Raw genomic sequence first — 230,686 nt, forward strand, 5'->3', positions numbered from 1 at the left:
GCTCAAAGTTGACCTTCTGAGGCTCAAAGTTGACCTTCTGAGGCTCAAAGTTGACCTTCTGAGGCTCAAAGTTGACCTTCTGAGGCTCAAAGTTGACCTTCTGAGGCTCAAAGTTGGACTTCAAAACCTGGGTTATATCAAAATCTAGATTAGACCTCTTGCACAAATATTAATAGACCCCCCTTAATCCCCCCTTATAAAGGGGGGAAATTGAGCAAGTTTACTCCCTTCCCTTGGTAAGGGGAGGGTTGGAGTGGGTGCCATTGTCACTTACCGATACATCTTGATCAGTCAGCGAGTGAAGAAAGTACTTCCAAAGAAGGATCAACCTTATTTAATATTGTGGCGGGATAATTTTGACGGTGATGTCTCGATTAAGTTGTACGATGGAAACAAACTTATCCAAAACATTTCTTCTCCTACTGCTAGCGATGGAGTTTATGAGTGGACATCATGTATTTCTGTAAAAGAAGGCTATTTTGTTCGCATTTATAGCTGGAAAGACCGGAATATTTTCGGGAAGTTGCAATTGTAATCAAGATCAGCGCTGTTTTTAGCGGTACAGAATGGGAAAATGAAATGGATAACTAGCTAAACACAAACCTCTCAACAAGGTTGGCGGTGTGGCAGTGATCGGAATTGTCATCGTTTCTCACAGTAAACAACTAGCTTTGGGTGTGCGGGAACTCGCCGCGCAAATGGTTCACGGCCAAGTCCCTATAGCTGTTGCAGCAGGTATTGAAGATCCGGAAAACCCACTGGGTACAGATCCTATCCAGGTTTATGAAGCGATCGCTTCTGTTTTCTCTGATGATGGTGTCTTGGTGTTAATGGATTTGGGTAGTGCTTTGCTGAGTGCAGAAATGGCAATAGAGTTTCTCTCAGAAGCACAGCAGCAAAAAGTATATCTGTGTGAAGCACCTCTAGTAGAAGGGGCGATCGCTGCTGTCGTGGCTGCGGCATCTGGTAAGGATATTCACCAAGTCATGGCAGAAGCCCGCGGCGCACTGCTAGCAAAAGCAACTCAATTGGGTGTAGTTAGTAGGCCGTTGTCAGTTGTCACCTCAACAACAACTAATATAGAATCACCAACGCCAGAAATCCGGCTGATTGTGAGCAATCGCTTAGGATTACACGCCCGTCCCGCAGCCCAGTTTGTAGCAACCGCAGCCCGGTTTCAATCCCAAATTCTGGTGCAGAATTTAACCAGAAATACTGAGCTAGTCAGGGGTGACAGTATTAATCAAGTTACAACTTTAGGGGTACGTCAAGGACACGAACTAGTAATTACTGCTACTGGTTCTGATGCAGATGAGGCGCTGGCGGCATTACAGGCATTATTCGCAAATAATTTTGGTGAGGCAGCCCGGTCTTGTTGTTCCAACAAAGAGAAGCCAGCGCTGAAGACGGGTTTCCCGTCGCAGGCGACTGGCGTTGGACTGCCGAACCCGGAGGGTGAAGATAATGTTGCCTTGAATTCTCCACCAGCATTTCACCATGAAGTTACTCCAGCAACTCACGGCGAACTTTTGGGAATTGCAGCTTCTAGTGGAATAGCGATCGCACCCATTGTTCATTATCAACCCACGCATATTTCGATTAGGGAATACCACGTAGATGATCCTGAGGCAGAGTGGCAACGAGTACAAGCAGCAATTCACACTGCCCGACAGGAAATCCAAGCAGTTTTTTCACAAGCATCTATTCAAATTGGTGATGCTGAAGCCGCCATCTTTGACGCCCAACTACTATTTTTAGAAGATCCAGTATTGTTGGAAGCAGCTAAAGAGCGCATCTTAGAACATCATCTAAATGCTGAAGCCGCTTGGCAAGCCGTAGTAGATGAAGTAGCGACTTCCTATCACACACTTGAAGATTCTTATCTGCAAGAGCGAGTTGATGATGTTGTGGATGTCGGGCAAAGAGTGCTGCGATTACTCGCTGGGAATGCCCCTGCAAAAGTGCATCTTGATGAACCGGCGATTTTGGTGGCGACTGATTTAACTCCCTCAGATACCGCTGGACTAGATCCGACAAAGGTGTTGGGTATTTGTACTACTTCAGGTAGCGCCACTTCCCACAGCGCCATTATCGCCCGGACATTGGGTATTCCCGCAGTCTTGGGAGTAGATGCTCAGGTGTTGCACTTGGCAGATGGTACACTTATGGCACTTGATGGTGAAAGCGGCAAAGCTTGGGTAGAACCAGAATCACATATCCTAGATTTACTGGCGGCAAAGCAGTCAGCTTGGCAAACTGCCCAACAGCAAGCACGAGCTACGGCACACCAGCCAGCAATTACTCGTGATCGTCGGCAAGTTAGCGTCTTCGCAAATATTGGTAGTATAAGTGATGTCCAAGTTGCTGTGGCTAGTGGTGCAGAAGGCGTGGGACTACTCCGCACTGAGTTTCTCTATCTCGAACGGACAAGCGCCCCCACTGAAGAAGAACAACTAGAAGTGTATCAGGCGATCGCCCAAGTTTTAAATAATCGTCCGTTGATTATTCGTACCTTAGATGTAGGTGGTGATAAGCCACTCCCCTATTTGAGAGTAGGGTTAAGAGAAGCTAACCCTTTCTTAGGCTGGCGAGGGATTCGTTTTTGTTTGGATCATTTAGATTTGTTCAAAACTCAGTTACGGGCAATTTTGAGAGCCAGTGTGGGACATCAAATTAAGATCATGTTGCCGATGATTGCGACTGTAACTGAAGTACGTGCAGCTAAAACAATCTTGGGTGAAGTGCAGGCGGAACTAAATCAAGCTGGTATCCCCTTTGATGCAGCGATAAAAGTGGGGATTATGGTGGAGGTTCCGTCAGCTGTGGCGATCGCCGATCAGTTAGCTGCTGAAGTAGACTTCTTTAGTATAGGTACTAATGATCTGAGTCAGTACGTCATGGCTAGCGATCGCACTAATCCCCGCGTGGCAAATTTGGTTGATGCGCTACACCCAGCAGTGTTACGAATGGTGCAGCAAACTATCCAAGCTGCCCATGCGGCAGAGATTTCGGTAGGATTATGTGGAGAATTGGCAGCAGATACTTTAGCAACACCAATTTTATTAGGTTTAGGGCTGGATGAGTTGAGCGTGAATCCTCAAAGTATAGCTGGAGTCAAGCAAGCGATCGCTCAGTTAAGTATAGTTGAATGTGAAGCGATCGTGGCATCAGCATTACAACAAGATTCCGCAGTTCATGTCAGAGAACTAATCTCAACTTCAGTCACTCCGCCTGCATAATACTAATTCACAATGTATTTGAACCACATCATTAAAGGTTTATAGTAAGCAAGAAAGCTTTGAGAGATTACCTCGTTCCCAGTCTCCGACTGGGAATGCCTACTTTGAGGCTCTGCCTCCCTTACTCCCAGCATCCCTACTCAAAAGTGGACACATCTCGCAGCACATTAGGAATTTCCCCTTGAGAAAAAGGAAACTCCAGCAAGGTTTCTCTAAGACCCAAATACCCAGATTCAGCAAACGACAAAAGCATTCGGGAAAGCGCTAACCAAACCTCCGGTTCGTATTCCCAATCACGATAACGGGAAGCTTGACCAGCAATTGAACGTAGCGCCCAGAAATAAGAGTTCCGCACCACCGAACCACCCTTCTTAAACTCTGGCAAATCTTCGTGGTGGATAAAAAGTATTTTATTTTCAATTCTGGCTCTCATAGCAATTTTGGATTTTAGATTAAAAGTAAATCTTAATACCGATTACCTCTGAGGTTGATAGAACCAGTTACTCAAGCCCCTTGTTTCACCAAGCCTGATTTTGTACAGTTTCACAAAAAATTGGTATGAGTAGCCTGCATTGCGGCTTTAGCCTAACGCACCATATTGGATGGCGGTGTGTCGTCTTTACCAAAAAAATCTTTAAAAAATTTCAAATAATCCTATTTATCCCAATAATTTAGAGATTTTGCAATGACAAAATCTCTAGATTTAATACCTAAAAATTGGCGCTTAAACCCACACGAAAAGTGAATCCAGGGCTATAGATACGATTAACTCGCTCATATTGCTCACCTAGTAGATTTTCTAAGTAAACTGTCAGTCCTAAATTCCTACTTAAAGGTATACGACCGCTCAAATCTAAATTTACAAAAGATGGTGCAAAGTCTGTAGTCTTGTCACCAGGGTTAGTAAAGAAGGCTCTACGAGCGCCACTATTGTAAGTAACATACAAGTTAGCCTGCCATCCCGCATTTTCATAACCTACACCGCTTTGGAGTACAGAGTAGGGAATCAAACCCAATTGCAAACCTCTCTCTGATCCTGTTTTTATTTGGGAATCTGTATAAGTATAGTTAAGAAAAGTTGACCAGCCAGCCGCAATTCTTAATTGCAAAGCTGCCTCTAAACCATTGGTATCTACCAGCCCAATGTTTGCCCATTTTCCATCTATTACTCCCAAGCGATCGCCTATACTACTACCAAAGTAAGTAAACTGTCCAATCAGATTTTCCGAAAAATTGACATCTACTCCTGCACTCCAAGTAGAGCCAGTTTCCGGTCTTAAATCAGGATTAGGTTCCCAACCATGAACTGTATCATAAACATACAACTGATCTAACCCAGGATTGCGTTGTCCCCCTGCCCAACTTCCACGCACTGCTACTATTGGTGTGATGGCATAACGTAACCCAACACTAGGGTTGAGATAATTTCCAAACTGACTGTCAAAGGTTTGCCTTAGCCCTAAATCTATCAAAAAGTTATCACTAATATTCCAAGTATTGACAGCAAATAAAGCTGTATTCAACAAATTCCTATCTTCAGTTTCGTTCTTGCCAATACTACTAGGATTTGTACTCAAAACATCACCAGTTAAGTCGGTGTTTTTCAAATCTAATCCCCAGCGTAATTTATTACTGGAAGTAACTTTCCACTCATGATCTACCCTGGCTGTGAGTTGTTGTGTATCTAAAGCTCCTATACGGTAAAATGCTCCTGTAGGGCCATAGGTGCTGAAATAATCTTGGTTATAACCAATTGAGGTTGTCAGGTTAGAGCTTTCTCCATTACCTAGCCGAGTTTTCCAGGATAAGCCAACGTTTAAACCATCGTGGTCTAATCTATCTCTTTGAAGAGGAAAACCAAAATAAATTAAACCGCGACGACTGCTGAGTTTAGTAACATCTAAATTCAAAGAATTTTTTTTATCTAAATCTAGTCCAATGCTACCAAAATAAGTACTTGTAGCTGTGTCTGCATTTGATAAAAAACCCTGACTATCACGATTGGCTGCACCTACAGGGACGCGGTAACGGTTATCTGTAAAGAATCTTTCAAAGCTGAAGTTGTACTTTACATTATCAGATGAACCACCATAGCTCACTTGTTGATTATTTAAACTCAATGAGCCAAATTCTGCACTAGCACTCAATTTAGGTTTGCCATAACCTTCCTTGGTGATAATATTCACAACTCCCCCAAAGGCTGATGAACTATACAAAGCAGAGGCTGTCCCACTGTATAATTCCACTCGTTCAATAGCCTCTACAGGAATGCTATTTAAGTCAGTTCCACCATGATAAATATTGACATTATTGTTAATTGGTCTGCCATTAATCAGAAATACAGACTGATTAATTGAGGCTCCGCGGTAGTACGTACCTGTGTGAGTATCTGCACCATGACCTACATCATTGATCGCAAAACCAGGCATTCTTTTCAAAATATCGGCTAAACTTGTAGCGCCCTGCTTTTGAATTTCTTCTTTATCAATTACGTAAGTTGGAGTAGATTGAGGTAGGTTATCTTTTTCTCCGATCGCTTCTATAGTAATGTCTGGATCATCGCTCGGAGTTTGCTCTGTTTCTGGCTGATTTTCTGGATTAACTTCACTCGGAGCAGATTGTTGAGTTAATAATTCAGCATTAATAGCGGGTAGCTCGATTTCACTTAAACTCGGAATATCTGAAATAACTTCGGTTGATTTATCAGTATTTCTCTGCTTAATTTCACTCTCAGCAGCAAAGCCAGGAAACGCTATCAGTAAACCCGGTAAAGCAACTGTTAGTAACAAATAATCCTTTTTCACGTTCTTTTTCACACCAACTAAAAACAGTTACCACGTAATATTGTTGCTGTAATAGTAAAATCATGTCAAAAGACACGCTGTCATATTTCCATGACTGAGATTCCCAATTTCTATGAGAAATCGGGAATCTTGCTGTTCACAAATGATTAAGTAGGGCTATAGCGGTTCCCGCATGGTTAAGATATAGAAAAAAATAATTAACCACAGGTAAACACAGATACAAGGTAGGACACGGTATTGCCCATACGTGTCAACTTAAGGTGAAAGCCTTTCTAGAACAAGCTTTTAGAGATTGTTTCGTGTCTGGTGTGTCTCGTTCCCAGTCAGAGACTGGGAATGCCTAATGTGAGGCTCCGCCTCAAGACTAGCGGCAGAGCAGCAATTGAAGAGTATTTCCAGCCTCTGCCTGGAAACGAGGTTTTAAACTGGTTTGCGCTTAAGTTGACACCAATGGGCATTGCCGTGTCCCTGATTCAAATGAGAATTGCTATATAGCAGTTTTTAATTACGTGAAGTATGTACAATTTTTATGGCTAACAACATCATAGTTTCAAAAACTATTTTTACTTGTAACTCTAATTAAAAAACGCAGACCTTCATTTACTGCTTCCGAATTGGGAAATCTTTCTGCAACATCAGGTTCTAAAAAAACTATTAATTTTTCAATTCTCTTATGATTAACTTCACCTTTGATCACATGATTGTCTGTCAAAGCATGATTGAATTGAGGTTTATTGTGTATTATGGTTCTTTGGAAAGATGCAGCATTTAATTTATTAACTAGCGATTCCCAACTACTAACTTTCAGATTAAAGTGAACCTTTGCATCCCGTAATGTTTTAAACTGTTGTTTTATAATATCAATAGTATAAATATGTTTCTGAGAGACCTGTTTCTTTACATTAAGGTCTGACTCAACCATATCAACTACTTCACTAATAAGTCGATCCTGATTTTCGGCAATTTGAGCAGCAGCCCCTAAAATCCGAGAAGTTGTTTTTATTTGTACATCAGTCTCTTGTTTAAGGCGATCAGCAATACTGCGAATTTGATCTCCCAGCCTTGCTTTACCTTGTTTTCGCATGATTGGGAGCGATTTTTTGCTCATAAGTATGCTTATTTATTCAGAAAGTATATCTTTAATAGCCAGCCAGATGCGTTTAAACCTTTGTACCAAACCTATAGGATTGTTAGTTGTTTCTTCTTCTACCGAATCAACTAGAGATTGAATCCGATCCATACGTTCTGCTACAACGTAAAGACTGTTTACTGCTTCATTTTTACTTTCTAAGGATTCACGTAGTAGCACAATCATCTGGGCAATTTCCCGTTTTAGTCGTTCATTCTCAGCTTTACGGCGAGTTTCCCATCCCTTAATACCAGCTTTAGAACGTCGCTCATGCTTGAGTTCTGCTTTTGCCTCATTGTATAAAGTCAAATACATTTCTCGTTCAGAGTTTACTGCATCATATTTGGTAAGCAATTCAGTCGCTCTCACTTTTTCTGCGTTGTAGAGGCAGAGGGTTTGTTTGTGACTTTGCTGTTCATTAATATATAACTGGTAATTTTGAGTAACTCGCTCTTTTAGGTCATTACCTTCGAGTTGGCAAGTTTGGATCTCTCGCTGGTAAACATGAAATAACTGGAATATTTTAGTTTTTTCTTCGTTATAAAGGTAGAGCATCTTTTGATGATTTTCTGGCTCATTAATATAAAAGCGATAATTTTGAGAAACACGCTCTTTTAATTCATTAGCCTCAATTTGGTAAGTTTGAATCTCTCGTTGAACATGAATTAGTTGGGATGCAGCTTCCTGGTATTCTTTTGCACGTTCTTGGCACTCATCAGGTTGAGATACAGTTTCCTCAAGATTGGCACGGACGGTCATCAATGAAAGTCTTAACTCATAAGGAGGAGTTGGTTCTTTCTGCCGTGAGTGAGGATTATTAACAGCGTTGTCATGATTAGAATCTTTGCGCTCCGCTCTTTTCATTGCCATAATTTCAGTTACTAGGTGAGCATTTGTTATAGTAAAATGTTTAGTTTAGCCAAGATGAACTTATTGAAGTGTGATCTCGGTTCTACTGGTAATATGATCTGACTCTGAGTTGAGATATCCTTTACTCTTTCTCAGGCGCTCAAATTCCCAGAGTGCGATCTCCAAGGGTTAGATAAATTGCTGTTCATAAGCAAGCTAGGCTCCAAAAGGCTAAGGGCAATAAGCCTCAAAGTCTCTCCCCTTGTAGCAATTACGAATTACATTAGCCTTGATAAAACTGGAAGCTTCGCAAACAAAATAGAATGATTCAAACCTTACGCAAACCAGTTACATTCGATAAATTCATTGCTAAATATCCTGACAAACCCCAAACAACCAACTGTCTCCCTCTACACCTCAATTGATGGAGAATACCAAGTCAGCCAGTTTCGAGGTAGCGATGCCTGCGGCAACCCCTCCGGGGAACGCATCATCTCACCTACTTTCCCCAAATTAAATTTAACAGCAGAACAGATTTTTCAAGCTAGTGGATACCTTGTATAACCCTGACAGTGCTAGAAAAGAGCGATTTCCGTTGCAAACGAAATTTTTTGTTGTAGACTCTTGAGTAAATCTAGAGTTTTTTGTAGGTAACTCGCTTTCCTTGGTTTTCAAAGTACTCAGATATTTTTTATAAATTAGCGATCGCTATCAGCTATAGCAAAATATTTCTGAAGTTCAATTGCCTAATTGAAATTCTCTATTGCTACCTGGTAATCATCGCACCCCATCTTATCTCCACCCAATTCTAAGAAATCACCCGCTGTAATTTACGTGATAAATATAGCTGATAAATGTGCGGATGGATTCAAAAAAGTTAAAGGTAAAGCAATAATTATACTGATAAATAATCACCAAAAATCAGTCATAAACATCCGATTTGACAATTTTGGCAAGTATAACATTAGCGGGACAAAAAGCCCCACTAATTGTTAATCATTGAAGTTAGATTTTAGTCTACTTCCAGTCCTTATCTGCTTGTAAAAGCACATAAGCAGTTACATCTTCAATCTGGTTAGGTTTCAAACGTTTGCCGAAAGCAGGCATGGCATTTTTACCTTTTGTAACTTGGGCAATAATTGCCTCTGCTGAGTACATACCAAACTTTTCCAAAGCATCTTTCTTCAGGTTTTTTTGCGCTTGAACCAGATTCTTACCTCCGGCGTGACAAGAGGCACAATTGGCACTAAATACTTTAGCTCCACTAACAGCATCTGCTGCCAATACTGGACTACTGAAGGCAAACGTGAAGATTGCTATGCTTAAAAGCATTACTGTAATAACTTTTTTCATTTGGTGTTCTCTCTCTGGAATAACGGCTTATTTGGTGCAATATCCTCCATAATTGTCAGTTGAACTGCTGCCATAGTCAAACGACAATCTGTCAAACTTCCTTTGAAAGTTTTTGGATTTTGAATATTCCTGGTTTTAGATTCAGAGGTGTTAGTACAGAGCGATGTCTGATGATGAAAATGCAAGTTTATATAAATTTAAATACTTGATAACCAACAAATGATATGTGTTTAAGGATAAAATGTTCAAGATGAAAATTGTCTTACTTCATCCTTTGTTCTTTAGTTCATAGATCCTAACTGATACCAACTACCTGTCAATCAATTTTGGATTTTGGATAATAGAATTTAAATTCATCCCAGCAATCAAGTCAGGTGATGCACTGAGGTAGCCGAGGTGGGCAAGGCATAAAATGTTTGGATTTTGGATAAAAAAATTCTTTTCGCGTTGAAATTCGCTTGCTCTCAAACATTTATAAATAATGGAACGCAAGAATATTCAATTCACAATCCAAAATCCAAAATTTAAAATTAGGTGAGGTTGATCCAGAACTTAGAGATTTTGCCCCAAGTCTGACCAAGCTTTATTTTGTGCAGTTTCACAAAGAATTAATATGAGGAAGCATATCTTCTGTGACACGGCAAATTTGCCAATCATCTAATATAGATGCTCCCATACTACGGTAGAATGCTTTAGCTGATTCGTTCCAATCCAACACACTCCACTCTAACCGTCCACAATCACGTTCTACAGCTATCTGAGCTACTTTAGTAATTAGAGCTTTACCAATACCTTGCCTGCGATATTCTGGTAAAACAAACAAGTCTTCCAGATAAATTCCTGGCTTGGTCAAAAATGTGGAATAATTATGAAAAAATAGGGCAAAACCAACAGCTTGACCCCCAGATTCTGCTAAAATCGCTTCTATATACTTGTGCGAACCAAATAAATGCTCCTTAAGTGCTAGAGCATTGCCAGTGACAGCGTGAGATAATTTTTCATACTCAGCAAGCCCTTGAATTAATTTAAACAGTACGCTGCAATCAGCTGGTTCAGCAAAACGCACAATCAAATTGCTACACGGAGTCATTAGTCTATAGTCTATAGTCCATAGTCCATAGTCTATAGGCAAGTGTGCAAATTTTTTGAGTTATTACTAAACAAAAGCCTAAAAAACCTATAAAACGCCTGGTTTTTGCGAATTGGAGTAGGCGAAGCTGAAGAATATAATATACAGATACAAACTCTCTAAATTTCTTAGAAAGGTGGATTTAATCAAGAGCAAGTTTTGTCCGATGTGTTATTGCCGAGAGGACGGCAGCATTATGAATTTAGGTGCGTTAGGACAAATGTCCATAACATAACGCCAGTTGCTACAAGGGAGAGAACCTTCGCAACGCACCGGTTCCCCGACTAAATTTCAAGTTTTGCACTTTATTTTATCCATGTTCGTTGGTAGAGTTAATAAGGTCAGGTATTGCATCTCTATCTTCATCAATGTAATTAAATCAACCAACCTTTTAAGCGTTTGGCTATGTGGGGACGCCGCAATTTTCGCATGGCTTTGCTTTGAATTTGTCGGACTCGCTCACGAGAAAGATTAAACATATTGCCAACTTCTTCTAAGGTACAGGGTTCGCTGGTCGTTAAACCATAGCGTAGAGAAATTACATCTTTCTCTCGTGGAGTTAACACGTCACCCAAGACTTCCCAAATCTCCTGACGCATCATGTTTTCATTCATTTTTGCTTCTGGAGACAGATTATCTTCATCTTCTAGCAAATCCATCAATTCCGTGTCTTCTTCTTTACCGACGCGGTGGTTAAGAGAAAGTGCTTGACGGCGTAGTTGTTGCAGTTGACGTAGTTGTTGCACACTAATTTCCAAAGCTTCTGCCATTTCGCCTTCAGTAGGATTGCGACAGAGTTTTTGTTTGAGTTCCCGTTGGGCTTTTTTCAGCTTGTTAAGCTTTTCAACAATATGAATAGGTAGCCGGATTGTCCGCGCATCGTTAGCTATAGCCCTGGTAATTGCTTGTCTAATCCACCAGTAGGCGTAAGTAGAAAATTTATATCCCTTATCAGGATCGAACTTTTCTGTAGCGCGATTTAAACCCATTGCTCCTTCCTGAATTAAATCCAGAAAAGGCACTCCCCGATTCAGATATCGCTTGGCAATAGAAACTACCAATCTCAAGTTCGAGCGAATCATTTTACGTTTCGCTACTCTACCTTGATACAAGCGATTTTCTAATTGCTTTTCCGTCATTTCTAGCTCGGAAGCTACTTCTAGCTTGGTAGGTTCCTGTCCCAGTTTTAAGTGTAAGGCAGCTTGTAATTCCCTAACTTCTTCTAGAAACCTAACTCGCCGCGCTAACTCTACCTCTTCATCAGCTTTTAGGAGCGGATAACGCGCCATCTCTTTAAAAAACGCGCCTACGGCATCATCATGCTCGGTTTTATTGTATCCCGAAGGACGAGCCGCCGCCATCTCATCCCCGTCGCGTTCGTCTGATTCCAGATTTTCTATTAGAATTGGAGGTTCTTCATCTGCTACTGCATCTAAGCTATCGAGTGATGGTTCTTCAATATCAGCAGTGTTCTCCAGTATTTCCATTTTTCCCAATTCAACAATATTCATAGTTTTCTTTAGGGATTGTTGCTTTATTTGGTACATAATTTAGTTACAGCTACTCGTTTGAGGCTTGGTAGTTTTCCCTAAGGGACGAATGCACCCGTTTATATAGCGAAATACAGGCTTATGCTAATTTATCTTCAAGAATAAAAATCGGCATCTACCTACCACTTATGGGTTACGGTTAGATACAACCTATAACGAAACTGGCCTTCGCACCCAACAAAACTTTCTTCTCAGGTTCTTAACAGATTATATTCTTCATTTTTTTCTTAATTACCAAATATGTCAAACCCCCTCAAACTTTCTCAACCTTAACAAACATAAAAATCTCAGCTACCCATCCAAATTTCTTAAACTCTCATATATTTTTCTAAATATTTATTTTTAATTTTGAGGTGTTAGAAGTCACTGGATAAATCAAAAACCTGGTGCTAGGGTTATGTATTCCCGATTCAAGTTACCCAGATGATACAAATTACAATAATGGGAGCTTAAATGGGAGCCTATTTTCTGGATGTTCTTACTTGTATAAAAGCATCTCATATGCAGAAAGGCTTGAATATCTATCGATAGGCGGAAAAACGCTACTCCCTATTTAGTAGTTGAAGTAACTTTTGTAGACTTAGCCGAGATGCTTTTATTTGTAGAGCAGGCACCAAATATTTATTGCACGTATAGAAGAGACAAAATTGTCTAGTAGATTACATAAGAGGAAACTTATCAAGTATTATGAAGGATAACAGTATTGAGAAATACAATTTATGTCTAATAAAGTAAAAAAATAAAGTTTAATGAGCCAGGTTAATTGTGAATAGCTATGTGAGTAAAAAGTTTAACTATAAAGTCAGAAACTATGTATATTAATGACGTAAATTTATCTCATGTGGTGGTGGCTGAACCTGGGGAATCGTATCAGTTAAGTGCAGCTGTTAATCGGTGGGTTGAGGTATTGGTAGACTGTCCAGGAGCCTCAATGAAATTAGAGAAAGGGGAGAAACTGTATCCGTATCGATTACCTGCCAAGTTAGAAGTAAAACCAGGGGATATTTTGAGTGTGCCATTTGGTTCTCAACAGGTGGGAGGGGTAGCTATTCGTATATTGGCAAAACCCCCAGCAGATTTAGCACCAGAAAAAATCCGGGAAGTAGAAGATGTGATTCAGAGGGATTTCATCGGAGATAGTTACTTTACTCTGCTGGAACGGGTATCAAAGTATTATTACACACAACTAATTCAGGTGATACGTATAGCGTTGCCGCCGGGATTATTGGGGCGATCGCAGCATCGCATTCGGCTCAAGCGAGAAAATATTCCCAATGGTGCAATAGAATTCCTTGGTTCAGCCGCAGCTCGTCAAATTCTCAAAATTTTGCAATCTCAAGTTGATGGGGACTACAGTTTCAAATTCCTCAAACGCCAGATTCAAGGATTTGACTATGGAAAGAAGCAATTACTAGAACGCAATTGGGCAGAAAGTTATGTGGAATTACTTAGATATTCTCAACCCCAGACAAAACCAGTAGTCACGTTAGTTGCCGATGGATCTTACATTGATCTAAACAAGCGTCAACGGGAAATTTTAAAAGTGCTACGGGATTGTGGTGGCGAGTTGTGGCTAAATGAGTTCCTACAGATTTGTAAGACAACTACCCCTACCCTAAAAGGGTTAGAAGAAAAGGGCTGTATCGTCATCGAAGAACGGGAAGTATTGCGAAGGGAACAAGGCCCAGCATTAGATAAAGATCAACCAAAGTCATTAAATGCAGCCCAAGCTAGCGCCCTGGCGACAATCCAGACTCTAGATGGATTTGCTCAAGTTTTGTTGCATGGAGTGACAGGTTCGGGAAAAACGGAAGTATATTTGCAAGCGATCGCCCCTTTACTCAATCAAGGCAAATCCGCCCTTGTCTTAGTCCCAGAAATTGGACTTACACCCCAGCTAACTGACCGTTTTCGCGCCCGCTTTGGCAATAAAGTCAACGTTTATCACAGCGCCCTTTCCGACGGCGAACGTTACGACACTTGGCGACAAATGCTCACTGGAGAACCTCAAGTTGTGATTGGTACTCGTAGCGCCGTTTTTGCCCCTTTGCCCAACTTGGGTTTAATTATTTTAGATGAAGAACACGACAGCAGCTTTAAGCAAGACTCTCCCATACCCACCTACCACGCTCGCACCGTCGCCCAGTGGCGAGCAGAGTTAGAAAATTGTCCCTTGCTATTAGGTTCCGCTACCCCTTCGTTAGAAAGTTGGGTAAGCGTCAGGAGCCAGGAGGAAGGAGCTAGGAGTTATTACTTAAGTTTGCCCGAACGCATAAACTCCCGCCCTCTACCGCCAGTGGAAATAGTCGATATGCGGCAAGAGTTGCAGCAGGGAAATCGTTCTATATTTAGTAGATCATTGCAAGAAGCTTTGCAACAGTTACAAGAAAGAAAACAACAGGGGATTTTATTTATCCATCGCCGGGGACACAGTACTTTTGTATCGTGCCGCAGTTGTGGATATGTGTTGGAATGTCCTTACTGTGATGTGTCCCTGGCGTATCACCACACCGAAGAAAAAGCGCCGGAATTATTGCGTTGTCATTATTGTAACTATGGGCGATCGCATCCAAAATTTTGCCCTGATTGTAGTTCCCCTTATCTAAAATTCTTCGGTAGCGGTACTCAACGAGTAACGCAGGAATTAGCGCGACAGTTCCCAGAGTTGCGCTTGATTCGTTTTGATAGCGATACCACTCGCAACAAAGGTTCACACCGAACCCTACTTACCCAATTTGCCAACGGGGAAGCAGATTTATTAGTAGGAACGCAAATGCTCACCAAAGGTTTGGATTTACCGCAGGTGACACTTGTGGGTGTTGTCGCCGCCGATGGATTGCTAAATTTATCAGACTATCGCGCCAGTGAACGGGCATTTCAAACCTTGACTCAGGTAGCTGGACGTGCTGGTAGAGGTGATGATCGAGGTAGGGTAATTGTACAAACTTATACTACAGAGCATCAGGTAATTGCAGCAGTGCGATCGCACGATTATCACTCTTTCTCCCAAGCTGAATTAGAACAACGGCAAGCCCTCAATTATCCGCCATACGGGCGGTTAATTTTGTTGCGCTTAAGTAGTCTTGATCCGATTCAAGTGCAAAATACCGCGCAAATTATCGCCACAACCTTGAGTACAGAAGAAGAATTCGAGATATTGGGGCCAGCACCAGCAAGTATTTTACGGGTAGCTAATCGTTATCGCTGGCAGATATTGATTAAATTTGCTCCCGATGCATTACCACAATTGCCAGATTGGGAAGAAGTGCGAGATATATGTCCCCAATCTGTTAGCTTAACGATAGATGTAGACCCATTAAATATTATGTAATTTTATTGGGGTTAAAAATTAATAAATCCAGTTTATCTAGATCAGCACTGACGCAAAAAGGTAGTGAAAGCAAAGTTTGAATGTTTAATTTAATTAATCAAAAATTCTGCTGCTACCAATCCTTTCTGGATAGCTAAAACTGCGGCTTGAGTGCGATCGCGTACTTCTAGTTTCTGCAAAATAGCATGGACATGCACCCGTACTGTACCAGGGGCAATGTAGAGAATGTCGGCAATTTCTTGATTGCTTTTACCAGCTGCCACCAGTGCCAAAATTTCTTGCTCTCGCTTCGTTAAGGGATTTTCTAAGGATTCCTCAGTTTTTGCAGGCAGTATCGCCGTAAAGTTTCCCTCAAAAGCTGCTCTAATTTCTGTTGTTGCCGTTTGATCCCACCAAGAAGCCCCTGCTGCAACCGATCGCACCGCCAATATCAGAGATTCAGCAGGAATACCTTTGAGACAGTAACCTTGCGCCCCGGCAGCAATTAACCGCGAAATCAGGGGTTTTTCAGAACGAGATGTTAAAACAAGAATTGGTAAATTTGGGTGCTTCTGCTTGATTTGACGACAAGCTTCAATCCCGCCAATGCCTGGTAAACCTACATCCAGTAAGACCAAATCCAGGGGATAGCTATTTGCTAATTCTACAGCTTGTTCCCCATCTTCTGCTTCTGCGACAATCTCCAAACTAGTTTCTTGTTGCAACCTCATCCGCAGACCAAGCCGAAACAATTCATCATCTTCAACGAGTAGGATTTTTGTCATTTGTTATTTGTGATTGGTTATTTCTCTCCTACTTCCCTCGCCCCACTCCTCATCTCCCTGGTGGTGGACAAGCTGGGAGTCGGAAACCAAACAGTGCGCCTCGTGGTGAGCGATTCTCTGCCCAAATTGTACCGCCATGAGCAGCTATAATTTGCCTGGTCAAATAAAGCCCTAGTCCAGATCCAAAGACGTGGCGATCGCTATGTCCTTGATAAAATCTCTCAAATAAGTGGGGTAACTCTTCTTCGGTAATGCCGGAACCAGTATCGAGTATTTTTACCACTTGATCGCTAGAATAACCTTCAAATACTACTTCCACTTTACCGCCACGAGGGGTATGATTAATGCCATTACTCAGGAGATTTGTAAAGACTCGCCCTAGTTGCAAAGGATCACCATTTACCCAAAGAAAGCTCCGAAAATCTGATTCCCCATAGTGCAGAGAAATATAAACCTGACGTGTTCTCGCTAGTTCAGTCAAGGTAGCGATGATCTCCTCCGCCACTGTCACCAAGTTAACAGGTGATATTTGTAGTTTCAGCCCTTCGGCATCATTGCGATACACATCTAAAAGAGTTTGGACTAATTGCAGTGTACTTTGATGACTACGAGCCATTGTTTGTAGGACTTTTGCTTGCATTGGTGTAACTTCACCAAATTGCTCATTTTGAAAATATTTCAGCGTTTCAATTGCTCCTAATAGGGGTGTTTTCAAATCATGCGTTAGGGTAGAAATAAAATCTTCACGCATGGTAGCTAATTGTTCTTGAGAGCGTAATTGTGCTTGCGTATAAGCGATCGCTTCTTCATTGCGGTGGTTGCGATCGCTTAACCAACCCGTTACCAGCAATGCCAATACTGCAATCAATCTATTTGCCAACGTTGGGGGATTAATTATTTCTCCTCCTGGGACAAACAAATTCAACAATGTTAATCCTGTCGCTGCAAGAGTGATCCCCAATACTGCTGCCCGATTCAATCGAGAATCTGCTAACAAAATTGTCCCTGTGTAGAGGTAGCCAAATACGTACTCAGGTGGTGTCAAATATTCCAAACCTATTACTATAGCAAAGGCGATCGCTATTAGCCCATATGTCTCCCTCCGCTTATTTATAGCTTCTTTCATAGTCAATAATCGCCTTAATATTGTCATTTATGATTTACTAAAAAATTGTGATTATACAATCTGTATAACTATTTAATTTACCAATTATGATTTATCTGCAATCTATATCTGCAAATGCCAAGCTGAGAATTAATCCTAAAATTAGGATTATCCTGATGCAATAAAGGAGATTGATACCGCAAGGCGGAAGTCACTCATTCAAAAGTCATAAGTCAAAATGAATACAGCGTAAGCGTTTCGTTGATTTGGAATTGGTGGCTTATTTATGCCGGACTCTACTAGGTAGTTACTCACAAGGAGCAGAGTATGTACCCCAATCTTGCCAATCCCTAATCCCATTAATAAAAGCCAAGATAATTTTATATTATTTGAAAGTAGCAAACTTTGAAAATGTATTGTATAAACAAATAGTCCTAATTAGTGAGAGCGATGAATTAACCGGAAAATTTAAATAATCTTAACAAAAAGTTTAACAAGTATCTGGAAAAGACTAAGAACCGAAAATAGTAAATCCCTCAAAATGAAATACCCCAACAGTTAATCTTTTATTTCTAATAATTGGCTTGCTAGCACTTAAATTTAATTTAGCGCGAAATATATGGGACAAGGTTTTTTGCAAATTGGCTTAACGCTATGTATCGTCATCGCAATCACTCCGCTATTCGGTAGATACATAGCGCGTGTCTTTTTGGGAGAAAGAACACTGCTTGATTTTTTAATGAACCCAATAGAGCGAAGTATGTTCGTACTAGCGGGTGTCCGCAGGAAAGATGACATGACAGGTTGGGAGTATATCCGGGCTGTACTGTGCAGCAACCTGATTATGGGTATTTCAGTGTATTTGCTGATATATTTTCAGAGACTCTTGCCGTGGAATCCTAACGGCTTCGGTGCGCCCAATTGGGATGTATTACTGCACACAACCATTTCCTTTGTGACGAATACCGACCAGCAACACTATGCAGGTGAGACAACGTTAAGTTATTTTAGCCAGGTAGCGGCTTTAGGCTTTTTGATGTTCACCTCAGCAGCCACCGGTTTATCTGTGGGAATTGCCTTTATTCGCGGGTTGACGGGTAGAAGACTGGGAAACTTTTACGTCGATCTCGTCCGTGGAATTACGCGAATATTGCTGCCGATTTCGATTATTGGAGCGATCGCCTTGCTTGTAGTAGGTGTACCACAAACATTAGCTGGGACTCTGGATGTGAGAACCTTAGAAGGCGGGACGCAATATCTTGCCAGAGGCCCGGTAGCATCCTTTGAAATGATCAAACTTTTGGGCGACAACGGCGGTGGCTTTTTTGGCGTAAACTCAGCCCATCCCTTTGAAAATCCCAATGGCGCTTCTAACTTAATAGAAATGCTTGCCATGATTTCTATACCAGCAGCCTTGATTTATACTTACGGTATATTTGCCAACAACATCAAACAAGCTTGGCTACTTTTTTGGATGGTGTTTGTGATTTTTGTAGTTCTGGTGGGAGTGACAGCCGTTGGAGAACTACAAGGTAATCCCCTTGTTAATAATGCCTTTGGATTAGAACAGCCCAATTTAGAGGGGAAAGAAGTTCGGTTTGGCTGGGCACAAACGGCATTCTGGGCAGTTATGACTACAGCTACTATGTCTGGTGCTGTGAACGGGATGCACGATTCTTTAATGCCGCAAGGAATATTTTCGATTCTCTTCAACTTGTTTATTCAAGTTATCTGGGGTGGTCAAGGAACTGGAACGGCTTACCTATTCATTTACTTAATTCTCACAGTGTTCCTAACTGGACTAATGGCAGGACGCACCCCAGAGTTTTTAGGACGCAAAATTGAAAAGCCAGAAATCGTCCTCGCTGGTGTGGTGCTGTTGATTCACCCAATTGTAATTTTGATTCCCAGTGCGATCGCCTTGGCTTATCCCATCTCCCTGTCTGGAATTAGCAATACTGGTTATCACGGCATTTCTCAAGTAGTTTATGAATACGCCTCAGCAGCAGCAAATAATGGCTCCGGCTTAGAGGGGTTGAAAGATAACACCCTGTGGTGGAATTTGAGTACTTTAGTTAGCTTAATAGGAGGACGCTATATTCCGATGATTGCCATCTTACTGTTAGCTGACGGGATGTCTCGCAAACAACAAGTACAAGAAACCCCTGCTACTTTGAGAACTGATTCTCTGGTATTTACTGGTATCACTGCTGGAGTGACATTGGTTTTGGGAGTGTTGACTTTCTTTCCCGTTCTGGCGTTAGGCCCCATAGCTGAGGGTTTGAAACTAGCATCTGGCAATTAGAAAATTTATGAGTTATAAGTTTGGAATTAAGAGAATACCAAAAAATAAATAAATTATCCGATTTCGTAGGGGAGCCAGTGCGTTGCGGTGAGTCCAGCGCTGTAGGCGAGTGGCTTTCCCGTTGGGAGGTTCCCGACGCAAGAGTAGCACAGCGTAAAGCCTACGGCATGGCTTCGCTTAAAGCGACTGTGCGTAGCGTCTGACTCGCTAACGCTGCGCTATCTGTTGTAGCAACTGGTGTTGTGTTAGCGATTGCGTAACGCACCTTACAGGTTGGATCTATTTTTTATTGAAAATTCCTAATAACTGCTAACTCCTAACTCTTGTACAGACCCGATTAATCGCGTTCCTAACTCTTGTACAGACCCGATTAATCGCGTTCTTAACTCTTAACTTTATTTATAAATCAAGTGGCAACTAACTTCAAAGCTAGACGCCCAAATTCGCGTGCTGGCGATCGCCGCCAAGCACGTAAAAAGGCGAAGATAAGTACTAAGTGGCTGTACTTAAGCGCAATTAAAGATGCTTTTGTCAAGCTCAACCCTAAGTATGCAATCAAAAACCCAGTGATGTTTGTGGTTTGGGTGGGGACAATCATCACCCTATTGCTAACAATTGATCCCAACCTATTTGGCCCAGCCCTCCAAAAGAACCCGCAACTTTTTAACGGCTTGTTGTCGGGGATTTTATTCTTTACAGTTTGGTTTGCCAATTTTGCCGAAGCCTTGGCCCAAGGGCGGGGTAAAGCTCAAGCCGATGCTTTGCGATCAACGAAATCAGAGACGATAACTAAAAAACTTGCTCCCGATGGCACACTTAGTGAAGTTCCATCCACCAGCCTGAAACAGAGCGATACCATTTACGTCGTTGCTGGCGATATCATTCCCGCCGATGGCGAAGTAATTATGGGTGTTGCCTCTGTGGATGAATCGGCAATTACTGGGGAATCGGCACCAGTATTGAAAGAATCAGGCTCCGACGTAACTAGTTCCGTTACTGGTGGGACGCGGATTATCTCAGATGAACTAATTATCCGCATCACATCTGACCCAGGCAAAGGCTTTATTGACCGGATGATTGCCTTGGTGGAAGGGGCAGAACGCAGCAAAACACCCAATGAAATTGCCCTGACAGTATTGCTGGCAGTTCTGAGCTTAGTATTTTTGTTAGTCGTGGTAACCTTGCCCGCACTTGCTTACTATGTCAACAGTCCAGTCAGCGTGCCAATTTTGATTGCTTTGTTAGTAGCATTAATTCCGACAACGATTGGCGGCTTACTAAGTACCATCGGCATTGCTGGTATGGATCGAGTTGCCCAATTTAACGTCATTGCCATTTCTGGACGAGCAGTCGAAGCCTGTGGAGATGTCACCACTTTAGTGCTGGATAAGACAGGTACAATTACCCTCGGCAACCGTTTGGCGGAAGATTTTATCCCAATTAACGGTCATTCAGTGTCGGAAATTGCTAATGTTGCGTGGGCGGCTAGTGTCTTTGACAATACACCAGAAGGTAAATCGATTGTTCGATTGGCAGAAAAGCTAGGGGCACAGTTTGATTTTGACTCCAGTCAAGCAGAAGGAGTTGATTTTTCCGCCGAAACCCGCATGAGTGGCACCAACTTGCCTGGAGGGCATGAGGCCAGGAAGGGAGCAGTAGAAGCCATTAAAGGATTTGTCCGTTTCTACAACGAACGCGATAGCGCAGAACTGGATGCTACCTACGAACGAGTTTCTCGCCTGGGAGGTACACCCCTAGCAGTCAGCCTAGATAACGAAATCTATGGGGTTATTTATCTCAAAGATATAGTTAAACCTGGTATCCGCGATCGCTTTGAGCAATTGCGACGGATGGGAGTGCGTACCATCATGCTAACTGGAGACAACCGAATTACAGCTTCTGTGATTGCCAAAGAAGCTGGAGTAGATGACTTCATCGCCGAAGCCACACCAGAAGACAAAATCAGCGTCATTAAAAAGGAACAAGCAGCACGTAAACTGGTTGCCATGACGGGAGATGGAACCAACGATGCTCCAGCATTAGCCCAAGCTAACGTTGGTGTTGCGATGAATACAGGAACACAAGCTGCAAAAGAAGCCGCCAACATGGTCGATTTGGACTCCGATCCCACAAAGCTGCTCGATATCATTAGCATTGGTAAACAATTGCTAATTACTCGCGGGGCATTGACTACATTTTCTATCGCTAATGATATTGCTAAATACTTTGCGATTATCCCAATGATATTTGTCGCTGCTAACCTGCAAAGCCTGAATATTATGAATTTGACTAGCCCTAAGTCTGCTGTACTATCAGCGCTGATTTACAACGCTTTGATTATTCCAGCTTTGATTCCCTTGGCATTGCAGGGTGTGCGGTTTAGACCTCTAACAGCTAATCAGCTAATGCAACGTAATATCTTAATTTATGGCTTAGGTGGGTTGATTGCGCCATTTATCGCCATAAAATTGATAGATATACTGATTACAATTGTGGGCTTGGCTTAAGGACAAGAAAAGTAGAGATGCTCCCAAACAAGCGCATCTTACTAAGGTAAGATAATAAACATTTGACCTTTTTTATTTTTACTTTTACCTATTCAGGTGGGGAACAAAAAGAATATGAATAAACAGGTCGATGTTTGGGAGAAGTTTCTGCCAATGAATCTGATACAGGCGATGTCCTTTGTTTGGTCGCAATGGCATAAACAATACTTACCAAAGAAGACGCAAAGAGTGGAGGACGCACTGATGCGGCGCTATAGACTGATTCACCATGTCTGTTTGTCTGCGTGTCTTCTCAACACTCGCTATTTTTATCCTGCTGTGCTTGAATGTGGTAATTGCCCCAGTTGTTTACGTTGTTGCTGACAGCACCTTGAAACGTCCTTCTGCTTGGGTAAAAGAATTAAAAATTAAAAATAAAATATTAGCAGCAATTGGAAAACTTTATTATGGCTATTATTCGAGAAACCATCAGAGCAATTTTCATCACTCTAATGCTTTGGTTGTTGACTGCAATCATCTATCCTCTGATAATCCTTGTAGTCGGTCAAGTTTTTTTGCCATATCAAGCGAATGGCAGCATCATGCGGAATCTAAATAATCAACCAATTGGTTCAGCTTTGATTGGTCAAGTCTTCACATCTGAGCGATATTTCCATCCTCGTCCCAGTACTGTTAGATATAGCCAAGGCAAAAAAGCCAAGCCAACTGGCATATCTGGAGCCAGCAATCTCGCTGCAAGCAATCCAGAGCTACTGAAGCGGATTCTAGAACAGGCAAATCAATTGCGAGATGAAAATCTTCAACCAATTGCTGATATAATTTATACGTCTGCTTCTGGATTAGATCCGCATATTTCATTAAAAGCAGCTCGGCAGCAATTGACGCGGGTTGCTGGTGCGCGGGGAGTAAAAGAAGATGACATTTTCCGTTTAATTAATAAGTATAGTGATGGCAGATTTTTATGGATTTTTGGCGAACCGGGAGTCAATGTTCTCCGATTGAATTATGCTCTTGACTTGCAAGATTTTAATCGTCAGCAAAATCAATAAACGGGTCATTGGGCATTGGGAAAGCGCCGTTTTCTGATCAAATAGGATTGCCATACAGATACTAAGAATGAAATGTCAGATAATAGTAATACTGCTTCGGCTGGCACAGCACCTTTAAATTCTGCAAGTAACTCTCTTTATCCGGCACGACGGCGGGGTAAGCATAAAATTTTTATTGGCATGGCTCCTGGGGTAGGCAAAACCTACCGGATGTTGGAAGAGGGACACGCACTCAAACAGGAAGGAATTGATGTCGTCGTTGGGCTTTTGGAAACCCACGGACGCAAGGAGACAGCTGAGAAGGCAGAGGGACTGGAAATTATAGCCCGTAAGGAATATCCTCGCGGTGAGTTGACACTAACGGACATGGATACAGATGCTATTTTAAAGCGATGTCTGGCGACAAGCCGCTTTGCGTCTACGCCCCAATTAGTCTTAATCGATGAACTTGCCCATACCAATGTCCCTGATTCTCCACGCGAAAAACGCTACGAAGATGTAGAAGTAATTTTGGCAGCAGGTATTGATGTCTACTCCACAATGAATGTGCAACATTTGGAAAGTCTCAATGACTTAGTAGCCAGAATTACTGGCGTGGTAGTCCGTGAGCGTGTTCCTGACAAGATTCTGGATGACGCAGATGAAATAGTAGTAGTAGATGTCACACCGGAAACACTGCAAGAACGGTTATTAGAAGGGAAGATTTACGCACCCCAAAAAATCCAACAATCCCTCGATAACTTTTTCCAACGCCGTAACCTGATTGCTTTGCGGGAGTTGGCTTTGCGGGAAGTAGCAGACAACGTGGAAGGAAATGCGATTGCGCTTCGCGCACGCTTTGCGAACGCCTCTACTCCCAACGGGCAATTTTGTAATATTCATGAGCGGGTTTTGGTATGTGTATCCACTTATCCCAACTCAGTGCAATTGTTACGTCGGGGTGCAAGGATAGCTAACTACATGAACGCACCGCTTTATACCTTGTTTGTAGCCGATCCAGAACGCTTCCTCACCAAGGAGGAAAGCTTACACATCCACACTTGTGAAAAATTGTGTAAAGAATTTGAAGGTAGTTTTATTCGTGTTACCAACAGTAACGTAGCGAATGCGATCGCCCAAGTCGCCGAAAAATATCGGATTACCCAAATTGTAATCGGAGAGAGTCAGCGATCGCGCTGGCAAATGCTCCTCAAAGGATCTTTGACGCAAAAATTGGTGCGCTTGCTCAAAAATATCGATTTGCATATCATTGCCAGCGAAAAAATGGTTTCACCCAAATAGGGGATCAAATTTCCCCAAAAACCTCAGAAGTAAAGCTTCCATGCAAACCATAGGGGATATGATGCTTGAGATGTAGCCGAGCAATTACTCCTTTATGGAAATCACTGGCATCTAAAATCACTACATCTGAGCGGTGATGAGTAGCATCATAAACTAAAGCTAATATCCAACCATCATCTTCCTTTTCAGAATCTGGGCGTGGGACAAAAATCGGTTCACCTACAAAACCACGGGGTGCAGCACTCCAAAATTGTCTTTCTCCAGACTCTAAATCAATTTTCAGCAATGCTTGTAAGGGAGCATTACCAGTCTCTGCATGAGCCGCACCTATATATAGATATCGATAAGAGCGTCCTACATTCGCTGGATGTATGTTGGCAAATTCACAACAACGGCCATCAATCAATTCCCGCCGGACTGTCCCATCCTTTAGATTCAGACAAAATCGCCAAAGTTGCCCAGGTGAAAGTGCCTCAAAATCAACTTGTCGAAAATCGCTTTTGGGTTCCACTTCTGGTAAATTTTGGTAACAAATGGAGTCAATCAAAACTTCCTCTCCTACCTCAAAAGCATTAACATGATGGAAGACGAAACCCGACTGAGTTTCCAGAATTTTTATCTTTTCTTGCCCTTCTTTAGGGAAGCGGGGAATAATTAGAATTTGAGTTGGCTGATTCGGCTGAAATTTGATACATTCTCCCGCCGCACGTATTCCCAAGGCGAAAGGTATGGGATTAAAGACGACAGGATTCTGAAAGAAGATGCAGTAATTGGCAGTAATAACAAAATCGTGTATGAAACAGAAACCTGGAACCTTATGAGCGTGCTGTCTGATAATTTCACCCGATGGGTTTAGCTCGAAAATAGTAATTGTAGTAGATAATCCCGGCTTAATCGAGAAATTTACCAGGCAAGGTGCGCCCCCATCTTCGTCGCAATCGTTTTCCACGCGGGGATGTGCAGCGAAAGCTTCACTTGCTGACAAAGCACTATTAAAATATTCATTTCCCAGTGTTTCAAGAGTATAAGGATCGAGGCGATATGCTTGAGCCGCTTCCCAGAGTGCTAGCAGTTTACCACCCCAATAGATAATATTTGTATTGGCGATATTTTTGAGTTTTAAGTCGAAGATATTAGCTAGCCAACCGCCAGGTTTTTGAGTACCAAAAGTACCGCGATAGAGAATTTTTCCCGCCTTTTGCTCTGCCAAATAGCCAGTTGTGCGGACAAAGCGGTTGCGAAAATGAGCGCGACCGTTGGTAAAGGTAATTTTGCTAATCATTCCATCCCCATCAAACGGGTGATGAAGAGGTTGCCCATTCACATCTAGCAAACCGGGGCCATTTCTAAATAGCGTCCCTTGTAATTGTCTGGGAATTTGCCCTTCTATATCATCAATCCAATAATCAAACTCTTGGGTGAGAGATTGATATCCTCCTTGCCAGTCTGCACGAGTGTAGGATTTTTCTGTAACTGGGCTTTCTTGACTTTTAAAACTTTGCATGTACTTTATTTTTTATTGTTACTTTGCACTAAAATATATAGCCGCTAATAATTTATTTGCGACTTTGCTACGCCAGTGCGTGAGATTTATTACACTATTCCACTATTTTCGACTCTGGCTCTCTCAGTACCAACTCAGACATCAAATCTGGCAAAAACGGTTTTTCCCCATCTTTGGGTGTCTCAGTTTGATCTTCAGCAGGTAGCCAGTTGATAAATGGTAGGGGCAATAGCGTGCTGAGGTTAGTAATTAACACCAATAGCCAAAGTGACTCAAAGTTCGTTGCAGTGATCCCCAGCCAATACGTGATTAATGCCCCAAATGCCCGAGAAACCGTTCCGGCAGAATTAAACACCGACATTAACAAGGCAAATAATGTCGCTTCCACACCAGAGGGACAAAGCCTTGCTGCTAGAACCATCACTTGCATAAAGGCAATTTGACCCATCACGGAAAGAACAACACTATCACCCAAACTAAACCAGTGGTCATCTATACCCAACCGCCTGTTTGTATGAGTCACCAACAACAGCATCGTCATCCCCAAAATTGACGAAAGGACGGTACTCCAAGCAAAAATCACGCGAAAAGGGATGCTTTTGAGGAAACGTTGAAAAATCCAAACACCTGCGAGAGAAGCGAAACTTGTTACCAAGTGTACCCGCCCCAAAAATTCTGGTTCAAAGTGTAATTCGTTGGTAGAGAAGTAGAAAAAGGCTGAGTCAGCACTTGGCGTAGCTTGCCAGACGAAGATAAACGCCGTTGGTAGCCAAATTGTTTTTTGGGTAATGGCTTGGCGTAGCTGCTTCAGTTGATGTTTGATTGGTAAAGAGTTGGTGTGATCATTATCTTGAGAATCTTTCCTAACGGGGGACTCAGCAATCAACCAAGCTACCCCTGAAACGATGAGAGGAAACAAGGCGGTAATTGCAAAGACAGTACGGGTAGTAAAGTATTGAAGTAGCAGACCGCTAAAGTATGCTGTTATCAAACCTCCGATCGCAGAAGCACCCCAGCACACAGATTGTAGTGAACCGGCTTTCGCTTGCGATTCGCCTCTGGCTCGTTCAACAACCAGTGAGTCAACTATGACATCACTCATGGCGACACTAAGAGAACTAAGAGCGATCGCTAACGTAGCTGCCCAGGTAGTATGAACTATTGTGGCCAGACTTACCCAGGAAGCAGTTCCCAGTATCCCGGATAAAATCAAGTAAGGACGCCTACGATAGCCAAATATAGGCAAGCCATCAGAGATAAAACCAAACACTGGCTTGATCATCCAAGGTAGCAAGACAATTCCGAATAGCGCCGAAACCTGGACTGGACTCAGCAGCAGTTCATCTTTGAGGAAAAAGCTAACGGCTAAACGCGATAGCCCTAAAATTCCTTGGACAAAGTAAACAGTGAGAATTGCAATTAACTCCGCATTGGGTTCATTACCCAAGAAGATTTTTTGTGTTAATGAGTCTTTGACTTTGGACAAGCCAGATGATTGAAGCACCATTCGATAAATATTTTTTAATTTTTATCTACTTTTCTATCATATCGATATCTTAAGACCTGGGCTTTAGGATCAGTTTTTAAGCCTCTGGACTGGGTAATGCCGATATCTCCAAGCTAAAGCAGCAACTTTCTCCAAGTGTTGTAGAGCGGCTGATGAGAAAATAAATGGGAAAGGAATTAGGGCAAACTTACCTAAGTAAGCTTGCCCTAACTTGTATTTAATGTTGACTTTTCATTGGAACTTTTGAAATCCTGCCTACGGCACACTACGCGAAGGTGAAGTCTGGAAGTAGACTATAGAGAAAATCAGGCAAATCTTACTGAGCTAGAATTAGTATCTTTTAAAAAATTGCTTTCCACTTAGCAACTTCTCGTTCTTACGTTTGCAGAGAAACTTGATGATCCAACGCTGGAAGGGTCAAGACTTAGACCAGCACCGCATAAGTCCAGCATCTCTATAATACTTTTCCCAAAAACGACTGCGGTTAGTATACTAATTGCAAAGACAAACGGCATAAAGACTGAAACAAAAAAAACAGTGCTATTAACGTTTCGAGTGACATTCCCTTAATTATGATCAGAAGTGCAGAAGACCCTTAATGTGAGCCAGAAATTGTTTTATTTGCAAGCCGCTACACTTATGACAATTGCAAAACTGACTTTTTATTGACTCGACGAGTCAGGACTGAAGTAGCACCTACCAAACCAATCACAAAAACTCCTAATACAGAAGAAGACTCAGGAACTGCTGCTGTAACGACATTACCGGTGATACTCTTGTAGCTAGTGGCGACTGTATGATTATCTGATTCAAAACCAGTTCCGCCAACATTGCTGAATTGAACCTGATCAAAAGTTCCGCCAACTTCGTAGAAGTTGATGAACGCAAAGGGTTCTCCAGAATCCTGATTTTGGAATGTCGAATTAGGATTACCGTAGTAGCTGGCTTTATTTGGTAGGTTTGCGATATAACTAACCACATCAGCAGTAGTTATACTTTGTACAACCTTACCTTGTGAAAGAAATGTAAGTACGTTATTACTATCTCCCGCAGACCACCAAAGTCCAAAGTAACTTTGTGGGGTTGTCAAATTTAGGGTAGAAACCGTTTGACCATTACCTGATCTACTGCTATCTACATCAAAATATTTGCCTGTTCCACCAGCACCACCATATTGATCTGCATTTACGATCAGAGTCTTCTGATAGCTACCAATATTTGTTGTTCCTTCATTCCATTGAAAGCCTGTTGCACTGTAACCTTGTGTTTGTGCATCAAAATTTTGTATATGAGCATTAACAAGATTTGATAATTGTGCATTTTGCACGCCTGGGTTTTCTATTGATACCGCAAAAGACGCAGCCATTACAGGACGGGTAACAGTAGCTAAGGACAAAACAACACCAGAAGCGATCGCGGACTTAATTAAAAGACTTTTCATTGTTCAATCCTTTTCGTTTTTATCTTTCGTGTTCATAGCCTCATTGTGCGATGTGCTTCCAAATTCCAACATCAGAAGGATTACTACTTTTTCTATTTGATTATACTTAGATTAAAATGTAAGCTCTTGGACTTTATTTAAAGGGGAATCACTGATATTATGTTCTATGATGTCTATCACTTCATGTAAAAAGCGCAAAGTTATCAGTGCTAAATTGTAAAGAAGCTTTATTTATAAAACGTACTATTTTATGATTTGCAGGTAGTTTATATTTTTCTGGTTCTAGATAAAGAAGGTATGAGGGATTGGACTATACCAATCCTTTGAAAACCTATGTTTATACTTTAGCTGAATAGTTTTTCAATTTCATGATCAAGATTACCTTGGTTATTCTTTAAGGTAATTAGATAATCTGCATAATGCTAGAGTGATTAACTTCCTAATTTCTTTCTGACAACTGATTACATAAATTTTTATAATATATATATCTAGATAGTTCTAATACCTTTAATAACTCTGGAATTTTTGTAATTGGAAACGTAATTATTTTTTCTGCTTTAAGGGAATCCCACGTTCTTTGACAGGTAGCCGTTGGCTGCCTCTAACTCCTTCTCTCACAATTCGTCTTTCTCCGTCAACTATGCCACCTTAGTTTTTTTTTGACATGGGTAGTAACATGAATTAAACTACCTCTTGCAATTAACAAAAGAATCTTTATCAATGCATCCAACTGAAGAAGCTGCTGTCCCTACTCGCGTTATAGGTTTAATTAGTGGCACATCTGTAGATGGCATAGACACTGCGTTGGTAGAGATTTCCGGTACAGAATTAGATATCAAAATTGAGTTGCTAGCTGGGGCAACATATCCTTATCCAGCCGAACTCAGAGAAAGAATATTGGCAGTTGGTGCAGGCGTTGCCATCTCAATGGCAGAATTGGCAGAAATAGATGATGCGATCGCTCAAGTCTTTGCCCAAGCTGCCCAAAATATTCAAATTGGTCATCAGCCAGCCACTCTCATTGGCTCCCACGGTCAGACGGTTTTTCATCGACCACCTGGGGGAGCAGGGGAGCAGGGGAGGAGAAAAATCTTAATTTCTGACTTAGCAGGGGCTAAACAACAGCTATCCGCTAACAGCACTCCCTTGGGTTACAGCCTCCAACTAGGGCGCGGTGCATTAATTGCCAATCTTACAGGCATTACAACTGTGAGTAACTTCCGCGTTGCTGATATCGCTATTGGTGGTCATGGTGCGCCTCTTGTGCCCAGAGTAGATGCCTATTTGCTCAGTCATCCTGAAGAAGGGCGTTGTATTCAAAACATTGGTGGTATTGGTAATGTTGCTTATATTCCGCCTCAGCATGGCGACTGGCTCTCAAAAATTCGCGCTTGGGATACTGGCCCAGGAAATAGTCTGTTGGATCTGGGAGTAGAGCATTTAAGCGCTGGTGCTAAAACTTACGATGAAGATGGCAATTGGGCAGCGAGTGGTACTCCTTGTCAGCCGTTGGTAGAACAATGGCTCAACCAAGACTATTTTCATCTGCCGCCACCCAAATCTACTGGTCGAGAGTTATTTGGTGTGACTTACCTACATCAGTGTTTAAAAGATGCCCAAGCATACCAACTTAATGCTGCCGACGTACTGGCAACTCTCACGGAACTTACAGCTGCTTCAATTGTTCAGAGTTACCGCACTTTTTTACCAGAAATGCCACAACGGGTACTATTATGTGGCGGTGGTAGTCGCAACCTCTATTTGAAACAAAGATTACAGTTATTATTGACATCAATACCAGTCTGGACTACAGATGAAGTCGGTTTGAGTGCAGATTTTAAAGAAGCGATCGCGTTTGCGATTTTAGCCTACTGGCGAAATTTGGGTATTCCTGGCAACCTACCTACTGCCACTGGGGCACCTCAAGAAGTGCTTTTGGGAGAAATTCACAAAGGTCAGTCCTGAGTCCTGAGACAGGAACAATAAATAAGATAAAAAATTTCTTCATTCAGCACTCGCAACTCAACACTGCTATAACTGTAGTCTTGGCGACACTCGATCAAGGCAGGGAATATAGAATGTGGCTCATACTTTTTTATTGGAACCAGGACGCTGGGCAATGCAAGGAAATTGGCTGGAACGTAATGGTATGCCAATCAGCGTCAAGGGTATGACCTTGGTAGCTTGGAATCGAGATAACTGGTTCACTATGGCTACAAAGCTGATATTCCCAGGTAGCGATCGCTCCGAAATCTCTCTGCAATACAAGGGGCGGCTGCATGATGGAGAGCGTCAGTATACTTTTTTACTACAACATAATATTTTGGGGCAGGTTGAAGGTGAAGGCTGGATTGGTTTAGATACTATTGTGCAGCGTTACTGGGTACTAGGCGATCGTCAGCGTCGTAGTGGCTTTGAAACCCTCCACCGGATTTCGGAAGATACATATTACCTCAGTAGTGGCATCTTGGCTGGTCATTTTTTGACTAACACAATGGAAGCTAGCCTAGAGCGTCAGTCAACTTAAACGCTTTATGCTTAGGCTGGAAGCCCACTGCTCAAACAACTCTGGCAACGTTCAATGTCTCATATCTGACCTTAAGGAGTGATCGTTTATTTTCACCAACCTACTGAGTTGTATACTAAAAAAGTAGTTATCAAATTATTGTCAGGATTTTAGCATTTTTACCGAACCGTGTAGTCTGGAGTTGAGTTTCGTGAATCCTAAAGTATCTGTCATTATCCCTTCTTATAATACTGAAGCTTATATTGCCAAGGCAATAGAGTCAGCCTTAGAGCAAACGCTCACTGATATTGAAGTTATCGTGGTCGATGATGGTTCAAGTGATAAAACTGTAGAAGTCCTTAAAAGTTTTACTGACCAACGTCTCAAAGTAATAGTTAATCAACAAAACCTTGGGGTTTCTGCTGCGCGTAATCGTGCCCTCAGAGCAGCCCAAGGAGAATGGATTGCTGTTCTTGATTCAGATGACTGGTATGCTCCCGAAAGATTAGAAAAGCTTGTGTTGCTGGCAGAGGAAACAAATGCAGACATGATTGCTGACGATCCTTATTTAATCAAAGATGGTGCTACATCTCCTTGGAGTACATTGATTCAAGAAAGTGGAGAACATATAGATAAAATTCTCCAAATTGATCTCATTTATTTTGTGGAAACTGATATCTATGGAAAAGCCGGGTTGCGTCTTGGTTTAAGCAAGCCTATATTCAAACGAGAATTTATGGTTAAGCACGGCATTGAGTACGATGAAACCCTTAGCATAGCTGAAGACTTTTGGCTTGATCTGAAATGCTTAATCAATGGCGCTCGCTTTTTTATTGTGCCAGAACCCTATTATTTCTACCGCTCACGCCCTATTTCTCTTGTACGTCAAAGCATATTGTTACGTCTAAATCAATACATAAGTGCTACTAATTCTTTCATGCAACAAGAAGTTGTGAAAAAAAATCCAGCTTTAATGCGTGCTCTGTCTTCTAATCTTGCAGTTTATCAGAAAAATCTAGCTTACTTTCAAGTTGTAGTGCCTATAAAGCAAGGAAAATGGTTAACAGCATTAAGAAGAATGGGAGAAAACCCCTACTTTTTTCCTGATTTTCTTTCCCGATTTAACACTATTATCGAACGTCGAATTCAATACTATGTGAGGGGTAATAAATCAGTTTATGACATGTCTTATAACCTAAATAAAAAACGAAAAGCTACCAATTAGTATTAGTACAGTTTTATCAAGAAATAATACATCCTTAGAGGATGGTTTAAAAGGGTCTTTTCCTCTCCTAGTTAGGACAGCAAAGTATCTCAGCATATGGCTAAAACCTTGATTTATCGTCGAAGTTAACTTAAGTCATAATAGCCAAATTATACTTATCGGGACTTTTAAAACATTCTTTTACATAGTTTAGAATCAGCCTTAAGGTTAAAAACCTGATCAGGCAATAAGTATTTGTGATTATCCCTACTTAGAAAGCAAAGGCAGATGACAGTCTTATTGAAGGTAAAAGGAAACTACTAATCAAGCAAAACTTTAGTTGTGGATCATTGCTCACTAAAATAAAAGTTATAAATCCTAATAGACTAGAGCATTGTTTGCAAGACATCAGGGCTTGGATCTGATAAAATCTGCCCAGCAGGGCTTCATGTCATCTCATCAGGCTTTATTTATATTTAAAACTCCGCACTCATTACTCAGTTATCAGAACTCTGTGGTGAGTATGGTGCTCCCTAATTAAGGTTTTTGGCAGCTACTATAGTTATCTATTGAGTCAAAATTGGGCAAACTAAAATTACACCACAATGAAAGTGCAAAATGGTACAAAGCGTCATTATAAGTAGGTAGGCACGAATCAACCTAACTATGTAACAAAATGTAAAACCGTCAAAGTCCTTGTGATTGCAACTCTTGGAGACGCTACGCGTAGCTTGCTTCTCCGTAGGAGTACGTTGCACTCCGTTTCACTAGCAATGACATACTTATAAATTTTCCCCCCACCTACTTAAATTTACCCTTTCTGCTTGTTTGATCTGGCATGTTGCACTAGTTGTAATAACCGTCTCGATTGCAAACTCCCAGTTCATGGTTTCAATGCTTTAAAAAAGGACTGGAAAAAGCTAGTACAGCACCGCGTAAATAGACCAACGATTGAAAATAGCCGAAAAGTCTAGCCTATAAGCTTTTTGACTTTTGACTTCCATTTCTGCTTTGCAGTACGAGCTTAGAAAGTCATTTCTGGGCGCAATAATTCAAATCTCAGTTTAAATGCACTTTTCCTCCCAAATACTTACAACCTGCTTTTGGATTCAAATTCTCTATGTCAGACCCCAACATTGGTCGCTTACTCAGCAAACGCTACCAACTCCAGGAGTTAATTGGTACTGGAGCAATGGGTCGAGTTTATTGTGCTAAAGATAATTTGTTGGGGGGTGTACCTGTTGCAGTTAAGTTTCTGGCGCTATCAATCCAAAATGAAAAGATGCGATTGCAAGACCGCTTTGAGCGAGAAGCAAAAACCTGTGCTTTACTAGGGCAAAAAAGCATCCACATTGTCAGAGTCATGGACTATGGCGTAGACGACAATAATACCCCGTTCTACGTCATGGAATACTTACAAGGACAAAGCCTAAACAGTATTATTCGCAAGCAACGACTGCCTTTACCAAGATTCTTGAGTATGGCGCGTCAACTCAGTCTGGGGTTGCAGTGCGCTCATGATGGCATCTCAGTTGAGGGTACTATTTGCCCAATTATCCATCGGGATGTCAAGCCAAGCAATATACTGGTGATTCAAGATGCCAGTTTCGGAGAATTGGTCAAAGTTCTAGATTTTGGGATTGCAAAGTTATTACAGTCAGATGGCGACCATACAAAATTCTACTTGGGGACATTGGCTTATTCTTCTCCCGAACAGATGGAGGGTAAAGAATTAGACAACCGTGCTGATATTTATAGTTTGGGAATTATGATGTTTGAGATGCTCACAGGCAAAATGCCACTGGTAGTCCCATCTCATTCTTTTGGAGCATGGTATAAAACACATCACTATCAAAAACCACGTTCTTTTGCTGAGGTTGCGCCTGGATTAGAACTACCAAAAGAAATCGAAAATTTGGTTATGAGCTGTCTGGCTAAAGTAGCACGCGATCGCCCCCAAAGTATCACTGAAATCCTAAAAGTTTTAGCGTCTCTAGAAAAGCCTGAGCATACACGCGAAATTAAGCAAGATCAGGCGCTAGTTCCTGCTACTACAGTCAGCACTGAGCTTGAACAAAATACAAAAGCCGATTTACAGGTATCCTCGTCAAACGATGAAATCGCTCGTGCCATTTCCTGGCCTCAAAATAAACCAATTGCCGATATTGTCTTTCCCCAGCCCATTCATACCAATGGAGAGATTTTACCAGCCCTGTGGGTGATGCTACCGCAAGAAGAAATTCAAAAGCGCTTAGTGTGTACCCGCTATAACCAATTTCTGTTCATCTCTATTCCCCATCCGATGCTGCTATGGATTACTGTCATTTACAACCACAAACACAGTGCTAAATGGTTCCCTTATTACCTTGATCTCAAAACCAGCCTTGGTCAAGAAATTACTCGATTACTACAGCACACAGGTTATTACCGCCTGTTATTCTTTGCACGAGAAACACCAAATAGCTGTACCAATATCTTACTTTCTAGCGTCGCTTCTGCCCAGCGCCAACGACTGCAAGAGTGGGTCGCAATGAGCAATACAATGATGTCCTCTGCCGACCCGCAAATTAGTAAAAGCTTACTCAAAAGCGAGTACGAAAAGATTAAACCTCAAATTCTGGCAAAACTGGAAAGTATTGATACAGATTCTGCATACGACTTTTCCCGTTAGGAATAATTTCTTAATGTTACATATTTTAGATGCAACTAAGGGGTGCTCACTCAGCGAATGTAAACTTTTATAAACAAAAGATATATAAAGATGTAAGTTCTAGTTATATGTATAAAGAGTGAAAACACTAGCTGCTAAATCACGACTTTCTAAATTCTCATGTCAATCTTCCTATATACATCATTTCGGGGGATTGTAAATTTACGCAGGTTAACCAGCAGACTAGACGAACCAAAAGAAAGTGTGGCTCAAGCAAACAGTAAGTTTGTCCTACAAAAGAAAAGTAAGTCTAGACTTTAGCAGATGTGTCGTTGAAAGATTTACTCATTGTTAGTTTTTTGAACTTGGATTTTTGTCGAACCTTTGCAGAATCAGTTATCGAAGTTGACGCCCCGACATCCCCAGCTGTTTTCCTCCTTGGAACCAAGCAAGAGAAGGAGGTCGCCCACTGCGACAGTAGAACGACTCTATGCCATAGTGGAACCGGAATCTAAGCCCCACTGGTGCTTAAGAAGTTCTTGATAAGTTGCCTCGCGTACGACCATTTGCTCATATAGCTTGACTAAAAAATCTTTAGCTTGATCGTGGCTCATATTTTGCACCTGAGTAGAAAATGAGCAGATGCTGAATTGCTGTTCTAAGGATAGTTTCATTGGTTGACTCATAATTTAACTCCGAAAAAACAACGCGTAAAGATGATATCGCTCACAAAAGTCCAAATGGGATAATATTTGGACTTATAACTGTCCAACATTTGTTCCTCCGTATTAAGAAAGATAACAATTGTTTGACACATTGCCCACATCCTAAATGTGGACTTTTTATGATTCGATATCTTGCACCTAATCCTACTGATATACCACCCAAGTCAGCCGAGACATATTCCGGAAAATAGGCTGCGTTTGAACTCAGATAAGTATAACTACCTCCCCGACTCCTAACTGCTTTGCATAACTCTCGTTTGCAAAGAAGTTCAGATGTTATCCTTAACCCTCGATAGTTTTTTTAAACAAAAAAACTAAGATGCTGTCTCTCCCACTATGGAGGAAGCTTTGAAGGGTAGGGATTTTAAGAAGGTTAGGGAATGAATGGTAATAAGCGTGAATTATAGTCGCTCTACCTTATTACGTGCAAGATGTCAATTTCCCAATTTATATAAATTCAGCCTTCCTAAATCACTTTGGAGGCTAAAAATATTTGTATCAAATTGTAAAAAGGAAAAATGCTCACATTGAACAAATTGCTGAGTATATCTACCAAATAGGAGTCAGAACTCATAACTTTACTAATTCGGAATTTTAGATTTTAGATTTTTCCTTCAATCCCTGACGCTAGGGTAGCGCAGTGTAAAGCCTGCGGCATGGCGTCTCCCATTAGCACATTGCCAGAGGCTAACGCCAGTTGTAGGATGCCCGAACGCAAGAGTGTCTCTTGTCTTGAGAAGGGCTGTAAGCAGAATACTCGCTAACGGCAGTCGTTTTTCCTGAGGGAGACGCTCTTGGTTCCCCGTAGGAGTACAAGTCGGGAAACCCTCTGTTAGCACCTGACTCATCACCCTGCTTCACCAAAATTCAAAATCTAAAATTGAATTACTCATAACTTTTTAATCAAGTGAGACGATGACAACTGTGATGTTATCGTGCCCTCCATGCTCCTTAGCAGCCTCAACTAGAGAAATGGCGACCTTATCAAGCCAAGGACTGTCTTGGAGGCAGCTAGCAATCTTCTGTTCGACAAGTTCTTCGGTGAGACCATCACTACATAACAGGAAGCGATCGCCAACTTTTACATCCAGTGGTTGCACATCAATCTGATGCAAGTCTTCACGCCCCAAACAGCGCGATAATACATGACGAAAAGGATGTAATCGTGCTTCATCTAAAGTGATGTCACCTATTTTGATTGCCCGTGCTACCCAAGTGTGGTCTTCTGTTATCTGTTCTAATTGCGACTCTCGGAAGCGATACAGCCGCGAATCGCCAACATGAGCGCACCAAGGCGACTCTGGGGAGCGAAAAATTACCGCTACAACCGTTGTACCCATGTCGCCGCGTTCAGGATGATTTTGCTGATCCTGCAAAATCGCTTCATTGGCTCCCCACAAAGCTTGCTCTAGCAATTCTTGAGAAGATTTAGAAGATTGCCAATTTGCCAGCAAATACGCCTGAATTTCTCTAGTGGCAATCCGACTTGCTTCCTCACCTCCGGCATGACCACCCATACCATCGGCAACAACGAAAAACCGTCCCTCTGGGTCGATATGGTAATTATCCTGATTATTAGAACGAATAAGTCCCGGATCGGTAAAACCCGTGAAATTAAGTTTCATAAATTTTTTGCAACAATTAATACATCCGATCGTAACGGTCTAGGCGTAAAAGTAGTCGGATCAGGATCACTGAAAGCCCTGCTGCAATTAAACCAGGCACTAGTGCCCACCATAGATAATTGTTAACCACTAAGATCGTAGCTGAAAGTGTGAAACCACTGATTAACAGAGCATAGCTTATTGAGAGCTGAATACTGCTCTGCCGCCGCAACAGCCGTTCAGTTTCTATAGACCGAACGCGCAGGCGCATGTCTCCCCGTTCTAGCTTTTCTAGCGTATCCTCTAACCTACGTGGTAAACCCAACGCAGTACTACTTACCTGAGCTGCTTGGCGACTTAATTCGTTAAGAAAGCTATTCCCCTCAGAACCATTCATATCGGTTATAAGCTGCATTGCATATGGTTGGGCAACTTCCATAAAGTTAAACTCTGGATCTAAACCTTTGCCTACCCCTTCTAAGGTAGAAAAGGCTCGCATCACAAAAGTGAAGGTTGCTGGAAATCTAAATGGCTGATTATAAGCTATTTCGTAAAGGTCGTCACTAATTGCCGCGACCGATTGGTTTTCAAAAGGCTTATCCATGAAATGATCCAGCATGTATTGGACGGAACGCCGCACTGGGCCCATGTCATCCGTTGGTGCGATCGCGCCTAAATCGATCAGAGACTGGACAACGCGATCGCCGTCTTTTTGGGCAATACCAAAAAGTGTTTGCATCAGTCCTTCGCGGACGTTGGATTTAATTCGCCCCATCATGCCGAAATCGTAGAATATCAAAGCACCACTTGCACTAATGGCAATATTGCCTGGGTGGGGGTCGGCGTGGAAAAAGCCACTATTGAGTAACTGTAGTAAGTAGGCTTGAGCACCTTGACGAGCGATCGCCTTTCGATCCAAACCTGCTGCTTCTAAAGCTTCATACTGGCTAATTTTAATTCCAGGAAGATATTCCAAGGTCAGTATTTTAGAAGTGGCGTAACGCCAGTATATTCTTGGGACATTCACCCAATCGTAGCCGCGAAAGTTGCGGCGAAAAGTATCGGCGTTACGACCTTCGTTAAGATAATCAATTTCTTCCCAAAGAATGCGGCAACACTCTTCATAAATACCTAACCAATCTCGCCCCCGTCCCCATTTAGGATGGTTTTGAAAGTAGCGGGTAATTCCCTTGAGAATTTGTAAATCTATTTCAAATAACTTCTTTAGTCCAGGACGTTGCACCTTGACAACAACCGATTCCCCAGTATGCAGCACAGCTTTGTGTACTTGCCCTAAGCTAGCAGCAGCTAAGGGAATAGGTTCAAAATTATGGAATAGTTCAGGAATTTTCTTGCCTAGTTCTTTCTCAATCGTCGCTTCTACTTGTTCATAGCTAAATGCCGGTACTTTGTCTTGTAACTTGGCTAGTTCTTCTACATATTCACCAGGGAATATATCAGCACGGGTAGAAAACAGTTGCCCAACTTTGATAAAGGTTGGCCCTAAATCCAGCAGGGTATTGCGAATCCAGACTGCTTGGGTTTTGCGTCTTGCAGCTTGCTTTGCCTCAGTCACACCACCTGGATAACTCCAAGATTTGTTGTATAGCCAAAGTTTAAACAATAAGGTCAAGACAAAAGACCAAATGTCCACAAAACGCCGTCTGCTAGAGTATTTTTCCCGATTCCAACGGTATGCCTTATCTGAATAACCTTGTTCCATATGCTGTGTGTACCGTTGGTTTGCAACCGAATCACTTAGAAGAAAAGACACTCTGATTCCTAAACTGTTTTTGATCAAGTGCCATTTGTGTTTTGTCCTTTGTCATTTGTGCATAATTTTTGGCTCAATGACTAATGACTAATGACCAACGACTAAATTTATGCAGAAGTTCGGCGATAATGTTGCAATTCTGTTCGTAGCAGGGCAATTTCTGCTCGTAATTCATCAATATCTGCTTGCAAGTCACCTGAATCAGAACTGGGTTGCCTACTACCTGTGGTAGGTTGACCAGCATTAGCAACTTCTGCTGACCGATTTGCCCGCTCTAGGACTTCTTCTGTAAACTGGCGCAACTGCTCTCTAGCTTCGGCATCAAATTTGCCCAGATCACTCAAAGCATCGGTCAAGACGACCTCTAAACGCTCATTAACTACTTCAGCTACCGCTCTGCCTACGAAAAAGGCTTGTACAAGGGGGTTACTCATAAATTTTTGTTACGTTGATCCGCAAGAGAATTATAACTTGCCTGTATGCTTTACGGCTTCTGCTAGGGAGTTATAGATTTACGTGACGCGATATGCGCCTGCCGCAGGATGCTCGTTCACGTAGTGTCTCCTTTAGGAGAAGGGCTGTAATGAGCACCTGGCGTGCGACTTCCAGTCGCCAAGGCAAGTAATAAATTAGACTTTCCAAACATCCTCTAAGGCTTGCTCTCTCAACTTGAAACTTTGAGTAATATTAATTCAGTTTAGATCATGGGAAATTAGCAAAGTGCTACTTGATGATCATTGATACCTACTATTATTTGTTCGACAGTTTCAATATCCATTTTTTGTAGTGCTGGTAACTGAACGTAAAACCTGTAAAAGTTGGTCGTTTGGGAAGAATATGGCAAATATCCAAATGTAATTCTAGAAATTCTTTCTCAATCAACAGCTAATACTGACAAGGATTTAAAGTAAAAAATTTATCAAGATACTTTCTGCACACCTGATTATTTTTGGTTCGACCCCTACACACTAGAATTTGCGGGATTTCATTTAGTAGAGGAAGAGTATCAACCTATACTAGCAAATGAGCCTGCTAAAATAAATTTATAACTACTTGATCCCGTATCCAATCTATGACTATTGCTCAAGAATTAGATGATCAAAAAGGCATCTGCCAAGATGTTATATTTCCCCCTGGTGATTTATATAGTGATGAGCCTCCCTTGGAAACCGAACTGCATCTACGGCAAATAATCCTACTTTTAAAATGTCTGGAATGGCTATGGCGAGACAGAAATGATTTTTATGCGGCGGGAAACCTGACTATCTACTACAGTCCGCGCCAACTGAAATCGGAACACTTCCGAGGACCAGACTTTTTTGTAGTGCTGGGAACTGAACGTAAAACCCGCAAAAGTTGGGTAGTCTGGGAAGAATATGGCAAATATCCGAATCTAATTCTAGAAATTCTTTCTGAATCAACAGCTAAGATTGACAAAGATTTAAAGAAAAAAATTTATCAAGAGAGTTTCCGTACACCAGATTATTTTTGGTTTGATCCTTACACACAAGAGTTTGCAGGATTTCATTTAGTAGATGGAGAATATCAACCTCTACAAGCAAGTGAACAAGGATATTTGTGGAGTCATCAGTTAGGGTTATATTTGGGAATTTATCAGGGACTATTGCGGTTTTTTACACGAGATGGGCTACTAGTACCAACACCTGAAGAAACAGCAGAACAAGCACAACTAAGAGTAGAACAGGTAGAACAAAAAGCAGAACGTTTGGCAGCAAAACTGCGGGAGTTAAATATCGACCCAGATATAATTTAGACTACTGCAATAGTATAGTATAGCAACAGCCAAGTGGTTAGGACATTAACAAATGATAAAACTTAGACACAAAAAGGCTTTTCACCCATTCCCCAGTCCCTTGCTATATATCATAGGCATTCGCTTATTTTTGCAAAGCATGAATGTAGTGCGATTTATCTTTCAATAAAAATGTTAATCGCATCCTCTATTTGTAAATATTCCTCTGGAGTGGAGTATTTTTTTGTGTTTGTATTTGCATAAAAACTAGATATGGTAAATATAAATTACTGAGGATAATGCTTGGCTAAAAACTCTTCAGCCTCAGTCTTATCTTTAATCACACCATCCAGAGTAGCAGCAACTACATTATCTAATATTTGCCGATACTGGGGCCCTGGTTTGTAACCAAGTTTCTTTAAATCATTGCCATTCAACAGTGGCTGCATATTCGCCCAAACAGTTAAATATTTCCAAATCTGATGTCTAATATCTCGCGGACTTTGCACGGCGATTAAAATCAGCATTGGTAAATCGTACTGTCGCAGCAACTGCACTACTTGACTGGGGCGTTGCAAACTGGGTAATAATGTCATCACCTCAGTTTGAACTTGAGCTAAGTTCTTCAGCCTAGCAATGCTATCTTCTGGTAATTGTAGATTTTTTGCTACTTTCGCCCGATATTGTGATGTGAGGTGGGCAATTAACGTTTCTAAGCGCATTTCCCAATGGATAAGGGTTGGTTCCGGGTCAAATCGCCGCAAGCAGCGTTCTAGCAAGCGTAATTGTCGCAGAAGTTCTGCCTCTAACTTCAGAGTAGGATGGATACATTGCAATGCCCCTAAGTTATCGAGTAACTGCAAAGCCGATTTCCAGTAGGGGGCTTCGAGAATGTATTTTAATTCTGTTTTCAGTCTAGTTTGCAGGGCTGGAGTTCTGCTATTCTCTTGAGCAGTGCGATCGTAAACGCCACTGTTGATCGCATAGCGGATAAACTCTTCAGTTTGCGGTTCTATCTGAAATCCAAAGCGCAACGCAAAGCGCACACCACGATAAATGCGGGTGGGATCTTCGATAAAACTGTTGGCATGTAAAACCCGAATTTGCTTGGCTTCTAAATCCAGTAAACCGCCAAAGAAGTCAAGTAATTCACCTGAACGAGGGGTAGTAAGCCGCAAGGCGATCGCATTGATGGTAAAATCTCGACGATACAAGTCTTGACGAATAGAACTCGCCTCAACTTCTGGATTCGCCGCTGGGTAAGGATAAAATTCTGTCCTAGCCGTAGCAATATCTACCCATAGAGAATCTAATTCTGGGTCTTTGTGCCACAACAAAGCAGCAGTTTGAAAAGCCCCGTGGATTTCTAAGCGAGCCGCAGGATAAAGTTGTTGGAGTGATGAAGCTAGTTCCACACCAGCACCGACATCTGCTGATTTGTGAAAGCCATCAACTACGAGGTCAATATCTTTAATCATCAAGCTGCCTGCTGCGTCAGCTAACAGCAAATCCCGCACTGCACCCCCGACAAGATAAAGATGCCAACCCCGTTTTTCTGCTTCTTGCGATGCTGTGGTGAGTAATTGCCATAACTGAGGAGCAAGTTTATTTTGCAATTGAGGGAGATTAATATTACTTTTCCCCCTCTTTGCCTTTCCTCCTCCTCGGTTTTCATCCCTTTGCTGATGTAATTCCCGCAAAACATCAGTACGAGTGACGATACCAACTAACTGCCCATTTTCCAATACTGGTAAGCGTCCGATATCGTATGTCACCATCACTGACTCAATTCGTGGCAATGTCGTATCTGGTGTAATCGTTTTGAGATTCGTAGTCATGTAACCTTTGACTGGTGCATGACTAAATCCGTGATGCAAGGCAATATCGATATCCCGCCGCGAAATAATACCTACTAGTTGCCCTTGAGCATCAACTACAGATAAACCAGACTGTCCATAGCGTAATAAAATACGTTGTGCTTCGGCAATTGTGGTTTCAGGCAGAATAGTGCGGACAGGAGAGGACATCAAATCCCTAGCGGTGGGAGGATGGGGAATTTGCGCTTTTACCCCGTCCAGGAGTTGTTTTAATATTGCCTGCGAATCAACCCCCCTTAAATTTAGCGATGCGGCTTGTGAATGACCGCCGCCACCTAGAGGTTGGAATAATAAGTTAAGATTTGTTTTGGGAATTTGCGATCGCCCAATTACTGTTAAGCGGGAATCACTTTCACTCAAAGGATATTCATTGGCTAATAGTATGGCATCAATTTCGGTTAATTCCACGAGTTCTGAAGCCAGACTCGATAGCCCCGGCACAAAAGCATCTGTTTTCAGAGTTACCCAAGCAACCGTATATCCATGTAGACAGAGATATTCTAAATTTTCCAGCGATTCAGTTAATAGCTGCTGCAATTGCAAAGACAAGCCAGGGTCACGATAGGTAGAAATTACTGATAAACTGGCATCTTGTTGCATCAACCAAGCCAAAGCCAAGGCATCCCGTGGTGTGGATTGGTCAAAGGTCAAGGAGCCAGTGTCAACATGGATACCCAAAGCCATCACAGTTGCTTCGGTAGGAGTTAGAGAAATATGCTGTTGTTGTAATAACTCCACAATTAAAGTTGTGGTGGCTCCTACTGAGGAAATATGCGATCGCCTGGCGGGAATATCTGATTCTTGTCCTAAGTGATGGTCATAAACTATAATCTCTGTTACATGCGGTAAATCTAACCACTCAGCAGCTTTACCCAAGCGATCGCGCTGTTGTGTATCCACCACAATCAGAGAGCGAATTTTTTCTGGATTCACCGAACGGCGTTCAATCAGCGGATATTCATCCCGATGCAATGCTAAAAAATCCCGTACAGTAGGGTGAGAACCGCCACTCAGGACAATCTTACTTCCCGGTATTAGCCGCGTTAACCCTACTGCTGCTCCTAGTGCGTCAAAATCTGCTGTTGTGTGGCAAAGAATTAAATCCATAGTTGAGAGTCATTAGTCATTGGTCATCGGTACTTAGACAATTGGACTTTGGACAAAGGACAAACGACTAAAATGTTGCAATTTTTGGTAACTTAACAATAAGAAAAAAGTGTCAGTGTCGCCCTCTAGCTAAAATGAGCAGAAGCCTCACCCTTTACCGCTCAGAGTCAGCACCCTAATTGTCAAATATTCTGAAATAGATGATCAGGGCGTTGTATGATTTAATTGGTTACTCGCCGTCACGGTCGTTGATACACCTCGCTTACTGCCCTCTGGGAAACCTACTTCAAAGGTTGGACAACGGGAAACGAGTAGACTTCCTTTCAAAGAATGCAAATTTACCATTGGTTGACACATCAGTGCAAAAGTCATAAGCAATTCATCCTGTGTCGTCAAATTTGTGGGCTACGAAAGGAAGAAAAAATCAAAGTGTTGGCCGTGGGGCATCAGGAGGACATAAAACCAGAGCTTCTGGAAATGTCCTATGCAATAGCAGGAGTCATACTCGTTGCCTACACTGTACAGCTTACTGTTAGTGTAGGACATATCACTATTTCGCTGTATTGGGAGAAGCAAAAATGACCATAATATTCCAGTTTGCCTTGATAGGTCTAGTCGTGTTGTCTTTTGTCCTGGTTGTGGGCGTCCCCGTTGCTTACGCCACTCCCCAAAATTGGGTTGAATCTAAAAAACTGCTCTGGCTTGGTTCTGGCGTCTGGATTGGTTTGGTATTTTTAGTTGGTTTGTTAAACTTTTTTGTCGTGTAGGCGACGGCTTCACTCTGGCGCAGGCACATAATATAAGAACTAGAGGGGCAGAAAAGCCAAGGTCAAAGATCAAAGGAAAAAAGGAGATATTTTTCGATTTTTCCTATTTTCTTTCTTTTGACCATGCTTTCCTGCTCCTCTACATTTAAATAAGAAATGTATATTGACCGGAAGAAGTATAGTTGATTAAGAGGCAGTCATGGCAGTTTTCGAGGGAACTTTTACTCAAACGGAGCCTTTGCGGTTTGCAGTGGTGATTGGTCGATTCAATGACCTTGTTACCGGAAAGCTGCTAGAGGGATGTCAAGATTGCTTGAAACGCCACGGTGTAGACCCTAACCCCCACGGTAGTCAGGTGGACTATGTTTGGGTACCAGGAAGTTTTGAAGTACCTTTAGTAGCTCGCCAACTAGCACTTTCCCATCGTTATGATGCTGTAATTTGTTTAGGTGCAGTCATCCGTGGGCAAACACCCCATTTTGATTACGTATCCTCAGAAGTTTCTAAAGGTATTGCTGCCGCTAGCTTTCAAACTGGGGTGCCAGTAATTTTTGGCATTTTGACAGTAGACACTATGCAGCAAGCCTTAGAACGGGCAGGGATAAAAGGTAATCATGGCTGGGATTATGCCCTGAATGCCTTAGAAATGGCAAGCCTGATGCGGCAATTGCGTTCTAATCTGGCAGAGCCATATTCTCGTAATAGCCAGTCTTTGCCGGCCTCTTTCCAAAGTGCCAGTGTCGGCAATTTAACTGTGGAGTCAGAAGAACTGGGCTAATTGACACTTTCACGTATAAGGACAGGCTCGGTTTTCCAAGCCAAGCAGGAAAGGGATAGTCAAATATCCCTCTAGACGCTTAAAACAACTATTAGGACGAGAAATATGTAATATACTTGCTTTTTTTGTGTTATGCCTCAATGTGCTTACTAAGTAGCCGAGATTTCTCCGAACTAGGATGCTTCCAAACGTAGATAATTATTCTTAAGCTAACTGCGACTAGAAGAGCAGGTGACGTTCGCACGAGTCGTTTGCCTCTCAGCACTAAAAGTGAGTTTCTCAATTACTGCCCAATCGGATGAGTGCTGAGTTATGAGTTAAAAAACTCGGCGCTCAAAACTAAATTAAGGGGTTGACAATTAGGGATAAATCTGAGAGACTAATATTTGGTTATAAATTGCGGGTATAGCTCAGTGGTAGAGCGTCACCTTGCCAAGGTGAATGTCGCGCGTTCGAATCGCGTTACCCGCTTCCAAGTAAAACCTCTTGGAGTTGAAAATTTCAAGAGGTTTCGTATTTTTAGGGTGCGTTGAAGTGTTCGTCAATTCGCGCTGCATCTGTATGAAATGACCCGAATGTGGACAGATTGAACAAAGAAATCGTCTACTGTCCGAATTTGAATATCGTCCACTAAAATCATTCCTAAGAAATATAAAACCCAGCTTTAGACTAATTTACATATGGATTAGCTTGGATACAATCTTTATAGGTGTAATCAATTCAGTTTCTGTAAGTAAGTCAGTGAGAATAACTCAAACTATATTAACTACTGTAAAAAATAGTTAAATTAGTTTGTAGTCAGGGCTAAAGCCCTACTTTGAGGGCTTTAGCCCTGACTGCAAATCTTTGATTACTTACGCCGACTTACTTAGGGTGTATTACACTGGACTAAAGGTGGCTGGTTGAATAATAGTGTTGTCAAGTGCAAAGGGTCTTTTAGCAGTGAAATTAGCCACAATGTATTTGGGCAAAGAGTGATACGCTCTGGATGTTTTGGCAATTCCCGCTCTTGAAATGCTTGTGAACTAATCCCGATGTAATCTTGATAACTGGATAGTAATATATAGTGACCCAAAGGAAAATCTAGGGTTTATTAGTGTCTTTTGTTTATGAACGTAGCCTTCCCAAACGATTTCTTTTAGGAGTGCTCACCACGTAGGCTTAAAATTGTACCAGGTGTGTAAGCACAATCAATCCAAAAACGCAACCATATTACCTTGAAAGCGATAAATGAAGAGAAGGAAATTTTTAAATAAGATTGCCAGTTCGGGAAAAGACTACAAACAGAAAACCCCGTATTCATATGGCAATTAGAATATTTAGAGTCTGCTGCATCTACTGTTTGCATCGCCTGTCTATCTTCATAAAGAGAGAAGCCTCTAAGGCATTTATTAAGGGATCATATTCTCGCAGTTTGTATAAAACACGCTCAAGTTATTAGAACGCTTGTGCAATCTAAAAAACCCGAAAAAATAGACTTCAATACCGAATACCCCTGTCCCTGTCGTCGCCGGGGTCAGTTAATTCCGATTACGCTGACAGAAGCATTTGGTTGCGATCGCTGTCAGCAAATCTTTGTAGTAGAAGATAATGGTCATGTGCTAGAACAGCTTTCTACCACCTATCCCTACAAGCGGGCTTGGCGTTGGATGGGAAATAGTTGGCATGTTGTTCATCCCCGCTTGGGAGAAAGCTATCTGCCTATAGCACTTGGCATTATTTTCGTGCTAGTGATTATATGGCTGCCATTAGCACTGCGATTGGCAAATGGTTCCAGCATTATTGCTTGGGCAATGGTGGCGGTGCTATTAGCTATTCTGCCAGCATTAATGGTCTGGCTTACCTACAGACGTTAACTCAATGACTGTTGAAGTTTTGGATGATCACCCCGAACCGATTACTAGTGCCCAACGAGCCTATCAAGCCTCCCTAAAGTTGGGGATCACAAAGGGAGCAGACCGGAGTCGTGCAGTACTGGCGATGGCACAAGCCCTTGAGCGCTCATTTGATGACATTCTAGAAGCCAACACCTTGGATTTAGAAGCCAGTCGGGAAATGGCAGTGTCAGAGTTGATATTGGACTGGCTGAAGCTGACTCCCACAAGGCTAGAGATGACAGTAGACATTTTACAACGGTTGGGGGAATTATCAGATCCGCTGCGACGCGTCAGAACGGCTGATTATCAACTGGAAGATTCCCAGAGTTACACCCAGTTAATGCCCTTGGGAGTGATTGGATTTATTTATGAGGCGTTCCCGGACTTAGGGGCGATCGCAGCGGGTTTTTGTATCAAAACTGGCAATTGTCTAATTCTCAAAGGCAGTACTGAAGCTAGCCATTCTAACGCGGTGATCGCTGAGGTACTGCAAAATGCGATCGCCCAAGTTGGTCTACCTCCAGGGTGTCTAGAACTGATCACAGCAGAACATGGTGCTTCAATTCGGGATTTAGTTACCCAAGATCAGTACCTGAATTTAGCGATTCCCTACGGACGTTCCGGCTTGATACAGCAGGTAGTAAGACAGTCAACTTGCCCAGTCTTAAAATCAGCGATGGGTAATTGTTACCTTTACTGGTCACTCAATAGCAACTTAGAAATGGTGCGCTGGATGATTCTTGATAGCCATCAGAGCGAACCAGACCAAGTTAATGCCATTGAAAAGGTACTAATTCATCGCCAAGCTTTGCGGTCTTCAATAGCCGTTCTGTGGAACAGTTTGAAAGAAAAAGGTTTTGAAATTAAAGGAGATGCAGAATTAGTAGAAGCCTTTCCCCAATTGCAGTTGGCCAAAGAAAGCGAATGGGGAAACCCTTATTTAACTAGGACAGTAGCTTTTAAACTGGTGGATAGCTTAGAGCCTGCGATCGCCTGGATTAACGAATACAGCAGTGGTCATGCCGACTCTATCGTTACTGAATCCTACCAGGAAAGTCGGCAGTTTGCTTTAGGAGTTAACAGTGCCTCTACCTACATCAACACTTCGCCACGTTTTTCCCGCAACCCCTCGCGAGGAGATTCAGTATTTCTCGGCATGTCTAACCAAAAAGGTCATCGTCGGGGATTTATCAGCCTGGAAACCTTGACTACTGTCAAGCATATTGTTCAGGGAAATGGCAGGTTTTAAATAATTCGTAATTTATACACTAAGTATAATTCCGAATTCAGAAGTAAAACAGGCTTGATGGCTGGCTTTGAGGCTTAGGTAGTGTACTTCACTAACTTGAAATCCGCTATAATTCGTGATTCGTAAATTAGAAAAGAGTTTTACAAGAGTGCCTGTAGCGGCAGTTTTATTTTATAGGACTTATGCAAGCGTGAAGAAAAACCAAGCCTTTGCGATTACTTCGCTTGGCTCGTAATGACGTAAAATCGTAGCCCGTGCGTAAGTCCTATTTTAGTTGAGGTCTTAATCCCCACAAAATTCTCCCAATGACGCCACTTGCTCTACTTGGGGAGACCCCATCGCCCTTAGCCTCTTCACGAATGGAAGAAGACCGCAGTGGCTCCCCCATGCCCCAATTCAATTTTAAACTTAACAAAATCTTAATTTGTGCTTGATCCTGGGTTGCTAGGTTCCTTGTGTTTGGTTGAGCAGCAATTGGGACAGTCAAATCAAGTCATTATTTGTGCTTTTCACAACTGACCCTCCTGAATGCCAACTGTATTTACATCTGGGTAGAGATGAATATGGAACTTATGGATGGCACGCGCCTGCTAGCAAATCGGTGCAGACGGCGGAGTTTTTTGTTGGGTACAGGATTCTTAACTGGGTTAACAATCGCTAGCCAATGGCATCCGGTATTGGCTAATTCAAGGTTTTCTGGCTATCCGTTCAGTCTTGGTGTTGCCTCTGGTGATCCTTTGCCGGATGGTGTTGTTATCTGGACACGACTGGCTCCAAATCCACTCTCTGGAGGTAGAATGCCATTCGTAAATGTCCCAGTGCGCTGGCAAGTCGCCCTTGATAAAAACATGAGACAGGTGGTGCGGCGAGGAACAGTGCTGGCAACACCAGAGTTAGCACACTCAGTTCACGTTGATGTCCGTGGACTAGACCCTGAGCGTTGGTACTGGTATCAATTTGAAGCGGGTAGGGAAGTTAGCCCCGTTGGACGGACTCGCACAGCACCAGCATTTTATAGCTATACCCAAAAACTGAATTTTGCTTTTGTCTCCTGTCAAGACTGGCAAAATGGCTACTATACGGCTTATCGGCATTTGGCTGATGAAAACCTCGACCTTATGGTTCATCTGGGTGACTACATCTATGAATATGGGCCACAATCCGGTGGGCCTCGTCAGCATAATAGTCCAGAAATCATTACTCTTGCCGACTACCGCGATCGCTACGCCCTGTACAGAACAGATCAGAGTCTCCAAGCTGCTCATGCTGCTTTTCCCTGGATTGTCACTTGGGATGATCATGAAGTTGACAATAACTACGCCAACTTAATCCCCGAAGATAACCAAACCCAAGAGGCTTTTAGGAAACGGCGAGCTAATGCTTACCAGGCTTACTATGAACATATGCCTCTACGTCGGTCTTCGCTGCCCAATGGGCCAGACGCACTGCTTTATCGGCGGTTGACTTTCGGTAATTTAGCTGAGTTCAATGTCCTAGACACGAGGCAGTACCGCACTAACCAACCTTGTGATGATGGACTCAAGCCTCGCTGCCCCCAAGCTTTTGATCCCAATGCTACCATGACTGGCTCAGAACAAGAGCAGTGGCTACGAAAAGGGTTAGAGCAGTCGCGATCGCGCTGGAATGTGATTGCTCAACAGGTGATGTTTGCCGAGTACAATTTCAATAGTAGTCCAGGTCCAGGTGTCTTCAATATGGATCAGTGGGACGGTTACGTAGCTGCACGTAATCGGCTCTTGAGTTTTCTAAACCAGCGTCAACCTTCTAATCCAGTGGTGATTAGCGGAGACATCCATTCTAGTTGGGTACACGACCTAAAGCTTGACTTTAATAACCCAAACTCACCGACGGTAGGCACTGAGTTTGTAGGAACTTCAATTACCTCTGACTTTCCTACCCAATTCATCGCTCCATCTCAAGCTGCTCTACGTAATAATCCTCATACTAAGTTTTTTGACGGTGCTTACCGGGGATACGTCCGCTGCAAACTTACCCCAGAACGCTGGCAAAGTGACTACCGCGTTGTATCAAGCATTGTTGACTTGAATGCCTCTGTCAAAACCCTAGCTTCCTTTGTAGTCCAAAATGGACAACCAGGAGCACATCTAAGTTAAACAAATCTCACAAGTAATTAACCAAACCCCCCAAATATAATCTGGGGGGTTTCAATATAGGATGAAATATGACTTCAACTATTAAAACATCCGAATTTGGACACTATTATCTCACATTCTTCTGGTGTTCGGATATAGCAATCCTATCTGAGTTACCAAAACTGCAATAAAGTTAAAAAAAGGCGGAGAATAGGGAAAATTCAGAGGTAGTATAGCCTATTCAAGGCGGAAGCGTAGGCATAGCCCGTCGTAGACATCGCCTGTTAAAGGTTACACTGAATCAATTTTCCTGAAGAGTTATTTTCGCATTTCTTTGCAATACTTAACTAACTTCTAATTAAAAAAAGTGAACATAGATTAAAAATGATAACTAACATCATAATTTATTAAGTTCTTCAGGCTAAGTTGAGAGTATGCTTAATGATTGAAGTCTAGTTGAGAATTTTAAGTAACTAGGTGCAAAGAAACTTAAACATTTGTTGAGTTTTTTCTCCTTTGTCATTTATTTGAATGTTAAATACTAAAAAACAAAGTTTGTTTGTGCCAACTTACTAACTAGGTTGTCGAGCAAGGTGGGAAAAATCTGACCATAGCCAAGTACTAACAGCGAAAATAAAAGTAAACTTCACAAAAAATATGTAAGATGATCAGAAGAATTTTGCTGGCTGTATCGGGATTGGGACACGCAGAAGAAATGCTCAAAACCCTGAAAGAAATCCCTTCAATTCAATCTGCAAAAGTTACAATTTTGCATGTTGTTCCTGCACAAAGTACTGCTACTACCATGACAGCTAAATGGGAAAATGGTGGTAAAATTCTGGCGAATGCAATTCAAACTTTGAACTTAGATCCTAGTCAGGTTTCTTCAATTTTGCGTGAAGGCGAACCCAAAGATGTAGTTTGCCAAGTAGCTGATGAAATCGACGCTGACTTGATTATTATGGGTTCACGCGGACTTAAACGCCTGCAATCGATTTTATCGAACTCAGTCAGTCAATATGTTTTCCAACTATCTTCTCGCCCCATGTTGCTGGTAAAAGATGACATTTATGTCAAAAGAATTAAGCGGATTATGGTGGCAATAGATAACTCTGATTCCGCAAAAAACTGCTTAAAATTAGCACTGTTTTTACTGCGAGATATTCAGGGCGGCCAGTTAATCTTGGCAAATGTTGCTACAGATTTAGGCGGTAAAAAATCGGAAATAACCGAGGTAAACCCAGATAAAAATCCACTTTTAGCAGCCGCAGTTGCAGAAGCTCAAAAACAGGGCATTCAATCTCGTTCTTATAATAGCAGTGGCAAACCTGGTGAAGAAATTTGTCGGTTGGCAGAGGAGTTGAATATAGACTTATTATTACTCGGTTCCCCAGATCGTCGTCCATCGATCGCTAAAAGTTTTGTTGATATAGATAGACTCATCGGTTCTTCGTTGTCTGACTATGTTCGAGTTAATGCCACTTGTCCAGTATTGTTGGCGCGAACAATTGCTTAAGCTCAAGGGTTCTCAGTACTTTTTATTTGATTCAGCACTCAGTTAGCATGATAAATAAAAACCCCTACACCAGTAATGTAGGGGTTATTTATTTTATACACAAACTCTTAACTATCTTTTCCACCTTGTCGGCTAGCAGTTTGGATGTACAGAATTAATAAAAACACAGCGGGAACGAGTACGAACAAAATGCTCGCTATGAACCCCAGGTCATTAACTTGCATGGCAAGAAAGCCTCTCTTAATTTTCCAGTCAACAAGATTAGGATAGCATCATAGATGACAGAGTTATACCAATTCAAAATTCAAAATCAGGAAACTCAATTTTGGTAAGTATTTTGACTACTGACTGGATAAAAATTGAAAATGGCAGATTTGAGAACTTAAGGCTTAGTAACCACACTAACTGAGCCATTCACTAAAGTTTGACAGGCAAGACGGTAATTTTCTGGCTTTTTTTTGAATTTTCGGTTCTCTACATCTGTGCGGGGGGAAAGATTTTCTAGTCCCTCGACTATCTCGACAACGCAAGTGCCACACTGGCCATTACCACCGCAATTCGTCATCTTGCCAATCAATTTATATATATCAATGCCATTTTGCATCGCTTTCAGCCGGAGATTAGCACCATCCGCCACCACTACTTCTTTATTTTCTTTAACGAATTTGATATTACCCATAACTGAATTTCTCCTTGACTCTAAGCTTGGCTTTCAAGGCTTCATATTGACATGGCTTGATTCAAATCTTATTTCTTATATTAATTCATTACAAAATATTAATAAATATTAACTTTAGAAAACATGATGCTACAAAAAAATAGGACAGGCATAACATCTGTCCTATAAATTGAAAATAGATTAACTTACCTAAATCCGACGGCTGCTTGCCAAACGAAAGCAAGCAACAAAAAGAATACGGGAATAACTGGGAGAACGTCTACCAAGGGATCGAAGATTTGGTAAGCTTCAGGCAGTTTTGCTAATAAAAGTGCTGCTTCCATGTTTGTTTAAATCCACCTATCCAACACAGCTTTCATAATTGAGAAGTATCTTAACATAGTTTGGGTCTTGGTCATTGGTCAATAGTTATTTGTCATTTCTTCCTCATCTGGTACTGATTCAGATGAGTTGAGCCAGTGACCAAATTCTGTGGTGAAGCGATCGCTCAATATTGCTTCTCTAATATGCTGTGTAAAGCGAATTAGTTCAGTAATGTTGTGAATGCTCAACAAGGTGTAAGCTAAAATCTCCTGCGATCGCACTAAATGAGATACGTAAGCACGGCTAAAATTTTGACAAGTGTAGCAGGGGCAAGTTTCATCCAATGGCGTAAAATCTTCACGAAACTTAGCATTTTTTAAATTCCAGCGTCCGCCCTGGACTATTGCTGTACCATGTCTGGCCCAACGGGTGGGAATTACGCAATCAAATAAATCTACACCAGATGCGATCGCGATCGCCATTTCCCGATAAGTACCCACACCCATCAAGTAACGCGGCTTTTCCGGGGGTAGAAGCGGTGCTGTGACTTTTACAATCTCAGCCATCAATTCTGGCGGTTCTCCCACACTGACGCCACCAATGGCATATCCGGGCAAATCCAACTTAGCCAAAGCTTCAGCCGCACGGCAACGCAAATCCAAATATACGCCGCCTTGCACAATCCCAAATAAAGCCTGCTCACTGTTTTGATGAGCCGTTATGCAGCGTTCTAACCAGCGGTAAGTGCGCTCAGTTGCAGTTTCTACCTCTTGGCGAGTAGCTGGGTAGGGTGGACACTCATCAAAGGCCATAATCACATCTGCCCCCAATGTATTTTGAATTTCAATGGAGCGCTCTGGTGTTAAGTTAATAATTTGTCCATCATGGGGCGAGCGAAAAGTGACGCCTTCTTCAGTAATTTTTCGCATCTCGCTTAAGCTGAACACCTGAAACCCACCCGAATCTGTGAGCATTGGACCGTTCCAACCCATAAATTTGTGCAACCCACCACCTCCAGCCACGATCGCTTCCCCTGGTTGGAGGTGAAGATGATAAGTATTGGATAAAATCATTTGCGCCCCAGTATCTCGTAGCTGAGATGGGGTGAGAGTTTTGACATTCGCCAGCGTTCCCACTGGCATAAATCTGGGGGTTTCTACAACACCGTGAGGAGTGAAAAACACTCCTGCTCTAGCTTTTGTCTGACTACAGCAAGCAAGACATTCAAAGGAAAAATTCGCACTCATACCATTTTAGATTTTTGAAAATGCGCCTATAGGACTTAGGCAAAACATCCGAATGTAGGGGCAATTCATAAATTGCCCCTACATAAATAAAGCGCAGCCCCAGATAAAATTGGTATAGTAGTCGCTATTTTAGAAAGAATCAGAAGAGTCATCGTCAATTTCTGCATCCCATCTGGCTGAGAGGACTTGCTCCATCATCGCTTCTATGGCGCTGACATTGAAGTTTCGCTCTCGTCGCTCTTGTAAAGGGGTTGAGCGGGGAGTCAACCGCAGACACACTCCTTCTTGGATCAAATCGAAGTGGGTTTCTTGTTGGGGTGACTGTTTTAGTTCCAAGTAATCAAAACTACAAACATTTAAATATAGGGCATGGTTAGCCACTAAGGTAGACCTTTGTGGATTAGCAAAAACTTCCATCACATCCCCTTCACCCTCGCTCAGTACCTTATCTTCTTGGGTGTAGATGTAGTGGACTCGACCTAAATCTGCCAGCAATCGCCGGATGTCGAGTTTATTTACAATGATGCCCGTGTTAATAATGCACGGAGCTGGTATCCTGGTGTCGGGTAGATGGTGACTCATAGGAAAATAGCGATTGAGCTAAGGAGAGCGACAACATAGCTAAACTGTCATAATTGAATAGCTTGTTTACTCCCTACATTTAAAAAAATATCAATTTTGTGGGGCAATCGTCTAAATAATTTGGAGTAAGTTTTTAATTAACGAATACAAAATACAAATTTTGATTGCTGATGGAATTTTAATTTCCAGAATCTTTTGTTTTTTGTATAAAAAATACTCGATATTATTTAATTACTACTTAGACCAGCATAACAAAATTTTCAGTAATAATCTCTAATAGAAGTAAATCTTATTTAAAGCTTTAAAGTCTACTGATGTTGAATTGGACTAAAATTATCACTCTTATCCAGCAATTAACTAAATATTAATGTAACTAAGATGACGAAACAGCAACAGTGGTGGAAAAAGCTGCTGTTAAAGCTGGCAGCTAGTATAATCTTCTACACTAGTATTCCCCTACCGGATTTGAACGGATTAGACTTTCGGGGAGTGGCACGGCTTGCTTCGCTTGTAGGGTTGATAATTGGGGGAATTTTAGGGTTACTAGATACGGGGATGGATTATATTGGTATGCCCGTGCTAACTCGTAGTACTTTAGTAGTAAGTGTTTGGATTGCCATTACTGGAGGACTACACTTAGATGGGGCAATGGATACTGCTGATGGTTTGGCAGTGGGCGACCCAGATCGGCGACTGGAGGTAATGGCAGATAGTGCCACAGGTGCCTTTGGAGCAATGGCAGCGATCGCCTTGGTGATCCTGAAAATAACAGCCTTAACAGATATGCCAGAAAACCGTTGGTTATTGTTGATGGCTGCTTGTGGGTGGGGACGTTGGGGACAACAGGTGGCGATCGCACGATATCCTTACCTGAAACCAACTGGCAAAGGTGCCTTTCACAAACAAGCTATTCGTTCTTACAAAGATTTGTTACCGGGATTGTTTTTATTGTTTTGTTTAAGTGGTTTACTTGTGCTGATAGATAAACAGCAGCTATTTCTCGCACTGACAATGATAATTGCTGGAAGTGCGATCGCCATTTTAACTGGTGCGTGGTTCAACCACAAATTAGGCGGACACACTGGAGATACCTACGGCGCAGTCGTCGAGTGGACTGAAGCCTTATTTCTTTGCGTACTGACCACTGTAGGAAGTTAGGAGTTATAGCAAGGGACTGGGGACTGGGTGAAAAGCCTTTTTGTGTCTAAGTTTTATCATCTGTTAATATCCTAACCACCTTGGCTGTTGCTATAAAAATTCAAACTCCAAACTCCAAACTTTATTTAATCGGTTGCAGCTTTGTCACCTTGAGTTTAAAAACCCCAACCCCAGTTTCCCCAAAAGACCGGACACGAATAACATAATTCCCTGTCTCTACGATGCGGGTAAATAGTAGGGAATTGCTACTACCATCAGGGCCATCATCATTTTCTGCCAGAGTCGATCCATCAGGTGCCAGCAGTGTGATGATGCTGTCAAAGTTTTCAGATGACAGGTCAACTGCTAAATTATCGCCCTTCTGTAACTTGACTGTGTAATCACGAGCAAACCCACCTTGACCTGTGGGAATGTCTTTATCTGAGAGGCTATCAGTAATTTCAGTACTGTTAGATAAAGGAATTGGACTATACAACTTATTTTGAGCAAAAGCTGCACTTGTACTTATGTCTATTGCCAGCAATGTGGCAGGAATGATGATGAGTTGTTTTAAACCTGCCGCAAAAACTTTATTCATACATTTCAAGCAATTTTTTCCACAATAATAGGGTAATTCGGTCAATTTATACATTTATATGTCAAAGCTTGCCCATTAATTCTGGATTTATCCGTCTTTAACGGTAGTGGCTACTGCTACTAATCCTAAGACCACAATTCCATACTGACGAAGTGTTTGCACAGCAGACCTGGCAGTAGCACCAGTAGTATAAATGTCATCCACTAACAGCACTGGGACATTTGGGGGACGGTGGCGAAAAACTTGGCCAACAGCAAAAGCTTCAGCCAAGTTTTTTTCTCGTTTAGATACTGATAACCCAAATTGCGCTTCAGTTTCTCGCACTCTTGCTAAACCGTTTAGTTTCAATTTTAATCCAGTTATTTCGCAGAAGCTTTGTGCGATCAGTGCGGCTTGATTGTATTTACGCTGCTTTTGCTTGCTAGGGTGCAGTGGAATGGGAACTACCACAGGTTGGCTATCTCGCCTCGGTGAATTTAACAACCATGCTTCTCCTAACCATTGACCAAAGGGACGAGCTATTTGGGGTTGATTTTCGTATTTCATCGCCGCGATCGCTCGTTTCAGCGGCCCACCATATTCCCCCCAGGCAAATACTGGTATTGGTTCTTGCCACAGAGAAATCGGGTCTTTTAGTTGACATTTTTGCAGTTGTCTGGTGCAGTTCTGACAGAATTCTTCCGAGGTTGCACGTTGGCACAGAGGGCAATGGGATTGGAGAAAAAGATTGAGTAAGCCTGTGAGATTCTTAGTCCAAGTGTGCATTTTAAGAATTAGGAATTAGGAGTTAAGAGTTAACTCCTTTAACTGTTGTGCAGTAACTTAACATATACGCGATCGCAGCGTGTTGTTTCCACACCTGTTGCTGGAGTGTAGCCGTTGCTTTCATACAGCTTGACTGCTTCTACCAAAACGCTGGCGGTTTCAATCCAAATTTGCCCAAAACCGCGATCTGCGATCGCTGCTTCTAGCTGTTGTAACAAATATTTCCCCAATCCCAAACCCCTGATGCTGGGCAAAAGATACATTTTGCGGATTTCTACAGCTTTTTCGCCACGATGTATAGGGTAGTATGCTCCAGTACCCACTAACTGGCTTTGGTGTTCAATTACCCAAAACTCTCCCCCAGTGGCTAAATAATATTCCTCTACTCGCAGCACATCTCGGTCAGCACCGTTTGGTTCCCAACCCAGACCGTATTCTGATAATACATAACTGATGACTTCGGCGGCTCTATTGCGATCGCTTTCCACCCAATTACGAATTAAAAAATCTTGATAATAGTTTTTCATTACCATTTGCTGGTCAAGTTTACACAGAAAATTTTCCGCATCTATATCCCAATTTACCTAGCAAATAGCAATTCTTGCAGAGTCGATTTCAGGCGCTACTATCAAGGCGTGAATTCGCTTTACTTAATCTATTGTTATTGAGCGTTTTGACATTCACACTTGCTTCAGCTTGTGCAATAATATTGACCACAGTGTTACTTATCAAAAAGTTTTAATAAAAAACATATGTCTTCAACTCCTCTAACCTTGAACCTAATTGAAGGTTCTGTCTCATTCAGTTTTTCACCCCAAGCAGCACAAGAATTAAAGACAGCGACGGATCAACTGATGCAGCGCTTGAAAGCTGTCGCCGCTAAACCTACTCCTGGCGGCGGTAAAGTCACTCCCCAGTCTCCCCTGGAATATCGTTATACGGGTGAAGTATTTTTAGAAATTTTCTGTAATCCTAATATCTGGCCGACGCCCTTCGCAGCCAAAGTTTTGCTGACTGTCCGCAACGTCAACATCCGCTTGACTACTGAAGCTGAACTTACTCGCATCATTGAAGATATTAATCAGTATTTAGAGCAAGTGGGATAATAGTTCACATGATTTTTTTATGCTTTTCAAGATTTTTTAAGAAAGAATATTATACAAACTTTGGATTTTGCGAGAGTTGAGCCAGTTGCTATGCCAAAGGTTTTACGCTGCGCCATCTGTTGTATCAACTGGTGTCAGTTAGCCCAACTTAACAAACTTTTCAGCACGATTTTAGCTTTGAACAGCAAGCAAACTATCGCTCACTTGAGGGAAGCGATGTAAGAAATTGCGAGTCAAAAGTGAAGTTCCTCCACTTTTATCAGATCAATGTAGGAACTTCACAGAATTTACACACTAGATTGAAGCTGTAGCACCAGATATACAGAAAAAATGGTTCTGATACCTACTTCAACTTAAAAATCGTATAAATTCAGACTCAAATGCTTCTGTATTAATGAAAAACGCAAGATTCTGTATGGGGCAATGCTCATTAAAAACCAGAGATTATTCCCCAGATTGGGCGTCGAATCGTTGATGGTGACATCTACACATCAAAAATCAAGTCCCAATCCCAAATCCGAAATACAAACATTGATTAGTCGTTGTCCCACTGTTCACGACCAATTAGGTCGCCAATGCGATCGCGTAACAAAAAGTCACATTTCTCTAATTCACATTCAACACAAACCCACTCTCTCGCTGGAATGTATTGGCAGAGGGTATATATTGGCTGTTGTCTGCTAACCATTCCCTTTTGCACCAGTCGGCGTGCTTCGTCTTGAATCACATCTAGAGAGTAGTAATTGATAAAAGGCACCGTATTCACACTCATGGTTTTTACTCACAAATTAACACTTACGATAGTGTTCCCGTTAATAATTAGGAACAAACATTACAGAAATTAGACTTGTGGCTAGGATTTTGTAGTTTGCTATACGGAACTATTTTTATTTTGACGCTACATATGCGGAAAATATTTCAAGAAATGTTAAGAAAGTCAACAAATCCTGACATTTATCGAAAATCAGCTTTACAAAAAAAATTCCTTGTAGTTAACTTAACCTGCTATGTTGGCTGGATGATTTTTATTCAACAAGTTTAAAAGTCTTGCCATCACTGTATTTATGCAAGATTTGGCGGGTGGGAAAAATTCATATCGCGACGCCGATAGCGAAGCGTTAGCGAGTCTTCTCCCAAGGGGAGACGCCAAGGGCGAACGAGCGTCATAGCCCGCCGCAGGCATCGCTTACATATCAAATAATCACCTTAGAGCCGGATTTAGAACTGCTGATATTTATCTAAGGGTAAACAACACAAGAATATTTGTCAGATACTAGGGTATAAACTGTTGCAAAACATAACGCTTAAAGTACACTACGAAGGCTTTTATCCTAGCATTTGTTAACAATTTATTAAGTAAAACCGTAATGTCTTGGTTATTTTCAGCACTAATATCACACAGTTTTCTTTTGATAAACGTCTCTAAAAGAATGGAGTAATACTAATTCGTAATTAGGACACACTTAATAATTCAAAATTCAAAATTGTTCGTCCAACCTCTGGTAAAGAAGAGAGTTTCAGATTCTTATTTAAACCCTGACTGAAACTGAACGCAGTCAGAGCGTAACCGTTGAGGACGAGCTACGTGTAGACGTTGGCGTTAGCCTCTCTCAAAAGGAGAAGGGGTTTTAAACCCTTTGATTTACCATAAACAGAAAGCATATACATGCAACCACTGCTCGTTGAAGTAGATTATGGTTAGATTAAAACAGACGCGACCTAGTCACGTCTGTAAACTGTTTGGCGGATTTGCTGAGATTAATTGTTCTGAAGTTACATTGTTATTTAAGTTACTTATTCACTAGATGATTCATCATCTTGATCTGTGCTGTCTTCTACTGATACGAGATTTTCTGGCGGACGCTCATGGTTAAGTTGGTTTAGTAGTGCCAGTACTTTATTACCGCGTTCTATGGAGCGATCTTCGAGAAAGATGACCTCTGGTGTCCGACGTAGCCGTACCCGCGCCCCAAGTTCGCTACGGACGTAACCCGTGGCCGACTTTAAGCCTGCCATTGTTTCTACCTTAGCTTCATCTGTACCATAGATACTGACGTAGATTTTGGCGTGTTGGAGATCGCCGGAAACATCAACATCAGTAACACTTACCATTCCTGTACCCACACGGTCATCCTTAATGCCATTGAGCAGCATTTGGCTAACTTCCCGTTTGATCAGTTCAGAAACGCGGGAAACCCGGCGATTTGTAGCCATAAAAATTTCGCCTCCTGACAGAGGTTGTACAACAAAAATAGATGTAAGTTGGGTAGACAGTACTTAGCGTGAGCAACGCCAAGAGCAACCGTCTGTGGGGCACAACCCCGATATAGCGCTAGTCTAGATTGTACTCAAGCCCAGCATTGCCCGTAGGGTGAAAGTAAGGAAGACTAGGCTGCCCACAAATAAACCCAAGATAGCGATTAAGGTGACTGGGCGCTTCAACAGTGGCACTAATGGCGCAAAGGTGTTCAAAAACAGTCCTAAAACGATAGTAATTAAGTACCGGGGGTAGCGAAAGACGTTATCCCAAAATCCGTCAAACATCTGAATCTAAACTGCCTTGTTATATACTTACGTTTGTTTTGATATGCTTTATCTACTCAATTGTAAACTATGCGGCTGAAAAATTAGCCAGTTAATCTAAAATCTGGCTCGTCGGTTATATTGGCTTTATTTAGTCACGATTATTTTCAGTTAAATCGTAAGTAAATGGTAATTCAAGCCCCCAAAGAAACTAGCCCACGTCCATTTTTGAAGTGGGCAGGGGGTAAAAGTAGGTTGATACAGCAATATATTCATTATTTTCCTAAAAGTTATAAAAATTACTATGAGCCATTCTTAGGTGGTGGTGCTGTTTTTTTCTATCTTCGACCAAGTACAGCGATTTTAACTGATATCAACGACGAATTAATTAACACTTATTGTTGTGTTAGAGATAATGTTGATGAGTTAATTTCTATATTGAAAGAGCATAAAATCAGACATGATAAAGATTATTACTATAATGTCAGAAAAAACTCTGGTGGTACTGATATAGAGAAAGCTGCTCGAATAATTTATCTTAATAAGACTTGTTTTAATGGTCTTTATCGAGTCAACTCACAAGGCAAATTTAATGTGCCTTTAGGCAGATATGAAAATCCGAATATTTGCCATGAAGATTTACTGCGAGTAGCTTCTATAGCACTTTCTCATGCAAAAATTCAACAAGCAGATTTTACAGAAGTCCTAAATCATGCGACTAGCAGTGATGACTTTGTATTTTTTGACCCGCCTTATCATCCTATCAGTGAGACTAGCTATTTTACTGCTTATAATCAAAATTGTTTTAGTAAAAAAGACCAAGAACTTTTAAGAGATACTTGTGCAGAGTTAGCAAGTCGTGGTGTCAAAGTTATGGTATGTAATTCTGATAGCGAATTTATTAGTAAAATTTATACTGATATCAATTTTGAAACCTACAGAATCAAAGCAGCCCGATCAATTAACTCAAACATAAAAAATAGAGGCATGATTTTTGAACTATTAATTACATCTTTTAAAGATTTTTATTTGCCCAAGCAATGAATCTGTCTAAGCTATAAACTGCTAATAAATTATGATTATCATTAACTCGTGCTTTTAGCCATTTGCTTGCGCCTTCTCGCATACCTTCACCGCCTAAAATCACGATAGTTGGTGCAGGGTAATAATTCTGGATATTCATGTTCAAGTAAGGAAATTTTTCATCAACAGAACCGGGGCTTTCTTGCCATTTGCACTCGAAGATTAAACCAGACGGCATTGCAGGTGAGCCAACAACATAAAAATCAACCTTCAGAACGGTATGATAAATTCCAGTTCCAATATAAACTTCTTTTCCATAACGTTTTGGTAATAAAGCAGCATTCAATATAAATTCTTTTGGGACATAGTTCCCTACTTGAAAATAATTATGCCCATTTAAGATTGCTTCTACATTTCCTTCTAAAATATTCCCAGACTTATTTGCCCGTCCGCCTTGAGTCAGAGCCATCATCAATCCCTCTGCCAAAAGTCCTGCTTATTATAGGATTTCACAGAAGTAGTAAAAAAGGGTCAGTTGCTTAATATGAATTTTTGATTTTGACTAAACAAGGTTGGATTAATAGGCAAAAAATCCGAAGAAATTGGTATTTTTGTACTAAGTAAATACAAATGTATTAATAATTTGGATCAGGAACGAGTTAGTAATTTAGATAATAGTTATTTGCGTAGGAGCGTGGGGAATTGAGGGGGGAAATTTAAACGCAAAGGGGCGCGGAGGGAAGCGCAGAGGTACGCAGAGAATTCGCTACGAATTAATGAAATGTTGTACTTGGTGTGTAAACTAATTCGCGCTCCTCGTGCCAGTGATAAGGTTTGATAATGTCTTTTAGTTATTTCACCTTAGCTTTAGCCTGTCTGGGCTTCAGTATGACCGTTGCGGATAGTCCATGCTAGTTCTAAGAGTTGAGTCCAGCGCTTTTGTAGCTGTTTGGGGGTGCATTTGATGGCTTTGGCGATCGCTTGGTCGTTATGTCGTGCAGTTTTTAACTCTAATATTTGCTGTTGCTGTTGAGTGAGTTGATTCACAAAAATTTCCCACTGCTGGGAAGATAAACCCAACTTTTGCTCTAAACCTGCACCTAACCATTGATGTACCAATTGCCAATGATGTTGCTTGGCAAACTTTTCCACATGGTATTTAAACCGTTGTTGGAGATAATCGCGCTGACGGCTAGTTAAACCGAGAATTTGGTCAATTTCTGGGGCTGAGAGGTCTTGAAGTTTTAAGCTGAGGTAGTTCATACAGTCAGATTGTCCTTGAGAATCCAAGTATTTCATCAATTCAGTGATGACGCGATCGCGTTCTGACTCTTCTGATGGATCAAAATTAGTTTGGGCAATCATCTGCGATCGCAACTGTTGCACCGCCGAGTTACGCTGGTAAGATTCTGCTTCTTCACCCTTAGCAGACTCTACCGCCATTTCAATATCCACAGTAGTTTCTTGCGGCTGACGACGAGCAAAACCTTGGGCCCGCAAGATAATCAATTGCTGATTTGCACCACCAGGTAAATTGATCCGGCGTTTGGCATACTGTTCTGTAAACGCCATATATTCAGCTAATTGCAGCTGAGTACGCGGCGTATGATCATTAGGTAGTTCGTTTTCTCTGCGGAAAGCTTTGATAGCTTCGATATAAAATGCTTGTAAAAAATCTTCAATTATGCTGTAACGAGCCTCAAAGCCTAACTCAGAGCCGGATATAGTTACATGGCGGTAAACCATAGCACCCAAATTGCTATGTAATTCCACCCGCCCTTGTTTGGAACCTAGTTGGTAGTAACGTAAGCACTTTTGCATCCGATGCCTTCCCAACGTAATCTGCCAGGATTTGATTTGCCCAGATGTTTGGATACGGGAGCTTTTATCACAAATGCGTTCTACTTCTATAGCTATGCGGTTTGCTAAAGCTTCTACGCATCTGGGTGCTGCTTTCACTTGTGCTTGCATTTCCTGACACAGCAATTCAATCAAGTTACCACTGCTGCTGTCTGAAAATTCTTCGGTCGAAAGGTGATTATCAAAAATAGGTGTAGAGTTTGGTAGATTAACGACGTTAGCTTTCATGACTTTTCCAGGGAGTAGTATTGCACCGTAATTACAACGCAGACACAGCAATCAAGGCCAGCCTTGGCTTGTGAATCTTTGGGCATTCATCCATTAAGACTTGCCGCATGTAATGCTTACATCTAAAGCTCATATATAAAACTATAGGAAATACGAGAGAGTTACAGTTATGGCAATGTGTCGGTTTTTTCACAAGCCGCCACATTCACGCGGGGACATGAGTACCCGTTATTTTATCAAAGTTGTCAAATCCCTTGCTGTACCGACTGTTACCACCATCCTGTTATTGCATTTGTGCCCATTGGAGACATCGCCTTTAAATATGACAATTTCAAAACTGGAGTCGCTTTTATCACAATTTCCGAAACGGAGAGGTGTACCTGTGAAGTTTTATTCTTATACCCATGCTGCCGCTGCTTCCCAACCTAAACCCCTCCGTATAATTGCTGCTTCGTCTCCGGTCATATCCAAGATGGTAGATACTTCATAAGTAGGTTCTTCGCCAGTGTCTACAATTATGTCTACCAACTTGTCTAAACGGTCAAATAGCTCTACCCGCGACTGAACAGTTTCTGGATCTATCCGAATCATCCCATTATCTGCTTCATCTGCTGGCAGATGTGCTGAAGTTGAAATAATCGGATTGCCCAACGCTGCCAGCAACTCCAAACACACAGTATGGTTTGGTACTCTAATTCCAGTACTTTTTCGCTTGGGGCTTTGCACCAATCGCGGTACTAATTTAGTTGCTGGGAGCAAAAACGTGTATGGCCCTGGAATCAGGCGTTTCATAATCCGATAGGCTGTGTCACTTACGAAGGCATAAGTTGCCACATTTGAAAGCGAGGGAGATAAAAATGTCAGTGGTTTATCATTTGCTAGCTGTTTAATTTGCCGCACTCGTTCTACCGCCGACTTGGCATTCAAATCACAACCGATCGCATAGACTGTATCAGTAGGGTAAAGCATGACTGCGCCACTAGAAAGCGCCGACTTTATTTCCTCTATTCGGCGAATTTGAGGATTATCCGGATGAACTGGGAAAATTTTTGCCATAGAGGGATTGGGGATTGGGGATAGGGGAGAATAACTAATGACTAATGACTAATTTATTATGAATAAAATTGCTTATCTTCAATGTCCGACAGGGATTTCTGGTGATATGTGCCTGGGTGCTTTGGTAAGTTTGGGTGTTCCTGTGGAGTATTTAATTGAAAAACTCAATGGGTTGGGTATTGAACAGGAATATCAGTTAAGAGCGGAATTTGTCCAACGGAATGGTCAGCAGGCAACTAAAGTTTATGTGGATTTAGTAGACGATCATCACCACGACTACGAACACAGTCACGATCACACACGCCACTTGCCAGAAATAGAGGAGATGATTATCAAAGCGGGGTTGCCACCACGGGCAGAAGCTTGGAGTTTGGCGGTATTCCAACAGCTAGCAGTAGCTGAAGGCGCGGTGCATGGCATTTCGCCTGAAAAAGTTCATTTCCATGAGGTGGGTGCTGTAGATGCGATCGTCGATATTGTAGGTACTTGCCTGGGGTTGGATTGGTTGGGGATTGAGAGCAATAAGGAAGGATGGCCCCTACTTTACTGCTCGGCGTTCCCAACTGGTGGCGGTACTGTTCGGGCTGCACATGGTCAGATGGCAGTACCAGTACCAGCGGTATTAAAGCTGTGGGAAATGCGGAGTTGTCCAGTTTATAGCAATGGCATTGACAGAGAACTGGTGACACCTACAGGGGCCGCGATCGCTACTACTTTGGCAAGAGATTTTGGTTCACCACCTGCGATCGCTATCAAGCAGATAGGACTGGGAGCAGGAACCATAAATCTACCCATTCCCAATATTTTACGCCTCTGGCTGGGTGAAAGCGTAAGTTTACAGTCTAATTTTAGTGATTCTGAAGATACTAGCTCAAATTTAGAAAATTTCAGCGATTCTGAAGATACTAGCTCAAATTTAGAAACGATATCAGTACTAGAAACCCAAATTGATGATTTAAATCCGCAAGCGATCAGCTATGTGTTTGAGGCGTTGTTTGCGGCTGGTGCGGTGGATGTTTTTACCCAAGCGATCGGCATGAAAAAGTCCCGTCCAGGGATTTTGCTGACTGTAATTTGTCATCCAGAAAATTTACTCAGTTGTGAAGCGGTTATATTCCGCGAAACCACTACTTTGGGCATTCGGCGAACAACTCAGCAACGCGCCATTTTACAACGGGAAATTCAACAAGTGGAAATTGAATATGGCAAAGTGCGTGTCAAAATAGCATGGAAGGGAGAATTACCAGAAAAAGTTATTGTTAATGTGCAGCCAGAATATGAAGATTGTGCAGACTTAGCTCGAAAACATAATATTCCCTGGCGTGAAATTCAACGGCTGGCGCTACAGCATTGGTATTTAGTCAATGACTGAATCTCCTCGTTCCCAGTCTCCGACTGGGAATGCCATCCTAAAGGCTCCGCCTCTGCTCACACATCAATCAACTCTACTGTGTTTTGGCTTTACAAGTCTGTCATTGGAGTTCAGGCGGGATACGCGCAAAACAGGACACGTTGTAAATAAATGTTGCAGAGCGTGTTTTATTGATTTACCAACTTGCTCATAAATGATAATCGGGCAATCAAAATTTTGCCCGGTAAAATCAACTCTTCACCGCTTTCAATACCTCAAGCTTGCCCATAAAAGAGCTTTTTTGGGAATGTTTTAACTGGAGGAGTCAAGTAAAGTTTGGTATTGAAACAACCCTATATCAAGGATTTTACTTTCTTTGCATTACAAAACTTTACAACGTGCCCCACTTTGTAGCTATCCCGGCTGAACCCCTGATTGGAGCAGAGCGATCGCTTCCAGCGGGCGGGTAGGCCATCGCGCTTTTTGGTGCTGCTTCCTCCCCGGACTCAATGTCGTTCTAACTACCAAATACCGACATTTTTAGAGGTAAAACCCTGTTATATGGTAAATGGCGAGATATGAATTTTTCTAGTTTAAGTAATGATGTTTTTCAAATAATTCGTACTAACTAGTCCAATTAGAGAATTGTCATACTCAAAATGAAGAGAGTCGATACTTACGTATTAGAGAATAAGTTTATGTACAACAACGCTTCGGATTACTTTTAAATAAAACTGATAAGTTATGCACTACCCACTATTTAATAGTTAGATTCAGGTACTGACACAATGTCTTTATCCATATCTTACTAAATTTTATATATTGTTAATTGTAAGCAACGTTATAGCGTTGAAATTTATAAGCATAAGTCAATAATGCCCCCTATTCAACTGATCTACACCAACGTGTCTAAGTTTCAGTTTAGTTTTTTAGTAGGCTTAATCAGCGCCCTTAGCGCTTGTGTTAATCTACCAGCAGTAGCTTTACCAGGGCAAGACGTTGAGACAGTAATCCGATGGTCAGATGATCATCAGTTGATTGCTTTCCTCATGCCTAGCATCAAGTTACAAGCGGGAGAACCCGATTTGTTCTCTACATCTAAGTGCCTTGGCAAGGAGTTAAGTTTTGACGTTTGGGCACCGAATGGCCTGGTGATCCAAGAAATGATCGATTATCGGTCTAATGATACATCTTTCAATTTCGATCCAAACAATTCCGCCGGAATTAATCTGATTCGACAAGTGTACGATTCTGCGATCGCTCAAGATTTTGCATCTTCTACCCTGATATATCAGAGAAACGATGACACTCCCAGATCCAGTTTTTACCGAGGTAAGCGTTACGGATATATCACGGAACACTTTCTTGATCGCCGCCGCCAAAATATAACTCAGCAACGTGCTGTGTCACAGCTAACATTAATGCCTCTGGGCCAATTAGAAAACGAAATTCAACTTGATAAAAAAATCTAGGGTTATTTCCTCAACTTCGATAGTGTGGACTATTTCGAGGTCACATGGCGGCTGATTGCTGTAGAATTCGTCTATTCTTGCTTCTGAGTTGCGGCTGAGTCTAATGCATAAGCTAACTTCACTCATTCCTAACTCAACAATGATGGCACGCATATACCCCGCTATCCTTAAACGGGGTTTCCTTACAAATACTGTTCATAGCAATAAACAAGCAAAATCATGAAACTTCTTAAATTAGTAAGCATGTTCCTGTTAACAGGAGCATTTGTAAGCGCTCAGACTATTATCAGCATAACTTTTTCACAGCCTGCTGCCTCACAGTCCATTAATCGCAGTAAAGCGATTGAAGTACCATTTAAAATTTGCAACTCAACCGAAACATGGGTGCGTCCTACTAAAGCAGAACAAATGAAGTTTCTGCGGGAGAATATGAGCGCAAGATATGATGATCTGACTAAGAACCCTGAGCCTTATGAAAGATGGTTGAGCTATAATATTTATTCGTTTACAATTTATGGTGGTAGTTCGTTTTTTGATTATCATTATCTTGCGGGTCTATGGACACCCAGCGATAATCTTGTATGGCAATGTGATGAATCATCAAGGCATAAAATTAACACTGGAGAGATAGCTGAAGTCTGGGTTTTGTTGTACAGAGTAATAAGTATTAAGTGGGTAGGCAATCACTATCTTATGGTAGTTAAGCCAACAAAGAAAGGTCGTCAATATATTCAATTATCTAGACGAGAGCATCAGGATTCACTTCCATTAAAAGTCGTTACTGAAGACGGTAGTGAGATAAAAGTGTTACCCTTATCACCCAACAGGATGTTTTATTAGGACTTAGGCATCGTACATAAGTACTATACGCAATTTAAGAAACCTCTTGCATAAATGCTTAAATTGTCATATTGAGCGGAGTGATACATCTAGCGAGATTCTTCTCTCCACTGCGTTCTGCTCAGAATGACATACCTGATTTTGGGACTTTTGCAAGAGGTCTAAGTGTTTCAGCTATGTTTAGCATCTAGCGATGTCTACGACGGGCTACGCTTACCCAAATAAGCGAATCAATAAGGGTTATGCGAAGCGCCCGAAACCAACAAATACCGTTAAACATATTATGGCTAATTTGTACAGTGTGTAAGTCCTAGTTATATGATTACGGAGTCAAAAAATGCCATTTCAAAGCATAGATAGACAAAGAAAAAGGGAACGCTTAGATCCGACTATATGACCAAGCATTGTTACCTTAGCAGACTACTAATGGTTGCCTGTAATTTTTATTTTTGGGTCTGGAGTTTTAGAGTCATAGTTAGAAGCCATTTAATTATTTAGAACTTTTATCAAATATTGTGTCAATGTAAACGCATCTACACCCAATTCAGTACGCTCTTGGGCGGCTATTATACCCGCTTGTGAATGCCACCAAGCGGCAGTTGCTACAATATCTTCTACAGGAATCTGTTTAGTTGTCGCTTGCGCCAACAATCCACCCAGTAGCCCTGTTAACACGTCACCGCTACCGCCACGCGCCAAGGCGGGTGTGCTTTCAGGAACAATCCAAACGTCACCTTGAGGGTTGGCGATCGCAGTTCTCGCCCCTTTCAACAACACTACCGCCTCACTTTGCGCGGCTGCTTCCCGTACTGCTTTCACTCTGTCATGTTTGGCATCGGGGACATCAGGAAACAATCGCTCAAATTCGCCAGTGTGGGGTGTGAGTACGGTTATGGCTTGGCGTTTTTTTAGTGTGGCGATCGCTCCCATTTGTGCCAGGATATTTAAACCATCGGCATCGAGAAGCAAAGGGCGATCGCTTTCTATGACCTCTTCCACAATTGGAGTCGCATCTCGTGTTAAACCGGGGCCACAAGCGATCGCATTAAAGGAACTTAGATCAGTTTTTTCTGGTAGTTGTAGGTGGGCGATCGCTCCGGTTTCCGTTTCTGGACAACCGATAATTAACGCTTCTGGCAAGTGTGACACCAAAAGAGATTTTAGCGATTCCGGTACGGCAATCGAAAGCATCCCCACACCGCTAGCCCTAGCACCCAAACCACTTAAAATTGCTCCACCTGCATAGCGCCGCGAACCGCAAATTAACAGTAAATGTCCTTCCTTATATTTGTGAGTGACTGCTGGACGGGGTAGGGGTAAAGTAGCAAGTGCCGTTGCTGATGTAATACGTTTAATCCTGGGTGCATCTTTGAGAACAGCTTCCACATCAGCTAAAGGAATATCAAAATCGATTAACTCAGCTTTGCCGAGATATTCCAGCGCTTGATCTTGGAAAAAAGATAGTTTCCATAAACCCAAGCAAAAAGTGTGAGTGGCGCGAATCGCAGTTCCCAATACAACGCCAGTGTCGGTATGTAAACCTGAAGGTAAATCGATGCTATAAATCGGCACAGACAATTCATTTAGCTGATTAATTGCAGAGGCAATGGGATCAGTGAGGTTTTTTTCTAAACCATACCCAAACAACCCATCAATCAACAAATCAGAATCTGGCGGTTGGTCAATTGTTTGATAAATTGGAATGCCCAAGCTCTGAGCATACTGCAAGTGCTGCGAAGTTAATTCCTTAAGCTTAGAGAAAGGAGCATAAATCCAAATCTTATACCCGCGAAAGTGTAATTCACGCGCTACTACTAAAGCATCCCCGCCATTATGACCGGGGCCGACAAGAATTCCAACACGAGAAGGAACATCTCCTTTTTTAAGGGGATTTGGGAAGATATCTTGGATGCGACGGGCAATTAATCCCGCCACCTTTTCCATCAAAGCGACTACAGGCATTCCTGCTGCAAAGATCCGCTCTTCAATATCGCGCATCTGATTAGCAGTCACTACCACTTGCGAAATTTTTTCTTGCTTGTTCTGCATCAGTCCTGAGTGCTGAGTTATGAGTTTCACTAAACAACAGGTTCACTACTTTACTCATCAGCTTACCTTGGATGTGCTTATCACCTAGCAACTTTTCACTTTCCTGACTGACGTTATTTGAGTAAATCGCGGTAGTCGCTCAATTTATTAGTACAGTTTTGCGTCAAAGCCTAACGTTCTTAATGCAGGGGGACGCATTGGCATTGCAGAGGGACGCATTGGCATTGTATTGAAATGCATTGGCATTGCAGAGGGACGCATTAACATTGTATTGAGATGCATTGGCATTGTAGAGGGACGCATTAACATTGTATTGAGATGCATTGGCATTGCAGAGGGATGCATTGGCATTGCAGAGGGATGCATTGGCATTGTAAGGTATTGCCAAGTTTAATTCGCTACGAATTAATCAAATGCTGTATTGAGTCAGTTCATTGACAGGTAGCCTTCCGTTTCCACGCCGATTAGGAGGTACTGCTACAGCCTGATTTAGCACAGTGAGGAATCACTTGGTTTTTTAACTAAACCATTTCCTGACTGTTGCAGAACAGTTCCCATGCATGATTGACTAAACTCTTCAGTGCCATAGCTAAAATCACAGGTAATACTTGCCATGCTGCAAGCGCTCGAAGAATATTTTGATTTACTGTTCCATAGCAGCAAAGCATTCATCAAGTGGCGATCGCCCGATCCGCAAATCTAAAGAGAATATTGATAATCAGATAACTAGGAATTCTCTTTAATAGTGACTAATCCATGTATGCCTAACGCTGCAATTACTCCTCCCAGTAATCCCCAAGTCCCATTGGCAAACACATTGATGCGATGTAATGTATGTGCGATGATTGGCGAACTCTAACTGTCTATCATTTACTTTTCCCACCTCTACCAGGTTTTGCACATACCTTTCAGCTTTAATCAGTGTTGCATAATCGGATTAAACCAATATAACGAGACTCCCACCACTGCCAAACCTGGAAAAACCAAGGTAATTAAGAGAATTGCTATACGTGCATTCATACATCTCATCGGCTGATATACCTGCTTAGGGACTGACATAGCTGGAATCCTTATGTTACAACTTGGCAAATCAATTTAATAATGCTAGGACTTACGCACACTCTACGAATTCTCGGCGCTCTTGGCACGGCAGTTGCTTCAAGTCGGCAGAGCCGCCCAACGCACTGCCTCGTCTTGGCGGTTCGATAAATTAAGCGAAGTTGGCAATTTTTGCGTAAGTCCTAAATGCGTTGAAGTAGGTGAATCAGATTTTGGGAATAATCCTCATAGGTTTGTAAGCATCATTTTGGTTTGGCTGCACACTATGAGAGCGCGATTTATCGGAAAAGAGCAGATTTTTAGCTGTTTATCTATTGCATTTTGCTGCATTTTATGGATTTGTTTGGCATTAATTCCAGCCCACGCAACGTCCACAGAGTCTATTGATACTTTGCGACAACAGCAGCAACAAACGAATCAGCAGCATCAGAGTGTGGTTAACGATCGCGATCGCTTAACAAATCTCCAACAAGAGGCTCAAAAACACCTGACTGGTTTAAAGCAAAATCTGCAAACCACAGATAGCTACATTCAAGAGAGCGAATCACGATTACAACTCGCCACCCAACGCCTCCAGCAGTTAGAAGCTGATTTAGCTGTAGCGGAACGTGACTATGAGAAGCGGCAAATAGCAACAGTAGCACGATTGCGTTATCTCCAGCGATCGCCTGCATCTGTAGGATGGGCAGTTTTGCTCCAAAGTGAAAATATCAGCGATTTTATCAGCCGCCGTCATCAGTTGAAGTTAGTGTATCAGGCAGACCAGAAAATTTTAGTAAAACTCAACGCCCAAGCAAACTCAATCAATAAACAGAAAACAGACGTAGAACAGCAAAAAAACGAAATTGCTTTGATTCGTGAGCAACTGTTAGCACAAAAAGCCGATTATCAAACTCAGGCGCAATCACAATCAGAATTGATTCAACGCCTGAATAGCGATCGCCTAGCCTTGGAAGCGGCGCAAAACCAGCTAGAAAGGGAATCCAAAAATCTGGAAGTATTGATTCAACAAAAGGTAGCAGAAGCTAGAGCAGCAGAAGAAGCCCAAGCAAAAACCAACGGCCAGACAAGCATGATCATTCGGGGAACTGGTGTAATGGCATATCCTAGCGACGCTCCTACTAGCAGTCCCTTCGGCTGGCGGATACACCCAATTCTTGGCTATCGTCGCTTTCATGCTGGGTTAGATTTTGCCGCTAACTATGGTAGTACAATTCGGGCAGCCGATTCGGGAAGAGTGATTTTTGCTGGGTGGTATGGTGGTTATGGTAGAGCGGTAATTATCGACCACGGCAATGGTATGACTACACTGTACGGGCATACCAGCGAGTTATATGTTACCGAAGGACAAGCAGTTGAACGCGGACAAGCGATCGCTGCTGTCGGTTCCACAGGTTTCTCAACTGGGCCCCACCTCCACTTTGAAGTTCGTCAGAATGGTACACCAGTAGACCCAGCTAATTATCTTTAACCCATAAACCAAGTTTCTCTAGGCTGCAAATTCTATCACAGAGATGCTATAATATCTAAGAATAAGGGCGCGTAGCTCAGTGGATAGAGCAACAGATTCCGGTTCTGTGGGTCGGGGGTTCAAATCCCTCCGCGCTCGTTGAATTTAAAATTTAGACAAAACTATACGCTGTAGGGGCAATTTATTAGTTGTTCTTACGGCGTATTTAATTTTGCGTAAGTTCTATTGTGATTCCTGTGTGGTTAGAAATCGTTTATCAACAATTAGCCGAGAAACTGCGAAAATAGGGATTCCTCTAAATAAGATAGAAGCGATACCGATGGGTTTGCTCGCTAACGCAGGAGTTAAGTATAGTGCCGCGTGGAACCAGGAAAAACAGTAAAAAGCCAGTAGAAAAAAACGGTTCTCTTGATTTACCACTTCTACAGTTAGCGCAAGCTGGCGATCGCTTGGATATTCCGGCAATGGAACAATGGCTGTGGGATGCTGCTTGTAAGATACGCGGTGCAACGGATGCACCAAAATTCAAAGATTTTATTCTGCCGCTAATTTTCTACAAACGGCTGTCTGATGTCTTTGATGATGAGTATGAAAAGTGCGCCGAGAAGTTTGGGGGTGGAGACTTAGCCCGTGCTTTCATTGAAGCAGATCATCAAGATGCAATTAAAAATAATCGTCAGCCGATTGTGCGTTACTATGTCCCTCACCAATACCGTTGGGAGGCGATTCGCTTTCATCCTAAAGATAGCTTAGGGGAGTTTGTGACAACGGCGATGCGGGAAGTGGCAAAGCGCAATCCTGGGTTATCGGGAACGCTGACGCTCAAAGATTATAACGAGAAGCAAAGCAATCAGCGCGTTTTAGATGATGATCGTTTAAAGGACTTGATTGAAGTCATCAGTCGGCATCGCTTGGGGTTAAAGAATACCAATGCGGATGTTTTGGGGGAAGCCTATGAGTATTTGCTGCGGAAGTTTAAGTGCGGGGGAGTTTCTCACACCATCAGAGGTGGGTTGGTTGATTGCGGAAATTATTGACCCTGAACCCTACACGAAGATTTATGATCCCACTTGTGGATCGGGTAGGTTGTTGACTAAGCCGCGTCTGGTGTTCAACCGCAAGCATCCAGGGGAAGAGAGTAAAGCACCTCGGTTATTTGGGCAAGAGTTGAACTGGACAACTTTCGCAATCGCTAAAATGAATATGTTTTTGCAGGATTTTACTGATACACAAATTGCGATTGGCGATACATTTAGACAACCTAAATTTACGGTTGACAAGAAGGTGATGCGCTTTGATTATGTGGTTGCTAATCCGATGTGGAATCAGGACAACTACGGCGCAGATGCTTACGAAGAAGATTCTTTTGAACGGTTCAAAGACGGAATTGCCTCCAAATCTTCAGCAGATTGGGGATGGGTGCAGCATATTTGGGCATCGTTGAAAGATAACGGACGGGCGGCGGTTATTTTGGATACAGGGGCGGTGTCTCGCGGTTCCGGGAGTCAGAACAAAAATCAAGAAAGGGACATCCGTAAGGAATTTGTGGAAAAAGACAGAGTTGAAGGGGTGATTTTGCTACCTGAAAATTTGTTTTATAACACGACTGCGCCAGGGGTGGTAATTTTGTTAAATCGCCTGAAACCTCTGAATCGTAAAGGCGAGTTTTTGCTGATTAATGCTGCTGATTATTTTGTCAAGGGCGATCCGAAGAATATTTTGACACAAGAAGGGATTAAGGCGGTTTGTGAGGTTTATCGCAATTGGGAAACGCGAGAGAAGCTGAGTAAAGTTGTTAAGTTAGAAGAATTGAGGGAAGCGGATTATAATCTTAGTCCGTCGCAGTTTGTGGATGTTAGCGATAAAGTTGTGCATCGGGCGATCGCAGATATTTTGACAGATTTGGCGGTAGCAAGACAAGACAGGGAATGGGCGGATAAAGATTTAGCTGAGGTGTTAGCAAAGTTGAATTTATAGCGTTTTTCATTATATATCCTTGGACTCCATAAACCTGTCAGTTCACAGATAAGGGCACTCTACTGCCGAGGCAAGGTCGGATCAAGTTATCCGGAAACTTCTCAACGTCTCGCCTCTATCAGGTTTCTGCGATGCGATCTGCTTTGCAGCAACGCTAGGCTAACGCCTCGCTTCGCTAACGCGATCGCTTTGGGCCCCGAATCATCCCGAATCAATCTTCCAATTAGGCGTATAACCAGAAGTAACTTGGCTATACATTTGCAAGACCAATGCAGAAATACGTCCTGAGAGTTTTGCGATCGCCCATAGCGCTCTTGTAAAATCATTTTCAATTGTTGAGAATTCGTCCAGGATAAAGTTTATGGCAGATAAGTCCGGTCAAGACCCCTCGGAAATCCCAGTGGCAACGGTTGATGAAGAACGAAAAGGCGCAACTTTCAGCGGTACGGTCATCCTTGGTATAGATCCTGAGGGTGGGGCAGTCGTTTTCTTTAAAGACTTTTTAATTGAAGATTATAAAGGCGAACTTACCGCAAATCTTGCAACAGATGGCGATATAAAGAAAAGCATTGATTTAGGCGAACTCGATCATAAAAGCCCCAGTTTTAAGCTGCCAATTCCGCTGGGAACGGATACATTACCCTACAATACAGTCGTGTTGAGCGACAAAAAAAGCAAGAAAAAAATCCTGACGATCGATCTATAAAATTTGTAACTTAGCTCGTAGTTCAGCCAAATTCGATTGCCCTCCTGTATAGATCTCAAATGGGTTCTATAAAACGATGTTTGAAAAGTCTTTTTGTTGGTAGCAAAACGTTTTAGATCCCCCTAAATCCCCCTTAAAAAGGGGGACTTTGATTCCGGTTCCCCCCTTAAAAGGGGGGCTAGGGGGGATCAACAAGTGCCTAAAATCACAGCCAACCACTTTTCAAACAACCTCTAAGGCGATCGCATTTGTTATTTCGGCGTACGCATTTGTTATTTCGGCGTACGCATTTGTTGATTTGGGGTTCGCATTTGTTGATTCGGCGTACGCATTTGTTATTTCGGCGTACGCATTTGTTGATTCGGCGTACGCATTTGTTATTTCGGCGTACGCATTTGTTGATTCGGCGTACGCATTTGTTGATTCGGCGTACGCATTTGTTATTTCGGCGTACGCATTTGTTATTTCGGCGTACGCATTTGTTGATTCGGCGTACGCATTTGTTGATTCGGCGTACGCATTTGTTGATTCGGCGTACGCATTTGTTGATTTGGCGTGTCCATAACGCACCCGACGAAACTACTAGAATTGAAACCTATGCTAGTCATACTTGTGTGTATACCCTAGCCTACAAGGAGAGAGGCTATAAGGCTTACTTCCCAAGGCTAGTGGGGAAGGGGTTGGGGGTTAGGTCTGGTAGAATTGTTATTTACTTTGGTAGTAATGGAGAATATCAGGGAACAAAGGCTTATTTGCGGATATTAGACTATTTACGCTTGCTGATTCTTGAGTATTTAAGTTTGTCTGCAATGAGTAGTAGAGTGTAAGTTGCTAAAATTTAAATCAGCTACAAGTGTTTTCTCATTTTTATTTTTATTGAGGATACAGCAATGACTCAAGCAATTGATAAGGAACAAGTAGTGATTGATGAATTTAGAAAGTTATCTCCTGAGAAGCAGGATGAGGTAATTGATTATATTCAGTTTTTGCAGTTTAAGGAGATGCAAAAGCAGGATGTAGAACATAAAGAAGAGAAAGAACCTATTTCCGCCTATGAAGCAGCCAAAGAGTTTGCTGGCTGCGTTGGTGGAGATTCTGGCGATTGCGAAAAACAAGTTTCCTTTTTAGAAGCGGCTAAGGAGTTTATTGGATGTGTTGATGGAGGCCCCGGAGATTTGGCGACTAATAAAAAGCATCTAGAAGGATACGGTAGGTAGTGAAGCAAAATATCATTATTGATACTGGCTCCCTAGTTGCTTTAATTAATAATCGAGAACAATATCACAGTTGGGCTACTAAAGAAGTTGCTAATCTAGCTTATCTTTTCTTTACTTGTGAAGCAGTAATTAGTGAAGCGTGTTTTTTATTGCGAGATTTTTATGGTGGATAGGATGCGGTTATGTCTTTACTAGATACTGGCATAATTCAAATCTCTTTTCGTCTCAGTGATGAAATAGGAACGGTTAGAGAGTTGTTGAAGCGGTATCAGAATGTGCCAATGTCTTTAGCTGATGCGTGTTTGGTAAGAATGAGTGAGTTGATTAATGGTAGTAGTGTGTTAACTCTAGATAGTGATTTTCGGGTTTATCGGAAGAATAAGAATGAAATGATGGATTTGATTATTGCAGATGGAATATGAGAGGGGTAGAGATGAATGAAACTCAATTACCGCCTCATTGGAAATTTGTTAAGTTAGGGGATGTGGTTAGAGAGTCTATCAGGGATGGTGTACACCAAACTCCAACTTATATAAATTACGGTATTCCTTTTATTAAAGGTAAAGACATTTTTGATAATAAAGTAAGTTTTGCAAACTGTTCTTATATTTCTTTAGAAGAACATTTAAAAATTAGCAAAAAAGTAAAGCCAGAATTAGAAGATATTTTATTAACTAAAGTTGGAACAGTAGGAAACGTTGCAATTATTGAGACATCTGATAATTTTAGTATATTTGTTCAGGTTGCTTTAATAAAGCCAAAACTAGATGAAGTGGATTCTAGATTTTTAATGTATGTACTTCATTCTAGATGTGGTCAGGAAGAAATAGCGTCCAAATCCTCTCAGTCAACTATGCGTTTTATAGGAACGCAAAAAATAGCTACTATTAAAATTCCTCTTCCCCCACTTCCTGAACAAAAAACGATCGCCCACACTTTGCGAACCATCCAAAAAGCCAAAGAAACCCGCCAGCGAGAGTTAGAACTGGAACGAGAACGCAAAGCTGTATTGATGCAGTATCTCTTTACTTATGGCACTAATCCCCAATATAACTCTTTCCAAAAAACAAGATTTGGAAAAGTACCTCAGTATTGGAAAACAGTTCCACTTGAAAAATGTGCATCTATACAGACAGGAACTGCAAAAGGAAGAAAATTCCCAGATAGTGAGACTGTTATTTTACCTTATTTAAGAGTTGCTAATGTTCAAGATGGTTATTTAGATTTATCCGAAATAAAAGAAATTAGCATCCGAAAGTCAGAAGTAAAACGATATAGCTTACAAGTGAATGATGTGGTTTTAACGGAAGGTGGAGATCCTGATAAACTAGGTCGTGGGTTTATTTGGGAGGGACAGATTCCTAACTGTATTCATCAAAATCACATTTTTGCTGTTAGAACTAACCGAGAGATACTTTTACCTGAATATTTAGCTTACTTGGTTCAAAGTGATTATGGAAAAGCTTATTTTTTATCCGTAGCTCATAGAACTACAAATTTAGCTTCTATCAATAGTACAAAGCTTAAAGCTTTTCCTACACTTGTACCAGATATCAGCGAACAAAATAAAATTGTCACAATTTTACAAATATGCGATCGCAAAATTCAAGCCTTAGAAAAAGAAATCGCTTTTACTGACGAACTATTCCACGCCATGCTAGAACAACTGATGATAGGTAAAATTTCTACCCAACCCTTAACCGAGACTTACGTATGAGCGAAGCTTCCGCCGTGCAAAGACCGATGCTGAAATATGCCTATGATATAGGCTGGGAATACCTAACTTCAAAAGAGGCATTACAACGGCGGGAAGGCAAGGGAGAGGAAAAGCTCAAAGAACGCTACTTTGCCGATGTTCTTCGCAGTCAACTAATTAAACTAAATCCTGGCGTTGTCACCTCTAACAATATAGATGAAATTCTTCGCCGCCTGCGAAACATTGACAGCATCATCGAAGGCAACCGCGAAGCTTTAAACTGGTTGCAAGGCAAACAATCTATTTTTGTCGCCGAAGAAAACCGCGACAGAAACATTACCCTCATCGACTTTAACAACCCGGAAAATAACATCTTCCAAGTCACAGATGAATGGTCGCAAAAAGGCGTAAAATTTCCCAACCGCGCCGATATTATTTTTCTGATTAACGGTATTCCCGTTGCCATTGCTGAAACCAAAGGAGAAAAGAAAACTGATGGTTTAGCACTAGGCATTGACCAAATTCGCCGCTACCACAACCAAACCCCAGAATTGCTAGCCTTTCCCCAAGTTTTTGAAGTCACAGAGTTGTGGAATTTCTGGTATGGCTTAACCTGGAATACCAACCGCAAAAACTTGTTTGAATGGAAACTGACCTCTCCCCTGCAAGGGGCTACGGTGTACACACAAGTTATCGAATCACTACAAGTTCTCGAATTACCCCACCCTAACCCTCCCCTTGGAAAGGGGAGGGAACTAGATTTTCTTGTTTCCCCTCTTTCTAAGGGGGGATTAAGGGGGGTAAAACCCGGATCTCAAAGTAACTCCGATTTGTCTGTACACGTTAGCCTACAAGGGGAGGGGAACAATATTACTCCCCCTTCCCTCGTAGGGAAGGGGGCTGGGGGGTTAGGTTCGATTATCCAAGAAGGCGACTACGAAGAGAAAATCAAAACCTTCTTCGACCATCAACGCTTTTTAGAGATTCTCAGATATTACATTGTTTTCCTCGAACGCGATGACGGCTTAACCAAAGTAATTTTACGCCAACACCAAACCCGTGCAGTCAAAAAAGTCCTGCAACGCATCCAAGACCCGAATAAAAAACGCGGACTAGTTTGGCATACCCAAGGCAGTGGTAAAACCCTCACCATGATTACAGTTGCCGCCCAACTCCGCAATATTAGCGGCGATAATACCGTAATCATGATTGTTGACCGCAACGAACTAGAAAACCAACTAGATAAAAACCTCAAAGCTTATGGCATCAAAAGTTATGAAGTTGCAACCAGTAAAGCAGACTTAGAAAAACTCATCCAAGATGATTATCGCGGCCTAATCGTCGCCATGATTCACAAATTCGACAAGATGAAGGTAGAAAATAAGCGTTCGACGATTACCGTCTTAGTCGATGAGGCACACCGTAGCACAGGCGGTAATTTCGGCATATATTTAATGGCTGCCCTCCCCAACGCCACATTTATCGGTTTCACAGGTACACCTGTCAGTAAAGCAGCTAAAGGACAAAGTACCTTCCAAACCTTCGGCGAACCTACTGACCCCAAATACAGCCTAGATTCGTATTCAACCGCCGACTCGGTACGAGATGGCACAACCCTGAAGCTAAATTATGCCCTAGCGAAATCAGAGTTTCGCGTTCCCCAAGAAATTTTAGAAAAAGAATTTCTCCAACTCCAAGCCGCAGAAGGCATTAACGATATAGAGGAACTTGATGGCATTCTCGATCGCGCAGTTAAATTAAAAGAGTTTCTCAAAAGCAGCGATAGAGTAGATAAAGTAGCGAAATTTGTCGCCGCACACTTTCGGGACTACGTTGAACCAATGGGCTTTAAAGCCTTTATGGTTGGTGTAGATCGGGAAGCTTGTAGACTTTACAAACAAGCCTTAGATAAATATCTCCCTAGCGAATATTCAACCGTTGTTTATTCCCGGACTACAGCCGCAGGACTGCGGGAGTACAACCTGACTGATGCCGAAGAGAAAGAAGTCCGCAAAGCCTTTATTAAAAAATCCGTCGTTTCTGCCAGAATATCCTTACCAAATGCAGTCATCGACTTTATCGAATCTCGCCCGAAAGATTTTAGCTACGACAACAAAACCCTAACTTTTACAGGTTATTGTTCTGCTGAAGATGCCCAAAATTTAGAAATTCTTTGCGGTGGCGATGCTGATGCTGTGACCAAAATTCGCCAACTTTACGAAGACTACCGCAAAGCCTTGCCGAAAATTCTCATCGTCACCGAGAAACTACTGACGGGGTTTGATGCGCCAATACTTTACTGTATGTATCTCGATAAACCGATGCGCGACCACGTTCTCTTGCAGGGAATCGCCCGTGTGAATCGCCCATACGAAGACGCAGAAGGTTTAGTTAAGCCCTACGGCTTTGTTCTAGATTTTATCGGTATCTTTGGCGACAAACTAGAGCAAGCCCTAGCCTTTGAATCGGGAGAAGTTAACGACATCATCCAAAATGTTGATGTGATCAAAAACCTCCTGCAAACGATGATGGAAAATACTGCACCAGAGTATTTACCGCTAGCTAAGGGATGGGACGACAAAGCAAAAGAACGCGCTGCGGCTTATTTTGCAGACAAAGATTTGCGCGAGAAATTCTTTAAATTTGTCCGCCAACTCCAATCAATTTACGAAATCTTGTCTCCTGACCCCGACCTGCGTCCCTTCATGGAAAATTATCAAGCGATCGCCAGGCTTTACGGAACAATCCGCGCTGCTTACAATACCAGTCCCTACATTGATATTGAACTCACCGCCAAAACCAAAGAACTAGTCCGCCGCAACGTTACAATTGGCGAGTTAGAAATGCCAGGGACAATCCACGAACTCAATGCCCAACAATTAGAACAATTTCGCCAAAATAGCACAACAGATACAGTAAAAGTTCTAAACTTGAGTAAGGCATTGTTGAAAGCAGTAAACCAGCAAAGTCAGCGATCGCCTTTTTTGATTTCCATTGGCGAACGTGCCGAAATTGTCCGCGCTAGCTTTGAAAACCGCCAAATAGAGGCTGGTGTTGCTTTAGCTAAACTAGATGAAATTGCCAATGAATGCATAGAGGCAGAAGTTTTACGGCAACAACTCAAGGTTGATGAAAACACCTTTGCGATTTACACTGTCATCAAGCAAGCAGTTGATCGCCTAGATATCAACCAAGCCGAAACCATCAACGCCATTTATGGCAACTTCCCTGATTACTGGTGGGATGCGCGTCAGGAAATTGATTTAAGAACTGAACTTTACGCTAATATTTATCCTATTACAAGCTCAGTCGAGCAAACCATTGAAGTCACCAACAACCTGCTGAAACTCGAACGAGTCGAATCATGATTGCTAGCTGCGACAATCGAAAATGGAAAGACGCGCAAGCACTTAAAGATGCTGTGGGAGAATGGAGCGATCGGATTAAAGTCCAAGTTAAACAAATTCAACTGCGTCCGATGAAGCGCAAGTGGGCATCTATTTCAACTACAGGACGCTTAACGCTGAATACTGAATTGCTAGACTTACCAAAAGAATTGGGTGAGTTTGCGATCGTTCACGAACTTGTGCATTTACTCGTTCCCAATCACGGCAAGGTGTTTAAGTGCTTTATGTTTGCTTATTTGCCTGATTGGGAAGAGAGGGAAAAGCGATTGCAGGGGTATGCGGGTTAGTGGTGGAAATTAGAGGGAGAGTAAGGGCGATTTACACCATTAAAAGCACCATTAGTTATCAAGAAACTTTTTTTGTGCCAGAAAAAGCGCGATGGGCATATATTCGTGATCAGCTACAACTAGAGGTAGAGGCTAAGTCAAACCGAGCACTAGCACATGAGTTTGACGCAACTAGGATTTTAGTGGAGCGCAATTAATTATGACTGCTTTAACCTTACAATTACCTCCTAATCTGCAATTTACCGATGAGGAATTTGCACAAATTGTTGCTGTGAATAAAGAATTACGACTAGAGTTAACTGCTGAAGGGGAATTAATTATCATGTCACCTACTGGGGGAGAAACGGGAAACCGTAATTTTGATTTATTAGGTCAGATATGGTTTTGGAGTAATCAAAATAATTTGGGAAAAGCTTTTGATTCTTCTACTGGGTTTAAACTGCCAAATGGGGCAACTCGTTCACCTGATGCTTCTTGGGTAAGAATAGAAAGATGGGATGCTCTTACCCCAGAACAAAGAAAGAAATTTCTCCCTTTGTGTCCTGATTTTGCAGTGGAATTAGTTTCTGAAACTGATGATGTGGAAGATACTAAAGCGAAAATGGAGGAATACTTAAGAAATGGCTTACAACTAGGTTGGTTAATTAATCCTAAAGATAAACAAGTAATAATTTATCGTCCAAATCTTGCACCGAAAGTTTTACAATCTCCTACAAGTTTATCTGGTGAGGATGTTCTCCCTGGTTTTGTTTTAAATTTACAACAAATTTTTGCATAGATGAGTGTTTATCTTGATTTGATTTCTACAATCACTAAACGTTCTCAAATTCAAATTTTTATAAGTATTACGCACTTGTGGTCATGCGATCGCTTAAACCATCGACACTCCCTTTGAACATCAAAGCCGCATACTGAAGTTGCCACTACACTTAAAATTTAACAGCGATGGCTGCGCCCGCCGTAGGCATCGCATTCTCCGAAATCCGCTTCCAGGAAGTTGTAGTAATAACTTGTTATATTTGACACCACAGCTTTCTTGATGCTCAAATTTATGCTAGCTAAATTACCATCACCTCTATTCATACTTCTATTAGGATTTGGCATAACTCAAACCTTTGGATGCACATCTGATAAAGATAATTCAGCGATCGCTCAAACTTCACCAAAGCCAGCACCCCAAGAAATTGTGCAACCAGGAGAAGTTCGAGCCTTACCAGGTGAGTTGGATAAAATACCCGTTTTTAACAGCAATAGCCCAGAATGGATTAAAACTGAAGGTATTTTACTTTCTACCTTTCCAACAAACAATAAAAAAGTTCCAGCAGCACACCTTAATTTTCCGTTTCAGGGACGCTTTGACTTATTCGCCCACCATTACTCCCACACTCCCAAGGATTTACAAACGTTATATTTGGGCGTAATTGTGTATAATCCTGGTAAAAAACCTGTAACACTAGATGTGTTGCAAGCGGCAAGTTATTTGATGCAAGATGCGCCTTTTGTTACCTTATCTCCCTACATAGAAAATAATGATGGTAAGGCTTACTCTGGGCCAGGCGATCGCGCTGTTGGTGATGTACTCCGAGGTGTTCGACAAGCAGATTTTCCCGCAAAGCTGATAATTCCCCCAGGACAGAGCCGGATGTTGTTAAATCATCCGATTCCTGTACGAAATTTAGAAAAGCCGGTGAATGGTCGCTCTACCTTTATACGGCTGCATAGTAACGATCAAGTTTATGCGGCAAGTTTAGCAATGTTTGCCAAGAAAAATTCTGATAATACAGAACGCCCACCGACTCTTGCAGAATGGCAAGCTTTACTAAATACCGGCAACTTCGCCGGGCCGCGAGATAAAACCCCTAGTCCTCCAAATGCTACTAGTGGCGTACTGATTTATGGGCGTGTAGCTGGTGTGTCTAGTGGTTCCCAGTGGCAAGCAAAGTTGGTAGATAATCCCCAAACCACAATTCTAACTATTCCCCAGCCTGGCAGAGCTATTTCCTATACTTTAGACACATTGCGAAATGGTCGATTGGGCACTCAACAAATTCAAACGGCCAAAATCCTGGTACGTTATCCAGATACGGCATACGAAGCACATGGCAATTATGCGGTGGAATATAAACTCACCTTACCCTTAAGCAACAATACCAACCAAAACCAGACCGTGACTGTGACTTTGGAAACACCTTTGAAGGAAGATAAATTATCTCAAGGTGGTGTGCGTTTTCGCAAACCATCCCTAGATTTTCCTTTCTTCCGTGGTACAGTGCGGCTACGCTACTTTGATGACCAAGGTCAACAAAAGACGCGCTATGTACATTTATGGCACAGAACTGGTCAGGTCTTAGAACCATTGGTGCAGCTTGTACTTCCACCTTCGACTAAGCGGATAGTACAGGTAGATGTGATTTATCCACCAGATTCGACACCACCGCAAGTCCTGAGTGTAAGAACTTTAGAAAAGTGATCTCAAAATCAAATAACTTTAGGTTTATATGGTTTTCCAGTACACTAACGCATTTGTCACCATAGCATCGGTTAATTGTGAGGAGTTAGTGCATTTCTATACTAGATTTCTGGAGCAAAAGCCAATTATTTTGATTCCGAATATCTATGCTGAGTTTGATTTGGTTGGTATGCGATTAGGTATTTTTAAACCCAAGAACACAAACGAATCGGAATTTGAAGCGATGTCTAACGACAAGCCATTTTATGTCTACGCCAAAAGTAAGATAAGTTTATGTTTAGAGGTGAGTAACTTAGAAGATGCGATCGCTCACTTAACAGCTTTGGGCTATCCCCCACCAGGAAAGATTTCCATTGCTGACCACGGCAGAGAAATTTACGCTTATGACCCTGATGGCAACCGTCTGATTTTACATCAAGCCATAGTGAATGATAATTGATAAGTGATAATAATTTATTTGGTAATTGACTATGGCTATAACTCAAAACTATAGATTAAACCTGATTCAATGGTATCCAGGTCACATTGCGAAAGCTGAAAAGAAGCTCAAAGAACAGTTGAAGCGCGTAGATGTGGTCTTTGAAGTCCGAGACGCCCGGATTCCCTTAGCGACTCACCATCCCCAAATAGGCGAGTGGGTGGAGGGTAAAAAACGGGTGTTGATACTTAACCGAGTAGATATGATTACGCCACAAATGCGATCGCTGTGGATAGATTGGTTTAAACGTCAGGGAGAAGTCCCTTATTTTACTAACGCTCAACATGGTAAAGGTATAGCAGAAGTGGCACGGGCAGCGCAAGCCGCTGGGGTAGAACTTAATCAAAGAAGAAGCGATCGCGGCATGTTACCCCGTCCAGTGCGGGCTGTGGTGATTGGTTTTCCCAATGTCGGTAAATCAGCTTTGATAAACCGTCTGTTAGGAAAGCGAGTAGTGGAAAGTGCAGCCCGTCCTGGGGTGACTCGCCAACTGCGCTGGGTGCGAATTTCTGAACATTTGGAATTGCTAGATGCTCCTGGTGTCATCCCTGTAAGATTGGAAGACCAAGACGCAGCTTTGAAATTAGCTATTTGTGATGATATCGGTGAAGCATCTTACGATAATCAGCTAGTAGCAGCAGCCCTAGTGGATTTACTCAACTATTTGGAAGCTGTAGCCACAGATTTGTTACCAAAAAAACCATTACAGTCCCGCTACCAACTCGATTCGGTATCAGACACCGGAGATACTTATTTGCACGCCTTGGCAGAGCATCGTTACAAAGGTGACATAGAGCGAGCTGCAAGGCAACTTTTAACAGATTTTCGCAAGGGGTTGTTGGGTGAAATGAGTTTGGAATTACCCCCTAATTAATGAATAGCCTTTTCTTTCCAAAGACAGAAAAGAGAAGATGCTATCTACGCGCCAGCAGACGCTAGCCCTTGGATGAGTGATAATGATAATCGCGTGTTGCGTGGTGGTTCGTGGTACTATGTTTCAAAGTATTCCCGTTCTGCGAATCGCGGCAGGGACGCGTGTGACTATAGAAGCAGCCGCATAGGTTTTCGGATTGTGGTTGCGGCTCCCCTCATGACTTAGTATCCCTTTACACTCTTGGCTTTTCTCTTTTCCCTTCTTTATTTCTCTTACGCTCTGCGCGATCAATTCTCAGAGTCAGTGCATATTATTGCATTGTTGCATAATTGGATTTTAGACTTGTCCAGCCGTTAATACTTGAACTGCGGTCACATCCAGGATTGGAAAAGTCCCTGACTTAATAATATCTGTTTTCTGAAATACAATTTCTTCATACAGTCCATCTACCAGAGTCAGCAGAGTAATTCGGGCTTTCTGGGCATCAACAATCCAGTATTCAGGGATACCTTGTGCAGCATACTCAGAACGCTTATAGCGGTACAAAATTCTCATGAATAATTTAGGATTGCTATATATTGTCAAATTGCCAAAAGATATACTTACCTTCAGAGGTTGTTTGAAAAGTCTAATTTATTACTGTTTCTTTTTGATATTAGGCAAGCTGACTATCTGTGGAAAACTTGTGGAAAAACTCAGGTAATTTTCCACAAGGTAATTATACTTAATTAAGTTTTATTAGCAAAATATCAAGTTTTCCACAGAATTTTCCACAAAAAGTAAGATTTTTTCTACAATCTAAGTGAAATTTAATCAATTTTTATACGTTACTTAATATTTTCAACTAATTATTTAGCCGTTAACGCTAATGAGCGGAGCGCTGATTGTGGAAAACTTAAAATACATCTTCAGGATGGTTTTTGAGAACGGCTAGTCATATTGATGCGATCGCTCAGTTGGCGTAGTGTTTGTGCTAAAGTGCGATCGCTCTCATGGAGTTGGGTAATTTTATCGCAACTATAGATTACCGTTGTATGGTCTTTACCACCAAACTCCTCGCCAATTCTCGGCAAACTTAGGGATGTATGTTGACGCATTAGATACATTCCTATTTGACGCGCCCAGCTAATCTCTCTTCGCCGTGAGTTACTTTTGAGGTCGTCTATTGAAATCTCAAAATTATCGGCTATAACTTTTAAAATTGCTTCTGGGGTAGCTGCCATTTTTTCGTTAGGCGGTTCTAAAACTGGTGTGATATTTTCCACCGTCATCGGTAAGCTCCAAATAGAAATATAAGCCACCGCCCGAATTAAAGCTCCTTCTAATTCTCGAATATTAGAAGTATAGTTAGAAGCAATATATTCAATCACGTCGCGGGGAAGACAAATATTTTCATCCTCGGCTTTTTTCTGCAAAATTGCCATTCTAGTTTCTAAATCCGGCTTTTGGATATCTGCAATTAACCCCATAGAAAACCGAGAACAAAGACGTTCTTGCAAACTAGGAATCTGATTAGGAGGACGATCGGAAGCAATCACAACTTGTTTACCAGCTTCATGTAAAGTATTAAAAGTATAAAAAAATTCTTCTTGGGTGTATTCCTTTCCTTCCAGAAACTGAATATCATCAACTAATAAAACATCAGCGGCTCGGTAATGTTCTCGAAAACTTTGCATACTATCTTTACGAATCGCTGTAATTAAATCATTAGTAAACTGCTCAGTAGAAACATAAAATATTTTACAATCTGGACAAATTTCCCAGCGATAATGACCAATAGCCTGCATCAAATGAGTTTTACCTAAACCTACGCCACCGCATAAAAATAAAGGATTAAACTCCCTACCTGGAGATTCTGCAACTGCCAAAGAAGCAGCGTGAGCCATCCGATTGTTAGCACCAACTACAAATCGCGAAAATACATATTTTGAGTTTAATTCAGTAGTTTTTTGGTTATGATTAGGAACAGCTTCAGAAATACTGTTAGGATTTGGTGATTCCCAAGAAATCTCTCGTTCACTAAAATGAGAAACTTCATCACCTTGAGCAACAGTAATGTAAATACCCACCGGATGACCCAGAATATCTTGTACTACATGAGCAATGGTATTGATGTAATACTTCTGTAACCAATTACGAGCAAATGGGTTAGGAGTACGGATTACCAAACAATTATTTTCTAATCGCTCCGCACTAGCAGTTTTGATCCAAGTTTCAAAGGTGGGTCGGGATAGTTCAAGCTGTAGGCGCTCTAGTACCTGACTCCACAGACTTTCTATAGGAATTTCCATTATCCACCACCTTTGCTGCTAATCGTCACAATAGAAGATAAAGCACCAATTTAGCATTGAGACACGCTAGACCTAGAATAAGCTTTTAAGTTGTAATCATTTTGGGATATACCCGGTAGGCAAGATTCTAACACCCAGCGACTGACACGGAGAAGCAACGACACATGAAGACAAGAAACCATCACTTAACCCCCAAAAATATTCATCCCAGGCGTTTGCCCCACAGATGGGGGGTAGATAATATTCTGGGGATGCTCTCATCTGGGGTAGCAGTGGTGTTACTGGGGAGCTGCTCTCTTCTACCTGCTAAGACCTTTGAGACTCAACAAGGGGAAACTCAAGCTCAAAAGACAATAGAATCTAATCCAGTAATTGTCCCTCCACCGATTTTCTCTTCGTCTGGAGATCCTAATTTTGTGGTGAAAGTAGTGCAACAGGTGGGGCCTGCGGTAGTTCGCATTGATTCTTCCCGAACAATCACTTCTCGTGTACCAGACGAATTTAACGACCCATTATTCCGGCGGTTTTTTGGAGACGCAACGCCACAGCCTAGACAACGGGTAGAGCGAGGTAGTGGTTCTGGATTTATCATTAATTCCTCAGGTCAAATTGTAACGAATTCCCATGTGGTAGATGGTGCTGATAGAGTGACTGTCACACTCAAAGATGGCCGGACTTTTGATGGTAAAGTTTTGGGTGAAGACCCGGTGACGGATGTAGCTACGATCAAAATTGATGCGAATAATCTGCCAACTCTATCTGTGGGTAACTCTGATGCTTTGCAACCAGGAGAAGCAGTAATTGCCATTGGTAACCCCTTAGGCTTGAATAATACCGTTACTTCTGGGATTATTAGTGCTACAGGTCGTTCTGGTAGCGACATCGGTGCTAGCGACAAGCGGGTTGATTACATCCAAACGGATGCTGCGATTAACCCTGGTAATTCCGGTGGGCCATTGCTAAATACTCGTGGCCAGGTAATTGCGATGAACACAGCCATTATTCGAGGCGCTCAAGGCTTAGGATTTGCTATTCCCATCAACACCGTGCAAAAAATTGCCCAAGAATTAATTGCTAAAGGCAAAGTCGATCATCCTTATTTGGGTGTTCAGATGGTAACATTGACACCAGAAAATAAAGAAAGAATAAAAAATCTAGCAGGCGATCGCTTAAATATTACAGCAGATGACGGCGTTTTGCTAGTTGAGATTGTGCCGCGATCGCCTGCATCTGTGGCTGGACTACGAGTTGGCGATGTGATTAAAAGCATTAATAACCAGCCTGTTACTAAAATTGAAGAAGTACAAAAGCTAGTAGAAAAGAGCCAAATCGGTACTAAGTTACCAATAGAAGTGGAACGCAATGGGCAAATTGTCCAAGTAGGAATCCAACCTGCTCCTTTGCCCGTGAGACGTGAAGGATGATATTAGAAGTAAGGAGTGCTGAGTGGGAGAGAATAACTAATGCCCAATACAACTCTTAGAGAGGCTGTGCCTTAAGCGTAGCTATGCCGCAGGCTTTACGACGCCGGCTCTATCGAGCGTTCGCGTAGCGTCTCTAAGAGTTGTCGAGATGCTCAGTACAAGTGCCCAATGCCCAATACCCCATTACCAAAAAGAGTTTTTATTATGACTGAATTAGCGCCAATAATTCAATTAGGCAATCCAACATTGCGCCAAAAAGCTGCTTGGGTTGAGAATATTCAAGATGAGCATATTCAAAAATTAATTGAAGACTTAATCACCACTGTTGCCAAGGCTAACGGCGTAGGGATTGCTGCGCCTCAAGTAGCACAATCCTATCGTTTATTTATTGTGGCTTCCCGTCCTAATGCCAGGTATCCCAACGCTCCGGAAATGCAACCCACTGCCATGATTAATCCCAAAATCATTGCTCATTCAACTGAAGTTATCAAAGATTGGGAAGGTTGTTTAAGTGTTCCAGGAATTAGGGGGTTAGTTCCTCGGTATAAATCTATTGAAGTGGAATACACTGACTCTCAAGGCAACTTACAAAAGCAAGAATTAACCGATTTTATTGCTCGGATTTTTCAACACGAGTTCGATCACCTCGACGGTATCGTATTTGTAGATCGTCTAGAGAACACTCTCGATATGATCACTGAACAGGAATATCAACAACGAATCGTTAACAATTAATAAAAGGGACTAATATAGTACTTTAACTCATCATGTATCACTAAGAACATCAAACCAGATGTTCCTAGATTACATCTGGTGCTTCTTTTTTGCTTAATAGCGATCGCCTTTCTGGAAAAACTTTTTGGTTTACTGACACTGATTCAGTACTCCGAATCAGTATGTAGAGGATGTCACCATCAAATCTTTCTGGTGCATTTCCCAAGCTAGGGTAGTGTACACAATTTGATCTAAGTCATTATATTTTGGTTGCCAACCCAGTAATTTAGAGATTTTATCAGCACCAGCGATCACACAAGCAGGATCACCAGGGCGACGTTCTGTTTCAATAACCGGAAAATCTACCCCAGAAATAACCTTAACCCGTTCAATAACTTGACGGACACTGTATCCTTGTCCATAACCACAGTTGATAATTTGGCTTTCGTTACCTTGCTCTAGATAGGTTAAAGCATCTAAATGTGCTGCTGCTAGGTCTTCAACATGAATGTAGTCTCTAATTGCCGTTCCATCTGGTGTAGGAAAATCTGTACCAAAAATTTTTACTCCTAGTCTGCGTTTGAGTGCAGCATCACACGTAACTCTAATTAAATGAGATGCTCCTTTTGACATCTGCCCCAATCGCCCACCAGGTTCTGCTCCAGCAACATTAAAGTATCGTAAAATTACGTAACGTAAATCAGAAGCCTTTGCATAGTCACGAATCAACCATTCACAAGAAAGTTTTGATCGCCCATAGGGGTTAATAGGTTCAGCTGGTGTAGATTCAGTAACAGGACTCGTTTCTGGTTGTCCATAGACAGCTGCTGTACTGGAAAAGATAATTTGGTTGACACCCATGTTGCTGCAACAACGGAGTAAATTCAGGGTGTTGCGAGTATTGTTAGCGTAATAGTCTAGGGGACGAGAAACAGATTCGGGTACGTTCAGACTGCCAGCAAAGTGTAAAACTGCCGTAAATTGATGCTGACAAAATACCTGACAGAGACATTCTAAATCTTTTAAATCACCAATAATTAACTCACCATGCAATACTGCTTGGGGTGAACCCGTAGAACAATTGTCATAGACCACAACATCGTAACCTGCTTCGCCCAACTTACAAACCACGTGCGAGCCAATATATCCTGCTCCACCAGTAACTAAGACTTTTTTATTCATCTGCCTTTACCCAGTAATACTACCCGAATGGTTTTGAAGATGATCGCTAAATCCAAAGCTAGGGAATAATTTTTGATGTAGTAGAGGTCGTAAGCTAATTTCTCGTAAGCATCTTCTACTGATGCGCCGTAGGGATACATTACCTGCGCCCAGCCTGTGATTCCGGGTTTGATGACATAACGTAAGTCATAGTAGGGAATTTCTTGTCGCAGCTTGATATCAAATTCTGGCCGTTCTGGACGGGGGCCAATGAGGCTCATTTCTCCCCGGAGAACGTTTAAAATCTGTGGTAGTTCATCGATTCTAGTCAGGCGTAACCAGCGTCCGAATCTAGTAATCCGAGGATCTCGTTCGTTCGCCCACTGCACTCCCCGTTTTTCAGCATCCTGATACATGGAACGAAATTTGTAAACTCTAAAGGGCTTTCCTTCCAAACCAGTCCTCATCTGTGTGTATAACACTGGGCCTGGACTATCTAACTTAATTGCTAGTACTACTAGCAACATCAGTGGAGATAAAAACAGAAATAATGACCATGCCAGAATAATGTCCAATAACCGCTTGAGCTTTTGACTAATGCTGTCACCCGCTAAATTAAAACCAGCACCAAAAGCCAGCCAGTTATCCTGAAGCAGAAATGAGGGAAGTTTGTGCCACAAGGTTTCACAAATATCAGGAATTCCGTAGATGGAGACACCAGATAAACGTAACTGCATCAACTGCTGTATCTCTGCACTAGATAATTCCATTGGGGTTGTTACTACTACCCCTGACCAAGGTTGTTGACTCCATTGGGGTAAGTCATTGAGGCTCCCCACAAAAACTCGATTACTTTTTGCTAATTCATTGGTGTTTGGCTCTGCTGTTGCTAGAACAACCAAGCGCCCTAATGAACTGTGTTCTAGAAAAGTTTTGCTAAATAAAATGGCTTTTTTACCTGCACCCAAAATTAGCCAACGGCTGTGTTGATCTTGCGATCGCACCCACTTGGCTGCCCATATTCTTGATCCTATAGCCCAGATGGTAAATATGCCTAAGCTAGGGAGCAAAATTCCTCGTTTCAAGACCAAATCTTTCCCCCAAACACCAGTAAAGTAAATGAGAGCTGCAATAATGCTACCGACAGCAACATTACTAATCAAAATGCGGAATGGAGCGCGTAACCCTGCTATTTGGGTATCTGGATGGTAAGTATCTGCTAAATACAGCCCTACGAGAACTAGGAAAAAAAATAAATAAATTAAAGGGTCAAAACTATTCAAATTTTGATTCAATCGTAACCATAAAAAGAAAGACAAACTCAACAATAAACCCACTATATCCCCTAATAACAGTAATACACAGAGGAGATTATCTGTCTGAGAGAACTTTTTGGTTTTTTTGCCAACAGCAACAGTAATAGTCATTTGCGGAGTTTAGTAAAAATTACAGCATAGATATAACAAAATTGGACGCAAGCAATAATTACCCTGAAATTTTAATGTGAGATTTTAATAGTTAAAAATATTTCAAAGCCGTCAGTAAACTAAATGATAAGCAATCGAAAACAAAAGCCAAGCTTTACTAAAAAAACCAAGTTTCGTGAGCTTAATAAAAAAAGTCATCTTGTGTGTTTTACCATATCTTTATTAGCCCTTTATTTTTAATCCTTATTTTAGCTATCCAACCATGTAGAAATTACGTAAATATTTGAATATATATACAAGTAGTACTTAATTTTTGAAAAAGCTCCGTACATCTGGAGAGACATAAAATCAGATAATAATTCAATTCCGCTAAACCTTGCTGCAAAAAGCTTATGACGAAATTTGTTATTCATTTATCACTATATATTTATTGATTTACTTGGGGCGGTGGTCACTGAGCGGCTGGTGAGCGCACTTGTATTGAGCATCTCGGCTTCTCTACGAGACGCTACGCGAACGCTCAATGGAGCCGCAGCCGAAGTAGTCGAACCATGCCCATGCGTGTCAACTTAACGTGAAACCCTTGTCAAGACGTGATATTCAGTTCTCTGGCTTCCCATCACGATCCGCGTCACCCCACCCTAACCCTCCCAATGGACTTATCCGAAAATTAGGTTTTGACTCTTGCTGTACAAGGCTTTGATACTCATTTGCGGATATGTCTAATGGATTGGGGAGGGAACTAGATTTCCTGTTTCCCCCGTTGATAAGGGGGGATTAAGGGGGGTAAAATGCCTGTGAAACATCCATTTGAGCTTAAGTTGACACTAATGAACCATGTCGTACCCCTACGGAGATCTTACTAGCAAGAGCGTCTCATAGAGAAGTGCGGGCTATTCAGCGTCGCTAAAATATTCCTTGAGTAAATACATTAGCAGTGTTTATAGTAAATTATACATTAAAAATTAAGTAGTATAATCAATAAAAAACCGTAAAAATACGTAGGTTTTTTCACAAAAAAACCTTGATAATCTTTAACTAAATCTTTATGGATTATTCAGATCCAGTTGCAATCAATAAGGAGCAATTTTAGAGAATATTAGACCAGTTGATAAGTAGGTAGGCATAATTAAATGTAAATATGTCATTGCGTTCGCCATGCGAACCCAATGACAGTCCATATTATATTTATTTACTACCCATCTACTTATATCACCTCTCCTGTTCTACTCCTTTGTTGTATATTCAGTTCTCACTTCGGTGCAATACAGTTGGAACGCCACCCTCAATTTGCTGACACAAACACTTCCGTCTCCTTGCCAAGGAGACGGTTAGGAGTAAAGTTAAAAAATGTACTTTATGCGAACGAGAACTGCTTTATATCAGTACAAATGAGCCAACTAATTATTTAACAGTTTCCATATGTAAAGTATTAGGTGAATTATGCCTTCTCATCAAAACGAGCAAGACCTGATTAATTTTCAACACTATTGGCTGACTGTAAAAAGACGTTGGTTACTGATAATAACCATTATGGGGTCGGTCTTAGGAGTCACAGCGTTGGTTACTTTTAGTCAAAAACCAATTTATGAAGCCGAGGGCAAACTCCTTTTTAATAAGCAAAGTGGTGTCTCTTCCCTTACAGGTGCAAGTGAGCAGCTGGGACAACTGGGACAACTCAGTGGAGTGACAAGTCTCTCTAACCCTTTGGAAACCGAAGCCGAAATCATTCGCTCCTACCCCCTAAGTCAAAAAACTATTGGTAAGTTGCAGCTTAAGGATAATCTGGGACAACCATTAGAAATAGATAATTTTTTGCCTAACTTGAAAATCAAGAGTATCCGAGGGACGGATATTTTACAACTTTCTTACCGTAGTGCTAATCCTCAAGAAGCCACAGCTATCGTCAATACATTGATGAGTGCTTATCTGGAAAATAATCTTCGGATTAACCGTTCCGAAGCCACAGCAGCACGGAAATTTTTAAGTAAGCAATTACCTTTAATCGAAACAAAAGTCACAGAGGCAGAAGCAGGACTGCGGCGGTTTAAAGAAAAATACGAGGTTGTTTCCCTAGAAGAAGAAGCTATACAAGGAGTCAAAAGGCTGAATGATTTATCCAGTCAGATAACCCAACTACGCGCACAGTTGGTTGATGCTAAGAGCCGTTCTGGTGCTTTCCAAAATCAATTGGCATTGAACACACGGCACGCTATGGCACTCACCAACTTGAGTCAATCTAAAGCAGTACAACAAGTGCTATCAGAATATCAGAAGGTTCAAGACCAGTTAGCAGTGGATAGGTCACAATTTACCGATGAACACCCAGTCATTACTAATTTGTTAAGTAAAGAACAAGCTCTCAAAAAGCAGCTAGAAGGAAGAGTGACCCAAACTCTGGGTAGTTCACAGCCTATCCCAGAGCAAGATTTACAAATAGGAGAACTTAAGCAGACTCTAACTGCTAATTTGGTGCAAGTGGAAGTACAACGGTTAGGATTGCAGAATCAAGTTGGTGTGTTGATGAAGGAATTTGTACTTTATCAAGCACGTCTCAGAAGCCTACCCAAACTGGAACAACAACAGCTACAGCTACAACGACAGCTACAAGTTGCACAAATTACCTACGAGCAAATACTGAAAAGATTGCAAGAAGTTGAATTAGTAGAGAACCAAAATGTAGGCAACGCCACGATTGTTTCTGAGGCTTTAGTTCCTAAGAAGAAAATTTCTCCTCGTATTAGCTTGAATTTGGCACTAGGGGGATTTTTAGGATTATTCTTAGCTATTGCAGCAGCTTTATTGCTAGAAGCTGTAGACAAGTCTGTGAAGACAGCAGAAGAAGCCCAAGAGTTATTAGATTATCCCTTGTTGGGTACGATTCCGGTTTTTGAGCAAAAAGCTAGACTGGCTCGTGGTGAGAGTACAACCGAATTAGTGGTACTCAATAACCCTTATTCATCGGTTAATGCAGCCTTTGAAATGCTCCAGACTAATCTGGGTTTTACCCTTTCTGATAAGGAACTGAACGTGATTGTGGTTAGCAGCTCTGTGATGAATGAGGGCAAGTCTTTTGTGGCAGCTAACTTAGCAGTTGCTACTGCCCAGATGGGACGGCGAGTGCTATTGATTGATGCAGATATGCGTCGCCCTCGTCAACACGAAATGTGGCAGCAATCTAACTTAATGGGGTTAAGTAATGTTTTAGTGGGGCAGGCTACGTTAGCAGAAGCTGCCAAGGAAGTGGTGATAAATCTAGAATTGCTCAGTTCTGGCACCATACCACCCAATCCTGTTGCACTACTAGACTCAGAGCGGATGAATAGGTTACTGCAACAAGCTGCCCAAGATTATGACTGCGTGATTATTGACACTCCGCCTTTAAGCCTTCTGGCAGATGCCTCGATTATAGGCAAAATGGCAGATGGAATCTTGTTAGTTACACGTCCTGGTGTAGTTAATTCTGATACGGCTAAGACTACAAAGGGATTATTAGAACATTCGCGTGTGACTGTGTTGGGAATGGTAGTGAATTGTGTAACTACTGATCATAATGACTACAGCTACTACTACTCCAATACAAATACTAGAGAGAATAATTCAAGGAAGAAGGATAAGATTAAGTCTAACTTAAGTAGAATCACTGGATTAAGACTGCTTTAACTAATTAATAATTTGGGCAAATCAGTGTTTTTTCTGAGGTGGTTCCAGATTTAGGTTGTGTAAAGTTATAGGCGCAATATGAAGTTAATGTGGATGATTTAGGAATTCAATCATGAATTTTAATATTCATAGAGAATTATTGTTTACTTTTTGAAATATATCAATGGTGTTCAACAAACACCAGATTTTAACTTCTAAACTACTTAATTTTTTATAAAAGTAATTTAGAACCCCTAAAAGATACTGGATAAAGTAAATAAAATGTTAATAAAACTGGCAATTCTCCTTACTCATCCAGTTCAATATTTTGCACCTGTCTTTCGTGAGTTAGCACAGCAACCAAATTTACAATTAAAAGTATTTTTTGGTTGTAATCATGGTGTAATACCAAGGGAAGATCCTAACTTTGGGGTAGTCTTCCAATGGGATTGTCAGCCAACAGCAGGTTTTGAACACGAGTTTTTATCTCACAATTCGCTGGAAGATTTAAAAGGCTTGAGAGGTATCAAATTAGCAGCTAAAGCTTTTACTGCTATTAATCACTATCAACCTGATGCTGTACTGATTTTTGCTTATTCACCTACTTTTATTACCGTTAGTACTTTGTTGCTATGTCTAACTGGACACAAATTAATGCTCAGAGCAGAAACAACAGATGAGGCATTATCGCGTTCTTATATTAAGGACAAAATACGTCAATTATCCTTGTCTCTTTATTATCGTCAATTTACTCATTTTTTCCCTATTGGAACAGATTCTATAAATCATTATTTGCGAATGGGAGTAGATAAGAGTCGTATGACATTAGCTCACTACGCCATTGATATACAGTTCTTTCAAAAACAGGTGGACTTTTGGCTACCACAGAGGGAAACTTTACGAAATCAATTGGGGATTGCAAAGACAGATCGCGTACTTATGTATTGCGGAAAGATTTTTCCCCCAAAAGATCCGTTGTTAATTCCAAAGGCTTTTACTTTGCTACCTGTTTCAGGAAAAAACAATCTATGGTTGTTAGCAATTGGGGAAGGAGAAATGCGTAGTCAGTTTGAGAAATTGAGCAAGGAGGAATTAGGAGCAAGAGCAATCTTTTTTGGCTTCAAGAATCAGTCAGAGTTAGGTAAATACTATGCAATAGCTGACGCTTTGATTTTACCATCTAAGAGTGGAGAAACCTGGGGATTAGTCGTCAACGAAGCTCTCCAGTTTGGATTAAAGGTAATTTTAAGTGATCGGGTTGGTTCAGGGAAAGACTTAATTAAAAGTCGCCAATATGGAGAATTATTTCCACATAGAAATGCTTTAAAATTATCAAAATGTATTTTAAATGTTAATAATTATAAGAAAAAAGATTATTCATTAAAAAAGTTAGATTTACCTCACCCTAATCAACTGGCTCATAAAATTTACAATTTGCTGAACAAAACTTGTATTTCGCAGGCAAGTTTACCACATATTAATGAATCTATTAAATAATATAAAATATCAACTGTAGTGAACTATGGACAAAATCAAATCACCAGTGAGAATTAATCTAGGATGTGGCACTAAAATTTTAGAAGGATTTATTAACATAGATAATTCTCCATCTATTTTTGTGCAAAGAATTCCTGGTCTAAAAAATTTTTTATATCTATTACATATTATTGATCGGCAGAAATTAGACCGACAGTGGCCTCAAGATGTTATTTTAACTGATGCTTTTAAGGAGCTAAAAAAGTATCATGATTCGTCTGTTGAAGAAATTTTTTCATCTCATTTTTTAGAGCATTTACCTCTTAAAAAAGCTATTTATCTTTTGAAAGAATGTAAGAGGATACTGTCTTCAGAAGGAAAGTTAAGAATTGTTGTTCCCGATCTTTTATTTCATGCAAAACATTATTTAGATACAGTTGGTTTGGCAGAAAAAGTTGCTCATGATCGCTTTTTATTTGAGGTAGCAGGTGCATATTTAGTTGATAGTAGAAAAGGACAAAATCATTACTATATTTATGATTATTGGAGTTTGAGAGATTTACTATTAGAAATTGGATTTACAAAGGTTGACAGATTGAATTTTAACAAAGATATAAATCCAGATTTATATAAAGTTCGAGATCGGCTGGAAGAATCCCTTTGTATTGAGGCATCTAAGTGAGTACACAACTACTTCTTATTGGTAATACTTCAAGTCCTGGACAAATTGGGGAAATATTACTTCGAGCAGCTAATAATCTTAACTGCTGCGTGGAGACAGTAGATAACCATTGGCTTAGTTATGCCCCCTCTATGAAATCATTATGGGGAAGGCTTATTTTTAAAGTTTTAGGGAAACGTCCGCTTGAATGGATGCAGCTAAATCGTAAAATTGTACATCTAATTCAAAAACAGAAACCAGATATAGTGCTTGTAGTAGGAGTATTTCCTCTTAGTAAAGATGTATTTAATATATGTAAAGTAGTTAATGCTAAAACTATTAATTACTTGACTGACTATCCGTGGAACCGATATCATTACAGTCGTACATATATTGAAAATCTTAAAAGTTACGATTTAGTTGCTAGCACTAAGTCACAAATATTACTACAGTTAAATCAACATGCTGTTAATTGCGTAAAATTTTTGCCATTTGCCTTTGATCCTTATATACACTACCCACCAGAAGAAGTAACTTCCAAACAGAAAGAGTTCTTTGATGCTGATGTTGCATTCATTGGTACTGGAGACTATGAAAGACTTGTTTATCTAAGTGCTCTCATACCCTTGAAAAACTGGAAGCTGAAAATTTATGGAGGCTTATGGGAGGGAATACCTGTAAAAAATTGGGCAGTGAATCCAATAGTCCTAAGCGAGAAATTTCGTCTCGCAACCTATTGCTCAAAACTTACTCTGGGTATTGTTAGAAAACGTAATAAAGATGAGTCAACTATGAGAACATTTGAAATCGCTGCCTGTGGTGGATGTGGTATTTACGAAGATACTCAAGAACACAGAGAAATCTTAGCAGGATATCCTGATCATGGTTTCTTTAGCTCACCAGAAGATTTAGCTAACAAGTGTAAATGGTTATTAGAAAATCCTATTGAAAGAGAACAGATGCGAAAGATTGGTATGCAAATTATCATCAAAGATACAAATACATATACAAGCAGATTAAAAACTATATTAGAGTTGTGTTCTGAGTAGCCATTATGGAAAATTACTATAATATCTCTTGGTTAGAGCAAGATAAATTACATCAGACAACTATAGTTAAGCGTTTATTTTATTTTTTTAGTCGTCCTTTACTTTCTATATATGCTAGTCAATTTTTATCTCCACAGACTCTAAAAAATCTTCAACCATCTCTCGTACTTCCAGGACGTGGAATACCTTTAGAAACTCGTCGTTTTTGGGGTTCAGGGTTGTGCAAAATTAGAGAAGCTACTATCCTTATTCAAGGAACTGGAACTGGCTGGGATGTCATTTCTTGGGCAAGATTAAGTCCTAAAAAAATTATTGCAACTGATTTATTTGAATTTAAAGATTCTTGGAGTGAAATTATCCATTATTGTAAAGAAAAATTAAATGTTGAAATTGAGTTTTATCAATCTCCTTTGGAAGATAATTCATTTATTAAAGATGAATCAATTGATTTATGTGCATCAGATGCAGTTTTTGAACACTGTCAAGATTTAAAATCAGTTCTCAAAGAATCATTTCGCGTTTTGAAGCCAGGAGGTAGTCTCTATGCTAGCTACGGACCTCTATGGTTTTGTGCTGGCGGTGATCATTTTTCCGGGCGCGGTGGTTTACAAAATGCGTTTAACCATTTGTTGCTAGATTCTGAACAATATATGAAATACTTTCTCTCATTTTTGCAAAATAATGAGGATTTTCAAAGTGGAGGGCGTTATGTAGAACTTGATTTATTTTCACGTTTCAGTACTCAACAATACTGTAAAACTTTTCGAGAAGAAGGTTTCCAAATCAAAGATTTAATTCTTCAATTAGACCCTAATTCTTTAACCTTTAAAAATAAATTTTCTGAAATTTTCAGAGAATTATGTAATAAATATAATAATAAATATGAAGATGATTTTTTAATTAGTGCTAATCTAGTCCGCTTGGTAAAACCATGTATTTTCCCGTGAAACCAGCAGTATGTATTTGTTTTTATAAAAGATTATAAATTAAAACTATATAGCTGAGGAGTTAATGATGAACACAAATTATTATGATGCAAGTGAAACTTGGAAACAAGAATTAGAACATGAAGGATATGAACATCATTGCTATTCAACAAAAAATTTAAATAAAATTAAGGAGCTTGGTCGAGTTTGGCAAACTATACTAAAAATTACAAAAATTACTCCGCCGGATCAGTTGTTTGAATTGGGGTGTGGAGGAGGAATTCATCTAGCTAGTTTGGCTGTCAATGGGTTTGAAGTTCACGGTATAGATATTTCTCCTAGCGTAGCATCAAGAGCGAAGAATTATTTAGAAGAGGTTGGTAAGTTTCAGCCTATTAAAGCAAGTATCGAAGTTGCTAATATTTTTGATTATGAAAGTAGTGATTCTTATAATATGTGCTTTCATTTCGGTGTAGTGGAGCATTTTATGAAATTATCACAACGTCAGCAAATTTGGAATAAACTTTATTCTTTAACTAAACCGGGCGGCTGGATTATTTCTGTAGTTCCGTGTGGTCAACATTTTATGAGAAAATTAGTTAAAGAACGAAGTTTAGGTGGTTATAATATACCTGAAATCGATTATAGCTGTAGTTTACACAAAGAAGAATTTGAAAATTTATCACTACAGTGTATTCATACAGTACCTCACAATTACTTTGGATTCTTTGCAGCACACCCTTCTTTGGTAATTTCTAAAATTATTTATCCGGTGTGCTTCATCATTAGCAATATTACTATTCCTTATATTCCTATTTCTGAAGATATTAAGGAGCATTGGGCGCAAACACTTATTGTAATTGGAAGAAAATCATTTATATAAGTATGAAAATATCTATTGTTGTTGGCGGAAGATGGCACGCTTTTGACCTAGCAAGAGAACTGTATTATGCAGGTATTTTACATCGTTTAATCACCAACTATCCTAAATACAAAACCCGTAAATGGGGAATACCTGATGATAAAGTAGTTAGCTTGCCTTTAACTCTTTTATTAGGAAAAGCTATCTACCAAATAGGTGCAGAAAAATTGGTGATGAAGTCCCAAGCTTTACTCCATAATCTATTTACTAAAGCAGCAAGTAGATACCTAGAAGGCAGCACTTTAGTACATGGCTGGTCAAGTTTTTCTGAGCCTGCTTTGCTTTGGGCGAAACAGAATGGCATACCTTTTCTATTGGAGCGTAGTTCTGCTCACATGAAGGTGCAATGTCAATTATTGAGAGAGGAATATCAGCGACTAAATTTAGACTGGGCAGAAACACATCCAGATGTTGTGGCTCAAGAACTACGGGAATATGAACTTGCAGATAAGGTAGCAGTACCTAGTTTATTTGTGAAAGGTAGTTTTCTTAACCAAAAATTTCCTGAAAACCGCCTAGTGCTTAACCATTTTGGGACAAATATCAAAAGCTTTTCACCTGCATTAAAACAGGATAATGTATTTCGTATTATCTATGCTGGTTCTTTAAGTGTACGTAAGGGAATTCATTATTTAGTTAAAGCTTTTATGGAAGCAGATATATCAAATAGTGAGTTATGTTTGGTTGGTGGAGCTACGGCAGAAACCCCTCATTTATTAACAGGAGTAGATGAACGAATTAAATTGATTGGTCATGTACCACAGCCGCAATTAGTGGACTACTACCGTAATAGTAGTGTTTTTGTCATGGCAAGTATTGAAGAAGGGCTGGCTTATGTACAGGCACAGGCACTTGCGTGTGGGTTGCCGTTAATTTGCACAACTAACACTGGTGGCGAAGATTTACTAAGGATGTCTGGTGTGCAACCAGTCAAATTAGAGATGGGTATAGAAGAGTATCCAGCAGGATATTTAGTACCTGTAAGGGATAGCCAAGCTATAGCTACTTGCCTACAAACACTAGCCCAGGAGAAAAATTTACTTTTATCTAAACGAGAAGCAGCACTATCATTCCGAGCTACAGGTTTGGATTGGAGTTCTTATGCCCAACGTGCTATCGAATCTTATAAATTTCTACATAATCCAGAATCTATTAGGAAAAAGATAGAGGTCTAAATGATAGAGCCTTTAGTATCAATTGTTTTACCCGTATACAATCGTAATAAATACTTAGCTAAAGCCATTGATAGTGTTTTACAGCAAACTTATCAAAACTGGGAATTAATTATTACAGATGATAATTCTTCTGAAGATACAAAAGCTTTATTAGAAAAATATGCTGCAATATCTAAGGTAAAGATTTACTATAATACCCAAAATTTAGGGCTTTTTGCTAATCTCAATCAAGCTATAAAACGCTGCAATAGTGAATATATAACAATTCTTTGCACTGATGATTTTTTCTTGCCTCATTGTTTGGAAACTAATATAAATGCTATTCAAAAATATTCTGAAGCCAATCTTATCTTATCTTCTACATATTCAGTTAATGCAGATGGTGAAAGATTACCTGATGCCAAGATTTTTTATGATGATTATATAGCTAAGGAAACAAAAATATTACAACCCGAACAAAGCGTGCCATTATTACTTAAGTTTGGCAGTATCAATGGCAATATTACTGCAATGTTCTTTAGGAAGAGTCTTTATGAACAAGTTGGTGATTTTAGATCAGACTGGCGACATGCAGCAGACTGGCAATGGATATATCGAGTTGCTTGTTGTAGCCCAATTCTAATTTCTAGAGTTAACGTAGCAGTTATTAGAGTTCATCAAGAGCAACTATCAGTTATCAATGGAAAGAATCTCAGCGCTTCCTTAGAAGGATCTGAAATGGTAAAGATGCTCTTGGCCAGTCCGCATGTAATAAATCTTAAGTCAGCACCAAATTGGGCATCGCACATTATGCAGTTTCATCTGTGGTTTGCCTTCAAACTTGCTCTTAGAGGATATTTGTCAGAGGCTCTAACTATTCTTAAGGCTATAAATCAAGTCACGGGTTTTGGCACAACATTCTGGGCAATGTTGAGAACTTTACCTCAGAGGTGGGCTGCTCGTAGACAGAAAGGCTTCATTTTACCACCAAATTAATGGAATTTTTATGACTATGTACAAACCGCTAAATAGCGACTCACTATATAGTAATCAAGGTAATCCTTCTATTCTAAAGTTACTAGATGAGAGCGATCGCCAGATATTGGATATTGGTTGCGGCGTGGGGAGTAATGGAAAGTTAATTCATGAACTTTATCCTTTTACTCAGGTTACTGGGGTCACATGTTCACAGACAGAATACCAAAGAGCGTCGCAACAACTAAGCCATTGCATTTATGCAGATGTTGAGCGAGATACTTTTAATTTAAACCAGGAGTTTGATGTTTTACTTTTATGTCACGTTTTAGAACATTTGGTAGATCCGGTTGCGACAATCAAGAAATTATTGCCGTATTTGAAAGTAGGCGGCAAAGTAATTATTGCCTTGCCAAATATTGTTAACTGGAGAGAACGTTCTAAGTTATTGCTAGGCAAATTTGAATATACTGATGGTGGCATTATGGATAAAACTCACTTACATTTCTATACGTTCCATACCGCACCTCGTTACCTTATTGCTCCTATATCTCAGCTTCGCTTAGAATCTCACTTTGCCAGTGGCAGTTTTCCTTTGGGTAGATTGCGTAACAGGCTAATGGGTGAAAAGGCAAGGCAAGCAATGGATCGTTTAGTCTGCGGTTGGCTACCTAATCTTTTTAGTCACGACATTTTAATGCAAGCCATTAAACTTAATTAAATTTAAAATATTAATTTATGTAAGAGTTTCCTGTAATACTTTCAAAAACATTGCGCTTTGCTGCTCATATACTAATGTTTGACTGTAGTCAGTTTATTCTAAGAACAATTGATAATTTTACTCCATTTGTATGACATACTTATTTGAAGCCCTACCATATCTTCATTTATGGCTGGCATCGAAAATTCAAAGGTATTGATAAATCAGGATTTCAAGTTACGATCTCGCTCCTTTGGTAATCCTTTGCCAAATGGATAAAGTCGAGTTTAGAGAAAATTTAAAATATCGCTAATCATACTAAAGTTATCCCCAAATTTATTGCAAAATACTATATTTTTAAAGATGTTACATTTATTAAATCTAAAAATAATACAGGATATTGATGTTTTCTTATCAGTAATCCTTGAAATTAACCCCATCAAGGTATTTATGTATGAATGTAGAAAGACGTGCCTTAAATGGCATTGTTGTTAATATTTTCTCATTTGCTTTCAATTTGGGTCAGACTGTTTTAATTGTCCCAATTCTCATTAAATTTTGGGGTGTCGAGAGCTATGGATTATGGCTAACGATATCTGCATTTATAAGTTTATTGCAAACTATTGATAATGGTCATCAAAACTATGTTGGTAATGAGTTAACTAAGTTTTACATAACTGGATCTGGTACAGAAAAATTAAAACAGACATTAGCTTCTAGTATTTGGATGGCGGGAATATTAGGCTGTTTGCAATTAATAATATTAATTGCAATAATAGCTTTTGGTTTTATAGAAAAAATTTTTGGAAGTAATTCAGTAATAACAGAAAATAAAGAAATTGGAGATGCACTTATTGTTTTAATAATTACATGGATATTAACTGGTTCTGTTGGGGGTATTCTATCTCGTCTTTACTTACCACTTGGAATGTATGTTAGGTTTGCCACCTGGGGAATAATTACACAGTTTTTTAAAGTAACTAGTATTTTATTGACTGCTATATTAGGAGGAAAACTACTGGTAGCTTGTATAGCTAGCAGTTTGGTTTCCTTAATTGTATACATATTTTTCTTTAGAGAAGTATATCAAATTTTTCATAACCTTTATCCCTTTTGGACTAATGGTAGTTGGAAAATAGCATTTACTAATGTTTCTAAATCATTTTTTCTTACAGGTGTAGGATTTTTATTGCAATTACAAAATAATGGGTTAACTTTATTTGTATCTGGCATAGTTGGAGCAGCATTTATTCCTGCACTTAGTACTATGCGAACTCTTACTAATACTTTTTTAGCGGGAACTGCAATTGTTACAATGTCATTAATACCTGAGATGACCCGCTATCATACTCAAGGTGAACATAAAAAATTAGCAGATATGATTTCTACAGCTTGGTGGTCAGGGGGGCTATTAATTAATCTTGGCTTAGTGATTACACTGCCATGTATTGAGCCAATATATTTGCATTGGACAAGAGGTCAAATCAGCTTTAATTGGGTGCTTTACCTAATATTAGCTTGGTCAATTTCGCTAAAAAACTTTGGTAATCCTCAAAGCATTTATCTAATGGGGATTAATCATATAAAAGCACAAACAACAATTGCGGTTGTGCAAACGGCAATTATTTTAGGCATAACTAGCCTTTTTTTGGGTAAATATGGCTTGGTTGCTGTGGGGATAGCAATAGTCTGTAGTGAAATCATTGGTTCAGGGATAATAGCAACAATTTACACCATTCTAGAACTGAGGAGTCTGGGTGGTAACTTACTCTTTACTAGAATTGTTTCAGCTTTTTTTGCTGTTGTCATAGTGGGGTTGACTTATATATCTGTAGGACTATATTGGTTGAGTCCGTTAATTGCATCAATAGTTGGAGGAATAATTTTGATAGGACTATATGTATGGCAATGGCAATATTTATCTATAGATGTACGTTATAGGCTAATTAAACTATTTTATAAATTTACATCTTTAAGCTATAAGCATCCGACTTAAGTCTTGCTAGGTATACTGAAAACCAAAGTTTTATCCAACAACCTTTCAGTCAGCTTAGGTTTTCAAAAATCAAATGAATTCCTATAGTCAAGATTAACATTAAGTATAAACTGCTAATACACAATGTTAAATTATATTTTACCAGTATCTACACAAATAACGGGCTATAGCTAATGGAGAAATTACTTAAAATGAAAATCAAAAAACAGTCATTTGAAAATATAACCTGGTTTTTGCTGTTAGTTATTGGTTTATCATTTAATTGGTCAATTTTAAGAAATTATAGCATCCCACTTCTAGGTTCTAATCTAAATGCGGCTGATTTCCTTCTGATGCTTGTTATTTTTAGAAGTATAGCGAAATGCAACTGGGGATTAGGCCCTTCATATTTAAGTGGCTTACTAGTTCTATCAACTATAGGAATATTTGTAATAGGCGCTATAGTTTGCTTAAGTAATATCAATGGAAATATTAGTATCTTGATACGTTTTAGCAGAGGCTTTTTAGCTATATTAGCTGTAAGCGCTTATTCTCGTAATTTTAGTAAACAAATATTTGAAACTTCTCTTTTGGGAATTATTTTAATTAGTACTGTTGCTTTAATATTTTATTCACTTAATCAACTTGGCGTTTTACCTTATGGAAGTTTCGACTTTGTAGCAGGAGCAACAAACGATGATTTTACTAATATAAGTATTTCTGAAAGTTTATTCAAAAGATTTTTCTTTATTGAGTTTATCCCTGTTTATTTTTCTCTTGCTATTTGTTTTTTCTTATTTACAGTAGCTAGGAAAAAAAGTTTTTTAAAAGTTTTAGCCTTCACAGGAATTTTTTCTTGCTATGTGGTTATGATGTTAAATCTTTCAAGATCCTTTTTAATCACGCTTATAATACTTTCCATATCAATGATTTTTAATGTTTCTATATATAATAGAACCAAAAGTTTTCAAATATTTTTTACTTTTATTATAGCAGTTATATCTGGGATGCTAGTTTTCTGGATTTTGCAAGGAAGTGAAGGGTTTATGGTATTAGCATCATGGTTTCAATCTCTTATCGATCCATCTAACCCCAATGGTGGATATGCGTCTGTAGAAGTCAGGCAAAGTCACTTCACTTCTGCCTTTGAAGCATTTGCTGATTCACCCTTATTCGGACACGGCATAGGCATGGATTTTACAGAGTATCACTTGAAGTCTGGAACGTTAGAAAATCCATATAACTTTGGTAATACTTTTTCACTTCGCATTGCACAAACTGGTTTGATAGGATTATTTTTATGGATAGGATTTAATTTAATTATTATTAAACATATTTACTTTGTAAAATATAAAACATCTGAAGAACTGTTACTAAGAAATACATTTTTTATAGTACACATGAGTAGTTTTATTTCTTGCCTAACTAGTGGTGACTCAACTTCAAATTTATCCTATGGACTAGTCTATGCTTGCATTATTTTGATGACAGATTATATTAATAAATACCCTATTCCTCAATTGTAATAGCAAATAAGAATGAAAGTATTATTCTTAACAACTGATGCCTTTGGAGGGCGCGGGGGTATCTCACAGTACAATCGAGACTTTATTAACTGTCTCTGTAGTGCCAAAAATTGTGATGAGGTAGTTGCTATTCCAAGGCACGTTGTCGATCGCATTGAAACTTTGCCTCAGAAACTCACATATATTACTTCAGGAATAAAAGGTAAGTTGGCTTACATCTGTACCATTTTTCATACCATCAGAGCCTACCCTAAATTCAATTTAATTGTTTGTGGTCATCTTTATATGCTACCACTTGCCTGGCTAGTCAAACTGTGGACAAAAGCGCCTATTCTTCTAGAAATCTATGGCATCGAAGCCTGGAAGCCTCATAACAGCCTAGTTAACTATTGTCTTCCAGCAGTAGATTATGTTGTCTCTATCAGCCAAATTACATTGGATCGCTTTCAATCCTGGGCAAATATACCCAAGGTGCAACAATTTTTACTGCCAAATGCGATCGCTCTTGACCAGTATAGCCATGATGACAAAAATTCTGAACTTATTTCTCAATATGGACTGAAGGACAAGATAGTTCTGATGACATTGGGACGCTTGGACTCTTATGAACGATATAAGGGGTTTGATGAAGTAATCGAGTTGCTGCCTAAATTGAGTGAAATAATTCCTAATTTATCTTACTTAATAGTGGGAGAAGGATCGGATAGAGAGAGATTAGAGGAGAAAGTGCGATCGCTTAATCTTCAGGCAAAAGTGATTTTCACAGGATTTATTTCTGAAGCTAAAAAAGCCGACCACTATCGGCTAGCAGATGTTTATGTGATGCCGAGTAAGGGAGAAGGATTTGGCTTTGTTTTTTTAGAAGCAATGGCTTGCGGTATTCCCGTAGTTGCGAGTAAAGTTGATGGCAGTCGTGAGGCAGTACGAAATGGTTTACTAGGCATTCTTGTTAATCCTGATGATCCAGAAGAAGTAAAGGCGGGAATTATAAAGGCATTAAAGCGTCCCAAAGGAGTAATACCGCAAGGATTAGAGTATTTTTCCTATGAAAATTTTGAGCGGAGGTGTCACCAGATTTGCGACGAAATATTGCAAGCATCTAGCGTGTGAACAGTTTTCTGAATTGCAATTCAAGAATCACTCAATAACTCTGCTCAAAATCACAGTTATATTGCTCAATCTACCAATCAAATTCTTAAACATATGTGCGGTATATGCGGTTACATAGGCAGAGAAGACTTTAATTCATCAAATGTATTAGCTGCTCTGCATCATCGAGGTCCTGATTCCCAAGGTACATGGCAAAAAAATGTAGGAGCAAACCACATTCACCTACTGCATACTCGTTTAGCAATTCTTGACCTTAGTCCTGCTGGGCATCAGCCTATGGTAGATGTAAAAACGGGTAATGTGATTATTTTTAACGGGGAAATTTATAACTTCTTGGAACTACGCCAAGAATTGAAAGCACAGGGTATAGAGTTTACCTCTCATAGTGATACAGAAGTTTTGTTATTAGGTTATCGTGTCTGGGGTGAGCAAATAGTAGAACGCCTAGACGGTATGTTTGCTTTTTTATTGTTTGACTCTATTCAACAACGCCTTTTAATAGCACGGGATCACATTGGAATTAAACCACTATACTATGCTCAAACTCGCGGCGGAGGCATTGCTTTAGCATCAGAAGTACGGGCATTAATTACGTCTGGATTAGTAGCAACAGACTGGGACGAACAGAGTATCTATGAGTATTTAATATCTGGCAGCGTCCAAGAGCCACGGACTATCCGACAAGCGATTAAAGCTTTTCCCCCTGCTCATTATGCTTATATTGATTTGCAAACAGACTTAGCCACTATATCTACCCCTATTCGTTATTGGAATTTAGCCCAACACGTATGCAATCACATAGGGGAACCGACATCTCACACAAGTCATACCGAAGTTTTACTAGATACTCTCAAAGAGCAGCTCATTGCTGATGTTCCTGTGGGTTTATTTTTGTCAGCAGGGATAGACAGTACAGTGCTTGCTAGTATGCTAGCTCCAGTTATGCAAGGTCATCTTTCTACTTTTACCTTCGATTTACAAGACTCTACTAGAGATGAGAGCAATTTGGCAGCTATGACTGCACAAAAACTCCAGCTAAAACATCATGTAGCTTATCTATCTCATAAAACGCTAAGTACTTGGTTAGTTGATAGCTTTACAGCAATGGATCAACCCTCATCAGATGGTACAAATACTTATCTTATTTCTAGAGCTTCATTACAACATGGTATAACCGTTGTTCTTAGTGGTTGTGGTGCAGATGAGTTACATGGTGGCTATCCTCATTTTGTTTCTATAGCAAAGTTATATCAATTAGGAAAGTGTTTGGGTGATATGAAGTCTCTACTTCTGCCTTGGATAGAAAATATCAAGGGCTGGCGTAAGAATTCTATTTATCAAGAAAGATTAAATCTTTTATTCCAGCAAATAGATTCACCTTCCAGAACGTTAATAGAAACGCGGCGTTTCTTTACCCCTAAGCAAATATCTGACTTTTGGACTGTAGCACCAGATTTTTACAATCCAGTGGCAAATTGGGATGATGAAACAGACAACAAACTTAATCTTGATGTGGAGACTTTAATTTCTCTTGGTGAAATTAAAGGCTACCTGAGAAATACCTTACTAAGAGATAGCGACTGGGCTACAATGGCGAATCAGCAAGAACTACGCGTACCCTATTTAGGTAGGCGCTATATGGAAAAAGTAATGCAAATTCCTTGGAGTGAGAAACGAACAACTAAAAAACAGAAAAAGCCTCTTTTATCTGGTCAGATTCCGCCAACCTTACAGCACGCTCTGAACCGTCAGAAAACAGGCTTCGATTTAGATTATGCAATGTATTTAAGCGGGCCTCTGCGAGACTGTTTACACGCAACCTTTACTCACCTTAATCAAGCTCACGGCTTTCAGCTAAATGCTGACCGAGTAGAACATGATTTAAAAATTGGCGACCCGACAAAACAAGTTCGTCGTTACTGGGCGCTGACGAGCCTTGGGTTTTATCTGCAAAAGCATAGCTAGGTAATAATGCAAAACCAACTCAAGATTCTACACTACATCCCCGTTTACGCCCCCGCTTGGCAGTTCGGTGGCCCCGTACTTAGTGTTAGCCAACTTTGTGAAGGATTAGCCGCCCTTGGTCATCAAGTAGAAGTGTTTACTTCTAATGCTGGGTTAAATAATCAACCAGAATTGCCCCTCAACCAGCCAGTCATCCGTAATGGAGTCAAAGTCACATATTTTCAGCAAGAACCAGGAATTGGTATTCATTGCCCAGGTATGGAGGAAGCAGTAACAGCAAGAGCCAAGGAATTTGACATTATCCATATCACAGGTGTTTGGCAGCGTACTAGTGGAGCGGCTTGCAAAGCAGCCAAAAATCAAGGTGTTCCCTATATTGTTTCCCCTAGAGGTGCACTTGGGCCTTACTCCTGGCAGCAGAAAACAGCTAAAAAAATACTGTACTACTTATGGCAAGAACGCTTCAATGTGACAAATGCAGATGGTATCCACTACACTAGCAAGCAAGAATTACAAGAGTGTCGTTGGCTAAAACTACCAGGAAAATCTTTTATCGTTCCCAATGGCTTAAACACTGAATTTTGGCAACCTGCTTTAGAAGCAGCAAAAGCATGGCGTAAATCTCAAAACCTCAGTGAAGATGACTTTATCCTTTTGAATGTAGGTCGTCTCCACCATAAAAAAGGGTTAGATTTATTACCTCAGGCTTTAGCACCGTTACGACATCTCAAATGGCGGATGATTTTTGTAGGTGGTGATGACGATGGTACTAAAGCAAAACTACAGCAGCAGTTTCAAGCAGCAAATCTATCAGACAGAGTTATCTTTCTAGAAAGATGCGAACCTAAGAAACTGCCAGCAATATACTCTACTGCTAATTTGTTTATCTTGCCCAGCCGACATGAAAATTTTGGTAATGTCGTTGTCGAGTCTCTAGCCTGTGGATGTCCTGTTTTAATTTCCGACAAAGTGGGACTACATGATGAGGTAGCTGAAGGTGGCATGGGGTGGGTGCGTTCTAGAGTCGCATCAGAGTGGACTGAGGCTATTGGGGAATTGATTGAATTTCCTAGCAAAATGCAAACCCTAAAATTTAAATCAAGAGCATGGATAGAAAATATTTTATCCATTGATAAAACTTCTCTTCACACAACAAATTATTATATTCGTATCAGAGAGAACCATTGTGCTTAATAATTTATATCGTTTCTCTAATGAGCTACTGCTAGTTAAAAAACTTTTACCTTTACCTTTATATATTCGTTGGATATCAGGAATAACAAAATATTTTAATATTTTAATAAAAACCAAAAGTCTAGGAGTATTAGATAAAAGTTTAAATGAATCATTTAGTATAACGTTTAATCATAAAAAACTTTATTTCACTAATATTGATTTTGGAGTTATACGGGAAATATATGGTCATTCATGTTACATTAAAATACGTAAATTAAAAGATGCAAAATATATACTAGATTTAGGAGCAAATGGTGGAGCATTTACAATATTTGCACTTGCCGAAGCGCCTCAAGCACAAGTTTATGCAGTAGAAGCACAATCAGAATTTGTCAATATCATTAAACACAATGTTAAACAAAATTTATATGAAAATCGTCTAGTAGTTAAATGTGCCGTAGTTGGTGGATTCTATGATGATTGGACACAATCCTTATTGAAATCCAATCCTAAAATACAAGAATTTAATATTTATGAATATATAGAAACTGTAGGAACTTGTGACTTTTTGAAATGTGACGTTGAAGGTGGTGAATTCTATTTATTCCAAGGAGATTTATCTTGGACTCAAGCTGTTAAAAGTATGGCATTAGAATATCATCCAGATAAAGGTGATCCAGATGAACTAGAGAAGATTTTACAATTACAGGGTTTTATAGTGAAGCGAGCAGATCACAAACACCTTGGCTACTTCTATTGTACAAGAGAATAACTACCTATGAATTCAGATATTAGTGCAGCTATTCTTACTAAAAATGAAGTTCGCAATCTTAACCGATGTATAGACTCTTTACAGTGGTGTCAAGAGATTATTGTTGTAGACTCAGGCAGCACTGACGGAACAATACAATTGGCAGAATCACTGGGAACCAAAGTTTTTACCCATACTCCATCTCTACCGTTCAAAATTTCTGAGCAGCGCAACTGGGCTTTACAAAGTTGTAATTTAAAGAGTGAATGGGTGCTATTTATAGATGCTGATGAGGTTATTCCATCCAATTTAGCAATAGAAATTCAGCGTGTATGTTCTGCCAGTAATCAACAATATAATGCTTATGAACTGCCTGCGCGTTATCTATTTTGGGGTAAATGGCTCAAGCTTACACAAGGATATCCTAATTGGCATTCACGTTTACTCAAACTAGGAGAAGTCACTTTTATAGGTGGTGTTTGGGAACACTTTGCTTCCGATGCTAAAGTTGGCAGAATTAATATTCCTTACGATCATTATGCTAATTCTAAAGGATTTGGAGATTGGTTAGAACGGCACGATCGCTATTCTTCTTGGGATGCCCAAAAAGTTGTGGAATTTCTGGAAACAGGAAAAGCATCTGCTCTAGGAACTGAACGCAAACTAAAACTTAGATTATTAGCAGCTAAACTTTGGTTTATACGCCCCATTATCAGATTTATACAGATGTATTTTCTAAGATTAGGTTTTTTAGAAGGAATAACGGCTCTGATTTTCTGTTTCCTCTATGCCATGTATGAATTTATGATAGTAGTCAAAATCATAGAACTGAGACGTAAAAAATCTGGATTAGCTCTTTGATGATTCCACAATAAATACATGGAACAAATTACAATTATCACTCAATACTTCTACCCTAGCCATGCTGCTACTGCTCAACTAATGACCGATTTAGCGAAAGGATTTTCCCAAAAAGGCTATCAGGTAAATATATTCACAGGGACTCAGGCAAAAGACACTACTTCTGAATTATTAAATCAAGTCGTAATCAACCGTGCCTTCTCTCCTATAGCAGCCAGCACTAACATTTTAAGTAAAATTATTAGTTCAATATTTTTTCTTTTAGATGCTTTAAAATATGTAATATTTTTACTACCTCGCACTACGCCACTTTTAATCGCTTCTAATCCACCATATGCTGGGATTTTAGGCACTATTTTTAAAATTTTTTGTGGTGGAAAATATCATTTTTTACTCCAAGATATCTTCCCAGAATCTGCTGTAATGTCTGGCATTATTCAGCAAAATAGCTTTTTATTTATATTTTTCAAAAAATTAATTTATTTAAGTTACAAATATGCTGAGAACATTATTGTCCTCAGTACTTGCATGCAGTGTTTTTTGGAGAACAAATATCCGGAGTTAAAAGAAAAAATTCAAGTAATTGAGAATTGGGCAGTAGAAGATATTCTTAGTTGTGATAAACAAGCAAATGATTTTGCTCAACAGTATAACCTTAACAAAGTTTTTACAGTTTTATACTCAGGTAATCTGGGTAGATTGCATGATATAGAAACCATTGCTGAAGCAGCCAATATACTTAAAAATGCTCCTATTCAGTTTGTGTTTATTGGTGATGGGGCTAAAACAAAAGTATTAAAGCAAGCAATTCAATCCAATAAACTAAAAAACATCCTCTTATTACCTTACCAGCCCAGAGAAATACTACACCTCTCTCTTACCGCTTGTGACCTTTCATTGGTCAGCTTAATACCAGGCGCAGAATCAATAGTAGCTCCTTCTAAACTCTACGGTATGTTAGCAGCAGGAAGAGGAATTATTGCTATCTCCTCAGCAAACTCATACATTGACCAATTATTAACAAATTCTGGTTGCGGTATTAATACCCCTCCTAATAACCCTCAACACCTTGCCAATTTAATCAATGAATTAGCTAGTGATAGTATAAAAGTTAAGTTGATGGGAGAGAAAGCACGTCAAGTCTACGAAAGCAAATATACTTTCAAACGGGCGCTGGCTGAATACGAAAAGCTCCTATTTGGTATTTAATCAAACCTGTAACTTTAAACTTACTAAGTAAGTGGGCGGGCAAAAGTAGATACACCACGGTGTAAGGGCGCACAGCTAACTGTGCGCCCCTACTTATTGCCGGACAACAAGCCAAACCGAATTAACCCACGCTGATAACCGCGACGCATTAATCCCAGTGATAATGCCCCTTGGATGGTAGCCCAACCAGCATTTAGTAAGCCCCAAAGCGCTTGGGGAGTGAATGCAGAATCAATCACCACATTCCAAAAGGGGGCGACAGCGGTTGACCAATCAGCAGTGCGGATATTATGTAATGGTAGTTGATGGGCGATCGCTTCGTACTCTGGCAAAGAAATCACATAAGGCAAACAATACACCCGATAAATATCCTGCAAGTGTTTTTGTTCATCCGCCGTTAATGGAGACTCATCAGTTGGTCGATGACACCAAGTCACCATAATTAACTTGCCACCAGGCTTTAATACTCGGTAGCATTCCTGGAGAAACTTCTTTTTATCTGGCATATGTTCACCACTTTCCAGCGACCAAACCAAGTCAAAAGAATCGTCAGCAAAGGGCATTGCTTGAGCATTTGCAACTTGGAACTGTGTTCTCAGACTCAAATTAACCTCTAAGGCGCGTTCTGTTGCTCTCGCGGCTTGCACAGGACTCAATGTAATCCCTGTAGCCTTAGCATTAAACTTTTGTGCAAGGTATAAAGAACTGCCGCCAATGCCACAACCCACATCTAAGATATTTTCTGCTGCTTGTACCCCTGCCCAATTGAGCAGTTCTTCGATTAAATCAATTTGAGCCTGACGGCGGTCTTTTTTCTGGGTACCATCGACGCCGTAATAGCCGTGGTGCATGTGTTCGCCCCAAATCTGTTCCCACAGCCCGGAGGAAGCATCATAAAATTCCTGTATTTGCTGGTAAAGTGTTGCACTCATGAAAAAAGCAGTGTTAAGACAAAGCCGAATTAAATAAAAACATACAGATAGGCTACCATGTGTGTTTTTATTTAAAATGGAGACTTTCGGTTTGCAGGGATAATAAACTCCAGTTTCTCTTACCTAGAAAAACTTTTTGACCTTGCTTTTCCAAGGCGATCGCTAAGTTAAAATAAGCATTGGCATTACTGCTATTTAAATTAATTGCTAAGTTTATAACTTTTCATAACAGTTCAAACCTCAGGAGCATTTCTAGAAAACCTACAAATAATCGCAGTAGACAGATTAAAACTTCAGCGAACTGTATTGCCCTCACGTCTGACTTAGGACTCTTATGGCTGACGGCAAAATTAGCATGGCATCGCCGAATGAATAAAAGCGATACCCTGAAGCGATCGCTTCGTTGTATATATTCAATAACCGTTGTCTGCCAATTAGCGCACTCACTAACATCAGCAAACTGGAACGCGGCAGGTGAAAATTGGTAATCAGACCATCAACCACCTGCCATTGGTAGCCGGGATAAATAAACAAGTCTGTTTTACCACAAAATGGTTGTAAATTCCCAGATTGAGCCGCCCCTTCTAAAGCTCGTACTGCTGTTGTTCCCACAGCAATAATCCGACCGCCAGCTGCTTTAGTGGCGCGGATTTGCTCTACTGTGGCAATGGGGACTTCAATCCATTCTTCATGCATCTGATGGGTAGTTACGTCCTCCACTTCCACGGGGCGAAATGTGCCTACACCAACGTGCAGCGTTACAAAAGCTTGATTGATTTTGCGATCGCGCAACTTTTGGAATAATTCTGGGGTAAAATGTAGTCCTGCTGTCGGAGCTGCGATCGCTCCTGGCTGTTTGGCATAAACTGTCTGATACTGATCGTCAGCAGATGAGGAGGCAGTGATGTACGGTGGTAGTGGTACTTCACCAAATACTTCTAACAGTTCCACCAAAGACTTTCCCTCTGGCACATCAAATTGCAACAAACGCCCCCCGGTTGCTGCGTCTGTTTCTAGAACCGTAGCTGTGAGTTGGGGATTGGGGACTGGGTAGGAATCTTCCCAATCCCTAATCCCCAATTGCCTTGCTTCAAAAATAATCTTTGCTCCCTGTTTGAAGCTTTTTCCTGGCTTAACTAAAGCTAACCAACAGTTATACTGCCGTTCTTCCAACAGCAACACTTGGATTTTAGCACCAGTGGATTTATGGCCATAAAGCCGCGCTGGAATAACTTTTGTATCGTTCATAACCAACAAATCACCAGAGCGTAGCAGTGCAGGCAAATCATGAAAAATGTGGTGCAGGGAGGCTGTTTCGGTGGCTGTGGTGGAAGAGTTAATCACCAGTAACCGTGAGCTATCTCTAGGAACTACTGGGTTTTGGGCAATGAGTTCTGGAGGTAGTTTGTAGTCATAGCCAGCTACCGAGCAATCTAATTCCAAATCTTTTTCTTGTGGGCTAGAGGTGTCTTTCAAATTGACTTGTACTAGTTTTTGGTTTATTTAGTATTTATACTCTCTTAAAAAAGCTGGTTTGAGCTTTTTCTTCTAAAGGAACTTTAAGGCATCTTCGCTCAATTTTCTCGCTAGGCTATAAGATTGATACTATTAAGTAACACGGAAAACTTAACATAAAAATTGGGTAAACCTCCCCATCTAAAAACGGGGGATTTTACCCTACCGGGAACAGATACTGATTGACGAAAATAGATATGTAGGATTGGCTTTGATCCCAAGCACCAACAAACATGGAATACTTGTATTATCTGGCAAATGCCAGTCTAACCCTGAGGGTCGTTCAACACCTGCACGCTAGACCCCAGACACCAGTTTCTTTCGTCACCGTAATTCATCAAATTGATGGCTGGGTGGTTAGGATCAAATTCAAAGGTCAAGTCTCGCCTCAAGAAGATGGCGACTTTCGGGCTTTTCTAAATGAATTAGGAATCAGCTACGAGCCGCCAATGAGGGTACAAATGGCACTTTGGAGTTTGGAAGCGGGACAGTGCCCTGTGGACGTGATGCGTCGCTATCAAGTAGCGATCGTTTCTCATGGTAGTCCAGAGAGAGACGAAATCGAAGCCTTCCGGCAACAGTTTGTCCGGGGCTTGGGCTACTGTCCAGAAACTTTGGCGTGATCCTATTTGGTTGTAACGCCACGACAAAATTATTGGTCATTGGTAATCAAGATATTTTATCCATTACCAATTAACCATTATCAATTGAAGAGTCGAAAGCTGCCAGAATGTATTCTTGCAGCTTAAACTTATATCCGGCTGCTGATGAAGTAGCTAGAGCTTCCTGAGTTGCTGTAACCCCAGTCAGATTTTTTGATATCTTTTGACAGTAAACAATGGCAACATCAAATCGGCAAGAATAATCTGCCTTTTCTGGATACTGGGCTAAGAATATTCCAGCTGTCCGCCAGATTTTTGCTTGCTTTTGGGGGGTGATTGCACTTCTTCCCCCTGCATCCCAACTGCCTGAACTGCGAGTTTTGACTTCAACAAATGCCAATATTGAGTGCTGAGTCCTGAGCTTTCCTACCTCTCCCCTGCTCCCCTGCTCCCCTGCTTCCTCTGCTTTTCTATCATATTCAGCGATAATATCGATTTCCCCCCAGCGGCTAGAAAAGCGGCGATGCAGAATTATCCAACCTGTAGATTGCAACCATTGGGCTACTAGGTCTTCTCCTAAATGACCAATATCTGGATAATGAAATGGAGGAAGGTTAGCCATTGACTAAAAATATCATGAATTCTATAAATTCTAGGTTAAGCGATGCCTGCGGCGGGCTACGCCTACGCACAGCGGGTTCTACACTCGACTCATCCAGAACAAAACTGGGGTTGAAGCGTAAAACAGACCATCACATTTGGGCAAGCATACTCAGCTTATTCCTGTGGGGAATAGTTGGCATCAGCGCAACCGTAGGTTTTGCTCCAACAGCTTTGGCACTCGAATATAATAAAGAAATTTTGGTCGATACTGATTTCTCAGGACGTGATTTAACAGACTCCAGCTTCACCAAAGCTAATCTCCGCCAGAGCAACTTCAGCCACGCTAATTTGCGCGGTGTCAGTTTCTTCGCAGCAAATTTGGAGTCTGCAAATTTGGAGGGATCTGATTTGAGAAATTCTACTTTAGACTCAGCTCGTTTAGTCAGAGCAAATTTGACAAATGCATTGTTGGAGGGCGCGTTTGCTGCTAACGCCAGATTTGATGGTGCAATCATTGACGGGGCAGATTTTACTGATGCACTGCTGCGTTCCGATGAGCAAAAAAAGTTGTGCAAACTTGCCAAAGGAACTAATCCCATTACAGGACGAGATACACGTGACACGTTGTTTTGTCCTTAGTATTTTCTACCTGTACATTTGGTAGGGGCATTGGGCATTGGTTATTTCCCCTCTGCTCCTCTGCTCCCCTACTTATAAAATAGTGATATATCTTTATGCATCTTAGGCAATTGCACTGCCATTACTCAATAAAATAGCGATCGCTCCCACTATGCTGCCTATTTTAAAAGACATACACTTTCAAAATATAAGATTTCTAAAACTTAACGCACTGTACAAATTAATCGTAATGTGCAGTAACAAAAATAGGTTGTTTCAGGCTTTTCTTAATTATCCTGTAGAACCTCGTCGAATCACAGATTGAGAGTGATCGCCACGTTGTTTTATTTCAGCGATCTTAGCAGCAAAATCTTCAGGTGGTTGTGCTAAAGTCTCGCTTGAACAAAGATTTGTCATAACATTGAGCAGGAACTAGCTAAAAAATAGCGTTGGCGCTAGCCTTGTCGTCAGACATCGCACTCCACCAAATACAATGAGGGCACAATAGTTGTACCTCCAAATTTATCTAACACTCATAAACCACTCAGTAATCCCTTGAGCGATCGCCTGAGCTATCTTTTTCTGTTCCTCTGGGTTCACCATTTGCTCAAATTCATCAGGATTGCTCATAAAACCCAATTCCAGCAACACTGATGGTGCAGCCGTTGGACGTGTCAGCGCCAGGTTATCCCAAAACACACCATAGTCAGGTCTGCCGAGTTTTTTGATTACATAGTTGTGTAAAAATATTGCAAGATTGTGGGCTTGGGGTTGATACCAAAAAGCGGCAAATCCCTTGGTTTTTTCGGCATCGCCATCATCGGGTAGTGAATTGTGATGTATAGAAAGAGCAATGCATGGTTCTTCTTGACTGATAATTGCCTGACGTTCTGCTAGGGAAACCTCTTTATCATCCTCCCGCGTCATCACCACCGTTGCTCCTTCTTTGACCAACTCATCGCGCAGCAACTTAGATACCACCAAATTGACATCTTTTTCTAAATATCCAGTTGGGCCACTGGCACCCGATTCTTTACCACCATGCCCTGGATCGAGTACAATCTTGAAATTAGCTAAAGGCTTTCGTCTTGTGTTGCCAATTTTAGGCGGATGACGCAAAGCCAAAACCAGGGTTGTACCGTCGTACCTTAGCTTATATCCCCACTGTTGAGCTTTTTTGAGGTTAAAGGTGTATTTTACTTGCTCTGGAGCTTCCTGTTGCCAATCTAGGCGAGAAATTAGGGGGTCATCATCCAGACGAATAATGTCCGTTTGGGCAGTAGTATTGTAAAGAGTGAGAGCGAGAGCTTGCTCACTTTGTTGTACGCTCACAGGTACGGGAACTTGCAAGGGGAAAACTATCTCTGTCGCCCCAGGGAGTTGACGGTATCCGACACTGCGAATTATTGTCTGTGGCGGAATGGCACCAGGTAGAATGCGGGTTTCCTGACTATTAATCCAAGCGCCATAGTCTAGGCGCAACCATTCACCTTCCCTACCTGTTACTGTTGCACGTGTGCCTTTGGGCAGTGGTGTGAGTCGAGAATAATCGGTACTTGGGCCAGTCCGAGCAACGCCTGAATCTACTATCACCTCAGAGACTGGCAACTGTGCTCTTGAGAGGATTTGAATTTTACCAGATCCTGGTTGAGTTATCGTCTTACCATTGAGCGTCAGTTGAAACTGAGGTTGTCCCAGATCGGCGGCTGTTGCCACTGTGGTGCAACCTTTATAATTGCCTACGCTAGACTGGGCATGAGGCTGATTTTGCCCTGTCAAAGCTGCCAAATTACTTGGTAGTTGTGCCTGTTGAGGTTGGGGTGAAAGGGTAATAGTTTGATTAGCGAGGTTGACAGATACATTGGCATTAGGGGGTGCGATCGCGCTAAAACAAATTAGTTCTCCTGGTAATCTGGCAATATCAGATACAGGAGTCAGGGAATCTTTAGCAAAGGCTAACCCCTGTGGTAACTCAGGTACAGTGGTAAGCCTTGTCACTTTAATCTGGAGTTCTTGATTGTCGTGACGCACAGTAAAAAGATTCTCCCCCAACTGCAAGGGGAAACTAGGGGAAAAATGACCAGCCTTGCTGCGGGTAATTGGCTTACTATTGATCAAAACCTGACCATCTGGTGGTGCAGTACCCAGAAAAAAGATTTTTTGGGAACTTGTCTGGTAGTTTGTTTGCGGAAAAACGACTATAAGAGATGGCTCGGCCAATGCTACGGAGGATGTGAGAATACAGCCTAATATTACTAATCCTAAGAGGTTTTTCACAGGAAAATCATAGAAAACTACACCACAACAACTGTGGCACAATGACGGGATGTATTTTTAGAAGTTGTTAGAAATTCAAACGACTATGACTAAGTTTATCTTTGTAACTGGAGGCGTAGTCTCCAGTATTGGTAAAGGCATTGTAGCAGCAAGTCTAGGGCGTTTGCTCAAGTCGCGCGAATATTCCGTGTCGATTCTCAAACTTGACCCTTATATCAATATCGATCCTGGCACAATGAGTCCCTTTCAGCATGGGGAAGTATTCGTTACCCAGGATGGTGCGGAGACAGATTTGGACTTGGGGCATTATGAACGCTTTACCGATACCTCAATGTCGCGATTGAATTGTGTTACTACTGGCTCGATTTACCAGGCAGTAATCAATAAAGAGCGGCGTGGAGACTACAATGGCGGTACTGTACAGGTGATTCCCCATATTACCAATGAAATAAAAGATCGGATTCTGCGAGTTGCTAAAAGTACAAATCCCTCTGTAGTGATTACAGAAATCGGCGGTACGGTGGGAGACATTGAATCACTGCCGTTTTTAGAAGCAATTCGCCAGTTCCGCAAAGAAGTGGGACGGCAAAATGTGCTGTACATGCACGTAACGCTGGTGCCGTGGATTGCTTCTGCGGGTGAAATGAAAACAAAGCCAACACAACATTCAGTTAAAGAACTGAGATCCATTGGCATTCAACCAGATATTTTAGTTTGTCGGAGCGATCGCCCCTTACCCAAAGGATTAAAGCAGAAATTGTCTGGATCTTGCGATGTGCCCGAAGAATGCGTCATCACTTCCCAAGATGCTAAAAGTATCTATGAAGTACCGCTGAATCTGGAACGGGAAGGAATGGCAGAACAAGTGCTGAAGTTGCTGCAAATGGAACAACGTAAACCAAATTTGACGCAGTGGCAAACCCTGGTAAAACGGTTACATAGTCCCAAGCACGAGGTAGAAATTGCCATCGTTGGTAAATATGTGCAGTTAAGTGATGCCTACCTATCTGTAGTGGAAGCACTGAACCATGCTGCAATTTCCACCTATGGTGAAGTGCGCCTACGTTGGGTGAACTCAGAAGATTTGGAAACTGAACCAGCCGAAAATTATCTTGCGGGTGTCGATGGCATAGTTGTGCCAGGAGGTTTCGGTGTTCGGGGAGTGGATGGCAAAATTGCCGCCATTAAATATGCCCGCGATCGCCAAATTCCCTTTTTGGGTTTGTGCCTGGGAATGCAATGTTCTGTTATTGAATGGGCCAGGCATGTAGGGGGATTAACAGATGCCAACAGTGCCGAATTTGACGCTTATACAACTGATCCGGTAATTAATTTATTGCCAGAACAGCACGAAGTAGTGGATTTAGGGGGTACAATGCGCTTAGGACTATATCCTTGTCGTGTTGTTCCTGATACTCTGGCTTTTAAGCTTTATCAAGAAGATGTAATTTATGAACGACATCGACATCGATATGAGTTCAATAATGCTTACCGCGATCTGTTATTAAAGTCTGGCTATGTGATCAGTGGTACTTCTCCCGATGGACGCTTAGTTGAAATTATAGAATTACCCAAGCACCCATTCTTTCTTGCTTGCCAATTTCATCCAGAATTTCAATCGCGCCCTAGTACCCCTCATCCCTTGTTTAAAGGGTTTATTCAAGCAGCGATCGCTGTTTCTCTCTCGACATCTGGTAAACCAACACCATTAGAGGTGTCATAAAAATTCATAATTCATAATTATTTTTTTTAATTTTGAATTCGTGCATAGCAAGATTAACTTAAGGCTTCAATAGACTTGGACATACAGGGTGCATCATTCGTAAATTTCGGACTTAAGGAGATGTTGTGGCGTACTGGATGAGAATCCTTTACGAGAGGAAAGAATATGTAGTGAATTTTGAGCGTGTCCATGCTTTTTGTTATGAACTTAATGGCAGGGTTACTTTTTGGTTACCCGATAGTGCAATTCCAGTAGTGATTAACCCGCAAAGTAACTTGGAAGATTATCAAAAGATTCTTGATTATTTACAATGTGTGACGGCGTTGGAATTAGATCATGCCCACTGGGTAAAAATTATTTACGAAAAAAACGAATATGTAATTAATCTCAACTGCATCAGTTCCTTTTGTCATGAACCAAACGGCAGGATAACTTTTTGGTTGCCAGATGGCACTATCCCCATCATCATCAACCCTGTGAGTAATCCGGAATCTTATGAAAAAGTCGTAAAATACGTTAAAAAAGCAACTGGATATTCTTTATCTTAGTGTGAACGAGGAATTTACTCTTGCTAAACTTTTAACTAAAGGTAACGAAGTTAGCAATAAAGGCACGAGGAAAGATTCAATGAATACTGTTGTGCTTAATCTAGAACCGATTGCTCATTTAACCGATGAGCAATTTTATCAATTGTGTATTGCTAATAGCGATTTAAGCTTAGAAATGAATGCAGCCGGAGAATTAATAATTGTGCCACCAGTAGGAGGAGAAAGCGGAAATCAAAAAGCTGGACTAATTACCGATTTAGAAATCTGGAATCGTCAAGCTAAATTAGGCAAAGTTTTTAGTTCTTCAACTATCTTCATACTTCCAAATGGTGCAAAACGTTCCCCTGATGCGTCTTGGGTAAAGTTGGAACGGTGGGAAGCTTTAACACTAGAACAACGAAAAAAATTTCCGCCACTTGTACCAGATTTTGTAATTGAACTGCGTTCCGAGACAGATCGGCTTGCACCTATCCAAGCGAAAATGCAGGAATACATAGAAAATGGTTTGCGTTTAGGTTGGCTAATTAATCCTCAAGATAAGCAAGTGGAAATTTACCGACTCGAAAAAGCTGTAGAAGTTATGCAAATGCCGGCGATTCTTTATGGAGAAGATATATTACCTGGATTTGAGTTGCAAGTATAGGTAGATGATAAGCCTCAATCCCTATTTCTCAGTGGGTAAAAGTACAATTAATTCTCCAAGGCGCTTCAATATAGTGAGTACTTGGTGTAGTTCTGAATCACGTTTAAGGGCGTTTAAACTACGATAAAGCAATAATTAAAAAACTACCTATTGGCAGTGGGGCTTTTTGATTGTTTAATCCGCCAAGTTATCAATTTAAGAATCAAAGGAAACAGTAAATTTTGGTTGAAAGACAACGCAGAAATTATATTACATCTGCGTTGTCAATGCATAGCTGGAAGTTGGGATAATTTTTGTGGTTCTATATATCTTTAATTCCTTTATCAAACCCCAAACTGCTTGATAAATTTTATACTTTAGTCTTGTCTTTAATTTACTTCTTAATATAATTAATACTAAGTATAAAAGACTGATTACAGATATTTTCAGAAATAATTGTCAAATGACTTGGTAGCAATCTTTTTGAGATATCTCATCAAGATGAATTTTTGTGTAAACCAGTATTGTATTTGCAAATAAAATCGCCTTGTACCTAAATATAATTTTTAGCGATACCTGCGGCACACTGCGTGAATGCTTGTTTTTTACTATACCTCACAAAAAAGAAGTTAATGTCTGTGGCAAGTTGTAAACCAAATTTTTCTTCTAATTCGTAAAGACTGATGTCTCTCGCTGGGATTGTTTAAACCATAATCTAACATTCCGAATAGCGTTGCCATGCCAATTTTGCTGCACCTACTATCCCTGCAAAATTACCTAACTCGGCTGGCAATATTTGTAAACCCACCCGTGATAAAGGCTGCACTCGCTTCTCAATTTCTGCCTTCACTGCTGGTAAGAAAAACTCAAAGCTGCCACTTATACCGCCACCAATGACGATCGCTTGCGGTGTTAGTACATAAATTAAACTTGTTAAACCAACTCCCAAATCTCTACCATATTCTTGCCAAAAAGTCAATGCTACAGGATCTCCTTGTTGGGCAAGAAAACCCAATTCGGCGGGTTCCTTGAGAGTGCGGCGGCGAATTGCAGTAGCACAGGCATATTGTTCCAAAGAGCCTTGATTGCCACTATTACAAATTGGGCCATCAGGATTTAATGAAATTAAACCTAATTCCCCGCCGGCTCCTTGATGTCCAACAAATAGTTTGCCATCAAGGATAATTGCGCCACCAACCCCAGTACCTAAAGTTAACAGAATCAGATTTTTAAAATGGCGACCGGCTCCCAGCCAAGCTTCTCCCAAAAGAGCGCAATTAGCATCATTAGCGATCGCAGTCGGTTTGCCAATTTTAGCTTCTAACCAGTCTGCTAAAGGCACATCGACCCATCCAGGTAAGTTAATGGCGATTTTAGCAATGCGTCCTGCGGCATCGGATGGGCCAGGAGTCCCAACACCAATAGCAACAGCTTGATTATCTGGATCAATTTGAGCGATCGCATCTACGATCACCGCCAGCACCGCCTCCGGCGTCGTCGGCTGGGGAGATGTCACAGTCAAAGATAAGAGACAAGTACCATCAGCTGCAAAACGCCCCAGCTTAATTGCCGTTCCCCCCACATCAATGCCAATTACTTGAATTTTGTCATTTGTCATTTGTCATTTGTCATTGGGCATGGGGCATTGGTAATTGGTGAACAGTTATCACCTATTATCGAGTTCAAAATCGACAATTGGTCAGGGTTTTAGGATTTGCCACGAAAATATTCTAAATTTTCTGTCCTGTTGGGTGCGAGTCGTAAATTAGCAACAGTCATACTACGAACACTCGATTGCTCTTGCCAAGCTGTGATTGGCGCACCTCTTAAAATACCAGCAAGGGCAACGGAAAGGATAAACCCGCCAGTAGCGGCAGCAATTAACGTTAGATTATCTTTCATACAAATCTCTCTATTGTTATTTGTAATTTGTCAATGGTTTTTTGCTATCAACCACTGACCATTGACTAGTGATTAGTTTCGGATTCTATTTTCTCTCCGTAAACGAGGATTGACAAATTCGTTTAACCCTTCACCAAGTAGTGATAACCCTACCACCATGCATGTCATCGTTAAACCGGGGAAAAGCGTAGTCCACCAAATGCCAGTAGGTAGAGCTTCTAGAGCTTGTTTTAAATCATGTCCCCATTCTGCCACTTCTTCGGGAAGTCCTAGCCCCAAAAAGCCCAAACCGCCCAACACCAAAATCGCATCAGCAGCGTTGAGTGTAAATAGGACGGGTACGCTTTGAATGACGTTGAAAAATAGATAACGAGAAAGCACAACCCAAGTGGAAGCGCCCATTGCTTGAGCAGCTTCGATGAAGACTTCAGTTTTCACGCTCACGGTGTGGTTGCGAACAACGCGGTAATATTGGGGGATGTAGGCAATGCTAATAGCGATCGCTGCATTTAATATCCCACGCCCCACCACAAACGCCAGTGTCACAGACAGCAGTAGTCCCGGTAGAGTGTAGATGCTATCCATAATGAACAACAACATTTTATCCAATTTACCGCCGAGATAACCACTCAGCATCCCCAAAGGCACACCGATAATCATACTCAACGCTGTTGCCAAAATCACCACCAGCAAAGCAGCTTGAGCGCCGAACATTGTCCGGGAGAACACATCATAACCCAGGCGACTAGTACCAAACCAATGTTTAGCTGAAGGTGGCTCGTGGATTGGATTAGAGAGAAAATCTTTAGGGTTTTGCAGCCATCCCCAAGCCTGGAATACGGGAGCGAAGAATGCTAAGAAGATGAAAAATAGGGTAATGGCTAACCCGATGAGCATGAGTTTTTGGGAAAGATTCGGACTTTTGCCAAACTGTAAAAATGTTGGTAGTCGCCGTTTTGTAATGGACATAGAGCGATCGCCTGGATTAAAGCTTGATACGCTCACTATTTTACATATCAAAGTGGGCATAGGGCATTGGGAATTGGGCATTGGTTATTTCTCCCTCATCCCCATGCCCTATTTACCATACCTTATGCCCCATTTTCTTACAGATTACTTTCAATTAACTGACGGTATTCGCTCTTTTGCTTCACGCCTTTGACTTCCTTCACCAGTTCTTTGTTTTTGAACAATTGAACCGTTGGTGTTCCTGTAACACCAGCATTTTTAGCAATATCTCGGTCTTTGTCGATGTCAATTTCTACAAAGTGAATTTTGCTGTCAAATTCATCCACCACTTTATTTAAAATTGGCTTCAGGGTATGACAAGGGCCGCAACCAGGAGAGACGTATTTAACAAGAATTAAGCGATCGCTTTCATGGAACAATTTCCGTAAAGCATAACCTCCTTCATGGCGCGTCCCATTCAAATTAAATCCAGCTTCTTCCTCGGCTTCAGTCTTTTTGGCTGGCTGATGCTCTAATTCATTATCTGCTGTTTCTGCCTGTTGATGGAATTCTTGAATCAAGCCAGTAAATGACAACCAACGTTCTACCAACATCGCCGCCATACAGCCAGTACCCGCAGCCGTAATTGCTTGCCGAAACTCATGATCTTGGACATCACCAGCGGCAAAAACGCCTTCTACACTGCTTTCCACTGTACCGTGCTTAGTGACAACGTAACCGATTTCATCCAGTTCTAACTGACCTTTAAATAGAGAGGTATTGGGACTGTGACCAACAGCGTAGAATAAACCCTTAGCGTGCAGTTTGCTCTCTTCACCAGTTTTGGTATTGCGGACTTTCACCCCATCCATATGACCGTTACCAAAGATATCCACGGCTTCTGTGTTCCAATGCACCTGGATTTTTGGGTTGCTCAAGACGCGATCTTGCATGGCTTTAGAAGCCCGCATTTTATCGGTGCGTACCAACATATTTACCTTGGAACCATACTTGGTGAGGTAAATAGACTCTTCCGCCGCCGAGTCGCCAGCACCAATTACAGCCAATTCTGCGCCGTGAAAAATTGGTGTTGCACCATCGCAAATTGCACAAGCGGAGATACCCCGACTCCAAAATTCATGTTCGTTGGGTAAACCTAAACGCTTTGCTGTTGCACCGGTAGCAATGACAATGCTGTTGGTTTTAATTTCCCTTTCTTGCGATCGCACTGTAAAAGGACGCTGACTCAAGTCAACTGATATAACATCTTCAGTATATAGTTCAGCCCCCCAGCGCTCTGCTTGCGCCTTCATCTGATCCATCAGTTCCGGCCCGGTAATCCCTTGGGGAAACCCTGGAAAGTTCTCAACTTCCGTCGTTGTCATTAGTTGCCCACCAGGCAAACCCCCGGCTTGGAAACCTTCAAATACAACGGGTTTCAGGTTAGCGCGTCCGGCATAAATAGCTGCTGTGTACCCTGCTGGGCCAGAACCGATAATTACCAAGTTTTCTACTGTGGGATTAGTCATGACCATATATAAACTCATAACGACTACGTTTAATATAGCATAACAAACTGTGATTGGCTACGCCAGATGGTAAGCGATGTCTGCGACGGGCTATTCGGCGTCGCAAAATGCCTACGGTATATGCGGTCAGAGGAAATTGGCGTTCGTCTAATTACCTTCTTGAATAACTGGGTAATGTCGCGCAAGCTAGGACATATAACTGGTTCTAGCGCCGACTTTATCCTGCCGAGTATAGAAAAGGACGACTCGGAAAAAAGAAACCTGCGATCGCCTGATGTGTCTTTTGTTCGCGCTGACCTGAATAAAGCACTCTCACAAATGAAATCGAGAATCTAGCCCTTGGTCAACACCAGAGGCTTATTAATGTTTGTGCCATTTAGAATGTAAGGATTGTGTAGCTGCATCTCGCCAAACTTTTTTTCTCAAGGTGATAGGAAAGCGATCGCTACTGGGTAAGTTACATCTAGAACACCCAACCACTCCCTACCCCCTGGAAAACACTTATGAAAACCGAATTAAAAGCCAAATTTCTCCAACACATCCTCGACAAAAAGAAAGGGGATGAGGGTTTTACACTTATTGAATTACTAGTAGTAATTATCATCATCGGTATTTTATCTGCGATCGCTCTACCTTCTTTCTTGAACCAAGCCAACAAAGCCAAGCAGTCAGAAGCAAAAACCTACGTAGGTACAATGAACCGCGCCCAACAAGCATTTTACTTAGAAAAAAGTTATTTTGCATCTCAAACTGATTTTGGTACTTTAGGTCTTGGTATTGCAACACAAACTACAAATTACGTATACCAAATTGCTGGTGGTGGTGCTGGTGCTACCATAGCAACTAACCAAGCAAGTACAGTAATCAGTACTGCGCCTCTCAAAAATTATGTCGGTGGTGTGGGTGTGGTAACTCAATCTGGTACTAGTGAAGCTACTACTATAGCTCTTTTGTGTGAAGCCGACAAAGCAAAAGTTAACAGTGGCGCAGATGTAGTTTCTATGACTAATGTGAGTTCTTGCCCCACCAGCTTCAGCAGCTTATCTAAGTAGATATGTGAGTTAGTAGATTAAAATTACTCACCGACAACACTTGATATAGAACTTAAGTTGTCATCACGACTTTTATTCAGCTAAATTACATATTTTTTCAAGTGGGTAGATTCTTCTATCCACTTTATTTCAATTTTGTGATTTATTCACAATTAGATTGCCCATACCTTTCTCAATAAAAATCACAATGATTACTGATATATATAATTGGCAAAATCAGGCTGAACAATATTTACTTAAAAACAACTATTTACAAGCAGCAAACTTATACGAGCAAGCAATAGCGATAGAACCAAATACTATCTCCTATTATTGGAAATTAGGACTACTATTGCTATTAAAAGGGCAAGAAGCAGAAGCTCAAATGACTTGGATGCTGCCAATGACAGAGGCAGATGAAGAACAGTTCCAAATTTGGACAAATGAACTATTTCAAGTTTTACAAATAGAAGCAGAAAGGCGCGAAACACTGGCTGAATATTCTCTAGCTTGGTTAATTCGTCAGCATATGCGAGAAATTAATCCTAGTTGTATAAATAATTTGCTTCAAATTCTTATACTTTATATAAAGTTGCAAAAGTTTGACGAAATTGATGATTTGAATGAGTGGGGATTAATTGAAGCCCTAAGGATCAAAGAAAATCTAGAAATAGATATCGAATTATTAATCAAAGTTTTAAAAGAATTTTTAAATACTATCCCTTTACATCCAGTCAATCTGAATTTAGTAGAAGCTAGTCTGCCTTATTTCTCTGATCCTCATCAATGCTTCTCTACATTGCTTCCTGCTGCTCTGAAAATTGGCCATACTTTACGGCGACCTTTACTAGCAACATCTTTACTAAAATTGCATTTACGATTGGAACCAAATAATGTAGAAATTTTGCGGCACTTAGCGACTTTTTATCAAGATGATCGTAATTATTTTCAAGGCATAGAGACAGCTAGGTTGTGTTATTCCTTATCAGAAGGCTTGGCTGATAAAATTTTTGCACTCCATTTACTGTTAAGGGGTCTAATGTCAGCAGGGGGATATTGGCAAGAAATATGTACAACTTGCCAAGAATTAGAAACTGTATATAAACAGTTTATTGAAGCTCAACCAATTCTTTTAGAAGAAGGAAGAATATTACGGTTACTTGCGCCATCTTTTGCAATACCTCACATTAAAGATGTTCCTGCTGAATTTAGAGCTATTCATAATAAGGTAGCTGAAATTTTTAATAATTATATTAAAAATGTTGCCCAATCAGAAGGAAAAAACTATACTCGTCAAATTATTAATAATCAATCTTTAACACCCTATCCGAAAAAATTAAAAATTGGTTATGTATCTTACGCTTTCAGGACTCATTCTGTTGGTTGGCTAGCTCGCTGGTTATTTCAACATCATGAACGAGATAAATTTGATATTCACACTTATTTTGTTAACTACACATTAGCAAATGACTATCTCCAAGAATGGTATCTAAGTCAGGCAGGGAAAGCTCGTCAATTAGGTATGAACGGTCTAGAAATTGCTGACCAGATATATCAAGATGAAATTGATATTTTAGTTGACCTTGATAGCGTCACTCTAGATATTACTTGTGAAGTGATGGCACTCAAGCCAGCCCCAATTCAAGTTACTTGGCTGGGGTGGGATGCATCAGGTATACCTGCAATTGATTACTTTATTGCAGATCCTTATGTCCTGCCAGATGATGCACAAAATTACTATACAGAAAAAATCTGGCGATTACCTCAAGCTTACATAGCAGTAGATGGTTTTGAAGTAGGTGTACCAACTCTGCGCCGCGATGACTTGGATATTCCTATAGATGCCGTTGTATATCTAAGCGCCCAAAGAGGATATAAACGCCATCCAGAAACGACAAAGTGGCAAATGCAAATTATCAAACAAGTACCTAACAGCTACTTTTTGATTAAGGGACTTGCTGAAGAGGAAATAATTAAACGATTCTTTTACCAAATTGCCGAAGAAGAAGGTGTAGATTGTTCTCGGTTACGATTTTTACCACTAGTTCATTCAGAGTCAGTTCATCGTGCTAATTTAGGCATTGCTGATATTGTATTAGATACATTTCCTTACAACGGAGCGACGACAACCTTAGAAACATTGTGGATGGGTATCCCCTTGGTGACGCGAGTTGGTGAACAGTTTGCAGCGCGTAACAGCTACACCATGATGATGAATGCAGGAATTACAGAAGGCATCGCCTGGAGTGATGAAGAATATATTGAGTGGGGTGTCCGCTTGGGGAAAGATGAGATTTTACGCCAGCAGGTGGCTTTGAAATTGAAAGTATCTCGACAAACAGCACCCCTGTGGAATGGCAAGCAGTTTACCCGTGAAATGGAGAAGGCTTACCAACAGATGTGGCATAACTATATTGAAAAAAAATAAGCTCGTAGTGAGGACTTTAGTCCTCTTCTCCTGTAATTACAAATTTAAGCACTAAAGTGTTTACTACAAACTTGTTTATAGAAGGCTTCTAAACCTACAACACAAGCTTTATCATCAAAGAGACGATCATGATTTTGGCTCATTCTTTCTGCAATAGTGCCTCGCCAAGCTGGGTCTAGTCCTAATTTGACAGCAATTTCGATGTATTCTGCTTCATTTTTAGCAATGGTATCTGTCACTCCTAACATTTTTAGAAAGCTGTCAGAGTGACGACCCCGCATAAATTCTCCCGGACAGGTAACAATGGGGAGATTACAAGCGATCGCTTCTAAGGTAGTATTACCACCAGACCAGGTGAATGTATCTAGATAAACGTCTGAAAGTAAGTTAATCATTAGATAGTCCAGTCGCTCTGGAATACTCAGAAATACACAATAATCCTCGCTGTTCAAGCCGATAGCAGCAAAAGCACGTTTGAGACGCGGCTGAAGTAAACCACCACGCAGAAACACAAATTTAGCTTGCGGAGCGCGATGAGCAATTTCTGGAAAAATAAAATCATATTGCGGTAAATATTTAAAAGGAGCTTGGCAGGATAAATATATGACTGCATCATCTGTTAACCCAAAATCTGAGCGGGTTTTGATGACTGGCGGAATATATGGTTTAGGGTAAGAAACGCCAATATTTGGTAAGCGAATTAATTTTTCTGAATAATGCTCTTGGGCATTTTCTGGTTCCATTAACTTGCTAGATAAAAAGTAATCAATTGTGGGTAAGCCAGTTGTCACCGGATGTCCCCAAGCGACACATTGTACAGGCGCAAGCCGCAGACCTGCCATTTGCATAGTTTGCGGATTCATCCCAATTTCAGGAAAAACTAAAATGTGCAGCTTATCAGCAATTATCTGTTCACAGGCTGCTGAGAAATTATCAGGAATATGGTGAAAAACATCACTGTACTCTTGAAACTGTTGGGTAATTGGATCTGGCTCATTTCCTATGTAGTAACAAAATATTTCAAAGCTTGAGCGATCGCAGTAACGCAACCAACCTGTTAACCAAAGCGTTCCACTATAAGAATGCAAGTAATAAGAAACATAACCAATACGAATTTTGTTATTAGGCTGAAGTTTAGGCATTGATAGAGGTACACACCATTGTGGATAGTTAACAGCCATAATTTCATGCAGTAAGTTTCCATATTGGCGTTGCAAATCTATATCATTTTGTGCTTGATATGATATAAAAAAGTTTGTGAGGCGACCTATACCTGCTAAGGCACTATTTTGTTCTTCTGTAGTTTTAAGAGATGTATGCTGAATTAAATTTTGCAGCCCTTGAGTGTAGCGCTGGCGAAAAAAGTTAATTTCCGCTTTGTTATCATATATTGATGGAACTGTCAAATATTTGAGGAGTTGAAAAGTATAATTATCAGGGAAGTATTTTGCAGCATTATCGGCACATAAAATTGCTTCTTTAATACGTCCATTCTGCCGTAAATCGATGATTAATGAAAAATGTAGTCTTTCATCTTTAGGGTAAAGTTTAATTCCTTGCTGAAGAGTACTAAAATATTCATTTAGCAGATTTGACTGTCTATAGCAATGGCTTAAGTTCCAATAAATATCTGCATCACCCGATTGGATTTTTAGGAGTTTTTGATATTGTGCGATCGCTTCTGTCCATCTGCCCTCACAGAATAATTTATTGCTCAAGCAAAAAAAAACTGTTCTGCTTGTACTTCGCTAAAAACTTCTATATCGTAAGATGTGATAATTTCTGCTTTTACTTGACTCACCGCGTTTGTATCTTCATATTCCAAAATAATTCTTGCCTGGATGCGAGATAGTAAAGCTTCCCATTGAATATCAGCCAAGTTTGCCACTAGAGAAATTTCTAAACCTTCAGTAATATCTAAATCTTCTTCCACCAAAAGATTCATAACCACGCTAGATAAAAACAGTTCAGCATCCTCAAAAGCTATATTATTCGTGTTAATAAGTAGGGTAGTTTTTTGACTATCATTATGAGTTGCTACCGCCTTCATCACTCTTTGTAATTCTAAACCAATTAACTCTTCTGGTTGCGACCAATCTGGGAAAATAATTAAATTAATCTCCTTGAGGTTTAAAGATAGGAGAGTAACATCAATCAAGGCAGCACTTACAGTCTGCGCCATTTTTGCCCAGGGAAACTTTTTCGCTTGTGCTAAACCCGCAGTTATTAATGAGTTGCGAATACCAGGCTTTTGCATCTCACAAAGCGCATTTGCTAGTTCATCAGCATCATCATCACTTACGTATATTACTGCTTCCCCGGCAACTTCTGGAATTGAGGCATTAAGACAAGTAATTACAGGACAACCACAAGCCATTGCTTCAATAATAGGCATTCCAAAACCTTCATATTTAGAAGGATAAACTAGTGCCACAGCACCAGAGTAAGCTGTTACTAACTCTTCATCATTGAGTTGCAGCATATGAACAATACTACCTGATGTATAAGCTCTGAACTCAGGTGCTAATACACCACCACTTCCTGTACAGACAATATCAAATCCGTAGCTACTGGCAAGCTGTGAAAAAGCTTGGAAAAATAAAATACTATTCTTATAACCACTTCCACCACCAACTAAAATGAAGTATGGTTTTGTAATCCCGTATTTAAATTTAAAAGCATTAACCTCTTCAGGTTTAGCTAGCGAAAAAGTGCTTTTAACTCCACAATGAGCTACGGTCACAGAATCTACAGGTATATCACTAAAACAGCTTACCAGGTCATGTGCTGTATATTCTGAAATAGCTATGTAGGCTGATGCATGTTGAATACCCTGATGCTTTTCTCTCCACATGGGATTATTTATATCCCATCCCATGACTTCTGGAATCATGTCATACGCCATAAATACAGAAGGCGTTGTAGTCGGCGTTGTATAGTAAGAAGAGATAAACAAATCCGCGCCTTCTTCATCGCAAATTTGCTGTACCATTTCTCGGTCAGCATCAGTATTGTTGTAGTCATAACGTGGGACGCTACGATATCTAATACCAGGAATTTGGGGAGCAGTTCCACCACGGTCAAGCACACTAATATGTTTAGAAAACCCGTTACTTACCCATTCTTCTAGTAAAGATTTCCAGACACGAGCTATACCAGTTTGGTAGAGTTGGAAGAATACGGCGTCAACCAGAATTATTGGTGCTGTTTTTTTTATCTGTGCAACTTGTTGCTGAACTTGATCTGGTTGTAAAAACTGCCAACTATTACTGTCAAATTCTTTTTGTGCAATTGGTACTATTCCACAGTCATGTGCAATATCTACCTGGGTTTCATCTTTAACCCAAGGTAAATATTCTCGTAACAGTGCAGGAAATTTATTTGTCTCCTGCAAAGCTTTCCATTGGGAAACGGCATCGTTATAACCATAGTATTGTTCTTTAAATCTTAATTGTTCTGCTGTTACATAGGCAAAATGTTGGAAAACTAAACCAAAGTTTTCAGTCTCTTGATGCACAAAAGGATTTATAGATGCTATATTTTTGTATTGTCCATCCACTAAAGGTTCTACTAATACAGGAGGCTCATGTGCTGCCCAGAATGCTCCTGGTTTAAATCTCCAAGTTCGTAGCCACTCTTGTTGAGGATTCTGCGCGTAACAATTACGGGTAGTAATAATTAATTTTTCACCAACAAAATACCAGCACCAATAAAAAGCAGCCGTTTTATCAGGATTATTGATGAATATTTGTCTACCAGTACACACTTGCTCTAATGTCCATAATTCATCTACATCTACTTGCCAGAGCAAACATTCTTCTGGAATATTGGCAAGTGGTGCGTTCACCATTTCACGTTTTCCGTCCCAGAAAATACCCTCTGGCTTCCGATAAATGGTGACTTTATCAGGATAAAGTTCTGCTAATTCGTTTAAATACTCTGTAGTACCGTCATGGCTATGTCCATTGTGATGAATTTCATCACTGATCCGTCCACCTAGAGGAACACTCCATGCACTGTCGTGTTTTAAGTCTGCTACACCTTCAATAATGTGCCAATGCCATTTAAAAGGAAGTTGTTTAAAAACTTCAATGTGGTAACGGATAAATGGTTGTCCATTGAGAACAATAGTAAAAAAGTGAATTGGTAATTCTGGCGTTGAGGTTAAGGTGATAGCAGCCAAACTTTTCTGACCACATGCTAGCGTTGAAGAATACTCATGGTTGACAAGACGTAGTTTAGCAATGTTATGCCATACGCGTTCTGGACCTGGCCAGGTATGTACAACATCATGAAATGCTATCCATCCGCCATTTCTAACTAATGAAAACGATAGTTCAAAATCTTTTAAAACATCTAAATACTGATGAGAACCATCAATAAAAATAAAATCAATCGCTTTATCACTTGTCAATTCATGCCACTTATTTAATACATTGTGAGAGTAGCCACGTAGTGGTATTACATATTGCTCAACACCGTTTAATTGAATATTTTGCTGCCAAATTTCAAAGAATTGCCGCTCAGAAAAGTCAGCATCATTACCATCCCATGTATCAATAGAATAAATTTTACGTTTGGTTGCAGTGCAAGCATATGCCATAGCAACTGTAGAACGACCTTTAAAAGAACCAATTTCAACTATAACAGCATCTTCAGGAAGAGATTTCACCTTATTAAAAAGGTATTCTTCTTGCCCAGGAACCATGAATCCTTCAATAGACTCAACGGCATCTTTGATATTTTGATAGCTGACTGATTGCACTGTATTTTTTTTAAATATTGCATAGCCATTACGTATATTTTGGTTTGAGATAATGAGGATGTAATTAGGATCGCTCACCAGGCGATTGAAATTTTGATAATTTTTAAATGTATTGATATCATCTAAACAAATATATTTTGCTCCATATACCTCACTTAATTCGGCACTGCCTGTGAATTCTGAGCCATCAATTAACACTAAATCAAAATAATCAATATTGTTTTGATGTTTAACTTTTTGAATTCCGTTATCAGATACTCCAGAATTATTTACATACTCCATATCTTGTCGCAGCCAACCAAGCACACGCTCAAGAGGATAAAGATTTAGATTAGTATGATTGCTATAATAAAAATCAATAATTTCTTTTTCATTAGGAAATTTTTGTACAGAAACAGAAGAAATATTATAGCATTTTACAAAATCTTCACTTTTATAATTTTCTTTTAATTTTGTAAATCTTTTTTTGGAAATTTCCATGCAAAACAATGTAGGCTTGTTAGGGTTTTCACGAAGCCCTGTTACAAAGGCTTCGGTACTTCCTTCTCCTGAAGATGAACCAATTTCTAGAACTGTTTTAATATCTTCTTCTTTAGCAATCTTTTGAATAGCTGCATAAAAATCATCGTTTTTAATTTCCGGCGGAATCAAACGATTAAGTTCAGAATCGTCAATTTTGTTATTCATATTCGTATTCTTATCTTTAGTTATTTAGTCTATTGTTTGCCATTCCCTCTTGTTTTCTAATTTCCTCTAATACAACTTTGTAATCTTGCCGTTCGGGGTGCAACTTCACCAACTTCTCTAAAAGTTCGATCGCACCTTTAGCATCCTTCAATTGCAACCGCACCAAAGACAGTTTCTCTAAAGCAAGTTGGTTTTCTGGTTCGCGTTGTAAAATCAGATCGTAACCCCGCGCCTGTTGCTGTAATACTGACTCAGCAGAAGGAGACGCAATTGCTGGCTTAGGTTGGCTAGCTTGTTGGATTACTGGAATGACTGCAAATACCGTAGAACCAAAAAACGAGAACATCGACACTATCGTTACAATCTTTTGTCGCCGCTCAATCTGCTTTTTGCGGGTGATTAAGTATTCTTCGTCTGAACCAGCCATGTATCAATTATTGCTGCGGTAAATAGTTAGGTGTCAGCAACCCTCCCGATCTGAGGATACCCATCTGCTCAACAGAAACTAACATCTTGGCTATAAATTTTTTACACAAAATTCAAATGCTGACTCTGAAAACGAGGCAACTTTATGTTGAGCTTATACTGCACCGACAATTTTGCCATGCGATCGCCCTGTATCAAAGCAAAACCCTCTCCTGCGCCTAAACAGAGCAACCCCCCAGGTCTTATTCACTGGGCAAAACATTACAATTATATAAAGATTTGCGATGATTCTGCCTAATGCCAGATGTTTGCGATATTGTAGATAACGTTTAAATAGATAAAAAGAGTAGACATTTCTACTCAATTGCAAATTTCCCTGTCAATCAAAAACTTTACAAACTAGCCCGTTTCCTATGGGTTCTTCAACAAGCAAACATATTTTTCGTGATTCAAACAAATAGAATTTTCCCACTCGTCCTCAGTCACACTACTTAGTGCAACTTTCTAAAGGACTAATTATTATGCTCGGCGTCCACAATATATCTCTTACAAAAGGTACTGTTGCACTCTAGTGGAGAAAGGGTAAAGGTTAAGAGGAAAAAGAAGATGGGGAAAGTTTAAAGGGAAAAGGGGAAACAGAAACATCCTTTACCCCTTTGTTCCTTAAACTTTGCCTGGTTTCTGCAAAAAGTTTAAGGACTGCTTGGTGAATTTAGAGTTTTGTGGTGGTAATTACCGTACAAAACCGAATTTGCCAGTAACTTAGTAGAGTTTGTTATGGTATAGTTAGAAAGTTAAGACTAGCTTTACCAAATTACACCACTCTACGGTCCGGCAACAATTGCAGAATGGGAAGCAGTTTTGATTAAGCATTTACCAACAAATATCAGAATTCAATCGAGGTTATGACTCAGCAAGTGATTCACCCAATGGTGAAATTGCAGCGCAACGTGCAATCACTCATAGAATCGAACATTATCAAGCCAAGCGATAGCATCTGGAAAATCGCTTTGCTCTACGGTAATGAATGGCAGCACTGGAAACAGGAACTGCTTGACTTTGGCTTTAGTATGCAAGACCCAGTTAGTGAATTGCTAGCTGTAGAAACTTGGGATGAGGAGTAGGGAATAGGGAATAGGGTTTTTTAATATTCACTACTCCCCCAATCACTACTCCCTAAACTTTGCAAGCAGCTAAAGCCGCAGCTAACTCCTTTGCAGTTTGATAGCGATCGCGTGGCAATGGTTCTGTAACGCGATCAATCACATTTCTTAATTGGGAACTAATGGTGGGAACCTTTGCTACATCAAACCTGAAGTTTCGCCCCTTTTGGCGGTAATACTTGAATGGGTTTTCGCTTGTAAGCAGAAAAATCAGCGTTGGCCCAATTGCATACAAATCAGATTGAGTCAAAGGTTGTCCTCGTTCTTGTTCAGGAGCGCAGTAACCTTCTGCACCAATCCGAGTACCGGGCGCTGTGCCAATTTCTTTAACTGCGCCAAAATCCAGCAATACTATGCGATTTAAAGAACTTCGCACCATCAGATTGGCAGGTTTAATATCGCGGTGAATCAGTGGAGGGTCTTGGCTATGAAGATAGTCTAAGATATCGCAGGTTTGGATCATCCAAGCGATCGCTTGGCTTGGCGTAACTGGCCCAGTGGTAAAAATACGTTTCTCTAAATCTTGTCCGTGGATTAGTTCCATTGCCAAATATTTTTTTCCGTCTTCTACAAAGAAGTCATAATACTTGGGAATTCCAGGATGGTTAAGGGATTTGAGAGTGTACGCCTCCCGCTCAAATAATTCTTGAGCTTTGGCAATTTTCACCATATCAGCATTCATTTGCTTCAACACCAGCAGTTGGGGGCTACCCGCAAGACCAGCCGCATCCCAAGCGAGATAAGTAGTACCCATACCTCCTTGTCCGAGAGTTTGCAACACCTGATAATGACGAATTTTCTGTTGCACTGAGAGAGGTTGACCGCAGTGGATACAAAACAGATTGTTCGGAGAATTGCCTTCGTGCGTGCAAGTGGAGGATAAATTTGCTCTAGCTTGGGCTGAATAGACTGTTGCAACGGCGTTTTCTTCTATGGCTTGCATTTGTTGCGATCGCACACCAGTTTCCAGTACTGTTACCTCTTGAATTTGGAATTGCAGTATTGGCCCTCCCTGTGCCAGTTGCAAAAGGGAATTATCTGGTAAGGAACTCTGAATTACAAGAACACCGTTGAGGAAAGTCCCATTTGTACCCTGACTAACCAGCCGCCAACCACCGCCATTGTCGGCAGAATCGACTTGTCTGAGTTCTAGATGATGCCGGGAAACTAAATTATCAGTTAAAACAACGTGATTATCTGCCGCTCGACCAATCCGAATTATGGAGGAGTTCTCAAAGCTCCACTGCTGGAGGGGCGTTTTCTGTTGCGGTTCTAACAGAGTCAGATTAACCACAATACAACCTACAAGGTAAATGGATCAAGCATTGGGCATTGGGCATTAGTCTTATCCGTAAATTAGGTTTTAACCCCTGATTTATAAGGCTTTGAGGTGAATTAGCGGATATGTCTATTGGGAATTTGTGATTGTTCTTTCTTCTTATTACCCATTCCCCATGCCCCATTCCAATTTATTTTTAACTTTCCAGATTTGGGCGTACTTTTGCCCGAATAAGTATAGCAGTAATGTTGTCATGACCATTCTGTTGATTCGCCAAATCAATTAAGTCTGTAACACCCTGTTCTAAGTTCACGCCAGAACTAAGTAAGGGTTCTAAGTGAGTCTGCCAATGGGTTTCTATTAAATCATTATCTGATAGACCGTCCGATGCCAACACCAGAAGAGTATCTTCATTGATCTCGAAAAAGTCTACATCAGGATTAATCGAGTTTTCGTCACGAGGCCCCAAGGCTTGGGTGAGTTGGTAGGCATCCGGGCGGGCGTAAGCTATGCTTGCTTCCACTCCCCGGGTTATTTCCCGTTGCCCAACTTCGTGATCTACTGTGACTTGTTCTAATCGCCGCTTGCGCGTCAAGCGATAGAGGCGGCTATCTCCTACATGAGCAACTGCTGCTTCAGTATCTTGAATTAAGAGCATTACCAGAGTTGTACCCATCCGCCCCACTCCAGAACGGGCATCTTGTTGATTAAGCTTGTAAATCGCCTCATTAGCTAAAAACACTGCCTCACGAATGCTATCTTCTGTTGGCAGTTGGTTAGGAATCCAGTGTTCTTGAAAGTATTGCCGTAGGGTGTTGACTGCTAACTCACTGGCTATCTCGCCGCCAGCGTGTCCACCCATACCATCACAGAGAATATACAAACCATGACCTTCCAGAACTCGATTTTTAGGCAACTCCAGCTTCTGAATTTTGGTTTCAATGCCAAAGTAGTCTTCATTATGATGACGTTGACGCCCCACATCTGTGCGTCCTGCATCTTCTAAGCTACTTAACTGCATTGGCAGCACAACAGTTTGCATATCATCAGTTTTGCTAATGATATCTTCTGGCTCATCTGATTGCGGAATAATGGGCACAGCAGTATTTTTCTCCTTTATTGGGGGCAAAGTTGCGGTTCCTAGTGCTTCCAGTTCAACAGAGATTTCCTCTAAACGCGATCGCAATTGTGCGATCGTCTGAATCTTACCTACATCTAAATCCCCCAACATCTGGACTACAGAGCCAAATTGAGTCCGTTGAGACTGCCTAAATAGCGCTTGCCAAACCCGCCCCAAAGCTTGGATAGTTAACGGCTCCTCTGGAATGGCAAATGTTTGGGCTTCGGCATCTTCTGGGGACTCGATAGCAAGCTGAGAACTTGATGATTCCACATATAATCTTTGTAGCGCCAGGGTTTGGTCTTCATCCAATCGCAAATTTGACAAATCTAAAAGGCTTTGACGACAATTCACTGGTTCCAATACTGCCCAAAGTTGGGTCATTTGATAACACCAGTGTAAAATTTTTAACGAACTCGTTGTTTCTTCTTGCCATCGGTCGAGTAAAGGCTGCCAATGTGAGCGGTCTTCAATTATTACTACCTGCATATCCCCCTGCTGCCATGCATCATGAATCTGCGGTATCTCCCGCTGATTTTGGGATTGTAAGGCAATATAAAGTTTAGCAAGGCGAGGAATTCCACTTGTTTCCACTGATGGCGTTAGCAAATCTGATTGCTGACTTGCTAGTATTGCCTCAATAGGTGATATTTGATACGGCTGGCAGTCTAGAACTCTGACACCTACATCAGTAATAGTGGTAGTTTCAGTTTTTCCAGGCAGCATATATAACAATTGATAGCGCTCTTGGGAGTCTAAATAGGAGCCTAATGCAATCTGAAAACTAGGGGGTAGAGGAGATGAGGAGTATATTGCTCCCTCATCTTTCTCTACTCCCACATCTCCCTGATCTCCCTGATTTTTCTCTACTCCTAAAGCTTCCCCATTCGTTTCCTTAGCAATAATTGCCCAAAACACTGTTCCACATTCCGTGCCACAGTTATGGCAACGTAGTGCATTTATAGGTACATCAGTACTGCATTCAGGACAGACCTTATGGGTCAGGGACGTGCCACAGTTTTGACAGAATTTGTTGCTATTGGGGTTTTCAAATTTACACTGAGGGCAAATCAGCATAGTGGAAGTTCCTTAATTCCCGTTCCAAGGTGCTTTTAGCCACTAAGATCCAAGGTGCCACAATTGGCTATCCCTGACCACAGTAGACCTACAAGAGATTGTAGTTTATCAATAAATTTTGGTGGCAGTATTAATTGTGACGCATATTAGATAAATATTTAATATATTGGCAGCCAATTCCTAATAAATGGGTGAATGGGGAGTAGAAAGTAGGGAAAGAAGAACTATTGATTATTGACTTATGTCCTATGCCCCATGCCAAGAGTCTGGCAATTGTGGAGGTTCAGTGTTAAACCATTTTTGATAAATTTGCTTGTAAGTGCCATTGGATAACAAAGTCGCTATAGCTTTGTTAATTGCATCCAGATGGGGGGAGTCTTTAGGTGTAGCAATCCCGTAGTATTCTTGGGTGAGCAGATCGGCAACAACTCTGATGCCTTCGAGTTTGCCATTTTTAATCGCATACAAAGTTGCGAAAGCATCGCTAACCACAGCATCAACATTGCCATTGAGCAAGTCTTGAAAAAATTCTGGCCCAGAATTAAAAGTACTAATTTTGGCGTTGGGGATGGTTTTGGCAAAATCCGCCCCAGTTGAACCAATTTGTACAGCAATTTTTTTACCTTTGAGACTATTAAAGTCTTTAATATTTTGGTTGTCTTCGCGAACAGCGATCGCTAGTCCGGCTTTAAAATAAGGTCGTGAAAAAGCAATGGTTTTCAGGCGTTCGGCGGTAATCGTGATTCCACTAATTGCTGCATCGACTTTTTTAGCTTGCAAAGTCGAGATCATGCCATCAAAGGGCAGACTTTCAAACTGAACTGCAAAACCTGCTACCTTAGCGATGGCATTCATCAAATCAATATCAAAACCTTCCAAGTGACTACTAGCCGTTTGGATTTCAAAGGGGATAAAGGTGGGGTCTATCACCACTTTGAGAGGTTGAACACCTGGATTTGGATAAGAATTATTACAGGCAATGAACAGTAGCAAACAGCTTAAGCTCAGAATTAGTTGCTGCCACTTAAAGTTAATCAAATTCCCTTTAGTCATTAGTCATTAGTTAAATACCTAATTTCTCGTTTCGTGTAGTGCTTGAGTCCGAGCAAAGCGACGCTCGGCAGGGCGTGCAAGTCCAAGATAAGCGGCGAAGGAGGCGATCGCAAACACTGCCATTAAACTAGACATGGCGATCGCTGTGCGCCCATCATAGAAGAAAGCTACTAGCCCACTCGCCAACGCCCCACATAACATTTGCAGAAATCCCACCGTGGCGGCTGCAACTCCAGCTATCTCTGGCAAAGGCTGAATTGCACCCTGGATTGCATTGGGGGAGATTATCCCCAGGCAGAAGGTGTTAAGTATTAGAAGAGGCATTAGCGTAGTAACTTGTGCAGCACCACTTACTGACAGGATCGCAAGGGCAACAGATGAGCCAACGGCACTCATCAGCCCAAAGGTGAGCAACCTTGACGGAGATACGCCACGCATACTCAGATGCCCATTCAGAAATGAGCCTAGCATGATGCCAAAAGCAGTGGATGCAAAAAGCCAGCCGTAGGTTGTAGTCGGGACTTTAAATACATTAAGCAGCACGAGTGGCGATCCCGCAACATAGGTAAACATGCACCCAAAGCTTAGTGCGTTGACAAGGGCGTAGCCAAGACAAATCCGATTGCTGAGAATGCGCCCATAATTTTTTATCAGCCGACGTGGTTTAATCGCATCTAGATCATGGCTAGCTAGCGACTCACTTAGTCCAAGGGCAACAAACAGTAAGAGTAAGAACCCTCCTACAGCCAGTGTCCCATAGATAGTCCGCCAACCAGCGATTGCCAGCACCCAACTACCGATTGTGGGTGCAATTATCGGTGCTACGCCCATCACCAGATTGACATAGGAGAGTTGGGCGCGTGCTGCCGAACCATCAAATAGATCGCGGACAATCGCCAGTGTCATCACCATACCTGCACCAGCGCCGGCACCTTGAACTAAACGCCAAGCAATCAAAGTATTGATGGATGGTGCAGCAGCACAGCTTGCACCTGCTAGGGTAAAAAGTCCGCAGCCGATAAGCAAGATTGGTCTGCGTCCATAGCGATCCGAAAGCGGGCCGAAAATCAACTGGGCAACAGCAAATCCAAGCATAAATAAGCTTAGGATTAGTCCAACAGATCCAGAAGATGCCCTCAAAGCTGCGCTGATTGTGGGAAAAGCTGGTAGTCCCATGTCAATTGATAGGGGCGGTAGGGCAGAGAGTGCCCCCAAAAGAAGCGTGAAGCTCAAGGTGTTGGGTCGAATTCGCATTTTTTAACTCGTAGGATTCACGGTTATCCAAGTGGATCTCTTGATTTTTCTAGCTATGTGTGAGATGTTCTTACTCATCTGAGTATTACGGCAAGTCGAGAAAAGTACCGTACTAAAATAACTTTAAGGAAATTTCCAGCTTTTAAACTCCAAGATAAAGCTCTAGTAGATTACAACAAACTATTAAAAAAATCTCAAAGGACTAAAAAACAAGAGTTTTTAAATTCTGCTTTTGCCCACACCAGTTAAATATGCATTTTTTTAGCTGCCAGATTGCTCTGTATAAATTTTGGATCTTAATTCCCGAAAGAGTTGATTAATGTCACTTGCGTCAAGTTTGCAGCGATCGCTATATACATTGTTCGGATTTAGAATAAAGCTGACTATCAGTATTTCTTCCCTAAAATACTGATATATTCATAAACTTAAAAGACAACTCGCCCTTTATGGCTCCTACCACTTCTGCCTACCAAATTGCTGATTTGTTCGCCGAAAGAGCTAGAAACCTCGCACCACCAACTTACGGCACTGAGTTAACCAAAATTATTACTGTCAGCTTTGCCTACGGTTTAGCTGACCCAATTCTCTTTCCCCACGCCGACTTGGCTGCTGCAAGTGCGGCTGTGCTGGCAGAAGAAGCTCCGATCGCCCTCAATTACGGGCCACCTTCAGCTCAACTATATGAGCAAATTATCCTCCGCTTGCAGGCTAAAGGAATTGCTGCCGGTCGCGATCGCCTGGTCATTGGCTACGGTTCTGGTCAGATTCTCGGCTTGCTACCAGATGTGTTTGTCGAACCTGGTGATGTGGTAATTGTGGAAGGGCCAACCTTCCTGGGAGTGGTTAGCAGATTTGTCCACGCTGGCGCACGCGTAATTGCCATTCCTGTGGATGAGTTGGGGATGGATGTGGACGCCCTAGAAGAAACTTTGAGCGACTTGAAGAAACAGGGCATCCGACCCCGGTTTATTTACACCATTCCGACCTTTCACAATCCCACAGGCGCTACTATGCCATTATTTCGCCGCAAAAAACTGGTAGCGTTAGCGGCTGAGTATGGCGTCCTAGTGGTGGAAGACGATGCTTATAGCGATTTGCGGTTCCAAGGAGAAAGTGTGCCCCCTCTGGCAAGTCTTGACCAAGAAGGGTGGGTATTATATGTAAGTACCTTCTCGAAAATTATTGCGCCTGGTATCCGCCTGGGCTGGGCTTGTGGTGATCCAGCGATTATTGAGCGGCTGGCAATGTTCAAAAGTGAGGGGCCTGTGGGGCCATTTGTCAGCCATGTGGTCGCCCGCTACTGTGCTACAGGCAAACTAGATAACCACATTCAGCAGCTAATCGCCTGTTACAAGCATAAGTGCAATTTATTGTTAGAGGCGATCGCTCAAGAGTTTCCCAGTGATATAGTTGCTTTGCGACCAGGTGGGGGCTTTTTCGTTTGGTGTAAATTGCCGCCAGACATCAGCGCCAAAGCACTCTTAACAGCTGCCAATGAACACGGCATCAGCTTTCTGCCAGGGACTCGCTGTTACACCGATGGACAGGGAGATGATGCCATCAGGTTAGCTTTTAGCTTTCAGCCAACACAGAAGATTGTCGAGGGAATCGCTACATTAGGAGGAGTGTTGCGCGGATTGCGGCAATGACCGTGCCGATTTTAGATTTTGAATTGAAGATAATTTCCCTCGTTCCCAGTCTGAGACTGGGAATGCTCTTTGGGAGGCTCCCGCCTCCCGTCTTTGAAACAGCAGCCCAATGAATATCATTTCCTTCTTAGAACTTGGAAACGAAATTTTGATTTTCAATAAATTTTGTAAATCTTTAAAAAATTTGTTCTAAGCGTTGGAAATCGCGTTGCACTTCATACCAGAGACTTTTATTATAAGGATCTGTTTTCAAAGCTTTTTTAAGATAAATTTTGGCTTTGAGCAGCTGGTTTTCGGAAATTAGCGCCCGTCCCCAAATTTGATAAGCGATCGCTTGCCATTGACGCACTTCTGCATCTGTTGATAACCGATCTGCTAAAGCTTCTGCCAGGGCGATCGCTTGCGGAAATCGTCTTTCTTGCAAAAATCGCTGCAATTGCTCATAAGTTTTCCACTTCAGCCGTTCTTCTATTTCCAACAGATTCGGCGGCTTTGGTTTCGGTGGTTGTTGACTTGTCACCGTTGCTACTGGTGTTTTCTGCCAATGCATCGCCTTGGTGTCATCATACACGGTTGACACCTGATTGGAATGTGCGGCAGTTTCCTCTGGCAATACTACCGTTAGCAAGAGTTTATAAGCCTCTGTCAAGGCAATAAACTTATCTTTGGCTTTGTTGTCATTTGGATTCATATCGGGATGATATTGCTGCGCCAGTCGTCGGTAAGACGCTTTGATCTCAGCAAAAGAAGCTCCCGACCTTAAACCCAATAAACGGTAGCAATCTCCAAGATCCATCTTGAGCTATGAGCTATCGAATATCCAGCTAGAGGCTATCAGCTATCGGCTTTAAGCCTGAACTATTAATAATAAGGGCTAATTTGCTATTTTAAAGTTCAATGTTGACAGTTTGTTTAGCAAAGCAAGTGGAGAGTGGGGAATTAGGAGTTAGAAGTTAGGAATTATTTCTCCCCCTACAACGCCAGCTTCCCCTACTCCCTACTCGCCTACTATAGAGGTTCGGTCTTCAATCACACGGTCAATTAAACCGTATTCTTTAGCCTCTTCGGCAGACATGAAAAAGTCACGATCCATATCTTTTTCAATTTTTGCTATGGTCTGACCAGTTTTATCGGCATAAATCCCATTCAGCTGGTGACGAATCCGTAGAATCTCTCTAGCTTCAATTTCGATATCGGTTGCTTGTCCACGGGTGCCACCTGAAGGCTGGTGAATCATAATCCGTGAGTGAGGCAATGCTATGCGTTTCCCTTTGGTGCCAGCTGCCAGCAGGAAAGACCCCATTGAAGCAGCTAAACCTACACAAATAGTCACCACATCTGATTTGATATGTTGCATGGTGTCAAAAATAGCCATGCCAGAAGTGACCATTCCACCAGGGGAATTGATGTATAAATAAATATCTTTACCTGGATCATCTGAATCCAGATACAGCATTACAGCGATAATTTGATTGGCAATTTCATCATCAATATCTCGCCCCAAGAATATAATCCGTTCCCGGTAAAGGCGATCGTAGATGCTAATCCAATCTGTATATTGTCCTCCGGGCATCCGGTAAGGAACTTTAGGAACGCCTATAGGCATAATTTGCTCCGTTATTAATAAATTGGGGATGATTCGGAGAGTGAAAAGTGAGGAGTTAGGAATGAGGAAGGAGTATTAAATAACTCATAACTCATAACTCATAACTGAATTTAAAGGACACTGGCAGGGAGTGGGGGATTTGCGAGTTCTTCTTTCTCAAAAACTCGGTCAATCAAACCGTATTCCTTCGCTTCGTAGGGTGTCATATATAACAGCCGATCCATATCTTTAGTAATTTTTTCTGGAGGCTGTCCGGTGGTACGATGCAAGATATCAACTAGCGCCCCTTTATTTACCAAAACTTCCCTGGCGCGAATTTGAATATCCGTTGCTTGACCTTGAGCATAGCTTTTGGGCTGATGCAGGATAATCGAGGAGTGAGGCAAACTGGCGCGGCAACCTTTTGTACCAGCACTGAGAAGCATCGCCGCCATACCCATCGCGGAACCGACGCAGATGGTGTGGATAGGAGGCTTGATATACTTCATGGTGTCATAGATAGCGAAGGCTTCGGTTTCAAAGCCAATGGGTTCGCCACTGTAACCGGAAGTGCCGGTGGAGTTGATATAGATTTTAATCGGCTTTTCGGGGTCGTCGGACTGCAAAAACAGCAACTCGGCCACTATCAATTCCGTGACAGCAGGCACAAGTGGCATCCCAAGATAGACAATTCGCTCCTTTAATAAGAGAGAAGGTAAATCTGGTGGCGGTGTCCGGTAAAAGTTATCGCCGTAATAAGGGGCTTGAACAGCCTTGATGGGGGAAATGTCCATAGCAACTGATCGCCTGAAACTATGCCGTTAACTGTAATACATCCTAGCGCGATGCTAGCTTTCCTCAAGGTGCGGATTTCTCCCTAATGCTTAAGGCGGCTTCGCATCTGCCAATGCTTGCCTTGTCAAGTGCCTACACTCAAGGCAAGCGTTGAGTGTAAACTTTCGGTTTGATTCGCTGTTGCCTCCTTGTACAAGTACAAATTGGTCGAGGCAACAGTGTCTCTCAATAATAGACGTTTACTAGGTCTTACAGCTTTGCTGGTTCTAATTCCGGCTGTAACTGCTCAGTTAATATATTGATTTGCATCTGGGTTTGGACAGTCTGCTCCCGAAGTTCCCCAATGGTTCTGGAGAGAATATGTTAGCGTTACTGATAAGCTGTTACCAAATCTTGCTAAACAATAAGTAGTTAGACAGAATTAATTTACTATCTAACAATTAAAGTGGTGTAATCCAATAAGTAATGCCCCGGATAACTTGTTTGTTAAAACCAAACAAAGATAAATTCTCTTCAGGCAAACCCACATAAGTCCAATGTGGAACATCATTTTCTACAGTTTGAAACCAACCATTTTGATTAAGAGCTTTTCTTTGTTCTTTACTGCTTACGCGTAAATCAATTGCTAATCCCCATAGATGTTGTGAAGTTCCAGGAGGTGCAACTAAACCAAGAATTTTTATTTCTTTGCCCTGTTGAACTTTGGTTAAAATTTGATTGTTAGCATATTTGTACCAAAATCTTAAATTTGTGTTGAAAGTGCGAGTGCAATCACCAGAACCATAACCAGATTTTAGCGGGATATGTTCTTTGATTCGCGCTTTATTTAAAGCATCAGCCGCTGATTTTTGTAAGTAACAGTCATTAGTATTATCAACATGACCCATTGTCAAAGTAGCTTGAAACTCTTGGGTTTCTTGTTCATTAGCAAAAATATCTTTTTGGGGCAGTTTAATCCCAACATCTTGATTTACAAAAACTGCACCATATGTGCGCAACAAAGTATATTCATAAGTACCAGGCTGGGGAATTGTGGGTAATTTCTGGCTAATTACAGATAAAAAACGCTGTTGCTCATTTAATTTGGGGTCAGGAATAAATGGTTTTGATGTTATCTCTTTAGAGGTATCTTTACAAGCTAATAAATCTGTAGTCAAGCATACATTTAATGGTTGGGCAGTTCTACTCAATTGGTTATGGGTAATCTCATTACTAGCAACTAATATGAAAATTATGAAGATAATTATAGTAATAAACTTTATCTTTTTAAAACTTATTTTCATTAATAAATTAGCTATTTAATTTAGATTTAATTATATTACAAAAATTTATAAAGTTTTGAAAACTAAGTAAGTGGGAGCTTTGATCTTCAATCCTTTTTAATAATTGTTCTAGGTAATATAGCTTCAGTACATCACCAGGATTTTTTTTAGAATAGTTAATATTTTTCGCTCTGAATAATTCTTTTAAATAAGCTTCATGGAACTGAGCATGAGTATTAAATTTATCATACTTACCCATTAGCTCTGGGCAATTAACTGAAATATCATAATAACGCGTATAATCTAATAATGATTTACTTTGGGGTTGCCTTGAGTAAATTTTTGTATTTCCTAAGAACCAAGTTTCAATACAACGATTTTGGATGATTACAACAAGCTGTGTACTTCCCATCTAAATTTTTTCAGCCGTTAAAAAATCATAAATTTCCTGCTCGATACAGCTAACTGTATTCTCTTCTGCATCTAGACAGACTACAAAATAGCTATACTTGCCATTTGCATTGATGTCTGCAATAGCATTAGGAAGATGATCATAAATAATTGAAGGATAACCTTCTCCACTGAATAGATAATAGTTGTTTTTATTGACTTCATCATAATTCTGAACTTGTTGTAGTTCTGGTAATAAATGTTTTAGCCAAGCTGGATAAACTTTTCTTTCCGTTCTTTTTCCTTCTACAAGAAAGTATAGATTCATCCGGCTGCAATTCCTTCCTTGTAAGCATCAAGATTAATCAGTTGCATAAAGGCTTGATGCCTAGATTTACCGAGATTATAATCTTTAGCATCTTTAGCTGTTACTACATCACCTCTACGAGTCACAATTTTCCAATGTTCCATCCCAATTTTATTAATAATATAAGGATGATGGCTAGTGATTATAAATTGTAATTTTCTATTATCAAATAGTAAATCACTTAAAATATCAATGCAATTAACTCCTAAACTATTTTCAAATTCATCAAGTAAAATCACAGTCCCTTCAGCAGATAAATAAAGTTCACTAATGTGCATTAGTGTTTTCAACATTCCAGAAGATATACGTCGTTGAATAATCCAATTATTAACCCCTTTCTCTTTTATATTAATGTAAGGATAGTCAGCAATAATTTTAGGCAACCCCTCATGTTCATTGGGTTCCATTTTGATATCTTCTATCTGGTCAAATATATTTATGAACTGCTGCTTAATTTCTTGAAAAGTTTCTGGATGATAGTTAGAAACCAATGCTAACTTTGTTTGAGTTGACAAGTTACTTTCCTGAATCTCTTTTAAAGAAGAATATTTTTTTGCTGATGATTTATTCTTGATAAGTGAATAATTCATCATATCAGCAACATCTAAAAAAACAGAGTTTTGTCCTTTTGATTCATCACTATAAATGATTTTGTTAAATCCATCTTTAATTGGTGCAATATCTTCTTCCTCGCTCAATATTTTTACAACACTTTCAGAGGGTGAAAGTTTTGGTAACTTATTACCATTAAAAATTATTTCATTGTTATTTCTTTCTATAATAATTTTTCCATTTACAGATAAATATTCTCTATCGATTCTAAATTTATCTTTTTCTGATTCTTCATCATCAATGATGAATGTATTTACTTTTTTTGTTTCAAATCGACCATTCCATTTATATTCATAATTATTTGAAGAAAAATCTATATCCCATTCCACACCATTCAATGAACCACCTCTAGCTATTTTTCGTAAGCTCATAATAGCTTGAAGTATTTGTGTTTTACCAACACCAGATATACCAACTAAAAGATTGAGTTCAGAAAAATGTATTGGCTCAAAATGCCACTCTAGTTCATGGTCATAATAGGTTATTTTGTTGATTTTCATATTTTTACCTAGAGAAAATAAACGAAGCCAAATAAGAAAGCCATAAATCTGATTATAACTTATCCTAATTAGTCTTTTATTTATAGTAAATTTGATAACTTTTTTATCAGAAAGTTACATCCATGAAACCACTGGAACAGTTAAAATTGAAAAGAACTCTCAGCTTGCTGACCCTGTAAGTATGACCATGCACAATTCCGTTGAATTCCAAGACGCTTTTGATGTCATAGTCGTCGGTGCAGGTCACTCCGGTTGCGAAGCAGCTCTCGCCTCTGCACGCCTCGGTTGTCGTACCTTGTTATTGACGCTCAACTTGGATAAAATCGCTTGGCAACCTTGTAACCCAGCAGTGGGTGGCCCAGCCAAATCCCAGTTGACCCATGAGGTAGATGCACTCGGTGGAGAAATTGGTAAAGTAGCAGACCGCACTTACCTGCAAAAACGTATCCTCAACTCTTCACGGGGGCCTGCTGTATGGGCATTACGCGCCCAGACGGACAAGCGCGAATATGCAGCGGTGATGAAAAATATTGTCGAGAACCAAGAAAACTTGACAATCCGCGAAAGTATGGTGACAGATTTGGTGCTAGATGCTAATGATCAAGTCATCGGCGTTGAAACTTATTTTGGTGTAGGGTTTCAATGTAAAGCAGTCATCTTGACAACTGGCACCTTCCTGGGGGGCAAAATTTGGGTTGGTAACAAATCAATGCCGGCGGGACGGGCTGGAGAATTTGCGGCTGAAGGATTGACACAAACCCTAAATCGCCTCGGATTTGAAACCGGAAGACTCAAAACCGGAACTCCGGCCAGGGTAGACAAGCGATCGGTAGATTATAGTAAAATGCTAATCCAGCCAGGAGATGAAGATGTACGCTGGTTTAGCTTTGACCCGGATGCGTGGGTAGAACGGGAACAGATGCCTTGCTATATCACCCGCACAACTGCCGAAACCCATCGCCTAATTCAGGATAATTTGCACCTGTCACCAGTTTATGGCGGTTGGGTGGAAGCCAAAGGACCGCGTTATTGTCCCAGTATTGAAGATAAAATTGTCCGCTTTGCCGATAAGGAAAGCCACCAAATTTTTATTGAACCAGAAGGAAGGGATATACCCGAACTTTATATCCAAGGGTTTTCCACAGGGTTGCCAGAAAATTTGCAACTGCATATGTTGCGGACTCTTCCCGGTTTGGAAAAATGTGTGATGCTCCGTCCGGCGTATGCTGTGGAATATGACTATTTACCTGCAACTCAGTGTTACCCCACATTAATGACCAAAAAAATTGCGGGGCTGTTTTGTGCTGGGCAGATTAACGGCACCACAGGTTATGAAGAAGCCGCAGCTCAAGGGCTGGTGGCAGGAATTAACGCCGCTCGATTTGTTCGCTCTCAAGAAATGATTGTGTTTGCCCGCGAGCAAAGTTACATTGGGACGCTAGTTGATGACCTGTGTACAAAAGACCTGCGAGAACCTTACCGGATGCTTACCAGTAGGTCAGAGTACCGATTGCTATTGCGTTCTGACAATGCCGACCAACGCCTGACACCCTTGGGACGAGAAATTGGTTTAATTGACGATCGCCGCTGGGATCTATTTACCCAAAAACAGGCTAATATTACCACAGAAAAACAAAGATTGCAAGCCACGCGAGTCAAAGAACATGATGAAATAGGAATAGCGATCGCATCTAATACCCAACAAGCAATTAAAGGTTCAATTACCCTCAACGACTTGCTGCGGCGTCCCGGATTTCATTACGTTGACCTCGACAGATTCGCCCTTGGAAACCCCAACCTCAACCGCGCCGAGAAAGAAGGCGCAGAAATTGACATCAAGTATTCTGGCTATCTCGCTAGGCAACAAAATCAGATTGACCAAATTGCCCGCCAAGCGCACCGGCAATTACCTGGGGATTTAGATTATACAAAAATTGATACTCTTTCCAAAGAGGCACGGGAAAAGCTGACTCACGTAAAACCACTCACTCTTGGTCAAGCCGCACGTATAGGTGGTGTAAACCCAGCGGACATTAACGCTTTATTATTATATTTAGAATTGCGTAGAACCAAGAGCCAGCCACAGTTTCCAGCGTTAGCTTAATACAAACTTCATAAATACTGAGTATAGTAGTAGAAAGGGAAATTGGTATGATAGATGACAATAAGTATTAGTGCTGCCATCATCAACAATCCCCAGATTAAAGTTGATTTTAATACCAACGCTCAACCAACTCGTCTCAATCAGACGGCGGATTGGATATTTCATCTGTAATCCTAACTCCCAGGCAGTAGGCGCGGCGTTTCCTCGTCCTAGCAACAAAGATAGAACGTCTATGTTACAAGAAGCCAGCACCCGTCTCATAGTACCGGAACCATCAGAAGACTTAATCGCCAACGAACCTTGGTTGATAGAAAACTATGCTGATGGTCTAATGGATGAACTCTTTGCCGATATCGACTACATTCTGAATGTTACTGGTAATTTGCCTTCTCAAACCGTTAGGCAGAGTAGGCAGAACAAATCGAGCCAGTCTGTTGCTGGGTCCCCCCAACCTCAACGCCAGTCGCCTCCAGAATCCGTTCCTCTGCAAACAGTTACGATACCGCAGATTATCTTACCGAACACATTGAACCAAACAGTAGAGTCAGTAGCTCAAGATAATCACAAGCAATTGAGTACTGTTGTGTTTGACACCGCCACCGTAAAAAGAGTTAGTAGAAAGGATCAGAAAAGTAGTCGTAATTTGGGCAAACTGCTGATTGTGGGAACAACTTTAGGTGTGGCGATCGCTGGTATTATCTACCTGGTACAGTCTGGAGTAGTATATCTTTTAAATACCAAATTGCCTGAGTCAGCTCTTCTAGTGCCGCAACCGCAGTCACAGTTGCCAACAAAAACAGAAATTGAGGCAGAGTTGGTTGATTACATGCTGGCAGCGCTGGCAGTTATAGATAAACAAGAAGCAAAAAGCAATCAAAAATCTGGCATCCTTGGATTCTCCAGTCAGGCAAATACTAATCAAATAGCCCTTGGGAACGGGCAAACAACTGGTAATCTACCAGCACTTCCACTTCTAGCTAACAATACGCCACTAGCCCCCAACCGCTCTAAAAGCGTTGTTGAGCGCATCTACGTTCCCGTTTATCAAGCGCCGTCGCCAATGCACTACGGGTTGCCGGCGATTCCTGGTACTTCCACACTTTTACCACAAGTTGCCAGTGCGTTACAGGGATATCAACCTAATGTTGTGAGAACTGCCCTGAATACGGTGCGACAAGCTGCCAAGCCTGTAACCGTTAACATGTTAGCTGCGGCTGTGCAAGCAGAACTCAAACCTGTAGCTGGACGAACTGCACCCATTACCGTGCGACAAACACCCAACCCTCTGCCTGCATTACCAGTAGTTCCATTACGTGCAGCACTTGCACCATCAGAACCAACCATTACCCATGAACAAGTATATGCGCCAACTCCGATCGCAGATACTCCTGCTAGTACCTTAGAAGGGTTGCTAGAATTAGGCAATAAATCTGCTGCTTTGTTTAAAATTGAGGGTGTAACTCGCCGCATCAACATGGGTGAAAGTATCGGCTCAAGCGGTTGGACACTAGTAGATGTTAGTAATGGTGAAGCTGTCATCCGGCGTAACGGCGAAGTGCGGTCGATTTACGCAGGGCAGAAATTGTAAAACTTCTTCTCTTTGCAACTCTTCTACGCATCAAAATATTGCAATCAAAATATTGCAATGATAAACGGCTTTGTTGCACATTACTATCTTGCCTAGTTATACTTAGGACTTACGCACACTCTACGATTCTTGGCGTTCTTGGCGTCTTGGCGGTTCGATAAATTAAACTTTTTGGCAATTTTTGCGTAAGTCCTAATACTGTTTAACGCAATAGCTGATATAGATAGATAGAGGTGTACACCTGTACGCCCCTACAGTCAGTTTATGTGTTGCAAAAATTTGGGAAAATTTATCTCGGTAACTTTTGCGGTTTCAATACCAACTTGGGTAAAGATTATTACTAAATCTTTATGAAGTGAATTGTTTAATAATAACATATTTTTTCCAATAAGTCTTTGAATACTAATTTAAACGAACTAGTAATACGAAAATCGAGAGGTTCAGATTCCCAACTCCAATACTTTTGGGGGAAAGGGGAATAGAATTGCGGTTTGAATTCACCTTTATCCCTTGCCCTTTAACATGCACCCAGACCAAAATGGAGTAGTTTACGCTTATCTGAAAAGTATTGTTCCCGACTCCTCTAAAACATCAGAAATCTTTTTGTTTACAAATGATTTAAATAGAAGTGGAGAATCAATGAGCGATCGCACTTCATGAGGCAATATCTACTTACAGTAGGTTTCAAGTTGCCAAAAAGTACTTAATATAATGATAAATGTTGAAAATCATAGTTAAATAAGAAAAATTATTCTTTTAGCTCACCCCAATAGGTAATTGCTTCGTTACAAAGAAAAACCAAATTGATGGTGAAAAATTGGAAGACAGTCATGAATTTACCTACCTAAAGAGGGGTCACAAAAATAAATTTTAATGTTAAAAGTATAATTTATATTGATTATAGTTGTACGACGGTCGCTATCTGGAAACCTACATCTTGTACCTCTCTTACTTAAGCAAGATAACTTTAGCTAAAAAAGCTAATTTGCTAATTTGTGTAATTCCTAAACCTTACCAATATGATCCTACCTAACTATTTTAAAAATAATTCCAAAAACTCTTTAATAGACAAATATCACCTTTACAAAGGCGAGAAATTGAACTGGCTTCAAGTAACTCTTCGGCTTGAAAGGTCAATTATTTCTATCATTCTTCCTTGGGTACTTTTTTGTACTGGATATGGTATTTTAATATCATTTCTCTATTATTTAAAATTACCAATAGCATTTTCAAATTCAAACAGTATCCTTACTAATGCTGTTTTAAGTTTTAATATTGGTTTCACATTACTATTAGTTTTTCGGACGAATACAGCCCATGATAGATTTTGGGAAGGTCGTCAATTATGGGGAGCTTTAGTTAATACATCTCGTAACTTGACTCGGGGAATTTGGATAATAGTTAAAGATAAAACACCGCAAGATAGAGTAGAAAAAGAGGCAATACTTCGGTTAGTAAGTGCTTTTGCAGTTGCAATGAAGTTACATCTAAGATCAGTACCTTTAGACACTCAGTTAGCATCCTTAATGTCTGAAAAACAATATTTACAACTTCAGGATACTAATCATCCCCCACTACAAATTGCTTACTGGATAGGAGATTACTTGCAGTCTCAACATGACCGGAATTGTCTAAATGTCTATCAACTGACTACTCTACATAACTGTGTAGATGATTTAGTAGATATTTTAGGTGGTTGCGAACGCATTTTAAAAACGCCACTGCCTTTGATATATACTATTAAACTCAGACAACTGTTATTTCTTTTTTGTCTAATATTACCTTTAGAAATTGTTAGCTTTTTATATTGGTGGACTGGTATAGTAATGGCTTTTGTAAGTTTTACATTATTAAGTATTGAACAAATTGGCTCAGAAATCGAAGAACCTTTCGGATTTGATCCTAATGACTTACCTTTAAATACGATTTGCAATACAATCTCAAACAATGTTGAAGAATTAATCAGGCTTGCTTCTAATACCAATTCTCTGTGAAGCTGCACATTATTATTGACCCCTCCCAACCTCCCCTTGCCAAGGGGAGGTGCCGTAGGCGGTGGGGTTCTTTCTATGCGTCTTCATAAAAAATTGGTATAAGAGTGTTCGCTCTTTCTAAATCTATAAACAACCTTTACTAGATAAATTCCTGATGAGAGGTGAGAAATTTTTTCTTTTTTAATATATATAGTAACAGCCAAGATGGTTAGGACATTAACAGATGATAAAACTTAGACAAGAAAAGGCTTTTCACCCAGTCCCCAGTCCCTAGCTATACATAATACTTGGGTTAAAAATGCCCAATAAGTAGCCCGTCCTTAGACATTGCTTAATAAATTTTTCGCCAAGATTTCACCGTCTCTTTGCCAATTTCGCTATCAATAGTTTGACCTCCTTCCAATAGTAGTCTGATGTCTAAATTCTCATCTGGAGCATTTTTTAAAGCAGTACCTAATTCTTGACTGACAGCAAACGTGCCCGTTGAACCGTCTAATTGAAAAACTTTTCCCCTGACCTTAAGCAAAAGTTTATCGACTTTTTTGGTAGTAACAAACCTCTGATAATCATATCTGGGATAGACACGACCTGCGGTGTAGAAAGAAGAACTTGCTTGATCTGAATTTAGTGTTACCAGGACTCGAATGCTTGAAGGAGTCCACAAACTAATAACTTGGTTTGAACCCTCACGGTACAAATAGCCACCTAAAGAGTTGCGGTCAAAAACCCCAACTAATTCCCCTTCAAAAGGATCAATAATTCTCACGGGTTTCGACCAGGGCACATCCATATCGGGGGACAGTCCTGCTGATTTAACTACTGGCAAATCGCTTGATGCTTTAGCAAGGCTAGCTACCTCTTGAACAGTGAAAGCAGTACAAACTTGAGGGGAAAGCACAGCCAAGCTTGTCCCTAAAACAAGAACTGGAATTGTCTGCGATAAGTTAATCATAAGTCAGGGATATAATCTTCAAAAACAATAATCGGACAACCTTTATTAGTCATCCCCTGCAAGACTTTTGTTTAAGAGAAGCTTTGGCAATTGAGCAAATCCCAGTGTCTTGAGGCGATGTCTATTAACTCGCCGCATTCTCTACGAGACGCTTTACATAGCTTTTAAATAATACATTAGTACTAATATGTCCAGTTACTTAAGTAATATTATTTAATATAGCTAAAGAGTTTGAGGTTTTTGGGCAAAAATTCATGAATGCGATTTTATTTTTGGTATACAGATAAAAGCAGACATTCCCAAACCAGCCGGGGTTGAGCGTAAGCAAGTAAGTGTTTACGAGCTTGTTCTAGCTGGTGAATGATAGTGGGTTGATGCCACTGCTGCCAGTAAAATTGCTGAAGATAATCAACTAACCACAGTTGTGCTTCTGTATCTAAATCTTTATCAATTTTTTTGGCTAACTCCAAGGCTTTGCGGTAGGAAGCAGGGGCTTTTTTCAGGTCTTCGAGTAACTCCGGGGGAATAGCTTGTAATTGCTCGTAAGATGCGATCGCACTTCCGGCACTGCCAGCTGCTATACTCAATACTGCCTGATTTTGCAAAATTTCCTGATGACCTGTTTGTGTGAGTACAACAGCCAAAGACTGGGCATCTAAGCGATAAAAAGGAATGCGTTGACAGCGTGACACCAAAGTTGGCAACACAGACTCAGGTGTAGGTGCAATTAAAATTAACGTCGCCTGTCCCGGTTCTTCCAAGGTTTTAAGTAAAGCATTGGCTGCGGCTTCTGCCATTGTTTGGGCTTCTTCTAGTATCACCACATTCCTCGACGCTTCCAAAGGCGGACGACTCAGAAACTCGGTAATTTCTCGAATTTGCTCTAATCGAATTACAGGCGGTGCCTTACGCTTAAGTCCTTTCTCAGCCGCTTCTGCTGGTGTTAATCGTTGTCCCTGGTATTGGTACGTTGGTTGCACCCACAATAAAGCTGGATGGTTGCCTTGACGCAAACGGTTTTGTAAAGCCGCAGTGACTCCCATCTCACTAGAAAATAGCAATTCCACAAAGCACTTTGCTGCTAAACTTCTTCCTACACCATCTGGGCCCACAAATAGATAGGCTGGAGCAACTCGGTTTTGTCTGACAGCCTGAGTGAGTAATTCTATAGCTTGCTGTTGTCCTACAAGTGGTGCAAATAGGTTAATAGTTCAGTACCTTCGCCAAAACAAGAATATGAAAATAGAGGGCTGATGCAGTAGAGTTATTGTCTTCCAGAACGACAACTTAAAAGCTACAAAATGCCCATGTTCGACATAATAGCACTGTAGCCTCTGGCAATGTAGAGAAGGAGAGACGCGCAAGGGACAAGTCGGGAAACCGTAAGGGCGCACTGCCCCTTTTATGCTAAAAAACCCGTTTACCGCAGTGGCTCCCCTTGAACGACTGCCGTCGCAGAGTGTTTTTGCAGAGAATTTGTTACAACAAATTTATAGAATCTTGTACTTAGGAAGTCTCAGATGTCGCACAAACAATTTATTTATTGCTGGCAAAAATGGTTCCCTCCCATCTTGGTACGTGCTGCTGTGCAAGTAGTGGTAATGATTTGTCTAACAGTAGGGGTGTTGGGCATCTTAGCAAGCGCTGCTCCGATGAGTCATGCTCAAGCTGTTTTTCCTAGTTCTGTTGCAGGCGCATTAAATGCTACTGTATATCACAGTCCCGATTGTAACTGTTGTGGCGGATGGATTGATCACTTAAAGGCACAGGGTTTTAAAATTACAAACTTTCCCACGCCTGACATCGAAACAGTTAAACAAAAGTACAACGTACCAGATAACTTGTCGTCTTGCCACACAGCTATTGTTAATGGATATGTCATCGAAGGACACGTCCCAGCAGATGACATCAAACGTCTACTTCAAGAAAAGCCAAATATTGTTGGTTTATCTGTTCCCCAAATGCCTATAGGTACTCCTGGCATGGAGATGGGAAATCGAAAAGACCCATTTTCTGTATTATCTTTTGATCACAAAGACTCAGTTGCGGTATTCCATAAGTATCCATCCTCTTGATGTAATCTTAACTGTATTCAGAAGATGTTTTAAAAGTGGATTTTCATGTATTTTGGCGATGATAAATCACCAAAAGCTTTTAAAACATCTTTACATTACCTGAATCATTGGTGGGAGATGTTACTGCTTAGAACCAGCTTTGATCAACTGCGACAAATGATTTAACCATCTCTTAAACCAGAAGCCAGATGCAAAAGTTGCAACATTTTGAGAAAGAAGCTCAATCGCATGGTTACAATCTTGCAGACTTGCATCGAGTCCCATTGCATGATAAATTTCGCGGGCATTACAAAAGGCATCCATCGCTTCTGATTCTCGATTGATTTTTTCTAACACTAAACCCAAATTAAACCAGGCATTTGCTTCCCCATTTCGGTCATCAAGATCCCTTGTGATCTCTAATGAATAGTGATGAAACTCAACCGCTCTATGGTACTTTCCCAGAGCCTTATAAGCATTACCCAACCCACACAAGGCCATTGCTTCTCCATTGCGATCGCAGATGAATCTTGCCAGTTGTAACCATTGGTGGTAATACTCAATTGCCAGTTGGTAATCCCCCAATGATTCATAACTATTGCCCAAACTTCCCAGGCAAATGCATTCCCCAGTCCAATCGCCTATTTTTTTGGTGATACTCAACCACTGCTGATAAAACTCAATAGCTTGTTCATACTTGCCCAGGTATTCATAAGTATTGCCCAAACTTCCTAAACAAATGCCTTCCCCAGTGCGTTGGCATTGCCCGCCATAGGCATCGTCTATTTTCCTGGTGATACTCAACCACTGCTGATAAAAATCAATCGCTCGCTGATATTTGCCCAGTGATTGATAAGCATTACCCAACCCAGACAAAGACTTGGCTTCCTCGAAGCGATCGCCTATTTCTCTAGCTATATCCAACCACTGCTGATAAAATTCAATTGCCAGCTGGTACTCCCCAATTGACTGGTAAGCATTCCCCAAACTTCCTAAACAAATGACTTCCGCTTTGCGATCGCCTGTTTCTCTGGCTTTGTGCAAGCACTTCTCTTCAAACTCAATAAACTCAATGTTATTTAGGCTTTCGGATCTAATTACTTCTGTCATTCTCTATAGAAAACGAAATTTTTGGTTGATGGCTGTTGATTATACAATTTTCTGTGGCCTCAACACTAGAAGTGCAACTTATATGCACAACTTCTCTCAAAATATAAAAATCGTTCTTCAATATCAATCTTTATTTTATACACAGATGCCACTGTGTATAAAAGGCTTTTATTTGTATTAGTAACAAGCGCCCGAATATAGGATATTGAGAAATTTAGCTTTTTAAAAAGAGACATGAAAAACCATATCAATCAGCAGCAGCATAATCAGGCAATGCTTTGAGTTGCAAATTAACAGCACTTAGATAATTTTGGTCGTTTAAAACTTGTGATGGTAATTTATTTGCATTAACAGCAGCCTTTACCAAATCTTTTGCAATAATATTTCTATTCTGAGTTTTAAATACTAAGGCTTCTCCACTAGGAATCCCGTGTTGTTTCAGACCTCCCTGATAAGCAAAACTAACTAGATTGAAAGGCTGGAGGTAACTAACAGAAGTAGAGTTACTGGATAAATTGTTAGAGTTAATAGCTATTTCACTGCTGCCGATAGTAGCTGTTTGAGCGCCAGCGATTCCAGGTACAAGAGTAATAGAAGCAAAAATAAGTCCAGAATTTATTAAGGTAATAAGTTTCATAAGTTATTCTTAAGTAAAATGCAATTGGTATTCTTTAGTAATAGAGTCCTCTTTATTACTAATCTCAGCTTCCCTCATTCAGGTCACCTGATCGGTTGATATATGACTCACCCAAAAGGGTGAGCTAATTGAGGAGCATAAAGAGCATTATGATTTTGCAATTACAGGAAATTATGGCCGAATCGCGGTCATTTTGAAGGGGCCACCATTGGCGGCAGCGTGCGCGACGGCTTTGTTTGCGTCGTCTAGATCGAATACTGTAACGTCGAAGTTGTCCAGCCTCAGAAGACCAGACCGAATCAGCCCGACTAGGCGGATGGCGGACTCAGGTAGATACATCCACTGACCACGTACGGTGATGCAATTTCTCATGATCCACGGATAGGGCAATTCGAGCCCAGCGCCTCCTAGCATCCCGACACCCCCCATCAACACAACCCTCCCGTAAGGTCGCACCGTCATGATGGCGGCGCGTACCGTCGTCGTACTAACCGAGGGCGGCAGGATATCCAGCACGCAGTCGATCGGGCCCGGTGCCGCCTGCCGCATCCGCTCCCGGTCATCCTCCTCGTTGCCCAAGAGCTTCACAGGTCGGAGACGATCGCCAAAACGACGCGTCAGATCCTCAAGCGTCTTTTCGTTGCGACCCGGCGCAACGACGCATCTCGCCCCCATCGCCAAGGCGACGGCGACGGCCGCACTGCCGAAGTTGCCAGTAGCACCGCTGATCAGGATTGTCTCTCCCGCCTGTAAGTTCGCCGCGAGAAGACCGCCATAGGGCACGAGAAACGTATTCAGCCCGCACCATCGTGCTGCATCCGCCTCATCAAGCGAACCGATCCGGATGGCGTTTTCCGTCGGGACTAGGATTTGCTCGGCAAAAGGGCCATGACGGAAGTGTTTCTGTAGGCGCAAGCCTCCTTCACCACGGGCGCTCCAGCCTTGCAGCGTTATATCGGGCATTAGTGCATCGTCACGCGATCGTACAGTAGGATCGCAAAAGACCCAATCGCCGGCGACAAGATGCGTCGCGTCCGGCCCGACAGCGCGCACGCGACCGATCGCCCCGCATCCCGGTACTACAGGCAGATCCAGCAGATATTTTCGCTCGCCGCTAAAGACTTCGTTTGTGTAGGACAGAACAGGGGCTGCCACGACATCGACGATGACCTCTCCTGTGCCCAGGATCGGATCGGGCAAAGTCTCGACAACGAGTGGCGAGCCGAACGTCTTCAAAATTGCACCTTTCATGGTCATTCTATTCTTTACTATGGAACTATTCTCGCAGGCTTTCCCTGTGTAACAAGGCCTGGTATTATCCTAGTATTGACTAGTCCCTCCTTGAGATAAAGTAAAGGTCATGGCAGATGCAAGTCGAAACGAATTTGGTGACTTCTTGCGATCGCGCCGAGAAAAGCTGAACCCTAAGGCTGTGGGTCTTCCAGACAGGCGAAGACGTCGGACTCCAGGATTGAGACGCGAGGAGGTGGCCGAACTGGCGGGCATCAGCGTTGACTGGTATATCCGGCTAGAACAGGGACGAACTGTCAGCCCTTCCGTTACCACGATTGATGCGTTGGCTAGCGCACTGCACCTCAGCAAGGTAGAACATGCCCATTTGCGGACACTGGCGCAAAACGGCGATCACCGCGCATTCTCTGGCGAGAGTGTACCCGAAGTGGTTCGACGCATGGTCGAGAGCCTTAATCAGCCTGCCTATGTCACAGGTCGTCGATGGGACATCTTAGCGTGGAATGCCGCAGCTGCCGAATTATTCACAGATTTCGGTCGTCTGTCCGAAGCGGATCGCAATATCCTCACCTATGTGCTGACCGATCCGGATGCCCGGCACCTCTTCGGCGCAACCTGGGTTGATGAGGCGAAACGCATGGTGGCCCAATTTCGTATAACATATGACCTTTGGGCTGGCGATCCAGCCTTTCTCGACCTCTTGGAACGCCTTCAGCAAGCCAGCCCTGAGTTCGTGATCTGGTGGGAGGCGCACGACATCCGCAGCGTCGCGTCCGGACAGAAACTACTGAACCATCCTAAAAAGGGCTTGCTGTGCTTTGAGTATGCTACCTTTCAGTCCAATGACGATCCTGCGCTGAAACTCGCCATCTATACTCCGTGCGATCTATCACATACCATTTCAGGAAAACCTTGATACAGATAGATTTTTCGTAGTAGTCTGCCAAAGTCTTTTTGACAGGCAAAAAAAGATTAAGTGATAAAGGTTTTAAACCCTTTCCTTTCCCCCTTTTAAGAGGCTATTTATAAAGTAAATCTAAAGAATAAAATCTAGTTACAAAGCAGAAATTGCTGCGATCGCCCAAATTCTTGCATTAGGCGATCGCAGCAATTATCGAGTCTTCCAAGATTAGCTAAATTACGATTCCTCAAACAGGCGATCGCCTTTATGCAACCGATCAGCAATTTGATAGGTTTGCCCTTGCGATCGCATCGTGGGCGAGTGTGCTGCTAAATAACGAGCAGCAGCAACCAGCACATGAATACCAGCAGTTTCACCCAGCAGGGAGTACTGTTTAAAAGCTGCTTCCATTTCCTGAATCACATGAAACTCGCGATTTTCGCGCAGCATCAACTTACCCAACATTGCCATCAGTCGCTCAACAGAGCCGCCATTGTACAAATAATCAGCAACCAATTTACCTGTTTGATTTACTTGTTGTTGGCGATTTAATAAATCTGGTAGTTGGTTGAGCAATTCTTCAGGATTTTGAGCAGAGTCTTTTGGTTCTGGAAGTCGTGCTGGTGGCACATTCAAAAAACGATTCAGATACACACTCATGGCAGCATCAAACACACCTCGCAGTAATTCAAGCGTTGACACTCGTCGTAATCCTTGATGCACTGCATTGGCAAAAGTAAACGGATGGTGCGCTGAATTCCAGTCGCCAAAGTCGTTGTTAGTGTGGAAGCGGGCTACCCGAAGTGCTGCTGTGTAAGTCACTACACTTGCCAATTGTTCTTCAGTACAACCAGCTTCCAAAGCAGTCAGAAGAGAGTTGGCAATTTTCTGTGGATCTTCTCCTAACAAAATCGGCACCAATTCCTCCTCACTTGACCAAGTTCCTTGTCGAGGTTGTCCTGTTGCCAAAGCCGTAGGTAACTGCTCAAAGGCAGACTCCAGAATTGCTACCAAATCCACAGGATAGCGCCAAGAATTGGACTCTTCCATGCGGGAAGCAGTTGCTAAACCAGAAACTAGACTCGCCAAAACTGACTCTGCCCCTTGCCAACCAACAGCATCCAGGGCTTCCAGTGCCTTGTTAATGAAGTCGAGTGCATGACCACTATCGATATAACGGTGGTCTGTGGCAGATGTGAACAGCATGTCTGCAAGTTGCTCAGAATTAGCTCCCGCCCGAATTGCAGATACTAAACATCTCTCTGCTGCTTCACTATCCCGCACCTCAACAAACTGGCAAAACCAGCTTTTGAGGGTATCTAGGTCAACAGTAGAATTGGGCAATGGATGAACTACAAAGTGAGGTGGCGCTCCAGCACTATCATTAGCTACTGCTGAAAGTCCTTGGAAAAGGGCGCGGGGTTTGTCTTCTGCATCTAGATAAGGCAGCAAATTCATCATGCAAGTATGGATGGTTAAGCCTGTACTCCAACCTGCTTTGTTGTAACGGGTGCCAAATTCTAGTCCCACCTGAAATGGTTCGGTAAAATCTGCCCCCATGTCCAGTAAAGCGATCACTGATTTGGCAATAACTAACGAAATACTTTGTTCTAAGCCATCCTGAAGACGTTGGCTGTGGTGGGCATGGAGGTCAACTACGGGATCTAGATTTACCCAAACTTCGCCATCGCGGATTTCTACACTAAATCCGGGAACATCATCTGCCCAAGAGTCAAATGTTCCGCCACTGGCGAGGTCGAAGCGGGCATAGTGCCAAGGGCAAGTTACAATGCCATCTTTGCAAGTGCTACCGTGGAGCGGAAAGCCCATATGCGGACAACGGTTATCAATTGCATAAACTTTATTGTCTGAGTAAAACAGAGCAATGGTGTGTTTTTCGCTACGAACCAACAAACTACCTGCTGCTTGAACATCTGCAAATTTAGCAACACGGATGTATCTGTCTGTGTGAGTTGGGGCTGCAAATTTTTGAATCATTTCAGTTTTCCACAAAAGTGATGTAAAAACTCCTACTACCACTCTGGCGAACTTTCAACGATTTGAGCAACGATGCAATTCTAATTTTTGTTAACTATAGGCATTTGCGAAAAAAAGTCAGCCACCAGCTTATCGGTTATTGATGACAAGATTATAAAGCATAACACCACTGCATTACACCAATTTTCAGTTAAGTATAGGACGCAAAAAACCTCTCAAACTCTCATTCCTCCCTTCGGGTTCGCAGTCGCCTACGGAGGGAAACCCTCCTACAGCGCTGTCTCACCGTGTCGCGCCAGTTGCTTCTCAAGACAGGAGACGCTGCGCGTAGCTTGCTTCCCCGTAGGGGTACAAGTCGGGGAACCGCAAGGGCGCACTGGCTTCTCTGTGTCTCTGTGGTTCGTTCTTTCATAACCCGTGCGTAAGTCCTGAAGTAGACAAAAAGACCTAACCCCCTACCCCCTTCCCCCTTGCCTTGTAGGGAACTACGATGTACACACAAGTCGAATTATCCCCCTTAATCCCACGCCACTTGCTACAACGGAGGGAACCTCCGCAACGCAGTGGCTCCCCGATGTATTGGGGGGAAACAAGAGATTCTCGTTCCCTCCCCTTTATAAGGGGAGGGTTAGGGTGGGGTAATTCAAGGACTAGTAATGATTCGATACACTTGTGTATACACCGTTGCTTGTAGGAAAGGGAGAAATTTAAAGCTTCTCTCTTTGAAGGCTAGCGTGGTATACAAGTCTTTTAGAGTTACTACGTAATGTAGGGTGCGTTAATTTTTGCAAGTCGATGCATTGCCATTGTAAGTCGATACATTGCCATTGCAGGTTGATACATTGCCATTGCAAGTCGATACATTGCCATTGCAAGTCGATACATTGCCATTGCAGGTCGATACATTGCCATTGCAGGTCGATACATTGCCATTGCAGGTCGATGCATTGGCATTGCAGAGCAAGATTTAGGGACTTCCAGTTAAAAAAATTGACTTTGGTCTATTCATTTGAAAACTGCATTAAGACAATTAGCAAAATCCACACCTGAAAGTATCCGGTTTTGCTCACCACCTCTGAAGCTAGCTTGTTAGCTTAGAGAAGTACTCAATTGCAAGCTCAATCTTTACTCACAAAAATAATCATCAACAACAGTTGTAAAAACTCTAGCCTTTAGGCTTTGCAGAAAAGTTTAATGCCAAAAAAAAAGTGGTTTTTAACAACGGGACTTGCTCTCCTAATTTTTATCATGGTTGTAGCGGCAAAATTTATGGATAAAACTCATCCCATTACAGAACTCTACGTATTTGGGGACAGTCTTTCGGATACAGGGATGGTATTCCGGGCGACAGGAGGAATGTATCCACCTAATCCAACTTACTATCAGGGGCGTTACTCGAATGGTCGGGTTTGGATTGAGTATCTTGGCGAAAGCCTCCATCTCTCCTCTAAGCAAACTCACAATTTTGCTTACGGAGGAGCAACTACTGGCAGCGTTGGCAACACTTATGTACCTAGCTTGCTAAATCAAGTGCAGTCGTTTACTCAGACACATCAACATACGAATTCAGATGCTTTGTATGTGCTGTGGGCTGGAGCAAATGATTATTTGCAAGGGGTAAGCAGTGCAACTGTTCCTGTTAAAAATCTGACAACGGCAATCAATTCTCTAACTGATGTGGGTGCTAAAAAGATTCTGGTAGGAAATTTACCAGATTTAGGACAGTTACCTGCCACTAGAACCAGTACGAATTCTGTGAATCTTAGTGCATTAACACAAGCACATAATCAAGGCTTGAGGCGATCGCTCAAAATCCTAAGTCAACAGCATTCCGATCTGGAGATTGTGGTATTAGATGCCAACGCCTTGTATCGAGATGCGATAACAAATCCGGCAGCTTTTAACTTTACCAATGTCACTACTCCATGTCTGTCTGGCTCTACCATCTGTAGTAACCCAGACCAGTTTTTGTTCTGGGATGGCATTCATCCGACGGCTGCGGCTCATCGCATCATCGGGGAAACTGCTTTTTCAACAATTCAAGAGGTAGGGATAATTAATCCTCGTTCAATGTTGGTTCCCTAACTTACTCATCAGTGTTTGCCGGGATAAAATTATTTCTGTCAAAAATGCTTTAGATTACAGCGTTTTTCATCTATTTGAACCACAATCCTTGGTAGGGGCGCATAGCTAGCTGTGCGCCCTTACAGTATGTTTAATCAAGTAAAAATAGCTGTAAAATACGGTAAGCCTTACGAATTACCGTTGATTAATCTAACAGAACGCTCAAATAGTATATTACTTGCTTATATAGTTGGAAACTAAAATAACTGCTTATGTCTGAACAATATCGTTTTGAAACCCTGCAAATTCATGCTGGACAAGAGCCGGCTCCGGGAACTAATGCTCGTGCTGTTCCAATTTACCAAACGACTTCCTACGTCTTTGATGACGCCGACCACGGAGCGCGGTTGTTTGCTCTCCAGGAATTTGGTAATATTTACACTCGGATCATGAACCCGACGACGGATGTATTTGAAAAGCGGATTGCTGCCTTAGAAGGGGGTGTAGCAGCATTAGCAACCGCTAGTGGGCAGGCGGCGCAATTCTTGGCAATCACCACCATTGCTCAGGCTGGGGATAATATTGTTTCCACTAGTTTTCTGTATGGGGGAACATATAACCAGTTTAAAGTAGCTTTACCACGACTAGGTATTAATGTCAAGTTTGTCGAGGGAGATGAGCCGGAAAGTTTCCGTCAGGCGATCGACGATCGCACCAAAGCCCTATACGTTGAAACCATTGGTAATCCCCAATTTAACATTCCTGACTTTGCGGCTTTAGCTCACATTGCCCACGAAAACGGCATACCTTTAATTGTGGATAATACCTTTGGTGCTGGTGGGTATCTAGCTCGACCCATTGAACATGGTGCAGACATTGTAGTGGAATCTGCAACTAAATGGATTGGTGGGCATGGTACTTCCATTGGTGGCGTAATTGTCGATTCTGGCAAATTTGACTGGGGTAACGGCAAATTTCCCCTGTTTACTGAGCCAGCACCCGGCTATCATGGGCTGAATTTCCAAGAAGTGTTTGGCCCTAGTGGAACATTTGGCAACATTGCCTTTATTATCCGCGCCAGAGTCGAAGGGTTACGAGATTTTGGCCCGTCTTTGAGTCCATTTAACGCCTTTCTTTTACTGCAAGGATTAGAGACTCTCTCCCTACGTGTAGATCGGCATGTGAGTAATGCCCTAGAATTGGCTCGGTGGTTAGAGCAGCAAGAGCAAGTATTATGGGTTAATTATCCGGGACTTGCCAATCACCCTAATCATGAACGGGCGAAAAAATATCTCCGGCATGGCTTTGGGGGAGTTTTAAACTTTGGTATCAAAGGTGGACTGGAGGCAGGTAAAGCTTTTATTAATCATGTGAAATTAGCGAGTCATTTAGCAAATGTTGGTGATGCTAAAACCCTCGTCATTCATCCGGCTTCCACAACCCATCAACAGCTAAGTGATAACGAACAGGTTTCAGCGGGTGTGACACCCGATTTGGTGCGGGTATCAGTGGGAATTGAACATATCGACGATATCAAAGAGGATTTTGAGCAGGCATTTCGGCAAGTTACAGCTATTTTCAGGTAAATAGACCACGCGATAGGGGCACAGCAATGCTCATGCGTGTCAACTTAAAACCTCGTTTTCAGCCTATGGCTGGAAATGCTCCTTCATTGGGCTGCTGCCGCTAGTCTTGAGGCAGAGCCTCTCATTAGGTATTCCCAGTCGGAGACTGGGAACGAGACAATCTCTAAAAGCTGTTTCTAGACTGGCTTTCACTTTAAGTTGACGCCAATGAGCATTGCTGTGCCCCTACGATAGATGTGGTTCAAATACTTGAATTCTGCTGTAAGATTTAGTTTTCTCTAAATTGGGAATGGGGCATTGGGCATGGAGAAGAGACAAGGCAGAGACTTATTCAATAATTCCCCCTGTTGTCTTCCTTGTCTCCCACCCTGCGGGAAGCTAAAGCTACATCTCCCCATTCCCCATTGCCCCTTATCCCCAAAGGGGGCCCCACCTTCCTCACTCCCCACTCCCAGATATGATTTACTCAGACTTCATCTCACCGCAAACCCAGTTTTACCAATTGACGGTGCCATTTCAAGTGGAAGGGGGCGAAGCATTAACTGGGGTTCAGGTTGCTTATCGCACCTGGGGACAGTTAAATGCTCAAGGCGATAATGCGGTACTAATTTGTCATGCCTTAACTGGTTCGGCTGACGCTGATGATTGGTGGGAACCTTTGTTTGGTTCAGGGAAAGCTTTCAATCCAGAACGCGATTTTATTGTATGCAGCAACATCTTGGGAAGTTGTTATGGCACAACTGGGCCAACTACTATCAACCCCATAACGGGAAAGGCTTATGGTGTATCCTTCCCTAAGATTACAATCCGAGATATGGTTCACCTGCAAGCTGCACTACTAGAATATCTTGGTGTTCAATCTCTGCGGTTAGTAATTGGCGGTTCACTCGGTGGGATGCAAGTATTGGAGTGGGCTTTATTATATCCAGAAAAGGTGAAAGCTATTGCACCCATCGCTGTTTCTGGAAGACATTCCGCTTGGTGTATTGGATTAAGTGAAGCCCAAAGACAGGCAATTTATGCCGATCCAAACTGGCAAGGAGGGAACTACACTCTCGATGCGCCCCCAAATCAAGGATTAGCAGTGGCGCGGATGATGGCGATGAGTACTTACCGTTCCTGGGATAGTTTTACAACCCGCTTTGGGCGGCAGTATGATGCATCTGAGCAGTTTGCTATAGCCAGTTACTTACAACATCAAGGTCAAAAGCTAACAGAACAATTTGATGCCAATACTTATATCACCCTCACCCACGCAATGGATCGCCACGATGTTGCACGCGATCGCACAGTTCCTAATTTATCAGATTATGAATCTGTTCTACAAAGCATCCAGCAACCGACTTTAGTTGTCGCAATTGATTCTGACATCCTCTATCCTCCAGTAGAACAACAAGAATTAGCAAATTTAATCCCTAATGCTCAACTGGCGTGGCTAAAGTCAACCCACGGACATGATGCATTTTTAATTGATATGGATGCATTGAATGAAATACTAATCTCTTTCCAGCAAAGTTTAGATTTATCAGCCTCCTAACTCGGCGTTTCGAGTTCTGAGCATGAAGTTTCGAGATAAAAGGTCGGCCTTCCAAGTTCTGAGCATGAAGTTCTGAGCAAAAAGGTCGGGCTTGCGAGTTCTAAGCTTGAAGTTCTGAGCAAAAAGGTCGGTCTTCCGAGTTCTGAGCATGAAATTCCGAGATAAGAGTTAGACCTTCCGAGTTTTGAGCTTGAACGATGACGTTTAGAGGTGGAATGATCAAGTTGAAAAGGCGATGGCACTGCTCATTTCAAGTGCCGCAGCTACGCCCGTCGTAGACATCGCACAAAATCAGCCCATCAAAGCAGACTTTTGTTGTATAATCGCACCTTTAGGCATTGGGTTTATTTTTACTGTTCTTTGTGTCATTAATATAAATGATTACCAAGCAGTAAATAGCTACAGGAGTTAGTGCGATCGCAACAGGCGGGTAAATCGTGTAGAAAGTAGCCACAACTTCAGCAACACCCAATACCATCAAAATAAATTCAGCTTGTTTGCGTTTCATAAGAATTACTCTTAAAACGTTGACAATTCCATGAAACAATGCACAATCACAAGTTCAGTCCCAAGCTGTCTGAAGTTATTACCGAGTTATTTCCTAGTTATTCCCAATTCCCAAGTTATTCCCAACTTACAACTATTTTCAGGCAATTGAACCACAGATTTTTGTAGGGGCACGGCAATGCCGTGCCCCTACCCCGTGGTTTATTTACTTGAAAACGCTGTAATACCTACCCAGATTGCTAGACTCTAAATAAATGTACTGTCATAAGCCATGCAGAGAGGAACTAAGGTTCGTAAAGACTGTATTAAAAAAGTTAAGCAAGCACTGAGGCAGAATGGTTTCTCGCTACAGAAAGATTTAGCTGAAGAGTTAAATATTTCTAAAAATACTATATGGAACTTTCTCAATGGCAAGCCTGTTTATTATTCCAACTTTGAAGAAATCTGTCGGCGATTATTACTCAATGTTCAAGAAATAGCTGATTTCAGCGATGCTAATGTGGAGGTGGCACGGGAAGAAGAAAAAACTGATTCGACAGTGCAGACTAAATCTGTTACTAAAGTTGAACTGGGTGGGCAAGATGCCTACCCCACAAGAGAAACAAGGGTTGTACTTAATCAAGCTATTCCAGAAGTACCCGTGTGGAAGGGGCGAGATCAACTGCTTGAAGAGTTGCAAACCAAATTACTGCAATCAGAGAATCCGGTTAAGGTATTGGCACTCATTGGGCAAGGGGGTATTGGCAAAACCAGTTTAGCTGTAAAACTGTTAGAGGCACTAGGCGTTAATTGTGGAAGATCCGCCCTAACTCCCGTTGAAAAAGGGGCGAATGTAGAAGAGTGTGCTTATGAATGCGTAATATATTTCAAGGCACAAGAGGGGACAAGTTTTGATGATGTAGCAGAATTTATCCTAATTGATGGCTTGGGTATTCAAACAGCAGAGACGTTGAAAACTGTTGATGAAAAAATAGCGAAAATTATTGAGGGGTTGGCACAAACACGCACTCTTGTAGTGCTGGATAACCTGGAAAGTATTTTACAGCCTGCCAACCATCCCCAAGCGGGACGGTCAATATCACCCGATTGGGGTAAACTGCTAAATGCTTTAGTCTATCAGCAGCATCAATCACAAACTTTATTAACCAGTCGGGAAGTGCCAACAGATTTGGCTGATATCCGCTATGAGGGTGCGGAACCAGATTCAGAATTGGTGTATATCGAAAGAATTTCTGGAGTGGCGACAGTCGCGGGAGTTGAGATTTTGCGACAGCGCCAACTGAAAGATAGTGTAGCAGATTTGCAGTGGATATCTGAGCGAGTTGAGGGACACGTATTTTTGTTAACCCAACTGGCAGCTATTGGTAAAGGTAAGCCTGGTAGCTTATTCTTATGAGGGTTTAGGAAAAAATGAATGCGATCGCGGTAATCTCGAAGCAGCAGAACAGTTTTCTAAACAAGCTTTAGTAATAGCCCAAGAGTTGGGGATGATTCACTTAGTGGCAGAGGTTAACTACGATTTAGCACGGCTAGAGCGTAAGCGCAGCAATACAGAACTTGCCCAACAGCATTACAACACAGCACATCAAATATTTCAGCAATTGGGTACGGCGAAGGATTTGGAGAAAATCGAGCGAGAGTGGGAGCAAGATTAATCTCAATGATCGTGGAGATCCCCCCAACTCCCTCTTAAAAAGCAGGTGGGCTATTTTCCTCCTTTACCCCCTTTTTAAGCTACGGTGCATATCACAAGTTTGAAATAGTTATACTCACGTGGTTTTTTGCGTCAGTTTTACCCCACCCTAACCCTCCCCTTAGAAAGGGGAGGGAACTAGATTCCTGTTTCCCCCCAATCTTCGGGGGGATTAAGGGGGGTAATTTGACTTGTGTATACACGGTAGCTTTTTAAGGGGGTCGCCATAGGCGGAGGGATCTTATCCAAACCATTTGCGATCGCATTAATATTCTAGTTTCATGTTCCCATCTCAAAGCTTCGAGATAAGAGCTCGGCCTTCCAAGTTCTGAACACGAACTTCCGAGATAAAAGCTCGGCCTTCCGAGTTCTGAACACGAACTTCCGAGAGAAAAGCTCGGCCTTCCAAGTTCTGAACATGAACTTCCGAGAGAAAAGCTCGGCCTTCCGAGTTCTGAACACGAACTTCCGAGTTCTGAACACGAACTTCCGAGAGAAAAGCTCGGCCTTCCAAGTTCTGAGCCAATACGCTTGGGTTAAGAAGAATAGTAGGTTGGGTTGAGCGTAAGCGTTACCCAACAAAACCTTGATCATGTTGGGTTTCGTTCCTCAACCCAACCTACACCTAACTCCTGTACAGACGCGATTAATCGCGTCTTATTTAATTTCGTTCTTGCTGCGCCAAGTTTGTACCGTTTGCTGCAAACCCTCTTTGTAACTTAAATAACGCGGTTTCCAACCAAGCTGTTGGCGAATTGAATCGCTTTTAACTGTGGTTCCCAATTTAAGTAACTCTACCTGCTGAGGTGTAATTATCACCAGAAGTGCTACAGGAGTCAGCCACATAGGAATGTGTGCAGGTTGCTTTCTACCTAAAGCGAAGGCAAAGTAATCAATGAAATCCGTAAAGGATACCGGAGTTCCATCAACGATGTTAAATACTGCGCCTGCTGTTTGCTGCTCTCCGGCTTTAACTATGGCTTGAGCAGCATCTTCAAAGTGCAGCCAGTTGCCTAAGTTATTTGCAGGCCCGGCAAAATAAGGGCGTCTGAGGTTGAATGATTTAATATATAGCTTCAGGTCTTCAGATTGGGGGCCATACAGGTATCCCATCCGTAAAAGACTAGAGGGAATCTTGCTGTTGCTCACCTGATTTTCTGTGGCGATCGCGGCGGCAAAAATTGAGTCATCGCCAGGTGCAACTATAGGTGCAGTTTCTGTGCTATCTTTTGCATTGCCATAGAGAAAGGTATAACTGGTATTGACAAGAAACGCAGTCCCTGCATCTTCAATCGCTGTCAATAGTGCATCAGTTGTGGCTTTTAAGGTTTTGTCAAATCCTTTCCAGTCCTGACCATCACTTAATAATGTATTAGCAAACTGTGGCGTGAGGTTGATAACCACGTTAGCATTAGCTGTGGATAAAACATCCTTAAGTTCAGTGGCACTTGTCAAACTGACATCAGCAGCTAGGCCACCTTTTGAACGTATGACCTCAGCACCATCCTTATTTAGCGGTATTCCAGTCACCTGATGTCCACGAGCAATTAGTTGCTGCGTGGTTTCTTGTCCCAGTTCCGTATCAGCGCCTGTAATGACAAAGTTTTGGGTCATATGTTTTGAAGTAGTTCTACCTGCAAACAGCTAATGTTATTCATCTAGACAGGAGATTGGCTATCTTTAAAGTTTTTTACAACGATCGCAATGCTCAGGAATACCCCCTTAAGGTTGAAATTTAGAACGCCTTTTTCAAAGAAGCGATCGCATAACAGCATTTTTCAGTTGATCTAGACTACAGGCTGATTTCTCTCCAAACCTCTGTGTCTTGGTTCCTGCGGACGTTTGCTAATGCTGCGCGATCGTTAACACTTGGCGATCGCTAACTGAGCGCTGGCTTCCGTTACTCAAACTTCTTTGTGCTACTACGCATTCTCTGGAAATATACTTTTTCAGCAACTTACCCACAATCGAAATACCTTGCTCAATCTCCTCTGGCGGGAGACAGAAAGTCAGACGCATCGCTGGATAACCCTGCTTATCGGGGAAAAATAGCGAACTGCACGCCAGGTAGACATTTTGTGCAAAGGCTTCCTTACGAATTGTCCCAACTGCAACTAAAACTAATTAGATTTCTGGCTTTTCAACTTAGCAGAAATTACTGGTACTAAAAAACTTTACCAAATCCGCCTCCTCCAGGAGTTTCGATCACAAAAACATCACCAGGTTTCATCTCTACTGTTGCTGTGCTGTCTAAAATCTCTTCAATTCCATTCTGACGTTGTATCCAGTTGCGTCCGACAATTCCGGCTTCCCCACCATTTAATCCAAAGGGAGGCACAACCCGATGGCCAGAGAGAATATTAGCTGTCATAGGTTCTAAGAAACGGATGCGGCGGACAACTCCATTACCACCGCAATATTTTCCTTTCCCACCGCTATCGGGACGAAGATAAAAGCTTTCTAAAAGTACAGGATAACGGGTTTCTAAAACTTCTGGATCGGTCAACCTGGAGTTAGTCATGTGAGAATGAACACCATCAGTTCCATCAAAATCAATTCCTGCCCCAGAGCCGCCGCAGATAGTTTCATAATATTGATATTGCTCATTACCAAAAGTAAAATTATTCATCGTTCCTTGAGAAGCAGCCATTACACCCAAAGCACCATATAAAGCATCAACAATTGTTTGAGAAGTTTCTACATTACCCGCTACTACTGCTGCTGGATAAATTGGATTCAGCATACAGCCGACCGGTATAATAATTTCTAAAGGGTTAAGACAACCGGCATTAAGAGGAATATTATCATCAACCAAAGTCCGAAAGACATATAAGACAGCTGCTTGAGTTACAGCTTTTGGAGCATTAAAATTACTATTTAGTTGCCCAGATGTGCCAGTAAAATCAATGGTAGCACTGCGACTTTCTTGATGAATTGTAACTTTTACTTGAATGATTGCTCCATTATCCATTTCATAAATAAATGAGCCATTTTTAAGAAGATTGATAGCCTTTCTCACCGACTCTTCAGCATTAGCTTGCACAAAATTCATATAAGCTTGGACAGTCTCAAGTCCATATTGGGAAACCATTTTATGAAGTTCTTGAACTCCCCGTTCATTGGCGGCAATTTGTGCCTTAAAATCAGCTATATTTTGGTCAGGCTTACGCGCAGGATAAATATGATTTGAGAGGTGCTGTCTTACTGCGGTTTCTCGAAAATTGCCCTCTTCAACCAAGAGAAAATTATCAAAAAGAATTCCTTCCTCTTCTACTGTGGTACTGTGGGGAGGCATTGAGCCAGGAGTAATTCCACCAATATCGGCTTGATGTCCACGAGAAGCAACAAAAAAAAGCGGCGTGGAGAATGAAATATTTTCACTATTTTCCCAAAAAACAGGGGTAATTGCAGTTACGTCAGGAAGGTGAGTTCCGCCGTTATAGGGGTTATTAGATAGATATACATTTCCTGGTTTTAGGGTGTCGCCTTTATCGTTAATTAAACTGCGGACACTTTCACTCATTGAGCCTAAATGTACAGGAATATGAGGGGCATTAGCAACTAATAATCCCGAAGAGTCAAAAATAGCACAGGAGAAATCTAGCCTTTCTTTGATATTCACAGATGTTGCCGTATTTTGGAGAACAATTCCCATTTGTTCGGCGATAAATTGATAGAGATTTTTGAATATTTCCAAGCGGACAGGATCAGGTTGAGATGTTGTGTACATTTTTAACTCCTTAAAAAAATTTTGTAGTAATCCCTTAACTCACATCTTGCACCTGGAAATTTTAATGTCAATCCCTTGACTAAGTGTCTGTTCTCTTAGGTGTTCAATGTCTTGTAAAAGAAACAACACCACCAAATGGGGAAATATAGTTTGAAACGTAATTTCTGCGGATTGTCCCCAATCAAAGACGCAAAGCGCTAGAAAAACGGCGTCCTTTTTTTCAATCCCACACTTTTAAGTGTGGGTTTCCTGTTCCCTCTGAAAAACATCTCGGCTCAATGCCCTCACTATTCCACTGTTAATGTCCAAATATTAAAGTTCAGGGACTTATAGTTTTTGAACTCGGCTTCAGATATGTCTAATTTTTGCATTGCAGTTAGCTGATAACTTCCGTCTATTTGTGGAGAGATGCAGCTCCTAAAACCTAAGTGTGAAAAAAAGTCCACAATTTGTTGTTGATTATCAAAGCCTGTTTTGTGCACATCACGCTGCGTTGTGTCTTGGACTCCTTGCGCGATATTCTGCAATTCTGAGTGAGTCTGTAAACGTCCTTCATGCTCAGCATTTGTTAGAAAATCAGGAGTGATCCACGCGCCACCGAAGCGGGAAAGAACCGAATGAATGTTGCGTGCTGCCCTCTCCTTTTCTTCCATTGAAAGGTAATGATAAAGTCCTTCGTGGATGACGGCTACTGGATGATTTTGCTTAAAGTGACGGATGGCTGATTCAATTTCAGGAAACGAAAGAATGTTTACGGCATCAAAGAATAAATTCTTGCGCTCTCTTAGTCCGTGATTAGATATAATTTTTGACAGTATTTGTTGCTTTTCTTGCATTAGCTCAGGAAGATCTGTCTCCACATAAATATACTCTGGATCTTCAGTCATAGCTAGCCCACGAAATGATAGCCCACTGGCTAACTCCAAAACCTGCGTAATGCCCTCTTTCTTTATCGCGCTGACAATACTTTTATAACGTATCTCAGCAGCAAGAGCTGCCCATTTCAAAAATTCTGGTGTGAGGTTCGTTCCTTGTGAGAAATTTTTTAAAACATCTTCTGCACGTATCAGTGTAGCAACATCCCTGCTAAAGGGAATATCTGAAAATTGCCGGAAATAAGCCACCAACTTGGCAGTCGGGCTAATCTTACTATGATCAGGACTAGTCGTTTTCACTGATTTACTCCTATTGTTGTTAGCGAGCGAGGATATTGTCTATGGGAAAGAGATTGTACTCTAAATACTAACCTTATTGTCTTTCATAACTAGCGAATTGGCTTATTTGTAAATAGTGTGTTTGTACTGCATTAATTTCTGTCTCTTTTTTGCTATTACTGATGTTTTTTCACTGGTGCGATATCTGAGTTAAGCACTTTTTTAAACACTTCAGTGTTTACTACTAGCTATCACTATCTACTTGGGCAGGAGCGAAATATGCAAGATTTCGCTTATTGTAGAGAATCCGGCGCGGGTGTAAATTCGCATTTCCTGTAGCGAGGGTGAGTATTTTCGAGAACAACAGCCGATTTATAAACATTCTAAAATTAGATGGTTCTGTTGAGTTAATCTTGCTTGCCAGTTAGGTTCAACTACAATGGTGCTAATTTTTTCGACAACGATCGCAGGCCCATTAATCCTATCTTCTGGTTGTAAATCTTCCCGCCGATAAACAGGAGTATCATACCATCTATCAGTACTAAACATTCTTACTATCTCAACAGATACAGGAGCTTCATCTAGAGAACGAGTCCGAATAATTAAAGGTTCTTGCGGAGTCTCCATCTTCTGAATTACTTCCACTGAGGCAGATTCAACAATTAAAATTTTCTCTAATTGAACGAAACCATAACGAGATTTATGTTCAGTTTCAAATTGTTGCCGCATCACTGTTACTTCATCAGTAAAATTAACAGTCAATGTAGAGTTAGTTCCCTCATATTTTAAGTTGATTTTGCAAACTATTTTTGCTTGGATATTATCTTCATTTATTTCACTTCTAGCTTGAGTTTTTAAATCTTCTATTAACTTGTGTAATTTAGGAATTAATGTTTGAGTTAAAGGCTGTTCTACTCCCCCTTCTCTAATCGTCCGCACATCAGCTAATCCCATTCCATAAGCAGACAGAACACCAGCATAAGGATGTAGAAATATCTTTCTTATTCCCAAGGTATCGGCAATTAAACAAGCAACTTGCCCGCCTGCACCGCCAAAACAACAAAGCACATATTGGCTGACATCATAACCCCGTTGCAGACTTATTTTTTTAATTGCATTCGCCATATTTTCCACTGCGATCGCCATAAATCCAGCGGCTACTTGTTCGGGAGTACAATGATTTAATGTAGCGGCTTGAATCTCTTGGGCTAATTGTGTAAATTGCTGAATTACAGTATCTTTATCTAAAGGTAAATTGCCATCAATTCCAAAAACTGAGGGAAAATATTGCGGGTGGATTTTGCCTAACATCACGTTGGCATCAGTAACCGCTAATGGCCCCCCGCGTCGGTAACAAGCAGGGCCAGGATTTGATCCAGCAGATTTAGGGCCGACACGATAACTAGAACCATCAAAAAAGAGAATTGAACCGCCTCCAGCCGCAATGGTATTAATTGCTAATACAGGAACTCGCATCCGCGCCCCAGCAATTTCCGAATCTAGTTGTCGTTCATACTCTCCTTTAAAGTGGGCGACATCTGTACTTGTTCCTCCCATATCAAAGGTAATAATTAACTCAAAACCTGCCCTTTTACTAGTTTGAACTGCGCCGACAATACCACCAGCCGGGCCACTCAAAATACTATCTTTGCCTTGAAATTGTTGGGCTGCAACTAAACCACCGTCAGATTTCATAAACATTAATTTGACTCCAGGTAACTGACTCGCTACTTGGTTGACATAGCGACGGAGAATAGGAGTTAAATAAGCATCTACTACTGTTGTATCCCCTCGGCTAACCAACTTCATTAAAGGACTAACTTGATGGGATACGGATATTTGGGTAAAGCCAATTTGTTCGGCAATCTTGGCTATTTGTTGTTCGTGTTCAGGATAGCGATCGCTGTGCATAAAAACAATAGCACAACTGCGAATTCCTATGTTGTAAACTGCTTGTAAGTCATTTTTAGCTTGTTGAATATTTATAGGGGTTAATTCATTTCCATAAGCATCATAACGTTCATCAATCTCAATCAACTGCTCATAAAGCATGGTTGGTAAAATGATATTACGAGCAAAGATATTAGGCCGGTTTTGGTAGCCAATTCGCAGCGCATCTTTAAAACCTTTGGTGATGAGAAGGACGACGCGATCGCCTTTCCGTTCTAACAGCGCATTTGTTGCTACTGTTGTCCCCATTTTTATTACTTCTATCGCTTCAGTAGGAATAAGTCCATTGCTTGAAATACCCATGATATCCCGTATACCTTGAATGGCTGCATCTTGATATTGTTCGGGATTTTCTGAAAGCAGTTTGTAGACTATAATCCATTCTTGATTAGGCAGAGTCACAATTAAAAAACGTTCAGGATGTCTTGATAATTTGTTTATGATGTCCTGATTGTCAGTAACAGCAACAATATCTGTGAATGTACCACCTCTGTCAGCAAAAACCTTCAACATTACTCTGTCTCCTGTATAATCATGCTAATCCATTTGGGGCGATCGAAAAATTTCAGATAAACTGGCTTAAAACTAAACAAGCATGGGTGGCAAATTAATTGTATTTGAAGGGGTGGAAGGCTGTGGTAAAACCAGCCAAATGCAGCTTTGTTCTGAGTGGTTGGAAAGTCTGGGTGTTTCTGTGATGCTAACTCGTGAACCAGGAGGAACAGAACTAGGCTTACATCTTCGCCGCTTGCTGCTAGAGAAGGCAGAGGATAAACCAGTTGCACAAGTGACAGAACTTTTGTTGTATGCTGCTGACCGATCGCAACACGTTGAACAACAACTAAAACCGCAACTAAGAGCAGGGAAATATATTTTATGCGATCGCTACACTGACTCTACCATTGCCTACCAAGGATATGGTCGGGGTCAAAACATGAGTTTAATCAATCAGCTTAACTATATTGCTACTGGTGGCTTAGAAAGCGACTTAACTATTTGGCTAGATGTCGATGTCGAAGTAGGACTAGCCCGCAAACTCTTAGATGGAGTAGGACTAGACCGCATTGAACAAGAAACAATCGCTTTTCATCGGCGCGTTCAGCAAGGATACGCACAAATAGCCGCCTCCTATCCTTCACGAATTGTTCAAGTAGATGGCAGCTTGAGTAAAGAAGCTGTACAACAAGTAATTCAAGGAATTTTACGCGTACACCTGCACTTGGTGACGTAGGGCAAAAATAAACCTAAAAGTTTTTAATGAGAGTTTGGGCAAACTAGATATGGAGAAAAATCTAGTTAATACAAGGCAGTAGTAATAAATGATGGATTGTGATCGTCTGGATTATATCAAAAGTGTCACTGACAAAGGTGATGAGACAGAGTGGGCATATCCTGATGAATATATCGGATCTGAATTTAAGTTGAGCTTTAAAAGAGGTAAAGGAGTAGAATCTCACGCCCGTAAACTACCAAAAGGATCTCTTATTGTCTGAGTGGGGTACTATCGATAGATTAAGAGAGCGATTAATAGAACAATTAAATTTGAAAGCCATCGAATAATTTGGAATGCTCAGAACTCAAAACGTCAAAAAATCAAAGCGATCGCTCCCTTAAGTTAAAGAGCGATCGCTAATTTTTAGATGATAAAATAGAACTTAAGCAGCAACAGGTTCCACCAATAATTTGATATCAGAGAAGACAAATTCCTGAATAGATACTTGTCCTGCTGTCTCGGTGCGAATCTCCCGACGATTTAGGATGAAATACTCACCAACTTTTTCATACTCATCAGTAAATTCGCTTCTACCACCCTTTTGTTCCCCAGTTTTAGGGTCATGGTACACAGAATCATAGGTGTGAGAAAGGTAACCTTCCCCGGTATCGTGACTGCTGAAGGTGTCAATTGTCACGTAAGTACCGTGGATGAGACGGTGAACATGGCAGACTTCATTATTGCGGACTTTGTATTTATCGCCCTTAGCCTTACCACCCATTAAAAGCTCAACCGCACCAGTTTCGTCAGTTTTACCATAGCTAAACGTATTGGCGCTGTGGGTATCTTCAAAACTGCGGCGGATGCGGTGAATTGCTATTTCCCAGGCTTGACCATGAATAGCCTGCTTGGCCGACTCGTCATCTACATCCAAAACTTCGGCTTTGAGATTGGCGCTGATGATAACTTTGCCTGTAAATACTTTATCATCTTCCTTAAAGGTGATATTTGCGGTATAACCAGGGAAATTTTTGTTCCAAGTGTAGCGGTTTTCATAAGCAGCCCGGAAAAGTTCCTGAGCAGAGAGTTGTGTAACTGTCATGTGCTTCTCCTAGTCGCTACTGTTATTAGCGTTTTAGTTTTCTTGGTATTAGCATAGAAGTAATTGTTGAGGCTTGGATAGTCCCCAACTGGGTACACTTATGGTTAATTCTCTCTACGCCGTATTTGATGCGATCGCTAATGTCCAAAATGAGCAAGAATTAAGACTAGCTCTCACGGATAAAATTGGTGAGCATTTTTGCGTGCAAAATTGGGGTATTTATTTCCTAAATGAGCAGCCAACGACTGACATTGATATTCAGGGTATTCCAGCAGTATGCTTAGAAAGCAATCCAGTCGGGCGCTACGTGGTTGAGCGTCATGCTCCCGCCCATGAGCAATTATTATTATCACCAGGAGATTGGAAGCATTTTTGTTCGCGTTCTGATCACGAACACGTGATGACTGGGCCAATAGTTTATGATGGTCGTCTTGTAGGAACGCTTAACTTGGCTCGTGACAAGGGATATCCTGCTTTTAATGGCAACGATTTGGCAGATTTGAGTGCCTTATGCATTCATTTATCAGCGAAAATGGCGACTCTACGGACAAAACCAAAAATATTCAATTCCCTTTTAGTAAGTCCTCTAACAGCGCGTGAGTTAGAAATTGCCGAGTTAGTGGCGCAGGGGTTAACGAACGCGGAAATTGGGGAAAAACTTTGGATTACGCAAAATTCCGTCAAACAAGCTTTGAAGAGGATGTTTCGTAAGTTGAAGGTTTCGGCGCGTGCAGAAATGGTGGCAAAACTGCAAGATATACAAGTTTGATAATGGATAATTCACAAAAGCCTAAAACGTGTAGCTGCGGCAACTTAAATATTAGCAATTCTATTTTGGATGCAACACGCAATAGGGGCGTACAGCTAGCTGTGCGCCCCTACTAAAGTCCTATATTTTATGCAACTGAGAAATGCTACAATCTTTAATCAAGAAAGGTAAGCCTATTACCCAAGCATTAGAAAAGTTCGTTAGTTAGACACCAGCGTTCCTATTATTACTCATTTATTGGCGAAAAGTTATTACTACTTGCTGCCAATAGAGGATGGTAAGCTATTTAGGGTATAACTTTCTTTGAGATATTTTTGGCTGTATCTGCCGCACTGTCCCCTACATCACTAGCAGTTTCTTGAGCGCCCTTTACGTATCCAGATCCAAACTCTTTAAGGGCTTCTCCTGACTGTTGCCCAATCTTCTGAAGTCGTTCACCAGGAGAATTTTCAGTTTCACGAGCGTCTTTAAACCAGTCCCCTACTGTTTTCGGTCTTTGAGCATCATTTTGCTCTACCTGTTCGCGAACTCTCTCCTTTAAGCCTTTATCATTTTGCCCATTACTAACATTTGTTGTCAGCACTAGAAAACCAACTACGACAACAGCCAAAAAAGATTTTACCTGAAGTCCTTTAAGCAGAGAACTGATGTGACCAATTGTCCTAGAAATTAAATTTATCATGCCAATTAGCTTGTTTTTGGAGTACAAATTAAAGATTAACGATAAAAAGGTAATTATGCTTCTAACAAAAGGCATATCTGAGTTATCAAAAAGAAATATTTTTTAAATCTTGCTTTGGGAAGATGTGATTTGTTAGATGCATGGATACTTGTAATTCGTCTATGGGCACAAGCAACGAGCAATACTGCCTTTATTTAGAGAGTTTGCATAATCAAAGAGCATTATCCGAAAGCGATTGCGGAATACATCAAACTGTTATTATAAATTAGATAAAGAAGAATTAAAAATTACTAATCAAGACTGACTAAAACAACTTAGTGAAAGCCTTGATATTTACATCAAGACCAACTTCCAAGCTTCTGGCGATCGCATCACTAAAGCATTAAATGCAGAGTTGCTCTCTAAGTAGGAGTTAAAAGGGAAAAATCAGGAATTCAAACTCCTAACTCCTAAAGATACCGTTGCAATAGACCAATGAGAACTTCTGGTATTTCCAAATGAGGTAATATTCCTGCATCTGCGATCGCATAAAAATCTCGAATTGCACTTACATTTAAATTTGCCAAGCGCCGTCCTAGTTTGATGTTGGTAAATTGTGCCTTTTCTCCCCAAAAAATCCTCGTGGGAATTGTCAGTTGTTGAATATATAAACTCAGGTCAAAATAAAGGTCGCCCCGCAAAAATGACAACGCGGCAAACTTAGCATTAGGCTGTTGTGCAGAGGTTAAATAAGCCTCCACCATCTCTTGTGATACTCGTTGTGACTTGGCAAACAGAAAACTTTGTAAAAAATTTCTGACTGCAATTTCATTTTCAGCACCAAGAATATAAATAAAATTGTCCAATAGAGGTGTATTGATCACCGAAAGCGGAAGTCTGCGTCCAGCACCCTCCCCAAAATCATCAAATCCAGAGGGACACACCAAAAACAGTGCTTTGAATAAATTGGGTTGAACAATAGCTAGGCGGATAGCAAAAGCGGCTGTTAGAGATGAGGCCACCACTGTTACCGGCTGGCGACAAGTTTGGATGATAAACTCTGCGATCGTGCTGAGATAATCCCTAATTTTATAATCTCGGACTGGATGAGCCGATTCTCCCCAGCCGATTAGATCGGGGGCTAAAATCTGGTAATTAGAGGCAAAAGCTGGGTAAACTTTAGACCATTCATATGCAGACGCCCCACCACCAAAGTTATGGAGAAACAGTAGTGGGCGTAAATCTTCAGTATCAGCGATCGCACTGCCCGCCGCAGGCATCGCCCAAGGTGCATTCGTTTGGGTATAGTAAACCATTGCCCCCAAGGATGTATGGATAAGTTTATGTCCAAAGCCAGGAGGTTGAAACTGAAGCATAAAATTAAAGAGTTTAGTTTAATCGCACTTTACGCGAAGGCAAAATTACAAGGTATAAAGTAAAGCTTACTCATAGAACTAATTCATCAGTCATAATTACCCCAGGCATAAATGGGGTAGTCTGAATTGTCGATACTGTATGGGTTTTATGTCTTTATTGATCAATCTTTTAGATTGTACCATTAATTACGAATTATTCCGCCACGATGCTTCTTAATAATCAGATTTAATTTTTAAATTTGCATTGCTTATTTTTGCTTTTGGTCACTATCTCCTGTGATCTGAACAAGCTGATGGAGGTGATCACCACTGATGTGATAAGCTCCTCCAAAACCAACTATAAAACGACCTTCACTAGGAGTTAGCTGAAAAATCCGAAAATCAGACAAGCCGCGCAAAACCTCTATAATTTGACCAAACCGCCCTTGAAATTGCTCAACAATTTGATTCCACTTGTCAGTTTCACGCTCTATCAAAGTTGCCGTACAATCAAAACTTAAACGACGACGGGCAAAAATTAGATTACTCTTGGCTTCATCCTCGATAAACAAGACATTAACATGAGGATTGGCATAGAGATTTTTGGTATGAGTTGAAAGACCACTGACGTAAATGTAGATATTCTTGGAATCATCCATAACAAAGGGAGCATAACTAGCATTGGGTATTGCCTGTGCGCTCACAGTGCTAATGATTACACTCTCAAACTCTTCAGGAAACTTTTCATATTCACCTTGAATTTCAAGTTGGCTCATAAGTAAATTACCGTTTGATTAGGAACACCTAATTAAGTATCCTAACGTGATTCAGCGATGTCTACGACGGGCTGTTCGGCATCACATGGAATCCCAAAGATTTGGCTTAATTGTAGCTAAGATCCTGTGGCGTCAGTTTGCCTACCTCTAAGACAAGAGATTTTGCCCCAAGTCTTATTAATTGAGATATTAGCTGGATTTACGCGCCCGCTGTACTAATCTCCTCCATCAGAAGGGAATAGGTTACAGGTATCACCTGTCCCCTTCCCCTAATTAAAGCAAAGTTATGAGTACCGGAGGATTTGGAGAAACAAACATTGGGCTAAACTTAAGAAAGTTGTGAGGACGCAAATGTGACTGACAAAAATCGTTCTCAATGGGATTTAGGCAGGTTTATCGAAACCCTGACTTACTTTGAGGTAATTCCTTTGCTTAACTGGGTACAGCAGTTAATCCAAGGCCGTCCTAAGGATAATCAAGATAGACCCAATGGAGAAAGAAACATGGGTGTAATACTAGTAGCAGGTGCAACAGGTGGTGTAGGTAAACGAGTGGTACAGCGATCGCTCGAACGGGGTTATAATGTTCGGGCGCTTGTTAGAGACATTGACAAAGCGCGGTCAATTCTTGGTAATGATATAGACTTGGTAGTTGCGGATATCACCCAACCTGAAACTTTAACTCCTTTAGTTATGGCTGATATCCAAGCTGTAGTTTGTTGCACAGCAGTGCGTGTGCAACCAGTAGAGGGAGACACAGCAGATAGAGCAAAATATTATCAAGGTGTGAAATTTTACCAGCCAGAAATTGTCGGCGACACCCCAGAAAACGTAGAATATCAAGGTGTCAAAAACTTAATCCAAGCGGTTGCAAAATATTTACCCCAAGCAAACGAAAAACCGATATTTGATTTTACAAAGCCATCAGCAGAATTAAAGGATAACTGGGGGGCACTAGATGATGTAGTCATGGGTGGCGTGAGTGCCAGTAATATCCAATTAGTAGAAAATACAGCTTTGTTTGCTGGTAATGTCTCCACCGATAACTCTGGCGGATTTGCTTCTATCAGAACTAAGAATTTTGATCCCCCCTTCAACTTATCTGGTTACAAAGGTGTAAAATTGCGCGTCAAAGGTGACGGTCAACGTTATAAAATATTCCTACGGACAGATACAAAATGGGATGGCATTGGCTATAGCTATTCTTTCGATACTGTAGCTAATACCTGGATAGATGTTCAGATTCCCTTTGCAGATTTGATTCCCGTCTTTCGGGCAAAAACTGTTAAAGATGCGCCGCCACTTGAGCAGAATAGAATTTCTTCATTCCAACTGATGTTGAGCAAATTTGAACATGATGGTGCTTTAAATCCCAAATTTTATCCCGGTGGTTTTGCTTTGCAGTTGGAATCAATTAAAGCTTATGGCGGTACAACTTTACCACAATTTATTCTAGTCAGTTCAGCAGGCGTGACTCGTCCCGGACGCCCTGGGATTAATTTAGATGAAGAACCGCCAGCTGTGAAATTAAATGACCAATTGGGAGGAATTTTAACTTGGAAATTGAAGGGAGAAGATAGTTTAAGAGAAAGCGGAATTCCTTATACGATTATTAGACCTTGTGCTTTAACTGAGGAACCAGGGGGTAAGGAATTAATCTTTGAGCAAGGCGATAATATTAAGGGCAAAATCAGCCGTGAGGATGTGGCAGAACTTTGTCTGCAAGCGCTAAAACTAGCGAAAGCTTGTAATGTCACGTTTGAGGTAAAACAGGGAGATAATACTCTTAACTCTATCGATTGGCAGAAGATATTTTCTAACTTAGAACAGGATAAATAAGTGAAGTGAATACAGAGTTATCCTCTGTACCCATACAAGTATATCCTGTCTAAATAGACTGTTATGAAAAAAATCCAAGTGCTAATACTTGCTGGGATTTTAGCAACAATTATCTGGGGTGGGTTATTTGGAAACACTGCTTCATCGCAGCAAGTGGAGTCCCGCATCAACAACCTGGAAGCGGATTTTAATCGTGTCGAGTCGCGGTTAAACCAGATAGAGTCTCAACTCGGTCAAAGGCGCCAGTCTCCATCCCGAAGAACAACACTTACCCCACGACAGTCAACTGGTTCTAGAGGGAACTTATCGCAGCAAGATCAGATGTTTGATCGGCTGGCAACTTTGGTGGTTGAATTAAAGCAACAAGTCAATAAATTAGAGGAGCGAGTTTCTAAATTAGAAACTCGCTAAATATTTAAATTACCCGTCAGGTTGTTCCAGAACAAGGGGATTTTGCCCCAAGTCTGACCAAGCTTGATTTTGTGCAGTTTCACAAAGAATTAGTGTAAGTTGGCTTCAACTTCCCCAGGAAGTTAAGCATGGCTGAAACCACAGCATCCGGCGACTCAATTAAGAAGCCATGACCCCCACCATCGAGGACTACAAGTTCAGCCTTGGGAATGCCTTGAGCAAGTTGCTGGGAAAACTTTAGCGGGGTAAGAATATCTTGTTTACCAACTAGAACTAGGGTAGGACAATGAATTTGTTGAAGGCGGTTTGTTGTATCAAAGTCAAGCATGGCTCGGCTGTGATGATAGAGTGAATGAGTCGCAGGCAAGAAAGGATATCTGATTGCAAATTCGATCAGACCTTCGATCATGCCAGGAATCGAGTAGAATGTATCTGTAAATATCCAGGGTAATACGACTTTTTCATAAAGTTTTAGGTCTACATTACCGCAGAGGTCGCCCCAAGTCTCAATGATGCTGTTGAATAATTCATCACCCTTTGCCAACGATGAAAGTAGGATCAGACTCTGCACCTTTTCAGGATGTGCTAACACTAACTCTTGGGCTATCTGACCACCCATTGAATGACCTGCTAGATGCACCTTATCGATCGCAATGTGATCGACCAATGCTGCAACGTCACTAGCCATCTGTTTTAGACTATAGGGGCTATCGGGAGCAGAACTTCGCCCCATCCCTCGGTTGTCCAAGCGAATAACTTGATACTGCGAAACCAATGATGGCATAATCAGCGACCAATAGGCATGATCACAAAGGAAGCCAGCTATTAATAGCAAAGGCTCACCCGTTCCCTTAATGTCGTAGAACAAATCAATCCCGTTAATTTGAACCTTGGGCATAGTCAATAATTCTGCTAAACCTTATTCTTAAGCAGGGATAGAGAGGGTTACACTCTTACGGCTTAAATCTCTCGTCCACCGGAATTTGATAGCCGTTGGCGAGGCGATTGGTCATGTTGGCAGTGGCTGCGATCGCCATTACTTCCCCGAACATGGTATCATTCATCCCCTTGGCACGCGCCGCTGCTGTGTGCGAGGCAATGCAGTACTCACAGCCATTCGTCGCACTCACGGCGATATAAATTAGCTCACGCATCAGTGGATCAATCTCACCAGGGCTAGTCATTACTTCCTTCACCGCTTGCCAAGTTCGTTGCAAGGTAGGGGGATGATTAGCTATAGCTTTCCAAAAGTTATTGATATAGTCATTTTGGCGGGTGGCGCGGATATCATCATATACTGCGCGGACTTCCTCGCTAGCTTCTTCGTATTCAATCAGCTTAGTCATGTTTATAATGTTTTTACCTGCGAACATTAGCGGTGATGAAATTCCACCTCTTTCTCTAGAATCTTAATATCATAGTTGCCAAAAAAATCGTGGCCCAGTAAGCCGATGCTTGCTTTTGGTGCGATCGCTACCTGAAGATTATTGGCTGTAATTCCACCTACTGCAATAGATTTTACCTTACTGGTTGGGAATTCTACTTGGCTACCATCGGCAATTTGAGCTTGCATTGTACCTATAGCCTGGAGTTGAAGTGTATTCGCCATACTTAGAGTGATAATGGTTTCACTGGCACCTGTATCTACAATCATTTCAAAGGTTTTTTTGTCATTGAAGGTGACATCAATCACAGGAGTTCCACCAAAGCGGCGTTTGACTGGGACTCGAAAAACTCTGTTGTCTGAAGGTGGGACTATATTGCCACAAAGGCTTCCCAATCCAACAGTTTTACCAGAGGAGGTTACCATGTAACATACTCCTGGATCGTCAGCTATTGCCCGATAAAAGAATGTTAAAAATATTAGCGTCGGCATTAATCCGAGCGCAGTTAAAGTCATGATTTTTATCTGATTATTCATGTTATATTATTTTCCCAGGTTTTAAATATTTATTAATATTTAAAAAACTTATAGTAAGTTTAAAAATTACTACTATTCTGGCTAACATGGATATTCTCAGGACACTTTTGAAGAATTTATAATTCATAATTATTTATGGAGATATTGTACTTTTTTCATTTATTTTTATCAGATTAAATTATATTTTGCTCAATATATATTAGCTATAATTACTAATTAATAAATTAAAGATTAGGTAAAGACTCCATAAAACTACTGAGAGTTTATAGTGGTTCTCACTTCGGTGCAATACAGTCACAACCTCACCCCACATTTGAGGCACGCAAACATTCCTCTCTCCGATGCTTTGGAGAGGGGTTTGAAGTAAGGCTGAAAAATCTACTTCATGCAAACGAGAACTACTATATTTATGATGTAGATATTAATTAGCTTACTCAAAGGTTGCAGCTGCATGTACAGTAGTTGCGATCGCTCTTAGTAAAACGCGCTATCCTCTTTACAGGTGATAATAACCAAGCAGATCAAGCCGTTTATCGAGGAATTGGCTTTTTGCCTACTGGCGAGAAGTATAGCTTAGTGTTATTTGAAAAGACTTAGGCTTGAGAAATATTGGTTTCAACACAAATATTGTTAGCGCAACACCTTACCGAATTTTCTATTTTGGATTGAATTATTCAATCCAAAATTCTTGATACAAAAAAGAGAATTCATCCGGCGCGCCTCAATCTTTGGTAGTAAAGAAAGCAGCAAATGGCGAACGCAATGACAGAATAGCGATCGCACATTTGCACATTTATAACTCCCAAATTTTGACTTAAGGGACTGACAAAAGTAAATTATCCAAAATTATTTGTACATTTGTAGGGGATCTTGGCCTTGCGCCCCTACGTTCGCGGAGCGTCCCGCAGGGATGGGATGTTTTTTTAACTGGAAGTCCCTAATTTCCCACAAGTTTGCTCTTTTGTGAATTGTCTGTATAGCCTTGAATATTTTCTGGTTCAAATTGACGCAGTACGCGCGTAGCTTCGCGGGTTAAATCCTCGTTTCCAGTAACTACAATCAGATATTTGCCAGCATTCAGACGGTTACGATAGGGTAAAGCATCGCCACTGCCAACTGTTGAGCCGACTCCTCGACCGATTAAAGCAGCGCCCAAGGCACCAGCTATAGCTCCTAAGATCCCAGCAAGAAATTCATTGCCAAATCGAGCAACCTGGGGAAATATTTCAATTTTTGTGAGATAGTTAAAGGCATAGCCTGCAAAAAATCCAAAGGGTACAAGCCACCATAAGAGCCGAGTTGATTGTTTGCGGGCTTGCTTGTCAGGATTAATCAGTCCAAATTCATCAGCACTTAGATAACCATCGCCTAAAATATTCACTTGTGAAGTTGGCAAGCCTGCTTTTTCAAGAGCAGAGTTGGCGGCTTCTGCTTGTATTCGATCTGGTAAAACTGCAACAAGATAATTCATAAGACCTCGCGGAAAATATTTAACATGAAGTAAACAATATGTAGACACATTACTGGCATCTACATCCAAATCTGAGAGCGATTAAAATTTATATTTATAGCAATTGGTTATCCTACAATTGCTCTATCCCGGTAGTGGTTAGGTAAAATTGAGCGAAATGATCGCGCAATGCCTGCATCGGTTGAAAGCCACGGGCGATTGACCTACCATTAATTTTTTGTAATTAAAAACACTGAATTTTTGCCAATTTTGTCCAACAATTACATATCTACAAATAATTCGTAATTAGCAATTTAATCCTTAATTACAAATTACGAATTAGTAATTAGTTAAAGGTGTGATCGTGTCAAAAACTAATTATTTGTGGCTTAAAACTCGATGCACTATCCCAATAATTCACCTGGTTAATATTCACCTGAAGCAAAGCAATATCGGGTTCGTCCAGTCCTTTAGGAAACCAGGTTTGAAGTTCTGGCTTCCATAGTTCTCGCATCTTGTTGCGGTCTTTCACGAGTTGTGATGTACCTGAAATAGAAACGTATCGCTGCTGCTCAGGTGATGAGAAACTAATATTGACCTGCTCATGTTGTTCAATCTCAGTCACCTTATGGGAACCAGCATAGGTAAAAAACCAGAGGATGCTATCAGAGTTAATCTCGCCACTCTTTGACATGGGGTAACTATGCAAACTTCCACCATCATCGACTGTGGTAAACATCCCATAATCAATATCTTTGATTAGTTCACGCAACTTTTGAATTTGTTGATCGCGGTCTGTAGAAGTTGCCATTGTTTGTACTTTTTTCTCTATTTACTTTTTTTTGACTGTAATTTTTGATTACAACCAGGTTTAAGGATGGTAAAGTTCTTTTTTAGTATTAACGTTTTTAGTTTCAATTGCGTGAGCCTAGAGATAGAATTCTACTAAAATTAGCTTTTTTAATTATATCTATAGAGATATTGTTTTGTGCTTTGGCAATATCTAAAATAATATTTATCATATCGGGTTTTGAATTAAAATATAAATTGAAGAAGAATTCAGAAGTCAGAATTCAGGGGTCAGAATAAATCAGAGGGGGATTCAGACCCCCACTGATAAAAGACCACTAAATCTCTGATCTAGTGGGGGTTTTAAACCCATTTATTCATCCGCTCTTATCGTACAGAAAACATTGCTGAATTATGACGACTGACGCCTCTATTCTGTTTTATAAAACAAATTCTGGAACTGTGAAATTTTATATGACACTCAGCAGCGATCGCTATATTCTTACCTGATGTTTAGGCAATATATAAAATAATATTTATTATATTGGTTTTTGAAGTAGAATATAAAATCAAATCAATTCTGCCTCTTCAAATACCTGCCTTGTGTTCAATTTCAAACCTGGAAGTAGTACCCTCGGAATGAGCCTCTTCAACCTATAGCAGGAGTGGAATGTTCCATTAAGGACTTACTATGAAGAACTAGGAAATCAAATTGCAGTATATCTGCCTTTTAAATTATGGACTGGAAGTATAAGTGGAAAAATGGCTCTCACCCAAGCCGAGATCAAGCGGTAAAAAACCCTTATTTGTTAGATGAGAGTCAGTTCGAGAACCAGCAAGACCGAAAGCTAGCTGAAGAATCTGCAAGGAAGCATTTGGGCATACCTGCACCAACTTTAGATCAGGAGCAGTCAATACTACCTCGTGCAGTTTCCCTTGATGAAAGCTTTCTATGATAACACCATTTTCAAAAATCTTTGTAACAAATAAATTGGCTGTGGGGGCATACATCTGTATGCCTCTAAGCATCTATCCTTAGCGGGAACTTTGTGAAATAATATAACGCTTGGGCATTTTGTGCCCGTGTACGCTCCGCACCATTATAAAATTCGACAAGATGCAGATTTATCAACTTTTCAATCGATTAAACAATAGGAAATTCACTAAGTTACTGACTCAAACTGTAGCTTTAGGCGTAGGTGCTATTGTTCTACTCTTAAGTACTAATGCTAATGCTGCCGAGCAAGTTGTTTTAAAGTATGGTACTTTTCAAGGGCAAATATCTGTTCAAGAATTAAGTCAGTTTACAGAAACAGGCAAGACTACCCCGACGTTAAGAGCTTATTTGGAGGCGGCTAAACAAGATCCCGCGGTAGCTCGTAAGGCATTGAAAGCCCCAATCAAAGCCGATCCTGCCTTTTTAAATAATTTACTGTCTAGCTGGGCTGGGCCGATTTTGGTTGACCAAATTGGTGAGGTAGTTCACCCTCCCACAGGACAATTAGATCAGCAGGCTCTACGAAGCGCTTTAAGTGCATCTATTAAACAAAATGGTGAAGTTACACTGCTTGGAGCGATTCAGAATTATCCAAATACTTCTGTTGAACTTGAAGGAGATCGTCTAATCGCTGTTTATGAACGCCTAAGCAATCTTGCAGAACTCTTATGAGGGCTATTTAGAGATAAATATAGGACTTACGCAAAAATTGCCAAAAAGCTTAATTTATCGAACCGCCAAGACGCCAAGAGCGCCGAGAATTCGTAAAGTGTGCGTAAGTCCTAAAATATATAGGACTCATATTTGATTTTTCAAATAAACCTAGTGGCGTGACATAGTGCAATAGTCGTAAGGTGTCTTATGCCCTTGGCTAGCGCACCGTTTTTATGATCTATAGCAATCCTATTTGAGATCCAGTCCTTGGTTGAAGCCTGCATTTTGCAAAGCAATTCCTAATTCATAATACTCGCCTCTGACGAGAAGCAACCTACGTAATTCGTAATCCGTAATTAAGATTCGTCAGATTGCAATCTGGTTTTTTTTCATCGACTGACAATTCAATTGTATCGACCGACAATGCCATCGTATCGACCGACAATGCCATCGTATCGACTGACAATTCAATTGTATCGACTGACAATGCCATCGTATCGACCGACAATGCCATCGTATCGACCGACAATGCCATTGTATCGACTGACAATGCCATCGTATCGACTGACAATTTGATATTTTAAAAAATTAGGGCAGGATAAAACTTACGCCCAAACCCAATTTACAGACTTGCACCCTTTCATTATGAATTACTGTCTTCTCTACGAGACGCTCCGCGAACGTAGCGGGACGTAGCCCATTACAAACTACTTTCTAAGTTACAGCACTCCACTTTTGGTTCAGTTGCAAAATCATTCAAACCAACAGCTTGCAACAGCGCCCTCCAAGAAGGATTTTGCGAATTGGTGTGACGCAGTTCATTAGCAACGCTCAATGCGTCATACCAAATACCATTACTTCCATAAAGTGTTATGCGCTGGCTTGGTGTCGCTTTTTCCAATTGAGTTTTTAAAGTAGGGTTCAGTTGCTCCCGTTTTACGTATCCTTCAACATTAGCGATAATTTGGTTATCCTTCTGACAGTAGATGTTAAGATACCATCGGTATTGCTTACTTATCTCCATCGGTGCTGCTTTTGATGGCAAGCGAAGGTTTACTACTCCAGGTGTCCCCGTTAAAGAAGTTTTATAAATAGTCTGATTTTGTACTTCATCTTCTAGCACAAATTCTCCATAGGCAAAGTCGGATGAATAAGGAACATAAAATAAGAAACTAGGATACTCAGCAATTGTTATTCCAAAGACCAATTCTGGATTTGAATAAACGGGTACTAAAGCTGTGAGTCGCTTTTGAGAAGAAGTCAAGGGCTTGTTTATGTCCTGACTACAGCCACGGCTACCTGCTTCTGTTCGCTTACCCGGTTCCCCGATGTCTTTTGGTGGAGGCGGCGCAGCGAAAATCAATGATTGATTTAATTGTTCCTTGGGGTTTTGAGGCTCTGCCCGTACTTGTATACAGTTAAAGAATATTAAACTAACGGCAAATAAAATTTGAAACTTTTGCACAGACAATTTCATTTTTTTATGCCTTATTTTATAGAAATCAGTTGTTGCTGACTTAATTGTGAAGATAGGTAAATCGTCATTGTCCCGCCGGTAATCACTAAAACCAAGGCTGATGGAACTAGAGGAAGCCAAATCCCTTGATAAAAGAAAATTAAGCAAAGAACGTACAAGACTATAAGTACTCCTCCTCCTGCTAGTACTAAATATAATCCTGAGCGATCGCGCCAAGGCAGTATCTGTAAAACAGCAAAAGCGATCGCACCTCCAACCACAGACCAACCCCAAACCCATAACACTTCACCCCAAACAGGCAAAACTCTGATCAAAGGCCGCCCATCTTTAACCGCACTTACTAACTGACTCACCATTTGCGCTTGCAGAATCACCCCTGGTATTTCTTGGGTAAAACCCTGTTCAGTCATGTACGGAGTAAGACTATAATCACGAAAGCTTTGGGCAGTAGTACCAATGAGCACAATTCGGTCTTTGACTTGTTCAAGGTTGACTTTACCCTTAAGAACATCTGTGAGCGTAACTTTCGGGGCAATTTCTAAGGGAGAACCTTGGTAAGAGCGGTAATTGAGCAATATTTGATAGCCGGCTGTATCCATTTGTTGATAGCCTCCTCGATGCGGGAGCAACCGTTTCAAAACGACGTTACCTAGCTGCAAGTCTCCAGAAGCAGTATATTTAGCAGAAATACCTTCTTTATTTAAATAGTGGAATGCCAGTTGGGCGTTAAAGGCGTAAGGTGCAGTACATAGCGATGTTGGGTCTGCTGGTTTCATTGCTAATAAATGACGACGCAAAACATTGTCTGAGTCTGGGACAATATCACTAAATCCTTGGCGTTCTGGTGGAACTCCCTGTGGAGGGGAAACTCCTGGATAATTTTGTGTGCGATCGCTAACTTTGCAAATTGCAAAAAAATTGTCATCAGTTTTCCAACGAGTGGTTAGAGAAACCTGGTTAGGTTGTACTGGCTCATTACGATAAATATCCAAGCCAACGGTTCGCGCTTGCAACTGTGCAAGTTTGTCCAACAGTCGCGCCAGTGCAAGATTTGACAGTGACCCACTTTTTTGCTTCTGCTCTGGTAGATAAAGATCATCTTCGGTGACAGTGACTATCAACACCCGCGAATCTTGCTTTTCTTGTGGACGCGATCGCATTAATTGATCGGATGAAAGCAACTCCCATGTTTGCAATCCTCCTTGGTGTCTTATCCCTAGTACCCCAGCTGTTATCAGCAGGCTCAAAAGTAATAAACTTTCGAGGCGACGGGTATTAAAAAACCATCCGGACTTTAACCAAGTCATTGGCACTACCGCAGGATGTTCGCTAATCACTGGCAACCAACTTGCACTAGGATATTCCTTTTCTATTCCTTTGAGCCTTTGTCTAGCAGTGCGAACCGCAGCATATATGGATTGTCCTGATGAAAAAACCTCCAGAAAATACTTTAAAAATTTTTGAGCTACTAAGTCTGGCACTGGCTCCCGCATGACAATAATTTGCGGAATCTGCAAATCTTGTAGTTCTCGCGCTAATCCCAATCCATCACAGGAGTTGAAAATCGCTAATTGCAATCCGTTGGCAACAGCATTTGTCAGGGCATATCTGAGTTCATCAATTGTTAATTTATCTGTCTGATTAATATAAATGCAACCAGTGTCACCCTCGCTTTTACTATGACCTGCAAAAAATAGAATATTCCAAGGTTGTTTCCACAACTCATCGTTGATGTTTGAATATTGGGGTTCTACTAAAAAAGTCGTAGTAGCACCGGGTAATTTTTCTAGTAAATGGCGATCTTGTTCCACGTCAATACCGTCACTATCACCCAAAATCGCCAAAATTCTAATTTTTTTCCTAGAGGTGGATGTCTGCAATGCAGTTGTCACTGCTTCTGATTCTGGAATACTAAGAACAATTTCAGCTTTTAAATAATCTCGATCTACCAAATCCCATAAATGCCAAGGAAGTTTTTTTAGTTGCAAACAATGAGTGCGAATCAACACCCGCACTTCTTCATCTGGCATCAGATGTTTGAGCCATTTTTCCCGCAGGGGACGAAAAGATTTTGACAGCAACCAGTTATTCAGATGCTCCCGCACCTCATTAGCTTTTTTGTCACACTCCTTACGCCGCTGGGAGATAGAACCATCGTAAATAATTTTTTTGGCTTTGATCCGGGTAAATTTCCACAAGCTACGATACATCGACTGCCACTGGTCAATTGCTGTTGCCATATCTAGATTGGAGGGCAACTTGCCAGTCATTTCTGTAGTCGGGCGTCTACCCTCTTCTCCAATCTCCAGCGTTACCTGCACGCCTAAGTGCAAATCACCGTCTAGCTTCAGCACAACTAACTTTCTCATTGGCAGTACCCCGGCTATTATTTTCAACAAATAACAAAATTTTCTGTAATGTTGATTTCTCCCAGAGTAAGTTTAACGCTGAAACGTTCTCCTACCTCACAACTAAACTCAAATTGAATATTTTTATTGCTGCTTCTAGTTTGGGCTTCCATTACAGATACTCCCTCAAAATCTAATACCATTAGATGGAGATTTGGTGGTAGATAATGTTCTCCATTTGTCGGATGTACTTCTACAATAATGTCCATTTCTTTTCTTTAAGTTGTACGTCTAGTTGTTTTCTTCGGTCATTAGTCATAAAAGACCTCAAATTAGAAACTACTAAGTTACGAATCGCACTATATCTCATGTATTAATCCTGACTTTTACACAAAGCAGCCACAATTGTTACAAAAGTTTTTGATCAGGCATTAAATCTGATAATTAGCAGTGTTTTGCCAGAACGTGGCTAGACACCTCCGAAAAAGAATCTTAAAACCTTATCCTGTTTAGATAAAAACCTAATTTCTGGAGATGTCTATTGAATTACTACGTATTATCTGGCTAACAATCCCTCCTACTGCTCCCCTCACGGCAACCCGTGCCCCCAACGCTTTTGGATGAACAACATTACTACACCCGACAACTTGTGTGATCACCAGCCAGCAATCTGTTTGCCTGCTGTTAACCACCATCTCTCCATAAATTTAGCTGACCATAAACATTGATATCAAATGTAAATTCAATATTAATGTAGTTCTTGGAATATCCTGTGGGCAAAGGTGCAAAAGGTGCAGATCGCTGTATAGCATTGAGTGCTACTTCATCAGTCACACTAAATCCAGAGGTTTGTGCAATGTTGAGATTACTGACTTGACCTGAACGGTTAATAGTGAAGTTAAGCACTGTTCGCCGATTAGAATCGCTCAGTCCTGGTAGCCACTCCTGCTGAACGCGTTGCTGTAGTTTCTTTAAGTAAAAGGTGAGGTCTATATCTTGACTACGGGCATCAATACCAGGAGTCGCTTGGTGATCACGGTTGGAATTAGGCAGGGCTGCCAGTTCATCACTGCGATAATTCCGACTAGATACACTCAGAGTGCCACCCAACAAACTTGCTGCACCTGTTTTTGGAGATGATCGAGCTTGGGACGGTGTTCGTCCATTTAATCTAGTTCTGGACTGTCCTAAGTTCTTAGGGTTGCTGGGTACAGGTAATGTCGTAGCTCTTTCAAGTGCTGTTTTTTTCAGTGGGGCTGGTGATGATGTAGTTGTTGGTGCTACTGCAATTTTCTTAAAATTAGGCACTTTTACTGTGGTTGTAAGTGCTGGCACTGTTTGCTTGGGGTTAGACACCAAAGGTGTTATCAAAGGCGCTGTTTTTTTCAGTGGGGCTGGTGATGGTGTAGTTGTTGGTGCTACTGCAATTTTCTTAAAATTAGGCACTTTTACTGTGGTTGTAAGTGCTGGCACTGTTTGCTTTGGGTTGGACACCAAAGGTGTTATCAAAGGCGCTGTTTTTTTCAGTGGGGCTGGTGATGGTGTAGTTATTGGTGCTACTGCAATTTTCTTAAAATTAGGCGCTTTTACTGTAGTTGTAAGTGCTGGCACTGTTTGCTTTGGGTTGGACACCAAAGGTGTTATCAAAGGCGCTGTTTTTTCTAGTAAAGCTGGTGATGGTGTAGTTGTTGGTGCTACTGCAATTTTCTTAAAATTAGGCGCTTTTACTGTGGTTGTAGGTGCTAATACCGTTTTTCTAGGTTTGAGTTGCAGTTGTTGACGAGATAGATTTGGTGATGCCGTTTTTTGCTGCTGCCGTTCTGGCTGAAATACCTCTGCTGAAGATGAGGGTGTTAAGTCAAAAGAACTTTCGCTAGAGGCTTTATGTCTTGTGGGATTAGCTGATTTCATTGCAGAAACAGGTCTTTCAGGCAAAGCTTTACCACCGGCAATAGAATCTTTGGTAGCTCGGAGTGAGGTTTGAGGAGGTATATCTGTTTTATTAGGAGGAACTTCAACTACCTCGATTGGAATCTCTTGGCTAATTTCTTGGTTTGGCTCACGCATCAAAGCTCTGTGCCAATATTTGCTCCCCATTAATAAAATAGAGTGCAGCAGGATAGAAGTAACTATACCAAGGAGCATATCGAGAGGACGCACGCTCCGATGGCAGAAAAATTCATCACAAGAAGCCATGTTATTGTACTTTACTTTAATAGCAGCCTCAACAGTCTATTTACAGGATACAAGCTTCTGTTATTTCCGGTTGTCTACAAGACTGTAAGCAACAGTAGACATTTGCTCCAAGCGATCACTCCAATCACAGCAAGATTATCAAGCCATCCGCTCAAGCACCCTTGGCAAACTGAAAATAGGCAGTAAGCAGCAGCAAAGGCAATTGATGCTTTTATTCAAGAACTGGATTTTCATTTCTTCTTCTTAGTTACTCACGCTGAATGAGGCGCAGCAGCATACAGTCCTTTTGCTGGCGAATGATTTTAAGCAAATAGGCGATCGCATACGTCAGAATAAGATCATTTTATCTGGCTGCTGCTGTTATCTGGCTTAATTGATCACACGCCCTAGATATTTTGTATGATTTAATCACAAAATCAGTAGAAAACAATTACACCAGAACTCTTACTGGTAATTTTCTTGCTTTTCATAGAGTATAGAATCACACAAAAGATAGAGGTATTAACCGACTTAATTCATTACTATCAATAAGATATAAAAAAATATTCCAGAAAGGAGTCAGCTATTAGTATCCAATTATCAAAGAATGTCGTCATCCCAAAATGGCATGATTCCAATGTTGCTGTGGATCTAAAACGTGCTGCGGAAATTGCTGATTATTGTGCAAAGAATGCAACTGCAATAGATTATAATGGTGCTTTTCCCAAACATGAATTTGATCTGATTGCTAAAGCTGGGTTATTAGCTGCACCATTGGCGAAAGAATTAGGCGGATGGGGTGCAGGAATTGATGCTAATGTCACTTACGAGCTTTTAATATTATTGAAGCAGATGGGGCATGGGAATCTGGCAGTTGGTCGAATTTATGAAGGACATATCAACGCCCTGCAATTGATTCAGACTTTTGGTACTGTAGAACAAATCACAAGCTACGCTCGTGATGCCCGTGAGCGTCACAAAATATTTGGCGTTTGGAATGCTGAAGCCTCTGATGGTGTCAAGGTAATTCCTTTTGAGAATGGACGTTATCGCCTAGAAGGTTCTAAAACGTTTTGTACTGGTGCAGGCTATGTTGAACGTCCTTTCGTTAATGGAGTATTACCAGACGGCAGTTGGCAAATATGCATTGTGCCGATGGACGAAGTTACAACAGTTAGTGATCCAAGTTGGTGGCAACCTTCTGGGATGCGAGCTACTGCTAGCTACAAAGTGGATTTTAGCGGTGTAGAGTTGAATCAGAGCGCTTTAATCGGACAACCAGGAGATTACCATCGACAGCCCTGGTTGTCTGCTGGGGTGATTCGGTTTGCTGCTGTGCAACTAGGTGGGGCAGAAGCACTGTTTAACCTGACTCGCCAGTATCTCCAGAAGTTGGAATATACAAATGATCCATATCAACAGGAACGGCTTGGTAGAATGGCGATCGCCATTGAAAGTGGTAATCTCTGGCTACGGGGTGCTGCTAATCAGGTAGCAACGTATGCGCCTGTGTTTGGTGGCGATCCCACAGTTACCCACCCGCAAGCAGATCAACTCGTCGCCTATGCAAACATGGTGAGGACAGCAATTGAACAAATTTGCATTGATGTGATGCATTTGTGCCAACGTTCTGTTGGGACTCGCGGCTTACTACCACCAAATCCGATGGAACGCATTATCCGAGATTTGACTCTATATCTGCGTCAACCTGCTTTTGATGCAGCCTTGACAAATGTGGGTCAGTATGCATTGCATGAAAGTAATCCTGCTTATCTGCTTTGGAATGATGAATAAATTCGGCATGATTGGATTACCACTAGACAATCCTAGTGTTTTGCCCTGGCGTTCAGTTAACGAAATCGCATGTAGTGCAGCACTAATCGTCGCACCCCATCCTGATGATGAAACATTAGGTTGTGGGGGTGCGATCGCTCTATTACGGTCTTTGAATTGCGATGTGCAAGTTTTAGTCATCAGTGATGGTACCCTTTCACACCCTCGTTCTCGGAAATATCCCGCAGATAGACTCCTAGCTCTGCGTGAAACTGAAACGCTATCAGCATTAAAATTACTGGGTGTAGAGGCTAATGCTGTCACCTTCTATAGAATGCAGGATGGGTCAATTTCAACACAGTATCAAAGTGCAGTGTCTAGTTGTCGGGACTATATCACAGAAGTCGCTCCACAAATTATCTTTTTACCGTGGCGATATGATCCTCACGCAGACCACCGAGCGACGTGGAAGTTAATCAAAGCAGCACTGCATGATTTGCACTTATCCCCGCGATTGATTGAGTATCCTATTTGGGATTGGGACTGCGAGCAACGGGGAAGTCTGCCAGCATCTCTTGAGGTGACAACCTGGCGGTTGGATATTAGCACGGTAGTGGAAGTGAAACAGCAAGCGATCGCTGCTTATCGTTCCCAAATTACAGACTTAATTGACGATGACCCACAAGGCTTTCGCCTGAGTGCCGAAATGTTAGCAAACTTTACTCGTCCTTGGGAAGTTTATTTAGAGGAAATCCAATGAACCCGTTACAATCCGACTCCTTACCACCCAGCTACTTCGATAAACTTTACAGCGAAGATCCTGACCCGTGGAAGTTTGAAACGAGGGAATACGAAGCTAACAAATATGCTGCCACGATCGCAGCTTTACCCAAAGAGCGCTATCGGTCTGCCTTTGAAATCGGCGGTTCTATTGGTGTTTTAACCCAGAAGCTACAAGAGTGTTGTGACTCACTCCTCTCGGTTGATGTGTCAAAACTAGCGCAGAATAGAGCAAAAGAGCGCTGTCAGCATCTCTCCAATGTCAAGTTCCAGATTATGCGTGTCCCAGAGCAATATCCTGATGAGATGTTTGATTTGACCCTAGTCTCGGAAGTTGGCTATTACTGGAGTTGGGAAGACCTGAAAAAATCTCAACAGTGCATTTTAGAACACCTGGAACCTGGAGGGCATCTACTTTTAGTTCATTGGATACTCTATGCCCGTGATTATCCGTTGAGTGGGGATGAAGTTCATAACTCGTTTTTTGAGTTAGCCCCAAATAAACTGCGGCATTTAAAAGGTCAACGGGAGGAAGAATATCGACTTGATTTATTCGAGCGAGTCTGAGAAATTAAACCTGCTTTATTTTTTGGTGTTTAGCTTTACCTTTTACAAAAAACTGCTTTGGAAGCGTTACCCTAGAGTAGGGTAACGCTTCCCCTTAGCAATTACTGACGTAAACTCTCAAGACGCAAGCGCAAATCCCCAATTGCTTGTTCAATTTCCACAAATTTCCAGCGCGAAGCCCAAATTCCTTCTTCCTGCTGATGTTCTTCGACTAGTTCAAACAACTCACCAAAGGTATAAGGTTGCATTAATTTCTGGACAAACCATTGGGCTGAAACTCCCAGCATCTGAGCCAAAGACACGACACTGGCATGACTTGGCTGATACCCATTGAGAGCGCAGCACCACATCACTCGTAATTGGCGACGTGCAACAAAACGAGTTTCGATAGCCGCTGCTGGCTCGACTACAAATGGTTGCTGTTGGCGTCCCATTTCTATCCATTTACTCAGTTGATTTGCTAAACCAACATTGGTACGTCCGATTTGTCTTGCTGAAGTTACTACCCGCACTAGCGAACTGTGGCGAAAACGGGCATTTACTCGTACCAAGGCCTGGTAAAAAGCTACATCTTCAGGAGTCCGCACTGGTGGTAAGCCTCCTGCTAGGGCATACATTTCCGCTGTTACTGCCAAACTTGCTCCATAGTGTTGATAATGGCGAGGAAAGCTGTCATATGGGTCGGGATCGAGATAAGTTTCTAATTCGGTAATTAAATAACGGTAGCCCACTTCACGCAGATAGCAAGCTTTGGCGTAAGGGTCTAGATTAGCACGACCAGCGCGCTCAACGAAAATTCGCCCACCTACAGCATCAGCACCACAGGTAATTTCGTATAAGTTGGCAGCAATCCAAGTTGGGCTTACCTGCGAATCTCCATCAGTTGAAGCAATTACCCCCCTTGTACGTCCTAAACTACACAAACGGTGGTATGCCTCATCCATCAAAATCTGACGCACTCGACCAACATAGGCTTCCGCAGCAGGCAAAGTTTTTTCAACTACATGCAGTGCTATATCTGGATGTTGTTGAGCAAAACTCCGGGCTATAGCTGCCGAATTATCACTACAATTATTTGCTAACAAAATTATTTCGTAGCGTCTGGGATCTAAAAGTTGTCCTTCTAGATCAACTTGATGTATTAGGGCAGTAAGGGTTGCTGCCAACGTCTGAGCTTCATTGCGAACTGGAACAATTACACAAACTTCACAATGCACAGATGGCGGTATTTGGACTAAAGTTTGAGGAAAGTTTTTATCGAGTTGTACAGATGGAAAGTCAGCAACAAAGGACAAACGCTTACTTTCCATAAAAACCATTTTTCCATTTCCAGGAATAGCGACACAGTATATTCATCTACAGTCGAAAATTCTTAATATTCGTAACTCTATTTTGGATATTTTCTCATTTCGTTGGAATCTACCTACAGTATGATTAGTGCTGATTAAAACTTTCTAAACATCACCTATTAAAGACTTAATCCTTCTGGGCAACTTCTGAAAGGACGAGTATAACAGGGTATTAAGTACTGGGGACTTTTAAGAGGCAGAGGGGATATAGGGAGAAATAACTAATGCCCAATACCCAATGCCCAATACCCAATACAACTCTTGGAGAGGCTGCGCCCTAAGCGTAGGTATGCCGTAGGCTTTACGGCATTAGAGACGCTCTTGCGTTCGCTCAGTACAAGTGCCCAATACCCAAAAATATCCACTGGATTGATTGAAATACTAATATGGCAAACCGCTCACGTAAGCTGACGCCAAAAGCTTCTAAACTAAATAAACCTCATGCAGGTGCGATGAAACGCATTGCCAAAAAACCCCAGAAAAAGCTAAAACGGCGAAGTTGGTTGTCGTCAATGCTAGCGATATCTACGACGGGCTGCGCCTACGCAATTCTGTTGAGTAGTGCTAGTCTAATTATGGCTTTTGCCTGGATTAGCGTTCTCTTCATCTTCAATCCAGACCAGGTAAGCTGGCTAAATAAAATTTTACCCACATGGGCACAAATCCCCCTTGGTAAGCACGAACGTCCTCAAACTCTCAAACAAATTCAACTCAATTTGAGTAAAGAAAACAAAATATTTGGGGAAACTCTGCCTTTACATCAGGATGCAAAAGACTCATTTTTACTGCCAGTCTTTCAACAGCGTGCTAATTGTCAATCTGATTGTAGACAACTTGTGGAACTCAGGGTTTACCAGCCTTCAGAAGAGTTAGAGTTTAAATCTCAGTTAGAAAATTACTACTATTTAGTAACTCAATTATCTGTAACTGAAGCAGAAGAATCCTTCATAATTTCTCCCTTACTTGATGGGACATCAGAACCCGAAGATATCAGCATTTCCCTACCTTTAACTAAAGTGCAGCGCTTTGACGGTGGGACAACATTATCAGGGGTTTGGTTTAATTTGCAGGGTCAACGCCAACAAGGAACTGGTGCGATCGCCTACGGTGACATTGTATACTACAATCCAGAACGCACCAATTTACTACAAATGTTGTCTTGGACTAGTCCTAACGGACAATTGCCCAAATGGCAGCAGGTAACTGGTGATGGTACAAAAGAGTTAGTTGTTGATCAAACTATAGGTTTAGAACCATACTTACAGGTTTACCAAGTCAAGCCTCTGAAGTTATTCCTCAAACCAATTCAATTGGAGGCAATTACTCTCCAATCACCAGCCCTCAAGGATTCTGCATACCAAAATGCCTTGTCAATTGCCCGTAGTGGACTGTGGACACCAGCCTTTAAATGGTTGAAATTCATCAAAAAACAGCGCAAAGGAGTTTTGCCAGCAGCGGCGCAAGCGCAAATGGATTTGATTCGCTTGCATTCCCAACTTACTAAAACCCAAGCTGATAAAAATTGGGCAAGTCCTAGTCAAGAAGTGCTAGCAGATTTGATTGATGGTCGTTGGGGAAAAGCTTTACAGGTGTTTGAAGCGTCGCCACATAATGCCCAAGAAATTACTACCCTACTCAAAGCTGATAAAAAACGGTTATGGAATCGCACAGCGGCGGCGTTGCGGGTAAACCCAAATAGACTAGAGGTGCAAGCTTGGTTCGCTTTGATTTTAGCAGTTCAGCAGGGAGAAGAACATGCGAATTCCTGGTTAAAGGCGCAACCAAAAATTACAAAAGATAATTTTGCCTATATTCAAAGTCTGTTAGCAAGACTCAATAATCAGGGTACATCGCAAATATCCTCTACTTACCCTAGTCAAATTGTCGGTACAGTGCAACTAATTACTCAAGTTACCAGCACCGAATGGCTGCAACCAAATTCCCCTGCGAACCTGAAACTCACAGATAACCAAGTTTGGTATCAGGTGGAAGTGAGTGCTTTTCATGACGGGAAACGCTGGCTAAATTCCCCCTTTGAGAATTTGAACCCACCTAAAACTGACGCCGCCAAATTTTTCTGGAAAACTTTGGGAATCACTTCTGACCCTGAAATCCAGATTGTGGTCTGGTTGCCAAATGGAGAACAAAAAATTACTATAGCCGCTATCAAAGCGGTGCAACTACGGGGTAAAGTTTTGCGCCTATTAGCTGCTGGCCCAAAAACTCCAGAGAATCAAAACGATGTTCTTCAACCCAAACCTTTAGCCTTAACAAATGCAGCACTGGAATGGGTGCAACCATCTCCAATAACTCTACAAGAACTGCATCAACAAAATCCCCAAGGGGTCAAGGTAATGTTATCAACTGTGTGGCAATCTTTACAACAATCTGGTGAAGTTTCGGCTGGTACTATTCCTAGCTTTGAACAGATGCAGGAAAAGTTGGGTGATTGGCCCGTTCAAGTAATTGATTTAACAAATAACGCTAAACCAGAAATAATACTGACTATCTCAGCAGCAGCGATCGCATCCTTGAATCAGCCTACATCTGGAATTCAGAGGAAAAACACAGAGCAACACCGTGACCGGACTATAATTTTGTCTGATCGCAATGAAGTCATTTACACTGATTTTACAGGAAATTACTTCCAAAGGCTCTCTGCGATCGCCAAGCTTTCAGGGGTGCAATCCTTAGCTTTATTAGTAGAAAATGCTCATAACTACAGTTTGAGACGCTGGTCAGAGAAAAATCAGCGCTTTGAATAGCACACCTTTTACTCAAATTTACCCTTTCTCAAATTTAAATTAGAGAGGGGAAAAGCGTAGGCGTAGCCCGTCGTAGACATCGCTTTTCTACTCAACTGATTTATTCTTTTTGGTTATTTTCGGCTAGACGTTGGTGCTTCAGGTTTTCCAACTGCTGCAACAGGGAGTCTACCTCTGCTTGTAAATGCATAAACTTAGCTTGCTGATCGTCTTGATAATAAGACTTGGTTAACTTACTGACCCAGTTAATCTGAGACTCGCGATCGGAAACACTAGATAAACAAGTAGGCATCGCTAATTAAATCCACAACTTCACTCACACCATTAGAAATATTATAATAATCCTCTTTTAAGCTTTATTACAATATTAGATATTTTCAATCAATTACTCTAATAGATTTTAGGTTCAATCATAAGAGACGGTGATCATAACGGCTGTGTTCCAAAGAAAACATTGCCCCAAGTATTGCTAAGTACCGTCGAGTGGACGGTACTTAGCAATACTTAATTCATAACCTGTCAATTCATAGGACTTACGCAAAAATTGCCAACTTCGCTTAATTTATCGAACCGCCAAGACGAGGCAGTGCGTTGGGCGGCTCTGCCGACTTGAAGCAACTGCCGTGCCAAGAGCGCCGAGAATTCGTAGAGTGTGCGTAAGTCCTAAATTCAATCATGCTTGGATGAATTATTATCGCCGATTTATGGTGATTTACGTAAGAATTTAGATGTGGATTGTATCAAGAATCAGTCCAAATTATGAAAAGATGTAAGGTGCAGCATTTGCCATACCCCTTTTATTAAAGCTTGCTATACACAGCGTCCCGTAAAGCCTGCGGCATAGCTACGCCCTAAGCGCAGCCTCTGGTAGAGAAGGCAAAAAGAAGGCTATTGCAAAGGAAAGGCAGCCTGTTATGTATTTTCCCCGGCAGTTGGAGCGAATAACATGGGAAAATACACATAGAGATGTTCGCGGAGCATCTCGCATATAGGAATAAGAATTTCAGAGACTTACGTTATAAGTCTCATACATTTGCCGATCATTTTTCACCCCGTCAGCATCCCCAGGCTAATTCGTTAAACCGAAGGTCGCCGTGGCGGTCTATGATAAACTGACATTCAAAATAAAATAAAAATGGTAAGTCAAACGCCTGCACCAAAAAAATAATATTTTTACATATTCTTTTGGAATTAGGGGACTCTTAACTCTTAACTGGCAACGAAAAATTCACTTTCTTCCTCTTTCCCATTCTGCCCTTCCCTATGCCATTCTCTCTAAATATCCAATCCTTACATTAAGAAATATTAAATACTGTGACTTTGAGCCTGTCTGTTGCTAAATCTCATCGCCAACCCTGGCCCGGACTGATAGAAGCCTATCGCGAATACTTGCCTGTCAGCGAAAAAACACCGATTGTGACTCTGTTGGAGGGAAACACACCCTTAATACCAGTGCCAGCGATCGCAGAACGTATTGGCAGACAAGTGCGGGTTTTTGTAAAATATGACGGTCTGAATCCCACCGGCAGCTTCAAAGACCGGGGGATGACTCTGGCAATTTCCAAAGCCAAAGAAGCAGGGGCAAAAGCAGTAATTTGTGCCAGCACCGGCAATACATCAGCCGCCGCCGCCGCTTACGCAAGACGTGCGGGCATGAATACCTTCGTACTAATTCCCGACGGTTATGTGGCGTTGGGCAAGTTAGCCCAAGCATTAGTGTACGGTGCAGAAGTATTGGCAATTAAAGGTAATTTTGACCAAGCCCTAGAAATTGTCCGCGAGATGGCCGAAAGCTATCCGGTCACTTTGGTAAATTCGGTCAATCCCTACCGTATAGAAGGGCAGAAAACAGCAGCCTTTGAAATTGTCGATGTGCTGGGTGATGCGCCAGACTGGCTGTGTATCCCCGTGGGCAATGCAGGGAATATAACAGCATATTGGATGGGATTTTGTCAATATCATCAAGATGGGAAGTGCGATCGCCTACCCCGGATGATGGGATTCCAAGCCGCAGGTGCAGCCCCCTTAGTACACGGCCAGCCAGTGGCAGATCCTGAAACCCTAGCCACAGCAATTCGCATTGGCAACCCTGCTAGTTGGGAGTTAGCTGTTGCAGCGCAAACCGCAAGTCAGGGAAATTTTCACGCCGTTACCGATGCAGAAATTCTCGACGCTTATCGACTTTTGGCAGGATCAGAAGGTATCTTCTGCGAACCTGCTAGCGCCGCTTCTGTAGCCGGATTGTTGCAGGTGAAAGACCAAATTCCAACAGGGGCGACAGTGGTTTGCGTCCTCACAGGCAATGGTCTAAAAGACCCAGATACAGCCATTAAACACAATCACAGTCAATTTAAACAGGGTATTGCAGCAAAAGTGGGCGCAGTAGCGGAGGCAATGGGATTTTAAGCACTCTGGAACTAAAAGCGATCGTAATATCTAATTGAAAAATTGCGTAGGCATTCGCGCAGCGTCTTCAAGAGTTGCCCACCGTACCCTTCCCTACAGGATGCCATTGCTACGCCTAGCGGATGCACCAGATGCGATCGCAGCCAGGATTTTCAGTCTGGTAAGTGTCAAAATAATCTTAGATAATTTTTAAGCAACTACTTGATCATTTTGTAATGACTCATTCTACTGATATCGCCGCCTTAGCCCGCTTGATGGCAGCTGACTTTAGCAACCAAGAACAAGCTTTTGAAAATCCGCCTTTTTATGCCCACATTCGCGTGTGTATCCGTCCCCTTCCCTTGGAATTGTTCTCAGGAGTAAGTTTGTTTCTCGAACAAGCTTACGATTTTATGCTCAATCAACCCTACCGGATGCGGGTAATGAAGTTGATTCCGGCAGAAAACCACATTGTTATTGAACACTACACGGTTAAAGAAGAACAAAAATTTTATGGCGCATCTCGCGATCCGGAACGTTTAAAAGTTTTATCCCTTGACCAATTAGAAAAAATGTCAGGTTGCAACATGGTTGTAGAGTGGACAGGTCATAGCTTTAAAGGCAGGGTTGAACCTGGTAAAGGCTGCATTATAGTTCGTGACGGCAAAAATACTTATCTGGATAACGAATTTGAGATTGACGCTAAAGAATTCTTTAGCCTCGACCGGGGAAGGGATTTAGATACTGATGAACGTCTGTGGGGTTCTATCGCCGGGCCATTTCACTTTGTTCGCTGGGGTAATTTTGCCGATGAAGTAAAGGTGTAAATGACCTTGAAGAGTGAATTAAAACTTATAACTCATTTGTTATTGGTATAAGGTAGGAGAAAAGATGATTTTAGCCTAGTCAATATACACATAGTTTGGTTTTATTTGCTGATAACTATTTGTGTATACTATGTATCTGCCATAACATATTACAGCAGAATTCAAGTATTTGAACCACATCTATCGTAGGGGCACAGCAATGCTGTGCCCCTACCGCGTGGTCTATTTACCTGAAAATAGCTGTAATGCTATTAAGGGAAGCTTAGGAAGAACCTGGAAACAACCCAGGATGTTACAAATAACCTTGGTGATTTGTTTTCATAAGTAAATAAATATACATCATCAGAAATCCAGGCAGACTCCAGAGCTTCCATTAATTTGCTAAGGGTTGTTGTGCTATGGTCAACCTCCTTAGCGATCGCCTAAAGACTACCAGAAACATCCAGTTAACCCACTATCTCTACCTCAGAATCCTATGCTATTATGGGTTAACTAGCGCCCTATAGCTACTGAATGGCTACTAAGATAGCTTAGGAACATTAAAGTAGTTCAGGGAATCCTGCTGTGGCGGCATAGCCAAGTGGTAAGGCAGAGGTGTGCAAAACCTCCATAATACTACCTCTCAACCCCTTACCAGTACTAAGCTTCAACCTACTACTAATAACCTAATAATAGCCATGATGGTAGCTTAATGGTAGCTAACCATTAATAAAGGTAGCTACCTATCATAATAGCTACCTCTTTTTATACCTATATTTAGTTCTGTATACTGGGTTTAAGCTGGTTTAAGTTGCCTTGCCCATTCTTCTCTTGTAGCATCAACTGGCAACCAGGCATAACCCTCAATATCTCTCGCGCTAGTCCAGGTAGTGCAAGTTTTTTCCTTCATATCATTCAGTACTAATGGAAGGTCAGCAATAACTCTGTCCTTAGCTTTAGCGCTCTTAGCATTACTAAGCTCTAAATGTTTAGGAGCTAACCTCGCTGCTAGGGCATCTTTGGTTAGTGTGGATGGAACCCCATCTACTGTGCTGACAGGTTGCACCTCAGCAATAGGCAGGTTATTAAGGTATTGTGCGGCTATTGCTGTCAATAGTTGTTCCATCTCATCACTCTTCAGTCTCACCCATTCATACTGCCATCCGCGCTGTAGTGCCTCAGCAACCTTTGGTATCTGCTCAAACTTGATACTCCGGTCTAGACAGCCTTGATACACTCTGAGAGTGTCTAAGGGCAAGCTATGGTAGTCTCTATCCTTGCTTGCCGCTACCCATACTGACTCAGGATACTCTACTGCAACCTCTAACCATGACTTAGCCCCATTAGCTGACTTGTTTTTGACTGCTACTATTCTAGCCTCTGAGAAAATATACCACTGTCTTTTCAGGACTATCTCGGTTAGATGTGGTTTAAGTTCATATTCTGTGGTTAGTTTGGCTCCCTTGGCTAACACACACACAGGTTGGCTAACCTGGTGTGAAGGTTGGCTACCGAGTGCCAAGTCCTTGAGGAAAGTAGAAACTGACTTGCCTACTGCCTTAGCCATAGCCTCAATGACTGTCTTCTCGGACTCAGAAACTACTACTCTCAATGTTGGGTTTTTACTTGGCATTTAGTGCGACTCCTTTAGGGTATTAACCGGGTATGAACCGGGTATTGACTATTTATAGAGGTTGGCTAACCGGGTGTGTAGGTTAGCCAACTTAATGAGGCTAATCAACCCTAAACCTATTGCTATACAACCATTATAGCCAAGGTTAGCTAACCTGTGTGTGTGTTAAAAATATGCTATAATAGTGCTATAGAAAGAAACTAAACCAGGATATTGAATATGCTTGCTACCCATACTACTAACTTAAATGACCTACTAGTTGCATTAAATACAGCTAATAGTTGGGTACAGTTAGATAAGCAGTTCCTAGTAGTTAATAGTGGTATTCCTAGTCTCTATATCTGGGTAGGCGAGGTAACAGAGGCAGACCTACAACCAGTACAGTACAGCCCCCCCAGGATAGCAGGGCTAATACTAGACTTAACAGGGTCTAGAAGGAAAAATAAACTTAGAGACATCTATCGGGTTGCTGTTCACTGGCAACTCTTTTAGTATCAGTAAGTCACTAACGTTGGTAATATAACATTCAGTATGGTACTGAGATGTTTTAGCTACCTCTGATACTGCAATAACCTCTGGAGTGGCTGCTAGCAAAGTACCATCAGCTAGTTGATAGACTACTAAGGCAGGGTTTTTCAGTAAATAGTCATTAACCTGAATACCCAGTATGGTTGTATATGAAGTCCAGCTACCTTCTCTCTGTACTGATACAGTTTTACCATTACTATCGGTATTTAAATGGGCTAGTGTAGGTCTTGGCACTACACAAATGGTTCCAATAGCGCTTTGATACTGTCTTTCTCTATTAGCTCCGAACATTGTTCTCTTTCTTGATAATGGGTTATCGAGCCGGATAATAGAGTTCTGACATATGAAGCTAGCGGTATACCTTGCTCGGTGGCATCATACTGCAACTGGGCTAACATTTGCTTTGTGATGCGGAAAGTACACTTAACTAGTGGTACTTCAGGTTTAGGTCGCGGCATTTGTCTCTGTCTATCCTCTTAATAGCGGCTCTTACAAATACTTTGTAGATGTTTTTTGTTTAACCATAGAATAGGCATCTCAGCCGCTTAAGCGGGTATAAATGGTACTAGATGTCAAAGATGCACCCATTGATATAAGACAAAACATATAGGGTAGGGGGGGCTGGTAGGCTAGGTAAATGAACTAACAACACCAATAAGCAAGACAAAGCCCTCTCATGGGCTTTCTGAGAGGGCTAAATAGTGGTTAGTAGCTATAGGTAGTATTGTAGGTAGTAGTGTGTGGCTAGAATGCTAGCTAGCCTGCATTACCCATAGCTGTCTACTTTCATCGGTAGGTTGCCAGGTGTAGCCATTAGGGTCTACCTTAGCTGTCATTGCTGCTAACCTATTGAGCTTGGTTCTATTCAGAGTCTCTGGGTAGGCATTTATCACAGCTAACCTACCTTTATCTGTCTTAGCGCTTGACTGAGCTAATATATTATCCTTTAACCTATCTACTAGTTGCTCAGTGGTTAGTATAGTACCTGGCTCTAAGGCAGTAGTAGCTAGAGTAGTAACTAAGGTATTAACCTCCTCTCTAATGGTCAGGTATTCTTTAGTCAGGTTATTAACAGCCTCCCACAGTTTGCTGTACTCATTAGCAGCATCCAGGGTAGTAACATAGGTAGTATCTAAGGTAGTAGCTTGAGTAGTATCTATAGGTAGTAGCTGGGTAGTATCCTCTGGCTGGTTAATAGCAGCAAGGATAAGCTGCTTACAGAAACCTGATAATGATAGGTTAGCGCTATCAGCTAGCTGCTTAATGCGCTTGCCCTCATCAGGAGTTACTACCACTTGGATGCGGTCAGAATATTGCTTAGGTTTAGCCATTGTCTTATCTCTCTAGCTTAACTACTATTTATATACTACTTATAGCTACTACCTATTATCAAGGGTAGCTATTACTTATAAATACTACCATTTAAAGTCTTGCTGTACAGTCAGTCTAGCGGTTATATACTATCCAAATACTACTCAAGCTACTACCTTAGATACTACCTATTAAAATACCTATAGTGTAGTACTAAGAGGGTGGTATCATAAAACTGTATACTTTTATACATTATCTCAAAACTACTTACAGTTCAGGTAAGTCCTGAACTATGATGTTACCAGCATAATGCTGTAGGGTTACTGCTGGACTATTGCCCACTAGTTTGGCTACTTGGCTGACTGTATACCCCTCAGCTAACATTAGGGTGATAAAAGTGTGCCTAGTGTTGTATGGACATCTGTAGCGGTCAATAGTGCCTGAGTCTATTAAACCTTGCATTATCCCTCTGTATGTCTTAGTGCCTGACTTACACCCTTGCCAGGCTTGAGTGCTAAACTTACTTGCATTTATTAAGCCACCCTTTGGACTAGTAAATACTGAGGTATCCTTAGTCGCACCCATAGGCTTGATAGATAGAAGTAAACCCCTTAGTTTGGCATTACAAGGAAACTTCCGACTCTTACCAGTTTTAGTCCCCTTTCTAACCTTTAGCCCGCTATCATAAGACTCACAGAAGGTTATCTGGGTACATTCTGGGTTTATGTGCCCCCATGTTAGCCCTATTGCCTCCCCCGGTCTGCACCCAGTCCAGAATAAGAACTTGACATAGGGTGCATAATGTGGTTTAGTCACCTCAAATGCCTTAATGATGCTATTCATCTCATCCCTGGTGAAAGGGTCAATGCTATCTAAGTCATGTTTAGGTAGCTTAATGTCCTCTGACATCCCCATAAATGGGTTTGTCTTGACCATACCAGAGGCTACAGCCCATTTACAGCAGGCTGCTAGATGAACAATAACTCTCTTAGCTGCATTAGGTGATAGGGTAGCTAATAAGTGGTCGCGGATAGCTATTGACTGGCTTAAGTCCTTAGTAGGTAAAGCTTTTATATGGTTAGTATACTTTCTCCTATAGTCTCTTAGGTAAGTAGTACTGGCTAGCTGTGGCTGCATATACTCACAGTATTTATCCCATAGCACCCCTAAGTCTTGCTGAGGTAGCTGTGGCTTAACTATGGTTAGCTGAGGTCTGCTGTAGCCCTCTATCTTAGCTTTATAGCACTCTAGAGTGCAGTCAAACTGTCCTGTAGCTATTTCTTCCTCCATTAGCGCTGCTAGACTTCTTAGCTGCTTTCTGTTATATTCAGAAGCATCTAGCCCAGTCATCATATACCTGCTTTGACCTTCCTTAGTTAGCATGGTAGGCAACCTAAGCCTTAGTTTACCCCTGTGGTCTTCTATGCCTACTGTGCCTCTGGCTTGTCTAGTTCTTATGGACTGTACCATGTTAAGCTACCCTATAACCTTTACCCTACCAAATGGTAGCTAAATGGTAGCTAAGAGTCAAGAGGATAGCTCAAAATAAGTCTACATAAGCTGTGGCGGCATAGCCAAGTGGTAAGGCAGAGGTCTGCAAAACCTCCATCCCCGGTTCAAATCCGGGTGCCGCCTTTAAAAGAATACAAGCATTACAGGGCTTCTAAGTCCTTTTTTAATGGGAGTTGTAGGGTTTATTTGCAGAGCCTTTCGAGATTTTTGGGGTAATTTTGTCTAGATATAGAATTATATCGCCCTGCCAACGGTAGATTATTTATGAAAGGAGTTTACTGCAATGTCTACAACACCAACTACCCGACTAATTTTGGAGACTTTACTTCCCCATCTCAAAGTAGCAGCAACTTATGCCAAATTTCTTCAACCAAAAATTGCTGCACTTCCGGCTAAAGAACAAGGCAAAAACTTTTTTGCTGCTGCCCTTACTGATGCAGATGTGGCTATTCAAAATCTAATAGAAGTAGTATTACTGGCCACTTTTCCAGAGATTCGCTTTTATGGTGAAGAGTATGAAAGTTCTAACAACACCAAGTATTTTCGCGCTATCGAACTCGGTTCTGAAGGTGATTATTTAGTCACACTCGACCCGATTGATGGCACGAAGTTTTATATGGATGGACATTCTAATTATCAAATTATTCTCAGTATTCTAAATTCGGATGACTTTGAAGCAGTACTCGCCATTTCCCCTGCCGAAAATGTTTATTTTTATGCTTTTCGAGGCGAAGGTGCTTTTAAAGGGACGCTAGAGATGAGCTTAGAAGCCTGTGCCCCATTACACATAACATCTGCCAAACCTTCTATTTTGTTGGGATGGGGAATGAATTCTGTCGCACCTTTACTAAAAGATCAATATCAAATAATCGATATAGCAACTGATTACTCTAGTGATATTCAAATTCCCAATCTTAATGGTATTCTCAGTGGTGACTTGAGTGGAGCAGTCATCAAGTCGGGCAAATTTATTGATAGTGCTGCACTCGCTTTTATTGCCAAAGAGGCTGGCTGGATTGTAACTACTCTGGACGGTTCGCCTTTACCGCCACTGCACACTTGTAAAAACTATAGCCTGCCTGGATTGATAATAGCTGTCTCAAAATCTGTTCATCAAGATTTACTGAAAGCGATGCAAAGCGTAGCTATTTAATGTAAAAGCAACTGGATACCGTCTTCCACGACTCATATTCTTTTGACAAAATGAAAATCTGTATTGTTGGCGCGGGTGCGATTGGTGGATATTTAGGGGCAAAACTGGCACTGGCAGGTGAAGCAGTAACGCTAATTGCGCGTGGTTCTCATTTGGAGGCAATTCAAACAAATGGGCTGAAGTTGGTTATGGCAGATGGTTCCAGCCAAATTGCTACTCCGACATTGGCAACTAGCGATATCCAGTCAGCAGGGACACAAGATGTAGTAATTTTAACTGTCAAGGCTCACAGTGTACCTGCGATCGCACCCTCTCTCCCTACACTCTACAATCCTCATACAATTGTGGTAACAGCCCAAAATGGCGTTCCTTGGTGGTACTTTCGCAAGTATGGCGGTGAGTATGAAGGTACACGCATTCAATCTGTTGATCCAGATGGGATTATTGAAGCTAATATCGGTGCTGACCGCGCCATCGGTTGTGTTGTTTACCCGGCAACTGAGATAATTGAACCAAGCGTGATCAAACATATTGAAGGCGATCGCTTTACTTTGGGTGAAATCGACGGTGCTAAAACAGAACGCATCCAATTATTGGCACAGACTTTAAAACAGGCAGGATTCAAAGCACCAATCCGCAATCAGATTCGCACGGAGATTTGGATCAAATTGTGGGGTAATGTCGCGTTTAATCCCATCAGTGCCCTTACTGGTGCTACTCTAGAGGATATTTGCCGTTATCCCCTCACCCGTGAACTAGCGCGGCAAATGATGACCGAAACTCAAGCGATCGCGGAAAATTTGGGTATAAAGTTTGGCATCACTTTGGAACAACGAATTAATGGCGCAGAAAATGTTGGCGCTCATAAAACCTCAATGCTACAAGATATTGAAGCCGGACGCCCTACGGAAATAGATGCTATTGTTGGCGCGGTGGCAGAATTGGGAAAACTCACTCAAATTCCCACACCTTATATTGATGCTATTTATGCCAGCGTCAAGCTGCTGGAGGCGACCAAAGCCAGAATTTGACAGCCGTTGGTAAAGCCTTTCGTAGAGAAGGACGACTTGTACTGAGCGTAGTCGTTCGCGCAGCGTCTCGCAGAGAAGTGTGGGCTACGCCAACGCATTTGTTATTTCGGCGAACCCATTTGTTATTTCGGCGAACCCATTTGTTATTTCGGCGTACTCATTTGTTATTTCGGCGAACCCATTTGTTATTTCGGCGAACCCATTTGTTATTTCGGCGAACCCATTTGTTATTTCGGCGTACTCATTTGTTATTTCGGCGTACTCATTTGTTATTTCGGCGAACTCATTTGTTATTTCGGCGAACCCATTTGTTATTTCGGCGTACTCATTTGTTATTTCGGCGTACTCATTTGTTATTTCGGCGATGCCTGCGGTGGTCACTGAGCTTATTGCCTTGAGCGTACTCCTACGGGGATCTTGCTACGCGTAGCGTCTCCAAGAGTTGGCGAAAGGTGTCGAAGTGCGGGCTACGCCAACGCATTTGTTATTTCGGCGTGTCCATAACGCACCCTACGAAACTACTAGAATTGAAACCTATGCTAGTTATACTTCTATGTACACCGTAAAATCTGGTAGATAAGGACGCAAAGAGAAGGAAGAAATACTTAACCGAACTGTATTGAATTATATAATTATCAAGTCTATGAAGAAAAAGAAAGTATGGCTATTAACGATACTGGTTGTAGCAGTAATAGGAATCAGCATCATCACAGGACATAGTAATTCTCTAAAAGCTGCCTCATCTTTAGGTAAAGACACGCTGACGATAATTACTTCCCCAGATTATCCCCCTTATGAGTTTTATGATACGAAAGGAGGCGATCGCCAAATCGTTGGCTTTGATATAGATATTGCCAAAACCCTTGCTGAAAAACTAGGGTTTAAACTTCAAATAATGGAATCCGATTTTAATGGATTAATTCCTGCACTCCAAGCAAATCGCGCTGATTTTGTAATGGCTGGGATGACTCCAACTCCAGAACGTCAGAAAAATGTTGATTTTTCAATTATTTATTATGAAGCTAAAGATACGATTGTCGCTCCTAAAGGTAGCAACCTAAAGCAGCCCCAAGACTTATCAGGAAAAAAGGTTGGGGTACAACTAGGAACCATACAAGAACAAAATGCCCAGAAAATTGCTAAAAAAGTTGCGGGGATTCAGCTAAAGCAACTCAACAAAGTGCCGGAAGTAGTTCAAGAAATCAAATCTGGGCGAATTGATGCAGCAATTGTTGAGGATACAGTCGCTAAGGGATTCGCTCAAGCTAACCCAGATTTAGAATTTAATATTATTCCCTCAGAGGAGGCAAGTGGATCAGCGATCGCTTTTCCCAAAGGTTCTTCTTTTGTCGAACCGTTTAATAAAGTCCTTCAAAAAATGAAGGACGATGGCACATTGAATAAACTTGTAGCCAAGTGGTTTTCACAGAACGCCACCGCCAATCCTGCATCCTCAACTCCTGCCAAAGGCGGATTAAATCTCGACTTCACCAGAATTCTTCCAGATATTCCCTTTATTCTGCGGGGAATCCCTTTAACTTTGTTGTTTACGCTATTATCTGTATCCTTGGGGTTAATCTGGGGAACAATCCTGTCTCTATTAAAAATTCTTGGCATCAAGCCGCTTACCTGGGTTGCTAACGCCTACACCTCTGTTTTCCGAGGCACACCTTTGTTATTACAGTTGGCGTTGGTTTATTACGCAACACCCCAGCTTACAGGCTATGACATTTCAGCATTGCAGGCAGGGGTGCTAACTTTTACCCTGAATTCTGGTGCTTATATGTCGGAAACCATCAGGGGTGGGATTCAGGCGGTAGATAAAGGGCAAAGTGAAGCGGCGATGTCTATGGGTGTTCCCTATTGGTTGATGATGTGGGATGTGATTTTACCGCAAGCATTGAAGAATATTCTCCCCGCATTGGTAAATGAAACTATTGGATTGCTCAAAGATTCCGCACTTGTTTCAACAATTGGGGTAGTGGAAATATTACGCAGCGCTCAAATAGTTGGTGCAAATAAGTATATTTATTTTGAACCACTGCTATTTGCCGGATTAATCTACTATGTTTTGGTAATGGGTATGACTTTGGGTGCATCCGCTTTAGAAAGGAGGTTACGAGAAAGTGAGTAATGTAGTAATTCGCACGGAATTCTTATCTAAATCCTTTGGTAAACTTGAGGTACTCAAAGATATTTCCACTGAGTTTTATCAGGGGGAAGTGGTTGCTATACTAGGCCCTTCTGGTTCAGGTAAGTCTACCTTTTTACGATGCATAAACTTGCTAGAACAACCCACTAGAGGAAGAATCTACTTTCACGAGCAAGAAATTACCAAGCCCAAAGCAAACATCGCTAAAGTACGCCAGCATTTGGTGATGGTATTTCAACATTTTAATTTGTTTCCTCACATGAATGTGCTGCAAAATGTCACCTACGCACCCATCAAGGTAAAAGGAATAAACAAGCAAAAAGCAGAAGAACATGGCTTAGAATTGCTTGCTAAGGTAGGTTTAGAGCCAAAAGCATCTGTCTATCCGTCCAAACTATCCGGGGGACAGAAACAGCGAGTAGCGATCGCCCGTGCATTGGCAATGGAACCAGAGATGATTTTGTTTGATGAACCCACCTCTGCCTTAGATCCAGAAATGGTTAAGGATGTGCTGGAAGTGATGAAAGCTTTAGCCCTATCTGGAATGACAATGGCGATCGTTACCCATGAAATGGGCTTTGCAAGAGAAGTTGCCAATCGAATTATGTTCCTCGACCAGGGAAGTTTAGCAGAAGATGCTACTCCTGGCGAATTTTTCCAAAATCCTCAGTGCGATCGCGCTAAACAGTTTTTGGAAAAAATGCTTTAGAACATCAAAAATTTGCCGCTTTTTTTGTATTCTTGAAACTTTTCCAAAACAGGGCGATCGTTTGGCATTAACGTAGGTAAGTCTGCCAAATCAAAAAATTCTAGCGCCACCGATTCTCCATCTAAACAAGCGAGGCTGCCTTGCCATTCAACAGCTGGCAAAATCAAATTGAAGGTTTGGACGCGATCGCCGTTAGGATAAGTTACAGTTTCAAAGGCTGGGTTGGAAGAAAACCCCACAGCTGCAAAACGCTTAACCGTTAAACCAGTTTCTTCAAAAACCTCTCGTGCTGAACATTCTTCGGCAGATTCACCCACTTCTGGATAGCCACCAGGTAGCCCCCAAAGTTTAAAATCACTTCGTTTTTGCAACAGAACGCGCCCCAAGTTATCCTCGATAATCACGTATACGCTAAATAATAGAAGTAGGCGATCGCCTACAACTTGTCGTAACTTGCCGAGATAAGAGTCTGACCAATTCGCCATAATCTTAGAGAAAGTTTATAAAGAAAATCTAAAGGTAGCAAATAGCGATCGCCAGAAAACAGGATAATGCAGCTGAATTAACATTTAACTTAGAACTATGGCATCTACACCCAGAATCCTCGCCTTTGCTGGCAGCACCCGGATTGATTCTTACAACAAAAAATTGGTAAAAATCGCGGCGGCTGGCGCGAAGGCAGCAGGCGCAGAAGTGACTTATATAGACCTCCGCGATTTGCCACTACCTCTGTTTGATGAAAATTTGGAAGCTCAAGAAGGACTACCTGCCAACGCCCGCACTTTTAAGGAGTTGATGATTTCTCATCAAGGATTGCTGATTGCTTCGCCGGAATATAACAGTTCCCTCACAGCAGTTTTGAAGAACGCCATTGACTGGGCATCCCGTCCATATCCAAATGAAGCGCCTTTGGCTTTGACTGCTTTTGCAGGTAAAGTTGCTAGCATTATGAGCGCTTCCCCAGGCGCTCTTGGTGGTTTGCGGGGGTTGGTTCACCTGCGCTCTATCTTGGGAAACATGAAAGTTTTGGTACTTCCTGATCAGGTAGCCGTACCCAAAGCTTATGAAGCCTTTAATGCTGATGACACGTTAAAAGATCCTAAACAGCAGCAATATATTGAAAAGCTAGGCGATGGCTTAACAAAGATATTGCTGAAGCTTAATTAAACTCTTTAACTTGATAGTAAATAACGAATACCTATGATTAACACAAAGATGCCATACAGCTTTTTCATTAACTCGGTGCTAATAAACGGCTGATTTGCAAACAATGCCCCGAAGAAGTTACCCACGATTAAACCAACTGCAATAATTAGGGCATATTTGATATTAAGATTACCGTTGTGGTGGTAAACTAAGGCTGCTAAGATGCCGATTGGCAAAATTTGAGCAGCCACAGAAGTTCCTGTAGCTAATTTCTGATCCAAACCAATTACTAACACCATTGCCGGAATCATAATTGCGCCGCCACCAATACCAAACATCCCGCCAGCAACGCCAGAAACTAAACCGATTAACAACAGTTGAATGAAGATATTAGACATAAAAAATTGTCGCTAGATTGCAAATTATAAATTAATATTTTTGGAAAAAAGTGATTTTGGTAGCATTCCATGCACACCTTTTTGGGGACTGTTCACAACTTGAGTTATGTGAAAATTCACAGCTAAACTACACAATACATAAGCATCTTCTGGCGACAAATTTATGAAGCGTTCCAGAAAATCAATCATGTTTTTTAAAGCCAGTTCTAAGGCTTCATCTAAGGTTTGAGCAAAGCCCATTGTAATGATATGAGTTGGAGTTTCGGCAATTGGTGTTGTCAGTTGCAAATCCTTGCGAAGTTTGAGGGTAATTCTACCGTTCATCGAAGTTTCAATGGCGGTAACATTTACTTCGCCGTCTCCTTGTGCAGAATGCCCATCACCAATAGAAAATAATGCACCTGGGACAAAAATTGGCAAAAATAAACGAGAACCAGCTTGCAGTTCCCGATTGTCAATATTACCACCGTAAGAACCTGGTGGGACAGAAGTTCGAGAGGTTTCTGGGGTAGCGACACCAAGAATTCCAAAAAACGGTTTGAGAGGAATTTTTATGCCAGCACCCGCCGGAAATTCTGCGATATTGTTTGTTAAATCTAGAGGGATGAATCTCAAAGCAGGTTGAGGAAACTGATCTGGTAAAGCTCCCCAACCTGTACGAATGGCATTAAAGCCAACAGGTAATCGAGGTGCGATCGCATCTAATTGTACTTCTAAAACATCCCCTGGTTCGGCATCGCGCACATAAATCGGCCCTGTGAGTAAATGCGGCCCCCCAGCAATTTTGCGTTCTGGTAGAAGATTTTGGCAGATATCGAGAAATTCTGGTGTAACAAACTCAGGTGGTGCTTTGTCGTAAATGTAGTAACCAGTATAAGTTTCTACGTCAACTGTATCGCCAGAATCAATAATAAGTGCTGGTTCTAGCAGATGGGAGAAACCACCTAAATGCACAGTTTCTTTTGAGGCTTTTAAAATGTAATGAGTCATATTATATCCAACTAATTATTCCTACAAAAAACTCTCTGCGTCAGAGTATCTTCCTAAACAATAAGTCTTGAAGCTGTTTTTCAACTTCCGTCATTCCGTCAAACCTCAGATGAAAGGATGCCTACTAATACTCGTACCAAATCTTCTAAACCTTCAGGAACACGATAAAGTTTAATATCTTCTGTAATTAGCTTCTGTTGTCTATTGAGTGTACCAAATTTCCAGTCATCTCCATTAGTAACTGCGCCAAATAAAATTAATGATTTATCATCTAGAGACTGATCCAAAGCGATTAATTCTACTGCTAGCTGTGTAAACCCTCTTCTGATATCTGATTGTTTTGCTTCAATCACCAATAGGGAGTTAGATTTATGTAAGTAATAATCCAAAGTACCTTTGAGCTTTTCATTTACATTAAGTGGATACTCGCTATATAGTTGAGCTTTTGTCTGATCGCAGATTTCAGCAAGAATAGGAGCAATCATAAATTCTCTAATTGATATCTCAGCCGTTGGGTTAAAAAGCTTTATATTGCGCTGTATATAATTGTGTAAAAATTCTAAATAGCTAACCTCAGCAAAGTATCTTGGTAATTTTAGCTCTGTGCGCTCGTAGCTGTACTCAAACTCAGCTACTATATCTATTGTTGGGTTAGGTAACAAAAAGTATTGATTAAAAGTGTAACTTTGCTCAGGTTTTAAAATTTTATATTTGCTCATAATCTTTATCGTGAATAAACCGCATCAAAGATATTACGAATTACAAATTACGTTAGCGTAGTGGGGCGTAACCCATTACGAATTGGTATCATTATCTCAATAATTTGCTAAACTCCAACTTTGGGGATAGCAAATAAAAACAATTTGAGCATCGGGAATTTGGAGGGGGTTGCAGAGTGGCTGATGATCAACGCATAGTCAATACACAACAGATTCATCCAAGAGATTTTTCATGGAGATTATGGCCTGTTGTGCCACTCTACCCTTATGGCAGGCGGCAGACAATCCGCAAAGAAGTGGTTAAGGACACAATCTGGAATTTTGACCAGATTCAGGGCATTTTCTACGTTGTCGTGCCGATTCGCATGACTGTGGTTAAGCTAGAAGCCGGGGGTCTTCTGGTCTATGCGCCTGTTGCACCAACTATAGAGTGCATCCGGCTTGTGAATGAGTTGGTGGCGGAACACGGTAACGTTAAATACATTATTTTGCCAACTATCTCTGCTATAGAACACAAAGTCTTCGTCGGCCCCTTCGCTAAATACTTTGGGACTGCACAGGTGTTTGTGGCTCCCCATCAGTGGAGTTTTCCGCTAAATCTCCCCCTTAGCTGGCTTGGCTTACCCCCAAAACGCACTCAACTACTACCAGAAGATAGTAGTAAAACACCCTTTGCTAACGAGTTTGATTATGCGATGCTAGGCCCCATTGAGCTTGGGCCTGGTCGGTTTGCGGAAGTTGCTTTTTTCCACAAGCGATCGCATACTCTTTTAGTAACAGATTCTGTGCTTTCTATCCCAGAAGATCCACCTGCGATCGTTCTATTAGATCCATATCCCTTACTATTCCATGCCAAGGATGATGCTAGTGATATTGTTGCAGATATTCAAGTAAATCGCCGTAAGGGTTGGCAGCGGATCTCATTATTTGCTTTGTATTTTCAACCAAACGCACTAGATATCCGCCAATGGAGTCAGGTGTTGCAAGATGCCTTGAAAGTACCAGAACGCTCAAAGAAAGCTTATTTTGGATTGTATCCCTTTAAATGGCAGTCAGATTGGGAGCGATCGTTTGATGCGCTGCGAGGTGATGGGCGTTTATTTGTCGCACCAATTTTACAGACGCTGATTCTCAACCGCGCACCCAAAGAAACCATTGACTGGGCTGATAAAGTTGCTAGTTGGGACTTTGAGTGGATTATTCCCTGCCACTTTGATTCACCGATTAAAGCCCAGCCGCATCAGTTTCGCCAAGCTTTCTCTTTTTTGGAAAAGCAGCCTGCTGTCAGTAGGGTTTTGTTCAGCAGTAGCAGCTATCCCTTACCAGAGGAGGATTTTAAAACACTTAAGAACATTGATGCAGGTTTAAATAAGTTTGGGATTGTGCCAGCAGCAAAGGATAAAGTGTAAGAGAATTTTTTGTAACTTTAAGAAAGTGATTAATGATGATTGAAATTTCTCGATCTATGACAAATCGAATAAGACTCAAGTTAGATGATAAAATATCTGAATCAATAAAAATCACTTGCTCAAGAGGAAATATAGTATGTTAAGTACACTTTAGGGTATTGTTGTTGCATAGATTGCTTTTTGAGCATCAAGATTGGTATTTCCTATTGCTGGAAATTTAATTCATGCAGTATTACTTTTAGCTATTGGGGTTGCAATTTATAATGTTTTCAAGGTGCAGGATGTGTAAATCAATAACTCATGACAGTTAAAATCTAGTATTCAGAAGTCAAACGGATTTTCTGGCTGGCTTTTACATTTAATTTGTGTACTTCAGTAACAGGAATTACGCAAAAATCGGTAAAAAACTTAATTTATCGAACCACAACTTAAATAATGATCAACAGAAGAATAAGTGACAGTAATGGCGAATCCTAGAGATACAGACAGTGGATGGTCGCAGTTAACTCGTGGTGCACCATTGGCAGTAATGGTAGCTTTGGTACTCTACATCCTATACCAACTTTTACCAGTATTAGAACTTTTAACTATTGCAGCATTGATTGCTTTAATTTTGCGAACGCTATTAAGGTTTTTGCAAAAGTTAGTCAAATCACAGGATCTTGCTGTTCTGTTATTAATTGGATTAATCGTCGGATTTATTGTAGTATTAGCTACTGTAGTCCTACCTAGTGTAACGTTTGAGTCTCAAAAATTAATAAAAACGTTACCAACTTATCTCAATAGATTGACAGGAGATGTTGAGCAACTACGTCAGAGATTCAGTTTTATTCCAGACATTTCCCAAGCACTAATACAATTACGGAACTTGACCGACCAGTTACTGGCTGGAGTACCAGTTTTCTTAGGTGAAGCTTTGAGTTTAACTGTGGAGTTGGTAGCGACGTTAATTCTAGCGCTTTACATGGCTTACGATCCTAATTCCTTAGTGAAAGGGATTTTAAGATTAGTACCAAGGCGACATCATCCGCGGTTTAAACGAATCCTTAAGGCTTGCGAGACAAGATTGCGGGGCTGGATTTTTGGGACAGGGATAGCAATGATATTTCTGGGTGCTGGAGCAACCTTTGGACTTTTGATTTTGGGGATTCCCTCAGCCCTACCATTTGGGATTATTGCAGGTTTATTTGAAATAATTCCTTACTTTGGTTCGATTATTGGTGCTTTTTTACCAGCATTAATAGCATTGAGTATTTCACCGCTAAAGCTAGTATTTGTGCTGATACTTTTCTTTGTAATGAATCAAGTAGATGCCCATGTTGTTCAGCCTGTGGTGATGGGTCAGCAAGTTAATATTCACCCAGTAATGGTAATTGTGACATTTCTGGTAATGGGTAAGTTATTTGGATTTATTGGTATACTGCTTGCAGTGCCTGCGGCAGCGGTGATAATTACGCTGATTGATGAGTTTACGCTTGAAGAACCGACTTTAGAGCAAGTAGCAATTGAAAGTAGGACAGATGTGAAATTGAACGACTAAATGAGCAATTCTTTAGCTAACTATTAGAAGCCATAGTTGATCAAGGTAAACGTGCATGATTTCCGAAAAGCCAGCTGATAAGGATTATTGAGTCTTAAGGTTTGATTCCCTTAAACCTTTCTTGCGCCGCCTGGAACGCTTCTTGCATTACCAACTGAATTTTTTGGGGATCAGGTTTCTTACCTCCCATTAAATCACCAAAGTAAACGCAGGCTGCTTCCCCTAGTGCCCAGGTATAGGCGGCTGCCCAAGAGGCTGCGATCGCACTACCAAAACCTGGTATAAATTTAATTAACTCTCGAGCAATTGCCTGTGCTAAAAAACCACCTGCGATCGCACTCACAACGCCTCCCGCCTGAGATGGCGTAACTGTCTGCCCATATAATTTACCCAACAGACCCACCATTGATCCTTGCAAGGCAGTGAGTACGGGCATTGTGGCAAATGGTAGAGGTACAGCCGCGACGGTAGCAGACATAATCGAAAATGGCAAAATATAACGGCGGGCAGCGTCTCGGTAAAGGTTGCCAAGTTGCTTACCAGTTTCTTCTTGATCCAATAGTTGATAAATCGCCTGGGCTTCTGCTTCTGGGAGTAATTCTGCCAAGGAATCTCTCAGGGCTTCTAAGCCATAAAATACCGGATTATAGCCATCTTCTTCTAAAGTAAAGTCAATGAGTACAGAGCGATCGCTTATTCCGGCAAAGGCTTGTTGCATTGCGGCAAATGCGCGGTTGACTTCTTGATAATCTGGTGGATAGGCAGGATGATCGACGGTATTGAGAGGATAAACCTCATGCAAGCAAGTAACCACCAGCAAACAGGGAATATTTGGATATTTCTGGCGCAACTGTTGAGCAATTTGTCGTAGCGTGTCAGTTGCAAAATCATTGATTTTGACGGTAAGAAGGAGGATTCTAGCAGAACGAGTTTCCTTTTTTAAATCGCCAACTAACTCCTGAATAATTGCCTGAGTATCTTGTTTAACATCACCCAGTCCCACCGTATCAGTAAAAATCAGCAACGGCAGGTCATTGGAAGGATAAGCATAGCGCTGGGTGTGTTGCGTATGAGGACGAAATCCCTGACCGACAATATCGGCAGATACTCCTGTCAATCCCCGGACAATTGAACTTTTTCCGGCTTGGGGTTTACCAATCACGAGGGCTTCTGTGGTTGGCAGTTCAGCTCGGACTTTCTCTAAAATCTCTGCAACCTGAGTTTCGTTCACACTAAACCATTCAACAACCGTTTGTGCCAGTTGTTCTACGGGTAAGAGTTGCGTTAAGCGTGTTGTTGCGTTGTTCCAGACACCAGCAATGCGGTTTGTCCAGGAATTATCGACCGACTTGGTTGTTGCTCCATCGGTCGGTTTACTCAATTGCTGAGAATCAGTTGACGGTGAGTCAGCATCACGTTGCTCAGTCATTTCTATGCAAACGGTAGATAGCTGTCTTTAATTTAGGACACTTTATGGTGTTTAAGATTGAAATTGTTGATAGATAAGATTCTTTTATTCATTTTATAGCGATTACCCCCCTTAATTCCCCCTTGGAAAGGTGGGAAACAGGAAATCCAGTTCCTTCCCCAATGCATCGGGGAAGGTTAGGGTGGGGTAAAATCTTGGTTAATCATCAGCTATTTCAGACTTGTGTATATACCGTAGCTCCGTTTTGGAGAGGGGAGTTTGGCTTTTCCAACCTTACAAAGGTTGGGGGGTTGGTTTTTGATTACTGAATCGATGTTCTAGACGAACCGTCGCCGTAGAAGAACGGTAGCACCAGCAAATTATTGTATCGACTGACAATGCGATTGTATCGACTGACAATGTGATTGTATCGCCTGACAATGCGATTGTATCGCCTGACAATACGATTGCATCGACTGACAATGCGATTGTATCGACTAACAATGCGATTGTATCGACTGACAATGCGATTGCATCGACTAACAATACGATTGTATCGCCTGACAATGTTAATACAACACTAAAGTTATGGAAAGACTCTCAAACACTTACTTGTATCACCTTGGCTCAATTAAATCAGCGATCGCCTTTACCAATACATCTGGATCTACTGGTTTAGAAATATGCATTTGAAATCCTGCTGCTAGTGC

205 protein-coding genes, 3 tRNA genes and 4 pseudogenes (1 of these 212 cut by a window edge) are annotated in these 230,686 nt (G+C 41.4%); 107 read left to right on the forward strand and 105 right to left on the reverse strand.

The genetic code is table 11. The annotated features are described in order from the left end of the window. Nucleotides 1–253 precede the first annotated feature (253 nt). Entirely contained in the window at nucleotides 254–535 is a 282-nt protein-coding gene (locus V7K35_RS11250) for a hypothetical protein (protein ID WP_335078955.1), read from the forward strand. 94 nt (nucleotides 536–629) lie between these two features. Beyond that, nucleotides 630–3,239 (forward strand): phosphoenolpyruvate--protein phosphotransferase, encoded by a 2,610-nt coding sequence (gene ptsP, locus V7K35_RS11255; RefSeq protein ID WP_335079618.1) that lies wholly within the window; start codon nucleotides 630–632, stop codon nucleotides 3,237–3,239. Between the two features lie 136 nt (nucleotides 3,240–3,375). Here the strand turns inward: ptsP and V7K35_RS11260 are convergent, their stop codons facing one another. Beyond that, nucleotides 3,376–3,672, reverse strand: coding sequence for a hypothetical protein (locus tag V7K35_RS11260; RefSeq protein ID WP_292771956.1), 297 nt, complete (start codon nucleotides 3,670–3,672; stop codon nucleotides 3,376–3,378). 277 nt (nucleotides 3,673–3,949) lie between these two features. After that, nucleotides 3,950–6,043, reverse strand: coding sequence for a TonB-dependent receptor plug domain-containing protein (locus V7K35_RS11265; RefSeq protein ID WP_335078957.1), 2,094 nt, complete (start codon nucleotides 6,041–6,043; stop codon nucleotides 3,950–3,952). A gap of 336 nt (nucleotides 6,044–6,379) precedes the next feature. Between V7K35_RS11265 and V7K35_RS11270 the strand changes: the two genes are divergently transcribed. Next, a complete protein-coding gene (locus V7K35_RS11270) occupies nucleotides 6,380–6,538 on the forward strand; it encodes a hypothetical protein (protein ID WP_335078959.1) in 159 nt (52 codons plus the stop codon). 55 nt (nucleotides 6,539–6,593) lie between these two features. Here V7K35_RS11270 and V7K35_RS11275 read toward each other — a convergent pair whose 3' ends face one another. Further along, entirely contained in the window at nucleotides 6,594–7,151 is a 558-nt protein-coding gene (locus V7K35_RS11275; RefSeq protein ID WP_442939714.1) for a hypothetical protein, read from the reverse strand. Nucleotides 7,152–7,163: 12 nt separating this feature from the next. Then, nucleotides 7,164–8,036, reverse strand: coding sequence for a hypothetical protein (locus tag V7K35_RS11280; protein WP_335078963.1), 873 nt, complete (start codon nucleotides 8,034–8,036; stop codon nucleotides 7,164–7,166). Nucleotides 8,037–8,405: 369 nt separating this feature from the next. Between V7K35_RS11280 and V7K35_RS11285 the strand changes: the two are divergent. Beyond that, nucleotides 8,406–8,585: pseudogene (locus V7K35_RS11285) on the forward strand (Uma2 family endonuclease); the annotation flags it as partial. A 453-nt stretch (nucleotides 8,586–9,038) separates the two neighbouring features. On the opposite strand, the gene petJ reads toward V7K35_RS11285, so the two are convergent. From petJ to V7K35_RS11300, 3 genes are all read right to left on the reverse strand, one after another. Further along, the gene (petJ, locus tag V7K35_RS11290; RefSeq protein WP_335078966.1) at nucleotides 9,039–9,374 is read right to left on the reverse strand and encodes a cytochrome c6 PetJ; all 336 of its coding nucleotides are present in this window, start codon (nucleotides 9,372–9,374) and stop codon (nucleotides 9,039–9,041) included. A gap of 598 nt (nucleotides 9,375–9,972) precedes the next feature. Next, a complete protein-coding gene (locus V7K35_RS11295; protein WP_335078968.1) occupies nucleotides 9,973–10,464 on the reverse strand; it encodes a GNAT family N-acetyltransferase in 492 nt (163 codons plus the stop codon). A 413-nt stretch (nucleotides 10,465–10,877) separates the two neighbouring features. After that, complete coding sequence (locus V7K35_RS11300) at nucleotides 10,878–12,050, reverse strand: RpoD/SigA family RNA polymerase sigma factor (RefSeq protein WP_335078970.1); 1,173 nt, start codon at nucleotides 12,048–12,050, stop codon at nucleotides 10,878–10,880. A gap of 814 nt (nucleotides 12,051–12,864) precedes the next feature. On the opposite strand from V7K35_RS11300, the gene priA reads away from it, so the two are divergent. Then, nucleotides 12,865–15,384: a primosomal protein N' gene (gene priA, locus V7K35_RS11305; protein WP_335078972.1), complete on the forward strand. Its 2,520-nt coding sequence runs from the start codon at nucleotides 12,865–12,867 to the stop codon at nucleotides 15,382–15,384. 89 nt (nucleotides 15,385–15,473) lie between these two features. Here the strand turns inward: priA and V7K35_RS11310 are convergent, their stop codons facing one another. Both V7K35_RS11310 and V7K35_RS11315 read right to left on the reverse strand, forming a co-directional pair. Next, nucleotides 15,474–16,148 (reverse strand): response regulator transcription factor, encoded by a 675-nt coding sequence (locus V7K35_RS11310; protein WP_335078974.1) that lies wholly within the window; start codon nucleotides 16,146–16,148, stop codon nucleotides 15,474–15,476. A gap of 49 nt (nucleotides 16,149–16,197) precedes the next feature. Continuing rightward, a complete protein-coding gene (locus tag V7K35_RS11315; protein WP_442939715.1) occupies nucleotides 16,198–17,301 on the reverse strand; it encodes a sensor histidine kinase in 1,104 nt (367 codons plus the stop codon). A gap of 571 nt (nucleotides 17,302–17,872) precedes the next feature. Here V7K35_RS11315 and kdpA point away from each other — a divergent pair. The 5 genes from kdpA to V7K35_RS11340 all read left to right on the forward strand — a co-directional run bounded on the left by kdpA (nucleotide 17,873) and on the right by V7K35_RS11340 (nucleotide 24,395). Further along, on the forward strand, nucleotides 17,873–19,558 hold the full coding sequence (gene kdpA / locus V7K35_RS11320; protein ID WP_335078978.1) for a potassium-transporting ATPase subunit KdpA: 1,686 nt from the start codon (nucleotides 17,873–17,875) through the stop codon (nucleotides 19,556–19,558). 20 nt (nucleotides 19,559–19,578) lie between these two features. Next, on the forward strand, nucleotides 19,579–19,761 hold the full coding sequence (locus V7K35_RS11325; RefSeq protein ID WP_335078980.1) for a hypothetical protein: 183 nt from the start codon (nucleotides 19,579–19,581) through the stop codon (nucleotides 19,759–19,761). 198 nt (nucleotides 19,762–19,959) lie between these two features. Next, on the forward strand, nucleotides 19,960–22,065 hold the full coding sequence (gene kdpB / locus V7K35_RS11330) for a potassium-transporting ATPase subunit KdpB (protein ID WP_335079620.1): 2,106 nt from the start codon (nucleotides 19,960–19,962) through the stop codon (nucleotides 22,063–22,065). A gap of 446 nt (nucleotides 22,066–22,511) precedes the next feature. Next, entirely contained in the window at nucleotides 22,512–23,114 is a 603-nt protein-coding gene (gene kdpC / locus V7K35_RS11335) for a K(+)-transporting ATPase subunit C (protein WP_335078982.1), read from the forward strand. Nucleotides 23,115–23,186: 72 nt separating this feature from the next. Beyond that, nucleotides 23,187–24,395: a universal stress protein gene (locus tag V7K35_RS11340; protein ID WP_335078984.1), complete on the forward strand. Its 1,209-nt coding sequence runs from the start codon at nucleotides 23,187–23,189 to the stop codon at nucleotides 24,393–24,395. A 4-nt stretch (nucleotides 24,396–24,399) separates the two neighbouring features. Here the strand turns inward: V7K35_RS11340 and V7K35_RS11345 are convergent, their stop codons facing one another. The 3 genes from V7K35_RS11345 to V7K35_RS11355 form a co-directional block, all read right to left on the reverse strand. Continuing rightward, nucleotides 24,400–25,899, reverse strand: a complete 1,500-nt coding sequence (locus V7K35_RS11345; RefSeq protein WP_335078986.1) for a carotenoid oxygenase family protein — start codon at nucleotides 25,897–25,899, stop codon at nucleotides 24,400–24,402. A 94-nt stretch (nucleotides 25,900–25,993) separates the two neighbouring features. Beyond that, nucleotides 25,994–27,406, reverse strand: a complete 1,413-nt coding sequence (locus tag V7K35_RS11350; RefSeq protein ID WP_335078988.1) for a folate/biopterin family MFS transporter — start codon at nucleotides 27,404–27,406, stop codon at nucleotides 25,994–25,996. A gap of 637 nt (nucleotides 27,407–28,043) precedes the next feature. After that, complete coding sequence (locus tag V7K35_RS11355) at nucleotides 28,044–28,847, reverse strand: Npun_F0296 family exosortase-dependent surface protein (protein WP_335078990.1); 804 nt, start codon at nucleotides 28,845–28,847, stop codon at nucleotides 28,044–28,046. Between the two features lie 720 nt (nucleotides 28,848–29,567). Between V7K35_RS11355 and V7K35_RS11360 the strand changes: the two genes are divergently transcribed. The 4 genes from V7K35_RS11360 to V7K35_RS11375 all read left to right on the forward strand — a co-directional run bounded on the left by V7K35_RS11360 (nucleotide 29,568) and on the right by V7K35_RS11375 (nucleotide 35,228). Continuing rightward, nucleotides 29,568–30,812, forward strand: coding sequence for an anhydro-N-acetylmuramic acid kinase (locus V7K35_RS11360; protein WP_335078992.1), 1,245 nt, complete (start codon nucleotides 29,568–29,570; stop codon nucleotides 30,810–30,812). 115 nt (nucleotides 30,813–30,927) lie between these two features. Then, the gene (locus V7K35_RS11365) at nucleotides 30,928–31,374 is read left to right on the forward strand and encodes a hypothetical protein (protein ID WP_273762642.1); all 447 of its coding nucleotides are present in this window, start codon (nucleotides 30,928–30,930) and stop codon (nucleotides 31,372–31,374) included. Between the two features lie 190 nt (nucleotides 31,375–31,564). Next, a complete protein-coding gene (locus V7K35_RS11370) occupies nucleotides 31,565–32,578 on the forward strand; it encodes a glycosyltransferase family 2 protein (RefSeq protein ID WP_335078994.1) in 1,014 nt (337 codons plus the stop codon). 1,099 nt (nucleotides 32,579–33,677) lie between these two features. Beyond that, entirely contained in the window at nucleotides 33,678–35,228 is a 1,551-nt protein-coding gene (locus V7K35_RS11375) for a serine/threonine-protein kinase (protein ID WP_335078996.1), read from the forward strand. A 467-nt stretch (nucleotides 35,229–35,695) separates the two neighbouring features. Here V7K35_RS11375 and V7K35_RS11380 read toward each other — a convergent pair whose 3' ends face one another. The 5 genes from V7K35_RS11380 to V7K35_RS11400 form a co-directional block, all read right to left on the reverse strand. Next, nucleotides 35,696–35,893 carry an NblA/ycf18 family protein gene (locus V7K35_RS11380; RefSeq protein ID WP_334792782.1) on the reverse strand — a complete coding sequence of 66 codons (198 nt, stop codon included), beginning with the start codon at nucleotides 35,891–35,893 and terminating at the stop codon, nucleotides 35,696–35,698. A 653-nt stretch (nucleotides 35,894–36,546) separates the two neighbouring features. Then, nucleotides 36,547–36,780 (reverse strand): hypothetical protein, encoded by a 234-nt coding sequence (locus V7K35_RS11385; RefSeq protein ID WP_335078998.1) that lies wholly within the window; start codon nucleotides 36,778–36,780, stop codon nucleotides 36,547–36,549. A gap of 51 nt (nucleotides 36,781–36,831) precedes the next feature. Further along, on the reverse strand, nucleotides 36,832–37,557 hold the full coding sequence (locus V7K35_RS11390) for a PP2C family protein-serine/threonine phosphatase (protein WP_334792784.1): 726 nt from the start codon (nucleotides 37,555–37,557) through the stop codon (nucleotides 36,832–36,834). Between the two features lie 16 nt (nucleotides 37,558–37,573). Continuing rightward, nucleotides 37,574–39,259, reverse strand: a complete 1,686-nt coding sequence (locus tag V7K35_RS11395) for an ABC1 kinase family protein (protein ID WP_335079622.1) — start codon at nucleotides 39,257–39,259, stop codon at nucleotides 37,574–37,576. A 158-nt stretch (nucleotides 39,260–39,417) separates the two neighbouring features. Next, complete coding sequence (locus V7K35_RS11400) at nucleotides 39,418–39,744, reverse strand: DUF6825 family protein (RefSeq protein ID WP_335079000.1); 327 nt, start codon at nucleotides 39,742–39,744, stop codon at nucleotides 39,418–39,420. A 343-nt stretch (nucleotides 39,745–40,087) separates the two neighbouring features. On the opposite strand from V7K35_RS11400, the pseudogene V7K35_RS11405 reads away from it, so the two are divergent. Continuing rightward, nucleotides 40,088–40,338, forward strand: a pseudogene (locus tag V7K35_RS11405) (Uma2 family endonuclease); the annotation flags it as partial. Between the two features lie 44 nt (nucleotides 40,339–40,382). Continuing rightward, nucleotides 40,383–41,084, forward strand: a complete 702-nt coding sequence (locus V7K35_RS11410; protein ID WP_335079002.1) for a Uma2 family endonuclease — start codon at nucleotides 40,383–40,385, stop codon at nucleotides 41,082–41,084. Nucleotides 41,085–41,350: 266 nt separating this feature from the next. Here V7K35_RS11410 and V7K35_RS11415 read toward each other — a convergent pair whose 3' ends face one another. Then, nucleotides 41,351–44,047, reverse strand: coding sequence for a CBS domain-containing protein (locus tag V7K35_RS11415; RefSeq protein ID WP_335079004.1), 2,697 nt, complete (start codon nucleotides 44,045–44,047; stop codon nucleotides 41,351–41,353). Nucleotides 44,048–44,625: 578 nt separating this feature from the next. On the opposite strand from V7K35_RS11415, the gene psbZ reads away from it, so the two are divergent. The 7 genes from psbZ (at nucleotide 44,626) to V7K35_RS11450 (ending at nucleotide 52,348) form a co-directional block, all read left to right on the forward strand. Then, complete coding sequence (psbZ, locus tag V7K35_RS11420) at nucleotides 44,626–44,814, forward strand: photosystem II reaction center protein PsbZ (protein ID WP_298905268.1); 189 nt, start codon at nucleotides 44,626–44,628, stop codon at nucleotides 44,812–44,814. Nucleotides 44,815–45,013: 199 nt separating this feature from the next. Then, complete coding sequence (gene ribH / locus V7K35_RS11425) at nucleotides 45,014–45,592, forward strand: 6,7-dimethyl-8-ribityllumazine synthase (protein WP_273762652.1); 579 nt, start codon at nucleotides 45,014–45,016, stop codon at nucleotides 45,590–45,592. 399 nt (nucleotides 45,593–45,991) lie between these two features. Continuing rightward, nucleotides 45,992–46,063, forward strand: a tRNA-Gly gene (locus tag V7K35_RS11430). Nucleotides 46,064–47,040: 977 nt separating this feature from the next. After that, entirely contained in the window at nucleotides 47,041–47,448 is a 408-nt protein-coding gene (locus V7K35_RS11435; RefSeq protein ID WP_334792789.1) for a hypothetical protein, read from the forward strand. Between the two features lie 4 nt (nucleotides 47,449–47,452). After that, nucleotides 47,453–48,718, forward strand: a complete 1,266-nt coding sequence (locus V7K35_RS11440; protein ID WP_334792790.1) for a glutamate-5-semialdehyde dehydrogenase — start codon at nucleotides 47,453–47,455, stop codon at nucleotides 48,716–48,718. A 563-nt stretch (nucleotides 48,719–49,281) separates the two neighbouring features. Continuing rightward, the gene (locus V7K35_RS11445) at nucleotides 49,282–50,853 is read left to right on the forward strand and encodes an alkaline phosphatase D family protein (protein WP_335079624.1); all 1,572 of its coding nucleotides are present in this window, start codon (nucleotides 49,282–49,284) and stop codon (nucleotides 50,851–50,853) included. Between the two features lie 643 nt (nucleotides 50,854–51,496). Continuing rightward, nucleotides 51,497–52,348, forward strand: coding sequence for a universal stress protein (locus V7K35_RS11450; RefSeq protein ID WP_335079006.1), 852 nt, complete (start codon nucleotides 51,497–51,499; stop codon nucleotides 52,346–52,348). A gap of 107 nt (nucleotides 52,349–52,455) precedes the next feature. Here the strand turns inward: V7K35_RS11450 and psbM are convergent, their stop codons facing one another. The 5 genes from psbM to V7K35_RS11475 all read right to left on the reverse strand — a co-directional run bounded on the left by psbM (nucleotide 52,456) and on the right by V7K35_RS11475 (nucleotide 55,159). Beyond that, a complete protein-coding gene (psbM, locus tag V7K35_RS11455; protein ID WP_273762658.1) occupies nucleotides 52,456–52,572 on the reverse strand; it encodes a photosystem II reaction center protein PsbM in 117 nt (38 codons plus the stop codon). Between the two features lie 158 nt (nucleotides 52,573–52,730). Continuing rightward, nucleotides 52,731–53,027 carry a 2Fe-2S iron-sulfur cluster-binding protein gene (locus V7K35_RS11460; RefSeq protein ID WP_334723811.1) on the reverse strand — a complete coding sequence of 99 codons (297 nt, stop codon included), beginning with the start codon at nucleotides 53,025–53,027 and terminating at the stop codon, nucleotides 52,731–52,733. Nucleotides 53,028–53,212: 185 nt separating this feature from the next. Continuing rightward, entirely contained in the window at nucleotides 53,213–53,350 is a 138-nt protein-coding gene (locus V7K35_RS11465; protein WP_006195022.1) for a photosystem II reaction center protein K, read from the reverse strand. A gap of 78 nt (nucleotides 53,351–53,428) precedes the next feature. Continuing rightward, the gene (tgt, locus tag V7K35_RS11470) at nucleotides 53,429–54,577 is read right to left on the reverse strand and encodes a tRNA guanosine(34) transglycosylase Tgt (RefSeq protein ID WP_335079008.1); all 1,149 of its coding nucleotides are present in this window, start codon (nucleotides 54,575–54,577) and stop codon (nucleotides 53,429–53,431) included. Between the two features lie 129 nt (nucleotides 54,578–54,706). Beyond that, entirely contained in the window at nucleotides 54,707–55,159 is a 453-nt protein-coding gene (locus V7K35_RS11475; RefSeq protein ID WP_334792795.1) for a hypothetical protein, read from the reverse strand. 378 nt (nucleotides 55,160–55,537) lie between these two features. On the opposite strand from V7K35_RS11475, the gene cobS reads away from it, so the two are divergent. After that, nucleotides 55,538–56,317, forward strand: coding sequence for an adenosylcobinamide-GDP ribazoletransferase (cobS, locus tag V7K35_RS11480; protein WP_335079010.1), 780 nt, complete (start codon nucleotides 55,538–55,540; stop codon nucleotides 56,315–56,317). A 121-nt stretch (nucleotides 56,318–56,438) separates the two neighbouring features. Here the strand turns inward: cobS and V7K35_RS11485 are convergent, their stop codons facing one another. The 3 genes from V7K35_RS11485 to V7K35_RS11495 form a co-directional block, all read right to left on the reverse strand. Next, the gene (locus V7K35_RS11485; RefSeq protein WP_335079012.1) at nucleotides 56,439–56,894 is read right to left on the reverse strand and encodes a PPC domain-containing protein; all 456 of its coding nucleotides are present in this window, start codon (nucleotides 56,892–56,894) and stop codon (nucleotides 56,439–56,441) included. Between the two features lie 87 nt (nucleotides 56,895–56,981). Next, nucleotides 56,982–57,659, reverse strand: a complete 678-nt coding sequence (locus V7K35_RS11490) for a ComF family protein (protein ID WP_335079014.1) — start codon at nucleotides 57,657–57,659, stop codon at nucleotides 56,982–56,984. Nucleotides 57,660–57,697: 38 nt separating this feature from the next. Further along, nucleotides 57,698–58,186 (reverse strand): GNAT family N-acetyltransferase, encoded by a 489-nt coding sequence (locus tag V7K35_RS11495; RefSeq protein ID WP_335079016.1) that lies wholly within the window; start codon nucleotides 58,184–58,186, stop codon nucleotides 57,698–57,700. A 225-nt stretch (nucleotides 58,187–58,411) separates the two neighbouring features. Here V7K35_RS11495 and V7K35_RS11500 point away from each other — a divergent pair, with 225 nt between their 5' ends. Continuing rightward, entirely contained in the window at nucleotides 58,412–58,765 is a 354-nt protein-coding gene (locus V7K35_RS11500; RefSeq protein ID WP_334792800.1) for a hypothetical protein, read from the forward strand. Nucleotides 58,766–59,300: 535 nt separating this feature from the next. On the opposite strand, the gene V7K35_RS11505 is transcribed toward V7K35_RS11500, so the two are convergent. The 3 genes from V7K35_RS11505 to V7K35_RS11515 form a co-directional block, all read right to left on the reverse strand. Beyond that, complete coding sequence (locus V7K35_RS11505) at nucleotides 59,301–59,537, reverse strand: DUF4327 family protein (RefSeq protein WP_273762671.1); 237 nt, start codon at nucleotides 59,535–59,537, stop codon at nucleotides 59,301–59,303. Between the two features lie 1,022 nt (nucleotides 59,538–60,559). After that, nucleotides 60,560–60,979, reverse strand: a complete 420-nt coding sequence (rbfA, locus tag V7K35_RS11510; RefSeq protein WP_335079018.1) for a 30S ribosome-binding factor RbfA — start codon at nucleotides 60,977–60,979, stop codon at nucleotides 60,560–60,562. Between the two features lie 123 nt (nucleotides 60,980–61,102). Continuing rightward, on the reverse strand, nucleotides 61,103–61,309 hold the full coding sequence (locus tag V7K35_RS11515; protein WP_273762674.1) for a DUF751 family protein: 207 nt from the start codon (nucleotides 61,307–61,309) through the stop codon (nucleotides 61,103–61,105). A gap of 165 nt (nucleotides 61,310–61,474) precedes the next feature. Between V7K35_RS11515 and V7K35_RS11520 the strand changes: the two genes are divergently transcribed. After that, nucleotides 61,475–62,332 carry a DNA adenine methylase gene (locus tag V7K35_RS11520; protein WP_335079020.1) on the forward strand — a complete coding sequence of 286 codons (858 nt, stop codon included), beginning with the start codon at nucleotides 61,475–61,477 and terminating at the stop codon, nucleotides 62,330–62,332. Here the strand turns inward: V7K35_RS11520 and V7K35_RS11525 are convergent. The 3 genes from V7K35_RS11525 to V7K35_RS11535 all read right to left on the reverse strand — a co-directional run bounded on the left by V7K35_RS11525 (nucleotide 62,304) and on the right by V7K35_RS11535 (nucleotide 65,455). Then, nucleotides 62,304–62,780, reverse strand: a complete 477-nt coding sequence (locus tag V7K35_RS11525) for a PD-(D/E)XK nuclease superfamily protein (RefSeq protein WP_298918018.1) — start codon at nucleotides 62,778–62,780, stop codon at nucleotides 62,304–62,306. The genes V7K35_RS11520 and V7K35_RS11525 overlap by 29 nt on opposite strands. 398 nt (nucleotides 62,781–63,178) lie before the next feature. Continuing rightward, on the reverse strand, nucleotides 63,179–64,399 hold the full coding sequence (locus V7K35_RS11530; protein WP_335079022.1) for a HetZ-related protein: 1,221 nt from the start codon (nucleotides 64,397–64,399) through the stop codon (nucleotides 63,179–63,181). 396 nt (nucleotides 64,400–64,795) lie between these two features. Continuing rightward, entirely contained in the window at nucleotides 64,796–65,455 is a 660-nt protein-coding gene (locus tag V7K35_RS11535; RefSeq protein WP_335079024.1) for an L-threonylcarbamoyladenylate synthase, read from the reverse strand. A 58-nt stretch (nucleotides 65,456–65,513) separates the two neighbouring features. Here V7K35_RS11535 and larC point away from each other — a divergent pair, with 58 nt between their 5' ends. The 3 genes from larC (at nucleotide 65,514) to V7K35_RS11550 (ending at nucleotide 69,118) form a co-directional block, all read left to right on the forward strand. Next, a complete protein-coding gene (gene larC / locus V7K35_RS11540) occupies nucleotides 65,514–66,827 on the forward strand; it encodes a nickel pincer cofactor biosynthesis protein LarC (RefSeq protein WP_335079026.1) in 1,314 nt (437 codons plus the stop codon). Nucleotides 66,828–67,681: 854 nt separating this feature from the next. Continuing rightward, entirely contained in the window at nucleotides 67,682–68,278 is a 597-nt protein-coding gene (locus V7K35_RS11545) for a hypothetical protein (RefSeq protein ID WP_335079028.1), read from the forward strand. A gap of 219 nt (nucleotides 68,279–68,497) precedes the next feature. Further along, entirely contained in the window at nucleotides 68,498–69,118 is a 621-nt protein-coding gene (locus V7K35_RS11550) for a hypothetical protein (protein ID WP_335079030.1), read from the forward strand. A gap of 486 nt (nucleotides 69,119–69,604) precedes the next feature. Here the strand turns inward: V7K35_RS11550 and V7K35_RS11555 are convergent, their stop codons facing one another. Together V7K35_RS11555 and V7K35_RS11560 are read right to left on the reverse strand one after the other, a co-directional pair. Next, nucleotides 69,605–71,167, reverse strand: coding sequence for an NAD(P)H-hydrate dehydratase (locus V7K35_RS11555; RefSeq protein ID WP_335079032.1), 1,563 nt, complete (start codon nucleotides 71,165–71,167; stop codon nucleotides 69,605–69,607). 726 nt (nucleotides 71,168–71,893) lie between these two features. Next, nucleotides 71,894–72,187, reverse strand: a pseudogene (locus tag V7K35_RS11560) (hypothetical protein). 304 nt (nucleotides 72,188–72,491) lie between these two features. Here V7K35_RS11560 and V7K35_RS11565 point away from each other — a divergent pair. The 4 genes from V7K35_RS11565 to V7K35_RS11580 all read left to right on the forward strand — a co-directional run bounded on the left by V7K35_RS11565 (nucleotide 72,492) and on the right by V7K35_RS11580 (nucleotide 75,674). Continuing rightward, the gene (locus V7K35_RS11565; protein WP_335079626.1) at nucleotides 72,492–73,697 is read left to right on the forward strand and encodes a murein hydrolase activator EnvC family protein; all 1,206 of its coding nucleotides are present in this window, start codon (nucleotides 72,492–72,494) and stop codon (nucleotides 73,695–73,697) included. Nucleotides 73,698–73,762: 65 nt separating this feature from the next. Further along, nucleotides 73,763–73,835: transfer RNA gene (locus V7K35_RS11570), tRNA-Arg, on the forward strand. 215 nt (nucleotides 73,836–74,050) lie between these two features. Further along, nucleotides 74,051–74,734 (forward strand): type I restriction-modification system subunit M N-terminal domain-containing protein, encoded by a 684-nt coding sequence (locus V7K35_RS11575; protein ID WP_335079034.1) that lies wholly within the window; start codon nucleotides 74,051–74,053, stop codon nucleotides 74,732–74,734. Continuing rightward, entirely contained in the window at nucleotides 74,652–75,674 is a 1,023-nt protein-coding gene (locus V7K35_RS11580; protein ID WP_335079036.1) for an N-6 DNA methylase, read from the forward strand. The genes V7K35_RS11575 and V7K35_RS11580 overlap by 83 nt, the downstream gene beginning before the upstream one ends. Before the next feature lie 101 nt (nucleotides 75,675–75,775). On the opposite strand, the gene V7K35_RS11585 is transcribed toward V7K35_RS11580, so the two are convergent. Beyond that, on the reverse strand, nucleotides 75,776–76,000 hold the full coding sequence (locus tag V7K35_RS11585; RefSeq protein ID WP_335079038.1) for a hypothetical protein: 225 nt from the start codon (nucleotides 75,998–76,000) through the stop codon (nucleotides 75,776–75,778). 35 nt (nucleotides 76,001–76,035) lie between these two features. Between V7K35_RS11585 and V7K35_RS11590 the strand changes: the two genes are divergently transcribed. Beyond that, on the forward strand, nucleotides 76,036–76,380 hold the full coding sequence (locus V7K35_RS11590) for a hypothetical protein (protein WP_335079040.1): 345 nt from the start codon (nucleotides 76,036–76,038) through the stop codon (nucleotides 76,378–76,380). Nucleotides 76,381–76,602: 222 nt separating this feature from the next. On the opposite strand, the gene V7K35_RS11595 is transcribed toward V7K35_RS11590, so the two are convergent. After that, nucleotides 76,603–76,950, reverse strand: coding sequence for a hypothetical protein (locus V7K35_RS11595; protein ID WP_335079042.1), 348 nt, complete (start codon nucleotides 76,948–76,950; stop codon nucleotides 76,603–76,605). Between the two features lie 320 nt (nucleotides 76,951–77,270). On the opposite strand from V7K35_RS11595, the gene V7K35_RS11600 reads away from it, so the two are divergent. From V7K35_RS11600 to V7K35_RS29670, 11 genes are all read left to right on the forward strand, one after another. Then, nucleotides 77,271–77,597, forward strand: a complete 327-nt coding sequence (locus tag V7K35_RS11600; RefSeq protein ID WP_335079043.1) for a hypothetical protein — start codon at nucleotides 77,271–77,273, stop codon at nucleotides 77,595–77,597. After that, entirely contained in the window at nucleotides 77,597–77,770 is a 174-nt protein-coding gene (locus tag V7K35_RS11605; protein WP_335079045.1) for a PIN domain nuclease, read from the forward strand. Before V7K35_RS11600 ends, V7K35_RS11605 begins: the two co-directional genes overlap by 1 nt. A gap of 9 nt (nucleotides 77,771–77,779) precedes the next feature. Further along, complete coding sequence (locus V7K35_RS11610) at nucleotides 77,780–78,019, forward strand: hypothetical protein (RefSeq protein WP_335079047.1); 240 nt, start codon at nucleotides 77,780–77,782, stop codon at nucleotides 78,017–78,019. An 11-nt stretch (nucleotides 78,020–78,030) separates the two neighbouring features. After that, nucleotides 78,031–79,314, forward strand: coding sequence for a restriction endonuclease subunit S (locus V7K35_RS11615; protein ID WP_335079049.1), 1,284 nt, complete (start codon nucleotides 78,031–78,033; stop codon nucleotides 79,312–79,314). Next, nucleotides 79,311–82,661, forward strand: coding sequence for a type I restriction endonuclease subunit R (locus V7K35_RS11620; RefSeq protein ID WP_335079051.1), 3,351 nt, complete (start codon nucleotides 79,311–79,313; stop codon nucleotides 82,659–82,661). The genes V7K35_RS11615 and V7K35_RS11620 overlap by 4 nt, the downstream gene beginning before the upstream one ends. Continuing rightward, on the forward strand, nucleotides 82,658–82,987 hold the full coding sequence (locus tag V7K35_RS11625; protein ID WP_335079053.1) for a M48 metallopeptidase family protein: 330 nt from the start codon (nucleotides 82,658–82,660) through the stop codon (nucleotides 82,985–82,987). The genes V7K35_RS11620 and V7K35_RS11625 overlap by 4 nt, the downstream gene beginning before the upstream one ends. Nucleotides 82,988–83,186: 199 nt before the next feature. Further along, entirely contained in the window at nucleotides 83,187–83,765 is a 579-nt protein-coding gene (locus tag V7K35_RS11630) for a Uma2 family endonuclease (protein ID WP_335079055.1), read from the forward strand. 273 nt (nucleotides 83,766–84,038) lie between these two features. After that, on the forward strand, nucleotides 84,039–85,457 hold the full coding sequence (locus V7K35_RS11635) for a DUF3370 domain-containing protein (RefSeq protein ID WP_335079057.1): 1,419 nt from the start codon (nucleotides 84,039–84,041) through the stop codon (nucleotides 85,455–85,457). 28 nt (nucleotides 85,458–85,485) lie between these two features. Beyond that, on the forward strand, nucleotides 85,486–85,896 hold the full coding sequence (locus V7K35_RS11640) for a VOC family protein (RefSeq protein ID WP_335079059.1): 411 nt from the start codon (nucleotides 85,486–85,488) through the stop codon (nucleotides 85,894–85,896). A 31-nt stretch (nucleotides 85,897–85,927) separates the two neighbouring features. Further along, the gene (gene ylqF / locus V7K35_RS11645) at nucleotides 85,928–86,809 is read left to right on the forward strand and encodes a ribosome biogenesis GTPase YlqF (protein WP_335079061.1); all 882 of its coding nucleotides are present in this window, start codon (nucleotides 85,928–85,930) and stop codon (nucleotides 86,807–86,809) included. A gap of 42 nt (nucleotides 86,810–86,851) precedes the next feature. Further along, complete coding sequence (locus tag V7K35_RS29670) at nucleotides 86,852–87,034, forward strand: SUMF1/EgtB/PvdO family nonheme iron enzyme (RefSeq protein ID WP_442939719.1); 183 nt, start codon at nucleotides 86,852–86,854, stop codon at nucleotides 87,032–87,034. Between the two features lie 111 nt (nucleotides 87,035–87,145). Here V7K35_RS29670 and V7K35_RS11650 read toward each other — a convergent pair whose 3' ends face one another. Together V7K35_RS11650 and dnaA are read right to left on the reverse strand one after the other, a co-directional pair. After that, on the reverse strand, nucleotides 87,146–87,364 hold the full coding sequence (locus tag V7K35_RS11650; RefSeq protein WP_335079063.1) for a Uma2 family endonuclease: 219 nt from the start codon (nucleotides 87,362–87,364) through the stop codon (nucleotides 87,146–87,148). A 353-nt stretch (nucleotides 87,365–87,717) separates the two neighbouring features. Beyond that, nucleotides 87,718–89,100 carry a chromosomal replication initiator protein DnaA gene (dnaA, locus tag V7K35_RS11655; protein WP_335079065.1) on the reverse strand — a complete coding sequence of 461 codons (1,383 nt, stop codon included), beginning with the start codon at nucleotides 89,098–89,100 and terminating at the stop codon, nucleotides 87,718–87,720. Between the two features lie 164 nt (nucleotides 89,101–89,264). Between dnaA and V7K35_RS11660 the strand changes: the two genes are divergently transcribed. Next, nucleotides 89,265–90,524 carry an HhoA/HhoB/HtrA family serine endopeptidase gene (locus V7K35_RS11660; RefSeq protein ID WP_335079067.1) on the forward strand — a complete coding sequence of 420 codons (1,260 nt, stop codon included), beginning with the start codon at nucleotides 89,265–89,267 and terminating at the stop codon, nucleotides 90,522–90,524. A gap of 204 nt (nucleotides 90,525–90,728) precedes the next feature. Next, nucleotides 90,729–91,259, forward strand: a complete 531-nt coding sequence (gene def / locus V7K35_RS11665) for a peptide deformylase (RefSeq protein ID WP_334793348.1) — start codon at nucleotides 90,729–90,731, stop codon at nucleotides 91,257–91,259. A gap of 156 nt (nucleotides 91,260–91,415) precedes the next feature. Here the strand turns inward: def and galE are convergent, their stop codons facing one another. Together galE and V7K35_RS11675 are read right to left on the reverse strand one after the other, a co-directional pair. Next, entirely contained in the window at nucleotides 91,416–92,420 is a 1,005-nt protein-coding gene (gene galE / locus V7K35_RS11670) for a UDP-glucose 4-epimerase GalE (RefSeq protein ID WP_335079069.1), read from the reverse strand. Then, nucleotides 92,417–93,826 carry a sugar transferase gene (locus V7K35_RS11675; protein WP_335079071.1) on the reverse strand — a complete coding sequence of 470 codons (1,410 nt, stop codon included), beginning with the start codon at nucleotides 93,824–93,826 and terminating at the stop codon, nucleotides 92,417–92,419. Before V7K35_RS11675 ends, galE begins: the two co-directional genes overlap by 4 nt. 1,443 nt (nucleotides 93,827–95,269) lie before the next feature. Here V7K35_RS11675 and V7K35_RS11680 point away from each other — a divergent pair. The 17 genes from V7K35_RS11680 to V7K35_RS11760 all read left to right on the forward strand — a co-directional run bounded on the left by V7K35_RS11680 (nucleotide 95,270) and on the right by V7K35_RS11760 (nucleotide 115,904). Continuing rightward, entirely contained in the window at nucleotides 95,270–97,489 is a 2,220-nt protein-coding gene (locus V7K35_RS11680) for a GumC family protein (protein WP_335079073.1), read from the forward strand. Nucleotides 97,490–97,750: 261 nt separating this feature from the next. Next, nucleotides 97,751–98,965, forward strand: a complete 1,215-nt coding sequence (locus V7K35_RS11685) for a glycosyltransferase family 4 protein (RefSeq protein ID WP_335079075.1) — start codon at nucleotides 97,751–97,753, stop codon at nucleotides 98,963–98,965. A gap of 25 nt (nucleotides 98,966–98,990) precedes the next feature. Continuing rightward, nucleotides 98,991–99,626: a class I SAM-dependent methyltransferase gene (locus tag V7K35_RS11690; RefSeq protein WP_335079077.1), complete on the forward strand. Its 636-nt coding sequence runs from the start codon at nucleotides 98,991–98,993 to the stop codon at nucleotides 99,624–99,626. Continuing rightward, the gene (locus V7K35_RS11695; protein WP_335079079.1) at nucleotides 99,623–100,654 is read left to right on the forward strand and encodes a CgeB family protein; all 1,032 of its coding nucleotides are present in this window, start codon (nucleotides 99,623–99,625) and stop codon (nucleotides 100,652–100,654) included. Before V7K35_RS11690 ends, V7K35_RS11695 begins: the two co-directional genes overlap by 4 nt. Before the next feature lie 5 nt (nucleotides 100,655–100,659). Beyond that, nucleotides 100,660–101,601: a class I SAM-dependent methyltransferase gene (locus tag V7K35_RS11700; protein ID WP_335079081.1), complete on the forward strand. Its 942-nt coding sequence runs from the start codon at nucleotides 100,660–100,662 to the stop codon at nucleotides 101,599–101,601. Between the two features lie 64 nt (nucleotides 101,602–101,665). Next, nucleotides 101,666–102,463 (forward strand): class I SAM-dependent methyltransferase, encoded by a 798-nt coding sequence (locus V7K35_RS11705; protein WP_335079083.1) that lies wholly within the window; start codon nucleotides 101,666–101,668, stop codon nucleotides 102,461–102,463. Between the two features lie 2 nt (nucleotides 102,464–102,465). Beyond that, on the forward strand, nucleotides 102,466–103,677 hold the full coding sequence (locus V7K35_RS11710) for a glycosyltransferase family 4 protein (RefSeq protein ID WP_335079085.1): 1,212 nt from the start codon (nucleotides 102,466–102,468) through the stop codon (nucleotides 103,675–103,677). After that, nucleotides 103,678–104,652 carry a glycosyltransferase gene (locus V7K35_RS11715; RefSeq protein WP_335079087.1) on the forward strand — a complete coding sequence of 325 codons (975 nt, stop codon included), beginning with the start codon at nucleotides 103,678–103,680 and terminating at the stop codon, nucleotides 104,650–104,652. It begins immediately after the preceding gene. 10 nt (nucleotides 104,653–104,662) lie between these two features. Further along, on the forward strand, nucleotides 104,663–105,352 hold the full coding sequence (locus V7K35_RS11720) for a class I SAM-dependent methyltransferase (RefSeq protein ID WP_335079089.1): 690 nt from the start codon (nucleotides 104,663–104,665) through the stop codon (nucleotides 105,350–105,352). A 433-nt stretch (nucleotides 105,353–105,785) separates the two neighbouring features. Then, complete coding sequence (locus V7K35_RS11725; RefSeq protein WP_335079091.1) at nucleotides 105,786–107,327, forward strand: lipopolysaccharide biosynthesis protein; 1,542 nt, start codon at nucleotides 105,786–105,788, stop codon at nucleotides 107,325–107,327. A 191-nt stretch (nucleotides 107,328–107,518) separates the two neighbouring features. Continuing rightward, on the forward strand, nucleotides 107,519–108,832 hold the full coding sequence (locus V7K35_RS11730; RefSeq protein WP_335079093.1) for an O-antigen ligase family protein: 1,314 nt from the start codon (nucleotides 107,519–107,521) through the stop codon (nucleotides 108,830–108,832). Between the two features lie 12 nt (nucleotides 108,833–108,844). Next, nucleotides 108,845–109,942: a glycosyltransferase family 4 protein gene (locus tag V7K35_RS11735; RefSeq protein ID WP_335079095.1), complete on the forward strand. Its 1,098-nt coding sequence runs from the start codon at nucleotides 108,845–108,847 to the stop codon at nucleotides 109,940–109,942. A 93-nt stretch (nucleotides 109,943–110,035) separates the two neighbouring features. Beyond that, the gene (asnB, locus tag V7K35_RS11740) at nucleotides 110,036–111,907 is read left to right on the forward strand and encodes an asparagine synthase (glutamine-hydrolyzing) (protein ID WP_335079097.1); all 1,872 of its coding nucleotides are present in this window, start codon (nucleotides 110,036–110,038) and stop codon (nucleotides 111,905–111,907) included. Nucleotides 111,908–111,913: 6 nt separating this feature from the next. Continuing rightward, the gene (locus V7K35_RS11745) at nucleotides 111,914–113,101 is read left to right on the forward strand and encodes a glycosyltransferase (protein WP_335079099.1); all 1,188 of its coding nucleotides are present in this window, start codon (nucleotides 111,914–111,916) and stop codon (nucleotides 113,099–113,101) included. Further along, nucleotides 113,094–113,855, forward strand: coding sequence for an FkbM family methyltransferase (locus V7K35_RS11750; RefSeq protein WP_335079101.1), 762 nt, complete (start codon nucleotides 113,094–113,096; stop codon nucleotides 113,853–113,855). The genes V7K35_RS11745 and V7K35_RS11750 overlap by 8 nt, the downstream gene beginning before the upstream one ends. A gap of 6 nt (nucleotides 113,856–113,861) precedes the next feature. Beyond that, nucleotides 113,862–114,695 (forward strand): glycosyltransferase family 2 protein, encoded by an 834-nt coding sequence (locus V7K35_RS11755; protein ID WP_335079103.1) that lies wholly within the window; start codon nucleotides 113,862–113,864, stop codon nucleotides 114,693–114,695. Nucleotides 114,696–114,713: 18 nt separating this feature from the next. Further along, nucleotides 114,714–115,904 (forward strand): glycosyltransferase family 4 protein, encoded by a 1,191-nt coding sequence (locus V7K35_RS11760; RefSeq protein ID WP_335079105.1) that lies wholly within the window; start codon nucleotides 114,714–114,716, stop codon nucleotides 115,902–115,904. A gap of 89 nt (nucleotides 115,905–115,993) precedes the next feature. Here V7K35_RS11760 and V7K35_RS11765 read toward each other — a convergent pair whose 3' ends face one another. Next, the gene (locus V7K35_RS11765) at nucleotides 115,994–116,836 is read right to left on the reverse strand and encodes a methyltransferase domain-containing protein (RefSeq protein WP_335079107.1); all 843 of its coding nucleotides are present in this window, start codon (nucleotides 116,834–116,836) and stop codon (nucleotides 115,994–115,996) included. A 312-nt stretch (nucleotides 116,837–117,148) separates the two neighbouring features. Next, nucleotides 117,149–118,339 carry a tRNA preQ1(34) S-adenosylmethionine ribosyltransferase-isomerase QueA gene (queA, locus tag V7K35_RS11775; RefSeq protein ID WP_335079630.1) on the reverse strand — a complete coding sequence of 397 codons (1,191 nt, stop codon included), beginning with the start codon at nucleotides 118,337–118,339 and terminating at the stop codon, nucleotides 117,149–117,151. A 245-nt stretch (nucleotides 118,340–118,584) separates the two neighbouring features. Here queA and V7K35_RS11780 point away from each other — a divergent pair, with 245 nt between their 5' ends. Next, nucleotides 118,585–118,974 (forward strand): hypothetical protein, encoded by a 390-nt coding sequence (locus V7K35_RS11780; RefSeq protein ID WP_334793326.1) that lies wholly within the window; start codon nucleotides 118,585–118,587, stop codon nucleotides 118,972–118,974. A 70-nt stretch (nucleotides 118,975–119,044) separates the two neighbouring features. Here V7K35_RS11780 and V7K35_RS11785 read toward each other — a convergent pair whose 3' ends face one another. Next, entirely contained in the window at nucleotides 119,045–119,575 is a 531-nt protein-coding gene (locus tag V7K35_RS11785) for a YraN family protein (protein WP_335079109.1), read from the reverse strand. A 23-nt stretch (nucleotides 119,576–119,598) separates the two neighbouring features. Between V7K35_RS11785 and V7K35_RS11790 the strand changes: the two genes are divergently transcribed. Further along, nucleotides 119,599–120,195, forward strand: coding sequence for a pentapeptide repeat-containing protein (locus V7K35_RS11790; protein ID WP_442939720.1), 597 nt, complete (start codon nucleotides 119,599–119,601; stop codon nucleotides 120,193–120,195). A gap of 270 nt (nucleotides 120,196–120,465) precedes the next feature. Here V7K35_RS11790 and V7K35_RS11795 read toward each other — a convergent pair whose 3' ends face one another. Beyond that, nucleotides 120,466–120,591, reverse strand: coding sequence for a hypothetical protein (locus tag V7K35_RS11795; protein ID WP_335079112.1), 126 nt, complete (start codon nucleotides 120,589–120,591; stop codon nucleotides 120,466–120,468). Nucleotides 120,592–120,696: 105 nt separating this feature from the next. After that, nucleotides 120,697–122,451, reverse strand: coding sequence for an N-acetylmuramoyl-L-alanine amidase (locus V7K35_RS11800; RefSeq protein ID WP_335079114.1), 1,755 nt, complete (start codon nucleotides 122,449–122,451; stop codon nucleotides 120,697–120,699). 85 nt (nucleotides 122,452–122,536) lie between these two features. Between V7K35_RS11800 and V7K35_RS11805 the strand changes: the two genes are divergently transcribed. From V7K35_RS11805 to V7K35_RS11820, 4 genes and pseudogenes are all read left to right on the forward strand, one after another. Beyond that, entirely contained in the window at nucleotides 122,537–124,174 is a 1,638-nt protein-coding gene (locus V7K35_RS11805) for a CTP synthase (protein WP_335079116.1), read from the forward strand. 125 nt (nucleotides 124,175–124,299) lie between these two features. Further along, entirely contained in the window at nucleotides 124,300–124,722 is a 423-nt protein-coding gene (locus tag V7K35_RS11810; RefSeq protein WP_335022375.1) for a hypothetical protein, read from the forward strand. Nucleotides 124,723–124,801: 79 nt separating this feature from the next. After that, nucleotides 124,802–125,365 (forward strand): Uma2 family endonuclease, encoded by a 564-nt coding sequence (locus V7K35_RS11815; RefSeq protein WP_335079119.1) that lies wholly within the window; start codon nucleotides 124,802–124,804, stop codon nucleotides 125,363–125,365. Between the two features lie 137 nt (nucleotides 125,366–125,502). Beyond that, nucleotides 125,503–125,708 (forward strand): annotated as a pseudogene (locus tag V7K35_RS11820) (ISLre2 family transposase); the annotation flags it as partial. Nucleotides 125,709–126,059: 351 nt separating this feature from the next. On the opposite strand, the gene V7K35_RS11825 reads toward V7K35_RS11820, so the two are convergent. The 4 genes from V7K35_RS11825 to trxB form a co-directional block, all read right to left on the reverse strand. Further along, entirely contained in the window at nucleotides 126,060–126,962 is a 903-nt protein-coding gene (locus V7K35_RS11825) for an ROK family protein (RefSeq protein ID WP_335079121.1), read from the reverse strand. A gap of 89 nt (nucleotides 126,963–127,051) precedes the next feature. Further along, complete coding sequence (locus V7K35_RS11830; protein WP_335079123.1) at nucleotides 127,052–127,246, reverse strand: hypothetical protein; 195 nt, start codon at nucleotides 127,244–127,246, stop codon at nucleotides 127,052–127,054. A gap of 72 nt (nucleotides 127,247–127,318) precedes the next feature. Then, complete coding sequence (locus tag V7K35_RS11835; protein ID WP_335079125.1) at nucleotides 127,319–128,215, reverse strand: ABC transporter permease; 897 nt, start codon at nucleotides 128,213–128,215, stop codon at nucleotides 127,319–127,321. Nucleotides 128,216–128,352: 137 nt separating this feature from the next. Then, complete coding sequence (gene trxB, locus V7K35_RS11840; RefSeq protein WP_335079127.1) at nucleotides 128,353–129,723, reverse strand: thioredoxin-disulfide reductase; 1,371 nt, start codon at nucleotides 129,721–129,723, stop codon at nucleotides 128,353–128,355. 66 nt (nucleotides 129,724–129,789) lie between these two features. Between trxB and V7K35_RS11845 the strand changes: the two genes are divergently transcribed. The 3 genes from V7K35_RS11845 (at nucleotide 129,790) to V7K35_RS11855 (ending at nucleotide 133,182) form a co-directional block, all read left to right on the forward strand. Beyond that, entirely contained in the window at nucleotides 129,790–130,059 is a 270-nt protein-coding gene (locus tag V7K35_RS11845) for a hypothetical protein (protein ID WP_442939716.1), read from the forward strand. A 167-nt stretch (nucleotides 130,060–130,226) separates the two neighbouring features. Further along, the gene (locus V7K35_RS11850; protein ID WP_335079129.1) at nucleotides 130,227–130,775 is read left to right on the forward strand and encodes a type IV pilin-like G/H family protein; all 549 of its coding nucleotides are present in this window, start codon (nucleotides 130,227–130,229) and stop codon (nucleotides 130,773–130,775) included. A gap of 187 nt (nucleotides 130,776–130,962) precedes the next feature. Continuing rightward, nucleotides 130,963–133,182 (forward strand): O-linked N-acetylglucosamine transferase, SPINDLY family protein, encoded by a 2,220-nt coding sequence (locus tag V7K35_RS11855; RefSeq protein ID WP_335079131.1) that lies wholly within the window; start codon nucleotides 130,963–130,965, stop codon nucleotides 133,180–133,182. Between the two features lie 44 nt (nucleotides 133,183–133,226). Here the strand turns inward: V7K35_RS11855 and V7K35_RS11860 are convergent, their stop codons facing one another. Genes V7K35_RS11860 through V7K35_RS11870 form a run of 3 tightly spaced genes read right to left on the reverse strand, consistent with a single transcriptional unit; the run spans nucleotide 133,227 to nucleotide 139,061 of the window. Next, entirely contained in the window at nucleotides 133,227–134,900 is a 1,674-nt protein-coding gene (locus V7K35_RS11860) for an O-linked N-acetylglucosamine transferase, SPINDLY family protein (RefSeq protein ID WP_335079133.1), read from the reverse strand. Beyond that, nucleotides 134,897–138,634 (reverse strand): class I SAM-dependent methyltransferase, encoded by a 3,738-nt coding sequence (locus V7K35_RS11865; RefSeq protein WP_335079135.1) that lies wholly within the window; start codon nucleotides 138,632–138,634, stop codon nucleotides 134,897–134,899. The genes V7K35_RS11860 and V7K35_RS11865 overlap by 4 nt, the downstream gene beginning before the upstream one ends. A 16-nt stretch (nucleotides 138,635–138,650) precedes the next feature. Beyond that, entirely contained in the window at nucleotides 138,651–139,061 is a 411-nt protein-coding gene (locus tag V7K35_RS11870) for a tetratricopeptide repeat protein (RefSeq protein WP_335079137.1), read from the reverse strand. 904 nt (nucleotides 139,062–139,965) lie between these two features. On the opposite strand from V7K35_RS11870, the gene V7K35_RS11875 reads away from it, so the two are divergent. Then, the gene (locus V7K35_RS11875; protein WP_012407469.1) at nucleotides 139,966–140,184 is read left to right on the forward strand and encodes a DUF4327 family protein; all 219 of its coding nucleotides are present in this window, start codon (nucleotides 139,966–139,968) and stop codon (nucleotides 140,182–140,184) included. Between the two features lie 52 nt (nucleotides 140,185–140,236). On the opposite strand, the gene V7K35_RS11880 is transcribed toward V7K35_RS11875, so the two are convergent. The 4 genes from V7K35_RS11880 to V7K35_RS11895 form a co-directional block, all read right to left on the reverse strand. Further along, nucleotides 140,237–141,517 (reverse strand): protein kinase domain-containing protein, encoded by a 1,281-nt coding sequence (locus tag V7K35_RS11880; RefSeq protein ID WP_335079139.1) that lies wholly within the window; start codon nucleotides 141,515–141,517, stop codon nucleotides 140,237–140,239. Nucleotides 141,518–141,698: 181 nt separating this feature from the next. Continuing rightward, on the reverse strand, nucleotides 141,699–143,699 hold the full coding sequence (locus V7K35_RS11885; protein ID WP_335079141.1) for a serine/threonine phosphatase: 2,001 nt from the start codon (nucleotides 143,697–143,699) through the stop codon (nucleotides 141,699–141,701). A 246-nt stretch (nucleotides 143,700–143,945) separates the two neighbouring features. Further along, on the reverse strand, nucleotides 143,946–144,752 hold the full coding sequence (locus tag V7K35_RS11890) for a basic amino acid ABC transporter substrate-binding protein (RefSeq protein WP_335079143.1): 807 nt from the start codon (nucleotides 144,750–144,752) through the stop codon (nucleotides 143,946–143,948). An 18-nt stretch (nucleotides 144,753–144,770) separates the two neighbouring features. Next, nucleotides 144,771–146,006, reverse strand: coding sequence for a multidrug effflux MFS transporter (locus V7K35_RS11895; RefSeq protein WP_335079145.1), 1,236 nt, complete (start codon nucleotides 146,004–146,006; stop codon nucleotides 144,771–144,773). 446 nt (nucleotides 146,007–146,452) lie between these two features. Here V7K35_RS11895 and V7K35_RS11900 point away from each other — a divergent pair, with 446 nt between their 5' ends. Next, nucleotides 146,453–147,655 (forward strand): aminotransferase-like domain-containing protein, encoded by a 1,203-nt coding sequence (locus V7K35_RS11900; RefSeq protein WP_335079147.1) that lies wholly within the window; start codon nucleotides 146,453–146,455, stop codon nucleotides 147,653–147,655. A 175-nt stretch (nucleotides 147,656–147,830) separates the two neighbouring features. Here the strand turns inward: V7K35_RS11900 and V7K35_RS11905 are convergent, their stop codons facing one another. The 7 genes from V7K35_RS11905 to V7K35_RS11935 all read right to left on the reverse strand — a co-directional run bounded on the left by V7K35_RS11905 (nucleotide 147,831) and on the right by V7K35_RS11935 (nucleotide 153,166). Continuing rightward, complete coding sequence (locus V7K35_RS11905) at nucleotides 147,831–148,451, reverse strand: J domain-containing protein (protein WP_335079149.1); 621 nt, start codon at nucleotides 148,449–148,451, stop codon at nucleotides 147,831–147,833. Nucleotides 148,452–148,652: 201 nt separating this feature from the next. Further along, nucleotides 148,653–149,261 carry an ATP-dependent Clp protease proteolytic subunit gene (locus tag V7K35_RS11910; RefSeq protein ID WP_335079151.1) on the reverse strand — a complete coding sequence of 203 codons (609 nt, stop codon included), beginning with the start codon at nucleotides 149,259–149,261 and terminating at the stop codon, nucleotides 148,653–148,655. Nucleotides 149,262–149,371: 110 nt separating this feature from the next. Continuing rightward, on the reverse strand, nucleotides 149,372–150,034 hold the full coding sequence (locus tag V7K35_RS11915; RefSeq protein WP_229461125.1) for an ATP-dependent Clp protease proteolytic subunit: 663 nt from the start codon (nucleotides 150,032–150,034) through the stop codon (nucleotides 149,372–149,374). Nucleotides 150,035–150,475: 441 nt separating this feature from the next. After that, nucleotides 150,476–151,318 (reverse strand): D-alanyl-D-alanine carboxypeptidase family protein, encoded by an 843-nt coding sequence (locus V7K35_RS11920; RefSeq protein ID WP_335079153.1) that lies wholly within the window; start codon nucleotides 151,316–151,318, stop codon nucleotides 150,476–150,478. A gap of 7 nt (nucleotides 151,319–151,325) precedes the next feature. After that, complete coding sequence (locus V7K35_RS11925) at nucleotides 151,326–151,709, reverse strand: hypothetical protein (protein ID WP_335079155.1); 384 nt, start codon at nucleotides 151,707–151,709, stop codon at nucleotides 151,326–151,328. Then, nucleotides 151,710–152,015 (reverse strand): hypothetical protein, encoded by a 306-nt coding sequence (locus V7K35_RS11930; RefSeq protein ID WP_335079157.1) that lies wholly within the window; start codon nucleotides 152,013–152,015, stop codon nucleotides 151,710–151,712. It lies immediately after the preceding gene. After that, on the reverse strand, nucleotides 152,012–153,166 hold the full coding sequence (locus V7K35_RS11935) for an AAA family ATPase (protein ID WP_335079159.1): 1,155 nt from the start codon (nucleotides 153,164–153,166) through the stop codon (nucleotides 152,012–152,014). Before V7K35_RS11935 ends, V7K35_RS11930 begins: the two co-directional genes overlap by 4 nt. 181 nt (nucleotides 153,167–153,347) lie before the next feature. Between V7K35_RS11935 and mnmG the strand changes: the two genes are divergently transcribed. From mnmG to V7K35_RS11950, 3 genes are all read left to right on the forward strand, one after another. After that, nucleotides 153,348–155,270: a tRNA uridine-5-carboxymethylaminomethyl(34) synthesis enzyme MnmG gene (mnmG, locus tag V7K35_RS11940; protein WP_335079632.1), complete on the forward strand. Its 1,923-nt coding sequence runs from the start codon at nucleotides 153,348–153,350 to the stop codon at nucleotides 155,268–155,270. 232 nt (nucleotides 155,271–155,502) lie between these two features. Further along, entirely contained in the window at nucleotides 155,503–156,858 is a 1,356-nt protein-coding gene (locus tag V7K35_RS11945) for a hypothetical protein (RefSeq protein WP_335079161.1), read from the forward strand. A 1,019-nt stretch (nucleotides 156,859–157,877) separates the two neighbouring features. After that, nucleotides 157,878–158,852 (forward strand): bestrophin family protein, encoded by a 975-nt coding sequence (locus tag V7K35_RS11950; protein ID WP_335079164.1) that lies wholly within the window; start codon nucleotides 157,878–157,880, stop codon nucleotides 158,850–158,852. Between the two features lie 331 nt (nucleotides 158,853–159,183). Here the strand turns inward: V7K35_RS11950 and V7K35_RS11955 are convergent, their stop codons facing one another. Both V7K35_RS11955 and V7K35_RS11960 read right to left on the reverse strand, forming a co-directional pair. Then, complete coding sequence (locus V7K35_RS11955) at nucleotides 159,184–159,804, reverse strand: hypothetical protein (protein ID WP_335079165.1); 621 nt, start codon at nucleotides 159,802–159,804, stop codon at nucleotides 159,184–159,186. Nucleotides 159,805–160,070: 266 nt separating this feature from the next. Then, a complete protein-coding gene (locus tag V7K35_RS11960) occupies nucleotides 160,071–161,012 on the reverse strand; it encodes a DNA polymerase III subunit delta' (protein WP_335079634.1) in 942 nt (313 codons plus the stop codon). A gap of 312 nt (nucleotides 161,013–161,324) precedes the next feature. Between V7K35_RS11960 and V7K35_RS11965 the strand changes: the two genes are divergently transcribed. Then, nucleotides 161,325–161,879, forward strand: a complete 555-nt coding sequence (locus V7K35_RS11965) for a DUF411 domain-containing protein (protein WP_334722482.1) — start codon at nucleotides 161,325–161,327, stop codon at nucleotides 161,877–161,879. Between the two features lie 120 nt (nucleotides 161,880–161,999). On the opposite strand, the gene V7K35_RS11970 is transcribed toward V7K35_RS11965, so the two are convergent. From V7K35_RS11970 to V7K35_RS11980, 3 genes are all read right to left on the reverse strand, one after another. Further along, nucleotides 162,000–162,968 carry a tetratricopeptide repeat protein gene (locus V7K35_RS11970; protein ID WP_335079168.1) on the reverse strand — a complete coding sequence of 323 codons (969 nt, stop codon included), beginning with the start codon at nucleotides 162,966–162,968 and terminating at the stop codon, nucleotides 162,000–162,002. A 247-nt stretch (nucleotides 162,969–163,215) separates the two neighbouring features. Next, nucleotides 163,216–163,605, reverse strand: coding sequence for a hypothetical protein (locus V7K35_RS11975; RefSeq protein ID WP_335079170.1), 390 nt, complete (start codon nucleotides 163,603–163,605; stop codon nucleotides 163,216–163,218). 171 nt (nucleotides 163,606–163,776) lie between these two features. Next, complete coding sequence (locus V7K35_RS11980) at nucleotides 163,777–164,862, reverse strand: zinc-binding alcohol dehydrogenase family protein (RefSeq protein WP_335079172.1); 1,086 nt, start codon at nucleotides 164,860–164,862, stop codon at nucleotides 163,777–163,779. A 103-nt stretch (nucleotides 164,863–164,965) separates the two neighbouring features. Between V7K35_RS11980 and V7K35_RS11985 the strand changes: the two genes are divergently transcribed. After that, nucleotides 164,966–165,772: a helix-turn-helix transcriptional regulator gene (locus tag V7K35_RS11985; protein ID WP_335079174.1), complete on the forward strand. Its 807-nt coding sequence runs from the start codon at nucleotides 164,966–164,968 to the stop codon at nucleotides 165,770–165,772. A 222-nt stretch (nucleotides 165,773–165,994) separates the two neighbouring features. Here V7K35_RS11985 and V7K35_RS11990 read toward each other — a convergent pair whose 3' ends face one another. Both V7K35_RS11990 and V7K35_RS11995 read right to left on the reverse strand, forming a co-directional pair. Continuing rightward, entirely contained in the window at nucleotides 165,995–167,755 is a 1,761-nt protein-coding gene (locus V7K35_RS11990) for a Rieske (2Fe-2S) protein (RefSeq protein ID WP_335079176.1), read from the reverse strand. 759 nt (nucleotides 167,756–168,514) lie between these two features. Then, nucleotides 168,515–168,703: a hypothetical protein gene (locus tag V7K35_RS11995; protein ID WP_335079177.1), complete on the reverse strand. Its 189-nt coding sequence runs from the start codon at nucleotides 168,701–168,703 to the stop codon at nucleotides 168,515–168,517. Nucleotides 168,704–168,949: 246 nt separating this feature from the next. Here V7K35_RS11995 and V7K35_RS12000 point away from each other — a divergent pair, with 246 nt between their 5' ends. The 3 genes from V7K35_RS12000 (at nucleotide 168,950) to metX (ending at nucleotide 172,942) form a co-directional block, all read left to right on the forward strand. After that, on the forward strand, nucleotides 168,950–169,840 hold the full coding sequence (locus V7K35_RS12000; protein WP_335079179.1) for an SGNH/GDSL hydrolase family protein: 891 nt from the start codon (nucleotides 168,950–168,952) through the stop codon (nucleotides 169,838–169,840). 251 nt (nucleotides 169,841–170,091) lie between these two features. Continuing rightward, nucleotides 170,092–171,405: an O-acetylhomoserine aminocarboxypropyltransferase/cysteine synthase family protein gene (locus tag V7K35_RS12005; protein ID WP_335079181.1), complete on the forward strand. Its 1,314-nt coding sequence runs from the start codon at nucleotides 170,092–170,094 to the stop codon at nucleotides 171,403–171,405. Nucleotides 171,406–171,862: 457 nt separating this feature from the next. Beyond that, nucleotides 171,863–172,942, forward strand: coding sequence for a homoserine O-acetyltransferase MetX (gene metX / locus V7K35_RS12010; RefSeq protein WP_335079183.1), 1,080 nt, complete (start codon nucleotides 171,863–171,865; stop codon nucleotides 172,940–172,942). 331 nt (nucleotides 172,943–173,273) lie between these two features. Here metX and V7K35_RS12015 read toward each other — a convergent pair whose 3' ends face one another. Next, on the reverse strand, nucleotides 173,274–173,450 hold the full coding sequence (locus V7K35_RS12015) for a hypothetical protein (protein ID WP_335079185.1): 177 nt from the start codon (nucleotides 173,448–173,450) through the stop codon (nucleotides 173,274–173,276). A 270-nt stretch (nucleotides 173,451–173,720) separates the two neighbouring features. Here V7K35_RS12015 and V7K35_RS12020 point away from each other — a divergent pair, with 270 nt between their 5' ends. Both V7K35_RS12020 and V7K35_RS12025 read left to right on the forward strand, forming a co-directional pair. Next, a complete protein-coding gene (locus tag V7K35_RS12020) occupies nucleotides 173,721–174,845 on the forward strand; it encodes an NB-ARC domain-containing protein (RefSeq protein ID WP_335079187.1) in 1,125 nt (374 codons plus the stop codon). Next, complete coding sequence (locus V7K35_RS12025; protein WP_335079189.1) at nucleotides 174,811–175,104, forward strand: tetratricopeptide repeat protein; 294 nt, start codon at nucleotides 174,811–174,813, stop codon at nucleotides 175,102–175,104. The genes V7K35_RS12020 and V7K35_RS12025 overlap by 35 nt, the downstream gene beginning before the upstream one ends. A 695-nt stretch (nucleotides 175,105–175,799) precedes the next feature. On the opposite strand, the gene V7K35_RS12030 is transcribed toward V7K35_RS12025, so the two are convergent. From V7K35_RS12030 to V7K35_RS12050, 5 genes are all read right to left on the reverse strand, one after another. Then, complete coding sequence (locus V7K35_RS12030; RefSeq protein ID WP_335079191.1) at nucleotides 175,800–176,756, reverse strand: NAD-dependent epimerase/dehydratase family protein; 957 nt, start codon at nucleotides 176,754–176,756, stop codon at nucleotides 175,800–175,802. Between the two features lie 231 nt (nucleotides 176,757–176,987). After that, entirely contained in the window at nucleotides 176,988–177,161 is a 174-nt protein-coding gene (locus tag V7K35_RS12035; protein ID WP_335079193.1) for a hypothetical protein, read from the reverse strand. A gap of 145 nt (nucleotides 177,162–177,306) precedes the next feature. Then, nucleotides 177,307–178,872, reverse strand: a complete 1,566-nt coding sequence (locus tag V7K35_RS12040; RefSeq protein ID WP_335079195.1) for a hydantoinase B/oxoprolinase family protein — start codon at nucleotides 178,870–178,872, stop codon at nucleotides 177,307–177,309. 287 nt (nucleotides 178,873–179,159) lie between these two features. Beyond that, the gene (locus V7K35_RS12045; protein WP_335079197.1) at nucleotides 179,160–180,047 is read right to left on the reverse strand and encodes a class I SAM-dependent methyltransferase; all 888 of its coding nucleotides are present in this window, start codon (nucleotides 180,045–180,047) and stop codon (nucleotides 179,160–179,162) included. Between the two features lie 351 nt (nucleotides 180,048–180,398). Further along, entirely contained in the window at nucleotides 180,399–182,489 is a 2,091-nt protein-coding gene (locus V7K35_RS12050) for a hydantoinase/oxoprolinase family protein (protein ID WP_335079199.1), read from the reverse strand. Nucleotides 182,490–182,571: 82 nt separating this feature from the next. Here V7K35_RS12050 and tmk point away from each other — a divergent pair, with 82 nt between their 5' ends. Then, entirely contained in the window at nucleotides 182,572–183,207 is a 636-nt protein-coding gene (tmk, locus tag V7K35_RS12055; RefSeq protein WP_335079201.1) for a dTMP kinase, read from the forward strand. A 424-nt stretch (nucleotides 183,208–183,631) separates the two neighbouring features. On the opposite strand, the gene V7K35_RS12060 is transcribed toward tmk, so the two are convergent. Continuing rightward, nucleotides 183,632–184,291, reverse strand: a complete 660-nt coding sequence (locus tag V7K35_RS12060; protein WP_335079202.1) for a DUF3386 domain-containing protein — start codon at nucleotides 184,289–184,291, stop codon at nucleotides 183,632–183,634. Between the two features lie 100 nt (nucleotides 184,292–184,391). Between V7K35_RS12060 and V7K35_RS12065 the strand changes: the two genes are divergently transcribed. Continuing rightward, entirely contained in the window at nucleotides 184,392–185,060 is a 669-nt protein-coding gene (locus V7K35_RS12065) for a LuxR C-terminal-related transcriptional regulator (protein WP_335079203.1), read from the forward strand. A 286-nt stretch (nucleotides 185,061–185,346) separates the two neighbouring features. On the opposite strand, the gene V7K35_RS12070 is transcribed toward V7K35_RS12065, so the two are convergent. From V7K35_RS12070 to V7K35_RS12080, 3 genes are all read right to left on the reverse strand, one after another. After that, nucleotides 185,347–185,742, reverse strand: a complete 396-nt coding sequence (locus tag V7K35_RS12070) for a hypothetical protein (protein WP_335079205.1) — start codon at nucleotides 185,740–185,742, stop codon at nucleotides 185,347–185,349. Nucleotides 185,743–186,191: 449 nt separating this feature from the next. Then, entirely contained in the window at nucleotides 186,192–187,097 is a 906-nt protein-coding gene (locus tag V7K35_RS12075) for an alpha/beta fold hydrolase (protein WP_335079207.1), read from the reverse strand. A gap of 248 nt (nucleotides 187,098–187,345) precedes the next feature. Next, on the reverse strand, nucleotides 187,346–187,852 hold the full coding sequence (locus V7K35_RS12080; RefSeq protein WP_335079209.1) for a HugZ family pyridoxamine 5'-phosphate oxidase: 507 nt from the start codon (nucleotides 187,850–187,852) through the stop codon (nucleotides 187,346–187,348). A gap of 353 nt (nucleotides 187,853–188,205) precedes the next feature. Between V7K35_RS12080 and V7K35_RS12085 the strand changes: the two genes are divergently transcribed. Further along, on the forward strand, nucleotides 188,206–189,690 hold the full coding sequence (locus tag V7K35_RS12085; protein WP_335079211.1) for a CIA30 family protein: 1,485 nt from the start codon (nucleotides 188,206–188,208) through the stop codon (nucleotides 189,688–189,690). A 63-nt stretch (nucleotides 189,691–189,753) separates the two neighbouring features. Continuing rightward, a complete protein-coding gene (locus tag V7K35_RS12090) occupies nucleotides 189,754–190,101 on the forward strand; it encodes a hypothetical protein (protein WP_273762736.1) in 348 nt (115 codons plus the stop codon). Nucleotides 190,102–190,180: 79 nt separating this feature from the next. On the opposite strand, the gene V7K35_RS12095 is transcribed toward V7K35_RS12090, so the two are convergent. The 5 genes from V7K35_RS12095 to V7K35_RS12115 form a co-directional block, all read right to left on the reverse strand. After that, nucleotides 190,181–190,999, reverse strand: a complete 819-nt coding sequence (locus V7K35_RS12095; protein WP_335079214.1) for an alpha/beta fold hydrolase — start codon at nucleotides 190,997–190,999, stop codon at nucleotides 190,181–190,183. 55 nt (nucleotides 191,000–191,054) lie between these two features. Further along, nucleotides 191,055–191,447: a carboxymuconolactone decarboxylase family protein gene (locus tag V7K35_RS12100; RefSeq protein ID WP_334969084.1), complete on the reverse strand. Its 393-nt coding sequence runs from the start codon at nucleotides 191,445–191,447 to the stop codon at nucleotides 191,055–191,057. A gap of 26 nt (nucleotides 191,448–191,473) precedes the next feature. Then, a complete protein-coding gene (locus tag V7K35_RS12105; RefSeq protein ID WP_335079216.1) occupies nucleotides 191,474–192,001 on the reverse strand; it encodes a retropepsin-like aspartic protease family protein in 528 nt (175 codons plus the stop codon). Nucleotides 192,002–192,959: 958 nt separating this feature from the next. Further along, complete coding sequence (locus V7K35_RS12110) at nucleotides 192,960–193,493, reverse strand: hypothetical protein (protein WP_334794537.1); 534 nt, start codon at nucleotides 193,491–193,493, stop codon at nucleotides 192,960–192,962. A gap of 346 nt (nucleotides 193,494–193,839) precedes the next feature. Next, nucleotides 193,840–194,283, reverse strand: coding sequence for a pyridoxamine 5'-phosphate oxidase family protein (locus tag V7K35_RS12115; protein WP_335079219.1), 444 nt, complete (start codon nucleotides 194,281–194,283; stop codon nucleotides 193,840–193,842). 715 nt (nucleotides 194,284–194,998) lie between these two features. Between V7K35_RS12115 and V7K35_RS12120 the strand changes: the two genes are divergently transcribed. Together V7K35_RS12120 and V7K35_RS12125 are read left to right on the forward strand one after the other, a co-directional pair. Next, entirely contained in the window at nucleotides 194,999–195,217 is a 219-nt protein-coding gene (locus V7K35_RS12120; RefSeq protein WP_335079221.1) for a bromodomain-containing protein, read from the forward strand. A gap of 161 nt (nucleotides 195,218–195,378) precedes the next feature. Further along, nucleotides 195,379–195,930, forward strand: a complete 552-nt coding sequence (locus V7K35_RS12125; RefSeq protein ID WP_273762722.1) for an alpha/beta hydrolase — start codon at nucleotides 195,379–195,381, stop codon at nucleotides 195,928–195,930. A 316-nt stretch (nucleotides 195,931–196,246) separates the two neighbouring features. On the opposite strand, the gene V7K35_RS12130 is transcribed toward V7K35_RS12125, so the two are convergent. Then, nucleotides 196,247–196,405, reverse strand: a complete 159-nt coding sequence (locus V7K35_RS12130; protein ID WP_335079223.1) for a hypothetical protein — start codon at nucleotides 196,403–196,405, stop codon at nucleotides 196,247–196,249. Between V7K35_RS12130 and V7K35_RS29675 the strand changes: the two genes are divergently transcribed. Then, nucleotides 196,362–196,496, forward strand: a complete 135-nt coding sequence (locus V7K35_RS29675) for a hypothetical protein (protein ID WP_442939721.1) — start codon at nucleotides 196,362–196,364, stop codon at nucleotides 196,494–196,496. The two genes, V7K35_RS12130 and V7K35_RS29675, sit on opposite strands and share 44 nt — an antisense overlap. Before the next feature lie 116 nt (nucleotides 196,497–196,612). Here the strand turns inward: V7K35_RS29675 and V7K35_RS12135 are convergent, their stop codons facing one another. The 4 genes from V7K35_RS12135 to V7K35_RS12150 all read right to left on the reverse strand — a co-directional run bounded on the left by V7K35_RS12135 (nucleotide 196,613) and on the right by V7K35_RS12150 (nucleotide 201,933). Beyond that, nucleotides 196,613–197,389 carry a DUF928 domain-containing protein gene (locus tag V7K35_RS12135; RefSeq protein ID WP_335079226.1) on the reverse strand — a complete coding sequence of 259 codons (777 nt, stop codon included), beginning with the start codon at nucleotides 197,387–197,389 and terminating at the stop codon, nucleotides 196,613–196,615. An 11-nt stretch (nucleotides 197,390–197,400) separates the two neighbouring features. Next, complete coding sequence (locus V7K35_RS12140) at nucleotides 197,401–199,758, reverse strand: CHASE2 domain-containing protein (RefSeq protein ID WP_335079228.1); 2,358 nt, start codon at nucleotides 199,756–199,758, stop codon at nucleotides 197,401–197,403. A gap of 23 nt (nucleotides 199,759–199,781) precedes the next feature. Further along, nucleotides 199,782–200,006, reverse strand: coding sequence for a DUF1822 family protein (locus V7K35_RS12145; RefSeq protein ID WP_335079230.1), 225 nt, complete (start codon nucleotides 200,004–200,006; stop codon nucleotides 199,782–199,784). 415 nt (nucleotides 200,007–200,421) lie between these two features. Continuing rightward, complete coding sequence (locus tag V7K35_RS12150) at nucleotides 200,422–201,933, reverse strand: energy transducer TonB (protein ID WP_335079232.1); 1,512 nt, start codon at nucleotides 201,931–201,933, stop codon at nucleotides 200,422–200,424. Nucleotides 201,934–202,557: 624 nt separating this feature from the next. Between V7K35_RS12150 and V7K35_RS12155 the strand changes: the two genes are divergently transcribed. The 3 genes from V7K35_RS12155 to V7K35_RS12165 are packed head-to-tail and all read left to right on the forward strand — an operon-like array spanning nucleotide 202,558 to nucleotide 205,032. After that, complete coding sequence (locus tag V7K35_RS12155; protein WP_335079234.1) at nucleotides 202,558–203,706, forward strand: acyl-CoA dehydrogenase family protein; 1,149 nt, start codon at nucleotides 202,558–202,560, stop codon at nucleotides 203,704–203,706. Continuing rightward, the gene (locus V7K35_RS12160) at nucleotides 203,696–204,445 is read left to right on the forward strand and encodes a PIG-L deacetylase family protein (RefSeq protein ID WP_335079236.1); all 750 of its coding nucleotides are present in this window, start codon (nucleotides 203,696–203,698) and stop codon (nucleotides 204,443–204,445) included. Before V7K35_RS12155 ends, V7K35_RS12160 begins: the two co-directional genes overlap by 11 nt. After that, nucleotides 204,442–205,032 carry a class I SAM-dependent DNA methyltransferase gene (locus V7K35_RS12165; protein WP_335079237.1) on the forward strand — a complete coding sequence of 197 codons (591 nt, stop codon included), beginning with the start codon at nucleotides 204,442–204,444 and terminating at the stop codon, nucleotides 205,030–205,032. The genes V7K35_RS12160 and V7K35_RS12165 overlap by 4 nt, the downstream gene beginning before the upstream one ends. A 101-nt stretch (nucleotides 205,033–205,133) precedes the next feature. Here V7K35_RS12165 and V7K35_RS12170 read toward each other — a convergent pair whose 3' ends face one another. Further along, nucleotides 205,134–206,342 (reverse strand): glycosyltransferase family A protein, encoded by a 1,209-nt coding sequence (locus V7K35_RS12170; protein WP_335079239.1) that lies wholly within the window; start codon nucleotides 206,340–206,342, stop codon nucleotides 205,134–205,136. A 425-nt stretch (nucleotides 206,343–206,767) separates the two neighbouring features. Here V7K35_RS12170 and V7K35_RS12175 point away from each other — a divergent pair, with 425 nt between their 5' ends. Then, nucleotides 206,768–209,146, forward strand: coding sequence for a hypothetical protein (locus tag V7K35_RS12175; RefSeq protein WP_335079241.1), 2,379 nt, complete (start codon nucleotides 206,768–206,770; stop codon nucleotides 209,144–209,146). Between the two features lie 100 nt (nucleotides 209,147–209,246). On the opposite strand, the gene V7K35_RS12180 is transcribed toward V7K35_RS12175, so the two are convergent. Beyond that, a complete protein-coding gene (locus V7K35_RS12180) occupies nucleotides 209,247–209,438 on the reverse strand; it encodes a hypothetical protein (protein WP_334796104.1) in 192 nt (63 codons plus the stop codon). A 1,022-nt stretch (nucleotides 209,439–210,460) separates the two neighbouring features. On the opposite strand from V7K35_RS12180, the gene thrC reads away from it, so the two are divergent. The 3 genes from thrC to V7K35_RS12195 are packed head-to-tail and all read left to right on the forward strand — an operon-like array spanning nucleotide 210,461 to nucleotide 212,358. Next, the gene (gene thrC, locus V7K35_RS12185; RefSeq protein ID WP_335079243.1) at nucleotides 210,461–211,552 is read left to right on the forward strand and encodes a threonine synthase; all 1,092 of its coding nucleotides are present in this window, start codon (nucleotides 210,461–210,463) and stop codon (nucleotides 211,550–211,552) included. Nucleotides 211,553–211,586: 34 nt separating this feature from the next. Further along, nucleotides 211,587–211,745 carry a hypothetical protein gene (locus tag V7K35_RS12190; protein WP_335079245.1) on the forward strand — a complete coding sequence of 53 codons (159 nt, stop codon included), beginning with the start codon at nucleotides 211,587–211,589 and terminating at the stop codon, nucleotides 211,743–211,745. Between the two features lie 22 nt (nucleotides 211,746–211,767). Beyond that, nucleotides 211,768–212,358 carry a chromophore lyase CpcT/CpeT gene (locus V7K35_RS12195; protein ID WP_335079247.1) on the forward strand — a complete coding sequence of 197 codons (591 nt, stop codon included), beginning with the start codon at nucleotides 211,768–211,770 and terminating at the stop codon, nucleotides 212,356–212,358. Between the two features lie 775 nt (nucleotides 212,359–213,133). Here the strand turns inward: V7K35_RS12195 and V7K35_RS12200 are convergent. The 5 genes from V7K35_RS12200 to V7K35_RS12220 form a co-directional block, all read right to left on the reverse strand. Beyond that, on the reverse strand, nucleotides 213,134–213,970 hold the full coding sequence (locus V7K35_RS12200; protein WP_335079249.1) for a plasmid mobilization protein: 837 nt from the start codon (nucleotides 213,968–213,970) through the stop codon (nucleotides 213,134–213,136). 420 nt (nucleotides 213,971–214,390) lie between these two features. Beyond that, nucleotides 214,391–214,732 carry a hypothetical protein gene (locus V7K35_RS12205; protein WP_335079251.1) on the reverse strand — a complete coding sequence of 114 codons (342 nt, stop codon included), beginning with the start codon at nucleotides 214,730–214,732 and terminating at the stop codon, nucleotides 214,391–214,393. Beyond that, nucleotides 214,732–214,956, reverse strand: a complete 225-nt coding sequence (locus tag V7K35_RS12210) for a hypothetical protein (protein WP_335079253.1) — start codon at nucleotides 214,954–214,956, stop codon at nucleotides 214,732–214,734. Before V7K35_RS12210 ends, V7K35_RS12205 begins: the two co-directional genes overlap by 1 nt. Nucleotides 214,957–215,250: 294 nt before the next feature. After that, nucleotides 215,251–215,829, reverse strand: coding sequence for a hypothetical protein (locus tag V7K35_RS12215; protein ID WP_335079255.1), 579 nt, complete (start codon nucleotides 215,827–215,829; stop codon nucleotides 215,251–215,253). Nucleotides 215,830–216,076: 247 nt separating this feature from the next. Further along, entirely contained in the window at nucleotides 216,077–217,192 is a 1,116-nt protein-coding gene (locus tag V7K35_RS12220; RefSeq protein WP_335079257.1) for a tyrosine-type recombinase/integrase, read from the reverse strand. A gap of 181 nt (nucleotides 217,193–217,373) precedes the next feature. Here V7K35_RS12220 and V7K35_RS12225 point away from each other — a divergent pair. From V7K35_RS12225 to V7K35_RS12235, 3 genes are all read left to right on the forward strand, one after another. After that, a tRNA-Cys gene (locus V7K35_RS12225) sits at nucleotides 217,374–217,444 on the forward strand. Between the two features lie 160 nt (nucleotides 217,445–217,604). Beyond that, on the forward strand, nucleotides 217,605–218,474 hold the full coding sequence (locus tag V7K35_RS12230; RefSeq protein WP_335079259.1) for an inositol monophosphatase family protein: 870 nt from the start codon (nucleotides 217,605–217,607) through the stop codon (nucleotides 218,472–218,474). 50 nt (nucleotides 218,475–218,524) lie between these two features. Continuing rightward, entirely contained in the window at nucleotides 218,525–219,505 is a 981-nt protein-coding gene (locus V7K35_RS12235) for a 2-dehydropantoate 2-reductase (RefSeq protein ID WP_335079261.1), read from the forward strand. Between the two features lie 84 nt (nucleotides 219,506–219,589). Here V7K35_RS12235 and V7K35_RS12240 read toward each other — a convergent pair whose 3' ends face one another. Further along, nucleotides 219,590–219,886: a hypothetical protein gene (locus V7K35_RS12240; RefSeq protein WP_335079263.1), complete on the reverse strand. Its 297-nt coding sequence runs from the start codon at nucleotides 219,884–219,886 to the stop codon at nucleotides 219,590–219,592. A gap of 262 nt (nucleotides 219,887–220,148) precedes the next feature. On the opposite strand from V7K35_RS12240, the gene V7K35_RS12245 reads away from it, so the two are divergent. After that, nucleotides 220,149–221,639 carry an ABC transporter permease subunit gene (locus tag V7K35_RS12245; protein ID WP_335079265.1) on the forward strand — a complete coding sequence of 497 codons (1,491 nt, stop codon included), beginning with the start codon at nucleotides 220,149–220,151 and terminating at the stop codon, nucleotides 221,637–221,639. Then, nucleotides 221,632–222,366: an amino acid ABC transporter ATP-binding protein gene (locus V7K35_RS12250; protein ID WP_335079267.1), complete on the forward strand. Its 735-nt coding sequence runs from the start codon at nucleotides 221,632–221,634 to the stop codon at nucleotides 222,364–222,366. The genes V7K35_RS12245 and V7K35_RS12250 overlap by 8 nt, the downstream gene beginning before the upstream one ends. Here the strand turns inward: V7K35_RS12250 and V7K35_RS12255 are convergent. Beyond that, entirely contained in the window at nucleotides 222,363–222,851 is a 489-nt protein-coding gene (locus tag V7K35_RS12255; protein WP_335079269.1) for an NUDIX domain-containing protein, read from the reverse strand. The genes V7K35_RS12250 and V7K35_RS12255 overlap by 4 nt on opposite strands. 97 nt (nucleotides 222,852–222,948) lie before the next feature. Here V7K35_RS12255 and V7K35_RS12260 point away from each other — a divergent pair, with 97 nt between their 5' ends. Continuing rightward, nucleotides 222,949–223,533, forward strand: coding sequence for an NADPH-dependent FMN reductase (locus V7K35_RS12260; RefSeq protein ID WP_335079271.1), 585 nt, complete (start codon nucleotides 222,949–222,951; stop codon nucleotides 223,531–223,533). A 5-nt stretch (nucleotides 223,534–223,538) separates the two neighbouring features. Here the strand turns inward: V7K35_RS12260 and V7K35_RS12265 are convergent, their stop codons facing one another. The 3 genes from V7K35_RS12265 to V7K35_RS12275 form a co-directional block, all read right to left on the reverse strand. Further along, nucleotides 223,539–223,910, reverse strand: a complete 372-nt coding sequence (locus tag V7K35_RS12265) for a sulfite exporter TauE/SafE family protein (RefSeq protein WP_334796077.1) — start codon at nucleotides 223,908–223,910, stop codon at nucleotides 223,539–223,541. A 24-nt stretch (nucleotides 223,911–223,934) separates the two neighbouring features. After that, nucleotides 223,935–224,900, reverse strand: a complete 966-nt coding sequence (locus V7K35_RS12270) for an acetamidase/formamidase family protein (RefSeq protein WP_335079273.1) — start codon at nucleotides 224,898–224,900, stop codon at nucleotides 223,935–223,937. A 98-nt stretch (nucleotides 224,901–224,998) separates the two neighbouring features. Beyond that, nucleotides 224,999–225,619: a hypothetical protein gene (locus V7K35_RS12275; RefSeq protein ID WP_335079275.1), complete on the reverse strand. Its 621-nt coding sequence runs from the start codon at nucleotides 225,617–225,619 to the stop codon at nucleotides 224,999–225,001. Between the two features lie 176 nt (nucleotides 225,620–225,795). On the opposite strand from V7K35_RS12275, the gene V7K35_RS12280 reads away from it, so the two are divergent. Together V7K35_RS12280 and V7K35_RS12285 are read left to right on the forward strand one after the other, a co-directional pair. Further along, nucleotides 225,796–227,028: a DUF4336 domain-containing protein gene (locus tag V7K35_RS12280; RefSeq protein WP_335079277.1), complete on the forward strand. Its 1,233-nt coding sequence runs from the start codon at nucleotides 225,796–225,798 to the stop codon at nucleotides 227,026–227,028. A gap of 463 nt (nucleotides 227,029–227,491) precedes the next feature. After that, nucleotides 227,492–228,568: an AI-2E family transporter gene (locus V7K35_RS12285; protein ID WP_335079279.1), complete on the forward strand. Its 1,077-nt coding sequence runs from the start codon at nucleotides 227,492–227,494 to the stop codon at nucleotides 228,566–228,568. 94 nt (nucleotides 228,569–228,662) lie between these two features. Here V7K35_RS12285 and V7K35_RS12290 read toward each other — a convergent pair whose 3' ends face one another. The 3 genes from V7K35_RS12290 to V7K35_RS12300 all read right to left on the reverse strand — a co-directional run. Then, nucleotides 228,663–229,997: a GTPase family protein gene (locus tag V7K35_RS12290; RefSeq protein ID WP_335079281.1), complete on the reverse strand. Its 1,335-nt coding sequence runs from the start codon at nucleotides 229,995–229,997 to the stop codon at nucleotides 228,663–228,665. 273 nt (nucleotides 229,998–230,270) lie between these two features. Next, a complete protein-coding gene (locus V7K35_RS12295) occupies nucleotides 230,271–230,522 on the reverse strand; it encodes a hypothetical protein (protein ID WP_335079283.1) in 252 nt (83 codons plus the stop codon). Nucleotides 230,523–230,593: 71 nt separating this feature from the next. Continuing rightward, nucleotides 230,594–230,686, reverse strand: the end of a protein-coding gene (locus tag V7K35_RS12300) for a PAS domain-containing hybrid sensor histidine kinase/response regulator (RefSeq protein WP_335079285.1). Its footprint extends 2,583 nt past the window's final position; 93 of the gene's 2,676 nt are visible here — the last part of the coding sequence; its start codon lies off the right edge, out of view; it ends in the stop codon at nucleotides 230,594–230,596.

Origin of the sequence: Nostoc sp., from assembly GCF_036917275.1 — a bacterium.
Lineage (GTDB): Bacteria > Cyanobacteriota > Cyanobacteriia > Cyanobacteriales > Nostocaceae > Nostoc.

Bases quoted from the DNA above. Each gene is read 5' to 3' on its own strand.
- V7K35_RS11260 (WP_292771956.1), bottom strand. From the start codon at position 3,672: ATGAGAGCCAGAATTGAAAATAAAATACTTTTTATCCACCACGAAGAT.
- V7K35_RS11270 (WP_335078959.1), top strand. From the start codon at position 6,380: ATGCCTAATGTGAGGCTCCGCCTCAAGACTAGCGGCAGAGCAGCAATT.
- V7K35_RS11275 (WP_442939714.1), bottom strand. From the start codon at position 7,151: ATGAGCAAAAAATCGCTCCCAATCATGCGAAAACAAGGTAAAGCAAGG.
- V7K35_RS11280 (WP_335078963.1), bottom strand. From the start codon at position 8,036: ATGAAAAGAGCGGAGCGCAAAGATTCTAATCATGACAACGCTGTTAAT.
- petJ (WP_335078966.1), bottom strand. From the start codon at position 9,374: ATGAAAAAAGTTATTACAGTAATGCTTTTAAGCATAGCAATCTTCACG.
- V7K35_RS11295 (WP_335078968.1), bottom strand. From the start codon at position 10,464: ATGACTCCGTGTAGCAATTTGATTGTGCGTTTTGCTGAACCAGCTGAT.
- V7K35_RS11300 (WP_335078970.1), bottom strand. From the start codon at position 12,050: ATGTACCAAATAAAGCAACAATCCCTAAAGAAAACTATGAATATTGTT.
- priA (WP_335078972.1), top strand. From the start codon at position 12,865: ATGTATATTAATGACGTAAATTTATCTCATGTGGTGGTGGCTGAACCT.
- V7K35_RS11310 (WP_335078974.1), bottom strand. From the start codon at position 16,148: ATGACAAAAATCCTACTCGTTGAAGATGATGAATTGTTTCGGCTTGGT.
- V7K35_RS11315 (WP_442939715.1), bottom strand. From the start codon at position 17,301: ATGACAATATTAAGGCGATTATTGACTATGAAAGAAGCTATAAATAAG.
- kdpA (WP_335078978.1), top strand. From the start codon at position 17,873: ATGGGACAAGGTTTTTTGCAAATTGGCTTAACGCTATGTATCGTCATC.
- kdpC (WP_335078982.1), top strand. From the start codon at position 22,512: ATGGCTATTATTCGAGAAACCATCAGAGCAATTTTCATCACTCTAATG.
- V7K35_RS11340 (WP_335078984.1), top strand. From the start codon at position 23,187: ATGTCAGATAATAGTAATACTGCTTCGGCTGGCACAGCACCTTTAAAT.
- V7K35_RS11345 (WP_335078986.1), bottom strand. From the start codon at position 25,899: ATGCAAAGTTTTAAAAGTCAAGAAAGCCCAGTTACAGAAAAATCCTAC.
- V7K35_RS11350 (WP_335078988.1), bottom strand. From the start codon at position 27,406: ATGGTGCTTCAATCATCTGGCTTGTCCAAAGTCAAAGACTCATTAACA.
- V7K35_RS11355 (WP_335078990.1), bottom strand. From the start codon at position 28,847: ATGAAAAGTCTTTTAATTAAGTCCGCGATCGCTTCTGGTGTTGTTTTG.
- V7K35_RS11360 (WP_335078992.1), top strand. From the start codon at position 29,568: ATGCATCCAACTGAAGAAGCTGCTGTCCCTACTCGCGTTATAGGTTTA.
- V7K35_RS11375 (WP_335078996.1), top strand. From the start codon at position 33,678: ATGTCAGACCCCAACATTGGTCGCTTACTCAGCAAACGCTACCAACTC.
- V7K35_RS11380 (WP_334792782.1), bottom strand. From the start codon at position 35,893: ATGAGTCAACCAATGAAACTATCCTTAGAACAGCAATTCAGCATCTGC.
- V7K35_RS11385 (WP_335078998.1), bottom strand. From the start codon at position 36,780: ATGAGTCAGGTGCTAACAGAGGGTTTCCCGACTTGTACTCCTACGGGG.
- V7K35_RS11390 (WP_334792784.1), bottom strand. From the start codon at position 37,557: ATGAAACTTAATTTCACGGGTTTTACCGATCCGGGACTTATTCGTTCT.
- V7K35_RS11395 (WP_335079622.1), bottom strand. From the start codon at position 39,259: ATGGAACAAGGTTATTCAGATAAGGCATACCGTTGGAATCGGGAAAAA.
- V7K35_RS11400 (WP_335079000.1), bottom strand. From the start codon at position 39,744: ATGAGTAACCCCCTTGTACAAGCCTTTTTCGTAGGCAGAGCGGTAGCT.
- V7K35_RS11410 (WP_335079002.1), top strand. From the start codon at position 40,383: ATGACTATTGCTCAAGAATTAGATGATCAAAAAGGCATCTGCCAAGAT.
- V7K35_RS11415 (WP_335079004.1), bottom strand. From the start codon at position 44,047: ATGGATTTAATTCTTTGCCACACAACAGCAGATTTTGACGCACTAGGA.
- psbZ (WP_298905268.1), top strand. From the start codon at position 44,626: ATGACCATAATATTCCAGTTTGCCTTGATAGGTCTAGTCGTGTTGTCT.
- ribH (WP_273762652.1), top strand. From the start codon at position 45,014: ATGGCAGTTTTCGAGGGAACTTTTACTCAAACGGAGCCTTTGCGGTTT.
- V7K35_RS11440 (WP_334792790.1), top strand. From the start codon at position 47,453: ATGACTGTTGAAGTTTTGGATGATCACCCCGAACCGATTACTAGTGCC.
- V7K35_RS11445 (WP_335079624.1), top strand. From the start codon at position 49,282: ATGGAACTTATGGATGGCACGCGCCTGCTAGCAAATCGGTGCAGACGG.
- V7K35_RS11450 (WP_335079006.1), top strand. From the start codon at position 51,497: ATGATCAGAAGAATTTTGCTGGCTGTATCGGGATTGGGACACGCAGAA.
- psbM (WP_273762658.1), bottom strand. From the start codon at position 52,572: ATGCAAGTTAATGACCTGGGGTTCATAGCGAGCATTTTGTTCGTACTC.
- V7K35_RS11460 (WP_334723811.1), bottom strand. From the start codon at position 53,027: ATGGGTAATATCAAATTCGTTAAAGAAAATAAAGAAGTAGTGGTGGCG.
- V7K35_RS11465 (WP_006195022.1), bottom strand. From the start codon at position 53,350: ATGGAAGCAGCACTTTTATTAGCAAAACTGCCTGAAGCTTACCAAATC.
- tgt (WP_335079008.1), bottom strand. From the start codon at position 54,577: ATGAGTGCGAATTTTTCCTTTGAATGTCTTGCTTGCTGTAGTCAGACA.
- V7K35_RS11475 (WP_334792795.1), bottom strand. From the start codon at position 55,159: ATGAGTCACCATCTACCCGACACCAGGATACCAGCTCCGTGCATTATT.
- cobS (WP_335079010.1), top strand. From the start codon at position 55,538: ATGACGAAACAGCAACAGTGGTGGAAAAAGCTGCTGTTAAAGCTGGCA.
- V7K35_RS11485 (WP_335079012.1), bottom strand. From the start codon at position 56,894: ATGAATAAAGTTTTTGCGGCAGGTTTAAAACAACTCATCATCATTCCT.
- V7K35_RS11490 (WP_335079014.1), bottom strand. From the start codon at position 57,659: ATGCACACTTGGACTAAGAATCTCACAGGCTTACTCAATCTTTTTCTC.
- V7K35_RS11495 (WP_335079016.1), bottom strand. From the start codon at position 58,186: ATGAAAAACTATTATCAAGATTTTTTAATTCGTAATTGGGTGGAAAGC.
- V7K35_RS11500 (WP_334792800.1), top strand. From the start codon at position 58,412: ATGTCTTCAACTCCTCTAACCTTGAACCTAATTGAAGGTTCTGTCTCA.
- V7K35_RS11505 (WP_273762671.1), bottom strand. From the start codon at position 59,537: ATGAGTGTGAATACGGTGCCTTTTATCAATTACTACTCTCTAGATGTG.
- rbfA (WP_335079018.1), bottom strand. From the start codon at position 60,979: ATGGCTACAAATCGCCGGGTTTCCCGCGTTTCTGAACTGATCAAACGG.
- V7K35_RS11515 (WP_273762674.1), bottom strand. From the start codon at position 61,309: ATGTTTGACGGATTTTGGGATAACGTCTTTCGCTACCCCCGGTACTTA.
- V7K35_RS11520 (WP_335079020.1), top strand. From the start codon at position 61,475: ATGGTAATTCAAGCCCCCAAAGAAACTAGCCCACGTCCATTTTTGAAG.
- V7K35_RS11525 (WP_298918018.1), bottom strand. From the start codon at position 62,780: ATGGCTCTGACTCAAGGCGGACGGGCAAATAAGTCTGGGAATATTTTA.
- V7K35_RS11530 (WP_335079022.1), bottom strand. From the start codon at position 64,399: ATGAAAGCTAACGTCGTTAATCTACCAAACTCTACACCTATTTTTGAT.
- V7K35_RS11535 (WP_335079024.1), bottom strand. From the start codon at position 65,455: ATGGCAAAAATTTTCCCAGTTCATCCGGATAATCCTCAAATTCGCCGA.
- larC (WP_335079026.1), top strand. From the start codon at position 65,514: ATGAATAAAATTGCTTATCTTCAATGTCCGACAGGGATTTCTGGTGAT.
- V7K35_RS11545 (WP_335079028.1), top strand. From the start codon at position 67,682: ATGCCCCCTATTCAACTGATCTACACCAACGTGTCTAAGTTTCAGTTT.
- V7K35_RS11550 (WP_335079030.1), top strand. From the start codon at position 68,498: ATGAAACTTCTTAAATTAGTAAGCATGTTCCTGTTAACAGGAGCATTT.
- V7K35_RS11555 (WP_335079032.1), bottom strand. From the start codon at position 71,167: ATGCAGAACAAGCAAGAAAAAATTTCGCAAGTGGTAGTGACTGCTAAT.
- V7K35_RS11565 (WP_335079626.1), top strand. From the start codon at position 72,492: ATGAGAGCGCGATTTATCGGAAAAGAGCAGATTTTTAGCTGTTTATCT.
- V7K35_RS11580 (WP_335079036.1), top strand. From the start codon at position 74,652: ATGAGTATTTGCTGCGGAAGTTTAAGTGCGGGGGAGTTTCTCACACCA.
- V7K35_RS11585 (WP_335079038.1), bottom strand. From the start codon at position 76,000: ATGATTTTACAAGAGCGCTATGGGCGATCGCAAAACTCTCAGGACGTA.
- V7K35_RS11590 (WP_335079040.1), top strand. From the start codon at position 76,036: ATGGCAGATAAGTCCGGTCAAGACCCCTCGGAAATCCCAGTGGCAACG.
- V7K35_RS11600 (WP_335079043.1), top strand. From the start codon at position 77,271: ATGACTCAAGCAATTGATAAGGAACAAGTAGTGATTGATGAATTTAGA.
- V7K35_RS11610 (WP_335079047.1), top strand. From the start codon at position 77,780: ATGTCTTTACTAGATACTGGCATAATTCAAATCTCTTTTCGTCTCAGT.
- V7K35_RS11615 (WP_335079049.1), top strand. From the start codon at position 78,031: ATGAATGAAACTCAATTACCGCCTCATTGGAAATTTGTTAAGTTAGGG.
- V7K35_RS11620 (WP_335079051.1), top strand. From the start codon at position 79,311: ATGAGCGAAGCTTCCGCCGTGCAAAGACCGATGCTGAAATATGCCTAT.
- V7K35_RS11625 (WP_335079053.1), top strand. From the start codon at position 82,658: ATGATTGCTAGCTGCGACAATCGAAAATGGAAAGACGCGCAAGCACTT.
- V7K35_RS11630 (WP_335079055.1), top strand. From the start codon at position 83,187: ATGACTGCTTTAACCTTACAATTACCTCCTAATCTGCAATTTACCGAT.
- V7K35_RS11635 (WP_335079057.1), top strand. From the start codon at position 84,039: ATGCTAGCTAAATTACCATCACCTCTATTCATACTTCTATTAGGATTT.
- V7K35_RS11640 (WP_335079059.1), top strand. From the start codon at position 85,486: ATGGTTTTCCAGTACACTAACGCATTTGTCACCATAGCATCGGTTAAT.
- ylqF (WP_335079061.1), top strand. From the start codon at position 85,928: ATGGCTATAACTCAAAACTATAGATTAAACCTGATTCAATGGTATCCA.
- V7K35_RS11650 (WP_335079063.1), bottom strand. From the start codon at position 87,364: ATGAGAATTTTGTACCGCTATAAGCGTTCTGAGTATGCTGCACAAGGT.
- dnaA (WP_335079065.1), bottom strand. From the start codon at position 89,100: ATGGAAATTCCTATAGAAAGTCTGTGGAGTCAGGTACTAGAGCGCCTA.
- V7K35_RS11660 (WP_335079067.1), top strand. From the start codon at position 89,265: ATGAAGACAAGAAACCATCACTTAACCCCCAAAAATATTCATCCCAGG.
- def (WP_334793348.1), top strand. From the start codon at position 90,729: ATGACTGAATTAGCGCCAATAATTCAATTAGGCAATCCAACATTGCGC.
- galE (WP_335079069.1), bottom strand. From the start codon at position 92,420: ATGAATAAAAAAGTCTTAGTTACTGGTGGAGCAGGATATATTGGCTCG.
- V7K35_RS11675 (WP_335079071.1), bottom strand. From the start codon at position 93,826: ATGACTATTACTGTTGCTGTTGGCAAAAAAACCAAAAAGTTCTCTCAG.
- V7K35_RS11680 (WP_335079073.1), top strand. From the start codon at position 95,270: ATGCCTTCTCATCAAAACGAGCAAGACCTGATTAATTTTCAACACTAT.
- V7K35_RS11685 (WP_335079075.1), top strand. From the start codon at position 97,751: ATGTTAATAAAACTGGCAATTCTCCTTACTCATCCAGTTCAATATTTT.
- V7K35_RS11690 (WP_335079077.1), top strand. From the start codon at position 98,991: ATGGACAAAATCAAATCACCAGTGAGAATTAATCTAGGATGTGGCACT.
- V7K35_RS11700 (WP_335079081.1), top strand. From the start codon at position 100,660: ATGGAAAATTACTATAATATCTCTTGGTTAGAGCAAGATAAATTACAT.
- V7K35_RS11705 (WP_335079083.1), top strand. From the start codon at position 101,666: ATGATGAACACAAATTATTATGATGCAAGTGAAACTTGGAAACAAGAA.
- V7K35_RS11710 (WP_335079085.1), top strand. From the start codon at position 102,466: ATGAAAATATCTATTGTTGTTGGCGGAAGATGGCACGCTTTTGACCTA.
- V7K35_RS11715 (WP_335079087.1), top strand. From the start codon at position 103,678: ATGATAGAGCCTTTAGTATCAATTGTTTTACCCGTATACAATCGTAAT.
- V7K35_RS11720 (WP_335079089.1), top strand. From the start codon at position 104,663: ATGACTATGTACAAACCGCTAAATAGCGACTCACTATATAGTAATCAA.
- V7K35_RS11725 (WP_335079091.1), top strand. From the start codon at position 105,786: ATGAATGTAGAAAGACGTGCCTTAAATGGCATTGTTGTTAATATTTTC.
- V7K35_RS11730 (WP_335079093.1), top strand. From the start codon at position 107,519: ATGAAAATCAAAAAACAGTCATTTGAAAATATAACCTGGTTTTTGCTG.
- V7K35_RS11735 (WP_335079095.1), top strand. From the start codon at position 108,845: ATGAAAGTATTATTCTTAACAACTGATGCCTTTGGAGGGCGCGGGGGT.
- asnB (WP_335079097.1), top strand. From the start codon at position 110,036: ATGTGCGGTATATGCGGTTACATAGGCAGAGAAGACTTTAATTCATCA.
- V7K35_RS11745 (WP_335079099.1), top strand. From the start codon at position 111,914: ATGCAAAACCAACTCAAGATTCTACACTACATCCCCGTTTACGCCCCC.
- V7K35_RS11755 (WP_335079103.1), top strand. From the start codon at position 113,862: ATGAATTCAGATATTAGTGCAGCTATTCTTACTAAAAATGAAGTTCGC.
- V7K35_RS11760 (WP_335079105.1), top strand. From the start codon at position 114,714: ATGGAACAAATTACAATTATCACTCAATACTTCTACCCTAGCCATGCT.
- V7K35_RS11765 (WP_335079107.1), bottom strand. From the start codon at position 116,836: ATGAGTGCAACACTTTACCAGCAAATACAGGAATTTTATGATGCTTCC.
- V7K35_RS11780 (WP_334793326.1), top strand. From the start codon at position 118,585: ATGGAATACTTGTATTATCTGGCAAATGCCAGTCTAACCCTGAGGGTC.
- V7K35_RS11785 (WP_335079109.1), bottom strand. From the start codon at position 119,575: ATGGCTAACCTTCCTCCATTTCATTATCCAGATATTGGTCATTTAGGA.
- V7K35_RS11795 (WP_335079112.1), bottom strand. From the start codon at position 120,591: ATGACAAATCTTTGTTCAAGCGAGACTTTAGCACAACCACCTGAAGAT.
- V7K35_RS11805 (WP_335079116.1), top strand. From the start codon at position 122,537: ATGACTAAGTTTATCTTTGTAACTGGAGGCGTAGTCTCCAGTATTGGT.
- V7K35_RS11815 (WP_335079119.1), top strand. From the start codon at position 124,802: ATGAATACTGTTGTGCTTAATCTAGAACCGATTGCTCATTTAACCGAT.
- V7K35_RS11825 (WP_335079121.1), bottom strand. From the start codon at position 126,962: ATGACAAATGACAAAATTCAAGTAATTGGCATTGATGTGGGGGGAACG.
- V7K35_RS11830 (WP_335079123.1), bottom strand. From the start codon at position 127,246: ATGAAAGATAATCTAACGTTAATTGCTGCCGCTACTGGCGGGTTTATC.
- V7K35_RS11835 (WP_335079125.1), bottom strand. From the start codon at position 128,215: ATGTCCATTACAAAACGGCGACTACCAACATTTTTACAGTTTGGCAAA.
- trxB (WP_335079127.1), bottom strand. From the start codon at position 129,723: ATGACTAATCCCACAGTAGAAAACTTGGTAATTATCGGTTCTGGCCCA.
- V7K35_RS11845 (WP_442939716.1), top strand. From the start codon at position 129,790: ATGGTAAGCGATGTCTGCGACGGGCTATTCGGCGTCGCAAAATGCCTA.
- V7K35_RS11850 (WP_335079129.1), top strand. From the start codon at position 130,227: ATGAAAACCGAATTAAAAGCCAAATTTCTCCAACACATCCTCGACAAA.
- V7K35_RS11855 (WP_335079131.1), top strand. From the start codon at position 130,963: ATGATTACTGATATATATAATTGGCAAAATCAGGCTGAACAATATTTA.
- V7K35_RS11865 (WP_335079135.1), bottom strand. From the start codon at position 138,634: ATGAATAACAAAATTGACGATTCTGAACTTAATCGTTTGATTCCGCCG.
- V7K35_RS11870 (WP_335079137.1), bottom strand. From the start codon at position 139,061: ATGGCTGGTTCAGACGAAGAATACTTAATCACCCGCAAAAAGCAGATT.
- V7K35_RS11875 (WP_012407469.1), top strand. From the start codon at position 139,966: ATGACTCAGCAAGTGATTCACCCAATGGTGAAATTGCAGCGCAACGTG.
- V7K35_RS11885 (WP_335079141.1), bottom strand. From the start codon at position 143,699: ATGCTGATTTGCCCTCAGTGTAAATTTGAAAACCCCAATAGCAACAAA.
- V7K35_RS11890 (WP_335079143.1), bottom strand. From the start codon at position 144,752: ATGACTAAAGGGAATTTGATTAACTTTAAGTGGCAGCAACTAATTCTG.
- V7K35_RS11895 (WP_335079145.1), bottom strand. From the start codon at position 146,006: ATGCGAATTCGACCCAACACCTTGAGCTTCACGCTTCTTTTGGGGGCA.
- V7K35_RS11900 (WP_335079147.1), top strand. From the start codon at position 146,453: ATGGCTCCTACCACTTCTGCCTACCAAATTGCTGATTTGTTCGCCGAA.
- V7K35_RS11905 (WP_335079149.1), bottom strand. From the start codon at position 148,451: ATGGATCTTGGAGATTGCTACCGTTTATTGGGTTTAAGGTCGGGAGCT.
- V7K35_RS11910 (WP_335079151.1), bottom strand. From the start codon at position 149,261: ATGCCTATAGGCGTTCCTAAAGTTCCTTACCGGATGCCCGGAGGACAA.
- V7K35_RS11915 (WP_229461125.1), bottom strand. From the start codon at position 150,034: ATGGACATTTCCCCCATCAAGGCTGTTCAAGCCCCTTATTACGGCGAT.
- V7K35_RS11920 (WP_335079153.1), bottom strand. From the start codon at position 151,318: ATGAAAATAAGTTTTAAAAAGATAAAGTTTATTACTATAATTATCTTC.
- V7K35_RS11925 (WP_335079155.1), bottom strand. From the start codon at position 151,709: ATGGGAAGTACACAGCTTGTTGTAATCATCCAAAATCGTTGTATTGAA.
- V7K35_RS11930 (WP_335079157.1), bottom strand. From the start codon at position 152,015: ATGAATCTATACTTTCTTGTAGAAGGAAAAAGAACGGAAAGAAAAGTT.
- V7K35_RS11935 (WP_335079159.1), bottom strand. From the start codon at position 153,166: ATGAAAATCAACAAAATAACCTATTATGACCATGAACTAGAGTGGCAT.
- mnmG (WP_335079632.1), top strand. From the start codon at position 153,348: ATGACCATGCACAATTCCGTTGAATTCCAAGACGCTTTTGATGTCATA.
- V7K35_RS11945 (WP_335079161.1), top strand. From the start codon at position 155,503: ATGTTACAAGAAGCCAGCACCCGTCTCATAGTACCGGAACCATCAGAA.
- V7K35_RS11950 (WP_335079164.1), top strand. From the start codon at position 157,878: ATGATCCTACCTAACTATTTTAAAAATAATTCCAAAAACTCTTTAATA.
- V7K35_RS11955 (WP_335079165.1), bottom strand. From the start codon at position 159,804: ATGATTAACTTATCGCAGACAATTCCAGTTCTTGTTTTAGGGACAAGC.
- V7K35_RS11965 (WP_334722482.1), top strand. From the start codon at position 161,325: ATGTCGCACAAACAATTTATTTATTGCTGGCAAAAATGGTTCCCTCCC.
- V7K35_RS11970 (WP_335079168.1), bottom strand. From the start codon at position 162,968: ATGACAGAAGTAATTAGATCCGAAAGCCTAAATAACATTGAGTTTATT.
- V7K35_RS11975 (WP_335079170.1), bottom strand. From the start codon at position 163,605: ATGAAACTTATTACCTTAATAAATTCTGGACTTATTTTTGCTTCTATT.
- V7K35_RS11980 (WP_335079172.1), bottom strand. From the start codon at position 164,862: ATGACCATGAAAGGTGCAATTTTGAAGACGTTCGGCTCGCCACTCGTT.
- V7K35_RS11985 (WP_335079174.1), top strand. From the start codon at position 164,966: ATGGCAGATGCAAGTCGAAACGAATTTGGTGACTTCTTGCGATCGCGC.
- V7K35_RS11990 (WP_335079176.1), bottom strand. From the start codon at position 167,755: ATGATTCAAAAATTTGCAGCCCCAACTCACACAGACAGATACATCCGT.
- V7K35_RS11995 (WP_335079177.1), bottom strand. From the start codon at position 168,703: ATGCATCGACCTGCAATGGCAATGTATCGACCTGCAATGGCAATGTAT.
- V7K35_RS12000 (WP_335079179.1), top strand. From the start codon at position 168,950: ATGCCAAAAAAAAAGTGGTTTTTAACAACGGGACTTGCTCTCCTAATT.
- V7K35_RS12005 (WP_335079181.1), top strand. From the start codon at position 170,092: ATGTCTGAACAATATCGTTTTGAAACCCTGCAAATTCATGCTGGACAA.
- metX (WP_335079183.1), top strand. From the start codon at position 171,863: ATGATTTACTCAGACTTCATCTCACCGCAAACCCAGTTTTACCAATTG.
- V7K35_RS12015 (WP_335079185.1), bottom strand. From the start codon at position 173,450: ATGAAACGCAAACAAGCTGAATTTATTTTGATGGTATTGGGTGTTGCT.
- V7K35_RS12020 (WP_335079187.1), top strand. From the start codon at position 173,721: ATGCAGAGAGGAACTAAGGTTCGTAAAGACTGTATTAAAAAAGTTAAG.
- V7K35_RS12030 (WP_335079191.1), bottom strand. From the start codon at position 176,756: ATGACCCAAAACTTTGTCATTACAGGCGCTGATACGGAACTGGGACAA.
- V7K35_RS12035 (WP_335079193.1), bottom strand. From the start codon at position 177,161: ATGCGTCTGACTTTCTGTCTCCCGCCAGAGGAGATTGAGCAAGGTATT.
- V7K35_RS12040 (WP_335079195.1), bottom strand. From the start codon at position 178,872: ATGTACACAACATCTCAACCTGATCCTGTCCGCTTGGAAATATTCAAA.
- V7K35_RS12050 (WP_335079199.1), bottom strand. From the start codon at position 182,489: ATGTTGAAGGTTTTTGCTGACAGAGGTGGTACATTCACAGATATTGTT.
- tmk (WP_335079201.1), top strand. From the start codon at position 182,572: ATGGGTGGCAAATTAATTGTATTTGAAGGGGTGGAAGGCTGTGGTAAA.
- V7K35_RS12060 (WP_335079202.1), bottom strand. From the start codon at position 184,291: ATGACAGTTACACAACTCTCTGCTCAGGAACTTTTCCGGGCTGCTTAT.
- V7K35_RS12065 (WP_335079203.1), top strand. From the start codon at position 184,392: ATGGTTAATTCTCTCTACGCCGTATTTGATGCGATCGCTAATGTCCAA.
- V7K35_RS12070 (WP_335079205.1), bottom strand. From the start codon at position 185,742: ATGATAAATTTAATTTCTAGGACAATTGGTCACATCAGTTCTCTGCTT.
- V7K35_RS12075 (WP_335079207.1), bottom strand. From the start codon at position 187,097: ATGCTTCAGTTTCAACCTCCTGGCTTTGGACATAAACTTATCCATACA.
- V7K35_RS12080 (WP_335079209.1), bottom strand. From the start codon at position 187,852: ATGAGCCAACTTGAAATTCAAGGTGAATATGAAAAGTTTCCTGAAGAG.
- V7K35_RS12090 (WP_273762736.1), top strand. From the start codon at position 189,754: ATGAAAAAAATCCAAGTGCTAATACTTGCTGGGATTTTAGCAACAATT.
- V7K35_RS12095 (WP_335079214.1), bottom strand. From the start codon at position 190,999: ATGCCCAAGGTTCAAATTAACGGGATTGATTTGTTCTACGACATTAAG.
- V7K35_RS12100 (WP_334969084.1), bottom strand. From the start codon at position 191,447: ATGACTAAGCTGATTGAATACGAAGAAGCTAGCGAGGAAGTCCGCGCA.
- V7K35_RS12105 (WP_335079216.1), bottom strand. From the start codon at position 192,001: ATGACTTTAACTGCGCTCGGATTAATGCCGACGCTAATATTTTTAACA.
- V7K35_RS12110 (WP_334794537.1), bottom strand. From the start codon at position 193,493: ATGAATTATCTTGTTGCAGTTTTACCAGATCGAATACAAGCAGAAGCC.
- V7K35_RS12115 (WP_335079219.1), bottom strand. From the start codon at position 194,283: ATGGCAACTTCTACAGACCGCGATCAACAAATTCAAAAGTTGCGTGAA.
- V7K35_RS12120 (WP_335079221.1), top strand. From the start codon at position 194,999: ATGGACTGGAAGTATAAGTGGAAAAATGGCTCTCACCCAAGCCGAGAT.
- V7K35_RS12125 (WP_273762722.1), top strand. From the start codon at position 195,379: ATGCAGATTTATCAACTTTTCAATCGATTAAACAATAGGAAATTCACT.
- V7K35_RS12130 (WP_335079223.1), bottom strand. From the start codon at position 196,405: ATGGCATTGTCAGTCGATACAATTGAATTGTCAGTCGATACGATGGCA.
- V7K35_RS12135 (WP_335079226.1), bottom strand. From the start codon at position 197,389: ATGAAATTGTCTGTGCAAAAGTTTCAAATTTTATTTGCCGTTAGTTTA.
- V7K35_RS12140 (WP_335079228.1), bottom strand. From the start codon at position 199,758: ATGAGAAAGTTAGTTGTGCTGAAGCTAGACGGTGATTTGCACTTAGGC.
- V7K35_RS12145 (WP_335079230.1), bottom strand. From the start codon at position 200,006: ATGGACATTATTGTAGAAGTACATCCGACAAATGGAGAACATTATCTA.
- V7K35_RS12150 (WP_335079232.1), bottom strand. From the start codon at position 201,933: ATGGCTTCTTGTGATGAATTTTTCTGCCATCGGAGCGTGCGTCCTCTC.
- V7K35_RS12160 (WP_335079236.1), top strand. From the start codon at position 203,696: ATGATGAATAAATTCGGCATGATTGGATTACCACTAGACAATCCTAGT.
- V7K35_RS12165 (WP_335079237.1), top strand. From the start codon at position 204,442: ATGAACCCGTTACAATCCGACTCCTTACCACCCAGCTACTTCGATAAA.
- V7K35_RS12170 (WP_335079239.1), bottom strand. From the start codon at position 206,342: ATGGAAAGTAAGCGTTTGTCCTTTGTTGCTGACTTTCCATCTGTACAA.
- V7K35_RS12175 (WP_335079241.1), top strand. From the start codon at position 206,768: ATGGCAAACCGCTCACGTAAGCTGACGCCAAAAGCTTCTAAACTAAAT.
- V7K35_RS12180 (WP_334796104.1), bottom strand. From the start codon at position 209,438: ATGCCTACTTGTTTATCTAGTGTTTCCGATCGCGAGTCTCAGATTAAC.
- V7K35_RS12195 (WP_335079247.1), top strand. From the start codon at position 211,768: ATGACTCATTCTACTGATATCGCCGCCTTAGCCCGCTTGATGGCAGCT.
- V7K35_RS12200 (WP_335079249.1), bottom strand. From the start codon at position 213,970: ATGCCAAGTAAAAACCCAACATTGAGAGTAGTAGTTTCTGAGTCCGAG.
- V7K35_RS12210 (WP_335079253.1), bottom strand. From the start codon at position 214,956: ATGCCGCGACCTAAACCTGAAGTACCACTAGTTAAGTGTACTTTCCGC.
- V7K35_RS12215 (WP_335079255.1), bottom strand. From the start codon at position 215,829: ATGGCTAAACCTAAGCAATATTCTGACCGCATCCAAGTGGTAGTAACT.
- V7K35_RS12220 (WP_335079257.1), bottom strand. From the start codon at position 217,192: ATGCTAACTAAGGAAGGTCAAAGCAGGTATATGATGACTGGGCTAGAT.
- V7K35_RS12230 (WP_335079259.1), top strand. From the start codon at position 217,605: ATGTCTACAACACCAACTACCCGACTAATTTTGGAGACTTTACTTCCC.
- V7K35_RS12235 (WP_335079261.1), top strand. From the start codon at position 218,525: ATGAAAATCTGTATTGTTGGCGCGGGTGCGATTGGTGGATATTTAGGG.
- V7K35_RS12245 (WP_335079265.1), top strand. From the start codon at position 220,149: ATGAAGAAAAAGAAAGTATGGCTATTAACGATACTGGTTGTAGCAGTA.
- V7K35_RS12255 (WP_335079269.1), bottom strand. From the start codon at position 222,851: ATGGCGAATTGGTCAGACTCTTATCTCGGCAAGTTACGACAAGTTGTA.
- V7K35_RS12260 (WP_335079271.1), top strand. From the start codon at position 222,949: ATGGCATCTACACCCAGAATCCTCGCCTTTGCTGGCAGCACCCGGATT.
- V7K35_RS12265 (WP_334796077.1), bottom strand. From the start codon at position 223,910: ATGTCTAATATCTTCATTCAACTGTTGTTAATCGGTTTAGTTTCTGGC.
- V7K35_RS12270 (WP_335079273.1), bottom strand. From the start codon at position 224,900: ATGACTCATTACATTTTAAAAGCCTCAAAAGAAACTGTGCATTTAGGT.
- V7K35_RS12275 (WP_335079275.1), bottom strand. From the start codon at position 225,619: ATGAGCAAATATAAAATTTTAAAACCTGAGCAAAGTTACACTTTTAAT.
- V7K35_RS12285 (WP_335079279.1), top strand. From the start codon at position 227,492: ATGGCGAATCCTAGAGATACAGACAGTGGATGGTCGCAGTTAACTCGT.
- V7K35_RS12290 (WP_335079281.1), bottom strand. From the start codon at position 229,997: ATGACTGAGCAACGTGATGCTGACTCACCGTCAACTGATTCTCAGCAA.